This window comes from Alteromonas sp. ABM1_013 (genome assembly GCF_056160505.1).
Genome location: NZ_JBSWXH010000002.1, coordinates 634,386 through 865,071, shown reverse-complemented (window position 1 = coordinate 865,071; position 230,686 = coordinate 634,386). Strand labels below are relative to the sequence as shown.

Below are 230,686 nucleotides of genomic sequence, written 5' to 3'. Positions count from 1 at the left end.
ATGTCGTTAGAACCTGAAAACGCGATAACATGGCGTTTGAAAGGGCAACTGGCATATCGACAAGGAGATACTGATGCGGCAACTGCACATTTACAAAAAGCCCTGACGTTTAACCGCGATGACCCTATTGCACTGCGTAATCTAGTGGACTTGTATTTAGAAGCGAAAGACTACGATACAGCAAAGCTATTCGTAGATGAGATCATTGAAGATACGCCTAATGATCCTTTGGCCATTTTACTTAATAGTTGGTTGCAAAGCAGAGACAACCAACAAGCTATTGATAACGAGAAGCTAAAAGAGCTTAATGATTTTATGGCACAGCTTGATCCTGAGCTCATAACTTCTCAACCCATGTTGCTCTACATAAGCGGTTTAACAAACTTCTTTAATAACAACATGGAAACGGCCGCAAAAGACTTTAATGGCTATTTGCAACAGGAGCCTGATGACCTACAGGCAGTATTGATGCTAAGCCAGGTCTATATGGCGACACAGCAAGATAAGCAAGCGCTTGCCCTACTTGAACGCCATCAAGATGCGTTGATGGAAGACCCCGACTCGGCACTTCTTCTAGGAGACTTATTTATTCGCCAGAACAAAGCGTTTAAAGCTGAACGCTTATTGCAAAACCTCGAATATAAGTACCCGAATGAGAACAAACTCCAGCTGTTTAAAATCAAATTAATGGCTGCCAGAGGTAAACAGGACGAAGCGCTATCAATTCTTGAAAAGAATTTGCCGACCTACAAAGATAACGCGGGTTTTCTTTTCACTTATTCATTAATGAATTTACAAGCACAGCAATTCGATAACGCGCTGAAGGGTGCAAATTTACTAAGTAAGCTTTTTCCTGATGAAGCTGAAGTGTACAACCTAAAAGCCGGTATTTTGATTAGACAAGGTCAATTGGAGGAAGCTAAAGACAACATCGAGAAAGCGCTAGCGCAAAACCCTACCCTCTTTCCAGCAAAATTCAATTTAGCAGCTACAGAGAGTCGTTTAGGAAATGTAGAAAAATCTAACCAACTTGTAGAAGAGCTACTTGCTTTGTCCCCTCAGCATAACGAAACATTAATGCTAAAGGCGTTTAATTTAACCAAAGCGGGCGCCGTAGAAGACGCGAAGCAAATTTATCTTGATATATTAACGCTCAACCCTTCGAATGTCGGTGCTAGAGAGCGCATTTCATCTTTATACCAGCAGCAAGGCGACATTAAGAACGCACTGTATCATTTAGATTTGCTTATAAAAGATGATTTCGACAATGCTGACTACCTTCTTCGTAAAGCTGCGCTTCAGCTATCAAATAATCAGCGAGCTGATGCGGAAAAAACGCTAAGCATTGTAAGAAACTTTATTAACGACGATGCTGGAAAGCTTATCGCTTATGCTGACCAAGCTCGCAATTTAGGAAATAACGAAAGCGCTCTAGGTGCCATGGCGCGCGCTTACGAAATAGCCAACACGAGTACTTTTGTAACTTTGCGCTATACCAGCTTATTGTTAGATTTACAGAAAAACGATAAAGCACAGTCGCTATTAGCGACCATTCCAGCAAACCAGCGAGAGAATCCGGTCTATCACTTTCTGAAGGGAAGATTAGCTGCGAATAAGGGTAATGATGAAAGCGCAATTGACGCTTTTGAAAAAGCACTAGACGTGGATGCTTCTTTTGCACAGGCATTTATTGCGATCTACAACTACGCATTAAACGAACAGTTTGTTGATGTTTTTTTGAAAACCGCGCGAAAACTAGTGAGTGAAAATGAGAGCAACCTGCTAGCTAAAAATCTGCTGGCTCAGTACCTTTTCTTTATACAAGAGTTCGAGGAGTCAACAGCACTCTATAAAGAGCTTATTGAAGAGCCCAACCTACTTAACCCTGCTGAGGCCTTCAACCGCTTAGCTATCATGCATATTGAAAAATCGCTAATTACCGCGAAAAACTATGCGCGACAAGCTTACGAACTGCAGCCTAATTCTTCGAAAATACTAGATACCTTCGGGCACATTAAAGCGCTACAGGGAGATTATGAGGGTAGTCTTAAAATGCTTAGAGACGCTTTCGCAAGGGACGCTAATGACCCTAACATCCGCTATCACCTTGGCTACACGCTTGCAAAACTCAATAGAATTGAGGAAGCGAAAAAAGAGCTAGAGTATGCAGTAAATGTAGAGCGACCTTTCTTTAGACGTCCGCAGGCTAGAGCATTATTAGAGAGCCTGTAAGGCTCTCTACGAATAGATTCAAACACAGCACGAACAGTTGCGTTTGTGCTTTTCCATCTTACCAATGCCTGGGTTAAAGGTATTGGTAGGGTCTAGCTCTCTGTAAAACTGCTGTAGAGTACTCTCTGCTTTATACAAATGCCCAACATTATGCTCGGCAGGATATTTAGCACCGCGGCTATCTAATAGTGCCAACATTTCTGCTTTTACTTTTTTGGGGTCGCTGCCCTTTTTCAGTATGTAATCTTGATGAAAAACATGGCAAAAGAAATGTCCGTAATAAAGCGGCTTTTTAACGTGTTTGGCTATGTGCTCAGGCAACGCTTCTACCCAAAATTCGTCATTGCGGCGCAAGGCAATATCTAACGCTAAAATATCCCCTACTTGTTTATGATGCATCATTTGATAACGCACCGCAGCGCCTGCCGCTGCAAAGCGAAGTAAAAAGGCTTTAGACGCTTCCTCTTCATTACAGGTAATATAGTCACCATCTAGCTTCTCTTCAGTAAACAATTTGGCTAAAAGAGTCTTTGCCTCTTCAATACCTCCATCGCTCATTTTAAGGATAAGGTGGTGCTCGTATTTGTCGCGGTAGGCTCTTAAACTTGCGGGGAGCTGGTCAGAGAAAAACTTACTCCCAAACTGCATAACTCTGTCGCTTAAATAGCGAGGCATAAAAGGCAGTTTGTTAAGCACAGCATCCACCCGCCCTTTTAGTGCAAACATTTTAGGTAGTGAATCAGTTCCCAAACGCTCAATACTTAACATGGTATCTTTGCCGTACACATCCGCAATATCAAACATCTCTCTATGCAGGTATTCGCCAACTTCGGGAATGTGTTTAAACGTCGACAAAATATCTTTGCGGATACGGGTAAGCACATCAGCATCGTTTGTGCCGATATAAAACGTTTGTTCTTTTTTAGGCACTTCGAATGTATCTAATCGCACGGCAAAAACGGCAATTTTACCCGCGCAACCGCTGGCTTCATATAGTCTTGATGGGTCGGCATTGAAGCGACTAGGCGTACTAGCATTTACATCTCGAACGATTTCTTCATAGTCACTGGCTGACGCTTTTTTACTCGTTTCTGGGAGGGATTTTGAATAATTACCAGAAGAAAGGTTTCCGATAATTTCTTCTGGTGTTTCACCCAAGTCTATTCCTAAATGATTAACCAGCTTTAAATCACCGATAGCATCTATTTGTGCAAATAGCGACAACTCCGTATAAGCGGGGCCTCGTTTAACCAATGCGCCGCCAGAATTATTAGCTACACCACCAACGATAGACGCCCCCAAACAGGACGATCCAATCACCGAATGTGGCGCGCGGCCAAGGGGCTTTAACATTTTTTCAAGCTTAAATAAGGTTGCCCCAGGAAAACTCAACACTTGGTTACCGTCGTTTATTAAAACGATATCATCCATGGCTAAGGTGTTAATTACCACCACAGGTCTATCGTAATCATTTCCGCTCGGGGTAGAACCTTCAGTCAAACCCGTTATAGCGGCCTGCATAATGATGACGCAGTTATATTCAACGCAAACCTTAAGCACTTCCCAATATTGCATTAGCGTATGTGGAAAAAGTACAGCCAATGCTTCACCTTCGCCCGAGCGCCATCCTTTTCGGTAGTGCTCAGTTTGGCGTTTTCCAACGGCAAGGTTGCTTTCCCCGAGCACGCGTTTAAATGCGTTAACAATTGGGGCTGTTTCCATGTATGACTCCTAACACTCACGCTGAAATTACTTTAGCAGAGTAAACTAAAGGAAAAGACAGTGCCAAGGCAATAAAAAAGGCACTGTTTCTAGTGCCTTTGAATTAAAGATTTGGTTTGCTGATTAACTGCTTACTACAAATAGTCCGCTGTCATCTGCATCAATACGAATGGTTGATTCGGGTAATAACTCGCCCGCCAGCAATTGCTGTGCGAGTGGATTTTCCACCTGAACTTGTATTGCTCGCTTGAGCGGTCTTGCACCAAACACAGGGTCGAAACCTGCATCGGCTAACTTGTCCATGGCTGCGGCAGACAAGGTAAGTTTGTAACCTTTTTCCGCTAGTCGTGCTCTAAGGGAAGCAAGCTGAATTTTAGCAATAGACTTAATTTGCTCTTTGCCCAACGGATGGAATACCACAATATCATCCACACGGTTGATGAACTCGGGCCTGAAGTGCTGCCCTACTACGCTCATTACCGATGCTTTCATATCGTCATACTGACTTTCGTTGTGCTTATCTTGAATGATGTCCGAACCCAAATTAGATGTCATGATCACCACGGTATTTTTGAAATCTACGGTGCGCCCTTGTCCATCAGTCAGCCTGCCGTCATCCAGCACCTGAAGTAAAATGTTGAATACATCAGGATGTGCCTTTTCAACCTCGTCCAACAAAATGACCGAGTAAGGCTTGCGGCGCACTGCTTCGGTTAAGTAGCCACCCTCCTCATAGCCAACGTAGCCAGGAGGCGCACCGACTAAACGGGCGACCGAGTGTTTTTCCATAAACTCAGACATATCGATACGCACCATGGCGTCTTCAGTATCGAACATAAAGCCAGCCAAGGCTTTGCAGAGCTCAGTTTTACCTACGCCCGTTGGACCTAGAAACAAGAATGAGCCAATTGGACGGTTTGGATCGGCAAGCCCCGCACGTGAACGGCGAATAGCATTTGATACTGCTTCAACGGCTTCTTCTTGCCCTACTACACGTTTATGAAGGACATCTTCCATACGCAACAGCTTCTCGCGCTCGCCTTCAAGCATTCTCGCTACAGGAATACCTGTCCATCGCGAGAGCACATCTGCAATTTCAATATCCGTTACTTTATTTTTAAGAAGCGTGGTCTCACGGGTTTCATTTTCAGCCGCCTGTTCGAGCTTGGCTTCAAGCTCAGGAATACGGCCGTACTGAAGTTCCGACATACGATTCAAATCAGATGCTCGACGGGCAATTTCTAAATCTAGCTTTGCTTGTTCAAGTTCCCCTTTGATGGTTTGGGTACCCTGCATGGCATCTTTTTCATCTAGCCATACTTTTTCAAGCTCTGCATACTTGGTTTCTGCTTGCTCGCGCTCAAGTTCAATCATTTCGAGGCGCTTATGACTCGCATCATCTGTTTCTTTAGCAAGCGCTTGCTCTTCCAACTTAAGCTGGATAATCCTGCGCTCCAAACGGTCCATATCCTCTGGCTTAGAGTCTATTTGCAAACGAATGCTAGAGGCCGCTTCATCAATAAGGTCGATGGCTTTATCGGGCAATTGACGGTCACTAATATAACGATGCGACAAACTTGCCGCTGCGACAATAGCTGGGTCAGTAATATCTACGGAGTGATGGAGTTCATAACGCTCTTTTAAGCCTCGAAGAATAGCAATAGTGTCCTCTACGCTTGGCTCTTCAACCAATACTTTCTGAAAACGGCGCTCAAGCGCAGCGTCTTTTTCAATGTACTGACGATATTCGTCTAGCGTGGTTGCCCCCACACAATGAAGTTCACCGCGTGCCAGCGCCGGTTTAAGCATATTCCCCGCATCCATGGCGCCATCGCCCTTCCCTGCACCTACCATGGTGTGCAGTTCGTCAACGAATAGAATGACGCGGCCTTCTTCTTTAGCCAATTCGTTAAGAACGGCCTTTAAACGTTCTTCAAACTCACCGCGGTATTTAGCCCCAGCCACTAACGCGCCCATATCTAGGGCAAGAACGCGCTTGTTCTTCAATCCTTCAGGCACTTCACCGTTAATAATGCGCTGCGCTAACCCTTCTACAATCGCCGTTTTACCTACACCAGGCTCACCAATAAGCACGGGGTTGTTTTTTGTTCTGCGCTGCAGAACTTGAACGGTACGGCGAATTTCGTCATCACGTCCAATTACCGGGTCGAGCTTGCCTTGTTCCGCTCGCTCAGTTAAGTCTGTGGTGTACTTTTCAAGGGCCTGGCGCACATCTTCAGCGTTAGGGTCTGTCACCTTCTGTCCGCCACGCATATCATCTATCGCGCTTTCAATAGCGTCTTTGGTGATATTCAAACTTTTAAGGATCTCACCCAATCGCCCTTTATCTTCAAGGGCTGCTAACACGAAGATCTCCGACGTTATATATTCGTCTTTTCGTTGCTGAGCAATCTTGTCGCAAAGGTTAAGTAAAATGCCACTGTCTTTGCTTAATTGAACATCACCACCAATGCCTTCAATTCTAGGTAAACGTTCAATAGCCTGACTCAAAGCAGAACGAAGTGCGTTAACATTAATGTTAGCTTGATCAAGCAACGGGCGTACTGAACCACCTTGCTGATTCAGCATGGCGGTCATTAAGTGGACAGGTTCAATGTATTGATGATCTCGCCCCAATGCGAGTGATTGAGCATCGGATATCGCGAGCTGAAATTTACTGGTAAATCTATCTAGTCTCATAATCTCAACCTAATAAGTGAACAACTATACCTGCGGTAACACACCGCAATTACGAACATTTTAACTCTCGCTGAGTGGGCAATGCTCTATGAGGAATGGTATTGCTTATGTTCTAGTTATGTAGGCTGCGCAATTGTGATTCAAGTATGAGATTGAAAAGTTAGCCAAAAAGATAACAAATACTGTAGAAACTTTGATTTAGCGCAAATAAATGATGGGATTAAGAACTAATGCCCATAGGATTAGATATCTAAAGCATACCTATTACGCTGACCATGCGCCCAGTTGTGCGTTTGTTTTGATGAGTGGCTCTCCGATGCGAATAGAAGCGTCGCTCGTCAGTGTAAGTACACAGGTTACTTTGCGTGATATCTTCAACACCAGCTTGCTGCAATTGCATCTGTGCAACTAAAGGTAAATCTAAAAGGTATTTACCCTCATTACTACTATTGGCAACGGCGCCGGCTACATGGCGAAACTTACTCGCCAGTTGAGCATCCACTTCATAGCAAGAACCGCTGATTGCGGGGCCTATCCAAGCCATGATTTTATTTGCATCGCAGTTAAATTGCCCAACCGCATTTCTAATAATATTAGTCTCAAGCCCTTTCCACCCTGCATGCACTGCTGCCACCTCTTGCCCATTCTCATCACATAATAGGATGGGCACACAGTCAGCAGTCATTACGGCGCAAAAATGTGAATTGGAAGAAGAATACGCTGCATCAGCGGTAGTGTCCGCGCTTGGCAGTGACACTACGCGGTTGCTGTGTACTTGCTCTAGCCACGTTATCTTTTCGCTGTGTGGGAGAAAGCTTCTATTGGCTTTAACTAGTAAAAGATCATCTCCCACGTGCGCACCAACATTTAAGCCTGCAAAATCACCTAAGCTCGTGCCTCCTTTTCTTGTCGTTGTATAAGCGACAATATTAGAGGGGCATGACCACGCTGGCGTAATTAAATCCAGCGCGGATGAAATAGGTGAATTTGCAGCTGAAAATGTCATAGTGTCAATGTTCTGCTTAAAGCATATCTTGCGGGTTGTCTGTAGAGTCTTTCTTCACCGCTTTTAGCAAGTCTTGCATATCTTGAGGAAGCGGCGTTTTCCAGGTCATCCACTCTTCGGTCTCAGGATGGAAGAGCGATAGCTGAGCGGCATGTAACGCCTGACGCTGAAATCCGCGAAGCGTAGCAATAAACTCCTCAGACGCACCTTTGGGTAAACGCGGACGCCCGCCGTAAACCTGATCGCCTAACAGCGGATGCTTTATATGTGCCATGTGCACGCGGATTTGGTGCGTACGACCGGTTTCAAGCTTCAAACGCAAATGAGTATAAGCGCGGAACTTTTCAATAACGCGATAATGCGTTACTGCTGGTTTACCCATTTCGCGAACTGCCATATGCGTGCGCTTTGTGGCATGCCTACCGATAGGTTCATCTACAATACCACCCGCAACCATAGTACCTAGAGCAATAGCTTCATATTCACGGCTCATCTCGCGGCGCTGTAGCTGGTCAACAAGGTGCGTTTGCGCAGGTATTGTTTTTGCTACTACCATTAAGCCCGTAGTGTCTTTGTCAAGACGGTGGACAATGCCTGCACGTGGAACTTTGTCAATTTCGGGATAGTGATTTAGCAATGCATTAAGCACTGTACCGCTTGGATTTCCCGCGCCAGGATGCACGACCAAATCAGCAGGTTTATTTATTACCAAGATGTGCTCATCTTCATAAACAATATCTAGCGCAATGTCTTGCGCAACACTTGTTACCTGCACGTCCATTTCAGCTTGTACAGTAATGAGTTCATCCATTTGCATTTTGTGTCTTGGGACGGTGATCACTTCACCATTTACCGCAACATTTCCGTCCTGAATCCAAGTTTTTAACTTAGAACGAGAATATTCAGGGAACAAATCAGCCAAAACCTGATCTAAGCGTAAACCAAAATGCGCAGCTTCCGTTGAAGCTTCTAGTTGTATTGTGTTCGGCGACTGTGTCATAACACCATTGATTACGTCTAAAAAAGGGTATTATAACAAGTATTCACGCTGTACACTGCCTTGTTTACGTTTTTGTATGGTTTTTCTCGTCGTTAGTACGTTAGAATGCAATTAAAGTGTTGTTGTTTAACACATGAGCTTAGACAGCGAAGTATTAAACTGTTTAGCAGGAAAATAGAATTATTATGAAATCATTTCGTCTACTGGCTCCCGTTTTATTGGGAGCTATGGTATCTGTCGCAGGATGTAGTTCTTCAGATAAAGAAGAGAAAGCCGTTTTAGCTAACATGGGTGCACAGCAACTGTACGACAGAGCAAAGCAAAGCATGGAGGTCGGTAACTTTAGCGCTGCTGCTCAAACGTTAAGTGCGCTAGATTCCCGTTACCCGTTTGGTCCACTGTCTCACCAAGTACAGCTAGATCTTATTTACAGCTACTATAAGTCGGGTAAGAACGAAGAAACACTTGCCACTATCGACAGATTTATCCGTCTTAATCCTAATCACTCTGATGTTGACTACGCGTATTACATGCGTGGCTTAACTAACATGGAATCAGACAGCAACCTATTCCAAGAGTTAATGAACATCGATCGTACGGATAGAGACCCATCAAAATCGCGCGCAGCGTTTGAAGACTTTCGCAGGCTTATCCAGCAGTATCCAGACAGCAAGTATGCGGCCGATGCGAAGCAACGTATGGTTCATATTAAAGACCGCCTAGCGCGTTATGAAATTGCTATTGCACGCTTTTATATGAGACGGGAGGCGTATGTTGCTGCTGCCAACCGTGGTCGCTATGTTATTGAGCACTTCCCGAACACTACGCAGGTCCAACAGGCCTTGGAAATTATGGTTTCAAGCTACGAGCAGCTTGGTCTTACAGAGCTTCGTGATAACGCAATGAAGACACTTAGACTTAACTATCCGGACAGCGAGTTTATTAGCTAGTCGAAGAGAGTTTGAGACGCGAACGACTATAGAACATTAATAGTTAAAACGAAAAAACGCACTTAAGTGCGTTTTTTGTTATTTAGCGATTGTAAGCACAGTAGCTGATAAGCAATCGTTTTAAACTTTAGCGGAAGAAAAGATGGCTAAATGGATTTAATAGTCTCGCTAAACCTGAAGTAAAGTGTAGTGGCTGATCTACAATGCTAAATACTAAGCAACCGTCTTTTCCTTCAGCCTTGGGTGTATGGGTCTTTTCACCATCCATGAAAATGAAGTCGCCAGTATCGTAACGGCTGAGCCCGTCACTAAATTCGCCATCAATAACTAACGTGTATTCAGTTCCTCGATGAGTATGCTCTGGCACACTTCCGCCACCGCCCATAAAGATAAAATTAGCGACGCCCTGATTACCTAAATCAACCGGGGCCTGCCATAGCTTACCGACTAAACTTGACCAGTTTCCAGTCTTTTCAATATACCGGTGAAGGGTTCGAGGTAAAGTAAACGTTCTGCCATCCAATTCAATAGAACTTAAGTTTTCTGATTTAGATGGTGCCCGAGGCTTTTTAAAAGTTTCTCGATATTCAGAAACACCAGCGGCCTCAATGCTTTCGCCAGAGGATTGTGGGAGTTGTGTAATTTGTGAAAACATATCGCCAAACTGAAGCGAGGCATCAGAAGTCGCGAAAACATTCTCACTTACAGCTGACATCATTTGTGCAGCTAAGCTTTCTGTCTCAATCTCAACAAATCGTTGACACTTCGGACACATATCGCAATGTGCCGAAACCATCAAAGATGTAGCAGGTGACAGCGTGCCCTCAACGAAATCTTTCAGTTGTTGGGCACTGGGATGAAACCTAATCATTATCGTTTAACATGACCTTTAATCTTTGAAGCGCCAAACGCGTACGAGACTTTACTGTACCTAATGGAATGGAAAGTTCGTCGGCGACTTCCTGCTGAGACTTGCCATCAATATAGATAGCTTCTACCACCGCTTTTTGTTTTACCGGCAGTGATTCAAATAAGTGACCAATTTGCTCTAACGTGACCTGCTCGTCAAGTGGCGCTTCATTCGCGTCTGCCGTTTGCTCGCAAAGCACTGGCCACAAATCATCAGAACACACGTCTTCTTTTCGGTTCTGCAACTTACGCAGCATGTCAAAACGTATATTACGCGCAATTGTAAAAATCCATGTCGATGGCGACCCTTTCTCGGCATTAAAAAGATGTGCTTTTTGCCAAACGTTTGACATGGTGTCTTGAACAAGTTCCATCGCTAACGCCTCATTTCCCATTTGTTTCAAAGCATATGAGCGCAAGCGAGGTGCGAAATAGTTAAATACTCTAGCAAAGGATCGTTTGCATCTGGCGTCAGCAACCGCCACAAGGTAATCAGACATTTCAGTAGCACATTCTTTAGGTTTGATTGTGCTGTTACTTTGTTCCAAAGGAATTCCAACTAACATAAGATTCGTCCGCTTTTCCGTTTTGGTTGTATCATTCTACGACGTTCTGACTTAAAACGATTGCGAAAAACGCAAATGTTGGATTACGAATTTGTAATGTCAATTTCAACTCTCAATATTAAGCGATTAGTGCAGAGAGATAATTTAGCAAACTAGTACATTCTCTTTGCGCTAAAAAATGCTGCTTTTGCGAGCCATCGACTGGCAATAACTCTAACCATCGATTTAATACCCAGTTGGGACAATTAAATTTCGGTGATTCATACAACGACGCCAGTTCTTCGTAATTTCCAAATATTTCTTTAAGCCGCTCGTCCATAGGCGCTATTTGTTGAGGGGCCAAATCGCATTTCCAAGGTTCTAACACCTTACAACTTCCAGTGCGAAGGCCATCTTTTTCAACTTCAATGCTACTTACCTCAACTAAATGAGAACCAGCAACCTTTATGCCAAGCAAACCATCGTCGAGCATATCAAAGTCGACAACCTGTGCGTATGTCCCTATTTTATGGATGTGTTCGTTTGAGCCTTTGTCTCCGTTTGCGTTTAGCATACACATCACAAAGCCTTTATTTTCGGCGCATGCCTGCTTAACCATACGCACATATCTAGGTTCAAAAATACGCAATGCCATTCTGCCTTCAGGCAAAAGGTGCGCAGATAAAGGAAATAAGGGAAAACGTTCTACACTCATACTCAACACTTCCGAAAACACGAAAATACTTACGCGACTGAGTACAAATAGGATCGAATGGGAAAATTTTTCACGGATAAACGGAGAAACATGATCTTAAGTTCAGCAATTAATGTAATTTAGTTTTTGTATAAAATTACTAACAGATTTTAGATCAGAGACTTGCAGTCAATAATTAAAAAAATTTTTGTAAGGTTCAGAGAAAATCATAACTGAATGATTTATCAGTACTCAAGATTTTAATGTAAAGGAAGTTGTATGGATGTCATCGAGCGCTTTTGTAAAATTTACACAGATATATGTCAGATATCTCCAGATGACTTGGAAGACATCTATGCCAGCGATATTACATTTATCGACCCCATTACAGTACACAGGGGGATTGACGAAGTTAAGGACTACTTTTCTAACCTTCTTACCCAAGCCGAATCGTGCAAGTTCGATATAGCAGACATTTTCCAATGCTCTGGACAAAAATCTCAAAGTCAATTCGAGGTGACTCACGTTATAAACTGGACTATGACCCTCGTACTGAAAAACAATGCGAAAAAGATCACGCTAGACGGTACAACACAACTTGGCGTTGCCGATGACATCATCATTTACCACAAAGATTATTACGATTTGGGCGAAATGGTTTACGAGCACGTACCTATCTTAGGTTTTATAATCAAAAAGATAAAAGGGAAGCTGGCAAAATGAAGAGTATCTTAATCACTGGCGCAACATCTGGAATAGGTAAAGCATTAGCAATCAAGTGTGCCGATAATGGGTACAGTGTCATTGCTTGTGGAAGAAACAAAGAAGCCCTTGATGAACTTAGCAAAAATAGCAATATTAGCGGTTGTCAGTTTGATGTGTCAGATCTAGAAGATACAAAGCGAGCATTAGCAAATGTTAAGTTCGATATTGCTGTACTTAATGCTGGTACTTGTGAATATGTCGACCTTGAGGATTTCGAGCCCGACATGTTCCGCCGCGTTTTCGAGCCTAATTTCTTTGGCGTAGTTCACTGTGTTAATGCGCTTCTCCCGAGATTGAAAGATGGCGACAAGCTAGTCATAGTCGACAGTATGGCCCGTCTATTACCTTTCACACGCACACAAGCCTATGGCTCTAGTAAAGCTGCCCTTCATTATTTTACGAAGTCTTTAGAAGTCGATCTTCACCATAAAGGCGTGAAAGTACAGGCAGTATCGCCCGGTTTCGTTGAAACACCTTTGACCGACAAGAACGACTTTGAAATGCCGATGAAAATTAGCGCTGAAGAAGCCGCTGAGGCCATGCTTAAAGGAATAGAAAGTAATAAGCAAACCGTTTTCTTTCCTCGCTTCTTTGGGTTTATTCTGCGCTTTATGCACATATTGCCGACGCCACTTCAAAAGCGCTTATCTTTGGCTATGCGAAAAAAACAATAAGAGAAGTAAGAATGAATAATAAGATTGCCATAATAGGCACAGGTATTTCAGGGTTAACCTGCGCACACCTTTTAAATAGACAGCATGACATCACAGTTTACGAAGCGAATGACTACATTGGCGGTCACACAGCAACAAAGAAAATCGATGATAACGGCCAGACACATCATATCGATACGGGTTTTATCGTCTTCAATGACTGGACTTACCCGAACTTCATTAAGCTTATTACTCAGCTAAACGTTGACTACCAACCAACAGAGATGAGCTTCTCTGTTATGAGTAAAAAAGCAAATTTAGAATACAATGGTAATAACTTAAACAGCTTGTTTGCACAGCGACGTAACATTCTTCGACCTAAGTTTTGGCGCATTGTTAAAGACATACTGACGTTCAATAAAGCGTGTAAAGCCATGGTGGCTGAAGAGCGCGACACGTCTTCGTTAACGCTGGAAGATGTTATTAAAGAATTAGGGCTAAGCGACGATTTCGCGCGCTACTATATACTACCTATGTGTGCCGCTATTTGGTCTAGTAGCCTAGAACAAACGAGGAAGTTTCCATTAACCTTCTTCTTGCAGTTTTTTAATAATCACGGCCTGCTCAATATTACCGACCGACCACAGTGGTACACGATTAAAGGTGGCTCTAGCCAATATATACCGCCATTGGTTGCACCATTTGAGTCTAAAATTAAATTATCTACGGCTGTAGTTTCTGTGGCCAAACGCGATGATAAGTGGGAAGTTACTGATTCATCTGGTGCAGTTGCGACGTTCGATCATGTCGTGTTTGCGTGTCACAGCGACCAAGCGTTAAAAATGATTCATTCCCCTACTTCACTGCACAAAGATATTCTTGGCAATATTCCTTATGCGGAAAATGATGTGGTCATGCACAAAGACACAGGCCAATTACCAAAGAGAAAGTTAGCGTGGGCTAGTTGGAACTACAGCTTAAAAGAAGACGCGAGCGAGGAAGCCCGCCCCGCTTCTGTCACCTACAATATGAACATTCTCCAGCGATTAGAAGCGGAGAATACGTATTGCGTAACGCTCAATAATACGCCTGAAATTGACGAAAAGAGTATTTTGCGAAGCTATCAATACGCTCACCCTCAGTACAGTGCCAACATGGTTGAAGCGCAGTCACGTAGAAGTGAGATTTGCGGCGTAGATAATTTACATTTTTGTGGGGCCTACTGGTACAACGGTTTCCATGAAGACGGCGTTACCAGTGCACTAGACGTTTGTGCTCGTTTTGGTGAAACCCTGTGATAGAAAGCGCGATATATAAAGGTAAGGTATATCATCAACGTTTCAAGCCTACCCAACACAAGTTTGACTACGACATTTATCTGTTTTGGTTAAAACTCGAAAGTGAGGAACTGAACGTGCTATCGGATACGCTGAAGTATTTTAGCGCGCACACTAAAGCACGAGTTCGATTCAAGCGGGAAGACTATCTAGGTGACCCTTCTATTTCTTTGAAACAAGCCGTGTTGCAAAGAATGACCGAATTAAATGATGGTAAAGCGCTAAGCGGCGACGTTTTTATGCTAGGTCAGTTACGCATGTGGGGTCTGTATTTCAGCCCAGTTAACTTTTATTACCTTCGCAACGCTGAGGGTAAATATACTCATATGCTTGCTGAGGTTAGCAATACTCCTTGGAATGAGCGCCACCACTATCTGGTAAATCTTGACATCCAAGCCGATACAGCAAAGGCTTTTCACGTGTCGCCTTTTAATCCTATGGATATGACCTATAAATGGTCGATTTCTCAGCCTTCGTCTAGACTTTCTTTAGCGATGGATTGCGTAAGAGAAGACAAAGAATTTAGCGCAGGGATTAATTTGACTAAATTTACTTTAGATAATGCGAATCTATCTGCCGCACTTAAACGTATACCCAGTATGACGATAAAAACCGTGGCCGGAATTTATTGGCACGCGCTTAAGCTATTGCTGAAACGAACGCCACTATATACACACCCAGAAAAGAGTCAGGAACAATAACAATGTCTTTCGGTGAATCTGTACTACTGACCACCTCAGAGGTCTCTTTTGTAGATAAAACTTGTAGAACACTATTTTTGAAGTGTTTAAATCAGCTTCCATTTGGTCGCTTAACTATTCAAGAAAACGGCGATGTCGTGGCGCGTTTCGGCACAGACGAAAGTGACTTGCGCGCTACGGTAAATATCAAAAATGTGCAAGCCTATCGACAGTTGTTACTTGGCGGCAGTGTGGGCGCTGGCGAGGCGTACATGGACGGGTTGTGGGACAGTGACGATGTAACAGCCGTAGTAAGGATTTTCGCAAGGAACTTACCCACCCTTGATGAGTGGGAAAATAAGTTTAAGTGGCTAACCATGCCCATTAATAAAATTCAGCATTTTGCGCGTCGAAACACAAAAGACCAAGCTAAAAAGAACATTGAAGCGCATTATGATTTGGGTAATAAGCTTTATACACGCTTTCTTGACCCAACAATGATGTATTCATCAGCTATATACCCTGACCCGAATGCAACGCTAAACGACGCGCAGAACTACAAACTAAAAGCTATTTGTGACAAATTACAACTTTCTGAAGCAGATCACCTTTTAGAAATAGGCACTGGCTGGGGCGGCCTTGCAGTTTATGCTGCGAAACACTACGGCTGCAGTGTCACCACCACGACTATTTCAGAAGAGCAGCACGCATGGGCGAAAGATTGGATTGAACGGGAAGGATTGGAAAGTAAAATTACCTTACTTAAAAAAGATTATCGCTTGCTTGAAGGTAAATACGACAAACTAGTATCCATTGAAATGATTGAAGCGGTTGGCAAACAGTATTTAGGTAACTTCTTTGAAAAATGTGCTTCTCTTTTAAAAGACGACGGTCTTATGTTGCTTCAGTCGATAACCATTGACGATAGACGTTATGATAGCTATTCAAACAGCGTAGACTTCATACAGAAATACATTTTTCCGGGTGGTTTTTTACCATCGCAATACCAGCTAAATGCCCATCTTAAAAAGTACACGAACATGATGATCCGTGACTTACATGACATTGGTGTGGACTATGCAAAAACGCTAAACCATTGGTATGAAGCATTTATCTCGGCTAAAGATGAATTATTGAGTGATGGTTACGACGAGCGCTTTATACGTATGTGGACCTATTACCTCAAATATTGCGAAGGTGGCTTTCTAGAAAGAACCATTAGCACTGTACAACTTGTTATATCTAAACCTCAGTACAGAGAAGAACTAGCCAGAGTTTGATTGTCGTTGCTGGGTAGGTAATTATCTATGAGGATTGGTATGAGTACCCAGCAAGCAATTTTAAACCAAAAAGCGGTGCCATATGGCACCGCTTTTTAGTGGATATTGTAATTCAAAAGAGTACCGCTTAATCGTCTACCACTGATATGGGTTTGGATATCATTGGTTTACCTTGGTTAATATTAATTTCCACTCGGCGATTCTTAGCTCTATCACTCGCGGTCGTGGCATTTTCAACGATAGGATTAGTATCAGCTTTGCCAACCACAGACATACGGCTTTCATCAAACCCAGGCGCTGTCCGCATAGCTTCGGCCACCGCTACTGCCCGTTGTGATGATAAATCCCAGTTTGAGCGATATAATTCGTTTGCAATATGTTGACCATCGCTATGACCCGAAATCTCAATCTCTCCAGGTACATCCGCTAAAAGCACACCAATTTTTCTTAATACGGGCTGAAATTGTGGCTGCAAGAAAGCAGACCCTGCTGAGAACGAACCATTCTCGCGAATACGAATAGTAAGCTGCTGCCCCAGCGACTCCATCTCAACCGACCCATCTAAAATTTGCTTTTCTAATTGTTGGGCCACTTTTTTCATCAATTCAGCCATTTGAGATTGGTCAGTGCTTTGCTCAGCGGATGAAGATGACTCAGTAGCCGTCTGTTGAGACTGACCGCCCCGTTGTTCGCCACGCTGCTTTTGCCTGCCGCCGGCTGAATCCTCATTTCCCGCTTGAAATTCTAGCATTTGCTGAGTCATTTCGTTGGTTTGCTGCTGAATAGATTCAATTGGCGTGGGATCAGGCTTACCAGGTCGAAACTCCATAGCTATAACACTGGTCCCTTTAGGAATGTCTTTTACTTCAATTTTGTTTTGCACACCGAATGCAAACTTCATTGAGCCCGCTATTTGCTTAAATTTGAGTACGTCCATTTCGGAGAATGAAAGCAAAAGTACAAAGAAGCACATAAGCAGTGACATTAAGTCTGCGAAGGTTCCCATCCAAGCTGGAAGCCCCTCGGGGGGGCATTTTGGGCATTCTTCTTCGGCCATTACTCTTCCTCTGCGCTTCCACGCTTACTTGCAGCAAGGTAGTTTTTCAGTACGCCTTCAATAACTCGAGGGTTTTGACCGTCAGCGATACCGACAATACCGTCAAGAACAAGGCTTTGATTGAGCTTTTCTTCCCCTGCTCGCACAGAAAGTTTGAATGCTATTGGCAAACAGATAACGTTGGCGAAAAAAGCGCCATAAAGGGTGGTAAGTAGTGCTACCGCCATTGCAGGGCCAATAGCTTTTGGGTCATCCATGTTTGATAGCATGGCAACCAAACCAATCAAGGTACCGATCATACCCATGGCGGGCGCAATATCGCCCATGCCTTTAAAAAACGAGGCGCCAAAATCGTGTCGTTCAGACGTCATAGAAATATCTTTGGCAAGAGTTTCTCTGACCACTTCGATATCGTGGCCATCCACCAACATGTCGACACCTTTTTGCATAAACTCGTTAGAGATTTCCGCTTCCTCTAAAGCCAAGAAGCCACCTTTTCGCGCCGCATCCGCCATCTCTACGATTTTCTCAATAAGCTCCTCTGGTGATTCAATCTTGAACATGAATGCTTTACCAGCAATCTTACCTGCACCGAAGAACTGACCTAAAGTAAATTGTGACAAGACAACAAATAAAGTCCCACCAAACACGATCAATATTGATTGGACGTCGATGAACATGCCTAAGCTGCCGCCTAGAATCATAGCCATAACTATGAAACCAATGGCGCCCAACATACCTATGACGGTTGCTAAATCCACTCACTCTTCCCCATTTATGCGCAGTCAGTGCTGTTAATGTACAAATATTCTATCGGCAAAGGATAAAAATACTAAAACGACATTATTGAAAAATATCATATTTATTTGTTTTTTATTAAGTGTGACTTTAAAAAAACCTGTTCAAAGGTTTGCTATACATCGTCCTTGCTTACAGCGTTCGCCTACCTATCAGAACACGCATGCACCCTTCTATTTAAAGTAATGTAGCCACTTATTTCGAATATAGCACAATATCTTCCTATTCAACGTGGTCAGCTGCATGAAAAAAAAGCTATATTACTGTGATATAGGCGATATACGGACAAACCATTTGACCCTTGTGCGGCCCTCAGTTAATGTGCGCGGTACACGTATTTTGGCCAATGTATTGAGTGTTTTTATGACGACAGAAAAAGCATCAGCGTCTTTTGAAGAAACTTTATCAGAACTAGAAGCTATCGTTAACGAAATGGAAAACGGTGATCTGCCTCTTAATAAAGCACTGGAAAAATTTGAACGAGGCATAGCGTTATCTCGTCAAGGCCAGCAATCACTTGAAAACGCCGAGCAAAAAGTAAAAATATTGCTTAGTGAACAAGGCGAAGAAACGCTTCAGACTCTTCCTGAAAGTGAACAGCCGTAAAACGTTCATTTTTAACTTACAGGCGACCTATGAATTTTTCTGCTTTGCATCAGCAAGTGAAACAGCAAACTGATGCATCCCTTCTTACCTTAATTGATGATTTACCCGATTACGCACCGCGCCTTAAAGATGCAATGCGTCACGCATTGCTTGCAGGTGGCAAGCGCATGCGCCCACTACTAGTGCAGGTTGTAGGAAACACGTTAGACGTGCCCAAAAAAGATCAGATGGCTATAAGCATGGCTATTGAGTGCGTGCACGCCTACTCGTTAGTTCATGATGATTTACCAGCCATGGACGATGATGATTTACGTCGCGGAATGCCAACGTGTCATATTGCCTTTGATGAAGCTACGGCTATTTTAGCTGGCGACGCGCTGCAAGCCCTCGCATTCACGGTTTTAGCCGATGCGCCACTAAGTGCGTACGCCGAAACGAAGCGTGGTCAGTTATTGTCTGTACTCGCAAAAAGTGCTGGCTACGTAGGCATGTGTGGTGGCCAGGCTATTGACCTTGCCAGTACAGGTAAAGCCATCTCGATAGAAGAACTGAAACAGCTTCACAAACTAAAAACTGGGGCTTTGCTGAAGGCCTGTGTTGAAATGGTCGCTATTGTCAGTGAAGGCTTATTGCCACAAACTAAAACTGACTTAATGGCTTATGCCGCCGATATCGGGCTAGCTTTTCAAGTTCAAGACGACATTTTAGACGTTGAAGGCAGCAGCGAGAAATTAGGTAAACCGGCAGGGTCAGACGAAGCATTGGGTAAAAACACGTTTCCCGCCAAGCTCGGAATGGCTGGCGCTAAACAAGAATTAGAAATGCTTCACGATAATGCACTTCAAGCATTGACGCGTTTACCCTACAATATCGACAGTTTAATTGCGTTTAGCGAGCTTTTGGTGAAACGTGACCATTAGCCACGCGCCATGTTGAAAAAGATAATAAGTACATGAGTTTAGATCTCCAACATTACCCAACGCTTGCGCTTGCGCAAACACCTGAAAAATTGAGGCAGCTGCCCCAGGATAAATTACGCGAGCTCGCCGATGAGTTGCGTGAGTACTTACTTAATAGCGTAAGCCAAACCAGTGGTCACTTCGCTTCCGGTTTAGGCACGGTAGAGCTTACTGTCGCGTTACATTATGTATACAACACACCTTTTGACCGTTTGTTGTGGGACGTAGGGCACCAAGCCTACCCTCATAAAATCCTGACGGGCCGAGCAGAGCGCATGAGTACCATTCGTCAAAAGAATGGCCTACACCCATTTCCTTGGCCGCCTGAGAGCGACTATGACACCTTTGCTGTGGGTCATTCTTCCACATCGATTAGCGCTGCGCTGGGTATGGCCGTAGCGGCAGAAAAAGAAGGTGAAGACCGCAAAGTGGTGGCCGTTATTGGCGACGGCGCAATGACCGCAGGTATGGCGTTTGAAGCCCTTAACCATGCAGGTGATATCAAAAAAGACATGGTGGTTGTACTTAATGACAACGAAATGTCTATATCTGAAAACGTAGGGGCGTTAAACAGCCACCTAGCCCGTTTGCTAACGGGTAACTTTTTCAACTCAATACGGGATGGCGGCAAAAAGCTGTTAAGCAATGTACCACCTATTAAGGAATTCGCTAGCCGCGCAGAAGAGCACCTTAAAGGTATGGTTGTGCCCGGTACTATCTTTGAAGAGTTGGGCTTTAATTATATTGGTCCTATCGATGGTCACGATGTGAACGCTGTAGTCGATACCCTTCGCAATATGCGTAACTTTGAAGGTCCTCAGCTTTTACATGTTGTGACAAAGAAAGGTAAGGGCTACGCCGTTGCTGAAGAAGACCCTATTAAATTTCACGCGGTGCCAAAATTTAATCCGGCAGATAATGCTCTGCCAAAATCGAAGCCCTCTGCCCCAACCTACTCTGCTATTTTTGGAAAATGGCTATGTGATATGGCCGCCCAAGACCCAAAACTAATGGCTGTAACACCTGCAATGCGTGAAGGTTCTGGCATGGTTGAGTTTTCTCAGCGTTTTCCCGAACAATACTTCGATGTTGCCATTGCCGAGCAACATGCTGTGACCTTTGGCGCCGGTCTTGCCAAAGACGGTATGAACGCGGTTGTTGCGATTTATTCATCGTTCCTTCAGCGCGCTTACGATCAGCTTATCCACGATGTGGCAATTCAAGACTTGCCGGTATTATTTGCTATAGACAGAGCGGGCATTGTGGGCGCTGATGGCCCTACTCACCAAGGCGCGTTTGATATTGCTTTCCTTCGCTGCATTCCAAATATGGTCGTCATGGCACCTTCAGACGAAAATGAATGTCGTCAAATGCTCTATACTGGTCACAAGCTACAAAAGCCAGCAGCAGTCCGCTACCCTCGTGGCGCGGGCATGGGCGCCACGCCTGACGAAGCCATGACTGAACTTAAAATAGGTAAATCACGTACTTGTCGAGAAACCTCTAAAGATAAATCTGAAAGCGTTGCTATTTTGAATTTCGGCTGCTTACTGCCCTACGCGCTTGAAGCTGCAGAAGCTATTGATGCCACCGTCATCGACATGCGTTTCATTAAGCCGTTAGACGGCGAGGCAGTCTTAAAGGCAGCCAGTGAACACAGCGCCCTTATCACGTTAGAAGACGGCTGTATTATGGGTGGAGCTGGCAGTGCGGTGCTTGAACACTTGCAGCAAAATGGTGTTCTTAAGGCAGTCAAAATGTTAGGTCTGCCTGATAGCTTTATCCTGCAAGGTACACAACAGGAAATGTATAAAGAGCATGGCTTAGATGCTGAAGGAATTATTGCTGCAGCAAATAGTTTTATAGCCAATTAGCTATAAAGCTAGCTTTGTAAAAGCGACTACTATGTTTTTCGTTTGAGCGCAGAGATCAAAAAGCCCGCAAACTGCGGGCTTTTTCGTGATGCATTTCGCTATTGTTTGTCTTTTTATTGCCTAACTCTTTATTTCCTAATTTATCATTGCCTAACTTCTCTCAGTCGCCAATCTATGAGAGCGGCCTTGAATCTTCACTTTTAGCTAGAACAACGCCAGAGCTGCTGGCCAGAACACCATTAATAAATGTAAACAGCCGCATGCCATGGCACTAGCAAGAATATCATCCAGCATAATGCCTGTACCGCCGTGTAAGCGCTTGTCGATAATACCTATTGGCCAAGGCTTTAAGATATCGAAAAGTCTGAACAGAACAAAGCCCACGAGTAAAGATGACGCTGAGATAGGTACAAATAGAAAGGTGATAAACATGCCCGCTATTTCATCCCACACAATAGAGCCGTGATCGTGTACCTGCATATCGTCTGCGGTCTTGCCACATAGATAGATACCTACTACTGAAAATATCAGCGTAAGCGCGATGAAGGAAACCACTGAGATCTGGCTGCACGCTACAAGAAGCGGTAGTGCAGCAAGCGAGCCAAATGTACCTGGCATAAAAGGAACAAGCCCGCTACCAAAACCGAGTGCGAGAAAATGAACTGGATTTTTCATACTCACTCTAGCGCGATATTCCGCCTGCATGCTTCTTCCTTTATTTACTATTGTAAGATGTGGTTTGCCTAAAAGGCGTGCTCGTAGCCAGAAGCATTAGCTGGCGTATACTTTTCATTATCTTTCAGCAACGAAAGTGAACCGCTATGCCCGGTTAATTGGCCAATACACGTGGCTTTTACATTCGTACTTGCCAACGAAGTTTCAAGGCTACCGCGCTGCTCTTCACTTACAGTAAAAATAAGTTCGTAGTCATCACCAGCAGATAATGCATATTCAATAGCTTGTTCAGGTGTGACTGCACTTGTTAGTGCTCGTGATAGCGGTAAACGATCTACATGAACATTCGCACCGCAATTAGACGCTTTTAAAATGTGCCCTAAATCTGAAATCAAGCCATCGGAGATATCAATGCAAGACGTTGCAATACGACGAATCGCCGTACCCACAGCAACACGAGGTGTTGGGAAGTAATGGCGATTAACCAAAACATCTTTCGCTTCACCACTTACGCTGAGATTTTTTTGCAGAATATCTAAGCCCGCTCCTGCATCACCTAGTGTTCCGGTAACATAAAGCCAATCACCCGGCTTCGCGCCGCTGCGCGTTAGTTCCGAACCCGGCGGAATAAAACCTTGTGCAGTAATAGTAAACGCCATAGGGCCTTTTACTGTATCGCCACCGATAAGCTGAACAGAATAGTACTGAGTAAGCTCGTACAATCCAGATACAAAGTCATCTAACCATGCTTCATCTACTTCAGGCAGTGACAAAGACAAGCTGATCCATGCGGGCTCAGCCCCCATAGCGGCAAGGTCACTTAAATTAACAGCAACGGTTTTGTAGGCTACAGACTTAGCCGGTGCATCTTTTAAAAAGTGCACGCCTGCGACAAGGGTATCTGTAGTAACGGCAAGTTGTTGGTTTTCAGGAACCGTTGTTACAGCACAGTCATCACCAATACCAATAACAACGTCTTTGCGTTTGTGGCCACTGTTTGAAAAATAGCGGCCGATAAGATCAAATTCTTTCACGGTAATTTTTAAACCCTTTTAGCGGCAATCCATGCCGCCACGGTAAGGTTAGTCGCGCTCGTCTTTGCGCAACGTGCGCACTGCTTTATCCAGTGCACCATTAATGAACTTATGGCTTTCTTCAGCACCAAATGCCTTAGCTAGCTCAATCGCTTCATTAATAATTACGCGGTAAGGTACGTCGATACGCTCAGTGAGTTCCAGCGTCGCAATGCGCAAGATGGCTTTTTCGATAGCGTCTAACTCTTCTGGCAAACGGCCAAGATAAGGCTTGATGGTTGCATCAAGTTTACTTGCGTTGTGTGCAACACCGCGAAGCAACGCTTGGAAATACGCCATGTCTACCTTTTGCATGTCGTTACTGGTGGCTAGCGCCAGTTCAACCTGCTGAATATCGTTGTGACTCATTTGCCATGAATACACACCTTGAAGGGCGAGTTCACGGGCTTTACGACGAGCTGAAACTTTCACTTAATGTTTACCTTAAAGCTTTTCAACAGCATCGATAACGTTAACCATTTCTAGCGCGCCAAGTGCAGCTTCTGCACCCTTATTGCCCGCTTTGGTTCCCGAACGCTCGATAGCTTGTTCAATTGAATCTGTTGTGATTACGCCAAATGATACAGGTACGCCGTATTCAAGTGATACTTGCGCAAGACCTTTGTTGCTCTCGCCTGCTACGAAATCAAAGTGTGGCGTGCCGCCACGAATAACTGCACCAAGAGCGATGATGGCGTCAAATGACTTCTTCTCAGCTAATTTCTTAGCAATGACAGGTAACTCGTAAGCACCAGGTACACGTACTACCGTGATATCGTCATCGCTTACTTCACCGTGACGCTCTAGCGTGTCTAACGCACCTTCTAGTAAGCTTTCAACAACAAAGCTATTAAAGCGTGATACAACGATAGCAAACTTCTTACCGGTTGCTCTGATATTACCTTCAATTACCTGCATGGATTCATTCCTCGAGAAAAAACGGCGCGAAGTATACCACAACTACGCCCAAACTAAATCGATTGTTTCTTTAACTTACATTCGTATTTTTGACGCGAGTGGATTGGGCCAACAGGCTCGGTTGTGAACACGCGGTAAATACATCCCTGTACGCTCCGCCACCGCATCCATGCGGTGGAGGGTTCACAACCGAGCCTGCTGTCCCACTCTAGTTCATCAAACCCTCGCGTCAATAGCGCTATTTTTGTGCGCCAAGAGATTCAACAAAGAGCTTGTACCAAGTGCTAGTCGTGCACGTACTCTACAACTTCAAGGCCGTAGCCTGAAAGTGCATGATATTTAATTGGCTTACTAAGAAGTCGCATTTTGTGAACGCCCATTGACGCTAAAATTTGGCTGCCCACACCAATAGTGCGTGACGACCCCTGCCAGTCGGCGCCAGCTGGGCGTTCGCCTCTATCTTCTGCTGCAAAGCGGCGTACTTGGCTCTCAATATGCTCTTCCTTGCCTAATAGCACCAATACGCCACCATCTTCTGAAATTTTACGCATGCCATCTGCAAGTGTCATCGAGCGATGAATACCGCGGGTAGACCCAAGAAGATCACTAAACGTATTGTGTAGGTGAACACGAACAAGCGTCGGCTCATCTTCTTTAATTTCGCCTTTTTTAAGTGCGAAATGAAGTTGGTTGTCGATGCTGTCTTTAAACGTGTGAAGCTCAAAGTCACCATACTCGGTTGGCATATTGCACTGAGCAACCTTCTGTATGGTGGTTTCATTGAGATTGCGATATTCAATTAAATCAGCAATGGTGCCAATTTTAAGGTTGTGTTTTGCCGCAAACTTCTCTAGCTCAGGGCGGCGAGCCATAGTGCCGTCTTCATTAAGAATTTCTACAATAACCCCAGCTGGCTCTAATCCTGCTAAACGCGGCAAGTCTACACCTGCTTCGGTGTGACCTGCGCGATTCAGTACGCCGCCGTCTTTCGCAATTAATGGAAAAATATGACCAGGCTGCACAATATCTGTCGCTTTCGCGTCTTTCGCTACAGCAGCTTTGATTGTTGTCGCACGGTCGGCCGCTGAGATACCAGTGGTAACGCCAGTTGCAGCTTCAATAGACACAGTGAAGTTGGTAGAAAATTGCGCTTCGTTTTTATCAACCATCAAAGGAAGATTTAGCGTGCGGCATCGCTCTTGGGTCATCGGCAAACACACCAAGCCGCGGGCGTGGGTAACCATAAAGTTAATGGCTACTGGCGTGACATGCTCAGCCGCCATGATTAAATCACCTTCGTTTTCCCTATCTTCATCATCCATCAAGATAACCATTTTACCTTGGCGAATGTCTTCAATTATTTCTTGTGTAGTGTTAAATGCCATGTTGTGTGCTTCTTGTAGGGTTATTTTCTTAAAAATCCGTTCTCGGCAAGAAATGCCATGTCGATGCCTTTAGTTGTAGGCTCTGCGGCTTTATCGCCTAGCATTAATCGCTCTAAATAGCGCGCAATAACATCAACCTCTAGGTTTACCGCTGTGCCCACCTTATAGCTTCCCATAATTGTTTCTTGTAACGTATGAGGAATAATCCAAAGCATAAATTCTGCGCCGTTGACTTCGTTAACGGTTAAGCTGATGCCATCGACGGTGATACTGCCTTTGTGCGCAATGTATTTCGCTAGTGCTTCAGGTGCTTTTACCCAGAACTCGACATAGTCTGAGTGTTTGATAATTTGCGTAACCTCGCCCACGCCGTCCACGTGACCTGACACAATATGACCACCTAAACGGTCGCTAGGGCGCATCGCTTTTTCAAGATTAACGGTTGAGCCTGCACTGTAATGTGCAAAGCCAGTTAATTTAATGGTCTCTGCCGATACATCCGCGCAATAATAGTCAGGGCCCATATCAGTCACTGTTAAGCAAACACCATTGGTCGCGATACTGTCGCCAAGTGCGACATCAGACATATCAAGCGTAGGTGACGCAACGGTAAGGCGAATATCGTTGCCTCGGTTATCAAGCTTTTTAATTGTACCTAGCGCTTGAATAATTCCAGTAAACATAAAGTTCCTCTTTAATCGCGTTAACCACGAGTGTTGCTAACATCAGGGCGAAAGATAAGCTTAATATCGTTCCCCACCTGACGATTTTCAATAAGCGAAAGCGAAATACATTCATTTAATGACGTAAACGCTGGCAAATTAACCATACTTATTCCCTTTTCACCTAAAAGCTTAGGCGCTTGGTAACAAATTAGCTCATCCACCAGCCTCTCTTGCAGCAATGCACCGGCTAACCCTGGGCCCGCTTCCACCCATACTTCATTATACTGCTTATCGCCTAATGCCGACATTAGCGAATGTAAGTTGAGCTTACCGTCTTTTTCATCTACCGAAAGATAGTGTTTTGTTGCCGTATCTGGGTGGGGCTGCGAAGTAGCCGTTAAGGTAGTATTGCCGTCGTTAAATAACGTGTAGTCTCGACTAAGCTTGCTCATGCCATCGACAACAACCCGAGCTGGTTGACGGATGTGCTCTAGAGGATAGTCTTCAAACTGAGCCTCTTTTTCTCGCACCAACAGGCTAGGATTATCCGCTTTTACCGTCCCGGAGCCCGTTAACACTACACAGCTTTGCGCGCGATAGCGCTGCACATCTCGCCTTGCCTCGGGTCCAGTAATCCACTGACTTACACCATTTTGAAGGGCTATTTTCCCGTCCAGGCTAATGCCTAATTTCACGCGAACGAAAGGCTTGCCAGTAAGCATGCGTTTGATGAATCCGGGGTTTAATGCTGCAGCTTCTGCAGCCATCACATCGCTGACCACCTCAATACCCGCCTCTTGTAAGATGCTGATACCGTTACCGCATACGTTTGGGTTAGGGTCGGTCATGGCAATAACCACTCGCGCCACTTTTGCTTCAACCAAAGCCACCGCACAAGGCGGTGTGCGGCCAAAATGACTGCATGGCTCAAGGGTAACGTAAGCTGTCGCGCCTTTTGCGCCTTGCGCTCGTGCTTTAGATGCTTGTCTTAATGCGTGTACTTCGGCGTGAGGAGTGCCAGCTTGGATATGATATCCCTGACCTAATAGCTGATTGTTTTCATCAACAATCACACAACCAACGCGGGGGTTAGGAGAAGTGGTATAGCGCCCTTGTTGGGCAAGCTGAATGGCTTTCGCCATCCAAAAATAATCATTTTTAACCGTATCGTGGTTCACTTGGATTCCTGTTGTAGCCCTAAGTGCCTGAGGTTTTGGGTGTGCCCGACCTAGTCCCCTAATCGCGCTATTTCTTCTCCAAATTCACGAATGTCTTCGAAGGAACGATAAACAGAGGCGAACCTGACATAGGCAACTTTGTCGAGTTCTTTTAGGGCTTTCATTATGAGGTTGCCGAGCAATTCGCTACTCACCTCACGTTCCCCCGTTGCACGCAACTGTGACTTCAGTGAAAGGATGCACTGTTCAACTTTTTCAGTGCTAACAGGGCGCTTTTCAAGTGCGCGTTGCAAGCCTGCACGAAGTTTATCTTCATTAAATGGTTCACGTGAACCATCGCGCTTTATCACGCGGGGCATGACGAGCTCAGCACTTTCAAAGGTCGTAAAGCGCTCGTGACACACCATACATTCACGGCGTCTACGCACTTGCTGCCCTTCTGCAACCAAACGAGAATCAATAACTTTTGTTTCTTGTTCTGAACAAAACGGGCAAAACATGAATATTCCTTAAATATTGCGTACTTAGGTATTTAAATTGAACCTAGACTAGTTAGTCCAGCATTAGTACCAAAGTACGCAATAAAACACAAACCTATTTATTTATAAACAGGGAATTGTGCGCAAAGAGCAACCACTTCGTCTTGAACACGCTTAATAACTGACTCATCGCCCATGTTATCTAGAATGTCGCAAATCCATGTTGCTACTTGCTTAGCTTGATCTTCTTTGAAACCTCGGCGAGTAATTGCTGGGCTACCGATACGAAGGCCGCTGGTTACAAACGGTGAACGCGGATCATTTGGCACTGAGTTTTTGTTTACCGTGATGTTTGCTGCGCCTAGCGCCGCGTCTGCATCTTTACCCGTAATGTCCTTGTCGATTAGATCAAGTAGGAACAAGTGGTTGTCAGTACCGCCAGAAACGATGTTATAACCGCGCTCTTGCATTACAGCAACCATAGCTTTCGCGTTTGCAACAACCTGCTGCTGATACACTTTAAACTCTGGTTGTAGCGCTTCTTTAAAGGCAACCGCTTTAGCTGCAATTACGTGGCAAAGTGGGCCACCTTGGTTGCCCGGAAATACAGAGCTGTTTAGCTTTTTGTAAATCGCTTCATCGCCACATGACGATAGGATCAAACCACTACGCGGACCCGCTAGGGTTTTGTGAGTAGTCGTAGTTACCACATGAGCATGAGGAAGCGGGTTTGGATAAACGCCAGCTGCTACTAGACCTGCTACGTGCGCCATATCTACAAGCAAGTATGCGCCCACGCTATCTGCGATTTCGCGGAATTTAGCCCAATCAACAACACCTGAATACGCAGAGAAACCACCGATAATCATTTTCGGCTTGTGCTCTTTAGCTAGCGCTTCCACTTGAGCATAATCAATTTCGCCCGTTTCTTTGTTTAACCCGTACTGTACAGCGTTGTAGGTTTTACCAGAGAAGTTTACGTGCGAACCGTGAGTAAGGTGACCACCTTCAGAAAGGCTCATACCTAGTACCGTATCGCCCGCGTCAAGTAATGCCATGAAAACAGCTGAGTTTGCTTGTGAACCAGCGTGTGGCTGAACATTTGCGTAGTCTGCACCAAATAGCGCTTTTGCACGGTCGATAGCTAGTTGCTCAACAACGTCTACGTGCTCACAACCACCATAGTAACGCTTGCCTGGATAGCCTTCAGCGTATTTGTTAGTAAGCTGCGAACCCTGTGCTTCCATTACACGTGGACTACAGTAGTTCTCAGAGGCAATTAGCTCAATGTGATGTTCTTGACGCTCAACCTCTTTAGACATTGCATCGGCTAATTCAGGATCGAAGTCGGCTATATTCATTTCGCGAGAAAACATGGGGGCTCCTTAACTGCGGTTTTTATATGGCGTTACGCACTGATTGCTCAAATTCGAGCCATATTCTAGTCATTTTCGGTTACTTGTATACCGCTTTATGACCAAATTAATATAAATGGCAAAGGTTTAACGTAATACCTGCGCCAGCGCGAGATCAGACCTGTTTTTCAAGGGCTTTAACACGGTCAAATAAACTACCAATTTTGGCAAGGCGAACCGTATTTTTGCGCCAATCACGGTTGGTTTGTGCTGGCTGGCCTGAAGAATAAACGCCTGGTTCAGTGATATCTTGTACAATCATGGTATAACCAGTCACCTGAACGTTATCACAAATGCTAATGTGACCGTTGATGCCAACTCCACCGCCGATAATAACGTGTTTGCCAATATGACAACTGCCGGCGATACCTGTAGCGCCGCAAATACATGAATGATCACCGATAATACAGTTGTGGCCAATTTGTACTTGGTTATCAATAATAACGTTGGTGCCTAAAATCGTATCTTCCATAGCGCCGCGGTCAATACTGCTGCTCGCACCAATTTGACTGTCGTCACCAATACGAACTGAGCCAGTTTGCGGAATAGGGATCCATACACCTTTATCGTTTGCGTAACCAAAGCCTGCGGCTCCAATTACAGTTTGACTATGAATAGTCACGCGCTTGCCAATAACCACGTCGTGATAAATGGTCACATTTGGATGGATAGTACAGCCTTCTCCAATGTGCGTGCCTCTACGGATAACGGTATTAGCGCCAACCGTGACTCTATCGCCCAGCACCACATTATCTTCAATGATAACGTTGTGTCCTAGCGATACATCACTGCCGATACGTGCAGACGGCGCAATAACCGCTGACTCAGCAATGCCTGTAGCAACCGCTGGCGTGGTATCGAATAATTGAGCGATGAGCGCAAAGGCTGCATGAGGGTTTGCCACAACTAAAGCAGGCACTGGGCTGTCACCTTTAAGGCTCTCGTGCAGAATAACTGCACCTGCATTTGTACCTTTCAACTGTGGTTTATATTTAGGGTTGGTCAGAAACGAAATTTGATGCGATGCTGCACCAGAGAGTGTGCCAACCGCAGAAATAGTGATATTGCCATCACCCTGCACTTCCCCACCTACATGCTTGGCGAGCTCATCCAGACTATATATGCGTTTATTCATAGCGGTCATCTTAATTGCCTGTTCAGAAATATGAATAGTATTGAGTCTATCGCTTTGGGTTCTTTATTGCTTTTTACTAGATCAGTAGCTCACCCTAAAGCCCATGTTTACTCATGCTTATAAAACACAAGTTTACCTTAAATCAACTCACCAACCGATGCATAAATCGATCTTTTTGGAATGAGTGATTAAAATATCGCCAAGCGCAAATACCTAAGCGTAAGTAACTGGCACAAACTACCCTGTTACGAGTAGAATAGACCACAATCACTTTTTTATTTTTCACCGCTTATTCAGCGAGGATACAGCATGGCGCAATACGTTTACAGTATGCATCGCGTGGGCAAAATCGTCCCACCTAATAGACACATTCTAAAAAATATCTCACTTAGCTTTTTCCCAGGCGCCAAAATTGGTGTGCTAGGTCTAAACGGTGCAGGTAAATCTACCTTGCTTCGCATTATGGCCGGCGTAGATACCGACATCGAAGGTGAAGCACGTCCTCAACCAGGTTTAAAGGTGGGCTACCTTCCACAGGAACCTCAGCTTGACGAAACCAAAGATGTTCGTGGCAATATCGAAGAAGCTGTAGCGGATGTTAAGCACGCACTCACGCGCCTAGACGAAGTCTATGCCGCTTATGCAGAAGCAGACGCTGATTTCGACGCCCTAGCTAAAGAGCAAGGTGAGCTAGAAGCTATCATTCAAGCGAAAGATGGCCACAACTTAGAAAATGCCCTAGAGCGCGCTGCAGATGCCCTTCGCCTACCAGCTTGGGATGCGGACGTTAGCAAACTATCTGGTGGTGAGCGTCGCCGCGTTGCCCTTTGCCGCTTACTTTTAGAAAAACCTGAAATGTTGCTTCTTGACGAACCAACTAACCACTTGGACGCAGAATCAGTGGCGTGGCTAGAGCGCTTCCTTCACGATTATGAAGGTACTGTGGTAGCTATTACCCACGATAGATATTTCCTTGATAACGTTGCGGGTTGGATTTTAGAGCTTGACCGAGGTGAAGGTATTCCATGGGAAGGAAACTACTCTTCGTGGTTGGAGCAAAAAGAAAACCGACTAGAGCAAGAAGAACGTACCGAAACAGCGCGTATGAAGAGCATGAAACAGGAACTTGAGTGGGTGCGCTCAAACCCGAAAGGTCGTCATGCTAAAAGTAAAGCCCGTATGGCCCGTTTCGAAGAACTATCTACCAGCGATTACCAAAAGCGTAACGAAACTAACGAGCTTTTCATTCCACCAGGCGAACGCTTAGGCGACAAAGTTATTGAAGTAAGTAATCTGAAAAAGTCTTATGGCGATCGAGTATTAATTGATGATTTAACGTTTAAAGTACCGAAAGGTGCAATCGTGGGTATTGTTGGCCCTAACGGTGCGGGTAAATCAACCTTGTTCAGAATGCTTACTGGCGCTGAGCAATCTGATTCAGGCAACATAGATTTAGGTGATACCGTTCAGATTGCTGCGGTAGAACAGTTCCGCGACCACATGAACGAAGAAAACACTGTGTGGAAAGAAATTTCTGACGAACAAGACATTATCCGCATTGGTAACTTTGAAATTAACAGCCGCGCATACTGTAGCCGCTTTAACTTCAAAGGCACTGACCAGCAGAAATTCATCAAAGACTTGTCAGGTGGTGAGCGTAACCGTGTTCACCTTGCGAAACTGCTTAAAGCAGGCGGCAACGTGTTGCTACTGGATGAGCCAACCAACGACCTAGACGTTGAAACCCTTCGAGCCCTGGAAAACGCGTTGCTGGAATTCCCTGGCTGCGCCATGGTTATCTCGCACGACCGTTGGTTCCTAGACCGCGTGGCAACGCACATCATGGATTACCGCGACGAGGGTAATATCAACTTCTTCGAAGGTAACTACTCTGACTACGAAAGCTGGTTGAAGCAGGAGTTTGGGCAAGATGTGGTTGAACCCCATCGCCTCAAATATAAGCGCATGTCTAAATAACACAAAATCAGATATGTAGTGTGTTATAACTCTGAATTGACACTAAAAGCCGCTATCAACGATAGCGGCTTTTTTATTTGGCGGCTTTTCGTTGCGAACAAGTGCGAATTAGCCAATACTGAGGGCATAGACAAACATTAGGTATATGAGTAATGACAGACAAACGCCAATTCCAACGGGTATCACTTAATGTAAACGGCAAGCTGGCACATAATGACAACAGTATTGATGTGGTAGTTAGCGACGTGTCTCTGCAGGGCATAAAACTCCAAGCAACGGAAACCGCATTATCAAACCTACCTTTCGACAGCCATGAACCTTATGTTGCTACCTTCCAAGCAAATGAAGACAGCCCCGTTATCACCCTTTTAATCTCACAGTTATATCGTCACGCGGACAGCAGACAGGAGCTAGTTTCATTGGGGTGTAAAGTAGAGCGTATGGATGTGGAAAGCATAAGCGCCCTTCGCCGTTTAATCACCTTAAACAGCGATGATGCTAGTATTGAAGATAAAGATCTTAATGCGCTGGTTAATGCGGTTTATCAAGCGCCAAACTAAACTATAAAAATACTACAAGTCTTCGTAAGGCTTCAAAAAAGCCTGTTCCCTTTGACTGCGCAAAAAGCCGTATTCGTTGGTCTTCTTGCGCCTTTCCGACCGCTTTAACATTAATGCCTTTCGCTTTATTCCAAGGCATCTAATGCTTCAGAAAGTCGAGCCACGGGCACGACTTTCATGCCATTAATAGCTTGTTTCGGCGCGTTGGCTTTAGGCACAATAGCGCGTTTAAAGCCATGTTTTGCTGCTTCAATAATGCGCTCTGTTCCATTGGGAACCGGACGAATTTCACCGGCTAGCCCCACTTCACCAAACACGATCAAGTCTCGCGGTAATGAACGGTTTCTAAAGCTGGAAATCATCGCCAGTAATAACGCCAAGTCTGCACTGGTTTCAGAGACGCGTACACCGCCTACTACGTTCACAAATACGTCTTGGTCGTTCATTTGTACATTACCGTGACGGTGAAGTACTGCTAACAGCATGGACAAACGATTTTGATCTAGGCCTACAGCTATCCGTCTTGGGTTAGACATCTGCGAATAATCCACTAACGCTTGTATTTCAACAAGTAACGGTCGGGTGCCCTCCCAAATGACCATAACACTCGACCCTGGCGTTTCATTTTCACCACGACTTAAGAAAATAGCTGAAGGATTACTTACCTCTTTCAAACCTTTTTCCGTCATGGCAAATACACCCAACTCGTTTACTGCACCGAAGCGGTTTTTGTGGCTGCGCAAAGTACGGTAACGACCATCACTTTCCCCTTCCAGCATCATTGAGCTATCGATACAGTGCTCAAGTACTTTTGGGCCAGCTAAGTTACCGTCTTTCGTTACGTGGCCAACAATAAACATGGCAATGTGATTTTGTTTGGCAAAGCGCGTTAAATACGCCGCGCTTTCCCTTACTTGGGATACGCTGCCCGGCGCAGATTGAACATCTGACACATGCATGACCTGAATAGAGTCGATAACCATAATTTTAGGCTTTTTCGTAAGCGCTAAATCGCAGATGGTTTCCACGTTAGTTTCGGCTAACATCATCAATTTATCGTCAGGAAGGTTTAAACGCTTAGCTCGCATTGCAACCTGCTGAAGAGACTCTTCCCCTGTCACATAAAGTGCAGTTTCGCTTTTTGCCATCTGACACATCACTTGGAGTAAAAGTGTACTTTTACCTGCACCTGGCGACCCACCGATTAGCATAGCTGCACCAGGGACAATGCCACCACCTAGCACTCTATCCAGCTCTTTAAACGTTGAAGAAAAACGTGGAAGCGATTCCAAATCTATTGCGTTTAAGGTTTCGATTTTGGCGGCGGTTTGCCCTGCATACCCTGATGTAGTTTGGCGCGCGACACTTTTAGCACTTGCAACCACAAACTCACTTATCGTGTTCCACGCTTTACACTCCGAACACTGCCCTTGCCATCGAGGAAACTCGGCCCCGCAGTCAGAACACACATAAGCAGTTTTACGTTTTGCCATATTCCAGTTTTATCCATTGCTTAAAAAGAGTATTCTAACACTTAATAACAGCGAATTAAGCACAATCCCAAGGTCAGTTTTTGTTCAGAAAAACAACCAAAATATAAAACAAACTTACACGTTAATGAGTTTTGCTGATTTGCCGATAACAACTAAAATAATGATACTAAACAACAAAGTTGCGCATTCATGAGTCAAGATTTAAAGCAATATGCTGACATTATTGAACAGCTAAAGCCTATGGTTAATGAGCCTGAATTTAACCAGGTATTGCTTCAAACTGCTTCTGACGTTCCAAAAGAAAAACGCTTTCTAATTAAAATGGAAGTAAAGCGTTTAGCTAAACCTTGCATGCGTACCATAGATTTGCGCGGCCATGTCGACGGAAAGTGCAAAAAGTATGTGCACGAAGGTAGAAGCCACTACATGGATGACGTGGCTGTTGATAAGTTTGAAGAACAACTGCGCGTATTTGGTCGATACACTTACGGTGTGTACGAGGCCGTTCAAAATACTGAGAATAACTTCCGCCTAATGCGAGAAAAAGAGCTTGCTCAAGAGCGCGCAGATAAAGAAAACCCCGAAGTTAAAAAACGTTCTGCGGTTTTAGAACAATTTAAAGTTCCCACAGTAAACCTTCTCGACTATAGGCAGCGCAATACAGAGCGCATGAACTTCGCGGTTGCCGTAGAAATATTTAACAGTGAGAACCGCTCTATGCGAGGCTTAAGCGTAGATATTTCTCTTGAAGGCCTTCAGATAAAATTGTCTAAAGACGCCTTTTTCAAAAAAGGCGAAACGCTCTTCATTTACTTCAGAGGGCTAGAAAACGAGTTTGCCATGGATAAGAAAAATGGCATTGCTTACAAACTAGTAAAAATCATTACGAAAAATGATGTTAACTATTTAGCTTTACAGCGCGATAAGACTCATCCAAGCCCAGCATTCGATAAGTTCCTAGAAAGCTTCATACACGGCAATAAACGCCGCTATAAAGTAAATATGACAAACACCATCGAAGCGATAACCAGTAAGACCTGTGAACAGTATTTTTCACCTCGTAGCCCTACGCTTCCCGTTTTTATCGACGTCGTCAACGAAACTTTGGTGCCACGCTATGCGATGGTAAATGAAGTAAACCGAGAAACGGTACAGTATTGGCAAGACGAAGAGGAAAACTGTCGTCTTAATTTCTTGTTATCGCAAGAAAGACTGACTCGGTTACTAAACAAATCTGACGAAGTTCGTGAAATATTTGTCTTCAGCTTTACTCATTTGCACACAGATAAAGTTTATTTTTACTCAGCCTCTTATGAAGAGTTACTGCAAAAAGAGGTCTTATCCCGTGTATTTTTGGGTTTTGGCTCAAGAAAAGCGAGTTGGCGAGTTTTTAAAATAACCCTGACAGACATGGTCCCAGAACAAGCGCATATTCCGCTTTCTATCCCAGACTCCGTTGGCAATAAAGTTAAAAAGCTTAATACACCGCCTTCTGCTCGTTTAATGTCAAAACTTAAAAACCTGCGTTATCTCGCTCATGTTACAGACGTGACCTCAGTAACAGGGCAAGAGACGTACAACGAACTTAAGTTTAATCGCGACAACCTTGCGCATTTAAGGATCTTTGGCCACCCAAGGAATCGTGCAGCATCTAACATTCATATTGTCCGTTTTAAGTACGAAGAGCAGCGCATTGAAAGCCGTTACCAGCTAAGGACACAAATTGAAGCAAGGTTTAATGGCGAATCGACGGTCCATAGAGGCATCAGCGAAGACATCTCAGTTCACGGATTAGGTCTTCGTGTTGAGCTGGCAAAAGATTATAAAGGTAGTTTGGAAGGAAGAGTAGAAGTTGCCTTTCCTCGGCTTCAGGAAATAGCGAACAACTTCGACGTAATGCACCTTCAGTATGAAATTATTTATCATAATGTCGAAAAGAATATCCTCCACCTGAAGACAGCAACTGGCGACGAGGGCAAAAGTGCTCGCAACTTTTTTGAAGAATTAATCAAAAAGAACAAGGCCAACCTTAAAGTCGATAACGATGAAGAAGAAGTAGAGGGAATAGGGCAAGCTCTGCGTTGTATAAATGCAAGAAACGCGACCTCCTTATCTTTTCTCATGAGTAAAGAAGGTGTTCGCTATACTCCGCAGGCGTGTATTGTTGGAAAACAAGACGAACGCATCACTACCCTTACCACGCAATACGCAGAACGCGGTAAAGTAAATTTAGAGTTTTTGTTTAGAGATAGAAAGCAAGATTCTCCTTTCGTACAAAGTGGTATCAAAGCAGTTAAGCTTGAGAATATGCCCTTGCGACAAGAGCTATTCATATCTTTCGATGCGTCTCAAAAAGAGCCGCGAATGGCGATCATTCCTCGTTACTCACATAAGTTTGAAAGCAATGAACAACGCCGTGCATTTATCAGAGAAGCCATGGTGCGCGGTCAGTTTGTCGCTATACACGTTATGCTAACCACAACTGGCAAGCCTGACTTGACCATGCTGCAAACAGAAATTAACTACGTCACCATGTACGCCATGCACAGAGCTCGTGAGTTAGAAAAGAAAATGTGGAGTATTGCCGCCTGTTCCCATCTTGTCGATGTCACCGATGAGGTTCTCATAAGATATGGCTTTACTATGCAAGACATTACGGCGAATAAAACGCTAAAAAGTGCAGTACAACCTAGAGCCATGGTTACCAACGCTTAAGTAAGACGCAGTATTTTAACGTACATATTCAGGTCTGCGCTTAGAAAAACTAAGCACAAATCTCAAATGTGTTTAAGCGCCAATTATTTTAACAACTGGCGCTTATATATCAGTCCGCACAGATAATTGCCCACTCCAAAGGCGCTGGCAAGTTTCCTAGCAAAGCGTGGGAAAGCAGGAATAGCTGTTTCCTTTCAAATTCCTTTAGCGTCTATTTATCTAAGAAATAAAGAAGGCTGTGCAGACTACCAATGCGTACGGCTACGTCCGCTTTCTCATTTACTAGAGGTTTGCCGTGACATGCAACGCCTAAGGCTGATTCAGCCATCATCACCAAGTCGTTCGCCCCATCGCCCATGGCAACGGTTTGGCTCGATGGTATTTGCCACTTTTCAGACAGCGCTTTTACCGTGCGAGCTTTTACATCAGCATTAATAATTTCGCCTTCCACTTTTCCCGTTAAGTGCCCGTCTTTTACAGAAAGCGTGTTGGATATCGCATAGTCCAGTCCCAGCCTTGCTTTTAAGTGGTCAGCAAAGAAAGTAAAGCCACCCGATGCGATAGCGAGTTTCCAGTTATTCGCTTTTAAATGCTTAAGCAGAGTCTGAATACCAAGCATAATAGGGATGCTGTCACGGATTTGATTAAGGTGGTCAATGGGTACCCCTTCTAAACACGCCACTCTATGCGTTAAGCTATCGTTAAAGGCAATTTCTCCACGCATTGCTCTTGCGGTCACTTCGGCAACCTGTTCACCCACACCCGCCAGTTTTGCTATTTCATCAATACATTCTATGGCAATAACCGTGCTGTCCATATCCATAACCAGCAGTCCGGGTTCAGACAAAGACGGCCGCGAGGTTTGCAGTCCAACATCAAGGTTGTAAGCATCACTGACATCACCAAGTAAAGACTTTATTTGCTCAGGCTTTGCGTTAATTACCTGCCCTCTTATTTCGATAGCATCATCTCCCATTTGCTGATGCAAATGATGAAACGCAGCACTTACTGGCAAGAATACGTTTTTGAGTTTATCTAATACGCCTTTTAATAAATAAGGGGTTATAGCTTGTCCGATTACAGTTAGCGTATGGGAATACGCTTGCGTATTGTGCTCAGCGCTGACAATGTTTGCCAGGTATGAAGCTAGATGAATATCGTCATTATTGATTTCGATGGTGAATATGTCTTTCATAACGCACACAGAGACTGTGGTAATTGGCAAATGATGCGCTAATGCTAACCAATTAGGCTAACTAATAAAATATCCCCTTTAAAATTATTTAGATTTCCCCTACTGTTAGGCAAATCATAGCAATTATGGAATTACGCATTGTTAAACGTGCTGAGCAAAGCCCCTTCACAATCAAAAAGCAATTCGCACTCACTTTACACAGCGTTAAAAAGACTATTTCACACGCTGATTGTAAGTACGGTATTTGCGCTGGTGATTGTATTGATACTTTTGCTGCAGCAATACCAAAGTGATTGGCTAACGGTGCAAACTCGTTTTTCTGGGGAGAGTATCGCAAGGCAGTACGCTAAACTACTTCGCCCCGCATTTGAAGCTGAGCAAGAAGCCAATCAAGCAAGCGAAGAAGGTTCTGACTCTTCACTATCGAGTACCCTTGCCCAACGAAACTACATTGAAAGTGTTGCCACCGTTTTAGTGAACGAGCCACATATTCTTGCTCTATCAGTGTTTGATAAAGACGGAAGGTACATTGCGCCTTTACCTCAAATTGAAAGCGTTGTGTCGATGAGCCAGTCTCAAGGTGTGACGCCGCTCACCTATGTCGGGGTGATCACCGACAACAATGATAATGTATTAGGCTATGTAAACATTCATATGGATACGCAGACAATCTTAGAAAGTCCCCTTGCCCTGCGTTATCAATTGGCGTTAATTGCGTGTATTTTGGTGTTTTTGGCTTTAATGTTAGGCATTTACCTGACGCGGGCGTTTTATAAATCTCGCCCTTGGTTTATACAAGCCATCGAATCTATGAGAAAGAACAAAGATACGTAAGCAGGTATCCACGATACTTTTACACGAGATCGCAATTCTATTCTGCTTTAAACAAGCGAAAATAGTTTTGTGTTGTAATGGATATTGTTTGTTTAGGCGATATAGCGAAAAGCTTGTGTATTACATCAACCACATCAGATAGATACTGTGGTTTATTAGGGGTTCCCTGTCTGCCGTACATGGGCATATCTGGGGCATCAGTCTCTAGCAGTATTTTATCGAAGTGGTGCTCTAGCAGGTACTTAAGGGTATCTCGCGTTTTTTGTGCTCTTTCATAGGTTATCGTGCCACCTATTCCCAAGTAAAAGCCTCGCTCAATATAGGCTTTGGCCGCCTCCACACTACCCGAAAAAGCATGCACTACCCCAACACCTTGATACTTAGCATGCTTTAAGGCTTCAAGTAGCAAATGATGGCTTTTTCGGTGATGCAAAATTACAGGGAGCGCTTTTGTATCAGCGAGTTTCAAATGGGCGTTTAGCACTTTCTTTTGAAGCGTCAATGACACATCAATGTGCCCATCAATACCGGTTTCCCCCACTGCTTTTACCGAAGGATGCAGAGTGGCAGCAGCCGCTTCAAGCTGTTCGAGATTTTCATCAATTGCCTGCTCAGGTACGTCAGTGGTAGAACCTGTATTATCTTGATTGCTATCGGTCAAAAAATAAGGATGGAGACCTAGCGCGGTATCGATAGGCAAAAGGCTGCTGTGCTGCTCACTAAGCGCTTGAATTGCTCCCCAAGAACGTGGGTTAATACTTGGTGCCATTATGCGAGTGAGGCCTCCAGCTTTGGCACTTTCCAGCGCAGTATTAAGGTCTACTTTTGATGCAAGTAAATCGAGGTGGCAATGACTATCAATCATGGTGTTGCTCGCTTTACGCTTTACGCTCAATCAAATACTAAGTGCTTAAAATGTATAGCCATTGTATAAGACTAGTTACCCTATGCATTCAATATGAGCTTTTAAGGCATTAAGCGCTGTGTTGCCCATGCGCCATCTTCGGTTTTGTTATACTCAAAACGGTCGTGAAGCCTATCTTCTCCGCCCTGCCAAAATTCAATTTGATGAGGCACAATACGAAAGCCTCCCCAAAAGTCCGGCACAGGTAGTTCTTTGTTCGCAAACTTATCTTTTAACTGCTTAAATTGGGTAAGCAAAAGCTCTCTACTGCCAATTGGCTTGCTTTGTTTAGACGCATAGGCCGCCAATTGACTGTCTTTAGGGCGAGAGAAGAAATAAGCTGCATTTTCTGAAACAGAAAGCTTTTCAACGCTGCCACATACGCGAACTTGGCGCTCCATAAAGAACCATGGGAAGTGACAGGATACTTTTGGGTTAACCGAGAGTTCTTGCGCTTTTCGACTGCCAAGATTTGTAAAAAACACAAAGCCTTTTTCACTGACATCTTTTAACAAAACGATGCGTTGAGAAGGTTGGCCATTAGCGTCAACGGTGGCAACCGTCATCGCCGTAGGATCGGGTATACCCGCATCAATAGCGTCTTTCAGCCATTTATCGAACAAAATAAACGGACTTGAAGTAATATCTGCCTCACTCAAACTGCCTTTCGAGTACTGCCTGCGCATATCTGAAATTGCCATATACCGCTCCTGAGAAGAGATTACTATGATTAATAATGCTTATTGTAGATGTTTGTGCATACCTTTACGCGAATGCTTCTGGCTTCACGTTTACCAAGAGCACTTGAGAATGTAGCGCTAGTTAGCATTAGAACAAGGCTCAACGTACTAATGCTAACAAAGATTTAGGCTAAAAGTTGCTGTCGTCACCGTAGCCTAGTGAACGCAAAGCACGCTCATCGTCTGCCCAGCCTTGTTTCACTTTAACCCAAAGCTCCAAAAACACCTTATTGTCGAACAAGTTTTCCATATCTTTACGGGCTTGCTCGCCAATGGTTTTCAAATGCTTACCGCCTTTACCGATGATCATGCGTTTTTGCGTTTCGCGCTCAACCAAAATTAAGCCACTAATACGATAAACACCATTGTCTGCCATTTTGAACTGCTCAATTTCTACCGTAGTAGAGTAAGGCAACTCATCGCCAGTGAAGCGCATTAATTTTTCACGGATGATTTCAGCAGCCATAAAGCGACTTGAACGGTCAGTGATATAATCTTCTGGGAAGAAAAATTCACTCTTAGGTAACGACTTAGCCACTAAGTCTCTAATATCGTCTACCATTTTACCCTGTTTAGCGCTGATAGGGATCATGTGCTCAAATGGGTGTTTCTCACCAAGTTTTTGTAGGTGAACCATAAAGTTTTCTTTATCTTCAACCTTATCCATTTTGTTTACGATGAGGTAGCAAGGAAGGTTTGCCTGCTTAACTTTGCTTAATACCATTTCATCTTCAGCATTAAAGCGATCACCTTCCACGACAAACAGCACAAGGCCAACTTCAGCTAATGAGCTAGACGCGGCGCGGTTCATGTAGCGATTAATCGCGCGTTTTTCGTCTTGGTGAAGCCCTGGTGTATCAACGTAAATCGCCTGATAGTCGCCGTCAGTATCTATACCTAGAATACGGTGACGGGTGGTTTGAGGCTTACGTGAGGTAATACTTACTTTTTGACCCAGCAAACGGTTAAGTAGCGTTGACTTGCCCACGTTAGGGCGCCCGACTATGGCTACTAAGCCACAGCGAGTTTGTATATTTGGCATCTCTGGCATTTCAGGCAAATTTGACTCATCATGCGTTGTCATCAAGCTTCTCCAATGTTAAACGAGCAGCTTCTTGTTCTGCTTTACGACGGCTATTGCCAGACGCCACGACTGCCTTTGGTAGACTTTCTACTTTGCAGCTTACTTCGAAAGTTTGCGCATGGTCTTTACCGGAAATAGACAGCACCTCGTACGTTGGCAATGGCTGCTTGCGACCTTGCAGGAATTCCTGAAGACGTGTTTTACTGTCTTTAGGGTGGGCGTTAGGGTCGAGCATGTTTATGCGAGTCTCCCACAAACGGTCGATAACGCCACGCACTTCATCCATACCTGAATCGAGATAGATAGCACCTAAGATAGCTTCAACTGCGTCAGCTAAAATCGAGCTTCTGCGATGACCGCCACTTTTAAGCTCACCTGGCCCTAAGTTGAGTAATTCACCCACGCTGGCTTCTTTAGCGAGTTCAGCCAAGGTCTCGCCTTTAACTAATGTGGAGCGCATACGGGTAAGCTTGCCTTCAGGTACTGTTGGAAAACGCTTAAACAGTGTTTCCCCCACAATCATGCCTAAAATAGCGTCGCCCAGAAACTCTAAGCGCTCATTGTGCTGTTTGGCTGCACTGCGGTGAGTGAGCGCTTGTTCCAATAACGCCTCATTGGTAAATGTGTAGCCTATCGCCTTGTAAAGACGACGATATTTATCAATTCCCTGCATTAATGAATGCCACCTGCACGCTCAAATCGAATACCTGTTGGAACCCACGTAGGAAGAAAGTCTGAAGGGCTGCGCTCAAACTCAAAGGAAATCCAAATTGCAACGGCTTTTCCAACCAAGTTTGCATCTGGAACAAAACCCCAGAAACGGCTATCGCGGCTATTGTCACGGTTATCGCCCAGTACGAAATACTGACCTTCTGGCACTATCCACTCGTTACTTCGGGTTCCCGGTTGAGTGTAGAAATTAACCGGTGAAATTTCGCGAACGGGGTGGCGTAGAATATCATGCTCTACTGTGCCTAAATCTTCTGTGTAACGCATAAGTTGCGCCATGTCTTGTACAAACTCACCGCGCTCTTGGAACGTTAACGGCACTGCTTTTAACTTTGGACAATTGCTACCAGATTCACACTTAGGTTTGATGTAAACCTGCTTATTTTGATAAACCACGGTATCGCCCGGTAAACCGATTACGCGCTTGATGTAATCTATTGACGGTTCTTCAGGGTATTTAAAAACCACCACATCGCCGCGCTCTGGCACACCCGTTTCAATTAACTTGCTTCTGAAAACAGGGTCTTTTACGCCGTACGCAAACTTCTCAACTAAAATGAAGTCACCCACCAATAACGTAGGCATCATTGAACCTGATGGAATTTGGAAAGGCTCATATAAAAAGGAGCGCAATACCAAAACGAAAGCTATAACAGGGAATATCTGTTGTGAAGTGTCGACCAAGTACGGAAGCTGAGGGTCTTCTCCATAGCCCGCACCCTCTGCAGTCGCTGCAGCCTGTAAACGCGCTTTTCGCTTTGGCGCAAACACTAGGCTATCCACTAGCCAGACTAGTCCTGTTATTAAGGTGAGTGCCACCAAAATTAAGGAGAAATAATTTGCCATTATTTGCCCACCTTAAGTACTGCAAGGAACGCATCTTGTGGCAATTCAACATTACCCACTTGCTTCATTCGCTTTTTACCTTCTTTTTGCTTTTGAAGTAGCTTCTTCTTACGGCTTACGTCACCACCGTAACATTTCGCGATTACGTTTTTGCGCAGCTGCTTCACCGTACTTCTTGCAACAATATGGTTACCGATAGCCGCCTGGATAGCGATATCGAACATTTGGCGTGGGATAAGCTCGCGAAGCTTCTCTACCAATTCACGACCACGTCCCTGAGAGTTTTCTCTGTGAGTGATTACTGCAAGTGCATCCACACGCTCGCCATTAATCAGAATATCTACGCGTACCATATCTGAGCTTTGGAAACGCTTGAAGTTGTAATCAAGCGACGCAAAGCCACGGCTGGTAGATTTCAAACGGTCAAAGAAATCAAGTACCACTTCTGCCATTGGCAGTTCGTAGGTTACCGCCACTTGCTTGCCGTGGTATGTCATGTTGGTTTGCATGCCACGCTTTTCAACACAAAGTGTAATTACGTTGCCTAAGTACTCTTGAGGAACAAGAATGTTAGCTTCAACCATAGGCTCACGAATTTCAGCGATATCGTTCACTGGCGGCAGTTTAGCTGGGCTATCTACGGTAAGGGTTTCGCCCTTGGTTGTTTCAACTTCGTAAATTACTGTAGGTGCTGTAGTGATAAGACCAAGGTCATATTCACGTTCTAAACGCTCTTGAATGATTTCCATGTGCAGCATGCCAAGGAATCCAATACGAAAACCAAAACCAAGCGCTGCTGAGCTTTCTGGCTCATAGAATAGTGAAGCGTCGTTCAGACTTAGTTTAGCAAGGGCATCGCGGAAGTCTTCGTAGTCATCTGAGCTTATCGGGAAAATACCGGCATAAACCTGAGGTTTAACCTTTTTAAAGCCCGGCAGCATAGCTTCAGCTGGCTCGCGAGCCAAAGTAATGGTATCACCTACTGGTGCGCCTTGAATGTCTTTAATACCAGCTATGATAAAACCTACTTCACCAGCTCTTAACGTACCCGTATCTAGTGGTTTAGGTGTAAACACACCAATTTTATCCACCTGGTGAGTTTGTCCGTTAGACATTATCTGGATTTTGTCTTTCTTGCTAAGCTGACCTTCCACGATTCTTACCAATGAAACAACACCTTGGTAATTGTCAAACCACGAATCGATAATCAATGCTTTAAGTGGCGCTTCACGATCGCCTTCTGGTGGAGGGATCTTGTTTACGATAACTTCAAGCACATCCTCAATACCAATACCTGTTTTCGCTGAGCAGCGCACAGCGTCAAGTGCATCAATACCGACAATGTCTTCAATTTCTTCTGCAACACGGTCTGGTTCAGCCTGCGGCAAGTCGATCTTATTCAACACAGGTACCACTTCCATATCCATCTCGATAGCGGTATAGCAGTTTGCTAGCGTCTGTGCTTCAACGCCCTGACCGGCATCAACGACAAGTAGTGCACCTTCACACGCAGCCAATGAACGAGACACCTCGTAAGTGAAGTCAACGTGTCCTGGCGTATCAATGAAGTTTAGCTGATAGGTTTCACCGTCGCGCGCTTCATAGTTCAGTGTCACGCTTTGCGCTTTAATGGTAATACCGCGCTCTTTTTCCAAGTCCATTGAGTCGAGAACCTGCTCGGCCATTTCGCGATCGGTTAGCCCTCCACAGTGCTGAATTAGACGGTCTGACAGCGTAGACTTACCGTGGTCAATGTGGGCGATAATACTGAAGTTACGAATGTGCGATTGTTGCATAATGCTGGAAATTACCTGCAGAAAAATTCATTAAACAAAATATGCTGCTTGCCTTGGGTTCAGGCTTATACGCAGCGCGAGCGGATTTTACCCATTTCTGGCACGAAAAGCGAATTGGCATGGCGGAAATTTTAATACCCATGCACGCAAAGCGTATAAAAGTGGCAACTTGGCGTGGCTTTACCCGCCTGCCTTGAAATTTGAAGCATGTAAAGCACTGCTAATTTGGGGCTCTACAGCGTATATGAGCAAATAAAAAGAGCTAAACCTACTTATGAGCAGGTGCTTCGCTCAGTTTAGGCCTTACTGGCCTAATAAAACGGGTTGATATTTCGTGCGCTCAACTCGCTGTAACTTGTAAGCAATGAGCTTGTAAGTCAGGAAAGTCGCCAAAGCGCTTGGACCCAGTGCCCATAATTCATGGCTAAAACTTGTGGAGCTAAGCAGTGATATAAAAACTGAATACGCGCCAATAAAAACAATAAGCGGTAACAAATATAAGAAAGCCGAAGCACTTAAAATACCCGCTTCGGGTATGCCCACAGTCACCTGCTGACCGACCCGAACTGGCATAGGTGTACGTAGCGTTAATTGCTGAGTCTTAGGTGCAATAGCACGAGAAATGACACCGGTACCACAATCACTTTGTGCCTGGCATGCATTACAGGTGGACTTAATTGCCGCTTCAACTGTTACCGTATCTCCATCAACGGCAACCACAGTGGCGGTTTCTTTAATCATATTTGCTCTTTATTACCGTGTTTAAGTGCAGCTAAACCTTAGCTCTCTATTGCCCTGCATTGGCAACAGGTCGTAAAGACGTAGCAATAGCATTAGCAGTCTGTAGTGGAATTTCCCCTACTACCGTCACTTGGGCTTTCCCGTCGGTCAGCGTTAAAAAGGTGCTGACTTCGTTTCGTAACGCAAGGGTTTCGCCGAGCGCATCTTCGGCTGGCTGAACATAAACAGATACGTCCACTAGGCCATCCGAAAAGAGTTTATATTCTACGACCTGCCCTGTTAATGCTAAGCGTCTTGTATCTTGCTTTATTTCTCGCATGCCCGACGGCAAATATGTGACATCCCATTTGTGTGCTCGGCTTGGGGTATTACTCAAAGCCATAGGCGCTGGTAATGATGCTGAGTTTATTCGCGAGAAATATTCCGCAGGTTCAGGCGATATGGCAAAGGCGGTAACTTGAATTTGCTCTAATAACGCCCCTTGCAAATCAAGCATATTAAGCTTCAGCAACATACCAGAGGATTCATCGAGCCATAGTTGATAGCCAAACCGTGTGTTATCTCGGCTGACAATACGAATTTGCTGTGCTGAACGCCCTGCCACCCGCGCTCTTCCAACAGCGACAAACTCATAGGCTGAACTGAGTTGTTCTGGATGGTAGAGCAATGCACTAGGTATTGGACCATTTATATGCTTTGACCGTAGGCTGTAAGGTTGAACGTCGGGTTCAAATACGCTCACTACATCATTAACGCGAATAAGCTCGCGACCAGGCCCATTTTGAAGATTTAATTGCTCTAGTTCAGAACCATCCTCCATTATCCCATGACGCCACAGGTAAGGAACCGTTTCCTTTCCTGCGACAGTCTGCACAAAAGACACTTGGAAATTGGCGTTGGTAATAATGTTTTGTAGTTCGGCCAGCCACTGATTCGCTGACTGAAGCTGTGGCGTGGGAGAAGCATCCTCGTTGCGACTTTGTTCAGTTTGCCTTTGAAGTCCTTCTCCTTGCTTAACACCCTCCCCTTGGGAAACGTTTGTGCCGGTATCGGAACTGTCTTCTGATTTAGCATCGCTAACACTATGTGCTTGAACTCTTGCACCAGAAGAACTCGCCACTTCGCTGGGTGCCGTTGCATGAGAAAACGTGGGATTGATAGCCCCGCCCGAAATGAAAAAAAGTGCAAGGATAGAACTACAGCGCATTATTCCCGCCTTAAAACAAACATACCAGCAGTATATGCTGGTATGATTAAAATATGAAATGCATCTTCATCGCACTTAAGAGCGAAGGCACATTTCACCTCATTTTGACTAGCTCAACGAAAATCTATGGTCGCTCTGGTCCACTTGTTTCGTTTTCACTCTCTTCTTCCTGCGCTTGCTTGAGTTTTATTTGCTGCTCATGGTCAGCAATTAGCGCATTTATTTTGCGCTTTTTCTCAAGCATTTCGTTCATATCATTGCGCGGTAAGGTTCGGGTTTGCTCCAAACTCACTGGAGATAATCCGCCTTGGGGTGCAATCGTTGGCGCTGTCATAAATGGCTCGGTTGGCGCTTCCTGGTTGGTATATTGAACACCAAAAATAACTGCCACCGCCACAGACGCAGCCACTGCAAACTGACCTGACTGCTTCGCAAAAGGAACGACACTGCCAATTAGTGGAATTGACTGCCAACGCGAGCGTTTAGGTGCGACAATCGCCGGTTCATTTTCAAGCGCAGCTGCTACGCTGGCTGTGATGTCCAACTGAGGGGCTACGCTTGCCTCTTTTCGCATTGCACCGCGATACACGTGGTAACGTTGCCATTTGGCTTGAAGCGCTTCATCTTGCTTGATAGCGTCGATGATTTCATTGCCTTCTATCTCACCATCCATGAATGCGGACAATTTTTCTTGCTGTTGCGTCATATATTCATTTCCAGATCAAAGTGATCGTTAACTACCCTAACACAGCTGTTAGTCATCGTGGAAAAAAGAAAGTTCATCTTTTTTTGATTTTATTTCTTTTTAATTTTCTAACAACGGTTGAATAACTTTATCAATCGCCTCGCGAGCCCTAAAAATACGGGATCTTACCGTACCAACAGGACACGACATTACATTTGCGATTTCTTCGTAGCTCAACCCTTCAATTTCGCGCAACGTAATCGCCATGCGCAAATCGTCCGGCAGCTTCTCAACTACCTTAAACAGGGTTTCTTCAATTTCCTCAGATAACAGGCTTCGCTCGGGTGTAGATTGCTCTTTTAATGCATCACTACCTTCGTAAAAATCTGCTTCGTCAGCATCGACATCGCTTGCAGGCGGCTTGCGACCTTGAGATACAAGATAGTTCTTGGCACTATTAACCGCAATGCGATAAAGCCAAGTATAAAAGGCACTGTCGCCACGAAAATTAGGTAAGGCACGGTATGCTTTAATGAACGCCTCTTGCGTTACATCAGCAACGTCACCGGTATTTTTTACATAGCGAGAAACGAGATGCATCACTTTATGCTGGTAACGAGTTACCAATAAGTTAAATGCATTTTTATCGCCACGCTGTACTTTTTCGACCAGTTGTTGGTCGGTTATCTGCTCGCTCATTCGAGCCATTACTCCCTACTTCAACTACACAATAGCTCTAACAAGCATGTGTATAGACGCGCTCTTTTTACAAAAGTTCTGTAAAAGCATTAAATTTTTAAAAAAATGCTTAGGTCAGCAGGCAAGAATGATTGTGTTTTGCTACTCATCCTTTAGACTTGCCGAACCTTTGCTCGTTTGAATTGATATAAAAATACATGAAATCTGTATCGTCTTCACTAACTTCCACTTCAAATGCAATAGAACACCGTTGTGACGTATTGATTATTGGGAGTGGCGCGGCTGGATTAAGCTTGGCGCTAAAGCTTGCCGACCATTGTCAGGTTATTGTACTTAGTAAAAGTGATCGCAATGAAGGCTCCACCCGCTATGCACAAGGTGGTATTGCAGCCGTATTCGATGAACAAGACTCCATAGACGCTCACGTAACGGATACGTTAGCAGCAGGCGCTGGGCTTTGTGAAGAGCCCGCCGTTAGGTTTACTGCGGAGCGCGCAAAGGCATCTCTTGAATGGCTTATCGGCTATGGCGTACCCTTTGATACAGAAAAAAGCGAGTCCGGCGAGGAACGCTTTCACCTTACCCGAGAAGGTGGGCACAGTCATCGCCGAATTCTTCATGCCGCTGACGCAACAGGTGAAGCACTTCAAATTACATTGAATGACGCAGTGTCGACACATCCGAATATCCATGTATTCGAGCGCTACAATGCTATTGACCTTATTCCTTCAAAAGAGAAGAAAAACAGTGTTGTAGGTGCCTACGTTTGGAATAGGCAACAAGAACACGTGGAAGTGATACGCGCGCCTTTCGTAGCCTTGGCCACTGGTGGTGGCAGCAAAGTTTATCAATATACCTCTAACCCTGATGTATCAAGTGGTGACGGGATCGCCATGGCATGGCGCGCTGGCTGCCGTGTAGCTAACATGGAATTTAACCAATTCCACCCTACCTGCTTATTCCACCCGCAGGCTCGTAATTTCTTAATTACTGAAGCACTACGCGGGGAAGGCGCAAACCTCTGCCACGCCGATGGCACCCGCTTTATGCACAAATTTGATGAGCGAGGAGACTTGGCGCCCCGTGATGTAGTCGCCCGCGCTATTGACTATGAAATGAAGCGTTTAGGCGCTGACTGTATGTATCTGGATATCAGTCATAAGCCTGCTGACTTTATCGTTAAACACTTTCCTAATATTTATCGCAAGTGCCGCTCTCTTGGTATTGATATTACCCGTGAGCCTATTCCAGTAGTACCTGCTGCGCATTATAGCTGTGGCGGGGTAATGACCGACTTCAATGCTAAAACCGATTTAAATAATGTGTACGCAATTGGTGAAGTTGCCTATACAGGTCTACACGGCGCTAATCGTATGGCGTCTAACTCTTTGCTTGAATGTGTGGTGTTCGCAAGCGCCGCTGCAGACGATATAATTAAAAACCTTAACAAGGCAGACTGTGAAGAGGCAATTGCGCCGTGGGATGAAAGCCAGGTATCAAACTCAGATGAAGAAGTTATCATTCAGCATAACTGGCACGAACTTAGACTATTTATGTGGGACTACGTAGGGATTGTACGCACTGATAAGCGCCTTGAACGGGCCATGCGCCGAATCAAACTGTTAGAGCAAGAAATTACTGAGTATTACTCACATTTTAGAGTAAGCAATAACCTGCTAGAGCTTCGAAACCTTGTTACGGTTGCAGAACTCATTGTGCGATGCGCGATGGAACGCAAAGAAAGCAGAGGCCTACATTTCAATCTGGACCACCCTGAACAATTAGATAATCCAGTTCCCACGATTCTTACTCCAAGAAAGCAATTGTCGGGCTCTGACGTAGGTTTATTAATTACTCAAGACAGCTTTTCTGGCGCCGACTAACACATAGCGATACACGCTTGCTAATGTAATTTAGGGCTTATGTTTAAATTAAAAACGCCTGCCCAAGCGAACGGATGCTTTAAGAATACAGCACTTGCAAACAAACAGTGCTATTTAAAAACGGCCAAAAAAAAGAGAGCATATTTGTATGCTCTCTCATTCACTCTTTCAGATGTCTTTTCTTAACCCTGGATTTGATATTCAGTTCAGGGCTATCACCCTTTTAGAGTTTTTCTTGATTAAACGCCACGCTCGCTGATAAATGTACAAGGCTATCGTCACTATCGGTTACGTCTAACAGCGCACTAGTATCCGTTTTACAGTGTTGTTGAATATGAATGTCGTTAGGCAAGAAGACAGGCTTTTTAAAGCGACAATTTACTTCTTTCACGGTTATGGATTGACTGTCTTCTTGGTGACTTACAAACGCTGACACCGCACGAGATAAGGTCCACATTCCGTGTGCTATGGGCTGTTTGAACCCAAAGGCTTTGGCAGATATGGCAGACAAGTGAATAGGGTTATAGTCTCCCGAAAGCTTAGCGTAGCGTCGTCCGGTATTTGCCGATGCATTAATTTCAGCAATTAGCGCTCTATCTTCAAGGTTACATTCGTCACTTAGGTCGTTTTTTGGGCCAAGTGGCGCAACATGAACGGCTTTAACTTTCACCAAATAGCTACTTATGGCCCGATAGACCAGATTGCCCGACTGACGTGCTTCTAGCATAACGTCCACTTCCCACCCGCGGCTATGGGGTCTCACGTCGTGAAAGCGCACGCGACATTCAAATGGCTCGCTTAAATCACAATGCTCTAGCACAAACACTTTGTTCGCAGCGTGAATCAAACCAAGTAAAGGAAATGGGCTTTGTTTGTCTAGCAGGCATTGCATCTGTAGCGGTAACGAAAGCATCTGCAAATAAAGAGGATGAGCATGCTCATTCGCCGGCCAATCGACTTCTTGACAAAAAGAAGCATAGTGCACGTTATCGACATTGAGCGTTTTTGTGTATATGCGCTGCGGCAACGTAGGCGGCTTAAACTGCATAAGTTGCCTAGCGTCAACGCGTTTGAATAACGCTTTAGTATACTCACGAAACATCTGTTAAATTCCTTTAAGGCGTCGCTTTTCTTGCGAAAATAATGGCTCTTGCCAACCTGCGGTAGTCTGCCTCACAGCACTCACCTTTTAAGACCCACGTCAAATGGTTATGACCTTTTTCAAACCAATGCCGTTTATGACGCAATACGTTAATGCACATTCCCCAAGTAAATAACTGGGAAGACTGATGAATCTTCATCGATGTGCCATCGGATAAAGCATCGGCTAACACACTGGGCATGGTCGTGCTTCTTGGTTCCAAAGGGAGCGTACTATCGTCAATAGCGCGAATAATACCATCGCTGGTCAACAAGAGTGCATATTGAGTAGTAGAAACATTGTTACTAAACGCATCATAAAGACGCCAGACTATCATTAACGTAGCCACGGCAGCTATGCACACTAATTCTGCGGTGAAGCTCAGCCAAGACCATAGGTATTGAGGAAGGCTGCATAGTGCTGCCACAAGGCAAACGGCCACGCATAATTCCCCAAATACTTTTCTAAATCTATTGTGCTTTATGCTAACTCTATACTTTGACACGATTAACAATAGTCGCCACCATGGCGGCTAATTTAGGATCTTCGCACTTTTGATGTCCCATTATCCAAGCAAACAAATCCGGGTCATCACTGGTAAGTAAACGTTCAAATGTTTCTTGGTCTTCGTAACTTAGTGAGTCAAAGGCTTCTTCTACAAAAGGAAGCAATAGTACATCTAACTCTAGCATGCCTCTGCGGCAGGCCCACTTTAACCGGGCTAGTCTTTTTGGTTCAAACATATGTCTTTAATACCGTTTTTTATTCACTACCAATAATACCATGCACTGCGGCCGGGGATCACTGCTCTTTTGGTCTGATAGGCAAACTAAATAGAACTTAATCTGTACACATTAGTGCGTATTACCCTTGAATATTGCTACTTTTACCATACCTTGAGTACATACAGCGAACTTTACAGTGGTGAATATGACATCTATCGCAGCATTACAAAATCTTCCTCAAGAGTTTATGGTCGAGCTTTCAAACACCATGATAATTTCTTTGGAAGGAGAACAGGCCGACAGTTACCTTCAGGGGCAAATTACGGTCAACATTAATAAGCTAGACGAAAACACTGCCAGGCATTTTGCGCATTGTGACAACAAAGGCAAGACGTGGTCTACGGGGTACGTGACCCGACACTTAAGCAAGTTATTGATGCTGACAAATGATGATGCGGGCAGCCATTCGTTAGCCCAGCTAAATAAGTATGGCGTGTTTTCTAAGGTCGATATCGTTGACGACTCGCAGGCTTACAGCGCTTACTTCATTTCACTCGATGCTGCAAAGTCTGATGAGGTAAACGCCCTTTTAGGACAACTGTTTTCAAGCGATGAAGTCGCACAACTTGTTGAGGGCGATACCGCAGATAAAGTTATGCTGCCGAAAATAGAAAGCGAGCATGGCGTGGCATTTGTCGCCAACACTACTCGCAAAGGCATTGTTGTTCTTTTAGATGAAACCGGCACAAAGCAATTAAACACGTTAATTGAAACAAAAACTGTAGCTTGTTATTCCCACGTTGTGTTTGACGCCATTCAGATTGAAAGCGTACATGCCTTAGTACAGGGTGAAGCGGTGGCGGAATATGTACCACAAATGATTAATGTACAGGCGCTTAACGGTATCGACTTTGATAAAGGCTGTTACATGGGACAAGAAGTGGTTGCGCGAACACGATTTTTGGGCAAGAACAAACGTGCCGCCTACAGCTTCAAACTTGAAGAACGAGTAGATATCAAACCTGGCGATAGCCTTGAAAAGCAATTACGTGAAAATTGGCGTATAGCGGGTAAAGTATTGAATGTTGCGTCGCTCGATAACGAAACCTGGTTTATTGCCGTGTTAAATAACGACACTACCACCGAAGATTTACACAGACTGGCTGATAACAACGCCATTACCTGTTACCCTAATAGCTTGCCGTACAGTATTGAGCAACAAGCAAGCAATATTGTGAAAAAACGTCGATAAGCAGTTTACTGCTGCATTAAATTTATTGCCCTTTTTTTATCATAGGGCCAAGATAGGATTTGTTATGACAATTACTTCTGACAGCGTTGTAACGCTACACTACACCGTATCTACCGAAGACGGCACAACGCTAGACTCTTCAGAAGGTAAATCGCCGCTAGTTGTACTTTTAGGTCGTCGCTTCTTAATTGAAGGACTAGAAGATGCACTTATTGGTAAATCAAAAGATGACAGCTTCAACGTTTCTGTAAACCCTGAGAAGGCTTACGGTGAACGTTCTGATGAACTCGTTCAAACCGTACCTCGCTCAATGTTCGATGGTATGGACGTTGAAGTTGGTATGTCTTTCCGCGCCACTACCCCGCAGGGTGAGCAATCTGTGATCATTATCGAAACAACTGACGAAGAAGTTGTTGTTGACGGTAACCACCCGCTAGCAGGCATTCCGTTGACGTTCGATGTAACGGTTGTGGACGTGCGTGAAGCGACGAAAGAAGAGCTTGAGCACGGTCATGTGCATCAGGAAGAGAGCAGCTGTTGCGATCCGAAAACAGGCGAATGTTCAGAAGATAAGCACTAAATTGTGTTGAACGTATCAAAAAGGGAGCCGCTGGCTCCCTTTTTCATTTTCGAATAGTACGGTTAATTTATATAGCGTCTTCGTTTTGTTCGCCGGTACGAATACGCACAGCGCTTTCAACGCTGTAAACGAAAATTTTTCCGTCACCTATTTTGCCCGTTTTAGCAGATGACTGAATGGCTTCTACCGCTTGTTCAACGCGGTCATCATCTAGCACAAGCTCAATTTTGATTTTAGGTAGGAAGTCAACTTGGTATTCAGCACCACGATAAAGCTCAGTATGACCTTTTTGGCGGCCAAATCCCTTCACTTCAGATACTGTCATCCCTGCGATACCGACTTCAGCTAGCGCTTCCCTAACATCGTCCATTTTGAACGGTTTAATGATAGCTTCAATTTTTTTCATGACTACAACTCATCGTAAATTGTTGGAATTGGTACACGTTTGTGTTGCGTACGCTCATAAATATAGAGCAATTTCTCTTCCACTTCTGCAGAAACCGGCTTGCCTTCCAAAAAGTCATCGATTTGGTCGTAAGACATGCCTAGCGCTTGCTCGTCAGCTTTTTGTGGCGACAGGCTTTCTAAATCAGCGGTTGGGGCTTTGGTGATTACATTATGCGGTGCACCTAAATGGGCTGCTACTGCACGCACTTGGCGCTTGCTTAGACCAAATAAAGGCGCTAAATCGCACGCTCCGTCACCGTACTTAGTATAAAACCCTGTAATATTTTCAGCCGAATGGTCTGTACCTAGAACAAGTCCATCAACCATTCCCGCAATTTCATACTGAATAACCATACGGGTACGCGCTTTGACATTGCCTTTAACGAAGTCCTGCTTCGCTTCGCTTTCAGGAAGAAGGTTGGCATTAGCAAGCGCTTGTGAAGTAGAGGCGTGAATTGCGTCTGCGCCTGGTTTAACGTTCACCGCTAGCGAATGGGAGGGCTGAATAAAATCAATAGATTTTTGCGCATCTTCTTCGTCAGCTTGAGTCTCATAAGGTAAGCGAACCGCAATGAACTGATAGTTTTCATGATGTTCATCATTTAGCTCGTTCACTGCTAACTGTGCTAACCGACCCAAAGTACATGAATCAATTCCCCCACTAATACCTAATACCAGCGAATTCAAACCTGAGGTAAGCAACTGCTTTTTGATAAAAGATACTCGACGTGCAACTTCATATTCGACGTCAATTTCAGGCAGCACTTTCATTTCATCAATAACTGCTTGTTTTTGCATTGTAATATCCACGTATTTTTGAGGCGTCCTGGAGCTCGATTCTACGACAATATCACTTCAGATGTTAGTGGTATCCTCGCATCTATTTGATTTACCGTGCGCTTACTGTACAAAAGAAAGCGCATCGGATGTTTATTTTATTGTTTTTGAGCGTAGGCATCGGTTGTGCGAAATAGTTAACCGTAAGGCGTATGGTCAACTATGCGATATCACGGTAAAACATACCTTTGCCACTGTATTTTAGTTTACCCTAAAAAATAGGCGAGTAATGCATATTTATGGCGTAGTATCATTACATCGAAGATAGAATAAAAGAATAAATTGTAGGTGAATAAGGTTTTTGCTCAAGGCAAGCCCCAGAAGCTCAGACAACCTAAAAGCAATCGCTTTACCTGCGGTTTGTATGGCGTAACTCATTAATGAAGATTTAAAAAAGTTCGGGAAAATAGCAGTCTCAAAATGACAAGAACAAGATTGAAAAAATACCCAAAAGCCTTTGTTAATCAAAAAGGTCTTACACTGCTGGAAATGTTGGTCGCCGTTGCTGTGCTGGCGATTATTCTTACTACTGTCGCGCCCAGTATTCAAAGCGTTCTTATCAAAAATAGAATCACTTCAGATATAAATAATTTAAGTGCCGTAGTGCAGCGGGCTAGGTTCACCGCGGTAGATGAGCAAGCTAGTGTGGTTTTGTGTCCAACAGAAAATTACACTGCCTGCACCAGCAGCTGGAAAAAAGCAAAAATGGTATTTGTTGATGCCAACGGCAACGGTAGTCGCGACAATACCGAGGCGCTTATTGTCGCAAGCGATCCGCTGAACTCGGCAAATACTATCTACGGAGTAACAGGAAGCTTAACTTTTGATGAGCAAGGTGCAATCGATACGGCAGCAACAATTACCTTGTGCCCAAAGGATAACGATACCGACTATGCCTCTGCCTTGTTACTTTCGCTATACGGACGAATTTCAGTAGCTGTAGACAGTGACGGCGATGGTAAAAAAGAAGACTTAGATGGCGATGCGCTAACTTGTAGTTAATAGCCGCAGTTAATTCCTGCACTTACCAACCGAAGTTAGTATACGCAGCTGATAAACTGGGCTGATTACTCTATTACCAGCATTCTTTCGGGGCCAACGAGGTTTCACTAATTTTTAAAACCCTACAACTGTCATTTTGCTTTTTAAAAAATAGCGTAGCTGCCACTTCATATTCACCACTTTGACTCATCGTTTGTGTAATGTTGACTTTGTCGATATTGGCTTGAGGCAGTGAGGTTATCGGTAGGTAGACACCTGACTCTAACCAACTTCTCGACTGTATTGACTGTATTGATAACAAGTACGCTTTAACTTGATTTACTTGGCTTAATTGCCAGATTGAAATCATCGCTGTTGTAGTTGCTACACTTAATACACTAACTATAGCCAGCACAGCTAATACCTCAACCAGCGTAGTTCCTGCCTTAGTTATTCGATTGTTTAACCCAATGCCATTCCCTTCCATGGTACAGCTTTCTCTCGTTAAGTTTTTCAGTACATTAAGCCTATCAATTTAGCACTGTCACTATTACTGGACTTACGCATGGCTTTTTTTGAACAAAGAAATGAAAAAAGAGAAAACAATAGGTACAAGCGCGCTTCAGGCATGTCGCTTATTGAATTACTTATCGTGATAGGTATTACAAGTATATTGTCGGTTAGCGCAGTTCCGTCATTTCAAACGTGGCTAGAACGAAACGATTTTAAACATTTCGCGTCGCAATTAGCCAACTCAGCAAAGCAAGCACGTATTTATGCACTTACTCAAAAAAAGCCCTTTTACCTAATCACAAAATTTGAAAATGCGAATTGCGTAATAATCAGTGACGATGAAAACTGCACCTGTTCAACATACCAGAACTGTGCGCTAGATGACGCCGCGTTTTGGGAGCTTCCAGCAAAATGGAATTCAAAGCTAACCACGTTAAACGCAAAAGACAAAACTGTAGCTTTCAATCAACAGGGTACGCTTAATTTCGGCAGCGCCACCACATTTAAGTTGTCCAGCGATCATTTTTCCGCCAAAGTCACTGTTAGCCCGCTGGGACGCGTGAAGTTATGTAGCGAACAGCACATTACAGGCGTCACAGCATGCTAGCCCTCGCAAAGCCATTGAACGGCTTAGGTGTAGATAAGATTGGCGGCTATAGTATTACAGAGCTCATGGTGGCCTGCACGTTAACAGGCATACTGATAGCGGCTATAACGACCTACAGCGTGCAGTCTCACGTTAGTTTATCATCGATTCAACACGCAACCGCAATAGAAGAAGACGCCCGTGCACTGCAGGATACTATTTCACGGCATTTAAGCAGGGCTGGATTTATTGAAAATAGCAGCACGCTTGCGCCATTTTTAACTCTCGCCAATGCCCCTCATACAATGGCGAACGTTGCCCTTGGTCACCGAGCTGGTGAAACAGCAAATAGCTGCATCACGTTTTCTTATGACAGAAATCGTAACGGCATTATAGCTACAGCGCAGGACGAAATGTTTGGATATCGACTAAACGATAAGTCAATTGAGTACAGAGTTGGAGGAAAAACCTGTACGCAAGGGGGGTGGTTTGACTTAACCGACCCAAATACGGTCGAAGTGACACAATTTTCCGTAAGCGTATTACACAAAAGTAGCTGGGGCGCGGCTTATGAAATCAATTTAAGCATACAAAGTTTGGTAAACCCAAACGTAGTAACAAACAAAACATTCGTGGTGGAGGCGGTTAATGAAAGATAAAGAGATAGTGAAATGGAAGCCCGTCACCGCATGCACACAAAACGTTAAGTGTAACTCTTACTTTTTAAAAGCGAAGCAACAAGGTATGGCGGTCCTCGCGATTGTTGCCATTCTCCTAAGTGTAGTGACTTTTACTACCATAATTACCTCGCAAAACGTTCAGCAGTACTATGCCATACAGAAAATCAGACAAGAAACGGTGAGCTCTCACTCGCAATTGAAAAAACACTTCAAAAAAGTAGCGACAGCCCTTCGAACGGAAAGTGTTTTAACGGCATTAAACACAACAAATCAGCCTTTTCTATCAACCACAGTATACGAAGAAAGCCTTACGGGGGTTGGACATCAGCCGCTGACCAACTACGAAGTAAGCGTTTCTCACAATGCAGAAAACATTAAATATAAAGCGAATTTTCTTCGTTACCCTGCCCTTCTGAGGCTACCCACCGTAGCTCAGCTATTTTCATGGGATGGCCAGCTAACCAATTGGTTGTTTAATCGCAATTTAGCCGAACTAAGTGCCGCATTTTTTCCAAACAGTGTGACAGCTTCCCATTGTTACAACTTGGTGGAAGCCACCGTCTATTGGATAAATGGTGACTGCGTTTTATCCCATAGCGACCTAACGCATACATCGAGTTCGGCCCCTGTATTGTTAATTGTGATGGATGGCGATCTTACTATAAGTGCGAATACTCATTTCTTTGGGCTGATCATCGTTCTTTCCACAACCCCTTCTACTCATGAACTACACCTTGCACATTCGAGTTCAATTAAAGGCGCATTCGTATCTAATACTCAGTTGCAAACGCAGATTAATGGCGTGTTAATGCCTTCAGCGCAGGTGCTTAGTACTTTGCAGGCGGGCTCTGAAATGGCGAAAATAATCCCTGTTCCAGGAACTTGGTATGACAACAATTAAAAAGCCCCAACAAAAAGACTTCAGAAGCGTATTGTCAGTAAAGCCTCAAACCGCGCGTGATGATAATAGTGATAGCTCAAACGTTAGTGTTGTGAATAAAGGTGGAGTGCTAATAGAGGTGCTCATAGCGCTTTTGATTTTTATGACCTCTAGTGCTTTTCTACTTTCAAGCGAAATTAAAACACGAGTGCTTTGGCAGGCAACGTTAAAGTCACAAGACGAACAAACACAACAGTTAAATGCTGCTAGATTAACCTACACGCAGGATAACCTAGATCAACGCTGGGAGGATATAGCCGTTTTTGGTATTCCGACAATCACACCTTAGCGCGTTATAATTCGCCAAGGTGCAATAATAAGCTGCATCAGTTAAGCTTTAACAAGACCAGCAATATTCACCGGTTTCAAGAGAGCCATTATTGTTTTTGTCCCACCCTTTTCTACCATCACTGAAGTAGTAAAGGGTACCATCTGACCCTTGACCTGTTCCCGATACAGGGGTCGCTCTCAATTCGTAATCGGTTACGCCGGCAGATTGAATAGTTAGATTATAACGGCGATTAGCCGCGGGCTCTGATGAGGGGGAGTGTGTTGCAAAAATAGAAGGCGCTCCTGTATCGCCTCCGCTTGCGCCTGCACCTTTGTAGCTAAAAGAACCGCTATGATGACGCTCCATCGCGGACGCTAAGCCTAACAAATCAGCCTGACCTGTACCGCGGTATCCATCAGCAATAACCCCCTGATAGGACGGATAGGCAATGGCCGCGATTATACCGACGATAGCCACTACTATCATCAATTCGATAAGTGAAAATCCTTGTAACTGTTTTTTGAACTTCATGGTTACTCCCTTTCTGTTTCTGAGTGCCAGCTTCCTCGCTGAATACGTTCGAATCGCCCGTAAATGTTTTCAGCTAAGCACTCAAAAGCACTGTTGCAAGCTTCGTCATTACCATCCTCATCGACCTCAATCACCGCAGACACACACTCAGTACCTAAACATACAACCGGGCTAACGATATCTTCAATAAGTATTTTGGTTTCAGGTGCAATACCCGTTTGCTTTAACTCAGCAACACGATCATCACCATTCACATCACCATCATTATTCACATCTGTGACAGCATTGCCATTGAACATACTAACAAGGTACGCACGACTGTTTCCGGTAGGCGGTGCGCAAGCGCTGGTACTGCTTACGGCCGGAACATAGGTGGTAAAGAATACTTTGTAGTCAATGATAAGCGGAGAAGACAGCACTTTCTCTCCATTCGTCGTTAAGTTCAAATACCAGCCATCTTTATTGGCGAACTCTGCTGTCGCCAGCACACGTTCGTTTTCATCACTGCTATTTAGCGCGTGACTGGTAGCGTTGTACATTTTATTTTCGGTCACTGTAGTCATGTACGTGTATTTGCCGTTTTCATCACGTTTGAACACACCGCTATCTTTAAGCATGTAGAAGTTGTCTTCCACTACGGTATCAAGTGGAGATGCACGCCACCCGCTACCCAGCGCTACGGCATAGTATAATTCATCACCTAAAGCGATTTCTGTTACATCCGGCCCATAGTAAAAACGGCGATTGGTTTCTTCGGTATCGCCACCGAAATCTGCAATACGTGCACCTTTTATAAAATTAGAGCCAGTCTCTCCATTATAGATGTCCAGACGAAATAGTTGGCCTCCTGTATCAGCAACATACATGTGGTCGGCTTCACCATCATTATCCCTATCGATAACGGAAATGCGCCCCGGAATACTGTAAGTCATATTACTTAGATCAAGATCAGAATCTTCATTACTGGCGTGCCAAAGCAAGCTTCCAGTATCAGCATCAAACATGTAAACGGCATTACCAACTACATCGTTAGCTCTTATCGAACGATCATCTTGAGCGTCGTCATAACCGCCCCCAACAATCATCACGTTTTTAACTTCACCACCCATATTTACTTTCGTAATGGTTGGCCTTGACCACGTTTGGCCCAACTTAGTTAAATCACCTTCACCGCCAGTGAGTTGATACTTAAGCTTAGGCGAGTTTTTCGCTGTCACATCAAAAACATAATAGTTACGGCCACCTCTACGCATGCCAACATAAAGATACATTTTGTTATCCACGGTTCGCAGAACCATATCGCCATCTAGCCCATACTCGTGGTTCAACGAAGGGGTATCTTTGTAGAAGTGATGTAGATTTTGTAACAGCTCTTTCGGCATGATGGCAAAGTTTTCTTCGCCAGTTTCTGTATCAAATGAATGAAGCATCCCTTGGTTAGTCGCGACAAAAATGGCTGAATCATTAGTACCGTAATTCACAATAATAGGCTGTGAATGAATGGGGTCACCCATTTGGGTTCTGTAATCACTCGTACTGCCATTACCATTGCTGTCTTTTACATCAACACCTCGAGCCCATTTTAGAATAGCCTCTCTTAGGTCTTCAGCGTCGGTCTCATTTTGGATAGCGAGATCTTCAGTCGTAATAGAAGAGTTATCTTCATGAAGTGCATTGTCCTCATCCACAATAGAACCCGTTCCGTCAAACACATAAATGTTGCGGTTTGACCCCATACGACTTGCGGCGCCACCTTCGCTCACCTCACTGCCGTCAGCGAGTGTTGACCAATAGCTATGAGAATTCTCAGCGAAGAACCCGGTTTCGCTATCTACGGCACTATGGCTGTTCTTATCGAGAATTTCGTCGCCACTCAATCTGTAGCGCTTCAAGTTACCAGGCCAAATTGCGCCTTCACTAGGCTTAAACAGTGCGAAATAAAGCTCATCTCTATGCGTAAGACGGTTTAACTGGTTCACTGCAACACCGGGGGAAACAAACGTAGCATTCACATCTTTTACAGAGCGTAATATGGTATTGAATGCTTCGAGTAAATCAGTGCTGTTGTCCGCTTGATAGAAACCACCACCACTTTGCAGCGCAAGTTGGTTGAGGAAGTTATTAGCAGTATTGTTCGCTGCAAACCCAATGGTATGGGTAATGACTCTAGGCCCAATTACAGAGGTAGAGGCATCGCTGATGTTTTTAACCAAGTCAAGGCCACACTTTTCGCCGCCACTACCGGTGCAGCTTTGACCTAATAGGGTCTGAATTTTAGAAACACTATGGTTGTTATTCGCTTCACCGTCAGAAAGCAATACTATATGGTTGTTGGTTTGACACTGTAAGTCGGACACTGGCGAAATGTAGGTTGCAGGAGTAGGAATTTGCTCTGTAACACAATCGCTGTCAGATAGATTATCTTCTGTACACCCATAAGGTAGTATAGAGTCTTCACCAATATAAGAGCTACGATGGCTTACCCTAGTGCTTTTTCTAACGGAGTTGCTAACACCATTCTCACCACGTTTACGGCCATAATCTACACTTCGGCCGCCATAGTAGTTTGTCGCCTCTAAGAGCGTATCTACAATGGGTGTAAAACCATTGGCGCTCAATTCATCTATTTTACTGACTAAGTGCTCACGTACAGATGCTGTAGCGCCAGGCGTGGCTGCACCGTTAAATTTAACTATAAGCTTTGGCGCTTTAGACGGTGAGTTATAGGTGTGCGCTCCACGGTACGACACAAAATCGTCCATCACAAACGCCATATCATTGCCTGATTCCCACCCTGAACGGTCGACGATTTGCTTAACAATACTGCTTATGTCAGGTGTTCTGTAACTATAGTTATTATAGAAGTCAGGCATCGACCAAGTAATACCTGAGGTTTTTGGCAGATTTCGCAAGCGATAGCGTTGGTTTGGATGAAAGTCTGACGCATCATCGTCGGCGACACCGCGTATACGCATACTAGGGTTGCCATAAGTTACAGTACTGTAGGCGGTAAACTCAAGGTACGCCTCTGCTATTTCAGCGCCTTGTGGAATATTTACGTTTCTAAACCTTACCCCTATGTAGTCGTTATACGAAGGATGAAATGTGAGTTCGCTCCCTGTGTTCGGGTAGCCATTTGTCGCTTCTTCAGAGTTATCTTTCGAGTTGCCAACCTGATAAATACCCTCACCTTGCACACATCCCGTCGCCGTAGAGTCATCGTATGACACGACTAATTGCGGGGCTCCGCTTTGCCCTACATCACTTGCTCTTACTTCTCGACCGCTAGCGTTATCCGAACTTGAGCCTTCGATCAGGATATTTAGGTCTTTTCCGCCACACCAAGCAGACAAGTCCACAACTTCTTGTATTACTGCACTAATATCCGGTGTGGTAATAACCTCGCCTGAGGCGGGAAAGCTATTATTAGTCAACCATTCGACATTAGCGGCTGTCTTGGTTCGGTCGCTAAGATTGTTGCTGCTTGAAGAAAACTCGGTACTGGATGCAGATGCTTCTGCTGAAATGACAAGAGATGTGCCTGCAATATTAAACCTTTCAGAGGTAAGGCGAATGTTAGCACTAACAATGGTGGCCCCTTGCGGTATGTTTAAATCGGTAAAGCGCAGACCAGAAGTTACCGTTTGGGTGCCACTACTTAATATCAAGTCGTTGCTATCTGTCGTCACACTACCATTTATTTCATGGGCATCATGGTTATCGTCGTTAGTTGAAACAATAATTTCAGGGCGCACAGCATCGTCAATATTACGTATCGGATAAAGAATTGGCCCGCCATAATCAGAAAAGCGCATGAGTCCAGCATTAATATTTGTGGCAGAGCGTAGCGCGTCCTTAAGCGCGTTTTGTACACGGAGCATCCTGGTCTGACTGGTGTTATCGTAAGACCCCATACTCCCCGATGAGTCCATAATAAAGAGTACATTTGGATTATAGGTAACCGCGCTGCTCGCGTTCCCTAAATAAATATCAAGGTCATCGCCGAAGGCAGAAAATCCAATACAGCTAAACAGCGTAATCGAAGCAAGGTAATTTGTTATTTTTTTCATCATAATACCTATTGTGAAGCCGGGCCAAAAACGGATGCAGCTAAGCTGTTAGCTACCACTGTGGACTTACCCGCAACTTTTCCGCAGCCTCTGATAATAAATACGTGGCAGTTAACATTACTTCCACCAATTACATTGCTTGACCCTCTGCAAGCTTGTTCACGAATAAATGCTGTACGCGACCAGCTTTTTGAAGAAGCCTCGCTTTGATAAGTACCATCTGTAATATGCCTATCACCAGGGGCTAAACCGCCTTCAGTCATGTATCTATCAGTCCATTGGTTTTCATCAAAACAGCTCATTGTATCTGCATCAGGGTCAAAAATAGTGCCTTGCCTTGCTTCTGAAAGTGGATCCGTTTTTGCTGTGTCAGTAAGCAAAACCTCATCTTCGGATTCGAAAAAAACACCGGCAATTGCGGCTTCAGCCGCGTCGAACGCTAATCCACTTTGCTGCATAGACACGGCCATTTTTGATTGAGACAAGCTGCTCGTTACAGCGCTTACGCCTAAAACTGTAATAGACAGCAAAACAAGTAGCGCAAATACCATGACTAAGCCTTGCTGTTTCATTTAGAACTCCTGACAAAATTCTTCATATTTCTTAGAGCCAAGGTCTTCGAAAAGACTTGATAATAGTGATCGGTCGTCATTGTTTTTGACGCTTCATTCAAAAGCGCATATTTTTGTGCCTGGGTTTGCCGCACTTCATTTTGGTAGCTTTTAAGCATAATGGCCCATCGTAATGACACCACTTGTTGGTTCAGCGCCCTTAAATTATCGATCTCATCGGCAGTGACGTAAGTAACGGCCTGACCATTAGAACTTATGATCACGTCTGACACACCAAACTGCACTTGAAAACTTTCTACGTTATCTAGCAACGTGACCGTAATAGGGTCAACCGATTGCGATTTAATGCCAAGTAAAACGCGTCCATCGTAACCGGTACATTTTAGTGTGCTGCCACTTACAAAATAATGATTAACAACGTGAAATTCGCGTCCAGCATAGCCATGTGAGTTTCCGGTACAATCTTCGTGATTCAAAAGACTCACAACGAGTTTATCGCTGCCACCGCTGGTTGTCTGTACACTACCCAATGCGGTTTTAGTAGAAAAGTCACCGGGTAAGGCAACAGGATGATTTTCGACATAAGCAGCTTCAGCAACAATATCAACAGACGTATCGACATCGGCGACAATTTGGTCGTAACGACCTACTTCGTAAAACTCCGCCGACAAGCGGGACATAATAAAGCGCCCAGACTCTTGAACTTGGGCTACCGCTTGATTAACTTTATTGGTAACACTTGAACTGACCAAAACCTGAATAACCGCACCAGAAATAATCAGGCCCAGCGTCAAAGTAATCATTAACTCTACCAGTGAAAAGCCGTGTTGTGCTCGTTGACGATAGCTCTTCATAGCGTCACATCCTTAAACACACATCCATTGCTGTCACCTTCGGCTTCGTTGCAGCGCGAATTTAAATTATATTGCTGGTTGCCAGAGGATGAGACGGGCCACATGAGCAAAATTTCCACACGGGACCCAGGGCTACAACTGTAAGTGTCAGCGTTATTATTATCAGTACAAGATACCGATACTGTTGTTTGCGGATTGGTTTGCACCGCTGAGCAAGATAATGCCCAGCCGTCATATTTGGCCATTTGAGTTTCGGTGCAAGATTGCCCTTCACAATTGGGAATAGCTGCAGGTCTCGTTAAACAGCAGCTGTAGTAAGGCTGAGAACCATTAGCACAACTTAAACCTGAAAAATTATAGGTTGTATCTGCGAAATAGTCGTTATTTGCTACCATGCCGTCGCCCACGGTTGCAGGGCGGGCTGCGGCGCGTAATCGCTCTGCTACTTGTGCGGCTACCATTTCCGCTTGCGTCCTGCTTATGGCGTCTTTATTAGCAAAAGAGCCGGTAAACTGCAGCGCAGCAACACCTAGTAACCCTACCGCTAGAATAAATAGAGTAATCAAGATCTCTATAAGACCTACACCGCGTTGGGTGCAGATTGTGCTTCCTTTCACTGGGTTTCTCGCCACCTTTTTAACTCTCATCACTTTTGCCAAAATTGAAACGTAAGAATGGGTGTTATCACCAATTTAGTATAGTAAGACAAAAGCGCATTACACTGGGTATCATTGGTTATCAAAACGTATAATTTTTAGCTATCTAAAAGGTTACAAACTGGCGATTAGCGTTGCGCTAATTTCTTCGGAACCGGCGCACGAACACTTTCACAGTAGCGTATATAAAAATCCCGCCTTCACAAGCAGAGGGAACACTACAGTAGTTTTAAGGCTTCACTTCCGCCAAAACTACTGCTGACCTTTTACCATAAACAAGTAGCTAAATTCTTTTAGTCGCTTAACCTCGTTTTGATTTAAGGTATTATTATCTATCCGCAAGTCGTTGAATTTCCAGTAGACAAAAGCATAAAAAAACACCGCAACAAAGTGCGGTGTTTTTTTGTGCTTTGATAATGTAGCAAGTTTAAACGACTTGCTTGACTCGCAATTCTTTAGGAACAGCAAATTCCACATTCTCTTCGCGCCCAGCACGCTCAGAAGCTGAAACCGCGCCCCACGCTTTGAGCTTGTTTACCACACCCTGCACTAAGACTTCAGGGGCAGATGCGCCAGCGGTAACGCCAATGTGCTCTACGCCTTCTAGCCACTCTTCCTGGATGCAATTAGCGTCGGCAATCAAATAAGCTTTAGCACCAATTTTTTCAGCCAATTCACGAAGACGGTTCGAGTTTGAGCTATTCTGTGCCCCAACAACCAACAGAACCTGACAGTCTTGTGATAAGTCGCGCACAGCGTCTTGGCGATTCTGTGTTGCATAGCAAATATCGTCTTTTCTCGGACCGTTTATTTTGGGGTACTTAGCGCGAAGGGCGTCGATTACATCGGCGGTGTCATCAACAGATAACGTAGTTTGGCTGCAATAATAAAGGTTGGTCGGATCTTTAACTTCAAGCGTTGCCACATCAGCTTCAGATTCAACTAAATAAATACCGCCCTCTTCATTGCTGTACTGACCCATGGTACCCTCCACTTCAGGGTGACCAGCGTGACCAATCAAGATGCATTCAGTGCCCGTTTTGCTAGCACGAGTAACTTCCATATGCACCTTTGTAACCAGCGGGCAGGTTGCGTCGAAAACCTTAAGACCACGATTATCTGCTTCTTTTCTTACCGCTTGCGACACACCGTGCGCCGAAAAAATTACGATACTGTCGTCTGGCACTTCATGCAGCTCATCCACAAACAGTGCACCGCGCTCGCGCAGCCCGTCTACAACGAACTTGTTGTGTACCACTTCGTGGCGCACATAAATTGGCGGTTCGAACATTTCTAGCGCACGCTCAACTATGGTAATAGCTCTGTCTACGCCCGCACAGAAGCCGCGAGGGTTAGCTAAATGAATTTGCATAACTAATTTCCACCTTGTGCTGAAGCGCCAGGTTTAACATCGATGATTTCTACATCAAAAATAACCGTCTGACCCGCTAACGGATGATTGAAGTCTACCGTTACTGAATCGCCAGCAGCGCTTCGAATAATACCCGGAATTTCCGAACCATCTGGCTGCGAAAATGCTAGAATCATGCCTTCTTCTACTTGTAAGTCAGCACCAAAGCGACTTCTATCCATATAGTGAATATTGTTAGGATCTGACTGGCCAAACGCATCTTCGGGGCCTAATGTGAATGACTTTTTGTCGCCCTTTGCTAGCCCAAGTAAACACGCTTCAAAATTTGGTGTTAGGCTTCCGTCACCCATAACCATTTTTGCAGGTTTGTTGTTTACACGAGTGCTGTCTGCAGCAGAACCGTCTTCAAGTTTTAAATCGAAGTGAAGAATAACTTCGCTATCTGCGCCAATTACTAAAGAATCTGTCATAACCTTTCCGAATACTACTTAATGGTTTCGCTACTTTTCGTGCCGCTTGCTTGCACGTCAGCGCTTTTTTCTTCACTTCTTTTATCGCCATTTTTAAACATGTCGATGATGAGTAAAGCCGCGCCTATAAATATGGCGCTGTCGGCTATATTAAACGCAGGCCAGTGATAATTGTTTACGTAAAAGTCTAAAAAATCGATGACATAACCGTGAACTAAACGGTCGTAAACGTTTCCTAATGCACCACCTAAAATAAAGGCAAACGCAACGGGCAGCATTTTTTGCGAACGAGGTGACTGCTTCAGCCACCACAAAATCACTACACTTACTACGACAGCGATGGCAGTGAAGAACCAACGCTGCCAACCACCTGCATTTTCTAGAAAGCTAAATGCGGCGCCGTAATTATGTACGTAAGTAAAGTTAAAAAACGGCAGTACCTGTATAGACTGATACAGTGACATACTGTCGATAACCGTGTACTTACTCCATTGGTCGAGGATAAACGCAATCGCGCTTATCCATAAGAAACGCAACCCCGTTTCGCGAAAAAGCTTAGGCATAGTGGCGCTCTTCTCCATCACCGTCAATGTTTGTCACACAGCGACCACATAACTCTTCGTGACCTTCATGCGAGCCTACATCTTCACGGTGATGCCAGCAGCGCACGCACTTTTCACCGCTTGCTTTATTAACGCTTAGCCATAAACCTTCAACGTCTGTGGCTTTCGCGTCAGACGGAGCTTCATCGACTTTGGTTAGCGAAACGCCCGACGTAATAAGCACGAAGCGAAGCTCGTCTTCTAGTTTAGCGAGTACGTTGTAAAGAGACTCGGTAGCATAAAGCGAAATGCTCGCTTCCAGTGAGCCACCTAGTTCGCCATCTTTACGCGCTTGCTCCATCGCCTGGTTTGCCGCGTCTTTTACGCTTAGCACTTGATGCCATAGAGCATCGTTAAACGTATCGCTTTGCGTGAAGTTATTAAACCCTTCGTACCAGGTTTCAGTAAATACAAACTCACTACGCTCGCCAGGTAAGGTTTCCCAGATTTCTTGCGCAGTAAAGCTAGTAATAGGCGCCATCCAGCGAACCAAGGCTTCAATGATGTGATACATGGCCGTTTGGCATGAACGACGGGCTAGACCATCTGCTTTAGCTGTGTACTGGCGGTCTTTAATCACGTCTAAATAGAATGAGCCCAGTTCAATTGAACAGAAGTGCGTAAGCTTCTGTGACACTACTAGCAAGTCGTAGTTGTCATACGCTTCGATAAGCTCTTCTTGAAGTGCCTTAGCACGAGCAACAATCCAGCGGTCAAGGGCGACCATATCGTCTTCTGCAACCGCATCTTTAATCTCAAAACCATTAAGGTTAGCAAGCAAGAAACGTGCGGTGTTACGTACGCGGCGATAGCCATCGGCAGCACGCTTTAAAATCTCATCCGATACAGCAATTTCACCGCGATAATCAGTAGATGCTACCCATAGACGAAGGATGTCTGCGCCTAATTTGTTAGTCACTTCCTGAGGTGCCACAACATTACCTACCGACTTCGACATTTTTCTGCCGTGGGCATCTACCGTAAAGCCGTGGGTTAGCACTTCTTTATACGGTGCGTGACCGTGCATGGCTGTTGATGACATAAGCGAAGACATAAACCAACCACGATGCTGGTCGGAACCTTCAAGGTATAAATCGGCAGAGGCCGGAATATCGTCGCGACGGTCTACAACAAAGTAGTGCGTTACGCCTGAGTCAAACCAAACGTCTAGGGTATCAGTCACTTTTTCGTAGTTGTCTAATTCGCTTCCAAGCAGTGCTGCATCATCGAGGTCCCACCACGCTTGAATGCCTTTAGCTTCAACTTCTTGTGCCACCTTTTCCATCAATGCTGCAGACTCAGGATGAATTTCACCAGTAAGTTTGTGCACATACAATGGAATAGGCACGCCCCACGTACGTTGACGAGAGATACACCAGTCTGGACGACCTTCAACCATTTTCTCAATGCGGTTTTGACCCCAGTCTGGGATCCACTTGGTTTGCTTAATTTGTTCAAGTGATTCAGCGCGAAGGCCTTTTTTATCCATGCTTACAAACCACTGAGGCGTAGCGCGGAAAATAATTGGCGTCTTATGGCGCCAGCAGTGCGGGTAGCTGTGCTCGTATTTTACGTTTAAAACGAGGTTGCCCTTCTCCTTTACCGTTTCGATAATTTCATCGTTAGCTTTAAATACAAACTTGCCTGCAAATAACGGGGTGTTTTCAAGGTATACACCATTGTTACCTACCGGATTATAAACTTCGATATCGTATTGCTTGCCAACGTTGAAGTCGTCAACACCATGGGCAGGTGCGGTGTGTACACAGCCAGTACCAGATTCTGTAGTAACGTGGTCGCCTAGAATCAGTGGTACTTCAATGTCTAAGAACGGGTGATTAACTTTAAGCTTATCAAGTGCTTCACCGGTACAGGTTGCCACTTCACGGAAATCTTCTACGCCGTAACGGTTCATACAGCTTTCAAGCAGGTCCTGCGCTACTACCAACCATTCGTTTGATGGCTGAACTTCAACAATTGCATAAGTAAGTTCAGGATGTAAGCTAATTGCACGGTTGGCAGGTAACGTCCACGGCGTGGTAGTCCAAATAACAACACCCGCTTTGTGAGCGGTTAAATCAGCTTCAGACACGCCAAACGCTTCTGCAATAGCCGCCACATCAGCCACGGGGAACTTAACGTCGATTGCCGGTGATACTTTGTCTTTGTATTCAACTTCTGCCTCAGCAAGTGCAGAACCACAATCTGTACACCAGTGAACAGGCTTAAAGCCTTTTTCTAAATGGCCTGAGTCAACAATTTTGCTTAATGCACGAATGATGTCGGCTTCAGATTTGAAGTCCATGGTTTTGTATGGGTTATCCCATTCACCAAATACACCTAAACGTTTAAAGTCAGCCATTTGGCCGTCAATTTGCTTTTGTGCATATTCGCGACACTTTTGGCGAAATTCAGCCGCAGTAACTTTCTTACCTGGCTTACCTACTTTCTTTTCTACCATCAATTCAATCGGCAAACCGTGACAGTCCCACCCAGGAACGTACGGAGAATCGAAGTCAGAAAGGTTTTTCGACTTTACAATAATGTCTTTAAGAATTTTGTTAACCGCGTGACCAATGTGAATATCGCCATTCGCATAAGGAGGACCATCGTGAAGAATAAATGGCTTTTTGCCTTTTTTCGCTTCACGAATTTTGCTGTATACCCCTTTTTCCTGCCAGTCTTTAAGCATTTTCGGCTCGCGCTGAGCAAGGTTACCGCGCATTGGGAACGCAGTTTCTGGAAGGTTCAGTGTGGCTTTGTAATCACTCATAAAATTGTATTATCCGGTTACCTTAATTTTCACCCAATGCACTAACACATTGTGAAGGCGATATTCATTTTGCGATGTTCAAATTAAAACGCTGATTGTAAAAGGTTCAACGTAAAACTGTGTGTCGTTCTCACTAGCGCAAGACCGACGTTGTATGTTCTAGCAAAGCGACTTGCTTACGCGTTTCGCGAACAAGGATCCACGTTTAAAAAATCGAGCTCAATAAAACTAATACGCGCAGAAACTTTTCGTGACTTTATCACGTTTAACTATGCTAATAACAGACGCGCTTGTGCTGCATCTGCTTGGATTTGATCTTTCAACGCCTCAAAAGAATCAAATTTAATTTCATCTCTTATTTTTTCCATCGGAAACACCGTAATAGGCTTGCCGTATAGGTCAGATGACAAATCAAAAATATGGACTTCCAGCTGGTTTCTTACCCCGTTAACAGTAGGACGGGTGCCAATGTTGGCAACGCCGTTATAATGTTTTCCATCTACGTCAACACGCACTGCGAACACGCCGTGAATGGGCGTTTTTTGGCGTTTTAGCATGACATTCGCGGTGGGGAAACCAATGGTGCGACCTTTTTTCTCGCCGTGAACCACCCTGCCGTGAATAGCAAACGGGCGCCCTAGCATTTCGGTAGACAGACCAAAGTCGCTGTCAGCCAGCGCTTCTCGCACCGCGGTAGAGCTTATTCGATGGGCATGCATGGTAAAACTGTGGGTGCTTACTACTTCGAAACCGTATTGGCGACCTGCCGCCTCAAGCATTTCGAAATCCCCTTTACGACCATTGCCAAAACGGAAGTCGTCACCAACCACTAGAAATTTAACACCCAGTTTGTCCACCAATAAATCGTGGACAAACGTGTCGGCACTTTGTTTTGCAAACTCAGCGTTAAAGCGCACAGCAAGCAGTCTGTCGACACCTTGTTGACGCAGCAATTCGTACTTTTCACGAAGAGGACTAATACGCGCTGGCGCCTTTTCAGGCATAAAAACTTCTTCAGGCTGCGGTTCAAACACCATCACGGTGGCAGGAAGTGATAGCGATTTCGCTTTTTCAAGCACATTAGCTAGCACAGCTTGATGACCACGGTGTACACCATCGAACTTACCGATAGTGAGCACACACCCTTTGTGATGAGGTTTTACATTGTTTAGCCCGCGGATAAATTCCACTGTTAGCCACTACCTTTTAACTGCTAGAAATTCAAAGCTCGCGATTATAGCCGACCACGAGCACAATACCAAGCGCGTGCACATTCCCGCTCAGCGTCCTTTCACTACCTTTAAAATTTACTCGCCACCGCTTCTGAAATGCCTAGGGCGCATGCCCAATACAACCATGGTGGTAATGAACAGTATGACCGACAGCAAAATGGTTATTCCTACTTCTAACATTTGGGAGGAAAGCGATAAATCAAAGAAAGCTAAGCCTTGATCGCGATAATAAATAAGCCCGCCCATAGCTGCACTTGCAATTACCACCCGCGCTATAAACAGAACCGATGTACGGCTAAGGGCAAACACTCCTTGACGGTGCAGCGTTATGTAGAGCAAAGCGGCGTTGAGCGTCGCAGACATGCTAGTTGCAATAGCTAATCCTACATAACCAAAAGGTATAGCTAGGACCACGTTAAACACCATATTAGCGACCATACACCAGATGCCAAATTTCACCGGCGTTTTGGTGTCTTGGCGAGAGTAAAAACCTGGCGCAAGAATTTTAACCAGCATAAAGCTAAGCAAGCCAAACGAGTACGCAGTAAGCGAATAAGAGGCCATAATAGCCGTTTCAGCAGTAAAGGCTCCGCGTTGGAAGATAACAGTTAAAATAGGTCTTGCCATTACGCCGAGCCCCACAGCTGCGGGAATACCCAATAAACACACCATACGAAACGCCCAATCAATGTTGGCAGCAAACGCTTTGGGGTTGTTACTTACGTGATTTCTAGACAAGGTAGGTAGAATTACCGTTGCGATGGCGATACCAAACAACCCTAGGGGAAATTCAAGCAGCCTGTCAGAATAGTACAACCAGCTTATTGAACCGGTCACTAAAAAGCTGGCGATAAAGGTATCAAACAGCAAGTTAATCTGACCTACTGACACACCGAACAATGCGGGGATCATCAAGGTACGTACTTTAACCACATTTTCGTCGTGCCAGCCCCACTTTGGCTTTACCAAAAGCCCAGCCTTGAACAGAAACGGTAGCTGAAACAAGAACTGCACAATACCGCCGATAAACACGCCCCACGCGAGGGCGTAAGCGGGTTGCTCCAGCGTAGGTGCTAAGTATATTGCACATGCGATAATGCATACATTAAGCAAAACGGGGGTAAAAGCGGCAACCGCAAATTTATTGAGCGTATTGAGTATCGCCCCTGCCAAGCCAGTCAAAGAGATAAATGCTAAATAGGGAAAGGTAATTTTCAACATGGTCGAGGCAAGCACAAATTTGTCGCCGGCTTCATCGCCTTCCAGCCATGCCATAAACCAACCGGTACCAAACAGGGCTGCCAAAACAGGTGATGCAATAACACCAATAATTGAAACCACAAACACGATAGCGCCCAACGTACCGCTAATTTTTGCAACAAATTCTCGTAACTGCTTTTTATCGTCGTTTTCGTGAACCTCGGTTAACACCGGAATAAACGCTTGCGCAAAAGCGCCTTCAGCGAATAGACGACGTAAAAAATTGGGAATTTTGTTGGCAAAGAAAAATACGTCTGCGGCTGCCCCATCGCCCATAAGCTTGGCAACAACAACATCACGTACTAGGCCTAATACTCGCGAGACCAAGGTCATAATACTGACGATAAGACCAGATTTTATTAACTTCCGTGACACGTCACACTTCCAATAAGAGATAAAGAATAGGCTGAACAGCAAACGCTTTTTTAAGAGTGATTAAAGGCGTCCGCTCCAAGTAAAGAGGCAACAATAGGTTGCGAGCGAGCCATAATAGCGAAAGCCTATGGTCTACGAAACGATTTATTCAAAATAGTTGTGCACCTTTATGGACTTTCTTGCTATAATCCGCGCCCGATATGGGGTGCTGTTGTTTATGCATGTCTATCGCTTAAATGTCCTGAAAGAATTCCGTTACAGATATCTTTCAAAAAATTTCGCAGAGAATGTGCAACGTGTTGAGCATACTTTGTGTTCAATAGCTTGCGCGTTTTAACGCGGAACGATTTAAGTTTTAAATCGTTTGACATTTGGGCGTTTGGTAGGCACAATCCGCACCCTCGTTTTTGACATGAATTTATTTTGGGAGTTACACCTTGGCTAACATTAAGTCTGCTAAGAAGCGTGCAATCCAAGCCGAAAAGCGTCGTCAGCACAACGCTAGCCGTCGTTCAATGACTCGTACAAGCATCAAGAAAGTTATCGCTGCAATTGCAAGCGGTGACAAAGAAGCGGCACAAGCTGCACTTACTGCTGCTACTCCAGTACTTGACAGAATGGCTACTAAAGGCTTGATTCACAAGAACAAAGCTGCTCGTCATAAGAGCCGTCTAGCTGCACAAATTAAAGCACTAGGTTAATCTTTACGATTAGTAGTAAAAAAGCGCCCTTCGGCGCTTTTTTTGTATCTGTAATCAAATCGACGTTTATTTATCATTTCCGAATAAGCATTAAACTTACAAGCATAAAGCCCACCATTAGGCGAGCTCTCTCACTAGATAAAAAGTCTTTGCGCTGTGTTCACACTTTATACGCTATCAGCTCATCTTCCTTATTGAGCTAGCCGGCGCGATACGCATGATCCAGTGAAGAATTGCCCAAGGCCAGCTTGGCACAAAAGCGTTCGCCTTCTCTTTATTAATTGCATTGACCATAGCGCGACAGCCCACATCGGTATCAACAATAAATGGTACCTTCTCAACTTTTTCATTTATTTCACTTCGAATGAAACCAGGATGAATGCAGGTGACATTAATCGGCGTATTCATTACATCCATTCGAATGCCCTCAGTCATAGACGTTAGACCTGCCTTCGTAGCTGCGTAAACGGTCATAGCACGTCTAAACCCGCGCACAGCACTTATAGATGAAATCGTTACTAAATGACCACTATTTTGCGCCCTAAAGATAGCCATAGCCGCTTCACATTGTGCTAGCGCCGACACAAAGTTAGTCACCGCCGTTTGCTTGTTAGCGTGGAAATACCCTGTGCCAATTGACGCGCCCTTCCCCATCCCTGCATTCACGATGACTCTATCGAGTGTTCCCATGTCAGCTTTGAATGCGTCGAACACTTCAAAAACCGCATCGTGATCATTTACATCAAGCGAGCGAATGTACACGTCAATGTTTGGGTTAATTGAAAGTAATTCTTCTTTCAGTTTTTCTAAGTTCTCAAAGCGCCTTGCGCATAGCGCTAAGTTACATCCTTGTTTGGCAAACTCAATCGCCATTCCCTTGCCTAAGCCGGAACTCGCGCCCGTGATCAGAATATTGCGTCTTGTTGTCATTATCGTTTTCCTGATGCTTTAATGGCCTTATTACAGCGCCACATTAAGTAATGAATGAAGATCCAAAAGTTTTTAAAAGCTGGATTATTGGTTTGCTTGTGGTGATAGCGATAGTAGATTTGCTGGGCAATACCGGCTAAACGGAAAAGTCCGTAAACTTCATAAAAAGCAAAATCTTCTACATCTATCTCCATTTCTTTGCAGTAATACGCCACAACTTGTTTGCGAGTTAGCATTCCCCGTAAGTGAGTTGGCTGGCGGCGCGTTGATTGCGCTAAAAAGTCATCATCAGCTTGCACCCAATACGCCAAGGTATTACCCAAGTCCATAAGCGGGTCGCCCAAGGTCGCCAGTTCCCAGTCCAACACACCAATAATTTGCGTATAGTTATCTGGCTTTAACACCACGTTGTCGAATCGGAAGTCATTGTGGGTAATACAAATGCGTTCATTAGCAGGCATGTGGTTTTCTAGCCAGCGCATTATTTTTTTACCCGAGGGGACATTCCAGGTTTTTGCTTTACTATAGCGTTCGCTCCACCCGCTTATTTGGCGTTCTATATAGCCAGCACCTTTACCTAAGTGCTCAAGCCCCGCTTTTTTATAATCAACTTTATGAAGTTCAATTAAACTATCAAGTACATTAGTGCAAAGCTGCTTGGTTTGCTGCTCTGTTGTCTCTAAACCTCTGGGTAAGTTTTTTCGGGGGATTACACCAGTAAATTTTTCCATTACGTAGAACTCAGTGCCTAATACGCTTTCATCTTCACAAAGCCCAAGCATTTCTGGCACATACCGGTACACAGGCTTTAGCGCGTGCTGCAATCGATACTCCCGCCCCATATCGTGGGCCCCTTTGGCTTTTGTACCTGCTGGTGCCCTACGCAAAATTAATGACGTTTGCTCGCCCTGGTTTTGATCGCTGCTTTGATAGTCCAAGCAATACGTCCAATTAGACGCGCCACCGGAATACTGGGTTACCTTAGGTAAACTATCGCTACTTTGTATAGCGGCTGACAATGGATTCGAGGCACTAATATTTTCCTTAAGCCAATTGTGTACAGCGCCGACGTCTAGCTCTTCTCCTGCTCGCACGCTATCCGCTTTATCTACTACCTGTTGTTGCATATATTGTTCTTCTTTTACTCTTGTGCTAAACGCTTATTTAAAACTGGTCATTGGTAAGCATTTATTCGAAACAAATTTTGTCTTTCGCAGCTCATCACCTAACTCATACTAGCGAGTGGCAATAAGGTTTCTGGCAATAAGACGCTAACAAAAAGCCTGTTTTTATTCTTTAATTGCTCTTTTCCATCGCTCGTTTCATCGTTTTAGTTTGATTGAGCATATTGCTTATATAGCGCTGCGTGGGTAACAACTTTTTCAATAAGAACGCACGTTTGCCTAACTTGTGAGTGAGAATAAGAAACTTCCCTTGACTCACTTGTTGATATATTGACTCTGCCACCTCTTCTTTAGTCATATCTGCCTTAGCGAAAAACTTATTGATCATCTTATGCGAAGCTGGATTGCTACTTCGCATCGATTCATCTAAATTCGTTTTAAAGAAACTAGGGCATACCACACTAACGTTTATATTGTCTGGTGCTAGTTCCAACTTCATAGTTTCAGAAAACGACACGACTGCGGCTTTAACTGCGTTGTAGCTTCCCATATAAGGAATAGGTGTGAGCCCTGCTTGCGAGGCAACATTGATAAAGTAACCATTGCCTTGCTTTCGCATTAACGGTAATAGCGCACGACTTACTCTTACCATGCCTAACACGTTAATATCGAATACCCACTGCCACTGATCGATAGTTTCGTCTAAAAGACTCCCCCCCGTAGCGACCCCAGCGTTATTGAACACATAATCAACGCCTCCCCAGCGAGTTTCGATAGTTTGCGCTAGGGCTTCAACATCATTGTCAGAGGTTATATCGCAGTGAACATAAAACGCATTTGCACCTTGTGCACAAAGCATATCTACCGTTTCAACGCCCCTTTCTTGGTTAATATCGGCAACACAAATATTTATATCTTTATCTTTGTTCACCCATTTTTCCGCCCATTTTAGGGCAATGGCCTGGCCTAAGCCGGTAGCACCACCGGTAATCAATAAACGCATCATGTGTTTCCTATTTATTATTATTTCACGAGTATTTTTGGCGTTGTTTTTACAGCTATTTTTGCATTTCGTTTTGCCCACAGAGCTAATAATGCAGGACCGATGTACATGGCTATACCGTAAACGCCGGGAGCGATGGCATAGTCAGGCGCTTGTAAAAAAGTAATGCATATGAGCATGGCAAGAGCCGCGTTTTGTACGCCTATTTCAATAGCAAGCGTAAGCGAGTCTTTAAATGCTAGGTTTGAAAGCTTAGCAAGCCCGAGGCCTAACAATACCGATAATAAATTTAACGTTAAACATATCAAAAACGCGCTTTCAAAGGACGCGGCTAAATTATTTCTTTCAGAAACCAGAACGCCGACAATCATGAGCAACATGAAATACATCGAAAACTGCCGAAAAAAGTTCTCTGTTTTCTTGGCAAACACCAGATAAAATCGACGAATTGTCATGCCAATAACGACCGGTAGAATCGACACGCCGACGAGCCCTATAACGGTTTGGATAATAGAAAATTCTGGCGCGTTTTCTTTTACAAAGTAATCAATCGCAAATTGGATAATAAATGGCGTGGTGAACACGCAAGCAATGGTTGAAATTGCGGTTAGGCTAACTGAAAGGGCTAGGTTGGCTTTTGCGATATGGCTGATTAAATTACTGGTAGTACCGCCAGGGCATGCTGCCAAAACCATTACGCCAACAGCAATATAGTCAGGCACACTAAACGCAATACATAAACTTAAAGCTAGCAAAGGCAACAAGATAATTTGACCGATAAAGCCTGTTATGACCGCTTTAGGCGCTTTAATCAATCGGGCAAAGTCAGCAAGGGTCAGGGTTAGCCCCATGCCAAACATCACAAATGCCAACGCTAGAGGTAACAACACCTCGGTAAGTACAGATGCCTGCATGCACACGCCCCTTACAAAAGAAACCTTTTATTAACATTTGAGCCAGTGTACCCTGTTTAACAATAAATAAAAATGATGCCTTATTATGGAAACCCATAAATAATATGCATGGAAAAATAGATTTTAATTTGTTCGTAGTGCTACGTGCAGTCTATGAGCACGGCAGTATTACGAAAGCCGCCAATGCACTACATATTACTCAGCCTGCGGTAAGTCATGCGCTCAGTAGGCTACGAGAAAAATTTGATGACCCATTGTTTACGCGCCATGGGCGACAAGTTATTCCTACCCCATTCTGCCAAGGCATCATTACGTCGGTCGTGACATCAATTGAAACCCTTGAAAATACCTTAAAAGGCAAAGTGGACTTTGACATAGGTGATAAACCACGCACAGTTAACCTTGGAATGCGTGATATTTTAGAATCTATATTTTTTCCAACGTTAATTCCTGAACTTGTTCAAAACACGCCTAATATCACGGTAAATAGCAGGCAAGTAACCTGGCCCGAACTTGCCCCGGCACTTACTAACAAAGAGGTCGATATTGTCATTGATGCCCTCGTTCCTACCAGCAGTGAGATACGTTCTCAGTTTATCTGCGAGGAAACCTTCGTTGTGGTATGTGCACCAACAAATAGCTACCTAGACAACCCCAGTATTGAAAACTACTCAGTTGCACAGCATGCGCTCGTGTCTTTAAAAGATTCTAAACTAGACACCGTTGATCTCGCCCTTGCTCAACACAATTTGCATCGAAAAATATCCCTACAATGTGAGCACTACTTTGCCGCTCTTAATGTAGTGAGTCAGTGTGACCTTCTGCTTACTATGCCAGCACGCTTTGCACATCAGTTTAGCGACAAATGTTATATCGAGACTTTGCCACTTCCGTTTGAAGTACCTCCTCTTCCCGTGCACATGTACTGGCACAAAAATGCGGATGAAGATTTAGTAAATATTTGGATGCGGGAGAAGCTTTTAGAAGTGGCGAATAAGTTGGGGCTATAAAGAAGCGCTTGCGTTTCTGTAACACAATGGTCAAGCAAGCGTCACGGTAGTGTCAATTTGCAGACCTATAGTGACGGTCCAAGGCATCGCTTTGGGAAACCGCTATGAAAAAGACACATTATCGTACGCTTTGGCTTTCAGATATCCATTTGGGAAATCGCGACTGCAAAGCTGAATACTTACTTTCCTTTCTGGACAGCATCACGGTAGACACCTTGTATTTGGTAGGCGACATTGTTGATATGTGGCAAATGACCAAACAATTTCGCTGGCCAAAGGCGCACAATCAAGTCATGCACAAATTCATGCAAATGAGTCAGGAAGGTACACGTGTAGTGTACTTACCCGGCAACCATGATGAGCCTATTCAATCTTACTCTGGTATGGCCTTTGGCGATATTGAAATAGAGCGTGAGCTGGTGCACACCACGGCACAGGGAAAACGTTACCTGGTTTTACATGGCGATCAGTTCGATGGCGATGTGACCATGGGCAAATTCCATGCTTGGATTGGCGATAAAGGTTATGACCTCTTGCTTTTTCTAAATCGCGAATTCAACCGTTTGCGCGCGTGGCGCAAGCGGGAATACTGGTCACTAGCGGGCTACATTAAAAAGCATATTAAAGGAGCAAATGAAGCCATTGCTCGATATCGCGAAGCATGCTGCAAGCGTGCCGACGATATGGGGCTAGATGGTGTAGTGTGTGGTCATATTCATCACCCTGAAAGTAGTTTTGAAAACGGCATACACTACATTAATGATGGTGACTGGATAGAAAACTGTAGCGCTCTCGCTGAAGACATGAATGGTAATTTATCTCTTATTCATTATCTCGATTCACTAGAATCAGCTACGGTAACATCAATCGCAACCAAAACCTCTCGTTCAAAAGCTGCGTAGTTACCGCATCTTTTAAAGGGGGCCACTTATAGCCCCCTCTAATGCTTTTACTGCACGCATCTACGCGTAACTAACTTGTCGAGCCAGCACTCATAACATCTTTTTAACACTGTCAAATAACTGCCATCAAAGTGTGTAAAAAGCGTCATATTGTCCTGCTATTGTTCGCCAAAACCGAAAGAGAAACAGGTTCTATGTTTACTGTAAACGACGTACTGAACAAGCATTATCCTCAAGTAGCGAACAATCCTATTCTGTTTAAATCGCTGTCTTTCGTATTAAGACACCTTCTTCACGAACGCGAAATTACCGAATTTGGTGAAACCTATCCGCACTATGAAGACATTGATTTTGTCGAGCAAGTGTTGGAGTACTTCAATATCAGCTACTCCACCCGTGATGTCGAAAAAGAACGTATTCCAAGCGAAGGCAAAGTGGTAATTATCGCAAACCACCCTATTGGCTCTCTCGATGCCCTTGCGCTAATTAAACTAGTTAGTGAAGTGCGGCACGACTTAAAAGTAGTGGCCAATGAAATGCTCATGGCTATTGAACCTCTTCACGATATGTTGCTACCAGTAAATAATATGCAGGGTGGTACACCGAAGCAGCATTTATCGGCTATCCAAAAACACCTCAAAAGCGACGGTGCTATATTGATTTTTCCTGCCGGTGAAGTCTCTCGATTACGCCCGCAAGGTGTTCGCGACACGCGATGGCACACTGGCTTTTTGCGTATTGCAAAGCAAGCTAAAGCGCCGATATTGCCGGTTTACATTGACGCTAAAAATAGCCCCCTTTTTTACAGCGTGTCTATGGTATACAAACCACTCGCCACCGCACTGCTGGTTAAAGAAATGTTCAAACAGCGCAAAAAGCATTTACCTATGCGCATTGGCGAACTTATTCCTTTTGAAGCTTACCAGCAAACCAATATTCCGCTAAAAGAGCAGGTAAAGCTGTTTAAGCGCCACCTATATCGCATTGGCAGCAACAAGAAAGGCGTATTTGAAACGCAGGCGTCTATTGCTATGCCCGAAGACAGAAAAGAGCTCGCCCGCGCAATTCGAGAATGTGAGCATCTCGGAGAAACGGGTGATGGAAAGTCTATCTACCTGTATCAGCACAAAAGCTGCTCGCCAATTATGCGTGAGATAGGCCGCTTGCGAGAAGTCGCATTTCGCGCCGTGGGAGAAGGCACCAATAAACGTAGAGATATTGATCAATACGACTCTTACTATTATCACCTTGTGCTATGGGACGACAGCGACTTGGAAATTGTAGGCGCCTATCGCTTTGGCGATGCAGAACTTTTGACAGCGCCCAATCACCCTACGGGACTTTATTCTGCCACTTTATTTAATTATGGCAAAAACAACGACAAACTTTTTAAGGAAGGCCTAGAACTAGGGCGAAGCTTTGTTCAGCCTCGCTACTGGGGCAAACGCAGTTTAGATTACTTGTGGTTTGGTATTGGTGCATTTTTAAGTCGTTATCCCAAATATCGTTATCTATTTGGTGCAGTGTCACTTAGTAATGCCTATCCAGAACCAGCTAAAGACCTATTGGTACAATTTTACTCCACGTATTTTCCTGCAAAGTTTGGTGAAGCGACCTGTAAACGCCCTTATCAAATGGCTAACGATGCGCTACATCAATTCAAAGGTAACGATTACAAAGCCGAATTTACCGAGCTAAAGGATTTATTGGCTAATATGGGCGTTAACGTGCCTACGCTTTATAAGCAATACTCTGAACTGTCCAAAGACGGTGGTGTGGCGTTCCTTGGATTCAATGTCGACCCAGATTTTAACGACTGTATTGATGGCTTGGTAGTGGTTGATATGCAAAGCCTTACCGAGAAGAAACGCAAACGCTATTTAACTGACATTCAGCTTAAAGCCACTGCCTAATGTTTTAGGAAAGAACACGTCTTTTATAAAGCCTACGCAAAAGCTAAAAAGGGAGCGCCTAATTGACGCTCCCTTTTCATTTTTACTAGAAATATCAAATGTAATTATCGACCGCCAATATTTTTAAGGATATCCGTATAGATATCTTCAAGTGTAAGTAAATCCGATAAGTGAATGTGTTCGTTTACCTGATGGATAGTGGTGTTGGGCACACCGACTTCGACAACCTGTGTGTGCTCGCTTGAGAAGAAGCGCCCATCTGACGTGCCGCCGGACGTACTAACTACAGGATAACGACCTGTGGCGGCTTTAATGGCTTTCTCAACGCAAGCTATTAGGCAACACTCTGCATTACTATTAGGCTTGCTTAAGTATGCTTCACAGGGCCTTGAAAAGCTGACTTCGGCTTCTACATCAACGGTATTGATGATATTGCGTAGCAAAGCAGATAAGCGCTCTTGATCAAACTGCCACGAGTATCTTACGTTAAACTCTATACGAACAGCACTAGGCACTATGTTATCGGTGAAGCTTCCTGTATCCATATGTGTTACTTGAAGCGTGGTGCCAGGAAAGTCATCGCTTCCTGTATCAAAAGGATATTGAGTTAGTGCATTAACCACTCTACTCGCTTTGTGAATAGCATTCACTGCTGTCTTTGGGTATGCCACATGGCCTTGCTTTCCTGCAATATGGATAGTGCCTGAAAGTGAGCCTCTGCGACCAATCTTTATCGTATCGCCAGTTTTAGAAGATGCCGAAGGTTCGCCCACTAGGCACATATCGAGCTGTACATTTTTAGATGCTAAATATTCAGCTATCCATTTAGAGCCCCACTCCGCCTCCCCCTCTTCATCACTGGTGATTAGCCACCAATAAGATATTTTATCAGGATCTAAAGAGGCAATAGTTCGCTCAGTCGCTGCTAGCATAGCTGCAATGCCCGTTTTCATGTCGGCAGCACCGCGTCCGTATAGTTTATTTTTACTTATAACCGGGCTGAAAGGGGGAGATTTCCACTTATCGAGAGGGCCAGGAGGCACGACATCTGTATGGCCGCTAAATGCTAAGTGAACAGGCCCTTGCCCCCATCTGGCGATGAGGTTCTTGACCCCATTAATCTTATGCTTTTCACATGAAAAACCAAGCTTTTCAAGCTTATAGATTAGGTAGCTTTGACAACCCGCATCTATTGGAGTGATAGACTCTCTAGCCATTAAAACTTCGGCAAAGTGAATACTGCGCGCCGGCGCTAAAGAAGGTAAAGGCTGAATTGACATTCATGTACCCCAATTTAGAAACATGGGTCTATTACACAAATTTAAAGTGACACGCTAATAACAGATTTGCGACAAAGTCATGACAACAAAGCCAAGGCTTTTTTGGCGTGAATGGCCGCAAATAAGAATACTGCAGGCGTATGGAAGTTTCGACCGGCCTCCCTAATATTTGTCTATAGCTCCACACATTGTTATAAATAGGCCACAACTTATAAGAAGGCAGTACTGTGTTAAAAATAATTGTTTTAATACCCCTTATCTTGTCATTACTTTGGTTTGGTTATTTGCAAGCCAATAAATATACTCTTGAACAAGGCAAGCAGGGGTTTCTTTACATATTCGTGCTATCCGGAGTTATTGCCGCGTTTTATACACTCATGCTGTTTTTAACGAATTAGCTCTTTTTTGCCATAAAGTCTATCTCTTCGCACTAACCCTATACAGCCTAAGAGATTAGCAAGTAAATTTACCGCAGCATTGATTATGCTGTGCAGCACCAATTAAATAACCACTTAGCAAAGTAAGTTAAGCGATCAAAAAAGCCAGCTTTGATTAAGAAGCTGGCTTTTCACTATTTCTAATTGTTACCACCCTACCATCGAGTGGCTGAAGTTGCTTACAATGACTCTGAAATAGTCACGTCAGCATTTGCGCGAAGCGCATCGATGTACTGCTGATAAACACGTTGACCTTGTACTTGAGCAAGACGCTGTTTCAGGCTTTCACCTAGCTCGTTTTCAAGTTCAGGAGCAGCATTTACGCCTTCTAGCATTACAACTGCAACATCGCCGTTAACTGTTGTTGCTACGTCAACTTTATCTTCACCTTCAAGACCCAGTGAGAAAAGCGTGTCAACCAATGCACGAGCCAGTGTACCACCTGATCTTGGCACCGCTGAAGCCGTTTCCCAAGCTACAGATTTTTCTGCTAGTTCGCTTTCAACATTTTCTTCTGCGCGTACTTTTTGTGCGATGTCAAAGGCCCAAGCTTCTGCTGCTTCTTTCGCTTTTTCCGCTTTTACTGATGCTTCAATTCCCTCGCGAACTTCATCTAGCGACTGAGTGCGTTGTGGTTGATGTTCGATAACACGTGCAACAATTACCGTCTCGTCATCAAGTTCAACGATGTCGCTGTTAAGGCCTTCTTCAACTAACTCTGATGAGAAAGCAACATCCAGCAAGCCGGGGAAGCTTAGCTCCGCAGGCGCCGTATTTCGGCTGAAAAGCACAGACTCTTGTATAGGTAGATCTACAGCATTAGCTGCATCTTCAAGCGTATCTGGCACCTCAAACGCAATTTCAGCTAAGGTATTTTGAAGCTCAAAATACTTCTCCATTGCCGCATCGTAAAGAAGGGTATCGCGAATCTCGCTAGCCACTTCATCGAATGATTTTACTTGCGCTTCTTTTAAATCTGTTAGCTTAATAATGTGAAAGCCAAACTCGGTCTCAACAACGTCAGATACATCACCGACGTTTTCTAAAGCAAACGCAGCTTCATCGAACGCTGGGTCCATCATTTCAGGTGTAATGAAATCTAGGTCACCGCCGTTCTCAGCTGAGAATGTGTCGTCAGAGTTTTCTTCAGCAAGCACTGCAAAGTCGGCACCGTTATCAAGCTCAGTTTTCAATGACTCTGCTTTTGCTTTCGCAGCGTCTTGGTCGTCACCTGCTTCGATAAGGATGTGTGAAACTCGGCGTTCCTCTTCAGTACCATAGCTTCCTAGGTTATTGTCATAATAGGTGCGTACTGCTTCTTCATCTACAGAAACGCGACCTTTTAGATCTTCAACACTTAGTTTTACATAAGCCAGTTTCACCTGCTCTTCAGTATCGAAAGATGCAATATTGTTATTGTAGAACGCTTCTACATCAGCATCTGTTACTTCGATAGAACTGGCAAATTCGTCAGAGCTCACTAATACGTATTTCGCATCACGAGTTTGACGTTGAAGGGCATTAGCCTGCTGCACTTCACCGTCTAGAGAAAATGAAGAATTCGTTAACGCTGCAGCCAATTGATTCTGAGTCATCTGCGTTCTTAGGTAGTCGCGAAAGTCTGCAACTTGAAAACCATTTTGACGGAGAATAGCTTGGAAACGCTCGTTATCAAACTGACCACCAAACTGAAATTCAGGCATTTGCACTATCGTTTCACGAATTTGTTCATCGCTTACGCGCAAGCCCATATCGGTAGCTTGTTGCTGAATCAGTTTTTCAGCAATAAGTCTGTCCAGTACATTTTTTCTAAAATCTGCGAGATATTCTTCGCTAGAGAAAAGCTGCGCGATGCTTTCGCCGTACTGTGACTCCATTTGTGCACGCTGGTTTTGGTATGCACGTTCTAGTTCTTGTGCCGAAATTTCTTCGCCGTTTACAGTTGCTACTGCTGTAGTGCCTGATGATGTTAGGTAGCTACCTACACCTGCGAATACGAAACTTAAAACGATAAGCGCAATAATCGCCATCGCCCAAGGGCCTTGAGAACCTTCTCTGATTCTTTCTAGCATGATTGTTCTTCAACTCCGTTGCTTACTACAATTACCCTAACCCATCACTTGCGGGCGAGCTCAAGGTAAAATAAGCGATGATTATAACCCAATGCCGCCGAATATAAACGCCAAAACAAACTATTTGTAATGTCTTTCGTCAAGTTAAGGCGTTTCTCTGACATGTATGAAAATCGGCATGCCTGCAGGAGGTATTCTCACTCTTGAAATAATGGGGTCAGAGTCGTTACTCTGACCCCAATATTGAATTCTTTGCTTTAGAAATAAAAAAGGCGATGGACTAGCCATCGCCTTTTTCTATAATTTTTTTGCTTAGTTACAAGCGTCTTTCAGTGCTTTACCAGCTTTGAAAGATGGAACTTTCGCTGCTGAAATCTGAATAGTCTCACCAGTTTGTGGGTTACGACCACTGCGAGCTGAACGTTCGCGAACTGAGAAAGTACCAAAGCCTACTAGTGCAACTTGGTCGCCGTCTTTTAGCGCCGCAGTTACTGAGTCAGTGAATGCGTCAAGAGCGCGGCCAGCAGCTGCTTTAGAAATGTCTGCACCAGCAGCGATTTGGTCGATAAGTTGAGACTTGTTCACAATTAGATCCCCTTCGATTGTTATTATACTGTTTGTCCAAAACGATTTTGCTTGAACGTTATAGCAAGCTTGATCGTTAACATCAAGCTTCAGTCACAAATAATTAACTTTTTAAATGAATCGCTGCAATCCCTTTTGTGGCAAGGCTTCAAGCGAATACCACTTAAAGGTAACACAACTTTTGCGACATGAAAGCCCTATTTTCAAAAAAATAAGCTTTTCTTTCATCTAATGCGCATAATTTAGTCAATTATTGCATTTTTATAGCAAAAACAAGGCTGCACGCCTTTAAAATTAAAGGTATGCAGCTACACGCGTAAGTTACTTTTTAACCACTTCGAAACTTTCAACAGGCTCCTGAAGCGCAATATCAAGAACGTCATCAATCCATTTAACCGGGTGAATTGATAAATCTTTCTTCACATTGTCTGGAATTTCTTCCAGATCACGCTCGTTGTCCTTTGGAATAACCACGGTTTTGATGCCACCACGGTGTGCTGCAAGTAACTTTTCTTTTAGACCACCAATAGCAAGTACTTCACCGCGAAGCGTAATTTCACCCGTCATGGCAACATCACACTTCACAGGGTTACCTGTTAGTGAAGATACTAAAGCGGTACACATTGCAATACCTGCGCTTGGGCCATCTTTTGGTGTTGCACCTTCAGGAACGTGCACATGAATATCACGCTTCTCATAAAAGTCATCATTAATGCGAAGCTTTTCAGCGCGACTTCTTACCACTGTCATCGCCGCCTTAATTGACTCCTGCATGACATCGCCCAAAGAGCCTGTAGAAGTCATTTTTCCTTTACCTGGAACCGATGTGGTTTCAATGGTCAGTAGGTCGCCACCAACTTGAGTCCAAGCTAAACCGGTAACTTGACCGATTTGGTTGTCTTTGTCGGCTTTGCCGTAGTCAAAGCGCTGAACACCAAGATAGTCTTTAAGATTATCTTGAGTAACAACCACCTTATCTTTGCTTTTCGTAAGTAAGATATCTTTAACCGCTTTACGGCATACCTTAGATACTTCGCGCTCTAAGCTTCTAACACCCGCTTCACGCGTGTAATAACGAATCATGCCTATAACAGCAGAATCTGTAATCTCAAGCTCTTTCGCTTTAAGGCCGTTGCGCTCCATTTGCTTACCAATTAAATGGTTCTTCGCAATGTTAAGCTTTTCGTCTTCGGTATAACCAGATAGTCGAATTACTTCCATACGGTCAAGCAACGGACCAGGGATATTCATGCTGTTAGAGGTTGCGACGAACATAACGTCAGATAGATCGTAATCCACTTCTAAATAATGGTCGCTAAAGCTGTTGTTCTGCTCTGGGTCAAGTACCTCTAGCAAGGCTGACGCTGGGTCTCCTCGCATGTCTGATGACATCTTATCGATTTCATCAAGCAAGAATAGTGGGTTTTTAACCCCGACTTTCGCCATTTTTTGAACGAGTTTACCTGGCAATGAACCAATGTACGTACGACGGTGACCACGTATCTCGGCCTCGTCTCGCACGCCGCCCAAGGCCATACGGACATATTTACGTCCAGTCGCTTTAGCGACAGACTGGCCTAGCGAGGTTTTACCTACACCTGGAGGCCCCACAAGACATAGAATTGGGCCTTTAAGCTTTTTAACACGCTGCTGAACCGCTAGGTATTCAAGAATACGTTCTTTTACCTTTTCTAGGCCGTAATGGTCTTCGTTAAGCACATCTTCAGCCCGTGAAAGATCTTTCTTCACCGGCGAGCGCTTATTCCAAGGAACACTAGTAAGCCAATCAATGTAGCTTCGAAGAACAGTAGCTTCTGCTGACATCGGTGACATCATTTTTAACTTTTGAAGTTCAGCTTTCGCCTTGTCTTCTGCCTCTTTCGGCATTTTCGCGTCGGCAATCTTTTTAGATAGTGCCTCGAACTCATCGGGCGCATCGTCTAACTCACCCAATTCTTTTTGAATGGCTTTCATTTGCTCATTCAAATAATATTCGCGCTGGCTTTTTTCCATTTGCTTTTTAACGCGGGTGCGAATTTTCTTTTCCACCTGCAGCAAATCAATTTCGCCTTCCATCAGTGCCATCAAATACTCAAGGCGCTCATTAACACCCTGCATTTCTAGCACTTTTTGCTTTTCAGTAAGCTTTAGAGGCATGTGCGCAGCCATGGTGTCGGCTAGACGCGCCGCATCTTCAATCCCATTAAGTGAAGTCAGTACTTCTGGCGGGATTTTCTTATTCAGTTTCACATAGCCTTCAAACTGTGAGACTGCAGAGCGAATCAAGACTTCTTGCTCACTCTCATCAATGCCTTCATCTTCTAACTTATCAACGTTAGCAACAAAGAAAGGCTCTGATTGTTTATAGCTTTCGATTTCACCACGTACGCTACCCTCTACAAGTACCTTTACAGTACCGTCAGGAAGCTTTAAAAGCTGTAGGATAGTAGCAATGGTACCTACAGTGTAAATGTCATCTGCTTCAGGCTCATCAACGCCCGCGTCTTTTTGTGCTACTAGAAAAATTTGTTTGTCATTATCCATTGCCGCTTCAAGGCAACGGATTGATTTCTCACGCCCAACAAATAGGGGTATGACCATATGCGGGTAAACAACCACGTCCCGCAAGGCAAGCACAGGAATTTCAATGCGATTTTCACGCTCAACTGTCATACTTGTTCTCAATTAGTTTGAAATGTCATTTTTATATGGGGATGCAAGAGCAAAGTTCAATCGAAACTTATTAAAGTGTGTTAATTCCTTAACCTTACCTTCCCTGCTCTAGGGCCAGTCGACCTTAATATAACCATTATCGATTTTGCACCGAATGGCAACACAAAACTAAAAATTCTAGTAGAAAGGATAGCTTTACCACCCTTGCTCGCTTAATAATTAGCCAAATTGGCGCATTAGTTTTTGTCAGTTACCACAGATTACTTACGACCAATTATCAACCTTTAGAAACAAAAAAAGGTCCCGCAGGACCTTTTTTGAATCAAGCTAACATCTATTCAGATGCGGCCTTTTTCTCATTGCTGTCGTAAATCAAGATAGGTTTTGATTCACCGCGAATTACCGTTTCATCAATAACCACTTTGCTTACGTCTTCCATAGAAGGAAGATCGTACATGGTATCAAGCAAAACCGCTTCAACAATTGAGCGAAGGCCTCGAGCACCGGTCTTGCGATCCATTGCCTTTTTAGCAATGGCGTTAAGTGCATCGTCACGGAATTCAAGTTCAACGTCTTCCATAGAGAACAATGCACCATACTGTTTGGTGATTGCATTCTTAGGTTCACGTAAAATTTGAATTAGCGCCTCTTCGTTCAACTCTTCAAGGCTGGTAACCACAGGAAGACGACCGATGAATTCTGGAATTAACCCGTATTTCACCAAGTCTTCAGGTTCAACCTGCTTAAACAGCTCGCTAATTTGCTTACTGTTGTCTTTCGACTTAACCGTAGCACCAAATCCAATACCTGTGTCTTTCTGTGCGCGCTGCTCGATAACCTTATCAAGGCCAGCAAATGCTCCACCACAGATAAACAGTATTTTAGAAGTATCAACTTGCAAAAACTCTTGCTGAGGATGCTTACGTCCACCTTGCGGAGGAACCGACGCAACCGTACCTTCAATCAGCTTAAGAAGCGCTTGCTGAACACCTTCACCCGATACGTCACGGGTAATTGATGGATTGTCAGACTTACGAGAGATCTTGTCGATTTCGTCAATGTAAACAATACCGCGCTGTGCTTTCTCTACGTCGTAATCACACTTCTGAAGTAGTTTTTGAATAATATTCTCAACATCTTCACCCACATAGCCCGCTTCCGTCAGCGTGGTTGCGTCAGCCATTGTGAACGGCACGTCAAGTAAACGTGCAAGCGTTTCTGCTAATAGGGTTTTACCACTACCGGTAGGGCCAATTAACAGAATGTTACTTTTCCCTAGTTCAACGCCTTCGTGAACATCGCCATTGCGCAAACGCTTGTAGTGGTTATAAACCGCTACTGACAACACCTTCTTTGCATGTTCTTGGCCGATAACGTAATCGTCAAGATGCGCATGAATTTCAGTTGGTTTAGGTAAAGCGTCCTGCTTTTGCTTAGGCGCGATTTCCTTAATTTCTTCGCGAATGATATCGTTACATAACTCAACACACTCGTCGCAAATAAATACCGACGGGCCTGCTATTAACTTTCTTACTTCGTGTTGGCTTTTGCCACAAAACGAACAGTACAGTAGCTTGTTATCACCGTCACCGCTTTGCTTATCACTCATTACTTTTGCCTCTGCCTTACCCGAGCCGAAAACCAAATTCGTGCTATGCACTGGCCCGGGTCATCTATAACTATACTACTTAGTTCCGGCTACGTCAGATCGATTTGCTAAAACTTGGTCAACCAGGCCGTAATCTTTTGCCTCGGTTGCGCTTAAAAAGTTATCACGGTCTGTGTCGCGCGCGACTTTTTCATAGTCTTGACCAGTATGGTCTGCCATTAGGCGATTCAACTTCTCTTTAATAGACAGAATTTCTTTCGCATGTATTTCAAAATCAGATGCCTGACCTTGGAAACCACCAAGAGGTTGGTGAATCATAACGCGAGAGTTAGGTAGACAATAACGCTTACCTTTTGCTCCTGCAGAGAGTAGAAATGCGCCCATGCTCGCAGCTTGGCCCATACACACTGTGCTCACGTCTGGCTTGATAAATCTCATTGTGTCATAGATTGCCATACCAGCAGTTACAGAGCCGCCCGGCGAGTTGATGTATAGGAAAATATCTTTCTCTGGGTTTTCAGCTTCTAAGAACAACATTTGTGCAACGATGAGGTTGGCCATGTGATCTTCAACTTGTCCTACTAAGAAAATTACGTTTTCTTTTAGAAGACGAGAGTAAATGTCGTATGAGCGCTCACCTTTTGAGGTTTGCTCAACAACCATAGGAACAAGTGCATTCATTGGGTCAAACGGGGTATTAGTCATAGCTACCTTGATTATCTAGCGTTAAAAACAAAAATGCTCGGAAGGCTCCGAGCATTTAAGCAGTTGCTGACAAGTATTGTCAATCAGACAGTAAAAAATTACGCCTGTTTGTTCATAACCTCGTCAAAAGCTTTAGTTACTTCAGTAACTTTTGCTTGCTCAAGAACCCACTCAATCGCTTGTTCTTCTAGCGCAACGTTTTGCATTTGCTGCATAAGCTCTTGATTGTTGTTGTAGTAGTCAACAACTTCTTGTGGATCTTCATACGCAGAAGCTGCAGTTTCGATCATCTCGTTAACTTTAGCTTCGTCTGCTTTTAGTTCGTTTTCTTTGATTACTTCACCTAGAAGTAGACCAATAGATACGCGACGCTTAGCGTTGTCAGTAAACAGTTCCGCAGGAAGGTCTGGAAGGTTCTGACCACCGCCTTGTTGGCTGAAACGTTGCTTCGCTTGCTCGCGTAGTGCGTTTACTTCTTGATCGATAAGCGCTTGAGGAATATCAATCTCGTTAGCTTCAACAAGTTTAGAGATTACGTCTTCTTTAACTTGTGCTTTAAGCGTTTGGTCTAGCTCACGCTGCATGTTCTTACGAACTTCAGCTTTAAGTGCGTCAACGCCGCCTTCTTCAACACCGAATAGCTTAGCAAACTCTTCGTCAACTTTTGGAAGGTCTAGACCTTCTACTTTCTTAACTGTCGCTTGGAAAACTGCGTCTTTACCTTTTAGGTTTTCAGCGTGGTAATCTTCTGGGAACGTAACTTCGATGGTTACTTCTTCACCCGCTTTCGCACCAACTAGTGGCTTCTCGAAACCTGGGATCATGCGGTCTTTGCCAAGCTCTAGCGCGAAATCTTCTGCTTTTCCGCCTTCGAACTCTTCACCGTCGATAGAGCCAACGAAATCGATGATAACTTTGTCGTCTTTCTTCGCTTTACGCTTAACTTCTTTCCAAGATGCGTGCTGCTTTTGAAGCGTTTCCATCATGTTATCAAGATCTTTGTCAGTAATTTCTACTACTGGCTTTTCGATTTCGATATCGCTAACACCTTTCACTTCTACTTCTGGGTAAACTTCGAAAGATGCTACAAATTCTAGGTCCTGACCGTCTTCGTCTTTAGTCAGTTCAAACTTTGGCATACCAGCAGGCTGAATCTTTTCTTGAATGACTGCTTGGTAGAAGTTTTGCTGCATAACATCGCCAGCAACTTCTTGGCGAACTGCCTGGCCGAAACGCTTTTTGATTACGCTTACAGGAACTTTACCTGGACGGAAGCCGTTGATGCGTTGTGTTTTTGCCAACTGCTGTAGGCGTGACTTAACTGCTGAATCAACCGTGTCAGATGGAACGGTGATAGTAAGACGGCGTTCTAAACCCTGGGTCGTCTCGACTGAAACTTGCATTATGTTACCTCAACTATACGCCTCTATAGGCGTTTTGTTCTCAATCCCCTCTCCCGTCATGCATTAATTGCATATCACTCCGGGGTAGAAGGTCGTTATTCGACGTTTATAAAATCAAAGTTAGGACACAAAATCGTGCCACAAAGCCAACCTGAAACAAACGTACTGGTTAAAAAAAGACGCGGTAGTATACAGCCGCACACCACAAGAGTCGAGAGGGAAACACAAGTTTGTAACAACCAATCGAACGCATTTTAAACAAATTGCGAAACTAGTAAGAAAAATAGATTGAAAAACGACTTTGACTAGCGGTTTGGGACGCTATTTGAAGAGGACAAAAGAAAAAGTAAGAAATAATGGTCGGTGAGACAGGATTTGAACCTGCGACCCCTTGTACCCAAAACAAGTGCGCTACCAAGCTGCGCCACTCACCGATATAGATATCTCTTTAAAGACTCTTGAAAAGACTCAAGAATATGGTGCGGAAGGAGAGACTTGAACTCTCACGCCGTGAAGCACTGGAACCTAAATCCAGCGTGTCTACCAATTCCACCACTTCCGCGAAAAAGTGGGGTGGACGATGGGACTTGAACCCACGACAACCGGAATCACAATCCGGGGCTCTACCAACTGAGCTACGCCCACCACAGTAATCCTGTGTTTGTCTACGTGTGAATCGATAAACACATAAACAACTATCGAACTGTCAGGATCTCACTTTACTGCTCGATAGTCTGGTTTGACTTTAATTCAACACCCTTTGCTTTACTCGCTGAGCTATGAATTATTGCTAAGTCAAATAAGCATAAATGGTCGGTGAGACAGGATTTGAACCTGCGACCCCTTGTACCCAAAACAAGTGCGCTACCAAGCTGCGCCACTCACCGACAGGAATGCTTAAGGTAAGCTTTTAAAAAAGCTTGAAAATATGGTGCGGAAGGAGAGACTTGAACTCTCACGCCGTGAAGCACTGGAACCTAAATCCAGCGTGTCTACCAATTCCACCACTTCCGCTAAAAGTGGGGTGGACGATGGGACTTGAACCCACGACAACCGGAATCACAATCCGGGGCTCTACCAACTGAGCTACGCCCACCATAGGGTGTGTTGCAATCTACAAGCTTTATATTAGCAATATAGATACAAAAATTCTGCCTTGCTATCAGGACCTACCTGACTCGCATGGCGCGCCCGGCAGGATTCGAACCTGCGACCCACGGCTTAGAAGGCCGTTGCTCTATCCAGCTGAGCTACGGGCGCTTGGCGAATCTTCGCTGCAAAAAGTGGTCGGTGAGACAGGATTTGAACCTGCGACCCCTTGTACCCAAAACAAGTGCGCTACCAAGCTGCGCCACTCACCGACTGTCGTATCGACCAAGATGCATAAGCCTCTGTGCCGTTACGGGGTGCGAATATTACTGACATCCCCCCACCTCGTCAAACACTTTTTTAAATAAAATCGCCAACCGCTCACAAAGCACTCATTATCATGTTTTTTTGTACAATCCCGCTTCTATTTCGCTACTTTTAACCACGCTGAGCAACCCGTAAACGAGTTTGTCGTATTGATATTACGAGAAAAGTTATTTGTTCAACTTATTGATGTTCGATGGCAACCAATAACTACTATCTAATAATTGCTAGAGTATACCCCCTGTTTTATGGAACAATATAGGGCACTTGTTGACCACCCAACCATATAAGAATCGTACAAGACTATGACCGCTCATCTTATTGACGGCAAATTAATTGCCAAGCAAGTTCGCCAACACGTAACCTCCTATGTTGAGTCACTCACCCAAGCAGGCAAAAGACAGCCAGGTCTCGCCGTTGTCCTCGTAGGCAGTGATGCCGCTTCTCAAGTTTATGTTTCAAATAAGCGTAAAGCCTGTGAAGAAGTAGGATTTGTTTCTCGCTCTTTCGACCTTCCTTCAGACACTACGGAAGAAACCTTGCTTAACTTAGTGGATGAGCTCAACGAAGATAAAGAGATAGACGGTATTCTTGTGCAACTTCCACTACCTGCAGGTCTCAACGCAGAGAAAGTATTAGAGCGTATTCACCCTCATAAAGATGTTGATGGCTTCCATCCCTATAACATTGGTCGTCTTGCTCAACGTATTCCCGCTTTGCGTCCTTGTACACCTAAGGGCATCATGACCATGATTGAGTCTACCAAACGCCCTGTTAAGGGTTTAGACGCGGTTATAGTAGGCGCATCTAATATTGTAGGTCGCCCTATGAGTCTTGAATTATTGTTAGCAGGCTGCACCGTCACTACCTGCCACAAGTTTACCCAAGACCTAAAAAGTCATGTTCAGCGTGCAGACTTACTTGTCGTAGCAGTAGGTAAACCTAATTTTATACCTGGCGACTGGGTTAAACCCGGCGCGATTGTAATTGATGTAGGCATTAATCGTCTTAATGATGGCTCGTTAATTGGCGACGTCGATTTTAAAAAAGCCAAAGAGCGTGCAGGCTGGATAACCCCTGTACCTGGCGGTGTCGGCCCTATGACAGTGGCAAGTTTGATAGAAAACACGCTTGAGGCATACGTTAAGTTTCATTCCTAAAGCACTAAGATTCACTCAAATTTTAAAGGCAGAAATTAAATTTCTGCCTTTTTGCTTTATACTCCCCTCTCTTTGAATACAGACCTAAATTGAATGACTTCTTTATGGCAAAACCAACATCTCCGTTGAGCGAACAACACGTAATTGATGCAACGCTTAAGTGGGTTGATGATATTGTGATAAAACACAATTTTTGCCCCTTTGCGCGCTATGTAAGAACGCCAAATCAAATTCGTTGTATAGTAATAGCGGGGGATGCAGGGGACGTTATCCAATCTTTGTACGATGAACTTCGCCATTTGGAAGAGAATGAGAGCACCGCTACCACGTTAATTGCACTGACACATCCAACCCTTGATGATTTTGATGAGTATCTTGATGTGCTAGCTATTGGCGATAATATGCTGCATGACTGGGGGTACAGCGGTACCTATCAACTCGCGAGCTTTCACCCTGACTATGTGTTTGACGGTAGCGATTCTAACGATGCTGAAAACTACACGAACCGTTCCCCCTACCCGCTTTTACATTTAATTCGCGAAGCAGACATTACTCGCTATATGAAAAAAGAAGAGGATGCGGAAAAGATATTCAGTCATAACATTGATAAGGCGCGAGCACTAGGCTGCCCTTATTTTAAGAACGCATTGGAAGCAATGAAAAAAGATAAGCCTGCGCAGTAAAACACAAGTGTTTTTATTTGATCTGCTATGCACACAAGTTTTGTAAACTGGTGTTAGAAAAAGTCCTAGTGCAATAACTGTTCAGGCCCAAAATGTTGGATTAATCCAGGGAACCCAAATAAACATCCCATTCGTGAACCGAAAAAATGCTGTATTTGGTTCAAGTTTTCACTTGCACTGTTACATTACCTGTTAAGTATGAGAGTAATATGACAGCAAAAATTATTTTCAATTAGGTTAAAGCAGACCCGTGACTCCCCCAACTTCATTTACCGTATCGACAATCGCAACTATCGCTACGCCTTTTAAACAAAAGTTTGCCATCCCAAGGCAACCTAATTTAGCAAAAGCTCATGGAGTAATTGCGTTTGAAGAAGGGTTTAACGATATTCACATGCTAAAGGGGATAGAAAGTTATAGTCATCTGTGGCTGCTTTTTATCTTTCATCAAAATATTGAGCGCGGTTGGAAAAATACAGTAAAGGCGCCTCGGCTAGGCGGCAATGCCACTATGGGTGTATTAGCGACTCGCAGCACACATCGACCGAACAGCATTGGCATGTCTGTTGTTAAAAATAAAGGGCTAGTGCACGATAACGGCAAAACGCATTTACTTGTAGAAGGCGTGGATTTAGTAGACGGTACGCCACTTGTCGATATTAAACCTTACATCGGTTACGCAGATAGTGTTCCAAACGCGAGCGATAAGCTTGACGAAATCAGCCCCATTCCCCAACGCCACGTAGCGTTCTTAGATACGCTAAAGCCAACGCTTTCTGAAATAGACAAAAAGCACAGCGACTTTACCGCTTTAGTTACAGCAGTACTGGCGCAAGACCCACGCCCAGCGTATAAACAAAAACTGGATAACGACGAGAAAACCTATCGCGTTACCCTGTACAATATTGATGTAGGTTTTAAAGTGAAAAATAATGTCGTTTGGGTTACTGAGCTCGTTCATTTAGGATAATTGCACTTTTAGTGTCAACAGTCTGTGGCGAAATGGCTCACAGTTAATTAGAATACCGCCAAACGTGTGATGGTCACTCTTTAGTTAACGCATTTAGCAATAATTTCGTAAATTACATAATGTGTACAACTTATTGCAGAAGGCCAGCACACAAACAGTCTTAATACATTGAAAACAGGATACCTGCTTTACATGCGCACTAGTCAATATTTGCTTGCCACGCAGAAAGAAACACCTGCTGATGCAGAGGTTATCAGCCACCAGCTAATGCTGAGAGCTGGTATGATCAGAAAGCTTGCCTCAGGTCTTTACACGTGGCTGCCGTCAGGTCTTCGTGTACTTAATAAAGTAGCCAATATTGTTCGTGAAGAAATGAACAAAGCAGGCGCAATTGAAGTGCTTATGCCCGTTGTTCAGCCTGCTGACCTGTGGGAAGAGTCAGGGCGCTGGGAAGAATACGGCCCGGAACTGCTTCGCGTTAAAGACCGCCATCAGCGCGACTTTGTATTAGGCCCTACTCACGAAGAAGTGGTTACAGCCCTTGTGCGCAATGAAATAAGCAGCTACAAGCAGCTTCCACTGAACCTGTATCAAATCCAGACTAAATTCCGCGACGAAGTTCGTCCTCGTTTTGGCATTATGCGCGGTCGTGAATTTACCATGAAGGATGCATACAGCTTTCACTTAGAAGATAGCTGTTTAGAAGAAACGTATCAAAAGATGTACGATGCTTACTGCAACATCTTCTCGCGCATGGGTCTTGATTTCAGAGCAGTAATTGCTGATTCAGGCTCAATCGGTGGGAATCATTCTCATGAGTTTCATGTGCTAGCTGACTCTGGTGAAGACGCCATTGCATTCTCATCAGGCAGCGACTACGCGGCTAACGTTGAAATGGCCGCCGCTGTGGCGCCAGAAAAAGCACAAGCAACCGGTGCAGCGGTAGAAACTAAAGATGCCAAAGGCAAAGACTTCGAAAAAATACTAAAAAGTATCGATGCCGATTTAACCAATGCCGTGAAAGTTGTTGTGGTAAAAGCGGCGAACGCTGCGGATGACAAAGGCGAAGAAGTACACGCAGACAACTGGGTTGCATTAGTACTACGCGCTGACCACGAACTAAATGATGTTAAAGCAGAGAAAATTGAAGGTGTTGCTACCCCGCTGGTTGAAGCGTCATTCGACAAAGCGAAAGAAGTGCTTGGTGTAGTACCCTATTTTGCAGACGCAACTAACCTTCCAATCCCAGCTTACGTGGATGCGAGTGCTGCAGCGCTAGCAGATTTTACAACAGGCGCTGGCGCTGGCGGCAAAATGAACATCAACGTAAATTGGTCTGATGATATTTCTGGGGTAGATATTCGCAATGTCGTCGCTGGCGATGCGGCTCCTGACGGTAAAGGCACACTTGATATTAAGCGCGGTATCGAAGTGGGTCATATCTTCCAACTTGGCAGCAAATATTCAGAAGCTATGAATTGCGGTGTGCTTAGTGAATCAGGTAAGCACCAGACGCTTACTATGGGCTGTTACGGTATTGGTGTATCACGTATTGTTGCTGCAGCTATCGAGCAAAATCACGATAAATTTGGCATAAAGTGGCCAGATCCTATTGCACCGTTTAAAATTGCATTAATACCAATGAATATGCACAAGTCTCACCGCATTAAAGAAGCTGCAGAAGCGCTTTACGAAGAGCTTGTTGCCCTTGGCGTAGAAGTGCTGTTTGACGACAGGAAAGAGCGCCCGGGTGTAATGTTCAATGACATGGAATTAATTGGCATACCTCACAGCATTGTCATTGGTGAAAGAAATCTGGATAATCAACAGGTTGAATATAAAAATAGACGTACTGGCGAGAAACAGTTATTAGATCTCAGCGCAGCAAAAGATTTTGTAGCCGCTCTCTAAAACCTGAACTTGCCCATTAGATAAGTAGATGAGGGCGTATGCGGTTAACTTTTTATGGCGTAAGAGGGTCAATACCCACTCCGGGGGCAGCTTACGTTCGTTATGGTGGCAACACCGCATGCGTTCACATTGAGCTCGAGGATGGTACTGATATCATCTTCGACTCAGGCACAGGTATCCGTTTGCTTGGCGATCGGTTAATTAAGAAAACAACGCCAATTCACCTTTTGTTAAGTCACAACCATTGGGACCATATTCAAGGATTTCCTTTTTTTGCGCCCATTTACCAAGAATCGCGTGAAATAAACATTTATCCAGGCCTTACCCAGCTCAACGAGCCAGATCAAATTTTAAGGCAAATGGAAGGGTCATTATTCCCCGTCCCAAAAAGCGCGTTAAAGTCCTCCATAAGCCTTATTGAGTATCCTGTAACAGAGAATACCTTTACCATTGGAAGTGCGACTATTACTCGCTTGGCCATGAATCACCCTGGCAGTGGAAGCGCCTACTGCATTGAAGCTGACGGTGCTAAGGTCGTTTACATTACTGATAACGAGCTCTACCCTCCTTACAAAAAAGAAACAGATTTTATCGACTTTGCTAAATTTGCACAGGGTGCAGACCTTCTTATTCATGATGCACAGTACATGCTATCTGACATGCCGGCAAAAAATGGCTGGGGTCATTCGGTTGCAGAGGAAGCGGTAAAACTGGCTATGGCCAGCCATGTAAAACAATTAGCGTTATATAGTCATGATCCAGAACGCACTGATGACGATATAGATGATGTCGTAACCCACTGTAATGACTATGTCACAGTGGCAGAGTCTACTTTACACGTATTTGCATCTTCAGAAGGCCAAACGCTGGACTTCAGTTAAGCATAATAACAACCCCTTGCAACGGAGAATTAAAGGTGTCTGTGTTTAAGCCTTTTGTATTTATGGCAGCGTTTGCTGCTTGTACACCTGTGTACGCACAACAATCACAAGAAGTGATGAGCGAACAAACTTCAGAACTCGACAATAGTGAACAGCTAGACACTGTTAAAGACGAGAACGGTCAAACTTCGCAAGATGAAAGCGGAATTGAAGTGATTGATATCATTAAACGTGATACCACCACAGAGAGTGCGCTAGACAATCGCTTAGAAGGTGATAAAGAAGCGCTAGACAATGTTTTTGCTATTACCCAGCACAGACAAAACTATATACTTCCTATCACTTATGTTTCTAACCCTAATACATTCGGTGATGAAGAATTAACGGAAGAAAACATAGACAATAAAGAGGCTAAGTTTCAGGTAAGTGCCAAGCTACCACTGTACTTAGAAGATACTGGCTTCGACGGACTGTATTTTGGATTTACGTTAACCTCTTTCTGGCAGCTTTATAACAATGAAGCATCGAAGCCCTTCCGCGAAACCAATTACGAACCGGAAGTCTTTTGGCAAGAAACGGCTGATTATTCGGTACTTGGCTACAAATTCAATACCTTCCAAGTCGGTTTTAATCATATGTCGAATGGACAAAGCGGCCTTCGCTCTCGAAGCTGGAATCGTCTTTTCGCATCAATAGTATTCAGTGACAACGACGATATTTACTACTTTAAGACTTGGTATCGTATTCCTGAAGATGAAAAAGCAGACCCGCTTGACCCGACAGGGGACGATAACCCGGATATTCAAGACTACTACGGCAGAATGGAATTTGGTTACGGCAGAAAAATTGGGGCTTTCAAAGTGCTTGCGCTGCTGAGAAACAACCTGGATTTTGACGAAAACAGAGGCAGCATTCAGCTAGACTTCACCTACCCTATTTCGGATCGCTATGAATTACTGCTGCAGTACTTCAACGGCTATGGTGACTCTCTCATCGACTATAACCGTTCACAGGAACGCATTGGCCTCGGTTTTCAGCTGCACTTTTTGTAAATCAGATACTCATGCTTAATAAAAAAGCGCGCACTGCGAACATCCCGTTTGAGCGCGCTTTTTAAAATTGCCACTCGCCGCAGCTAATCAATTACACCTGCAGCACGATAAAGCTGGATATGCACATCCACCAGCGCAGCAATATCCCTCTGATACCCTCCACCAATGACCGCAGCGATCGGAATGCCTAAACGATCAGCTAACGCAAAGACTTTCTTATCCCTTTCATAAACACCTTGAGTAGATATATGTAAGTGTCCTAGATCGTCGTTTACGTGCACATCAACGCCGGCGTCATAGATGATGGCGTCGGGTTGAAACTGTCTCAACACCATGATTAGCGCTTGTTCAAGCGTAGTAAGATACTCATCGTCTTCGGCGCCCTTTTCAAGCCCTATATCAATGTCGGAACGCTGCTTTCTGTGCGGGAAGTTTTTTTCACCGTGAATTGATAAGGTGAAGATATCTCGGTCATTCTCAGCAAGTTTGGCTGTACCATCGCCTTGATGCACGTCTAGGTCGACAATGAGTACATTTTCAATAGAAGGGGTTTGCTGCATAGTTTTTGCCGCTAAATACAAATCGTTGAACAAACAAAAACCAGAACCAAAGTCCGAAAATGCATGATGATACCCACCTGTTAAATTCAAGGCTTTGCCATGCTCTAACGCAAGGCTTGCTGTTAAACAAGTGCCAGCAACGGCTGTTCGGGTACGTTCAATTAACTGCTGTGACCAAGGAAAGCCTATACGGCGCATGGCTTTTTTATCTAGTGCGCCGGAAGTGAGCGCATCGACATAGTCCGAGTTGTAATAGGTCGTAAGAAAGGATAAATCGACAGGTGACGGAGTAATAAAGCGCGCTTTATCGACACCGCGTTTTACAAGTTCATCTCGAATACCCACATATTTTTCGATAGGAAAGCGGTGTCGCTCGGGAAGATCTAATTGGCTATAAATAGGGTGAAATACGAGTGGTGGTGTCATTATTATCTGTACTAGTTTATGGGAGCATGAAATCGGTATCAGCAAAAAGAAAAGGAGCGCGACTTGTTTATGCACTCCTTTATTCATGTTTCACGTTATACCAATCCGAATAGATAATTGCTCGCTGAGTAGGTTATTATCTTTGTGGACTAGTACTAATACTGACAAAGCCCAGTTACCGGGTCAAACTGTTAACCACCTTTTCAACGTTTTCTGACATACTTTTCATTGAACGAGACATGTCATCACGCTGCGCAAGCTGGTGATATTTTTCTGATGACGTCACTACATTGCTTATAATCAGTTCAACCTGCTGAAGCACCGCTTCTTGCTCGTCTGCTGCTTCGTTAAGCGCTACCACTACGCTGGCGGTTTCTTGAATATCTCTCACCACATTATTGAGGGTTTCAAGAGCCGTAGCTGCCTCTGCTGCGTTGGTATCAGATAGCTGCTTGCCAGAGGACATAGCAGCAACTGCACCTTTTGCTTCCGCTTCAAAACTGCTCAAGATATCGTTAATTTCTTTTGTAGACTGTTGTGTTTTAGCCGCAAGAGCCCGAACTTCATCGGCCACTACCGCAAAACCACGGCCATGTTCGCCTGCCCTAGCGGCCTCAATTGCTGCATTTAAAGCTAACAGGTTTGTCTGGTCAGCTATTTCATTAATGACATTGACCACTTTTAGAATATTGGTACTGCGGCTTTGCAGTTCTGACACAATATTACTAGATTCCGTTACCGTTTTAGCTAGCTGCTTAAAGCCAGCATTAGCGCTTTCAAACGTGGCATAGCAACTCGCCACGTTCTTTTCAGAATTATTTGTAGCTACAGCAACTTGGTCAGTAATAGCCACTAAATTTTGCACAATCTCTTTGAGTTTATCTGTGCTGCTATCAAGCGAACGCGACGCATCGCGCTGTCCATTGGCGCCCTCCATGATAGATTGGCCAACATTACCAAGGGTGCCAAACGCCTTTTCCATTTCTCGCTCTGCCTGTTGAAGCTGTGCAACAGAATCTTTCAGCTTGTATTGCAACGCGCGAGCGGAATCAGCCAACATACCTAGTTCGTGGTCACTTGAATATGTTAAGTCATAGTCATAACGGCTATTGGCCAAGTTCGATATGCACGCAGCAACCTGTTTTGTTGGTTTGATCACTTGAGAGCGTAAGCGAGCAACAACATATACAACGGAAAGCACAGACAATGCGATAGCCGCCAACAGAATAACCCAAAGCATAGTTCGCGTATTCGCTTTAAGCTCTGCTATTGCATTGGCAGAATCTGCAGCAATTTCTGATGCAATGCTTGATAAAAGTTTAGCGGGCTCCCTATCAATACCGCGCACAAAGCTATCGCCAACTTTAGGGTCAAAGCCTGAGTTAACAAATGCGTTGTAGCCTTCTCGATATTTTTCGGCCATCACGGCATGCGCTTTTTTAAATTGTCTGATATCAGACTTCACGCTATCACTTACCACATCACTTGATAGCATTAGGTCGAACTGCCGAGTAATATCAGCTTCACGCTGCTTGAATCGTTTCCAGTATTTTTCTCTATCTTCTTTTTTGTGTCCGCGCAGCAAGACGTTCTTCCATTCTTGAACTTGTGTTTTGAACGTACTAAGCGTTGTATTGACGTCTCGCTCAGCTTGAACCAGCGTATTCTCTAGCTCATCAAATGCGCTAAGCAAAGAAAATGACTTTAAAATTGAAGCACCATTGAGTAATACAAGAATGAAAAGACTGGCGAGAACGGGCGTCATCACCAAACGACTGATGCTTGTGTAATTGAACACGGCTTAACCTTTAGTATAATGTTGAAGGAGGACGCCGCCATTAGATGATATTTTTATTACGATAAAGTTACGTTTTAAGTATGATAATACATACGGTAGTGATAACATTAATACCACAACTAATAACTAATTTCTTTTTCGTTTAGCCCTAGGTGAGCCTTCGCTTTACTGATGCCTTTGAAATGCTTTCCTTCATTCAACGCCAACTCAAAAAGAGTCTCGGCTCCCGTCGCCCCAGCGTCTCTATAAACGAGACCCATTCTATAAAATGTAGGGGCAGTATGCTTATTTCCCGTTTTCTTCAAAAGAAGGCTATAATATTTTAAAGCACTTTCTATCTCGCCTTTTTTGTAATGTGCCCACCCAAGGGTATCTAACAATATAGGGTATTTATCAAAATTATCCTTCTCTTCCATTGCTAAATCGATAGCTTTGTCGTGCTTGTTCAAAAACTCCGAATGAATCGCTGAGAGCTGATTTAAAATCAAAACATCTGAACTCAGGCTATAAGCCTCATTTAACACATCCAATGCTTGTTCAATTTTATCCAGCTTCAAATATATATTTGATAGTTGAAGTTTCCAGTCCACTCGCACGTTATCGTGTGCAACTAAGCGCTCATATTGGCTTTTCGCACTTTGAAAATCATTTTCTCGATAAGCTATCTCAGCAAGCTCTATTTTTGCTGATATTGCTATATCATCACCTGCATTAATAATGTTTTCATAAATCAATTTGGCAGAATCATCTCGACCTTTTTTTATAAAGCTTCTTGCATAAACCAATTGCTGTAAGCTCGAAAGTTTGCCTGGAGAGCTTTCTACTTGCTTTATAACTTGATCGTAGTAACCAAGCCTATAAAGCATGCTTATTTCGACTAAATCTAAAGACAAAAGACTAGATAAATTTTCTTTTACATAGGGCAAGTCGGGAAAGTAGGTCGCAGCCGATGAAATAAAAGGAGCCTCGGAATTGTGTGAAAGTGCCAGCCTCAACAGGTTAAAAATAGGGTCTTGCTTTACGTTTTCACTTTTTATCAACGAAAGCTGTGTTTTTCTGTTTTTATCAGGACTATTCAATATTAGTCCAACATATGCATCTGCGGAGGATGAATCAATTGCTATAGCTTTCGTGAAGTAACTAATGGACGCTTGCTTATCTTGCTCAATTTGTCCTATTACACCTAAGTTTAAATTGGCTAAAAAGTCGTTTTCATTTACTTCAAGTAATGAAGCATACATTCTTTTAGCATGGTCAATTTTATTAAGAGCAATATAAACAGATGATAATAACTGTAAAACTTTTGAATCATGAGAAAAATTCTTTTTCAGGGCTTCAAGTACGCTTCTAGCTTTTTCGTACTCACCTAAAATAACTAAAGCCCTCGAAAGCGATACAGCTATATCCCTGTTGGAGGCTTCATTAAGTAATGCTTTTGATAGAACACGCTCTGCTTGTAGCATGTGTCCTTGCCCCATGTATATTAAACCTAGGTTGTGCAAGGTGTTCGGCGTTAACTTACTTTCATCGATAAGCTGAATAGTTTGAAGCGCATAAAAATATCGCCGTTGGCTGAAATATACATTAAACACCGTTTCGGTTAGCCAATATTTGATATTTTCTTCGTCTTTTGGTAAATCTTTTAAATATTCTTGTACCTTTAAATAATCATTGGTCCCAATATAAGCTAACGCAATTAAGAGATTTGACAAGTAATCGTGAGGCGTTGTGTATGTCAGGCGCTTTGCTGCTGTTAAAGCCTCTTCAAACCTCTCTTTTTCCAACAGGGCAAGCGTCATACGATAGCGAGGCAGCTTACTTAAACGCTCAAACTCTTTTCTCTGTTCATCATAAACAAGATCCGACACCTGAATTGGTGCTGCGATTGCCCCTTTTGAAAATAAAAAGAATACTAAACAAAAAACAAAACTTAGTTTCATAATCCCTCCCTAGAATGAACTGACTTAAGATGACAAAAGCCAGTTCAACCAATATTTAACCCAAAAATTTTTACGCTATTTTTCTTTGCGTCCTCTTCTTAAAAACATGCACATAGATACGCCGAAAAGAGCAATTACCGGAGGAGCTGTAACTGGTGTACTGTCTGGAGGAGGAGCATTGAAGCCTGCTTCACCACTGACATAAAATCCAGCAAAAAAGATATTGTCATCCTGAGAAGCGTTTACAGTATCAACAACAATACTTGTATCCCCATCATCAATAAAAGTAGTAAGGTCGTAGTATTCTGAGTCATCTGAATAGCTAGGATTACCACTAAAAATCGAGTCCTCGAACCCTCCCACGGTTATAAGGTTCCCATTTGACAATGATGCGTCCGCCGAGTCGTCGTTGTTTCCAGCATTTGCTGTTAATAGCTGTCCATTGACGTTTACCGTTGAGCGCTGACTGCAACAGCTAAATGATATACCAAGAGACATTTCTGCAAAAAAACCTGCACTGGTTGGTGCTAACGGACTAGCGAAATTTATAGATGTACTATCACCAGTTACACTTGCAAACCCATCTAACAATCCAACCGAAGCATTTGGGAGCGCAGCGTTTTCATAAACGATAACTAGTGCTTCGCCGTCTATCTGATTTGTAAGTAAACCACTCTCAGAGACTGAAAAATCATATATTCCGCCAGGCCCTGATTCTATTGTGCTTTTTACTATGCTTGTTACATCTGAGCGATAAGACCTTAAATTACAGCACGCTGTCGCATTTGGTACTGCAGGTCCGAACGTTACTGAAGTCCCATCTAATTGAACTGTAGGTATTGCTGAGGAGGTGTTGGTCGCTGAGTATAAATAAGCTGCGAGAACTGTTGAACCAGATGGTACAGATGCTGAGATTATTCCAGACTCAGTGGTAGACCCAAATCCGTCAGTAGACAAGCCTACATTTCCCACAAAACTTTGAAAAGGCGATAATGCAGCCTGAGCGTAGTTTGCAAAAAAAATGATAAAAAAGGCGATAATTGCGCTACTGCTTCGATAAATACTTCCTGAATTATTTTTCATATATTTTCTCCATGAAATAGTAGATTACGAGCAGTGGGTTGATACTGTTTTGCCACAAAGTGAAAACGAACCAACTGTCAATCAAGCGATAGCATAATACATACCTAATCTTTTTTTATACGATAAAACATATACTTACCCAGCTTTAGATTAAATTTTGATCAGCCGTGTAAATTTCTTTGACACTAATACAAAAATGCCAGTCAACGACGCTGACTGGCATAGTATTAGATTTTGAAAAGTATACGATTTAGATACTACTCCCACTCAATCGTAGCAGGCGGTTTACCTGAAATATCGTAAACCACGCGGCTAATACCGTCGATTTCATTGATAATGCGGTTCGACACTTTGCCTAAGAAGTCGTATGGCAAGTGTGCCCAGTGAGCTGTCATAAAGTCGATGGTCTCTACTGCACGAAGGCTTACTACCCAATCATATTTACGCGCATCACCCATTACGCCAACCGAGCGCACCGGAAGAAATACGGTAAACGCTTGGCTTACTTTTTGGTACAAATCAGCTGCATATAGCTCTTCAATAAAGATAGCGTCAGCACGACGTAGTAAGTCGCAATATTCTTTCTTAATTTCACCAAGTACACGAACACCTAGACCCGGTCCAGGGAACGGGTGACGATAAAGCATGTCGTACGGTAAACCTAGTTCTAGGCCGATTTTGCGGACTTCATCTTTAAATAGTTCACGCAGTGGCTCAACAAGACCCAGTTCCATATCTTCAGGAAGACCGCCCACGTTGTGGTGCGACTTAATTACGTGCGCCTTACCGGTTGCAGAGCCTGCTGACTCAATTACGTCAGGGTAGATAGTACCCTGTGCTAGCCATTTAGCGTTCTCGAGCTTGCTCGCCTCTTCATCAAATACGCGAACAAATTCATTACCGATAGCTTTACGCTTAAGCTCAGGGTCTTCAATGCCTTTTAGGCGATCAAGGAAGCGCTCTTCAGCGTCTACACGGATGATGTTTAGGCCAAAATGGTCGCCAAACATTTCCATAACCTGATCAGCTTCATTTAAACGAAGCAGGCCATTGTCCACAAACACACAAGTAAGTTTGTCACCTATCGCGCGGTGAAGCAGCATTGCTGTTACTGAAGAATCTACGCCGCCTGAAAGGCCAAGGATGACTTCTTCATCACCCACTTTCTCTTTTATACGCTCAATGGCATCGTCAATAATGGCGCCAGCTGTCCACAGTTTTTCACACTTGCAGATGTCCATCACAAAGTGAGTTAATAAACGCATGCCTTGGCGTGTGTGAGTCACTTCTGGGTGGAATTGTACGCCGTAGAATTGCTTTTCTTCGTTATACATTGCCGCATGCGGGCAAGAAGCCGTTTGCGCAATGGTTTCAAAACCGTCAGGAATAGCAGCTACTTTATCGCCGTGGCTCATCCATACGTCAAGCAGCGCAGCACCGTTGTCACCTATGGCATCTTCAATTTTATCTAGCAGCGGGCTTGGCTTAATCACTTCTACTTGTGCATAACCAAATTCACGCTTGTCAGAACCCAGTACGCCACCACCTAGCTGTTGTGCCATGGTTTGCATGCCATAGCACACTCCTAGCACTGGCACGCCGGCTTCAAATACGTACTCTGGCGCACGTGGTGAGCCTTCTTCGGTTACTGACTCTGGGCCACCTGACAGAATAATCCCTTGTGGATTAAACTCGCGGATTTGCTCTTCAGTTACATCCCAAGCCCAAAGCTCACAGTAAACGCCAATTTCGCGAACACGACGTGCTATCAACTGCGTGTATTGCGAGCCAAAATCCAAAATAAGTATGCGTTGGTCGTGGATATTTGTGGTCATGTTTTATTTTTACCCGTTAAATAAAAGAACAAAGGCTGGTGTAGTACCAGCCTCGCAGTCGTCGGTCGCCTTAACCTAAACGGTAGTTTGGCGCTTCTTTGGTAATGCTTACATCATGCACGTGACTCTCGCCCATTCCGGCTGAAGTTACGCGCACAAATTGTGCTTTGGTATTCATCTCTTCGATGGTAGCACAGCCTGTTAAGCCCATTGCCGAGCGAAGACCGCCCATTTGCTGGTGTATAATATTCGCAATAGGACCTTTATACGCTACGCGACCTTCAATACCTTCTGGTACTAGTTTTTCCGCGTTGTCAGAGTCTTGGAAGTAACGGTCTGATGAACCGTGGCTTTGATCCATAGCGCCTAGCGAGCCCATGCCGCGATAAGACTTGTAGTAACGACCTTGGAAAAGTTCAACTTCCCCTGGCGCTTCTTCGGTACCCGCTAGCATGCTGCCAACCATTACGCAGCTTGCGCCAGCGGCCAACGCCTTAGCAATGTCACCAGAAAAACGAATACCGCCGTCAGCAATAACAGGGATATCTGTATCTTTTAATGCTTCTACTGCATCTGATACCGCAGTAATTTGAGGCACACCGCATCCGGTTACGATACGGGTAGTACAAATTGAACCAGGGCCAATACCCACTTTAACAGCATCTACGCCGGCATCGGCAAGTGCTTTCGCGCCATCGCCCGTGGCTACGTTACCCGCAATAATTTGTACATCAGGATAGTCCGCACGTACCTTTTTCACGCGATCAATAACGCCTTGTGAGTGACCGTGAGAGGTATCGATAAGTAGAACGTCAACGCCTGCATCTACAAGTAGTGCAATACGTTCGTCAGTGCCAGGGCCAACGCTTACCGCAGCACCAACACGAAGGCGACCAAGCGAGTCTTTACATGCGTTAGGCTTGTTTTCTGCTTTCTGGAAGTCTTTAACGGTGATAAGGCCTGTAAGCTTAAACGCGTCGTCCACTACGAGAATTTTTTCAATGCGGTGTTCGTGCATAAGGTCTAGCACTAGGTCAGAACTTGCGCCTTCTTTAACGGTAACCAGATCATCCTTACCGGTCATCACGTTGCTAATAGGTAGTTCTAGGCGCTTTTCGAAGCGAAGATCACGACCTGTCACAATACCAATAAGATTATTGTCTTTATCTGTTACAGGGAAACCAGAGTAGCCAAGGCGTTTAGAAAGTGAAATAACGTCACCAATAGTTGCGTCTTTGTCTACCGTTACAGGGTCAGATACTACGCCACTTTCGTATTTCTTAACTTCACGTACGTGTTTAGCTTGCTCTTCAGGCTTCATATTTTTGTGAATGAAACCAATACCACCTTCTTGGGCTAGCGCAATAGCTAGACGGGCTTCAGAAACCGTGTCCATGGCAGCTGACACCATTGGAATATTTAACGTTACACCACGGGTTAGACGGGTTTGTAAGTTTGCAGTGTGAGGGAGGACGGTCGAGTGGCCGGGAACCAGCAACACATCGTCGAACGTCAGGGCTTCTTGGATGATACGTAGCATGCAACAACACCTATTCAGTTGAGGGTTAATTGCGGCGCAATTGTAGTGTTTTTTAGTTTTCAGGTAAACTCTAAATGTATTAAACCTAGTGATTTTTTTTATGTTTACAAATTCGCCATCTACGTCTCGACAAATTTTAACAGTTACCAAGCTAAATCGCTTAGCCAGAACCGTATTGGAAGGTGAAATTGGCCTTATCTGGTTGTCTGCTGAAATATCTAATTTCGTTGCGGCAGCATCAGGACATTGGTATTTCACGCTGAAAGACAACAAAGCCCAAGTGCGCGCGGCTATGTTTAAAGGCTCAAATCGCAACGTTCGTATTCGTCCTAAAGAAGGCGATAAAATATTAGTGCGCGCGTCAGTAGGTCTCTACGAAGCACGCGGCGACTATCAACTTGTTGTTGAGCACATGGAAAGCGACGGTGAAGGTGCGCTTAAGCAAGCGTTTGAAGCTTTAAAGTTCAAACTCAATAATGAAGGCTTGTTCGATACGGCTAATAAGCGCCCGTTACCTGAGCGTATTAACCGCATCGGTGTAATAACTTCATCAAGTGGCGCTGCGCTTCACGATGTATTGAGTGTATTAAAACGAAGAAGCCCACAAACCGAAGTCATTGTTTACCCTTCAATGGTACAGGGTGAGACCGCTCCTCAGCAATTAATTAATGCCTTGAGAACGGCTAACAGACGCGCCGAAGTTGATGTACTTTTACTTACACGAGGCGGTGGTTCATTAGAAGACTTATGGTGTTTTAATGATGAGAGCCTAGCAAGAGAAGTTGCCGCCAGTTCCCTACCCATTGTTAGCGCCGTAGGGCACGAAGTAGATTTTACCATTAGTGACTTTGTAGCGGATGTGCGTGCCCCCACCCCTTCTGCTGCAGCCGAGATCTTAAGCCAAGACTCGACAGCTCTTAATCAAACCTTGCGTCAGCAAAAACAACGCTTAGCACGCGCAATACATCAATATCTTCAAGCTAGCAAACAGCAACTCGTTTTAAAGAAACAGCGGTTAAACGCTTTGCACCCGCAGAGCCGTATACAGTCGCAGTGGCAAACGTTAGACCGGCTTCAGCTTCGGTTGACACATAAAATGCAAAGTGATTTGGCAAAAGCAGAAAAGCAACTGCATACGCTAGCGTCTAGATTAAGCCATCAATCACCATCGGCAAGTGTAGCGCGTGCAAAAGATAAACTTAACTACGCGAATACCAAGCTCATCTCAGGAATGAATGCACTTATAAAAAGCAAGAAAAGTGAACTTGGCAGTAAAGTGGGCCTCTTACAATCCGTAAGTCCTCTTTCAACACTAGCCCGTGGTTATAGCATTACGCTTACCGAAAAAGCAGCGATAAATAGCGTGGAAAAAGTTGAAATAGGTGATGAGATAAAAACACGAGTGACTGACGGTGAAATAACCAGTACAGTGACGAACATTCAGCGGCAATAGGCGGCTTTTAATATTATGCCCGTTAGTGCAAAAATCTTTTCATTTTACGCTTTTCAGCTGCGGGCTCGTGTGTTGTTTTGCAAACTATTTCAGGGCGTTGCTAAGCCAGTATCTACGCTGCCTCTTTGCTTATTTATAGCAGTTTATTTTTCTAATCACGCTTGGGCAGCTTCAGTAAACCAAGGCGTTGCTGTTTTCTCTACCTACCCAAGCGAAGATTTACTTGAAACCTGCAATGAACAGCGAGAAACAAATAGCCTCAGACCTAATTTCGTAAGCGACAGCACTTTATGCCAAGAAGATGCTATTTCTCCAGAGAATTTTATCAAAGAGCTCAGCGAAACCAGAAAATTTGACAACCTCTTACCCTACGCTGAGGGGAATGACTACGAACTGCTTATCGCTAACGTCGGTGCTGCGCTGGGTTTGCACAAACAAAATGCGAAACAATTCGCGGAATTTACTCTACAGTGGCGGGGCATTGAAATTGATTCTTCAGCGTTTGATAGCGGTATAGAAACCAGTGATAGCAATGTTATTGAAAAGCAAAGCACCGAAAATGTTGCACGTTTACTGGTATCTCGCTGGCTTGAACACGTAAAGCATAAACAAATATTTACCAGCGAGTTCTTGTTTGATGCCCTTGAAGCAAGTAATTATAGCTCGGCGATGCAAGTTCCGGAAACCGTCGGTGACTTTACTAAACTAGACACACAGCTTTTTTCAGACCCATTTAGCGGTGCAACTACTCGTTATATACACCCAAACTTCGAAGACGCTTTGGTAGACGTGACGGTCTACCCATTTTTGGCGCAGCTTTCTTCAGAGGAAAGCGAGCTATTGCCACAGGAATTAGAAAGCGACTTAAAGAAAGCGTCGGCTACAGCAGAATTACAGCACTTAATTCTATCTGAAGTCAGTCCAGCTTCTCCTTATGCAGTAAACGATAAGCTTTCTGGCTGGAGACTGGGTTTAAGTGCAAATTCAGAAACATCACCAACAATCTTCGCAACTACCTATGTATTCAGACAACAAGACAAGATAGTTAAAGTGTCTACCACCTTCCCTCCTGATTTCTCAGACACTATCGTCAATCAGCTCATCGTTAAGGTTGAAGTACCGCGAGAGTCTGAAATGATGAAAAAGGTTCGCACCCTGCTTTTGGAAGGTCAGCGCTAGGCTTTTTTCACTCTGTTACGTTTAGTAAACGATAAATTCCGTTTTGGTCTTTTTTCCATTTCACTATTAAGGATATAGACTTTTTGCTGTTCCTGAGGTTTGTATCTGTCAAACCAGTTGTATATTTGATTTTTTTGAAGTGGTGCGGTGCTTTTAAATAACTTTTCTACTGACAAAATGACGTCCAAATACAATTAATTACAGTGCGTTTTCCCTAAATCGAATTGCAAATGATTGCAAAAATGACTCCAACACCTACCAACGAAAGAAAACTTCGTTTTTAAAGGGGCGAAGCGTTGTTATGAGAGAAGAAGTGGGACGTTGAATAGTAAAGGACAGCGTAAAGTCTACAACTAAATTGTAATTATGACTTAGCTGAAGGGAGAGGAAGAGAGAATTAAGACGCTATTTCAATTGAACGAGAAATAGCGCCTAAATTTTTAGAGGTGCTTGTGAGGTTTACTTTTTGTCTTTGTAGTAAGACATCATACGGCGACGTTTGCGCTGCTGCGCCAAGGTCAGATTAGCTTTTTTACCCTCAAACGGGTTACTACCCTCTCTGAATTCAATCTTGATAGGCGTGCCCATAATCTCTAGCGCTCTTCTGAAATAGTTCATCAAGAAGCGTTTGTACGAACTCGGAAGATCGTCAACCTGATTGCCGTGAATGACAATAACGGGCGGGTTATAGCCACCTGCGTGAGCATACTTCATTTTCACCCGACGACCGCGAACAAGTGGTGGCTGATGGTCGTCCTGTGCCATTTCCATGATTTGAGTAAGCAACGCTGTGTTAATACGTTTGGTCGCACTCATATAAGCTTCTTGCACTGATTCGAACAGGTTCCCCACACCGGAGCCGTGAAGCGCCGAAATAAAATGAATACGGGCAAAGTCGACAAAGCCCAAGCGACGATCCATTTCACGCTTTATGTCGTCTTTCACATCAGTGCTCAGCCCATCCCACTTATTTACAGCCACAACTAGCGAGCGCCCTGAATTCAGAACAAACCCCAGCAAGCTTAAATCTTGATCAGTAATACCTTCTCTGGCATCGATAACTAATAACACCACGTTTGCTTCTTCAATCGCTTGAAGGGTTTTTACAATAGAGAACTTCTCTACGGCTTCACTGATCTTTCTGCGCTTTCTTACACCTGCAGTGTCTATAAGAATGTATTCACGCTCGTCCCTTTCCATAGGGATATAAACGCTATCACGGGTTGTACCCGGCATATCATAAACAACAACCCGTTCTTCACCTAAGATGCGGTTTGTTAGCGTTGATTTACCTACGTTTGGCTTTCCTACAATAGCTAGCTTAATAGGCAACTCTTGTAAACGCTGACGCTGAGCTTCGGCATCTTCTTCTTCCTCTGGCTCTTCGTCGACGATTTCCATGTCTGGGAAGTCGGCTTCTAGTGGTTTCAGAGCATCCTGCAGTAACTGGCTTACGCCACGGCCATGTGCCGCTGCAATTTGCTTTATCTCGCCTAAACCTAAAGAGTAAAATTCTGCGCTTTCACTATCGCCGTCAATACCGTCAACTTTGTTGGCTACAACAAATACTTTCTTGTTTATGCGCCTGAGGTGATCAGCAATACCTTGGTCGGCGGGCAGCATTCCTGCTCTTGCATCAACCAAAAATAAAACCACATCGGCTTCTTCGATCGCCAATAAAGACTGCTGTGCCATTTCAGCATCAATACCTTCTTCATCACCTGTAATACCGCCGGTATCAACAACAATGAACTGGCGCTTTTCAAACTTCGCTTGGCCGTATTTACGGTCGCGAGTTAACCCAGGGTAGTCTGCAACAAGTGCATCACGGGTATTAGTAAGGCGATTAAACAAGGTTGATTTGCCAACATTAGGGCGGCCAACCAAAGCAACAACGGGTAACATTTATCAGATCCTAAGGGTCATGAAAGCTAAAAAAGCACAAGCCACATCCACCATGTAATCAAGCAACGTTTGGGAAGTTTATGCTCTAACGACTAAGAATTTGTGATGAGGCTTTTAAGAATGGGCGCATTATACCTTGTTCACTACCTAATACCAATCCGCATAGATAATTGCCCACTCAGCGAGAATTAAAATGTTCGTAATCGCGGCGTGTTACCGCAGGTATAGTGGTTCAACATCACAGTAAAGATATTCATGCCAAACTACGGCAAACTACGAATAAAATAATAAATAAAAAGGGCGTTTTAGGTCACACCTAAAACGCCCTTAAAAGGATGTATCAAATTATGAGGTACTAGTTTGGCGCGCGTACCGAGACTACTTCACCATTTCTGGTTACAGCAATAATATTACCGTCAACATTCAGCGGCGCTGCGAAAATAGCGTCGTCTTCATCGTCACCGCCCACATCAAGTCGAGCCACTACTTCACCAGATTCTTGTTCTATCCAGTGTAAGAAGCCCCAATTATCACCTACTACAATATGCTCGCCCACTGGGGTCGCTGCAGTTAGCGAACGCTGTTTAAGCAAGCCTTGAGACCATAGCTCTACGCCATTTCGTCTATCAAGGGCATAAACATTAGAGTTGTTGTCTACAACAAAAATACGGTTGCCATCGATATTCAGATTGCGGAATGATGCGTATTCACGCTTCCAAATAATGCGACCTGAACGAAGCTCTACAGCGGCCAATGTGCCGTTATAAGAAACGGTGTAAATAGTCCCGCCGTAAAGCACTGGGGTAGTATCAATATCGACAATACGTTCAAGTTCTGTCGCGCCAGAAGGCGTTCCAATGACTGTTTCCCAAGCAAGCACACCGGTTTCGATAAGATTTACTTGAATTTTACCGGTCGGGGTACCCACGATAGCGCCGCCGTTTGAAGCAATGGGGCCTGAGATACCTCGAAGCGTTAATGGGGGCGTATCGCCTTCGTGTCTCCACATTTGCTCGCCGGTTCGGGTATTAAAGCCAAACAAACTTCCAGCGCCTGTGTTGACCACAAGGATCCCTTCATCAGCAGCTGGGGCTGCAAGAATTTCTCCAGGTACCGTCGCTTCCCAAACAAGCTCACCTGTTTCTGCGTCCATTGCCGCTACATAGCCATTTTCAGTACCGATGAATACATGTCTATCTGCAACAGAAATACCGCCAATACGGGCTGTTTCACCACTTTGCCATAGCTTAGTGATTGAACTCATCATGCCTTCAGAACGAAACTGTGCGAAGTCTTTTTCCCACAACACCTTTCCTGTATCAGGCTCCATCGCGACAACAATGCCATGACGATCAGCAGCAAAAAGCTTGTCATAAGCATATACAGGGCGCAGACGTGAGAAGTAATGGTCTACACCATCACCAATATCACGGTCCCACACTAATTCAGGAGTAAACTTAGCTTCAATCGGCTTTAAACGACGAATTTCCAGTTCTTCTTCATCTGCAAACCAGTCTGAAATCGTAGAGCAGCCAGACATTGTGATAGACACTGCCAGTGCCATACCTATCGTGCGAGCAAATCGACCTTTACGGCCACACGTGTTGTGAAACAAATTGCGTACCTCTTTATTATTTACACCAGCCCAATGGGCATCGCTTACTGTGCAGCAGAAACCGACAGGTTATCTAACTTCATTTGTAAAAGCGGATTGTTGGCATTTTTTTCTAACGCATTTGAATAAGCTAAACGAGCATCGTCAAACTTGCCTTGTTTTTGATACACATCGCCTTTTAGTTCAGAAACCTCTGCTGCAAATGCGTCGTTAGTAACATTGCTAAGCGTAGACAACGCCGCATCAAGCTGGTTCATTTCAATTTGCACCCGAGACAAACGAAGCGACGCTAGTACCTTCATTTCATCGTTTTCAGCAAAGGTAACAACGCTATTTAGGTGCGAAGCAGCAGCATCTAAATCGCCTGCATCTACCGCTTGCTTAGCCGCAAGAAGGCTGGCAATACTCGCATACCCGCTATCTTTATTTTCTTCGATGAAGGCCTTAACTTTCGCATCACTTCCTTCGGTGCCAAATGTTTCTACCGCATTTTGATATTCAACCGATGCAGCTTCTTTATTTTCAATTTGCGCTTCAGAATACGCTCTCCAGCCCCATAGGCCGCCTAAACCTAGCGCAGCGCCAACGATAATAGCTGTACCGTGCTCTTTCCAAAAACGCTTAATCGCTTCTACTTGTTGTTCTTCTGTTGCGAACTGTTCCATGATGTCCTCTATTTATTTTGCGCTCAGCATCTCTGCAACCTTATCAGATAAGGCATCAAAGCTGACCGTAACTTGTTCTTGACCGTCGCGCATTGGTTTAACACCCACTTCGCGAGACTGCATTTCATCATTACCTAAAAGCAGCGCCAAACGTGCGCCCGTTTTATCTGCACGTTTCAATTGTTTCTTAAAGTTTCCGCCGCCACAATGCATCATAATGCGAGTATTGGGAAGCGTATTTCGAAGATGTTCCGACACTTCAATAGCATACGACTGCGCTTCATCACCCATTGCGGTTACATATACGTCGGCAAAGCTCGTATCCTGACCTTCTTCGGTTAGTGTTGTCAGCAACAGTACCAAACGTTCGATACCCATAGCAAAGCCTACCGCAGGTGTCGCTTTACCGCCTAACTGCTCTACTAAACCATCGTAACGACCGCCAGCACATACTGTACCTTGTGCACCTAGGCTATCGGTAACCCATTCAAACACAGTACGGTTGTAATAATCTAACCCGCGTACTAAACGAGGATTTATTTCGAACGCGATGCCTGCTTGGGTTAAGCGCGAACACAGCGTATCAAAGTGTGCTTTAGATTCTTCATCGAGGTGATCGATTAGCGCTGGCGCATCGGCAATAGCAGCTTGAACATCAGGGTTCTTAGAATCGAGTACGCGAAGTGGATTTGTTTCAAGTCGACGCAATGAATCTTCGTCTAGTTGGTCTGCACGCTCTTTTAAAAATTCAACCAGCGTATCGCGATAAGCCGCACGCGCTTCGTTTGAACCTAAGGTATTTATTTGCAGCTTTACATGCTGTTCGATACCAAACGCTTTCCAAAAACGTGCGCTAAGAAGAATAACTTCTAAATCGATGTCAGGGCCGTCCATGCCATAAGTTTCTACACCGAACTGATGGAACTGGCGATAGCGTCCTTTTTGTGGACGTTCGTGTCTGAACATGGGCCCCATGTACCACAAGCGCTGCTGCTGGTTGTACAATAAACCATGTTCGTTACCTGCACGCACACAACTTGCCGTACCTTCTGGACGCAGTGTTAAGCTGTCGCCGTTTCTATCTTCGAAGGTATACATTTCTTTCTCAACGATATCGGTCACTTCTCCGATAGAACGTTTGAATAAGTCGGTGCTTTCAACGATGGGTGTGCGTATTTCTTGGTAACCGTAACTCGCCACCGTTTGACGAAGTACAGATTCTACCTTCTGCCATGTACCGGAAATCTCCGGTAGGCAGTCATTCATGCCTCGAATTGCCTGAATAGTCTTAGCCACGTGAAATTCTCATACTGCTAAATAGTGAAAAGCCCCGCATTATAGGGGCTTTGGGAGTAAACAACAATGAACAAAAAATGCCTTAGTCTTTGACTGATACCTGAATTTTATTTTGTTCACTCATACGCGATGCCTTGGCGCGAATTTTAGCTTCTAGCTTATCGACCAAATCATCGTTTGGAAGGCGCTCTTTTACGCGCTTTCCGTCTTCGTAAAGACCGCTCATATTGCGCGCACCTGTAAGTCCCAGATCAGACACTTCTGCTTCGCCTGGGCCGTTAACCACGCAACCGATGATAGACACGTCCATTGGTGTAAGAATATCTTCTAATCGTTGCTCTAGCGCGTTTACGGTGCCGATTACATCAAACTCTTGTCTAGAACAACTGGGGCAAGCAATAAAGTTGATACCACGGGAACGAATACGAAGTGACTTTAGAATATCAAAGCCAACTTTAATCTCTTCTACTGGGTCGGCCGCCAGTGAAACACGAAGGGTATCGCCAATACCTTCGGCAAGAAGCATACCTAGCCCAACCGCACTCTTCACGGCACCTGCGCGCTGACCGCCAGCTTCAGTAATACCTAAGTGCAAAGGTTGATCAATTTTTTGCGCCAGCAAGCGATATGCGCCGACGGCAAGAAAAACATCCGATGCTTTAACACTGACCTTGAACTGGTCAAAATTGAGTTTATCTAAAATGTCTACGTGGCGCATAGCCGACTCGACAAGGGCTTCTGGCGTGGGTTCACCGTACTTTTCTTGTAAATCTTTTTCTAACGAGCCACCGTTTACACCAATTCGGATAGGGATGTTTTTGTCTTTTGCACAATCAACAACCGAACGCACTCGCTCCATGTTACCGATATTTCCCGGATTGATGCGCAGGCAGTCCACACCGTATTCCGCTACTTTAAGCGCAATGCGGTAGTCAAAATGAATGTCTGCAACAAGTGGTACACTTACCTGCTGCTTAATTTCTTTAAAGGCTTCAGCGGCTTCCATAGTGGGTACCGATACGCGAACGATTTCGCCGCCCACAGCAACAATACGGTTTATTTGATCGACAGTCGCAGCCACATCTGTGGTGCGGGTATTTGTCATAGATTGAACAGCAATGGGAGCACCATCACCAATGGGAACGTTACCTACATTAATACGCGTAGACTTTCGGCGCTTAATAGGGCTTTCTGCAAACATCTAATTACCTATAAAGGAAGTACAAAACGAGCTGTTCTACCATTTTGATATGGAGAAATATCAACAGCGTCGCCGTTAACTGATATGCGCACATTATCCGGTGCGCCGAGCGTAACTTCAACAGGAGGAACGCCTTGAATTTCCATTACACGCCCTTTTTGCTTTACACCGTAGGCGATAGCCTCGCCAGAGGCGTCTTTAATATTAACCCAACAGTCATCATCAAAGGTAAAAACCATTGTGATAGGCGCAGCATCAGTTTGAGTGTTAAGAGCGTTATCAGCTAACGTTTCATTATCGCTAGCTGCCGCGTTTACCAGTGCAGTAATATTGTTACTGCTGTCAACTGCAGTGTCAGGAGCCGAAATGGCGCCATCGTCAAGGTCGCCGCTTTGAGTAAAACCATTATCCTGCCCATTTACATCGCTGTTTGCACCTGCTAATTCAGCGTCATCAGAGCCTGTATTTGAGACATCATTGATTTGAGATGAGCCTTGCTCTGAGCTTCCCGTTGATGGTGTGTTAGCCGACTCACCTTGTAAAGTTTCAGCACCGCCTAAATTTCCATTTTCTGTTCTGGCATTTGAAGAAATTGGCGTGTTTGCCGCCTCTCTCTTTACGGCCTCATTTAAGGGCAGTTCAGCAACGGTGTCGTCACTTGGCTGTTGATACCACCACACGACAACGCCAGCAATGATGAGAAGTAAAATCGCATAGGTAACCATCATCCAACGGTCATCGTGTGTCTGTTTTGCGACACGTTTTGAAAAACTCTGTAGTTTTTCCGATGAAGGTACTGATGTTTGATTGTGGAAGCGTTCAAATGCCTCAATAACCGCATGGGAGTTCATTCCCAATTGTTTGGCATAGTTTCTTACATAGCCTTTAGTAAAGGTAACTGACGAATTCTCGTCAATTACATCACTTTCTAAATCATTGATTTGTTTAGCCTTTAAAAACAACTTATCGGCAATATCTTGCTGAGACAAACCTAGCTTTTCGCGACGTGCTTTAAGCATTGCCCCTGGGCTTGGCGTATTTTCTTGTTGTTGCGAAGTAACTTCTTCTTTCGCGCTTTCTTCTGACACCATTAAATCTTATCCCTCCTGCATACTTGGTGGTACTAACCAAATCGTCTGACCAGCAATAATAGCGCCAGTATTTTCAAGGTTATTCCACTTTTGCAGTGTTGCCATTTTGATATTGTGCAATAAAGAAATACGATATAAGTTTTCACCCTCTTTTACTACATGGAATTTGTTGTCAGGCGCAGATAATTCAGTATTTTGCTCTCTATCTTCGGCTTCTACCGTGGCAACCTGCTTTTGCTTACCATTTAGGGTGTCGATTGACTTATCAATCCCGGTTGTATTAGAAGCCGCCGGCTCACTTGCACTTTCGCCAGTTTGGTTTTGAACGGCTTTTTCAGATTCTTGCTCAACAGCGGGTTGTGCTGCCTTTTTATCAGGAGAAGAAGCCTTGGATTTTATTACGACTTTCTTTTGTAGCGCGTCGCGATGAACCAAATATCGCTTCGTAAGTTCACTTTCAGGGAACAGAGAAAGCAACATATCGCCATACCCCTTCGCTTTTTCTAAATCTTTCTGGCCTTTGGCGATTTCATAAGCCAGCCACAATGAATCTGGGGTAACCTTGGCAACACGTTGGTATTTTTGAAGTGTTATTTCAGCTAAGTCCCACTGCTCAGACACTGTATACAGTTCACTTAACAAGAATAGACTCTTACCGCGGGCCGGTTGGTGCTGTAAAGCATCTTTAAAGTAACCGATTGCTTCATCAAGTTTACCTTGGCTTTGCGCGCACAAGGCCAAGTTTTCGTAGGTTTGCGCCGCGTTTGCGTAGAGACGGTTATTAATCGCGTCGAAGAAATACGCTTTGGCTTTATCGTAATCGCCATTTTGGCATTTAAACGCACCATAGCTATTGGCAATATCCCCATCGTCAGGCGCTATATCAATGGCAGTTTTGTAATATTCTTCTGCTCGCAAGTTATCGCCTACTAACTGATAGTAATACGCCATAGCGTACTGAACATCTGCAGAGCGAGGGTTAAACGCAAGCGCCTTGTCGAGGTTCTTTTTTGCCTGCGTGTAGTTATTATTTTGGAGGTAGGTAAGGCCAAGAGACATGCGCGTCTTGGCGGCTTCTTCGTGATCAAAGTCACCGCCATACATGCCTGACTGGCTGTTACTAACACAACCAGCAGTGAGCATTACCGCGCTTAATAATCCAATTCTAAGTGAAGTTCGCAATCCTGCAACCATAGTATTACCCTATTATCTTAATGATTATTGGGCCATTTTTACTGAAATTGCTTCGCCCTTCACCTGTTTTTTTAACAATCTTTTCGTTCTGTCTACAACATCGCCCACTAATTGACCGCATGCCGCGTCAATGTCATCGCCTCGGGTTTTACGCACAACAGTGGTAAACCCATATTCCATAAGCACTTTTGAGAATCTGTCGATGCGCGAGTTACTAGAGCAAGTGTAAGGCGAACCTGGGTATGGGTTAAAAGGTATTAAATTTATCTTACTAGGAGTATCTTTTAATACCTTAGCCAGCTGGTGCGCCTGCTCAGTGCTGTCATTAATATTCGAAAGCATTACATATTCAACGGTTACGCGTCCTTGGTTAGCTTTAGATTTAGCTAGGTAGCGGCGTACCCCTGCTAAGAATGCTTCGATATTGTATTTCTTATTAACCGGTACAATTTCATTACGCAGTTCGTCGGTGGGCGCGTGTAGCGAAATAGCAAGTGCGACATCAATCTGATCGCCCAGCATATCAAGTGCAGGTACAACACCAGATGTACTTAGCGTAACGCGGCGCTTAGATAGACCGAAACCAAAATCATCTAGCATGATGTCCATGGCCGGCACTACGTTTTTAAGATTAAGCAGCGGCTCACCCATGCCCATCATTACTACATTGGTGATTGGGCGTTTGCTTGAGTCTTTAGAAAGGCCAAGGAAAGTAGCTACGCGCCATACCTGACCAATAATTTCACTCACGCTTAAGTTACGGTTGAAGCCCTGTTGCGCGGTTGAACAGAAGGTACACTCTAGTGCACAACCTACTTGTGACGATACGCATAACGTCGCACGATCAGTTTCAGGGATCCAGACAGATTCAACTTCCTGACCGCCTTCAAGGGTAAGTGCGAACTTGATAGTACCGTCGCTCGCTTCTTGGAAGTAAGCGATTTCAGGGGCTTTAATCTCGCAATTTTCAATGAGCATCGCGCGAAGGTTTTTGTTGAGGTTACTCATTTCCTCAAAATCGCTGACACCGTGCTGGTAAATCCATTTCATTACCTGGTCGGCACGAAATGGTTTCTCGCCCATTTCTTTAAAGAAATTGCGCAAGCCTTCGCGATTTAAGTTTAATAAGTTAGTTTTTGCCATGAATAAGATGACCCTTTTACCTTCGAGGGATGCCCCTCTAACTGCTGAATATGGTGTATAAACCAGCGATTCGATTATGTCTTGAGCGACATTTAAGAAAAAGAAAAACGCTGATTAAAATTTGCGCGGATTTTACCACAGATGAGATACGAGAAAAAGTCGATTTAACGCAGAGAAAGGTTAAGTTTGGTAATGCGCGAGAAGCGTGGTTTAGCTTGCCTAAATGAGCGCCGAGCAAAGCAGCATATCGCGTGTTCAAATCGTTCTTAGCGTCTGAGCGCGTTTTAGGCAATGCGCGAGAAGCGTGGTTTAGCTTGCCTAAATGAGCGCCGAGCAAAGCAGCATAAAACGTGCTCAGGAACAAAAACGGGGCCATAAGGGCCCCGTTCTTTCTACCAGTGTAATCTTAGCGAGTACGTGGGCAGATTTCTTCTTCAGAGAAAAAGTAAGCGATTTCACGTGCTGCTGACTCAGGCGCGTCAGAACCGTGAACTGCGTTCTCGTCGATTGACGCAGCGTAGTCTGAACGTAGTGTACCTGCAGCTGCATCAGCTGGGTTAGTTGCGCCCATGATTTCACGGTTAGCTAGAACAGCGTTTTCGCCTTCTAGTACTTGAACCATAACTGGACCAGACGTCATGAAGTCTACAAGTGCGCCGAAGAAAGGACGCTCTTTGTGTTCTGCATAGAAGCCTTCTGCTTGCTCTTTGCTCATGTGGATCATCTTAGATGCCACAATGCGAAGACCTGCAGATTCGAAACGGTTGTAAATTGCACCGATTACGTTTTTAGCTACCGCATCAGGCTTGATAATCGAAAAAGTACGCTCAAGAGCCATGTTCTCTCTCCAAACAAATTGTGTATGTATCTTTAAATTTTGGCCGCGAATTATAGGCAATTAATAACGGCTTGACCAGCGCCTTTTTAAATCAGGCGTAACGTATTGTTTTTACTTGTAATGTAGTGTCAGATTAACTTAACAGCTATGACAATATGATGACAGTGTATACATTATTGTGCGAAGGCAGATATTTTAAAGCAATAATATCTGCACTGGTGATAGCTGCTACCGGTGGTTAACGTGAAGTTGGATAACTGACCCAGCAATAAGGTTTTAGGCGTTAGCTTTTGCAAGCTCTTGAATTTTACCCACGATAGCGCGTAAGCCATTGCCTCGGGTCGGAGTGATATGACGCTCAAGATCTAACGCTTCAAAATAGCCGTCGATATCAAACGCCAAAATATCCTTTGGCGTTTTGTCGTTGTAGGCGGCGAGTACTAACGCTAGTAACCCTTGAACAATAACGGCGTCACTGTCCACATCAAAGTTGATTTTATTACCGTCGTAAGACTCTACCAACCACACGCTGCTCTGACACCCCTTTACTAGACGTTCAGGCGTCTTAGCATCTTCTGGTAAACCCGGAATAGATTTTCCTAAGTCAATGATGTACTGATAACGCTGTTCCCAATCGTCGAAGAACGCTAAATCATCAATAATTTCGTCACTGCTAGGTAGTTGCATTGCTATTTCCGTAATTGTGTAAAAAGAATTATAGGTAGGCGGTACATTAACCGCTTAAAAGAACAAACCCGCTTCAAGCTGTGCTTCTTCACTCATCATGTCTCGTGACCAAGCTGGATCAAAAACCAATTCAACGTTCACGTTTTTAACATGAGGCACCATAGCTACGCGATATTCCACATCACCTACTAAAACTGGCCCCATACCACAGCCCGGTGCTGTAAGCGTCATATCGATATTTACGGCACCAGATGCTTGGTCAATATCCACCTTATAGATAAGGCCGAGCGATACAAGATTAATTGGAATTTCTGGGTCATAGATAGTTTCTAAAGCATCCCACACTTGCTGCTCACTGATGCTCCCATCCTCGGGAGCGTCAAAGCTTAGCGTCATGGCTTTACGGCCAATAGCTCCAGCATCGGTACCGTCAATACGGTACATATTACCACGCCAGGTTACGGTGTAGTTACCACCTAGCTCTTGCGTGATATTAACAAACTCACCTTCGGGTATAACGGTGGGATTGCCTGCAGGAACCAAACGTGCCTTACATTCACGCTCGGTGGTCACCATTTTTTGCTTCATAAACGACTTTGTACTCTTGGTAATACTCGTTGTGGGCTATGAACGCAGGCGTTAACCTACGTTGAAGCTTTCGCCACACCCACATTCATCAACCACGTTAGGGTTGTTGTACTTGATGATGCCATTCACACCTTCAGTCACGTAATCGATTTCTGTATTACGCAAAAGGTCTGTTGCATCGGCTGCGACAGCCACATTTACAATAGGAGAAATCTCTACAATTTCATCCCCTGCTTGTGCGCCATCAGCGAAATCAAGCACGTATGCATAACCGGTGCAGCCGCTTACTTTTGTTGATAAACGAATTAACTGACCAGGCTTGTCTTTAAGCTTACTTTCGAAATGCTTAACGGCACTGTCAGTTAGCGTAATGAGCTTTGTACTAGGTACGAAAGTTTCAACACTCATAATGCCTCCTTAGGCCAACATCATTTTTGCTTTCTTAAGCGCAGCGAACAAGCTGTCTACTTCTTCAAGCGTATTATAAATTGAGAACGACGCACGGGCAGTACCCGGAATACCAAAGCGTTTCATTAGCGGTTGTGCACAGTTATCACCGGTACGAATTGCCACGCCTTGTCTATCCAGAATAAAGCCTACGTCCGCAGGGTGAGCACCATCAAGTAAGAAGCTCAGCACCCCTACCTTATTAGGTGCAGTACCGATGATACGCATGCCGTCAAGCGCTTCTGCTTGCTCGGTAGCATAGGCAAGCAGCTTCTGCTCGTGCGCGTGCAGCGCTTTAATATCAAGGGCGCTAAACCAATCTACTGCTGCACCCATACCTATAGCGCCAGCAATGTTTGGCGTGCCTGCTTCTAAGCGGTTTGGTAATGCACCCCATGTGGCTTCATGGTAAGTCACATCTTTGATCATCTCGCCGCCTACCTGCCATACTGGCCAGGTTTCAAGCACTTCCTTTTTGCCCCACAAGCAGCCTATACCCGTTGGACCGAAAAGTTTGTGCCCTGAAAACGCGTAAAAATCACAACCAATATCTTGTACGTCAACGCCGCCGTGAGCAATGCCCTGAGCGCCATCAACTAATACCCATGCGCCAACTGCTTTCGCTTTTTGGGTAAGTGTCTTAATTGGATTAACCGTTCCTAACGCATTCGATACATGAGGAAAAGCCACCAGCTTAGTGTTTTCAGACAGCAATCTGTCGAACGCTTCAACATCAAGCTCACCACTATCGAAAATAGGCACAACGTTTAACGTTGCCCCCGAGCGGCGGCAAGCTTGCTGCCAAGTCACTAAGTTAGCGTGGTGCTCCAGCTCGGTCACCATCACTTCATCGCCTTCAGTAAGTAGCTGACTTAAACCATTAGCGACAATATTAATAGCTTCGGTGGTACCGGCAGTCCAAATGACTTCTTCGCGAACGTTAGCATTAATAAACGTAGCAACGCTGGTACGTGCATTTTCGTAGCGGCGCGTGGCTTCATCGGATAAATGATGCGCTCCGCGGTGCACGTTTGCGTTCGTACCCGTGTAAAAATCTACCAAGGCGTCAATCACGGCCTGTGGTTTTTGCGTTGTTGCCGCGTTATCGAGGTATACCAGCGGTTTGCCGTCTACCGTTTTCGATAAAATAGGAAACTGGGCACGAAGTGCTGCAACGTCTAAACTCATTTCACCTCCATCTGGGCGAAACGCTCGCTTAAGATAGGCGCAAGCCACTCACGTACTGCTACGTTTGGCACATCGTTGATAAGCTCTTGGATAAAACCGAAGTTCAGCATAACTAGTGCTTTACTACGCGAAATACCACGAGTAAGCATGTAATACAGCGCTTCTTCTTCAATCTCTGCCACAGTCGCACCATGGGCACATTTCACGTCGTCAGCATAAATCTCTAGTTCAGGCTTGGTATTAATGACGCCTCGGCGAGATAGCAATAGATTGCGGTTGTTAAGCTCAGCAAGTGTTTTTTGCGCGTCACGATGAATATGAATGCGACCATTGAACACGGCACGTGCTTTATCGCCTACTATCCCGCGCGCGTTTTCTTCTGTTGTACCATTAGGCATTGCGTGCTCAATGGTTGAGTGAAGGTCGAAAAGCTCGCCTTCTGCTAGAAGATAAATAGCGTTCATTTTCGCGTCAGCGAACTCACCAGCGTGATGAATATCTACGTCTAAACGAGATAGCTCACTGCCATAGCCCACCATAGTGCTGTTAAGCGTAGTGCGGTTATGAAGCTTAAAGTGGCTGCCGCCTAATTGCTTAGCTTTGCCAGTAAACATAGCAAAACGATAGTGCTCTAGGTGAGCATCATCCGCCAAATCATATTCAGCAAACGCTGTGGTTAAACTTTCCGTATCGCCAAAACCTTGCTCGATAACAGTAGCACTTGCGCCTTCTGCTACTTTCACTACCACGCGCGTATGAGCGTCTACATTTTGTGAAGCCATGTTCACGATGCGTACCGGCGTGTCGATTTTTACGCCTGCTTCAACACTAATAAATATACCGTGCTGGCAAAGCGCGTCGTTAACCAAACCAAACATATGACGGGTTGGCTTAACTTGACCGTAAACACTGCTAATAGCTTGCTGCGTAGCTGCATCGTCGGTATTGAGCGACGTAATTGTCATGCCAGCAGGCACGTTCAAGGTGTTTACTTGCGTTACCAATACACCATCAACGAAAATTAAGTCGATAGCATTCAGGTTTTCTATTGCTGGAACTGGCAGGCTGTCTGCTTGAACAGCTTGTTTCGCTTCACGCTTTTCTACAGGCGTGAGCGGCGTAAAACGCCAGCTCTCGCTTCTACGCGCTGGCCAGCCGTCAGCTTTTAACTGTTTTAAGGCCTGTTGACGCACGGGCGATAAATAATCTTCCCGCTGTGCGCTATCAATGACCTGTTCTAGCCATTGACTCATGCCTCAGCCTCCTCGTACGCCTTACCTAAAAATGCATAACCGCTCTTCTCTACTTCTAGTGCAAGTGAAGCGTCGCCGCTTTTCACGATTTTGCCGTCAGCAAGAATGTGCACAAAGTCAGGCTTAATGTAGTCAAGAAGACGCTGATAGTGAGTAACAACGATGAAACTACGCTCGCCGTCGCGCTGGCTGTTAACGCCATCTGCAACAACCTGTAACGCATCAACGTCAAGGCCTGAATCAGATTCATCTAGAATGCAAAGCTTTGGCTCTAACAAAATCATTTGCATGATTTCGTTACGCTTCTTCTCACCACCAGAGAAACCTTCGTTCACACCACGCTTTAGGAAGTCTAGTGGAAGCTGAACTTGCTTACAGGCTTCTTTAGCTTTTTTAAGGAACTCAGCAGCCGATAGAGGCTCTTCGCCACGCTCTTCGCGCATAGCGTTTACCGACTCTTTCATAAACTCCATGTTGCTAACGCCAGGAATTTCTACTGGATATTGGAACGCAAGGAAAAGGCCTTCGCGGGCACGCTCTTCTACTTCAAGCTCAAGTAGGTCTTTGCCATTAAGCATGGCTTCGCCTTCGCTAACTTCATAACCGTCACGGCCAGATAGCACGTAGCCTAGTGTACTTTTACCGGCTCCGTTGGGACCCATGATAGCGTGTACTTCACCAGGTTTAACTTCAAGGTTAAGACCCTTAATGATGTTTTTCTCTTCCACGCTGGCATGTAAATTCTTGATACTAAGCATTGATTACCCCACTGAACCTTCAAGACTAATTTCGAGCAGCTTGCCGGCTTCTACGGCAAATTCCATTGGCAGCTCTTTGAATACTTCTTTACAGAAACCGTTAACGATCATAGAAACGGCTTTCTCTGTGTCTAAGCCACGTTGCTGACACAAAAATAATTGTTCGTCGCTCACCTTCGATGTTGTTGCTTCGTGCTCAACAATAGCGGAAGGATTACGGCTTTCGATATACGGGAATGTGTGAGCACCACATTTATCACCGATAAGTAACGAGTCACACTCGGTGAAGTTACGTGCACCGTCTGCACGCGGGCCCATTTGGACTAAACCACGATAAGCATTGTTACTGTTCCCTGCTGAGATACCTTTAGAGATGATGGTCGACTTGGTATTTTTACCCACGTGGATCATCTTAGTACCGGTATCAGCCTGCTGACGACCGCGTGTTAGCGCTACTGAATAGAATTCACCTACACTGTTGTCGCCTTTAAGTACACAGCTTGGGTACTTCCACGTAACCGCAGAGCCCGTTTCTACCTGTGTCCAAGATATTTTAGCATTGGTATGCGCTACACCACGTTTAGTCACGAAGTTGTAGATACCGCCTTTACCGTTCTCGTCGCCTGGATACCAGTTTTGTACCGTTGAGTATTTGATTTGCGCGTCATCCATTGCCACTAGCTCAACGACTGCCGCGTGCAGCTGGTTCTCATCGCGTTGCGGAGCAGTACAACCTTCAAGGTAGCTTACGTAGCTGCCTTCATCGGCGACGATTAAGGTACGCTCGAACTGACCAGTATTCATTTCGTTTATTCGGAAATAAGTAGAAAGCTCCATTGGGCAACGTGTGCCTTTTGGAATATAAACAAATGAACCATCAGTAAATACGGCGCTGTTTAGCGCGGCGAAATAGTTGTCAGTACGCGGAACCACTGAGCCAATGTATTTTTTAACAAGGTCTGGATATTTCTGAACTGCTTCAGAAATTGGGCAGAAAATAACGCCTGCTTCTTCAAGCTTCTCACGGAATGTTGTAACTACCGATACCGAATCGAATACCGCATCTACAGCAACGCCCGCTAGCATTTCTTGTTCGTGCAGCGGAATACCCAGTTTTTCGTAGGTGCGCAGTAACTCTGGGTCCACCTCGTCTAACGACTGAGGTTTATCTTTCATGCTCTTTGGTGCCGAGTAGTAAGAGATGGCTTGATAGTCAATTTTTGGATAGTCGACGTGCGCCCAGTCTGGCTCTTCCATCTCTAGCCATGCATGGTAAGACTTCAAGCGCCATTCAAGCATCCATTCAGGCTCGTTTTTCATTGCTGATATGCGGCGGATAACCGACTCGTCCAGGCCGCTCTCAAACGTTTCAGATTCGATTTCTGAATAGAAACCTGCATCGTATTTTCTTTCTAACGCCTGTTCGATCTGTTCACTCATGTTGGGATCTCACTTGTTTGCCTGCATTTGCTGCCACTATTCTTTCTACTCAACTGGAGAATAAATTACCCCACGGTCTTGGTAATTTATGTAAATCATCAACTTCAACAACCTTATTTAGTTGGGCTTATCCCCCACAAAATTGTTGAAACTGCCAGTTACATGCGGACAGCCTAAAATTTTTGGTGCCGTAGTATATAATACCCGACTATTTCACTCAAATATTCAGCCACTAATTTATGGCTACTAGGGGGTTTTAAACGTTACTTAACGCTTATTTCGCGTTAACTATTCATTAATTTTCGTCCACACTCACTACACTCACGGGAAGCTTTTACGAAAAGCGTATTCAGCTTCCTAGAAAAATTAATACTTACGCTTAAACTAGACCCCATTTCCAAACGCTAAATACAGCGTTTAAGCCACAACCGCTTTTCGCAGTCGCGTGGTTACATCAACCACTTTGTTTACTACGTAATCAATGTCTTCTTGGGTCGTAAAACGCCCTAAGCTGAATCTGATCCCTGCATGCGCCAATTCGTTGCTGCGGCCAATGGCTTTTAGCACATATGAGGGTTCTAAACTTGCTGAAGTACACGCCGACCCTGACGATACGGCAATATCATTTAAGCCCATCATCAAGCTTTCGCCATCTACACCCGCGAAACTTACATTTAATATGCCAGGTATGCGCTGCGTGGCATGTCCGTTTAAATAAATATCGTCAAGTTGTTGCAGGCCCTGCCACAGTGATTCACGCAGCTTTAATATGCGCGCACTGTCCTCTTCCATTTTTGACGACGCCAGTGCGATGGCTTCACCCATCCCAACAATTTGGTGAGTGGCTAGTGTACCCGACCGCATACCGCGCTCGTGGCCACCGCCATGAATTTGTGCCACCAGATTGATTTTAGGGCGGCGACGCACATATAACGCCCCCATTCCTTTCGGGCCATATACCTTGTGCGCTGATATAGACAGCAAATCAACCGGAAGCTCAGCTAAATCTATGGCAATTTTGCCAACACTTTGCGCACCATCTACGTGAAAAAACACGCCCTTGTCGCGACAAAGTTGTCCAATGGCTTCGATGTCTTGGATAACGCCTAGCTCGTTGTTCACGTGCATGACCGATACTAAGATAGTGTCGTCGCGTAGCGCGTTTTCGAGTTCGTTTAAATCAATTACCCCGTCTGACTGTACTTCAAGATAGGTAACATCAAAGCCCTGCTTTTCTAGGTACTCACAAGTATCCAATACCGCTTTGTGCTCGGTATTTACAGTAATAATATGCTTGCCTTTTTCAGCATAGCCTTGCGCAATACCTTTAATAGCGAGGTTATTTGACTCAGTTGCGCCCGAGGTAAAAACAATCTCTCTGGGGTCGCAATTCAGCGCGTCGCTAATTTGATTTCTAGCAACATCTACCGCTTCTTCAGCCATCCAGCCGAAGCGGTAGCTACGAGAAGCCGGATTACCAAAGTTACCTTCAAGCGTTAAGCATTTTGCCATCGCCTCGGCCACACTTGGGTCTACCGGGGTCGTTGCTGCGTAATCTAAGTAAATGGGTGTTGATAAAGCCATATGTCACTCAATACCAATTTAAAGTTGAATACTGACTTCTATATCTTTAGTGATATGACGAAGTGATGCATTACCGTCCTGACGACCGGCCACTTCCTGTACATCGCGCTTAGCCATTAATTCACCAAGCGTGATCGAATTCAAAAATGCGGCAATACGGTCGCTTAGGTCTTGCCACAAGCTATGGGTTAAACAACGATCGCCGCCTTGGCAATCGGCTTGACCTTGACAGCGTGTCGCATCAATGGACTCGTCGACGGCGCGAATAACTTCGCCTATCGCAATATCACTTGCTTCCCGGCCCAGCAAATAACCGCCACCGGGCCCGCGAACACTGTCTACCAGTTGTTCTTTACGCAGCCGAGAAAAAAGCTGCTCTAAGTAAGATAAAGAAATTTCTTGTCGTTCTGAAATGTCGGCAAGAGGCACTGGACCACGCTTTGAATGCAAAGCGACATCAAGCATTGCGGTAACCGCATAGCGCCCTTTAGAAGTGAGTTTCATTGGATTCTCCCGCCGTTTGTAGTGCGGGAATTTTCACATACCCGACTAAAATGGTCAAGTATAAGACCCAGTAAATTAGTCAGGTATTATTGATTAATACAAACGTTTTTTATGAATAATAAATATTCTAGTTTAACGAAAAAGGTTTACTCGTTATCGTTTCATCAGTTTTCCAATCACGCTCCAATAAGATACTGGTATTAATCGTTCGATAAACGACAAAATTTTTGCATCGAGCCCTATGAGCAAACGGGACTTATCATTTTCAATAGCATTAATAATCACACTCGCCGCTTTTTGAGGTGGGAACTTAAGAAATGCGTTCATCAATCTGCGCTGGCGAAATATTTCAGCGTCACTGGCACTTGCTGGCGCTTTAGCATTATCAGCAATCGACGTGGCAATGCCCCCTGGATGCACGACTAAGACGGTTACATTTGTATCTCTCAATTCATATCTAAGGGCATTACTAAAACCGCGAATGGCGAACTTACTAGCACTATATGCAGCCTGCCCAGGTGGCGAAATTAGCCCGAAAAGACTTGAAATATTGACTATTTTTGTGGGACTACCGACTTTGCGCATAGTAGGTAATATAGCGCGAATAAGCGAAACTGGAGCGTCAAAGTTAATTTTCATTAGCCAGTTAAAATCTGTTTCGCTAACTTGTTCAAAACTACCTCCAAGTGCTACTCCTGCATTATTTATCAGCACATCGATAGAATTGTGTTTTGTGAGAATATCATTTGGCAGCGATTTCACATCTTCGGCTATAGACAGATCACAAATGTGCAAGGTTACTCTCTGACTGTGAGAAGGTAAGCACGAAACTGTTTCTTTCAATCCACCTTCATCGCGATCGACGAGCGCTAAGTTACACCCCGATGCACATAGCTGAATAGCTAATGCTCTACCAATTCCACTTGCGGCACCCGTTAATACTACGACACTTCCTTTAAGCTCCATGTTTATGGACCGTGTGCAATTTTATATGGCCTAATATACTGTCGGCTATTCGATGAGACTGTATCGTATCTATTTGGTGACGTAGGCCACGTAACACTTGGTGCTTTGCTCCAGAAATAGCATTTGCTGTTGCAACACCGCCACTTGGGTGCACCATGCGATCAACATCACCATGAATGACCAATGTGGGGGCTGACACTTTGTTGAGTAATCGAGTGCGATCACCTGATTTCATAATGGCGCCAATTTGACGAAATACAGCTTTTGAGTCACTTTTAGAACCGTTTCGATGCCAGGCAAGCTTCGCATACTGCTGCCATTGACTTATCGCCCCTTCTGCATTGATATCGCCTATATGAGTCATCATGGCGCGATAATTTATAATCGCGTCATTTTCACTATTCGGGGCCTTCGCTCTGGCAATTCGCCATAACGTAGAGTAAGAGGGTTGGCCAACCTTTCTACTTCCAGTAGTTGAAAATATAGAGGTCATTGAATCAACAACATCAGGGTAAGTACTTGCCAGTGTTTGCGCTATCATTCCCCCCATCGACATACCAACTACGTGTGCACTGTTGATGTTTAGTCCTGCCAAAAGCTGCGCAGTGTCTTCTGCCATACGCTCTAGCCCGTATGCTCCATTTGGCGCTTTTCCTCTTAACTGTTGAAGCAAACTGGGGTGAGGAGTGGTGCTTCGAACTGAACGTCCTGCATCACGGTTATCAAAGCAAATCACTCGGTAACCGCTAGTCACCAACCGCTCTATTAAGGCGCTTGGCCAGTACACTAATTGCAGCCCAAGGCCCGCAATAAGTAAAATTGTACCTTGTGTGTCGTTACCATGCTCCGCATAGCAAAACGTATCCCCACTCTTCAGCGTAATAAATTGTTCCTGGTGTAAGGCTAGGCTCATAGTGCCACCTCGGCTGTATTTTGTGTCTCAAGACTCTTCTCAAACAACAAGGCAGGATCGTCCACCTTACCTTTACGAAATATCTTTACGTCCTCTTCATAATTCCAAGACATCGACCAAGGGAAATGGGTCCCCTGACGCGGTAACTGCTCGATTGAGCGTTGAATATATCCTGCACCGAAATTTAGCAACGGCTGTGTTTCCATGTTTGGGTCTGCAATAGGCGTACATTGTAAATAATCGTGCTGCTTCATATGATTCAATAACCGCGTAAAATGCTCACACAGAAGACCGATTTTCAAAGTCCACGAAGAGGATGTGTACCCTACTGCAATAGATAAGTTTGGCACGCCACTTAGTAACATCCCTTTGTATGTAACACACTGAGGAAGCGATACTGCCTTTCCATCTATTTTCGGAACTAGCCCTCCTAGTGGCAGCAGATTAAGTCCCGTAGCGGTAACTATTATATCTGTATCAATATGCTCCCCAGATTCAAGTTGAATGCCTGTTTCTGTGAAGTTTTTAATATTGTCTGTTACTACCGATGCACTACCATTTGATAACGCTTTGAACAGGTCTCCTCCTGGTACTGCGCAGAGTCTCTGCTCCCATGGGTTATAAGGGGGGTTGAAGTGCGTATCAACCGGAAATCCTTCAGGCAGCATTTTAGCATTCAAATCACGTATAATTTTTCGAGCGCGATTGGGAAAGCGTTGGCAAAAAGCATATACCCAACGCTGCTTCGCAATATTAAATTGCCGAGCAGCTTTGAAAGCTAAATTATCGCCGACTAGAGGTCTTAAATGCTTCGCTATAGGGTCTTGTGTTGGAACGGGCAATACGTACGAGGGCGTTCGTTGCAGCATGGTTACGTGAGAAGCCGCTTTTGCCATTGAAGGTACTAATGTGACAGCAGTAGCGCCACTTCCTATTACAACTACGCGCTTACCTTCATATTCTAAGTTTTCGGGCCATTGCTGGGGATGTATGATGTCACCTGAAAAATTCGACTGTCCGTTAAACTCAGGTGTATACCCTTTGTCATAACGATAATAACCCGATGCATTAAAAACCCATCTGGCTGCGACTTTTTCAGTATGCCCTGTTTCTTCTGAGCGTAAGGTCACTAACCAATACTGCTTATCACTTTGCCAATTTAGCTCAACAACTCGTGTTAAAAAGCGTATTTTTTCTCTGATGCCATTCTCATTTGCTGTTTGCTCGATGTATGCCTTAATGGAGCTACCGTCAGCAATAGCTTTTTTTTCTTTCCAAGGCTTGAAGTCGTATCCAAACGTGAACAAGTCTGAATCTGAACGAATACCAGGGTATTTGAATAGATCCCAGGTACCTCCCAGATCTGCACGAGCTTCGATTATGGAGTAGGTCAAGTCCGAACACTTACTTTGCAAGTGGTAAGCGCAGCCGATACCTGAAATACCTGCTCCGACAATCAATACATCTAAAAATGGCACTGTGTTTTGCATGCAAACCCCAAAGTGATAACAAGCGTTGTCACTTTAATATATGTTGTTGCAACCGAGCCGTCAATGCATAATATGCTGACTATGAAAAATAATTCTTTAACATCCGAAGCATCAACAGAGCGCACGTATTCAGGCATCTCAATGTCCGAGAGAATTGTGCTGCGCCGCCAGCGATTTATTGAAGCAGGTATTTTACTGTTTGGCACTGTTGGATTTCAGTCTACAACTATGCGTATGCTGACGGCACAAACAGAGTTAACAAACCGTTATTTCTATGAGTCGTTCTCGAACTTAGAAGATTTGCTCGTAGCCTGTTACGAGAAACTGATGGATGATTTTCGCCTTCGATTAAAAGAGGTGCTTGAAAAAGCAAGAGAAAATAGCGAGCCGTCGCAGCGCATTCGCCCGGGGTTAGAATGCTTTTATCGATCCATGTCTGACCCAAAGTTTGCTCGAATCACGCACGCCGAAGTATTAGGCGTAAGTGAACGCGTTGACCGGCTTTATAGCCGTTGCTCAGCAGATTTTGCCGCGTTGATGATGTCTTATTTAACTTCGTCTTTGCCTGACACAAAACAACTATCTGATACGCAAATGCAGTTTATTGGTGCAGCGCTAACAGGCAGCTTAATTAATAGTGCAATGGTATGGGTAAACAGCCAATATCATGCCGATATCGACGATGTCATTGATACGTCGCTTGCTATTTTTATAGGCACAGTTAACCAGTTGCAGTTAAATTAGAGCGCTCCGCTGCCTACAGCCATTTCTTAAATCGCAGGATCGAAAGAAGAATGCGCCTTCTCTCGCTCTTGGGTTTCCGTTAGGTCGAAACCCGTTTCTGCGAAATCTTCAGCGCTAATATTGTGTAAATTATCGGTACATACATCGCCACCTAGCGACTGAATGACCTTGCACATCTCTTCCACTTTGGTGTCCATTTGATGCATGTGCTCTAGCATAACTCCCATAGCATTGGCCACCGGATCAGGGTTATCTGGGGCGACTGCATAGGCATCAAAACCATATTTCTGAGCAATTTTATCGCGCTGGGGATTTACCGTGGCATTCGACTCTTTTTGCTTAGAAATAATAATACGACCGGGAATGCCAACTGCTGTAGCGCCGTCTGGAATATCTTTAACTACTACCGAATTAGACCCTACTTTAGCGTTTTCACCAATGGTAATCGGCCCTAAAACTTTAGCCCCTGCCCCGACCACTGCGCCGTTCTTAAGGGTTGGGTGGCGCTTACCGGCTTTCCAGCTAGTACCGCCAAGAGTCACCCCATGGTATAGAGTAACATCATTGCCAATTTCTGCGGTTTCACCGATAACTACGCCCATACCGTGGTCGATAAATACCCGGCGTCCCAACGTTGCCCCTGGATGAATTTCAATGCCCGTAAGCCAACGACTAAACGTTGATAAAGTACGTGCCAACCATTTCCATTCTGCCTTCCACAATTTGTGACTAATTCGATGCAGCCACACTGCATGAAGGCCTGGATAGTTGGTTAGCACTTCAAAGGTGTTTCTGGCCGCTGGGTCGCGATGAAAGACACCTTGAATATCATCTTTTATACGGGCGAACATAGTGTTTACTCTTTTTCTTCTATCGCTGGTGCAGGGTCTGCGTCGCCTGAGTTTGCATTCTTCACCGATTTATCGATAGACGCCAATATACCGCGTAATATATTAAGCTCTTGAGACTCAGGGCGTGCTCGGTTAAACAAGCGGCGTAGCTTAGTCATTACCACACCTGGGTGGCTTTTACGTATAAAAGACGTGCCTTCCAGCGTGGTTTCCAAATGCGTATAAAAACGCTCTAAATCATCATTTAGTGGATATTCTTCTTCAACGCTTGGGTATGTTTCGCGATTAAGATAGGCCATGCGAATCTCATAACAAAGGGTTTGCACTGCTGCTGCTAAATTAAGTGAGCTGTATTCAGGGTTGGCTGGAATACACATATGGAAGTGACACTGCTGCAGCTCTTCGTTAGTTAAACCACTGTTCTCACGCCCAAACACCAAGGCTACCGGGTACTTTTCTACTTCTTGGACCAGCTTCTCGCCACAGTCGCGCGGGCCAAGCATAGGCCACGAGTGAGTGCGAGAGCGTGCAGACGTCCCTACTACCAAGCCACAGTCTTTAACTGCCTCTTCCAGCGTGCTTACAATTTTCGCGTTAGCGAGCACATCGCCAGCCCCTGCCGCCAATGCACTGGCTTGGCCGTCTGGCTCATTTACTGGGTCGACAAGATATAAGCTGCTCAGCCCCATGGTCTTCATAGCTCTTGCTGTCGAGCCGATGTTTCCCGTGTGAGACGTGTTAACTAAAATAATGCGAATATTCTCGAGCATGCGTGTAATACCTACGTACTTATTTGGATAGCGTCTTTAATTCGATAATATGCGGTTTTGTCGCACTATCTTTTAGACCTTAATGGCGTGAAGTTTAACACAGCGGCAGTATAGATGGCTATTCACGCTATTGTGCTGGGATTTCATTTGCATCGTGCATAGATTCTGGTAGACTCCGCCCGTTTTCGAAAGCAACTAGCTATTTTTTATACAGCTAGTTTGTTTCATTGGTCTTTTACAATTGGTGGTTTATCTATGCATCCTATGCTGAATATTGCGGTGCGCGCTGCGCGTGCGGCTGGAACAGTTATTGTTCGTGGTTTTGAAAAACATAATGAAGTAGCGACAGAGTCAAAAGGCTTAAACGACTTCGTTACTCAAGTTGATAAAGAAGCAGAACAAGCAATTATTGCCAAAATTCAGCAGTCTTACCCGAACCATTGCTTCCTAGGTGAAGAAGCGGGTGAAGTTCTAGGTACAGAAACTGACTATCAGTGGATTATCGATCCGCTAGATGGCACCACTAATTTTGTAAAAGGCATTCCTCACTTTGCCGTTTCAATTGCACTTCTTCACAAAGGTCGTCTAGACCAAGCGGTTGTTTTCGACCCAATTCGCAGCGAATTATTTACCGCAAGCCGTGGTCAGGGTGCACAGCTTAACGGCTATCGTATTCGTGCTTCTAAGCCACGTGATCTTACTGAGACAATTATTGCCACTGGCCTACCTTTCAAAAACAAAGCTCAGTTTGGCGAATACGCTTTAAGCCTAAACAAGATTTTCCACGAAGTGGGTGATATTCGCCGTGCAGGTAGCGCAGCACTAGACCTTGCTTACGTTGCAGCTGGCCGCCACGACGGTTACTGGGAGCGCGGCATTAAATCTTGGGATATCGCAGCAGGTGAGCTTATTGTTCGTGAAGCTGGCGGTTTGGTAACAGACTTTAAAGGCGGAAACGACCCACTTCACAAAGGCGAAATTGTTGCGGGTAGCGTGAAGGTTGTTCAAGGCTTAGTGAAGCATCTTAAGTAAGAAGCACCTTAAGTAAAAGCAGCTTAAATAAATCGCTCGTAAGCACATAAACTGAGCCGATAAACCAAGCACAGTTAAACAGTAAAGGCGCTATGACACGAATGACGTGACATAGCGCCTTTTTCTTTTTCTCACTTATTGGTTTCGTTATACCTGCGGTAACACACCGCGATTACGAACACTTTACCTCTCGCTGAGTGGCTAATGAGCTATGCGGACTGGTGTTTAACTTTAGGCCAAATAAAAATCTAAGAATTAAAAAGCGCTTGGCGACTTCGTATGTTAGTGCGCACCCCACAACGGTTATTAGCGTTATTAAAATAAATTCTCCGAGTGTCGACGATACACGGGAGCTCAAAAAGAACGCCGCCACCACAATTATCGTTTGATGCACCATATAGTAAGGCAACACGCCTTTATTCAAATAGCTCACCACCTTACTCGGGTTAGACAAATATTTTCGACCGAACCCCAATATTGCTGCCAACCATGCCCAGTGATTAAGTACAACGATTACACCAACCAAAACACGAAACCCAGGCGACGACTCCATTAACTGCCCTGTAGGGCCTAGCAAGTCGTGACGGTCTAAAATTATGACGCTGTAAAGTACTATCGCAATGGTTAAGCTTACGTAACGGGACTTCATAATTGCAGCATACAATGCGGGTCTAAGCACAACCACAATACCAACCAGCATCACAAAAAAGTACTTTGCATGACTATACCAATCATTAAGCAAGTCGTGAGACGTGGGATATGCTACTCGTAGCTCCAGCCATATGGCAGTCATGATCGTAACCACTAACACGCTAAACAGCGCCAAACTATCGAGTATTCTCAACGCCCTTACTTCAACAAATCTGATAAGCGGGAAAAACAGCAATATGAAAACGCTATACACAAAAAGGTAAGGTAAAAACCAAAGGTGATTCCACGTCAGTAAGCCAATTACCGATTGTTTGTCGATAAACAAGTCAGTATTTGGATTGATGTAAGCAACGTAGAACTCGCTAAACGGCATGGCTAGCGCTCCGCTTACTGTCCACTCTATGTAAACTTGTGGCGCGACGATAACGAACATTCCGAAAACAAGTGGAACTAATATCCTCAACGCCCTCTTCCCCAGTAGTAAAAGTGATACACGCCAGCGAGAGGTCGTTTGGTCATAAGCGCGGCGCAGCACGACAGTAAATACCATGGCAGAGATCAAAAATAATAAAGACATACGCCAATGGTTGGTCAATATCATCACATCTTGTAATAGTGGAAATTGCACGTCGCTTTTTATATGCCAGCCCCACTCTAAAACGTAATACATTCCAATGTGATAAAAAATGAGTACGCCAAACGCGATGACACGCAGTGCATCCAACTCGAAATAACGTTGAGTGACAGGACTCTCGACCACGGCCGTCTCTCTCACCTCCCCCTTTGAAGTTCTGTTAACAAACGTTGCTTCCTGACCAACATATGCTTGCGTCAATGTCCTCACTCCTATTCAATAGTGCTTAACTAACGTGTTGCATCTAATGTGATAGACGTCTAACAGCAAACGCCTAAGTGACGAAAAGTAAGAGAAAAAGGGTTGAGCGGTGAATAACTGGGATGAAAAATGGAGTCAGTTTCTTAGGGATTCTGAATCAAAACATAAATACGCTGCATTTGTTTTGCTTGCAGCCTATTTGTTTATAAATAACTCAATCAATGCTGCGTCTGATTGGACTGAATTTTCTCGAAGCGACAATAACAGCGTAGCAATTTGGGAGCCGTACGTTTGGGAATACTCGAGTGCTTTGAGCACCGCTTTGCTCGTCATCCCATTAATTACCGCTATACGTACACTCGATCAGAAAGTAAAAGTGGGAGCGACATGGCTTGCATGGCATTTTGCTTTCGCCAGTTTATTTTCAGTAGCCCATGTATCATTAATGGTAGCGTTTCGAAAGCTTGTCTACTTGTTCTCTGAACGCAATTATGACTTTGGGATATGGCTCAATGAGTTCATCTACGAATATCGAAAGGATGTATGGGGCTATATTACCCTGATCACTTTTTACTATATTGCACGGTTTGGCTATCAACGCTTAATTGGTGAAGCATCACCTATTACACGCGACACATCACAGATAACGAATGACAACGTGGCCAGCACCTTACCTGACTATTTATTGGTGAAAAAGCTCAATAAGGAGTTTTTAGTTCAAGTCACTGACATACAGCGAGTAGAAGCCTCAGGAAACTACATTAACCTTCATACTCACGTGGGCGTTTACCCCTTGCGTTATACCCTTGGCCGGTTTTGTGAAGAAGGAGCACATCAAGGCTTTATGCGAGTGCACCGGTCGCACGCAGTGCGAATACCTGCCATTGAGTCTATAAGTTATGAAGAAACGGGAGATGGCTCAATAATGCTTAATAACGGTCAATCAGTAGCGCTTTCTAGGCGATATAAAGATGATCTGAAACAAGCATTAGCCCCTAATCCACAGTAAATTGCAATTTTAATAAAGCAATAAAAAAACCGCATCATAGATGCGGCTTTTGTACGTCTCAAGCGTGTAAAACTAAGGCATAGGATCTAAATCTGCGCCTTCCTTTTCCACTTGTGGTGGCATTAGGTCTTCTTTGCTGATGCCCAACGCAAGCGCTACTGAACTCGCAATATAGACAGACGAGTAAGTACCTACTACTACACCGAACAACAAAGCAGTGGCAAATCCGTGAATAAGCGCACCACCTTTGTAGAATAACGCGACCAATACCAACACCGTGGTTAATGAGGTGATGATAGTTCGGTTTAGGGTTTGCGTTAGTGAGATATTGATAATCTCAACTGGCTCACCTTTACGAATTTTGCGAAAGTTCTCACGAATACGGTCAGATACAACAATGGTATCATTAAGTGAATAACCAATTACCGCAAGCACCGCTGCTAGTACCGTTAGGTCGAACTCAATTTGAAGTACCGAGAATAGACCCAGCGTGAGAATTACATCGTGCATTAGCGCCGATACTGACCCCAAAGCGAATCGCCATTCAAATCGCATCGCGACATAAACTAGAATACACAAAAGTGCGACTAGCATCGCTAGGCCGCCCTGCTCTGTTAACTCTTCACCTACGTTAGGACCTACGAACTCGATACGACGCATATCAACCGCAGTACCGTCAGCACGCAGGGCAGCCAGCACCTGCTCGCCAATAGTCACGGCTTTAACGCCATCACGAGGAGCAATACGGATAAGTACGTCTTGGCTACTTCCAAAGTTTTGCACGATAGCATCTTCGAAATTCGATTCATTAAGCTGAACGCGAATGGCTTCTAAATTGGCCGCATCTTCGTAGCCAACTTCAATAAGCGTTCCGCCCGTAAAGTCTAAACCCCAATTAAGGCTATTTACACCCAAAGAAACGAACGAGCCGATAATAAGAATTGTCGACAGCACCATCGCAGGAATGCGAAGGCGCATGAAATTAACGGTTTCGGATAATTTTAATAACTGCATTTTACGCTCCTTAAATCGCTAATTTCTCAAGACGTTTACCACCCCATACTGCGTTAACAATAACGCGAGTAACCAAAATAGCGGTAAACATAGAGGTTGCGATACCAATCATTAGCGTAATAGAGAAGCCTTTAATTGGGCCGGTACCTACTGCAAACAGAATAAGACCAGCAATGAAAGTAGTGATGTTTGCATCCAAGATGGTGGAGAACGCGCTGTCGTAACCTTGGTGGATAGCCTGCTGAGGGCTTCGGCCGTCGCGCATTTCTTCTCGAATACGCTCGAAAATTAGCACGTTTGCATCCACTGCCATACCAACGGTCAGTACAATACCCGCCATACCTGGTAACGTTAACGTTGCGCCTGGGATCATCGACATAATGCCTACAATCATGACTAGGTTAGTAATAAGTGCGATGTTCGCTACAACACCAAAAGCTTTGTAGTAAATCAACATGAAAACAAGCACCGCTGCCAGACCATACATAATAGCCTGCATACCCAGCTCAATGTTTTCTTTACCTAAGCTTGGCCCTACCGTACGCTCTTCAACAATCTGAATTGGCGCAATCAGTGCACCCGCACGAAGTAGCAATGCTAAATCACGCGCTTCTTTCGGTGAATCAAGACCTGTGATTTGGAACTTACTGCCAAGTTGCGCACGAATAGTGGCAACTGAGATGACTTGCTCATGCTTTTCAAATACAAGCTTACCGTCGTCATTTCTCTCACCGGTAGATTTGTACTCGATAAAGACCGTAGCCATTGGCTTACCAATGTTGCCGCGGGTTGAGCGAGACATTTTGTTACCGCCTTCAGAATCTAGCGAGATGTTTACATTTGGAAGACCATATTCATCAACACCGCTATTCGCATCAATAATGTGGCTACCAGTAAGCATAATGCGCTTTTCAAGCAGCTGTGGAATGCCCTGCTGATCTTCTATCACCTGAGAGCCAGGAGGAACACGACCATTTAATGCATCACGGATATCGTTCTTCTGGTCCACCATGCGAAATTCTAGTGTTGCTGTGGCATTAAGAATCTCTTTCGCACGGGCGGTGTCTTGAATACCTGGAAGCTGCACAACGATGCGATCAGCACCTTGCTTTTGTACAAGCGGCTCAGCCACACCAAGTTGGTTTACACGATTACGAATAATCGTAATGTTTTGCTTAACCGCGTTGTCGCGAATTTCCTGAAGCTTGCTTTCAGCAAAAATAGCGCGAAGTGTTAAGTCGTCCACCTGGTTAAAGGTAAGGTCGCGACTTTGGTTACGCAAAAAGAACTCTGCCTTGTCTAGCGCATCTTCATCACGGAACGTAATGTCGATATGATCGTCTACCTGTTTTACACCACGATAGCGAATGCCTTCTTCGCGTAATGAAGTACGGAAACCACTTTCTGCATCTTCAAGAGACTTGGTAATCACTTCTGTCATGTCCACTTCCATTAAGAAGTGAACACCACCGCGAAGGTCAAGACCTAGCTTCATCGGCGCGCCACCTAAACCTTCAAGCCACTCTGGCGTGTCCGGAGCAAGGTTCATAGCAACGTAATAATCATCGCCAAGGGCTTTTTCTAATGTTTCGCGAGTAACTAGCTGGGTGTCTGAGTCAGAAACGCGAACTAAAATTTGCTCACCTTCAAATTCAACACGCTTTGGAGAGATGTTTTTTTCACTTAGCGCGGCTTTCACTCGTTCAACAGTGGCATCTGTCACCACGGCATCACGGCCTGCTGAGATTTGTACGGCGTGGTCTTCACCGTAAATGTTAGGAAGCGCATAAAGTGCACACACTGCAACAACAATGAGTGCACTCAGTACTTTCCAAATAGAGTTTTTGTTTAGCACTGGATAATCCTTTCGTGCCAGTACCGGGAAGCGTCCCGGCCCCGGCTATTGTTACTTACAGTGACTTCATGGTGCCTTTAGGCAGCACAGCAGTTACTGAAGACTTCTGAACAACGATGTTGTTTGATTCGTTAAGTGCAACTTCAATGAAGTCTTTTTCTTCTGACACTTTAGTGATTTTTCCTACCAAACCACCTTGTGTTAATACTTCATCGCCCTTGCCTAGCGAAGAAACTAGGTTTTTATGCTCTTTCACGCGCTTAGCCTGTGGGCGGTAAAGCAAGAAGTAAAAGATTAAACCGAATACAGCTAGCATGATGATCATTTCCATGCCGCCACCTTGCGGTGCACCAGCAGACTGTGCATAAGCGTTCGAGATAAATAGGCTCATAAAATTCCCCAAATATTATCGTTGTTATAGTGCCGGAACCGGCAACCCTTTTTGTTCATAAAATTCTTGTACAAACTCATCAAGCGTACCCGTGTCGATCGCATCGCGAAGACCCTGCATAACACGCTGATAGTAACGAAGGTTATGGATGGTGTTTAAGCGCGCACCCAGTATTTCGTTACACTTGTCCAAATGATGTAGATAAGAGCGAGAATAGTTTTTACAAGTGTAGCAATCGCAATTCTCATCTAATGGTGAGGTGTCATTTCTGTGCTTCGCGTTGCGAATTTTGATAACGCCTTCTGTCACAAAAAGGTGACCGTTTCGCGCATTACGCGTAGGCATAACACAGTCAAACATATCGATACCGCGACGCACAGACTCAACCAAATCTTCTGGTTTGCCCACGCCCATAAGATAGCGAGGCTTATCTTCTGGAATTTTTGGCGCTGTGTGGTCGATAATGCGGATCATGTCTTCTTTTGGCTCGCCTACTGAAAGGCCGCCAATGGCATAGCCGTCAAATCCAATAGCGTCAAGACCAGCAAGTGAGACATCACGCAGACCTTCGTACATACCGCCTTGAATGATACCAAAAAGTGCCGCCGGGTTATCGCCGTGGGCTTCTTTACTACGTTTGGCCCAACGTAGCGACATTTCCATTGAAACGCGCGCTTCTTGCTCAGTGGCGGGATACGGCGTGCACTCGTCAAAAATCATTACGATGTCAGAACCCAAATCGCGCTGAACTTCCATCGACTTTTCAGGCGTAAGCAAAATCTTTTCGCCATTAATTGGAGAGCGGAACGTTACGCCTTCTTCGGTAATTTTACGCAAGTCACCCAAACTAAATACCTGGAAGCCGCCCGAGTCAGTGAGGATCGGCTTGTCCCAATTCATAAAGTCGTGCAGATCGCCGTGCTGGCGAATAATGCCAGTACCAGGGCGTAGCATTAGGTGAAAGGTATTCCCAAGACAGATGTGTGCACCGCTGTCTTTTAATTCTTCAGGGGTCATTCCCTTAACAGTACCGTAAGTACCTACTGGCATGAACGCTGGCGTTTCAACAACACCGCGTTCAAACACCAAACGACCGCGTCGTGCTCGGCCTTCGGTTTTTAACAACTCAAATTGCATGTGAAAGCATTCCCACTTTTGTGCGCTTCTGCGCTGGGTATAAAAATAAATTGGCGGCGATTATACCAGTAATTTGGCTGAGATCATGCCCCGTATCTATGTTTATCTGTAACTAAGCTGGAAAGGCCTGCAAAACACCGATTTACACGCCTTGTATCGTAGCCGAATGTGCTTAGGCGCGCTCAATAAACATAGAGTCACCATAGCTAAAGAATCGATATTCTTTTTCTATCGCTTCTTGGTAGGCATTCATCACGTTGTCTTTGCCGGCAAATGCACTAATTAACATCATTAATGTGGATTCTGGAAGGTGAAAGTTAGTAAACATTGCGTCTACCACTTTGAATTCAAAGCCCGGGTAGATAAAGATTTCTGTGTCTTCATTGAAGGCCGCGATAATTTCTTTATCACCGCGTTCTGCACTTGCTTTTGCCGCTGACTCCAAAGAGCGTACAGAAGTTGTTCCCACTGCGATAACACGCTTTCCATTAGCTTTTGTAGCTAACACAGCGTCAACAACTTCTTGGGGGACTTCTGCAAACTCTGCGTGCATTTTGTGCTCAAGAATATTGTCAACGCGCACGGGTTGGAAGGTACCCGCTCCCACGTGCAAGGTTACAAAAGCTAAATTCACGCCCTTCTCTTTAAGCGCTTCTAAGATAGCGTCGTCAAAGTGAAGCCCTGCTGTAGGTGCTGCAACAGCGCCTGGCTTTTGATTATAAATAGTTTGATAGCGCTCTTTGTCCGAGTTTTCGTCTGGGCGGTCAATATAAGGAGGTAGCGGCATGTGGCCATGCGCTTCCAGCAGCGTTAGTACGGTTTCATCGTGGTCAAACTGTAAAATAAATAGCGCATCGTCTCGCCCTGTCACCGTCACATTTACTTTCTCTTCAAGAATAAGCTTAGTTCCTGGCTTGGGTGCCTTGCTCGCGCGAACATGCGCCAAGGCAGTATTGTCTGAGGTAATGCGTTCAATCAGCACTTCAACTTGACCGCCCGTTTCTTTTTTACCTAAAAGTCGTGCGGGAATAACTCGGGTATTATTAAAAACCAGCAAGTCACCTTCATCTAAAAGTTCAACCATATCAGCAAACATACTGTGGCGAACGTCACCCGATTTGCCGTCCAGCTGCAAGAGGCGACTGGCTGAACGGTTTTCGGTGGGATATTTTGCAATTAGGCTTTCCGGAAGCGAAAAGCTGAATTCAGATAATTTCATAGATAATAGATTCTTAATTTAAACGCAATTTATGTTGCTTACTTTATGGTTTAACACACTCTCAAGAGGAGGCATTCATACTAAAGTTGCGAAATTTCACAGAAATCAATGTCGACCAAAGTCTTAGAAATCCTACCTCTCAAGCCATAAGTATAGATATCCATACCCACTTATAGCTCAAAATACACACAAGTTGACTTTAGTGCTAGCGAGCAAATACTTAAACGATTAATATCTACTCCAGATAGTGATGATGTTCTCCCATAACATTCCTTATCGTTCGTACCCGGCATGTGCCGGGTACTTTTTTATCTGCCCTATTCTACTCTTTCGAAACACTAAGATCAGTTAAGATTTCTTCTAAAAGCGCAGCATCTAAAGGTCGAGCTTTAAGCACGTATAAAATCTGAAGCAATAAATCGGCCCCCATAATACCTTTATTCACTTTATTCCTCAGGTTGTCAGCGCTTTGATCCACACCTATTTCTTCAAGTCTTTGGCTTAGCGCTTGATATTTTACGCCGCGCACAGACATTTCAGATTTCACGACTCTTGCAACCGTTTGTCGCCATGCACTCTTTGCACTCTGCGTATTTCCTGTGTTCACACAGCCTCCCAAAACCATACAAATGTGACATATAATTTACAAAAACACACTTTTTTACACTTATAGCATGCATTTATTGTTGACGATTATGGCACAATAGGTCTACACTGCAAGTCAAGATATTGGCGAAGACGTAAATAGTCGTTACAGTAACTGCGGTTGTTCTTTCGGTAATGCTAGGTTTTAGGTTTTGTGTTTCAACACGGTTTTAAGCTAAGCAATGCGTTACAAAGCACCACGCATACGACATTCGTTTTCAACATTATCGCTTTAATAACTAAAGGAGAAAGGTATGAGCTGGGAACTGGAAAGCATCGAAGCCTTATTTAAAGAGCACGATGACTTTGTGGTAACACATGAGGAAAACTGCTTACTTATTGCTAATCAAGACGGCATTGATGCATGGCTTGCAATTAGCGGTGAGCAAATTTTGGTAGAAAGTCTCTTGTTCGCCGCGTCGGAAGTAAAAGATAAGCCTGCGCTTGACCATGAAATACTGTCTACTCACATGGTGTTTCCTCTTACCACCGTAGGTATTTCAAATATTGGTGGCGAAGAATATTACACCGCCTTTGGTGCACTAAGTGCCCAGTCGAAAGCCGAAAGTATTGTTATTGAAGTGGAAACCTTGTTTCAAAATGTTGCATCTTTCTTAGATGCCTACGAAACACACCTTAACTAAAATTTACTTCTTAAGGAGAAGCGAATGTCAGTGTGGAAAAAACTAATTACTGCAGTAAAAGGTGGTGCTACCGAAGCTGCGCAGTCTGTTGCAGACAGTCAGGCGATTCGAATTTTGGAACAAGAAATCAGAGAAGCCAAAGAAGAACTACGTAAGTCTGATCATGCGCGCACGCAGATTTTGGCGAAATGTAAACTTTCTCAACAAAAAGTCGATAGCTTCAACTCGTCAATAGCCGAGTATGAAGAGCATGCGCGTAAAGCGATAGATAATGATCGTCAGCTTGCTCTTGACTGTGCACAGAAAGTGTCAGAGTTGAAAGAAGAACGTGAGCAAGAACAAACCTACCTTGATCAGTTCAAACAGTCTGAAAAGCAGTTGGCTAATAATATTCAGCAAGCTAAAGCGAACTTGCGCCGCTTAGAGCAGCAAGTGGATATGGTCAAAGCTACTGAAAGTGTTCAAAAAGCGCAGGTTGCAGTATCTTCACGCCACATGGGCGCGAACAGCAAAATGAAGACAGCGACTGAGTCTTTGTCTCGCATTCAGGATAAGCAAAAGATGCGCAATGCGGAACTTCAAGCAGCCGAGGAACTAGCTAGTGAGGAGTCGAGCAGCGACCTAGAAAAACGCCTAGCAGAAGCGGGCATCAAAGGGGGTAAAACCTCAGCCGATGACGAGCTAGCTCGAATTCTAGGCAAGTAAGTTAAAGGATGGGAGCCAAGCGCTCCCATTTTTAATTATTGTAACAAGAATTCCTTGCATTAATCGCCAGATAACAACGACCTAATCTAGACAAATCAAGTACTTCAAGGCAGAGTAAGGGCACGCATAACAAGGGCTGTTTGTTTTATGTCTCCATGGATTAAACTGCGAAAAATCATGCTGCAATACTTTGCAGAGTCTCGCTGGTACACGATTGTCGGTGCGACCGCGTTTTACGCAGTAACAAGCTATTGGCTTCTTTTTGCTGCAGGCGAACACGACTTAATTGCTAAAACCGATTTTGTCTACTGGTTAGCGGTTACTGCTTCAACGGTAGGTTATGGCGATCTGTCACCCGTCACACCAGCGGGAAAATTAGTTGTTGCGCTTTATGTTATCCCCCTTGGTTTAAGTATTTTCGCCATGGTGATTGGCCGAATTGCAGCTTGGGTTTCTTTAACGTGGAAGAAAGGATTATTGGGTATGAATAGCTTGATGCTTAATGAACATATCTTGGTGATTGGGTGGAATGAGCAGCGCACCATGATGCTGCTTGACTTGATTCTTCAAGAACGAGATGCAATGTCTGAACGTCCTGACATTGTACTTTGCGTAAAAGCTGATATTTCCAACCCCATGCCTGGCGTCATTGAATTTATAAAAGTCGATTCGTTCAACAAAGACGAAGATATGGACCGCGCTTGTGTATCCACTGCGAAAACCATTCTTATTGATAACCCGCAGGATGATGTCACCATGACTACTGCGCTTTATTGTACCAAGCGCAACCCCGATGCACATCAAGTGGCTTATTTCGACGATGACAGCTTAGTTAATTTGCTTCAGGACCACTGCCCTAAAGTGGAATGCACACCCAGTGTTGCAATAGAAATGCTGGTTAAAGCTGCATTCGATCCTGGTTCAAGTATGCTTCATCACGATTTGCTAAGTATTGATGAAGGGCAAGCCCAATTTTCAGTAAAAATACCGCAAAGTTGCCAAGCGATTTCCGTTGCCAAGTTATTTATCAATTTAAAGCGTAAACACGACGCTATCTTTATTGGTTATGCACCCAATGGCCTTGTGAAAGAAATGGTGGTAAACCCGCCGTTAGACGCTACGTTAAACCCAGGTGACACCTTGTTTTACATCGCTGAGCGACGCATTAATGCAATAAACTGGTCGTCACTGGACGCTGATTAAGAGGCGTAAACATGTTTAGTAAACTATTTAAAAAATCAGAGCCTAAAAAACCTAAGTCGCCAGAAATAATGGGGCTTTATTTAGGTGGTTCTTTCGAATTAGATAACTTAAAACTTTCCCTACTAGAGCCCGAGTTAACCATTGAAGGCGCAGCACGTTCGCAGTTAATTCAAGCGGTAGGTGAAGCCCCTTTGGATACTGGCGGCACCCTGCTTCGTTTTTACACTGACGATGATGGCTTTCTACAGGTGGTAACCGACGGTGGTCTATCAGAAAACCACATTACTGACGTGAAACTTTGGCACTTTTATGAAACTAAAACCATTGGCAATACAGCTCAGTGGAACGAATGTTTAAAGAGCGTAATCAGTCAGCCTACCTACGAGCTTGAGGGTAAGGTCTATACCCGCGTGTGGGGTGCGGTGGGCGACGAATCGCCACCTGTTGCGGTTACCGAAACAACCTATGAAGAAGACGGTGATGTCAGTAAAACAGATCAGTTTATGATGTTATACGAACGCCCTATCAGTAACGATAGAGTTGAGACCTTGCTTGTTGTTGGTGAAGAAAAGCAAGTAGGTAATAATTTAGATAGATGCTTAGTGATTTCTACAGGCTTCGATGTTGAGCCTGCGGACATCACGATAAACGGTTAAAAAAAAGGAATAACTATGGACACCATTATGCACTCTTTGGCCGGCCTGGATAACTTTGCGATGTACTTCGGCCTATCGATTGTTTTCTTGTTTATCTTCAAATTGGTGTACGCCTTGGTTACACCTCACGATGAATGGAAGTTGGTAAAAGAAGAAAAGAATGTTGCAGCAGCCATCGGCTTTGGTGGCGCTATTATTGGATTTGCTATAGCACTTGGTAGCGCGGCTTCAAACTCTGTTGCTGTGGTGGATTTTGCTATTTGGGCGCTTGTTGCTGTGATTGCCCAATCCCTAGCGTTTGCCATTTTGCGTTTCAGCTTTATGCCGAAAATCGCTGAGCGCATAAACAATAACGAAGTTTCTGCGGGTGTAATGCTTGCCAGCATGTCTATTGCCGTAGGCCTACTCAATGCCGCTTGCATGACCTATTAAGGGGGCAGCGATGACAGATAAAAGTAACCTAGAACGTCAAATTGTTGATAACCAGCAAAGTGAGCGACCTGTTATGAAGCGCACCAAGCACATCAACCTTGACAGTATGCGCAAAGGTTTTAACCTTAAGCCTCTAGCGTTAGGCGTGGCTAGCGTCATCCTTAGTGGTTGTGGCGGTGAAAAAGAGGACGCCACCATTTACACCTCGCTAGAAGACTGTAAACAGGATTTTCCTGATGCAGTAGAGCGTTGTGAAGCTGCCTACCAGACAGCGGTCGACGAGGCTATGCGCACCAGTCCGCGCTTTAGCTCTGAGTACGACTGCGAACATGAATTTGGCCCTAATCAGTGCCAATATGTGAACAATAGTAGCGGCAGCTTTTTTATGCCATTCATGGCTGGCTACATGGTGAGTTCTCTGCTATCGCCAAATCGCTACTACTCGCAACCCTTATATACTTCCTATTCATACAATTCACCATTTCGTTCACGCTGGATAACTGCAGACGGCTATGTGTTCGACGGCGATATTCGAAAAAGAAATTACCGTGTAAATAAAAGTGTATACAAACCTAAGCCTACCGTGAACCGCACCATGAAACGAGGCGGGTTTGGCAGCAGTGTTCGAGCAAAATCGTCTTGGGGTAGCAGCAGCCGTAAAGGCGGCTGGGGCGGATAACTATGTTTAGAATGCCTTGCCAGCCTCGCAAGGGCTGGCAGCAGTTGGCCAATGAGTTTGGTTTCCATTTTCACACCATGTACGGCGAACCGTACTGGGATGAAAGTGCCTACTACCAATTCACACTCGCACAAATTGAAAACGACATTGAAGACCCCACTGCCGAGTTACATCAAATGTGTTTGGCGGTTACCGAAGATGTGGTTAATAGTGAGGAATTACTTACTCGCTTTTGCATCCCCGAGCAGCATTGGGATTTAGTTCGTAATAGCTGGAACGAAAGAGACCCAAGTTTGTACTCTCGCCTTGACCTTGTTTACAGCGGTAAAGGGCCGGCAAAACTTCTTGAGAATAATGCAGATACGCCCACCAGCCTGTATGAATCCGGCTTTTGGCAGTGGCTGTGGCTTTCGCAAAGTGTCGATGCAGGCAAACTTGCTCTGCATGCCGATCAGTTTAACAGCTTGCAAGAGAAGTTAGTCCATCGCTTTCGTGAAATAGCATTGCACTACAACATAAATCAACTGCATATGGCGTGCTGTAAAGATACAGTAGAAGACCGCGGAACCGTGCAATACCTTCAAGACTGCGCTAAAGAAGCTGGGCTTATGGCTGACTTTGTGTTCATCGAAGATATTGGATTAGCAGACACTGGCGTTTTTACTGACCTTCAAGATGCCCCTATAACTGATTGTTTTAAGCTTTACCCTTGGGAATTTATGCTGCGCGAAGAGTTTGGCGACGTGTTAGAAGATGCCCAGGTTAACTGGATAGAGCCCCCATGGAAATCGGTAATTTCCAATAAAGCCTTGCTTCCTCAGCTATGGAAGAAATTTGAAGGCCACCCTAACCTTCTTCCCGCTTATTTTTCAGACGAAAAAAATGCAAATAGTTTGTCCGGCAAGTGGATTAAAAAGCCCCTCTTTTCTAGAGAGGGAGCCAACGTATCAATTATCGAAGGTGGTGTTGAGAACGTTTTAAGTGATGGACCTTATGGTGAAGAAGGTTTTATTGTTCAAGCTTTTGAACCATTGCCCGTTTTTGAAGGTAATCATACGCTTATAGGTAGTTGGTTGGTAGATGACATGCCAGCGGGTATTTCGGTAAGAGAAGATACCTCAGCGATCACACAGGACCTTTCTCGCTACCTTCCCCATATTATTTTGTAATCTATTTAAGGGGCCTGGATATGAAGCCGCTTTCATTTCAAATTCGCGTTCTGCTGACGTTAGGTGCACTATTAATCGTAATAGAAGTAGCTAACTTACTCACTGGTAATGCACTTAATCAGTTTGGTGTGGTGCCCCGCACGCTATCAAGTTTGCCTTATATATTTACTGCACCTTTTCTTCACGGAACGCCGACGCACTTAATGGCAAACCTAGTCCCCCTTTTGCTATTTATGTGGCTTACTATGCAATGGGGAAAGCGCACATTTCTTATTGCTACTTTAAGCGCATTGCTGATAGGTGGCTTAGGTGTATGGCTGTTCGGCAGAACCGCTACGCATATAGGCGCAAGCGGCATGGTATATGGCTATTTTGGCTTTCTCGTGTTAGCAGGTTTTAGAAGTAATAAAGTACGATATTTGCTAATTTCACTTGTAGTTGCGGCGCTGTACGGAGGAATGCTGGTTGGTGTACTTCCTACATCAAAATTTATTTCCTTTGAATATCATCTGTTTGGCTTTATTGGCGGCTTATTTGCCGCATGGCACTGGGCACGCTAATTACTTTCCGTATAATTAGTCTTAAGATAAGACGTTAATAAAAGATATGTCAGCAGTACAAGAACCTACTCAAAAGAATCAAGGCTTTTTCGGTAACCTTGCGTTTAACATTGTTATTCCTGTGGTATTGATGAGCTATGCAAGTTCAGAAGATTACCTAGGGCCAGCATGGAGTATTGTAGCCGCACTTAGCTTCCCTATTGGTTACGGCCTATGGGACCTAAAAGAATCAGGAAAGGTAAATGGCTTTTCTATTCTTGGGATTATCAGCGTGTTACTGACCGGTGGGTTTAGCTTGCTTAAACTGCCAGCAGAGTACATTGCAATTAAAGAAGCGGCCATTCCGGGCATTATCGGTATAGCGGTGTTAGTGACCCAGTACACGAACAAACCCTTGGTCAAAATGCTTATTCTTAACGACCAGATCATAAACTGGCCTCATCTCAATCAGGTATTAGATGCCAAGGGAAAGCAGCCAGAGTTTAAGAAGAAGGTGGCGGTAAGCTCTTATATTGTCGCGAGCTCGTTTTTCCTCTCCTCGGCGCTTAATTATATTTTGGCAAAAATGATATTGGTTAGTGAGCCGGGCACAACGGCATACACTGAAGAGCTTGGCCGAATGACTGCACTTAGCTATCCAGTCATTGTGATCCCAAGTATGATTTTGCTAATTGCCGCGCTTTGGTATTTATTTGCACAAATCAAGAAAATCACTGGCGAAGAACTCGATAACTTCATCAACCAGTAAAGAACTCGCGAAGGGGCTTAACGCCCCTTTTTAAATCCGAAATACTTCTGCCCTGTAGCATATTCAAGCATCACTGACTTTAGATATCCCACACTCAGGAAACACGCAAGACACCCTAAATTTCTATAGCGCATTCGCACTTGGAATTTCCTCATCGCTTTTTAACCAAAATGCGCAGGTCTTACGTATACTTTCAATAATAAAAATACCCCGTTCCATCAGGGCATGTTGGATTTTATACCAGTCCCCATAGCTTTTGTTTTAAGCCATGCTTAAAACAACATCTTTAGACCAAAACGCCGACCTATGCTGACAATAAAAGAGTTAAAAAAATCGTTCTCAAAGGCGGGAGCCCCGCTTATAAACAACCTTAATCTGTCGGTGAACTCGGGCGAATCGGTGAGCATACAGGGTGCCTCTGGGTGTGGCAAATCGACTTTGCTATCGCTCATTGCTGGGTTTGAGACCCCAGATAGCGGAGACATTGCGGTAAATGGGTTAGCAATTGCTAGTGCTAGCAACCAAGGCAATAACACTCAGACTAGAGACGTTGATAATTTCCGTAAACAGCATTTGGGCATTGTATTTCAAAGCTTTAACCTGTTCGACTGCTTTAATGTATGGGATAACATCGCGTTTACCGCAAGGCTAAAAGGTAATTTTGATAAAAACTATCAATTAGCATTAATGGAACAGCTTGGAATATTACCCTTAGCGCAAAAGCTGCTAAGCCAATTGTCAGGAGGTGAACAGCAGCGCTGTGCCATAGCCCGAGCATTAGTACATCGCCCCTCGCTTGTTTTAGCCGACGAGCCCACCGGCAATTTAGACGAGACCACCAGCGAAACCGTATCTGACTTACTCTTTGATACCTGTAAACAAGCCAATACCTCCCTTGTTGTCGTTACCCACAGTCAAGACGTTGCGATAAAAGCGGATTCTGTTTTGCGACTGCATAAAGGCGTATTAGAAGATGTCAGGCTTGGAAGCATAGAGTCTGCAAATGTAATAAATGGCACAGTTTCACCACCAATTTACGCAAAGGACCGTAATGGTGAAGATATTTAGCAATATGAATCTTTTTACAAACACGTCGTTAAAGAGTGAGAAGCTGCTTTGCTACGCACATTACTGCTGAGTATCTCTAGTCTTCTTGCTATGGCAAGGCATAGACCGTGGGAACCCTTGCTCATTATGGTTGCTATAGTTTTGGCCAATGCCGGGCTGGTTACCGTTTTACTGATAAACGAGGGCGCAACACAGGGTGAACTATTGCAGTCAAAGCGAGGCCTTTTTACCGGCAGTATCATTACTCCTGTAGGCAGCAGAACACAGCTTGAACAAGGTAAATACTCGCAAGGCAGCGTTACACAAGAGTACTCACACGAGCGATCTGATCATGAGCGCTCTGTACAAGAACAGACCACACATGAGCACTTTACTCGTGAAGGCTTCACGAAGGAAGATTATGCCAACCTTCGCAGGCACGGCTTTACCCAGCTTATTGCTATATCTGAACGCAGCATTACCCTTTCATGTAGTGATAAGGAAGCAACACCAATTACCCTCACGTTGCTTGGCGTTGATACCCAGCCTCTTCTAGGAAGTACCTTTCGAGCTACTGACAAAAGCACTTCGCTGTCGTCTCTTTCTTTGAGAGCTGGAGAAAGTAAGCAAGCTTCTGCTGCTCGAATATTACGTGCTAATTCTACGGACACATTTTCAGTAAACGGGCTGCTTCACCCTGTTACAAATGCCAAACTAAGCTGTCACAATACGCTAAATAAGAACCATAAAGCTTCGATGCATCCCCCGCAATGGCCTGCAACGGTTAACGCTTATGTAAGTAGTCTTGTGCCGCAAGATACGATTTTGGTCTCTATTGATGACTTTTACAAAGGAGGAATAAGCCCTTCTTACAGTAAAGATAGTAAAGACAATCCCCTCAGCAAAGATAATACCGAGCCTGGCGCTAATGATATTTCAGCGCAGCAAAAAAGTTTTGTACCGCTCGCTGGCCTAGTAGCTCTCTCGCCGCTTTCCGAACAAGACCTTGAGACAATAGAAGCATTACTTGGGGTAGCGGTTAAACAATCAAGTAACGACAGCGGCAATGATACTGGCTCGTTGCCAGATAGCTTTAGATTGAATCTATGGGCAATGAGCGCGCTTATGGGCGTGGTTTCACTTTTCATAGTGCTGAACGCGCTAAACTTAATGTACCGTACACGGCTACCCAACGTTATACGGCTTCGCCAACTTGGCATATCTAAGCGTGTATTAAGTGGCGCGCTCTTTACTGAACTGCTGGTTTACTGCCTAATAAGTATACCAATTGGCATCTTCATAGGTTTTCAAGCCGCATCTTGGCTATCACCGGTAATAAGCGGTACCTTTACATCTTTGTTTAACGCCGTATTTATTACCCCTGACGTCAACCTGCTTTTTATTTTCGGATTCACGTTAATAACGACTTTTACGTCATTAGTCGTATTCGCCTTAGCTTCTATAGTTAAGCTTTCAAATGCATTAACGGTGCGCCCTGCCAAAGAGAAAATCATGCGGCAATGGGCTATAGGGTTTGTATCATCAGCTGCCTTGGTTTTTCTATTTATTGCTGAAGCCTTTGTTACCTCTACGGCATCTGCACTTTTCTTTGTAGCGTTGTTATTACTCACCAGCTGTGGACTTGTGCTTTTGTGGCTACCTATAGTAGCAAAGCTACTCACTTCGTTTGTGCCAAGACAATGGCCAGTATTTCATTACGTGATTGCTAATATGCATTTACTGTCGAGTAAAACACGCCTTGCTGTTTGTGCGTTTTTCATCGCGTTAACGGCTAATATCGGTATGAATACCATGACCGACAGCTTCAGAAGCGCGACCGAGCAATGGTTAGAACAAAGACTTTACGCGCCTTTCTACCTTTATACCGACGCGCCACTCAGTAACGTAGAATCACTGTCAGCCAATTCACTACCACCGCTGGCCGTGACGCCTTTGCTAAAAGCTGACGGTGACGTATTAAGTTCAAATGGCACAGAAAAAATAAGTGAAGTAACAGCCCCCACGCCAACTTACGTTTCTATTAGCAGTTACCCTGTTCATAAAAATGGTAAAGAGGGTCTGGTCCTCGATAGCGTAATAAACAACGACCATAATGCAGCTTGGCGTGGGTTCAAAGAAGGGAAAGGGGTATTTATTAATCAGCAATTAGCCTTCGCGCTTAATGCTGAATTAGGCGACACGCTAAATATAGCTAATATAAGATTTCGCAAAGGGATAAGTGGAAGTAGTTCGAACGTTACCCTATCCACAAACCCAACAACCGTTCAAGCTGAGGGGGCGAAAGCCAGTTCTGCCAACAACTTGCCAAGCAGGCCTTCAAATACAAGTATTTTCTCAACGCGACCTGAATGGAAAGTGCTTGGAATATACCCTGATTATGGCAATCTTAATGGGCAGATATTAGCGTCCCTCCCTCTATTCAACCAAAACAACATTACAGTGAGAAACAACTTATTTTCCGGCGTACTGGCTATATACCCCAAGCCAAACGACAGCCAGGGTACAACAGCGGGTCGCGATGTTACCTTCACAAAAGATCGACTTGAGCAACAGCTAAAAGCTCGCCTTGGAGGTGAAGCCAATATAACCCTGTATAGTAGGCAATCGCTTCTAAATACCTCCTTGGATACGTTTGACCGCACCTTTGTGTTGACCGACGGCCTGAATATTACGACCTTGCTCGTTGCAGGCATTGCCTTCGCGGTGTCTCTTACCGTGTTGACAATAGGCAGTTCACCACAACTGTCTGTGCTAAGGGCACTTGGGGTTAGCCAGCTTAAAGTTAAAGCATCGTTATTTATGCAGTACCTGCTACTTTGCTTTGTTTCAGCATTGCTCGCCATTCCCTTTGGCATTTACTTAGCCTACGTCTTTATAAATTTAGTCAACCGATACGCCTTTAACTGGGTTTACCCTCTTTCAATTGAAGTAAACGTCATTCTTTCTAGTGTGGGCCTTTCTCTGCTTATCGTTTCACTGGTGCTTTTATTACCTTTAGGAAAACTCAAACCCAAAATTGATTTAAGACAGGAAGTGCAGTTATGACGTATAAATTAAATCGCAATAGCTGCTATAACCCTTGGCCTTTAAGCAAAATAAGCTGTTTACTGCTTATATTCATTTGCACATTATTGTCTGCTTGTAATCACAGTTCGAATACAGATGAGCAAAATGAAAGCAGCGCGTCGACAAGAGCCTCGACACCTCGTGGTTTCTTTGGCGAGATGCAATCGAGCGATGCCTTTACTTCAGTAGAACGAAACACGTATGTTGAGCTTCCTGAAGATCATAAAAGCCATCCCGACTTCCAATTAGAATGGTGGTACTTAACCTTCGTATTAAGTGGCGAGAACGGTCAGGAATTCGGCTTGCAATATACGCTTTTTCGATTCAATACCGATACGGCCGCCAATATGAGTACTGATAAACCAGTCGTGCGAAGTTGGGCTAACGGACAGCAATGGATGGGGCACGCCTCACTACACACCCTAAATCATCATTATTTTGAAGAGCGATTTGCGAGTGGCGGCGTAGGTAACGCATACGTAAAACAAAGCCCCTTCACTACGGTCATAGATGATTGGGTTTGGAAGGCAGCACAACCAATGTCGGAAGCCGCAGCCAAAGTAGAAAGCAAAGCTATGTTTCCCTCCACGTTAACCTTTGCTTTTGGTAAACAACATACGCGCGATTCAAATCAGCCGTCTAATGCAAGCTCCAAACCTCCTGAAAGTGCGCTACCTAGAAACGATGAAGCTCAAAATGGTGCTGTTGATAGAGCTTCACCTGCAGATACACAGTTAAATAATGACGTAGTTTTAATGAATAAAGCCATTAAGGTTGCGCTTAACTTAGACTCGTCGGGCCCTTTTATAAAGCAAGGCGATAATGGCTATAGCATAAAGACGCAAGACGAACGGCTTCGCTCTTACTATTACAGCCAGCCATTTATTGATGCAAAGGGCACTTTAAACATAGAGGGCAATAATATAAAAGTTGAAGGTAAAGGTTGGTTTGATCACGAATGGACGAGCCACTTGGCCAACAGCGAAGCGCTGGGGTGGGACTGGTTCTCGCTGCATTTAAACGACGGAAGCAAACTTATGGCGTTTCGAATGCATACGAATACTGAGAGCGAAGAAAAAAGTAAAACTCAAAACGGGGAAGTATTCACAACGGCCAGCTTCATAAGTAAAGATGGAATGAAAGAGACCATCATGCAAGACAGCCTATCTATTGCGCCAACAGGCTATGAGCCAATTCAAGTAGAAAGCAAAGTAGAAGGTGAACAAGGCAGCTCAGTCCGTTCCGTTCCCACAGCTTGGCGCATACAGTTACCGACAAAAAACATCGATGTCTCCGTTAGCGCGTTTAAAGAAAATCAGTGGAATAACAGTTTATTTCCCTACTATGAGGGACGAGTTGAAGTAGAAGGCTCCCACTCAGGGAGCGGCTTCATGGAATTGACGGGATATTAATAAATAGACCAGTTTATCCGTTCACTTAGCGAAGTTAGCGCCGCCACGCCTAGCTGCGAGTTGCCCACACTGTTAAGTGCTGGCGAAAATACGCAAATAGTGAATCGACCAGGTACCACAGCAACAATACCGCCGCCTACCCCACTTTTACCCGGCAATCCGACTTTAAAAGCAAAGCTGCCCGCTTCGTCATACATGCCGCTGGTTGCAAGCAATGCGTTCACTTGCTTTGTTTGGTAAGGCGTTAATACCTGCTCATTTGCGCAGGTTGAGAAGCCCGCGTTAGCAAGGAAGCTTGTCGAACGCGCTAAATCTTCACAGCTCATTTCTAATGCGCAGTTATGAAAGTAATTGCGAAGCACATCTTCCACGTCGTTTTCAAAATTGCCGTAGGCTTTCATTAAATACGCCATTGCTGCGTTACGAGAACGGTGTTCAAATTCCGAATCGGCAACTTCTTTATTAACGACGATCTCCCCATTGCAGCTTAAGCGTCTTACAAAATCTCTCATGGCAATAAAAGGTGATGCAAATCGCGATTGCACCATGTCACTTACTACCAGTGCACCGGCATTAATAAAAGGGTTGCGCGGAATACCATGTTCGTATTCTAACTGCACCAAAGAGTTGAACGGCAGCCCAGATGGCTCACACCCCACCCGCTCCCACATGGTTTCACCGTAGTGATTGATGGACAAAACCAGGTTGAAAACTTTTGAGATGCTTTGTATTGAAAAGGGTACGCTAGCGTCACCAATAGACGTAATGTTCCCATTGATATCACAAATAGAAATACCAAACTGACGAGGATTAACAGTGGCTAACGCCGGGATATAGTCCGCGACTTTACCCATGCCAAGCATAGGCTCGACTTCGTCATAAATATCCTGCAGTAACGATAGCATTTCGCTTTCCATTGTCTCGTTTGACCTCTTTTTTGCAAATATCTTTTTTCATTAATAAAAGAAAAGCGCCTGTTAAAAAACGCCGGCGCTTTTATTTTAAGCTCTATTGTCTATGTGTTGCCCTAATAATAGGCTTTGATAGAAAAGCCTTATTACGTCCACCTATCCCGACGTTTAGTTGCAGCGCCAGTCTTCTTTAAAGTCGCATAAGCCGTCATCATCTTCGTCTGACGTAAGCTCAATATTGGTAGATACCTTTTTTGATACTTCATTTGCGTCATTATCGATTTTTATTGGCTGTTTTTTATCAATAAAGTTGAAAATGGTTTTAGCAATATCGGTATTGTCAATTTGACCCATAAACGACTGATAGCCAGCGCCAAAAGCAAACACTTCAACATCTACACCGGTATGGCCGCCTGTAGTCCATCCTGTATTCGTTTTCGTATCTAGGAAGGTTTTCACCGCCATAAAGCGCGTTTTATCATCTTGATTCGATACACTATTTAACGTAGCTAGTTCTTCTTCGCTTAACGATAGCCCAAGCTTTTGCGCCACATACTCGCCAGGGTTTTCTTCATTAGCCATATTAAGCGCTATCGTCATTACCGACGCTGACATTGACTTAAGATGTTCAGGGCTCCAGCGGTAGTCGCCATTTGCACCAATAGTTAAACCGCCGGTACTATGGTCAGCAGTTAGTACGACCAGTGTGTCCGGGTTAGCTTTAACATAATCGCGCAGATATTCCATGGTTAGCGCCAAGTCATGCATTTCAGCCATAGCAGAAGCTATATCATTTGCGTGACCCGCCCAATCTACTTGGCTTGCTTCAACTAAAAGGAAAAAGCCGTTATCGTTTTCTAAGTGCTTGATAGCATGTTGAGTTAAGTACTCAAGACGGTTTTTACGCTTATCATCCAGCACTGCAGGCAGCGCCACAGGAGCAAACAAACCAAGTACATTACTTCCTGCTGGTACTGACGCCAAGCGGTTATATGAATCGGCATATTCGTAGCCCTCATCAATGAACTGCGCCAAAATATCTCTGTCTTCACGTTCAAAGTAAGAGGTGCCACCACCTAGCATTACGTCTGCCACAAACTCGCCGTTTGCACGCACATCAAAGAAGTCTTCAGCAATTTCGTTGTAGTTCTTACGGCTTTCGTTATGCGCTATGTATGACGCTGGTGTTGCGTGAACAATTTGAGATGTAACCGCCAAACCAGTACGCATGCCTTTACTCTTAGCATGGTACATAACAGAGTTTACTGGCTGCTTATTAACATCTACACCTATTGCACCGTTGTATGACTTCACGCCGGTAGCAAGTGCTGTTGCGGCAGCGGCTGAATCGGTAACATAACCCGATACACGAGCGGGGTAAGTCGACGCATTGCCTACTAAAATGTCATCAAATACAACCGTCTCTACTTCCGGTGTTGACGGATCGTCTACATAATTGCGATAAGCGGTAGTGTAGGCAGGCCCCATACCGTCGGCAACAACCATAATGATATTTTTCGGCACACCTTTAATTTGGCTACTGTTTACGTTTGCTGACTCTGTCTTTGATTCAGTGATACCACAGCTCGCAAGAACAGCAATAGACGCACAACTTAGCAATGATGTGCGAACAAATTGTTTAATCATTTAAACTTCCCTGAGTAAGTAAAGATACCTGCTGACGTTATTAGCCGCAGTTACTGCAAAATCGATATTATCGCGAATGATTCTTTGGTGATCATAAAGGTATTAGCAAAGCGATAAGAGGTAATAGTGTAAATCAGGCAGGCAATATGCTCAAAGCTTTTGGATAAAATAAGCTTGTGGTGAGATGACCGTTTTAGCCACCTCGTCTGTTTGAAGAATATTTAAGAAAGGAAAGACTATTTGCTTTGAGCAGCAAGGTATTCACGCATGCGCTGCTGCGCCACGTCTACAAGCATATCGGGCTGAAATTTAGAGATAAATCTATTACAACCTACTTTTTCAACCATGGCATCGTTAAAGCTACCGCTTAATGAGGTGTTAAGGGCTATGAACAGATCACTCATACGTGGGTCGTTACGCACTTCTGAGGTGAGCCGATAACCGTCCATTTCTGGCATTTCTGCGTCAGTGAACATAAGCAATATTTCATCGGTCGGGTTCTTACCTTCATCAGCCCACTGTTTTAGTAGCGCCAACGCCTCTGCGCCGTTCTTTCGTTCAATAATGCTGATGCCTAGCTGTTCTAAGGTATCTTTTATTTGTTTTCTTGCCGTGCTGGAATCATCAACAATTAACACTTTCTTACCTAGAAAGTGATTGACGATATCTTGATCTAACACTTCTTCAGAAATTGACGTATCGTAATCGATGATTTCCGCGAGTACTTTTTCAACATCTATTATCTCAACCAGCTCTTGTTTACCCTCAACATTCACCTGAGTTATGGCGGTTAAATAGTTAGATTTACCAATGCCACTTGGCGGCGGTTGTATCGTCCCCCAAGAGGTATTCACAATATTTTTAACTTCGCCAATAATAAAGCCCTGCACGCTTCTATTGTATTCGGTGATAATTACGTTTTTAGCTGTGGCTTCTGTGGCTGCTCCGCGCATTTTTATCGCCTGACGTAAGTCTATAATTGGAATAGAGCTACCGCGGTAATTCATTACGCCTTTTAGATTATTATGGGAACCAGGCATAACGTTAAGCTTGGGTACATTGATAACTTCTTTAATTTTAAAGACATTCATGGCAAAAATGTGACGAGTTCCAAGCTGAAACATCAAAAGCTCAAGCCTGTTTTCCCCTACAAGCTTGGTTCTCTGATCAACCGACGACAATACACTGTTACTCATAACGCCCACTTATTCATTTTACAATCAAAGACCTATAGCTAACTTAATACCGTCATATGAATTTAGCCTAGCTACAATAACTTACCGCTAAAGTTACCCCGACCATCATTACAAAGCTATTCCCCTTTTAGCTAATAGACAGCTGAAAAAAACTGCATAATTAATACCTTATAGGTAAGGCACTCTTTTCAGCGACCACACCTCTAGTGAGCTTTTATTTACATGCATTAGCGTCTTCTCCTGACAACTTTATCCAATACGTTAAAGCGCGATGGGCGTCCAGGAATACGATGGCGAGGTATCGCTATTAACAATAAGGTAGCTTAAATATAGGCCAACAACCTTAAATATGCCTCTTCTAATTACTTTCGCGCACGTTTTTTGTAAGGCCCCTCTATGCCTTTTTAGAGATGAACGACTAAGTTCGCTATCTCCGTAATATTTAAGTGTTAGATAATCGTTTTCCAATTTGATGGAAAGTTTGGTGGCATAGCGGCACCAGAACAACATTCACAAAATCAATGACCGCAATGCAAAATATATATTTCTCTTATTCGAATTCCGGCACTAGGATGAAATGGAATCAACGGGAACGCCCTACAGCGTGAACACAAACAACGTTAAGAATTTTAATTACAGTCGGGAGAGACGCTCATGTCGCAATATCAACAAGACATTGATAACTTCGCCACATTAAAGGCAGCACAAAAAGGAACTTGGGAAGGTATCAACCCAGAATTCGCTGCACGCATGAAGGTTCAAAACCGTTTTAAAACAGGTTTAGATATTGCTCGCTATACTGCAAGCATCATGCGCAAAGACATGGCTGAATACGACGCAGATTCGTCTCAGTACACACAGTCTCTAGGCTGCTGGCACGGTTTTGTAGGCCAACAGAAAATGCTTTCAGTTAAAAAGCATCAAGGCACAACTAATAAAAGCTACCTGTACCTTTCAGGTTGGATGGTAGCAGCACTTCGCTCTGAGTTTGGTCCTCTACCTGACCAGTCAATGCACGAAAAAACGTCAGTGTCTGCACTTATCGAAGAGCTATACACTTTCCTTCGTCAAGCTGACGCACGTGAACTGGGTGACCTTTTCCATAAACTAGACGACGCAAAGAAAAACGGTGGCGATGTTGCTGCAATTCAAGCTGAAATCGATAACTACGAAACTCACGTAGTTCCAATTATCGCTGATATCGACGCGGGCTTCGGTAACGAAGAAGCAACTTACCTACTTGCAAAGCAAATGATTGAAGCGGGTGCATGCTGTATCCAAATCGAAAACCAAGTATCAGACGCAAAACAATGTGGTCACCAAGATGGTAAAGTAACCGTGCCACACGAAGACTTCCTAGCGAAAATCAACGCGGTACGCTATGCATTTCTTGAGCTAGGTGTAGATGAAGGTGTTATCGTTGCGCGTACTGACTCACTAGGCGCTGGTCTTACTCAAAAGATCCCAGTATCTACATCAGAAGGCGACTTGGCTGCACAGTACAATGCATTCCTTAAAACGACTGAAGTTGCAGGCGCAGACGACCTAACTGAAGGTGACCTAGTTCTTAAACAAGGTGGCAAACTTGTTAAGCCTGAGCGCTTACCAAACGGCTTGTTCCGCTTTAAAGACAACACTGGTTTTGACCGTGTAGTACTTGACTGTGTAACGTCACTTAAACACGGCGCTGATCTACTTTGGATTGAGACTGAAAAGCCGCACGTTGGTCAAATTGCTGAAATGGTTAACGCTATTCGCGAGCAAGTTCCAAACGCAAAGCTAGTTTACAACAACTCTCCATCATTCAACTGGACGCTTAACTTCCGTCAGCAAGTATTCGATGCTTGGACAGAAGAAGGTAAAGACGTTTCTGGTTATGACCGCGCGAAACTTATGTCTGCTGACTATGACGACAGCGAACTTGCAGCAGCGGCGGACGAGAAGATCAAGAGCTTCCAAGCTGATGCAGCACGAGAAGCGGGTATCTTCCACCACCTTATCACGCTACCGACTTACCACACTGCGGCGCTGTCTACGGACAACCTTGCAAAAGGTTACTTCGGTGAAGAAGGCATGCTTGCTTATGTACGCGGTGTTCAGCGTCAAGAAATTCGTCAAGGCCTGGCGTGCGTTAAGCACCAAGCAATGGCTGGTTCTGACCTAGGTGATACGCACAAAGAGTATTTCTCAGGTGAAGGTGCACTTAAAGCGTCTGGTGAAGATAACACCATGAATCAGTTCGACGTATAACGCGAACAGGCAATGAGTTAAACGGAAAGCATCCCAACCTTTCCTACAGGGCACCTTCGGGTGCCCTTTTTTATGCACCCCATTCATTTAATTTATACTTTCTAGAAAAAATAAAAGAAGCCATATTTCCTCCCTCCCCATAGCCAATCCATATACTCAATAACTTTCAATAAGTTACGAATGAAGATATGAAAAATTTAAGACCAAACGCTTATCTGACAATCGAATAAAAAAGCTTTATAATAGGCATGTTTAATTAGGTTTAATAAGAGCATTAGAATAATGAATATAGCGAAGGTCGACCTGAATTTATTGGTTTATTTAGATGTGCTGTTGCGCGAAGGCAGTGTTACAAAAGCTGCAAACCAGCTAAGTATTACTCAGCCAGCAATGAGCAACGGCTTAAAACGCCTTCGCGATCTGTTTAAAGATCCGCTTTTAGTGCGAACCAGCGATGGAATGACTCCTACTAAGCGTGCCCTCGAGCTGCAACCTATTATTCGCGATGTACTTAGCCGATTAGAAAGCTCTATTCAACCCGAAACTGATTTCGATCCGTTAACCAGTGACAGAACTTTTCGCATTATGACCAGTGACTATGCAGAAAGTACTCTGTTGCTCGAATTAGTTGGAAGACTGGCCGATTTAGCGCCCAATATTACCCTTGACCTTATTACGCCGAGTGATGTGACTTTCCACGATGTAGAGCAAGGTAAAGTGGATATGGCGATCAACCGGTTCGATGAACTACCTTTGTCGTTTCACCAAAAAGTTATTTGGTATGACACCTTCAGCTGCGTAATGAGTGCGGACCATCCGCTTAAAGAAAAATGCAACCTTGAAGGCTACTTGAGTGCCCAGCATATATGGGTGAGTAAAACGGGTTTTGGTGTGGGCGTAGGTATTGACCCGAATGAAGTTCAAAAGTTGGGGTGGGTAGACGCAGAGCTCACGAAAATTGGCAAACAGCGGGCTATACGCGTATTTACTCGTCATTATCATGCGGCACTTCAGATTGCCAAAAAGCAAAAGCTTATTGCTACCTTGCCAAGTAAAGCTGCGCGTTTGTTTAAACACGACCCAGATGTAGTGATTAAAGAACCGCCTTTTGACATACCACCTATTGCGCTAAAAATGGCGTGGAGTGCTCTACTTCACCACGACGCAGGCCATATTTGGTTGCGTCGATTAATCAGCGACGTTGCCAGCGAAATGAACGCGGGCTAAACATTCACAAAGTATATGGCAAAAATACAAACCATAAATTAAAAAACTATCTCTATACACACTACACTGGGTTAACAGACAAATGTATAGAGGTAGTTATGCAAGGATATATCACCAGAGGCCGACTACAGGTTGCCGAACAGCTAGATAATTTTATAAATGAACAGGCACTTCCTGGTACAGGCGTAGATAAAGACACCTTTTGGCAAGGTGCAGAAACCCTCTTCGAAAAATTCATTCCTCAAAATCGCGCACTATTAGAAAAGCGAGAACAGCTTCAGCGTGCTATCGACGATTATCATAAAGCCGGCAACCCGGTAAACGGAAACGAATATACCGACTTCCTAAAAAGCATTGGGTACCTTGTTGAACAACCATCACAAGTAAGCGCACAAACACAAAATGTAGACGCTGAAATCGCGACAATGGCAGGCCCGCAGTTAGTAGTGCCAATCAATAACGCGCGCTACGCACTTAATGCGGTAAACGCACGTTGGGGAAGCCTGTACGACGCACTTTACGGCACTGACGTTATAAGCAATGACGGTGGCGCCGAGCCTGGCAAGAGCTACAACCCCGTACGCGGTGCTAAAGTAGTTGCTAAAGCGAAAGACTATTTAGATAGCATGATACCGCTAGCGAAAGGCAGCCACGCTGACGTTACTAAATACAAAATCGAATCAGGCAAGCTGGCTATTACGCTTGTCGACGGCGACGAGACAACCCTAGCGAATACCGAACAGTGGCAGGGTTACCAGGGTGACATTAACGCACCTTCAAGCTTGCTTTTTGCCCACAATGGTCTGCATTTTGAAATTCAACTAGACCCGACCCACCCTATTGGTGAGAGCGATGCTGCGAACGTAAAAGACGTGCTGGTTGAAGCCGCACTAACTACCATTATGGACTGCGAAGATTCTGTAGCTGCTGTTGACGCTGAAGACAAAACTTTGGTGTACAGCAACTGGTTGGGTTTGATGAAAGGCTCGCTAAGCATTGAAATGACAAAGGGCGGCAAACAGCTTGTTCGCGCTATGCATGATGATAGAAGCTATCAACCGTCTAAACATGCTTCACAAGACGAGCTAAAAGACGGCGAGCTAGTGCTTTCTGGTCGAAGCCTGATGTTTGTTAGAAACGTGGGCCACCTTATGACCAACAATGCGATGCTCTTTGACGGAGAAGAAGTACCAGAAGGGATCATGGACGGTTTAGTGACGTCTCTTATTGCTAAGCATGATCTTTTAGGAAACAGCAAATTTAAAAACAGCCGTGAAGGCAGTATTTATATTGTTAAACCTAAAATGCATGGACCTGAAGAAGTGGCATTCTCTAACGCATTGTTTGGTGCGATTGAAGCAATAATCGATGTTCCAGCCAACACCCTTAAGATGGGTATAATGGATGAAGAACGCCGCACAAGTATCAACCTTCAGGCTTGTATTGCTGAAGCTACCTCCCGGGTTGTATTCATTAATACCGGCTTCTTAGACAGAACCGGTGATGAAATTCATACCTCGATGCTAGCCGGGCCTTTTGCAGAAAAAGCCGCGCTTAAGTCTATGGCTTGGATTAAAGCCTATGAAACCGCAAATGTGGCTGTAGGCCTTCGCTGCGGCCTTTCTGGCAAAGCGCAAATTGGTAAAGGCATGTGGCCAATTCCTGATGAAATGCAAAATATGATGACCGCCAAAATAGGTCACCCTAAGGCGGGGGCTAATACGGCATGGGTGCCCTCACCTACCGCAGCGACACTGCACGCGCTTCATTATCACGATGTAAATGTGTTTGACGTTCAGAAGTCACTAGATAAAAACTTTGATGGCCTTGCTGACATACTTACCATTCCATTGTTAGAAGATGCCTCTACTTTGACGCGTGAGAGTATTAAGCGCGAAATCGACAATAACGTTCAGGGCATTTTAGGCTACGTTGTACGCTGGGTTCACCAAGGCGTAGGCTGCTCGAAGGTGCCAGATATCAACGACGTAGGACTGATGGAAGACCGCGCAACCTTGCGTATTTCATCGCAGCACATCGCTAACTGGCTAGAGCACGGCATTGTAAGTGTAGATCAGGTAAAAGAGTCTTTGGCGCGTATGGCTGTCTTAGTAGATGAGCAAAATGCGGGGGACCCTAAATATATCCCAATGTCACCTGATTTAGACAGCTCAATCGGTTTCTTAGCCGCAAGCGATCTAATCTTCAAAGGTAAAGAGCAGCCTAGCGGTTACACTGAACCTTTACTGCACGCCCGTCGCCGCGAAATGAAGGCAAAACTTGCGGCGAGCTAGTACAAAATATGAGGGCTAAGGATTGGAAACGAAAAGCTATATTCCATACGGTAAAATACCAAAGAATTAGCTAGCTAGTTTCAAGCCTCATCAGACGCATTTGAATAAGGCTCACTCTGTTAGTAAACAGCAGTGAGCCTTTTTATTTATTGCTGGTGTATTACTAATGCGTTTGCATTTATTGTCGCGACGCGTGAAATCACTTCGCAAACACACTCAAAAGCGAACTGTGTAGTGATATGGCAACACTTTAGACTAAAGATATCGCTTATCTCCCCCTTGATACTTTGCTGATAATGTATGAGTAAACTACGCTTTTATAGTGTGGGGCGTAGCGTTTGTTATTCCGTTGGAACTAAACACTTAGCGCAAAGCCTCCTTAGTTTGGAGTATGCACATGCAGATAGCCTCGGCGGCGATACCGAATAAACTTTTACATGCGAACGTCACACAAATAGTTCCTATCTTTTCAGGTGGGGGTACGCGTTTAAGTGCCCATATCGGTATCATAAAAGCGCTGCACGATATGAACATTGGTTTCGATACTTTGGTTGGCGTATCTGGCGGCTCAATTATCGCATCCCTTTATGCCAAAGGGTACACTGTCGAGCAAATGCGAGAGCTAGCACTCGTTACCGATTTCAAGCAATTCACAGAGTTTTCTATCGTGAGATTGCTTCGAGAAGGAGGGCTGTCATCTGGCGATGTGTTTCAGCGATGGATTGACGAACAGTTAGAGGGTGCAGTCTTTGCCGACCTCCCCCTGGACCTGCATATACTCGCTACCGACGTAAATGGCGGCGGGCCAGTTTTATTTAATAAGCAGACCTCTCCTGATATGAAAGTATCAGAGGCAGTACGGTACTCTATGTCGATACCGCTAATCTTTTCATTTAAGCCCTTTAAAGAGCACTTGCTAGTAGACGGGGCGATATTGTCTGAAGATGCACTGTTTGAAGACTGGCGAGGTGATGGCACGCCTTCCGTGTGTTTTAGGCTACAAAGCACTAATCAAAAACGTAAAGCCATTAAAAAGAACCTTCTTCAATTACCCCAATACGTCAGCATGCTTATTCGTACGTTTATGACGGCGATATCCAGAGAGTACGTTAATGCCAAGTACTGGCACAATACAGTGGTAGTGAATACCGGGGAGATTTCTGCGGTAGATTTTTCGCTCACACCAGAGATTAAAAACACACTTTTTGAGTTGGGTTATTCAACCACAAAAGAGTTTTTGCCCAAAAAGTGTGCGGGATTTATGAAAAGCGGTGCAATTTAACTGACTTTCAAAGCACGTTTAACGTGCTAGGTCTCACACCTTGTAAAAATCACGATACCAATCCACAAACGCTTTAACGCCCGTTTCAACATCGGTAGACGGTTGGTACCCAGTATCTTCAACAAGCGACGACACATCAGCATAGGTATCTGGCACATCGCCTGGCTGAATAGGAAGCAGTTCTTTTTTAGCCTCAACACCCAGCGCACTTTCCAACGTTTCAATGAACTTCAAAAGGTGAACAGGCGTTTGCGCACCTATGTTGTATACCTTATAAGGCGCTTTACTGGTGCTTGGGTCTGGGTTACTGCCATCCCAACTCTCATTAGGTTTCGCCACATTATCCAGTGAACGAATTACGCCTTCCACAATATCATCAATGTAGGTGAAATCACGACGGTGGTTACCGTAGTTATAAACCTGTATTGTTTTACCTTCTAGAATCGCTTTAGTGAACTTGAACAGCGCCATATCTGGACGGCCCCAAGGCCCGTAAACAGTGAAAAAGCGCAGCCCTGTTGTAGGCAAGTTATACAGATGGCTATAAGTGTGAGCCATTAGCTCGTTCGCTTTTTTAGAAGCGGCATACAAGCTAACTTGGTGATCTACGTTATGCTGCTCCGAAAACGGCATAGTTTCATTAGCGCCGTAAACTGAGCTAGATGACGCATACACCAAATGCTCAACGTTATTGTGACGACAGCCTTCCAAAATATTCACAAAACCGACAATATTTGAGTCGACATAAGCGTTAGGGTTTTCAAGAGAATAACGTACGCCTGCCTGGGCTGCTAAGTGCACTACCCTGTCGAACTTATGCGTTTCAAAAAGCGCAGCGATTTTATCGCGCTCTTCAACGCCCATTTCTGTGAATGAGAACAGGTCAGCAGCAGATGATGATTTGATTTCATCTAATCGAGCGTGCTTTAAATTTACATCGTAATAATCGTTTATGTTGTCAATCCCGACAACTTGGTCACCACGATTGATAAGGTATTGCGATACAGCTGCACCAATGAAACCAGCTGCTCCGGTGACTAAGATTTTCATTTATTGTTCCTTAACATCTTTTTGTTGGACATGATGATTATTTTCAACATCTCCTGTAACTGATTTGACAACGCTTCGCCAAAGTTTAGAGGCAGTATGTTTCACTAATATATTAAATGGCATTTTTAATAAATGTCCGCGAACGAATGCCAACCACTGTGCTAGACCCCGAAACTTTACATCAACTAAGCGATGATTGGCAGCAAGAACCTTACCAAATATAAAGTCGTTTAGTACTAATCTCATGCCCTTTGGTAATGGCTGCTTAAAATTTTTCGTAATGTGAGCTGGAACTTTCTTATTTAAAACTTTTTCTAGATATCTAAATGCTAAAAACAGTTCGTTTTCAAAACCAGTGTTTTGCGCAAGTTCAAACAAGTAATTAACTTCATCAAAGTCGCCAACGATTTCATCTAGCAATAGTGACAAATCCGATAAATCTCTAAATCCGTTGGTAAATTCTTCAGAGAAAAACAAATGTATTGCGGAGTGGAGGAACATTGCCGCAGGCCGAAGCACTTCTACTCCATATTCGGTCTCAACGGTGGATTCAAAAAAGAACTCAATATTTGGGGCTCGGCCACTTACAACGGGAATAATATTATGGTGAACATCTAAAACCGTTCCCCTCTGAAAATGACGCAGAGGAGGGATTTCATGAGCCCACTCTCGGTAGTACTTTTGGTCATATTCAGAGTCCGTGTCTGAGACAAAACCAAACAAATGAAGTGCTCTTTCAACTTTCGGAATATCATCTTTGAGTACCAAAAGATCGATATCTGAAAATATTCTCCCCTTTGCAGCTTTGCTGTCTGCGATAACGTAACCTGCTCCCTTTAAAGCAATCAACTTATTATTTAGTGCTCTAGAAATTTTTGCATTAACGAGTTTCACTTCATTTATAACTTGATTGTGAAAAAGAGTTTCATGACGAATACTTGCAACCAAGTGGGCATGTGCTGTAGGAGGTATATGAAAATCGTTATCTGCATCACTTAAAAGTATACAGGCGACTCTTGGTAGCAAAGAGTTAGCACGGGCAACAAGTATCAAATCACGCCATTCTGACGTCGAAAGCGAATTAAAGTGACTACCGGTTAAGATACCCGTTAAGATTGTTTGTACACAGCGGGACACTAATTATTCACCTCGCTTTCCAAGATATTCCTCAACTCATCCACGTTACTGTATGTCGCTTCTAATAAAAGCAGATTAGGTAGTTTACTAGAGATAAAATCAAAGCCTTCGTGACCGAATAGATCAAAATTAAACGCATTTTCAATCAACATATTTAATGTTGAAATTTGTGTCATTGAAAAGACATCTGTCGTGCTACCAGCAACATACTTTGGAAAAACCACAGCAAATAAGTCGGCACTCTCTGCACACCGCCTTACAGAATCAGTGGGCGGCCTTACATGTGCTACATCACCTTTCTGAGTATCTGTCGCGATATCTGAGATATAAGCTTCGGGAAACCAATCTTTAACAAGTGAAATAGAATTATTCTTTAGGCATATCGGGCGAACGAAAGGTAAAACTCTTCCTGTTTCTATGTCTAGTACAGCCATTTCATCAGACAGCAACCGCCAGCCAGATAGCACTAAACTAGCACATAAGGTGCTTTTACCTGAGCCTGGGGGCGCTGGAAAAATTACAGCTTTACCATTTTTTTCAAGTACAGCAGCGTGAAAAATTAAGTATTTATGATAAAAGTTTGCAACACACCAATTCATTCCCCACTCGAAAAGTGGATAGGCATGCGCAGAGGGCAACGGCTTGAATGGGATATGTCCGTCCAATTTGAACACGGCCTGAGTTTTGAAGAATCGGCGGAAATTTGAAGGTCTTTCAACTGAAATATTGAAATCGAACCAATCTGAATTTAGTGAAACTTTATAATCCTGATAAAGCTCTAATATTGTTTTTGTAACTTGTGAGAAGGAAGAGCTTACATTTACTGAAACTAGACCAAACTCTATGTTCACCCCTGACTTTTTTACCGCATTTTCATACTGAGCATTAGATAACTCTGACAATAACAAATCACGCCCCAGAAAGTTTTCAGTCTATCAAGTTAACTTGGGTGAGCAAGTCAACGAACACAGAAATATCATCATCGGAAAGCCCAAATTTTCGCTCGTCTAATTTAGGCAACTCAGGGAAGTTAACTGACGTTCGCCATGCTGTTACCAGACTTTCATATTTCAAAGGAAGGAACAACACTCGATAAGATGGTATATGTTGAATCGCAACTCCTGAATTATCAGGAGCTACAAAAATACTTATAGATGGGTTTTTATTCAATTTTAATACGTGGCTTCGACTGCTGCGATCAAACGCTGTTCGCTATTTGCACCATACGCACCATAACTGACATCATCATAAAGCCCTTGAACATAACTCTCGGCTTCTTGACCAACAGGTAACGGGTATTTCCCGCTTTTAGCATTTAAATATGCGACGATCAATGCTTCGTTTAGAGTGAGCATTGAATCTCGATTTAAGAAATGCTTTAACCTATCATCACCTGTTAGGCTTCCCTCAATGGGTGAGCGCCCCTCAAAAACTTCTTTCCATTTGTAGTTTTTAACGCCGTATGAATTACGAGCATTGCGACTTCTCAAAATGTCTTTCCATTCAGATGGTCCGAGTCCCTTTATATTGGTAACGTTACATTCATGGTTGTTTGAAAGATTTCCTGACAAGTTACCAGAAACAGAACACCCGGTCGCAGAGTGTCCTCCTGCCCAAGCTGTTTTAGAAGCAATAGCAGCTACAACGCCACCGGCAGCAGCCTTGGTGATAAACTGACGACGTGAATTCATACCTTTATTAATGTCCTTGTTAACATTCGAGTGCTTCATAAATTTCTCAGATTCTATTTATTGTAGCGTTAGAAGCATACAAAGCAAAAATAAAGCCAACTATAAAGCAACCGTAAATCAAAAACTTAAATATAACAAATATGTAAATCGTTAAAAATACTGACAGGGCGGACACTTCATTTTGCGACGTTTGAATGAATTATAGCTCAAACAAAAAACGAATTACTACCTATAAGATAACAACTTATAATCTTCGAAACCGGCGTATAACAGAAACTATATCAGTTTGTAACGTCACTGATGAGTTTATGGACATATTTAACAGGAATAGCATACGAGATGCCTGTTGGTGATGATAAAGCACTTTCCTTTGTGTCTTTTACTAATACTTTATTGATAACCCCCACTACTTCTCCTGATTTAGGGTCGTACATGGGGCTTCCACTATTTCCGGGATAAGCAGTTGCGTCCAATTGATAAATGAGACTTACGCTTTTCAGTCGGTTCATCATAGTCAATGTTAACTGATTGCTATTCATAGCTGGGATCGCATCGGGCGTAATGGCTGAAATGTAACCTCTATGTGTAGCGGGATACAGGCCTAAAATAGCACCTATCGGAAATCCCGTTAGTGCAATTTCAGAACCTGGTAATATTAACTCTTCATTCCCCAATTCAAGGGGCTTTAATTGAGAATCTAGCTTCAGCAAAGCTAAGTCATGCTTTGGATCTATCTTCAGAACCTCCGCCTTTATTTTTTTTACTACGCTCCCCTCCCCACTAAGAACCACATAATTTTCAACGATAGTTGGGTCCAAATCTTCTGATACAACGTGATAATTTGTAACCGCAAACAGACCGTCAGCGACAACAAAACCAGTCCCCAATACACGGGGGGATGAATGTTTTATCGGAGCGTCAATCGCGATGGCCACCGTCCCTTCAGAAACAATCTTGACTATCGTGGTAAAATCAGTAGTTTTAGTTTGCTCTGCTGTAAGACCTGAACTACAAAAAGTTAGCAATAAAAAAGCTTTGAAGAATAAAGTTTTCATATAATTTTTACCTATTGCACGTTACCTTAGAGTTTAAATCAAAAACAGCGAAATAAAAGCAATGTTCTACCTTAAGCAAATCACTCTTCTTTTGATATCACCGCTAGTGGTGAGTTTAACGCTGATAGCAGCGTCTTTGATCCTGCTAAAGGTAAACAAGCAAAAGATTGCAAAACGTTTATTTGTCTTAGGCTCTCTAGTACTACTTATTTTTTCACAACCCTGGGTAGCTAATGTTTTACTTTATCCGTTGGAGCACAATGAAAAACTTTATGATTCATCAAAAGTTTCACAAGGCGAAGTTATATTTGTACCCGCTTGCTATTATTATACTCGCTACAATATACCTGAAATATCTCGATGGCATGAGTGCTCTCTTCAACGACTAGTTCAAGCTAAGATTCTTTCCGAAAAATTGAATATTCCGATAGTGCTAACTGGTGGAAATTTTTTAGATGATAAAAGTGTAAATTACTCAGAAAAGGCAAAAAGCTTTCTTGAGACCTTAGGAGTTAATCAGAACAATATCATATCAATACCCACGGGCACTGATACATTCTCTGAAATAACAGCATTAAGCAACTTGTACAATAAGAAAAAAACTATCACCGTAACGAGTGCAACGCATCGTATTAGAATTGAAATGATGTTAAAACAGTTAGAGATGGAAACTACAGTAGTGAGCGTAGATTTTCAAAGCTCAGGAGATTTAAAACTATTCATAGCGCCCCCATCAATCTCTTCACTTGAACAGGTAAGAAAAGCATTGTACGAATACTTGGCAATCGCTAAATATCAAATAACTAAAAATAGTATAAAAGGTTAAGGTAAATTATGTAAAAGATTTGCTAAACTATTTTGAAGGATGTTTTTATGTGGACCAAATTTTAGTGGCTAATAAAACAATAATAGGACGCGTGAAGTCAATCGTAGGTCGTGATAGTAAGCTGGGCAAAGCTCTTGGGGGCTTAGAAAAACTCCAAGAAGCTAAATTTATCTCAAAACACTTTTCAGACTTCCTGGAGCCCGTAGTTGCACAATCTGGAAACACCCGAACCGAAAGTTATAATATAAGGCATAAAGTCTACTGCGAAGAACTTAAGTTTGAACCTCTGAATGAGGACCGTATTGAAAAAGATGAGTTCGATGCTTTCTCTAGTCCTTGCTTGATAAGACACAAAGGTTCTGGACACTACGCTGGTACAGTTCGTTTAGTGCGACCTCAACTTGACGACCAACTTTTACCGATAGAAAAGTTTTGTCTTAATTCAATCACACACGAAACACTCAACCCTCGAAACTTTGCTAGAAAGGACGTCTGTGAAATTTCTCGACTGGCTGTTCCTGCCGAATTTCGAAAACGTCAGATGGACAGGTTCTCTGGAGCAGCTCTAGGTGTTATTAACGAGCACACTTACTCCGAAAATGAGCTAAGATGCTTTCCTTTCATAGCAATCGGACTTTATTTCTCTGCTGCAGCTCTCGTCATACATAACGACATAAAGCATACGTACGTGATGATGGAACCACGATTGGCTAGAAGCATGCGATTTGTGGGTATACAATTCGAACAAGTTGGCCCTATTATTAACTATCATGGAAAGCGCGCACCGTATTATATCAATCCATCACTGCTCTATGCTAATTTAAGACCTAGCTTTAAATTAATGTTAAAGAACATACAAGAACAAGTAAATAAATACCCTAGATATTGAATTTTGGTGGTGTATTTTTCACCGTTTATGACTTAATTTTTGAATCGTTTTGTTTAAAGCGTGATACGCTAAGTCACGTTGGCTTTGCCAGCCTACTGCACAATACTTTAAATATCATTAACGTAAATACTGTGCGGGCTTTCGAAATTTCAATTGTTAACATTACAAAAGGCAAAGAGAAATTAGCTTCACTCCATCACTTTTAAAAAGTATGCATGTGATTAAGACTTTATACTTACTGAAGGGCTAGCTTGTGCTTATTGAAACGCTGCAGAACAAATTAGGCGAGACAGCCAAAGTTATACCTGCTACACGTGAAAATATCTTTAACACCGAGGGTTTTGATAGAGAAATAGCTTGTATCGTTAAACCTTTAAGTATCGAATCAATAGAAAAACTTTTAAAGTTTGCAAATGACCAAGCAAAGACAGACGATAAGTTTTCTCTACATCCAATAAGTTCCGGAAAAAATTGGGGCTATGGATCTTCTCTTCCTAGCACGCTTGAACACGTAGTACTTTTGGATTTAAGTGCTCTTAGTGAAATCACTTATTTCGATGAAGAGAACGGCATAATTTCGGTACAACCAGGAGTTACTCAAGGCATGTTGTTTGAGTTTCTCTCTGAAAAAAAAACTCAATTCATGGTGCCGGTCACTGGTGCAGGTCCGACAACCAGTATATTAGCTAATGCCCTAGAGCGCGGATACGGAATTACACCTGTTGCTGACCACTTTTCGTCTCTAACATCAATAAAGGGTTTTTTAGCAGACGGGAGTTTTTACGAGTCTTCTTTACAAGCTATGGTCAACTCAAACAATAACGAAAACGTCGAATGTTATGTCGATAAAACGTTTAAATGGAAACATGGTCCTTACCTAGATGGCATCTTCACTCAATCGGGAAATATGATTGTCACAGAAATAACCCTTTCTTTGGCTCGGCTAAAGCCAGCATTTGATTCTTTTTACATGCGTTTTTTCAATGAAAATAGTTTGGAAAGTGCTTATAGCGTAGTTAAGGACATATTTAACAACCTGGAAGGCGTTGTAGGCTCTATAAACTTAATGGATAAACGCCGCGTTGCTGCCATGGTCGCTGATAACCCGCAAGGGGCTGACAGTCACAAAATTATGACGCCTGAGCAAGTTAAGAGTATATCAAAAAAATATGATGTCCCAGAGTGGACATTGGTGGGAACTATATATGGAACAAAGTCAGTGGCTGCGGCCGCTAAACAAGATATTCGTAGGATTGCTAAAGGAAAAGCAGACCAAGTACTATTTTCAAGTGATCGGCTCGTCAAATTTGGGCAATATTTAACGAAAAATTTTAATTCTCCGTTATTGAGCAGCGCAAGGGAACAACTTGAGAAACTCTCAGCAGGAATGGAGGTTATGCAAGGAAAACCCAGTCAAGTGGCATTGCCACTTGCCTATTGGAGAAATCCGAGGATTAGGCCAGATAAAACGCGTATTATGGACCCAGCTAAGGATGGTTGCGGTCTTCTCTGGTACGCCCCATTAGTTCCAGCCAAAGCAAAGTCACTAAAAATTTTTGTCGGCATGGTGAGAAAAATTACTCCGCTCTACAATATCGAACCAATGATTACTTTTACAAATCTCAGTGCCATTTCAACAGACAGTACAATTCCGATTGTTTTTGATCTTAGAAATCCTAGCGCGGTTGAGGATGCTCACAATTGTTTGCAAGCTCTATACGAAGAAGGATTGAAGTTAGGGTTCGTGCCATATCGATTGAATATAAATCAGCAACGGGGATTGGATGCGAATAGTGCATTTTGGAAAATTGCAGGGAAAATTGCACAATCTTTGGATCCTCATGAGCTTATAAGTCCAGATCGTTACAACCCGTACAAACCATAGTGAGGAAAAACTCAAAAAACAGATTACGATTGTTCTAGGATTTAAAGTTGAAAAGCGTATAAAAAAGTCTGCTCTAATTAACAGAACAGACCTTTATAATACTAGGTTACAACATTATTTGCGCCGTGCACGAGCACCCAATACAAGAAGGCTCAAACCGAATAAGGCAAATACTGATGGTTCCGAAACTGCCACTGTATCACCACTCACCGCAAGACCAGCGGCTTGTGCAAACAGCTCGCCATCAAAGTTGGCAGTCCCTGAAATTTGAAGGTCTGCTAGACCACCGCTTATGAGGTTATTCACATTGTGAGTGTCAAAATTAGCGAATGCATCACCGCCAGTCACCGAAAGGAAGCCTAACGATGTACCATTTTGAACATTACCAGATGTAAGTGCGAAATCATCAAAAACTCCCGACAGCCAAACAGAACCAGTTTGTGCAACAGCATACTGACCAGCATTGAACGGGTCAGTAGTCGCAGGAGTTACAAATACATTGAACCAACTATTACTAGTATTAAATACCAAGTCGCCTGGATTATCCAAAACGAGACCGCCGAATGCCAAATTCAGTGAACATGTAGCACATACAAATGAAGAACTATCGCCGTTTAGATTACGAAATGTTGCTATACCCATTAATTCGCCGTTACCGGGAACAACAACGTTGCCGTCAGCTATATTATCGGCTTCAATAGTTTGGTTGTCTGTGGTACCAACCGAAGACCACCACTGTGCAAAACTCAACTCAGAAGAAAAATCATGGACACCGAATCCAGCGTCGAAATCTGGATCCCATGTAACTCCGCCCACCGTAATTGTTGCCGCTTGCGCATTCAAGCCGAAGCCTAAAGCGCATACGGATAAAATCTTCATCAATTTTTTCATAACTTTATAATCCTTCATTAATCATTAATATCAAAACCACAAAGTAATAAAAGCATTTTGCATGCCACATGCAGGGACAATATAACCCATTGTATAATAAGAATAAAAAATTGCGGAAAAAACTACGCATTTCAAAGTGATAAAAAAGTTGACACCATACATTCATTATAACGAATTCTCAGTCGAACTTTACAATTTCTTGGCAACCGTCTTATCCAATTCATTCCAGTGTTTTACTATTTCAGGATTATTCGGTGACCTTCTGTAAGCCTCTCTCAAAAGTGGCGCCGCTTGTTCTACATTTCCTACTTTCAGTAACGCATACCCATAAGTATCCACAATTGCAATATTTTGAGGAGCAATATCATAAGCACGTTCTGCAAACTTTAATGCTTTATCATACTTCTTATCTTGTAGATTTAATGATGCTAGATTGTTTAAAGCAACAAAGTCTTTAGCATTTTCCCTAGTTGCGTCTAAATAAAACTTTTTAGCGCAATTGTAATCTTGGTTTGCAACGCAAAATTCAGCTAATGTATGACGTGCTAGAGATTTATTGGCTAGGTTATCGAACTCGTTTATTAAAAGCGTTTTCGCTTTTTCATATTGTCCTTTTAAGGGAAGTACCTTGGCTAGTAATGTCGCGATCTCGAATGATGGGTGTTCTGCATATATAGCCTCTAATGTTTCAAGAGCTCCATCATACTTACCTTCTAAAACCAACACTTCCGCTTCTAATTTTAACTTGAGTGGACTGCTTGATGTTTTGAGTGCATTTTTGTTCAAAACACTCCTGGCCTCAATGTAGGAATTCGTTTTGACGAGATACTCTAGATACAAGATTGTGACTTCAAAATTATTCGGGAATATTGAATAGGCTTTTTTTGCTAAAAAAGAAGCATACTTTTCGTTACCGACTAACTTATTAATGCCAATGAGCCTCAACCAAGACAACACATTCTCAGGGTAAAGTTGCTGTAGTTTTTTAAAAGCATCCAGTGCTTCAACTTTTCTATTTAAAGATAAAAGTAAATCTCCCTCTAGTAATAACCCGTACAAGCTCTCATTTTTCACAATGCCATGTATCGTTTTTATTGCTGCGTCATATTCCTTTTGGGACTGATATACCGAGGCTAAAGCCACTCTAGTATTATCAGTAGAGTGACCGCTTGCAATTTGCTCTTGTAAATATTCACTTATTTTAAATGATTCAGGAGCCACTTCATTTAGCCGCACCAATGAAAATAAAACTGTGAGGTCACTGGGGCCAGAGTCCAGCATAAGCTTAGCGAGTGAATACGCTTCATCGTATTGCTTATTGGAGATAAGCAACTCCAGCATTAGATGTTTAGCATATAGATTTTTAGAATCCAGAGTCTGGGCTTTTTTATTAAGCTCAATTGCTTTGTCGTAATTACCTTTATCCTTTTCAACTAGACTTTCAAGTAAGAGCCCGCTCACAGGCTCTTCTAACTGCCATTTTTTAGCTACGCTTATCGCTTCAGCGAAGTTTCCCTGAGTCATATAAGTATGAGATAACAAAAGCCACGCTGCGGGAATATCTTTATCTTCAGTTATTGCTTGTTTGATGTTTTCCACACCACTTTCGTCATCAAGTTGTAGTTTAAGTATCCCTTCTCGAAGCTGATTGAATGGTCCGGAATCATATTTCTCGTTCATTAGCGCCAACAATTTTAGGGAACTTTCTATATTACCATTTTGTGCAAACATCACTCCAACAGACTCATAAACCTTCTCTTCTGCCAATTTTGAGCTTAGGTTTAAAGTTTGAAACGCTTCGTCGACTTTACCGAGGAGCAGCTGCACTTCCAGAAAAATAGCCTGTACAGAGCTTTCCGACGGAAGGACTGAGATAACTCGCTTGAGATTTTCATAGGCCATTTCATAGTTTTTCAGTTCGTAAGCTGCCACCCCACTAACTATCTGTAGGGACGTTGAGTTTAGTCCGGCTGCTCTCGCTTTATCAGCATACCTGAGCGCCTTTTCATATTCATATTTTTTAAAATTTAACGTAGCTTGCTGGCGAGCTATTTGCGGATTCTTGGGGTCTGCTGTTTCCATCTTAGAAAGTAAATATTCAGCATCCTGTAGCTTATTAGCCAGAAAGTAAGCTTCCACTAAAAGGAAATATGCATGATTATATGTAGGCATCGTGTTGACGACACTTTCTAGTGGCTCAATAGCGCCATATCCATCGCCCAAGCCAAGACTTATCAAACCTTGGTAAAACTTTACTAAAACAGTTGCCACTTGGTCATTTTCGAGATTCATCAACTTTTCTTTAGCGTCGTCGAATTTCTCTGCTTTTAAAGAGACAGATATTTGAGCAAGTTTAAGAAAGTCTCCTTTAAATTCCGAAATATGTATGGGAGATCTTTGGTTAGAGCGAATAGCAGAAATAAAAACATGGAGCTTTGGTCCTTGTTCAAAATTCACTTTCCTCGACAGACTTGAATATAAGTCTAAGACTTCATCATAATTAGAAGAAAAGAAGTATGCACGAGTAAGTTCGATATAGGCAGCTAACTCTCCCAATTCTATTGCCCTGTTTAAGTTTTTGATTGATGCATCAGGGCTTCCGTGGGATAGTTGAACTCTACCTAATAGATGCCTCAGCTCACCATTATCCGGCTCTTTAGCAACCGCATTTTTTAAATTGATTATTGCAGACTGGTAATCCTTCAGCTCTAAATAACCTTTTGCTTCACCAACAAGATCTTCAACACTTTGTTCTTTACAGCCGTACAAATTAGCAAGTAAGGCTAGACAAAAAAAATGACTCAATAGTACTCTGAGTATTCGTGACATAAATTCTAATCCTTTATTATTAATCGCCAATTCAACAAGTTATCTTTTTTAGTCCGTAACCATTTACGTTTAATTATTCTATTTTTTAATTGTTCTGTTTTCTCTACAAAAGCAAAAAACTGTAATTTTTAACTTTACTAGTAAACAAAAAGGCCGCTTACTATAACGGTTAAAACGCCAGTGTTGAGAATCGAGTGCGCCTTCCAGTTAAAACCATATAATGCTAACCTCTCCAATAACAGTGCTTTTACAAGGAATGAGTATTACAACGTGAGGTCAAATACGGAAATCTGCATAGAAGAATTAGTCTACGATAAATCGTATAATGCACGGTTACAAACTCTTTTTTCAAACATTACTTCTAACAGCTTTTTCTTAACTTACGCTTGGTTTGATGCTTGGCTCTCATCCCTGACTACTTCACCCCGAATGCTTTTCCTAAAAACGAAAGAGCAAGATATTGGGCTTGTTTTTTTTGATGAGTTCTCCCTCAATAAAGTATGGCCGACATTGACCTTATTTGATGTAAATAAGTCTTCCTGTCCTAAAGAAAATCAGGTGTGGATAGAATATAATTGCGTCATTTGCGACAAAGCGGATAGAAAACAATGTATTGATACATTACTCGCTTATGTATATCGCGATCGAAGATTTATAGGCCTTCAAATACAGATGGCAGAAAGCCGATATAATTGGCTTGGAAATAGCCATGCAAAAATGAATTTTTTATCTGAGGTTGAATGCGTGAAAGCGTACTCAATGCGACTCCAACCTCAAAACGATATAAAGGCTTTTTTACAAGCTTTTTCCTCAGGCGTGCGCAACGAATTTAACAGGTCGACTAAAAAAGCAACTCAATTCTACGGGCCACTGAACTTTGAATTTGCGGATAAGGAAAATTTAAAGCCCTTTTTTACACATCTTTCAGAATTGCATAAGAGAAAATGGCAAGCTACTCCTTTCGGAAGTGGCTTTGACAATGATAAATTTGTCAACCACCATCAAACTTTGATTCGTAAATATTCAAGTTCAATACGAATTGCCAAGCTATCTGCTGGAGAGACAGTTCTCGGCTTTCAGTACTACTTAATTGATACGAACAAGGTTTATTTTTACTGTGCAGGCTTAGAAATGGAAAACATACATAAACACGTTAAACCAGGTTTGATGTTACACATTATTGCAATGTTCGAATTTTCTAAACTTGGAGTACGTGAATACGATTTTATGGGTGGAGAAGCAACTTACAAAAAACGCCTTTCGAATAAGGAATACAGTTTTTACAACCTCCGCTTGATAAAAAGGACGCCAGTTGGTATTGCCATCCGCATAGCTACGTTGTTAAAGCAAAAACTTAGTGTCGCTTTTTTAAAACCCTAGCTGGATTCCCTCCAACAATAACCCCGTCAGGTACATCGTCAACTACTACGGAACCTGCCGCTACAACACTCCCCTTGCCTACGTTCGCCATAATTAAAGCGCCATTACCTAACCAGCAATTTTCTCCTACAGTGACTTTGGTAAATACTCCGCCTTGATCCTTAATCGGCTTCTCAGGGTCAGAGAAGTTATGCTGGCCTTTACCGCTCATGATATGTACACCACTGCCCAATAATGTATTTTTGCCAATAGCGCATTTACCAATGTTGCACTGCGGCCCTATGTACACACCCTCACCAATCTCAGTGTCTTGTTGCGAAAACAAGGTTGCAAAACCAATAAGCACATTTGGCGCACACGAAGTCATTACAAAGCGATAAAAGCCCGAACGTAAATAACACCCTAGTTGACCGGGTATAAGTGATAGAAGCTGGCTAAAAGAGGAAAGCAACGAGTCTTTGTTTGCTACAAGAGACATAATTAAATACAAAAACGTAAAAGGGAGCATTACAAGTGCACAAAGGGCAAAGAAACTCTTTTTAATTATTGATTTCATGTTTTAGCCATAGCCTCTTTCAAAGGACTAAGTTGCTGTTCCCAACTATATTCGCTAACTATTGCTTGGTAGCTACCTTGTGCTTTACGTTGTGATAGCTCAAAGTTCTCAATACTTTCAACGCATGCAGCTACAAAGCTGTCTACGTCATTTACTATCCACATGCTGTCGGCATTGGCAAACGAGACCCCTTCTGCTCCCATAGACGTGGTTATTATTGGTAGTTTACATGCTGCAGCTTGAAGCACTTTGTTCTGTACGCCCCTTGCCAACCTAAATGGCGCAACAAACGCATGAGCTTGGTGAAAATAAGGCAATATATCATCGACAAACCCCGTGACATCTATGCCATCGCGGTCTGACAACGCCTTTATTTCTTCAACAGGGTTCATACCACCCACGGTAAATTTTGCATTCGGCGCCTTTTCACGAATGAGTGGCCAGCAATTTTTAACAAACCAAAGTACCGCGTCTACATTAGGTTTGTAGTCCATCACGCCCGTGAACAAGAAATGCGGTGCAGTGCTTATTGTTGCCGCGCAAGGCTGCGCTTTCGCAGGATAAAACGCATCGAAGTCTAACCCGTTTCCAAGCACTGTTATCGCTTTCGATGAGTCTACTGAAGAATTAAATAGCTGCGCCTCTTCCCTTGCAATCAAAAAGCACTCATCAAACCGTTGGTTTGTTTTAGCCTCAAGCTTTTTTATACCCTTGCTTTCACGCTGGTATACACAGCGCATTAGGAAAGAAGAAGAATCTGCATATTGTGCCCACTTGTCTGAATCAACGTCCATAAAGTCCATGAACAAGCGACAATGGGTATTGTTGTAATAAGGCGAGTTGAAGATGTAATAGCTTAAACTCGACGCGGTTAGAAGCAGCGCATCGTTACCCTCTTTCAGTTTTTCATCAATAACACGTTGAAGTGTTTTTGAGTAAAACGCCCCAACACTTATCGGCAAACCTTGCAGTAAGGCCGAGGCATAACGCGTGAGTTTACTACCTAACTGGTAAGAGTTAACCGAAATTCCAAGATGCTTGGCTAACGCTTCGGCATTTTTCTTATCTTCTGCAGTTTCTATGAGAGAAAAAACTTCGACTTCATACCCTAAGCGATCTAAAAATTCGATTTGATGATAGGTTCTAAGTTTCTCCCCCTTATTCGGGGGATAGGGTACTCGTTGCGACAACACGCAAACTTTCGACATCAGTGCCTTCCAAGCTATCTTTAGTGTTTTCATTTATCCTGTTGCCATACTACTTCGAAGCAAATATAAGGTCAAAGCAACAAATTAGCGATGAAGGCTACACAAGAGGCACTTCCATTGGCATACTAGTGCCATTATGCATATGTTCATCGAGAACATTGCTCACGGAAGAATCAAAGAAAGCAGTAATGACACAAACGGTTGGAACTATCCCGATAGCCTCTTTGGCCAAAGAGAAGCGCGGACATTTTAAAATAGGAATACCTTGCCCTAAGGGAATGTGGCCCGCCGTCATTCAATTACGGCTTTCCGCAAACGGAGTTTCTCTGTCTGACGCATCTTTTATCAAAACCTCTCAGCTGTGGCCAGATGGTTCGATAAAGTGGTTGCTATGTGAAGGTTTAATTGACCTTCAACACCATTCAGCAAGCGATGAAATAGTTCTGACGTTAGACGCGGTTGAGAACGACTCACCGTCAAAAACGCTTTCACCTCCTGTGATTAATAACGATGAGGCGCTTTCACTATCACTGCGCAATGGCAAAGCATTTACGATTAAGAAGGCTAAACCTTTTGAGTTTGCAACGAACAAGCACTTCTCCAGTTCGTTCGACATCGTTGATGTTACTCCTCAATCAATAACACCCATCGCGTTCTCGTATGCTCTTCATTGCAATAACAACGAATACAGCGCATTAACCGTTGAACAAAAATACGAAATTAGGCTTGGCAGCGATAAAAAGCTGATTGTTGAAACAGAAGCGTCAATCTTCCTTAGTACTGGAACGGTTTGTGCTCATTTAACCATGCGAAACCCAAGCGCTGCGTCACACCCAAATGGGAAGTGGGATTTGGGCGACCCAAACAGTGTTTATTTAAAAGAATGTTGTATCTCGTTCAAAGGTAAATCGCTAGAGTCGACGCTTACGCTAAATTCTGATGCCTTCAGTTCATCTGAACTTGAAGAGCTGACACTTCATCAGGCTTCCAGTGGTTTTGAAAACTGGCAAAGTCCTGTTCATGTAAATCAAGACAACGTCAACTCGCTTCCGTTTCGCGGTTTTAAGCTATACCAACCAAACCAATTATTGCTTTCAGGTGACCAAGCGCAGCCGCATATCACCATCTCAGACAGCGGTAGCACTTTTAGTATTCATGTTGATAAGTTTTGGCAAAATTTTCCTTCTTCAGCACATTTATCAGCAAACACGCTAAGCGTTAGCTTATTAGGTTCAAGGCATAGTGAATGTACTGAACTTCAACCAGGTGAGCAAAAAACACGATGTATCTCAATCGCACCTTTTGAAATGCAATCGCTACAGGTAGTCATTGATAGCGCTTGGTTAAGAAAGGCATCTGTACTGCCTTTTCTCCCTTCTAAACCATGCGAGTTTGACTCTCTTATAAAAAGTGGCATTGAAGGTCCGTCTTCTTTTTATCAAAAGCGGCTTGATATCGACGAGTTTGGATGGCGACATTTTGGTGAGCTGTATGCTGATCACGAAAAGGCCCTCGCACCTGACGAGCACTTTTTCGTGTCACATTACAACAATCAATACGACCCCATATTTGGAATGCTGATGCAGTGGTTGTTAAGCGGCGACTCCCGTTGGTTTGAACTCGCCGATGACCTCGCCAAGCATGTTGCAGATATTGATGTTTATCACACCAATGACGATAAGCCCGAGTATAGCGGCGGATTGTTTTGGCATACCGACCATTATGTTCAGGCATATACCGCTTCTCATAGAACGTACTCTAAACATCAGCCGTCTGGTGTTTACGATGATCATGCTGGAGGCGGCGGTCCGGGTGGGCAACATTGTTATACCAATGGTCTCACTTTGCATTATTTGCTTACTGGCTACACACCGTCTCGAGACGCAGCACTATCTATTACACAATGGGTAACCAATTATTATGAAGGCGACGGTACGTTTGTAGGTGCCCTACTAGCTTTTAAAAATAGCGATATTCCTGGTGTTAAAAATGTAAAAACAGGGAAGTACCCTTTAGACAGAGGCACGGGTAACTACCTGCAAGCAAGGTTAGATAGATACGAACTACAAGGTTGTGATAGCGATATTGACGCCGCGGCCTTTATTATTGCGCACACGGTCTCCCCCACCGATGACTTCGACCAATTACAATTGGATAATGTCGAAGCGACTTGGTTTTATACTGTCTTCCTACAAGCCGTTTGCCGATTTATATCACTTAAAGAACAGCGCTGTGAATGTGACTCGAGCTATCAATATGCAGTAGACTCACTTACTCACTATGCCAATTGGATGGCAGTGAACGAATACGCTTATTTGGATAAGCCTGACATTCTTGAGTTTCCGAACCAAACATGGAGTGGGCAAGACCTAAGAAAACTATGCGTACTGCACTTTGCGTCTAACTATTTAACTGAAGCCCAACGTGCGCTTGCTGAACAAAAAGCCGAACAACTAGCAGATACAATTTATCAGCGCCTTAGTACGAGTACAGAAACGGGTACCACGCGCGTACTTTGTTTAATGATGCAAAACGGTCATTACTCCGGTTTTAAGCAAGCTGCCCGCCCTCTTTCATCGACTTCTACACAAAAAGGTCAGGCCTTAACAGAGAAATCCAATTCATTGAGTTTTCTTTTGTCTAACCTTATCGATTTATCTCCGTCAAGAGAGAGAAAACAGCTAGTGAAACGTTTTCCACAACTTCAAAAATGGTTAGGTAAACCATGAGTATTAATACGTCTTTTGTCATTCCGCATAAGGGTCGTGAGGACATGCTCATTGAAACACTGACAAGTATTGCGGGCTTAACAACGCCTAAAGAACAATACGAAGTTATTTTGGTAAGCCAGAATAAAGAAATTTCTAATACGCTTAGCGCATTTATCGAAACAGTAAATTTGCGTGTTGTATATAACGACGAAAACAATACGATTTCACATTCTAGAAATCTGGGTGCCGGCTTGGCGGCAGGTAAATACTTGGCATTTTTAGACGCAGATGTTGCACTTGCATCGAATTGGCTAGACGTAATGATTGATACTCTCAATACGCGAGACAATACGGTTTTAGCCAGCGCTATGCAGGTTAACAGCCCTAACGCGCCGCCTTTAGAGAGAATAAGAACGGCATTAAGCAATGCTGAACTTGATGTGCCTGTGAGTTTTCTACCTGGCCGCAATCTATTTCTTCTGAAAAAAACGTTTGAGGCAGCAGGTAAGTTCCCTGAACATCTTCTTACTTGTGAAGATTATTTCTTTACTGATAAGGTGAATGAATTAGGTGAGTTGTTTTACACATCGCAAACCCAGTATATTCACATTGGCGAAGACAAAGCTTACGCGCCGATGTATAAAAAAGAGATATGGCGCGGCCAGTCCAATATTGCATCTTTGAAAGGAAGGCGCATTCCGCTGAGAGAGTGGCCAAGTTTTGTTGTTCCTTTTGCATTTACAGGTGGTCTTTTACTGGCTTTTCTCGCGATAATATTCTCGCAACCTATTGTCGCTATAGTTATGTTAGTAGGCGCTTTGCTGCCTTTTACCGCGTACACGTGGCGACTAAAAAGGCTTGTTAAGCAGCGAGTAACTTGGTGGCATTGTTCACTTTTTTATCTGCTTTATTTTCCGGCTAGAGCACTTGGAACATTAATAGGAGTACGCGGCGCTGTTAGTACCAGCTCGCATAAATAACAATGAAAGTTTTACAGTTTATTTGTTCAACCGGTTTTTACGGTGCAGAAAGATGGGTGTTAGCGTTATCAAAGCATTTGCCAGGAAGTGTTTCAAGTGAGCTTGTTGTTACCTTAGAACCTGGTACAGAAGAGTTAGAACTTGTAAAACAGTTCAAAGCAATAGGAAAAACGCACCACATTCCTATGCATGGCCGTTTTGACCTGCGTGCGGTTTCGAAATTAGCAGATTTAATTCAAGAACAAGATATCGATATTATCCATACTCACGGCTATAAGTCAGATATCCTTGGCGTAATGGCGGCTAAAAAAGCAGGCATTCCGTGTGTTGTAACCCCCCACGGCTTTGAAAATGCTGCCGACTTGAAGCTTCGTCTCTTTATTTGGTTAGGGTGTCAGTCGATGCGCTTTGCCGACAAAGTTGTTCCACTTTCTAAACAGCTAATGAGTGATGTAGAGAAATTTGATATCGCACCGGAAAAGCTTAAGTATATCCAAAATGGCGTGGACTTGTCTGAAGTAGAAGCCGTTAGACAAACAAAAACAGACAAGCCAAAAGAAAAGAAGACCATTGGCTTTGTGGGCCAAATGATTAGCCGGAAAAATATAAAAGCAATTTTAGACTGCTTCGAGTCTTTATATAAAAAGCGGCAAGATATTGAATTAGTACTGCTGGGTGACGGCGAAGACCGCCCCAGTTTAGAGGCATATTCAAAAACACTGGCTAGTGCCAGCGACATTCATTTTTTAGGCTTTAGAAACGACAGGTTGCAGCTCCTGCGCGACTTCGATTTATTTGTAATGACATCGACGCTTGAAGGCATCCCTCGCTGCTTAATGGAAGCATGTGCTATGGAAATCCCAGTATCTGCTTATGACATTGCGGGTATCGACCAGCTAATAACACACAACGAGTCTGGTTTATTGGCGCCGCTTCACGACATTAATCAGCTTGAGAATGATTGGGAGAAGCTGCTAGATGACAAAGCGCTCGCTACCTCACTAGCTCAAAACTCAAAGTCGTTTGTAGAAGCCAACTTCTCTGCCAAGCGAATGGCAGATGAATACCTTGAATTATTCAGAGGCATGCTGAAAGAGAAAGTAAATGCATAAACAGGACGTGCTATTTGTTTTAACGATTGATACTGAAGAAGAGTGGCAGTGGGACGAAGAGTTCCCGCAGCATAACTGTTCAGTTAAAAACGTTGAAAAACTTCCTGAATTTCAAACTTTCTGTGAAAGCCTCGGTATCCGTCCTACGTATTTTGTTGATTACGCCGTTGCAAGCAACAAAACTGGAAGCGAAACGCTACGCGCTTTCGCCCATTCCAATAGCGCCGAAATTGGCGCACATTTACACCCTTGGTGTAACCCACCCTATTTCGGGAAGACAACAGAAGCTGAATCTCACGTCATAAACCTTCCTTTAGAGCAAGTTGAGCAAAAACTCGATGCACTAAACGCCCTTTTACACGACGAAGTAGGCATTCGCCCACAGTCCTTTAGAAGCGGGCGATGGGGCGTAAGTGCCAAAATGCTTAGATTACTCGCATCAAAAGGCTATGTCGTAGATTCAAGCGTTTATCCCTTTTACAGGAACGACTATTTTAGCTGCCTCGGCGCGCCAGAATCACCTTATTGGCCTTCGTTTGACAATGCGTTAGCGCCTGGAGAACAGCGACAATTGCTAGAAATTCCGGTAACTGCTGGGTTTAATATTCAAAACTTCTCTCTTGGTGAACGCATTCATAATCGACTATCTAAACCACCTTTTAATTGGTTTAAATCTGTCGGTCTGCTTTGGCACAGTAAACTTTTAAGAAAGATTTATTTGAGTCCAGAGCTTACCGAAATAGAAGACATGCTTGCATTAGTCGACAAAAGTATTCTGAAAAAACAACCCGTTATTCATATGTACTTACACAGCTCTAGCTTAATCGACGGAGCAACGGGCCTTTTAGATGGGCCAAATGCATTTGAAACAATATGCCAGCGCATTGAGGTTGTTACTCAACACTTAGCGAAAAATGCCAATGTTAAATTTTGCACTATCTCAGAAGCCAAGGTGCATTTAAGTAACCGCAGCGCTTCAAGCGGTGTTATTAAAGGTGAGCAAAATTAATGACGGCACAACAAAATACAAAGTTACGAATAGCGTCAGCCAGCGACAAACCTTTGTGGGATGCCTATGTATCACAACACAAAAATGCTTCCGCTTATCACAAGTTTGCGTGGCTTGAAGCGGTAAAGGCCGCTTACGGTCATTCAATGCTTGGCGTTATTGCCACATGTGCTAATACGGAGCAAGTTGTTGGTGTCTTCCCTGCTGTTTTAATGAATATACCTTTGCTGGGCAAGCAAATATGTTCTTTACCTTATTGCGATGTAGGCTATGGCTTAGCCGACAACGACAAGGTGTTAAATGACATGCATGCGCTTCTTGCTGCAAAGATGCAAAACGTAACAGCCAAAAAATTGGAAATTAGAGGTATAGAACAATCACCTTTAGACAAAACCCAGTTTGAGAGCAAAAAAGTACGTATGCTTTTGCCTCTGCCTGAGTCAAGTGAAATACTGTTATCAAGTTTCAAGTCTAAATTACGCAGCCAAATAAGAAAGGCGGAAAAGAATGGGCTTACCTTTGAGTTAGGCACATCGAACGTCCTAGTAAGTGATTTCTACAACGTATATGCTCAAAACATGAGAGATCTCGGCTCTCCTGTTCATGCCAAAAAATGGTTTAAGGCAATTATAAAAAGTTACGGACAAAGTAGTTTAATTAGCGTGGTTTATCACGATGGCCAACCTATTGGTGGTGGCGTTATCATAAAATCGGGTGACAACGCTTCTATTCCATGGGCCTCAACACTTCGTGACTTCAATCGCCTTGCTCCTAATATGCTGTTGTATTGGTCTTTGCTTTCCCATTGCGCCGACAATGGCGTGAAAGTTTTTGACTTTGGCCGCTCAACCTTTGAAGAAGGTACATATAAATTTAAAAAACAATGGGGCGCAGAGCCTCAACTGCTCAACTGGCAGAGTTTTGATAAAAATAATGAGTTGATAAACGCTAAAAGCGACGCTGAGTCAGGCTCAAGCAGGGTAAGAGAAATAGCCGAAAACATTTGGCGTGAACTTCCCTTAAAATTTACCATTGTAACTGGGTCTATTCTTCGACCTTATATCAGTTTGTAGGGATAACCATTCATGTGTGGTATTGCAGGATTTAGCCTTTTTAATTTCAACGAAGGCGGTGAAACTTCATTAGAGGCTATGCACAAGGCTATTCATCACAGAGGCCCAGATGCCAGCGGCATGTATATTGATGAACATATCGGCCTTTGTCATAGGCGGCTGAGTATTCTTGATCTTTCAGAAGCAGGCAATCAGCCCATGTACTCGAAAGAGGGTGACTTAGTTATTGTTTTTAATGGCGAGATCTACAACTTCCTTGAATTGCGAGCCGAGCTTGAAAACGCTGGTGTTGTATTTAAAAGCCATACAGATACCGAAGTTATTTTAGAACTGTATGCGCGCGAAGGAACCAAGTGTTTAGATAAACTAAACGGAATGTTTGCCTTTGCTCTGTGGGACAAAAAAAAGCAAGAACTGTTTATTGCACGGGATCGACTGGGTAAAAAACCCCTTTACTATTTTAATGATAATGGACGATTTGCGTTTGGCTCTGAAATTAAAGCTATATTGGCATTGGAAAACATTCCGAGGGAAATTCGCTTAGACGCCGTTTATGACTTCTTTGCATATCAATACGTTCCCGACCCAAAGAGTATTTTTAAGCACATTCACAAGTTACCACCTGCTCATTATTTAATTCTTAATAAAGACGGGTTCAGCATTCATGAATATTGGGATTTGAGCTTTAAAAACACTACAAGTGCCAGTGAGGATGCCAATAAAGCGCAGTTAAAAACCTTACTTGAAAAAGTCACTAAGCAAAGAATGATCAGTGATGTTCCGCTTGGCGCTTTCTTAAGCGGTGGTGTGGATAGCTCGGGTGTTGTCGCTATGATGGCACAAGCCAGCGAAACTCCCGTAAAAACCTGTACCATAGGATTTGATGATAAAGCATTTAACGAAGCTGATTTCGCTCGTGAAATAGCTGAAAAATACGAAACAGAGCACCATGAATTTACCGTTCACCAAAACGTTAGCGACAGACTAGAACATATCGTCAGCTTTTTTGATGAGCCTTTTGCTGACCCTTCGTTAGTGCCGACCTTCTTCGTTTCGGAACTGGCAAGAAAGGCTGTAACCGTTGCTCTCGCAGGGGACGGGGGCGATGAGATGTTCGCTGGCTACGAAAAGTACTCGATAGACGATGTTGAAAACAAGCTAAGAAGCAAATTCCCCGAAGCGGTCCGAAAGTCGGTTTTTCCGCATTTGGCTAAAATGGCTGGAAAAGTACCAGGCACGGTCGGAAAAAAAGCCAAATCATTGCTTACAAGCTTGTCTCACGAGCCGGCGATGGGCTTTTATATCACAAACAGTATGATGACTGACGAAATGTGGCAAAGCTTAGTTAAGCCTGAAGTTGCACAGCAGCTCGCCGATTACCACCCTAGTCAATATACCTTAGACATGTATAACAAAGCCGACGGTCCAGACCATTTAAGCAAAATTCTTTACACCGACATCAAGACCTACATGACAGGCGACATCTTAGTAAAGGTTGACCGCATGAGTATGGCAAATTCGTTAGAGGTACGAGCGCCTATTCTGGATTACCAAGTTGCAGAGTTCGCTGCTACACTGCCCTCTTCACAGAAATACTGGGACGGTGAGAAAAAATACTTACTTAAAGAGGTCTTTAAGCCCTTTATTCCCGACTCACTGTTGTATAGAAAGAAAATGGGCTTCAGCACGCCGCTGGATGAGTGGTTTAGAGGGGAGCTGAAAGCACTGTCGGAATCCATTCTATCTAATGCTAGCTATGGCGTTTACGACATATTTGACCGAGATAGTGTCAATCAAGTCTGGCAACAGCATCAAAACGGGACTCACCAACACGGGACAGTGCTTTGGAGCATGCTCATGTACCAAATGTGGTACAACCGCTATGTAAACGTTGATAAAGAAAGAGGTTTGCAATGAAAGTGCTTCATATCACCTATGACATGAGGATAGGCGGCACCGAGATGGTGATAAAGAACCTCATTGAGAGTAATACTGATGAAAGCATTGATATGTCGATATTTTGTATTGAGTCTCCCCTTGGACCTTGGGGGGAAGAGCTTAAAAAAGCAGGGATCTCCATCAGTGTGAAAGCACGCCAACCGGGTTTTGATCTTTTACTTATCAAAGCGATACGCAAGCATATAAGAGACAATCACATCGACATCGTTCATTGTCACCAATACACGCCCTGGGTGTACGGCGCAATTGCAACAGCCTTTACCAGTACAAAGGTTATTTTCACTGAACACGGGCGTTTTTATCCAGATTCGAGCAGTTGGAAGCGAAAATTCGTCAACCCTGTTTTATGTAAGTTAACTTCTGTCATTACTGCCATATCGAAGGCAACTAAAGACGCCCTAGTTACTTACGAATATATTCCCTTCGATAGTGTAAATGTTGTGTACAATGGCATTGAACCTTTGCGCCCAAACCAAGAAGAACTGCCACAGCTAAAGAGTCAACTTGAACTACCTCAAGATGCATTAGTTTTTGGCACCGTTGCCAGACTAGATCCTATAAAAAACCAGAAAATGCTAATTACCGCATTTGCCGAAGTTAGCGCGATACTACCAAACGCCTATTTGTTAATAGTCGGAGATGGTGAGCTAATGGGCGATCTAAATTCATTAGTGGCACAATTAGTTATTACTGAAAAAGTCCTCTTCGCAGGATACAAGTTAGATCCTTCCAACTATCTGGCAATTATGGACATATTTTTACTCCCATCGCTAAGTGAAGGTACATCGATTACATTGCTAGAGGCCATGTCTATCGGAAAGCCATGTATTGTTACCAATGCAGGAGGAAACCCAGAAATTGTAGCTCATTTAGAGACGGGATTGGTGGTGACTAATGATAATGAACAAGAATTAAAAGATGCGATGATTTCCATTAGTCAATCAAACGACTTGTACGTCAAACTCTCAAATAACGCAAAACCCAGATTTGACGAACATTTCCATGCAACAAAAATGTTCGACAGTTATTCTAAAATTTATCGTAGAACTTTGGAGTCCTAGTGAAATTAGCGAGCACTTGCATCAAAATTTGTGAGATGAAAAATGGGCAATAATAAAAATATACCTATTTTCTTATTAATGGGATTCCCAAGGTCTGGCACTACATGGTTTTCAAATTTAATAAATTCTAGTGAAAGCGTAATATACAGACATGAACTTATAGGAAGAAACCATGGCATGATGGGAGACAGAGTTTTCTCCAAACTAAAATATGCAAATGGTTTGAGTTCCTCTGATTATGACGTCGTAGAGAAAGTGATTAAAAAAGCGCATGTAGAAACGGACAAACCCCCATTTTTTAAAAAGAAATACGGGTTGAGAAAGTTTCCAAAAATTCAGTATTTTTTCTGGTCACTCGCTAAAGTCTTTCCCCGCGCTTCTGGCCTCTACAATCGCCTTTATCGGCTAGGCAACAATCCCGATTGGAAAGTTTTAATTAAAGAAACACGATCACTTACGGATATGCGGTCTATGATCCTCGGCTTAGAGCCGAACGCACTGTTGTTTCTAGTGAGAAAGCCTCAAGCTACCATTCTTTCTCATATTAAGGGAGTGCAAAAGAAAAAAATGAGTCCCATGCCTGATAAGGTCAAGAATAGGCTACGGATAGAAGCTTCAAAAAGCGAGTACTTTAAAACACACTTAAGTCATAAGAAACTTGATACCGAGTTAAAAGATATAGAGTATTACGCGATTAACTGGGCGCTGTATCACGAAAAAGCATTAGCATTAAAATCAGAGTTTTCTTCTGCTTCAATTTATTTCTACGACGAAATCATGGAAAATCCTCGAAAAGAAATAGAGCGCATTTTTTCAAATCTACATCTTGAGATATGTGATGAAGTAGAAATTTACATCGCACAGAGTTCCGGGCAAAAGCCTAACTATTTAAAAGATGCAGGCGACCAATACTATAGTGTTTATAGAGATAGCACTTTTAATAAGGATTCGTGGAAGGACGAGCTTACACAGAAAGAAATAAACCTTATTGATTCTTACTGTAGCACGTTGTATGAAAAACTGAGTGAGCTAAAAGCATAAAGCTTATAACGATGTCAGTTAACTTCACTTGTGTTTCAAGAAATTTACTTCTGGTAGCCACGTTAAACGCTGTAGCTCAGGCGATATCTAAACGCTTTTTAGTATGTAAATTGAATATTGTGTTTCACGCTAAACTCATGAATTTCTAATAAAAAGTCAGTCTTGGACAGCTCTTCTGAGTTGTCAACCAAGTCAGCTCTGCCCCCATTTCTTGATGATATTAGCCTATTAACATGGTTATTCTTGATTACCACATCTTGTGTTGGTGTAAATCGGTATTCAATAGCTCTTCTATATGAATGTTCCATAAAGATATAGTTGTTTTCTACCAAGGTATTAGGGCTATCTTCTAAGACTATTCCGGTATCTCCAAAAGGGTCTTGATTGTCTGAATGATAAATGAAGTTATTCCTGATAGTACCACCAAAATTTGAGAATTTGATGTATTTATTTTCATCCCCTTTGACGCGTTTTCTCATTCCAAAACCAATCGCTCTATCTGAATCAATGATGATATTGTTTTCAACAACATTATTCTCGGTATTGTTCCATAAATGTATAGCATGCTCGGAAATTCGATTTCTTGGGCTCGCAATATGCTTAAATACGTTCCCTCGGATCACCCAGTTTCTGATTCCGTGCGCATCTATACCACCAATATAATAGTTGGGGCCAATTCCCGCACTGTATTCAAAAAGGCAATTCTCAACGATTCCCGAATCAGACTGAATGTTGGGTTTGTTTCGTTTGTCATAGCTGACTTTTACTAATTGTTCATAGCTATCCCTTATGGTGCAATTACGAATAATTGGAAAGTCTGCATTGCGCTCAGAACGAATTTGAATAATATGATTACCCGCATTTTGCATCGTGATTCCATCAATGACCACGCCTGAACTTTTTATGTCTATCAAGTTCTCAACATTCTTAGATCTTCTCATTCCCTTACCATTAAAAATCACTGAATTCTTATCAGCGACTTCAGACAGCAACATGATATTTGGCTTATTAAAAACTAATGTTTTGGTTAAATCATACGTCCCAGGAGCAACAAATATCGCCACATTACCATTGGTGCGCTCCAGTACGTTAAGCAGCTGCTCAGATGAATTGACATATTTTTTGTCGTAATTTTCGGGAACCGTAATCTGTAGTTGATTAACTATGAGCTCTTCATGAGGGTTACCAAGCTTTTCAGCAGGTTGATATGTGGATATATCAACATTGGACACAATACTAGAATTTGGACTAGTTAAACCAGAAATAATGGCTTTAATATCCGATCTAAAAAAAAAGCCAATAATAGCTACCGCACCCAATCCAGCAGCAATACCTAGTCCTTGAGCAATTCCGATCAAAAACTTTTTAATGAATAATTTAAAGAAAGCCATAGATATTCGCTCTTCCTTGGACAAAAACGTTACATGTGAACACAATCGACTAGTTCTAAGACAGATAATTCAGCTTAACAGAAAGAGGCCTCACTCTTTCTTGCTGATAAATGAAATAAATAACCAGACAGCAATATAATCGCTATGGGAAATGGCCATTTAAGCCAATAGGCGACAATCTCAAAATAGTATTTTTTAGTAATAAAGTGCGACACCCCATCCCAACGTTTAAATGAATTGTCATATATTTTGCTCATTGTTATGACATCACTATGTGGATAACCCGCATTTGCGTACGCCTCGCCAGCGATATCCGGTTTAGATTGTAGCTCTACAGGACTGAAGTTGAGCGGAACGCCAAAATCGGGATCAAATGTTAACTCTTCACCGTTTTCAAACGTCGCGGTTAAAATTACATGACCTGGAAATGTCAGTAGTTGATTGGGGATTCCTTGCCTGTCTAATAGCTGGGACATTATCATAGAAGCATCGCCACAAATCCCAATACCTCTATTAAGGCTTTTTTCATAATTTGCGAAATGGTACCTTTCGTATTCGGGAATCCCCGAGAATCTCCCCATAAAATTTAGAAAGTAATTCTCCCATATTGGGACAAGTTGGTTGAACTTCTTAGTATCATATCTGCGCCAATGAATATGCGCTAAGCCACTACCGATAACTTTTGTAATTCGCTCAGCATATTCTTTGTCTGTTTCCCCTTCGGCTCGTTCAATAGCAGTAAACGTTTCCTCTCGCGTTAGTGTAATATCATTTTTAAACCGCAATTCATCATCAAAAAATACGGAAGGTCTCACATCCTTGAAAAGACCGTAAATATTCACGCTGAATAACCCTAAACCTAAGGTCATCAATACCACAGCGATATATGTGTAGAGGTTAATTCTCATTTTTTACTAACGATGCCTTTTCTTGGTTAGCGGTGTATCTCACGACGTAGATATTATAAGCACAGGCGATAAACAATACACACCAATACAATATTTCAGCTCTCATCCGATTCATAAACGTCATCGCGACGACAAAGGCCAGAAGCGCACATTGAAGCGCTATCACCTTAAAGTAGTTGTCTACGTCAACGCGTTCTTTTAATGCTCTCTTGGTAATATTAGAGGTTCGGTAACAGGCATATAACATCATGATAAATGCGAACAGACCTAAATAGCCAACTTCAGTTAACGTTTCAAACCACGTGGAATGAACCGATCTTTTCCGGCTTTCTCCAGTATCTACACCTTCTGGTATATAGATAGGGGCAAACACGTTAAACCCTTGAAAGCCGTTACCAAAAGGATAGTCTTTAGTCATTTCCCACGCGGACTGCCAAAAAATGAATCGTGTCGCACCCGATTCTTGAGCAACATTCTTGGTTGATTGGGTGGTCATAGTGTATACACGTTCGATAAAAGTTTTGTCAACAATTACAGCAGCACCTGTTAGACCCGCCAACGTAATGACTACGGCTGCCGCTTTCTGATACTTTCTTTGAAAACTAGAGAAGTACATGTGCCACATAAAGAGGCCGCAGCTCAAAGCAACTGCCAAGAAAGCTCCCCGACTGTTAATCAAGACGATCCCATTAGCAATAAACGCGCCCGCTATGGCTATTAGTAGGCGAATTTTGTTATTGCTAGCTGTCCAAAAATAATATAAACACAGTACCACACTAGGCGCAATCGCAGCAGCTAAGCCATTAGCATCTGGTGAATCAACCGTGCCAATACCTTCAACTCGGCCGGCGCCGTTTCTTCCTTTTTGCATCGCCATAAAACTTATGTACCAAGCTCCATATATATAGCCGTACATCATAATATTAAGGTCTTTATCAGACTCGCACATCTTGAATGCGATGCTAATAATTAGCATTAGCTTAAAGTAAAAGACAAGTGCTTGATTATGCCCAATGGGGAGCACCGCGTAAAAAGACGCTATGCCATAGAGTAGCAGTAGCACGTACATCCATCTAAACTGTGGTATTTGAACTAGACGGTTTTGGTTAAATTTACCAAAAGACTTGGCAAATAGTAGTCCCATGACCACAACCACGATAAATGAATAAGGCAAGTTTGGTACAGATGAGCCCCACCATCTATTTTGAGGATTATAAAAATAGACTGCCTGATAAACCGCAAATATGAACATTGGAGAAGCTAAAATTGCGTACAATATTCCGCCGGCATAGCTTCCTAAAAACAGTAAGATATTAATCATTTAAGGTCTTATTTATTCAATCTATCCAAAGTACTCAATCTACTACCCATTCTCATAAAAGGTAACTCAATATATTTGTACGAAAGGTGAGCAACATACAAGCTTACGAAGCCACCAAATGTAATGACCACGAAATAGCGCTGTACAGAATCAGTCACACTAAAGTAGATAAGTAACAAAACGGCACAACCGATAAGTAAGTTGTGGTAAAGGTAGAGGCTGTAAGAATATTCACCCATTTTATATAGCTGACTGGTTAATATTCTCGGTAGTTTTACCTCTGCGAAAAGAATAGATGCCACAACTGATAGCGCTATGAGTCCTAACATTACCCAAATGTTTGAGATAACGGGCAGGTCTGGAATCTCAATAAACCCATTACTCACTATTGAAGCTGACACAAACAAAAAAACAAATGTGATTGTTCCGATATAATGGTTTAAACGCAATTCATAATTTCTATAAAGATACCCGAGTAAAACACCACCACAAAAGGTGAAGCCCAGCATAAAGACTCTTTGGTCTTTAAATATACCTAAATCCAGCTTGAAAACCATGTATAAGGCTACGCCCATTAAAACTGGTGAAAGTGATTTCAGCTTAGGGATTAAGAAGAGCATAATGGGAAACAACAGGTAGTATTGGAACTCAACAGGTAGACTCCAATAGGCATTGTTGAACAAACCCGGCTGACCAGAAATATTGAAACTCAGTGTTAAATAATTAAGAAAATCAGTTGGGGTTGGTACCTGTAAGAATTGCCGCTCTATCCAATTGCCAGTAGCTACTCCATAGAATTCTCTAAATGCAAATGAAAATACAAAATAAACCAACAATGACAAAGCAAATGCTGGCCAAATTCTGAAGAAGCGTTTGATGTAAAAAGGAAAAACATTTAACTTGGTCGCCCTACTTGTATGGCTTAGATAAAGTGTCGTACCGCTAAGAGTAAAGAACAAAAGCACGCCAAACGTGCCTAAATCGAAGACCTTTAGCCATAACCAATTTACGGGTTCATCTTTTGATAAATAGGTATCTTGAGTCGCCCTCAGACTATGCGAAATCACAACGAGTAACGCAGCTATTCCTCTCAACCAAGTCAAAGGTTTAAAATGATGTTTTTCACTGCTCATCACATTACGTCTCTACTTCGCAATGATGCTGGGGTAGCTGTCGCTTCAAATGTTCAATCCATAATTTATTACCAGAGGTATTTAAGTGCAAACCATCACCAACATGATAAATGGTAGACAACTCATTCCCATCATCAAGGAAAATATCATATTGCTTCACTAGTGAAACGTTGTCATATTTGTCAATTTCTTCTGCGAGCATTAAATTAAACGCCGAAATATCTCCAGCTATACGTTTCAATTTGGCGGACAGGCTGTTCACAGGCAACAACTCACCTACGATAACGCGAGGGTGATCCGAAAGTGAGGCGAGTAATAGAGAAAACTCACTTAACGTAGAGGCTAAGGATTGACCTCTTATAAGATCATTTATGCCCACACCTATAAAGATACAATCAGTGTTACTTGTGCTTTTATAATCACTCAATCGCGCTCGGACGTTACTCACAGTGTCGGTGCCGATTCCAAAATTAATGGCATCTTTTGAGATTTCTGATACTGCTAAGCCTTGAATCAAGCTGTCACCGATAAATAGCACTGTCCTGTGAGAGTATTGACGATCTAAACGTTTATAAAAAACATGCGTAGACTGCACGAAATAGCTTTGTGGAGACGGCATTTTTTTGGCATCTAAATACAGGAAACTGACGAAGAGAATGCCAGCGATCAATATTCCAATAAGGATATTTTTCATTGTCTATCCCATCTTTCCTTGCGTTCTTTTTGCTGCTTCCTAGCTCGCCACATCGCTTGTCTCCAGCGGTACTGGATTTGAATCTCTCCAATAATTTTCTGATGCCATTTAAAATAAAACAACTGAAGTTTAGATAATTTTACAGGCTGGCCAATTTTTTTATAACCCAGTTTTTCTAGCAAGTCGCCCGCAACATTTTCAACGACATCAATCTCAAATTGAGACAATTTAAACTTCCACTTCTCGGACAGTGTTTTATCCGGTTTTTTAAATGTATGAACATTTTCTCGCTGAACGTTGTAATAGCTGGCTTGCTTGTCGTATTCAAGCATTTCCGGGGCAAGTGAACATTCCAAAAACTGACAAACTTGTTCAAGTGTAGGTTTAAAGTTTGTAACGATATCTTCATAGCGTATAAACAAAAAGTTTTCAGGCATTTCAGACATAAATTCAAGCTGTTGCTCGACTTCGCGCTTCCATCGCTGTGCGCCATAATAGGCGTTTGTACCTAGCCCCCATTTGTTCTCCATATAGGAGTTTGTTACACCGCGCCCATCGCGAACAATAATAATGAACTTAGACGCTGGTAGAAAATTGCGCAATACATCAATATATTCAGTTAATTGAGGATCTTTTAGCCCCCAAATTGGGGCGGCTTTCACCAAATTCGCTAACTCAGAACCATTCTCAATGTAAATTTGTTTTTCTATCCCCTTGATAACCGCTTCAGTTGACGACGAGTCCTCAAAAACCTTGGGCAAATCAAGTTCGTTTTGAATAAATACTTCAGGGTGTGCTGATAGAATTCTGGTTAACAATGTTGTCCCAGAACGCTGCGTTCCCATGATAAATAAAGGCGATAACATCTTAAAAACTCTCTAGTTACTTTAGATTATTCATTGAGAAAGATTGCAACAAGGATGGAGAATACTTCTTACCTTTGATGAATGGTTTAATCTTTGCTTTCGCGACTTTCCACCAATTATCTCGCCATCTATCACTTATGTTATCACCAGAGGCCAATACATAGCCTAAGATTGGAGCTCCAATCACAATATAAGGTGCTGTTGCCTCTTGTTCAAAAAAATTGCGGATTTGCATATGCGGATATCTCGCCCATGGAATAAAGCCAATAGACTCCAGCGTAGGCTTTGTAGGGATATCCAATAGCTCATCACACAATACAGAAGTTGATCCACAAAGTTGACTCATTTCTTGGCATGGTATTGCTCTGCGTACGTCGTGGTATAAAAGGTAGCCCCCGTCGATTACAGCGCCAGACTTATCATCAACTAAATTAAGTACCGTTGAAACAAAATTTCTCGATAACAAATCGTCAGAATCTAAAGCATACCAGTGGGTAACTCCACTGTTTACCAATGCACTCATAGCAAAAGCAATTTTTAAATTCTTATCTTGAATCAACTTATTGTGATTGAAGTCAGGTGCGTTTCGGTCCGGTGGCAAAAAATCAACTTTAACGACCTTCAACTTAGGAAATAAATCCTCAATTTCTTGGGGAATTTCGTGACCGGCAACGGCTACCACGAAACTATCGTTGTCTTGAGCATAAACAGATCTAAGCGTTGAAATAAGGGATCTAACGGTTACTTTCCAACACTTAGAGATAGCTTTTGATTTTAGAGGTATAATAATGCCGAGCTTCAGTTTTTCCATGCTAAATAGTAAACCTCTAAACGTTTGTATATTTTATTAAAAAAATGAAATCTGTTGAAAAATGAAAGATACATCACAACCAAATACATACAATAACACGCCATGAATATGGCTACACTAACTATGACATGCAACGAAAAATAACTTTCAATAAAAAAAATAGTTAATGTAGCAAATGACACTGAAGCCAAAACAGGGCTAACCGAAAGGAAAATAGATTTAAAATCTATATTTGAAACGCGACAAGAAAACCCAATCGCTAAACATAGCGTGAAGAGACTAATTATGCTTCGAGCTAGCACAAAATCACTGAGCTCTGGTTCTAAAGACAAAATAAGAAAAGTGATGAGGGTAAGAAAAAAGCTCACTGAATCAATAATAAATATCGGTTTAGAAACACCTTTAGAAATAATAATGTTGCTGAAAAAGATCATCATCGAAAAAGAAAAAACGAAGAGTGACATCACTTGCATAAGCTCACCAGTGACCTCCCATCCATTACCTAACACTAACTGAACGAGAGGAACTGAAAAAAGAGCTATACCAAAAGAAAGAGGAACGATTATAAACGACAGTACGAAAAGCGTGACACAAAATTTATCTGTAAACTCATCATTTTTTTTATCACCAACTTTTGAAAAAGCACTGATTAACGGCTCCATAGCTGGATTGATGACCTCTTGACTAGCCATCATTGACAAGTTTCTTGCGACATGAAAAAAGCCCATTGACTCGACAGGAAAAAGTTTTGAGATCCAAATTGCGTCAATCTGCCCTTTTACCGCAGAGACCATACTCTTGAGCATGATCCATTTTGAAAACGTCCACTGCTTTGCGACATTAGTAAAATCGAATTTTGGTCTATAGCTACAGAAATAATATGTGCCTAGCATCATTATCACGTTTGATAGCAAGTCTGCAATTATGAGTGCCCAATAGCTTTGATAAAAATACGCAATGGAGATACAAACAACTGTAGACGAAAACTTTTGAATAATTCCAATATAAAATATTGATTTATAATTAAAGCTTTTCTTCTGCAAATGGATCCCTGGGTTATTTAGGGATTTAATAACGAGGTTAAATGAAACGACAATAAAGGCAAGGCGAATGCTTGGGTCACCGTAAAAGTGGGCTAAAAATTCTGAACATGCCACCAGTACAATAAAAAGGCTCCCCTTTATTAGAAAATCCAAACTCCAACTTGAATTCAAGTCAAGGTCACCTACGTTGTCTAGTTGTAGTATGTATTGGAGAGCACCTGTTGACGCTATTTTCTCAAATATGAAAAGAACAATTGCCAAGATAGCAGCCACACCAAAGTCATAAGGGTCTAGCAGTCTAGCGAGAACAATCAAACTGAACACAGAGAGAAATCGTTTGATTAAATTGAGTGCCGTAATAATCCCTGAGCTTTTTGCTATATCAAAGAAAATCATTGCGACTTGTTCCAACTCGACTGTATTAATTTCACTAACTTTTTTACCATCAAAATAAATACGATAGAACCGTAGCCGAAATAGCTTTTTCTCGTTTGAGACAGTGTTTGGTTTGCGAGATTTACGTATTGATGTGCGATAGATTCTAGACTCCACATCTGCCTAGCCTTTGTGGATTGACATGTTAGCATTTCACTTGTGAGAGGGAATACAAAATCGGACATGGTGTAACAATCAAAGCCAAACTGGCGTAGGTATTCAACCGCATAATGCTCATCATTAACAAATACAGGAACGTTATTAGCGAGGTAAACTTGCACTTTGGTCGGGGGTTTTGTTGAGTGATAAAAACGATCAGATTTAAAGTCTACTGCGAATGCCGAACGCTCAAAGGCTGCTCTCTGACGAGACTCACTCCACTGCTCAAAGCAATAGTTACCGATGAAGACCTTATCTTCCGTCACGTCAACGTCGTATACGCTATGACCTACTTCCCCCTCTGCAACAACGGAGTGCAATGACTTTTTCAAATGGTCTAGATCAGTTAAAAACACATGCGGAATTTGTGACAGGACTGGATATTTACTCAAATTGCGCAAAAGGTCAGGAATATAATCTACAACGCCAAGCCACATGTATGTGTTTTGTGGCTCTTTACGTTTTACGAGATATTTAACATAGTGATCTATATTTGAAACGTTCTCTGAGTCTATGAAGCGCTTTAGCAAGTCATTATGGACCGCAATCCTGTCAAAGAGTTTCAGTAACAAGGATGTGTCGTTAATGTGTTTCTCTGACTTAAAAAAATCAACAGGTATGTAGATTTTTCTGCTCTTCCAATTATTTACAAAAAAAGACAGTGGTGGCATCTCTTTGATTATAAAAACAAGACCATCAAAACTTTTTGGAATTTCTTTAAAAGCTCTGAAATAAATAACATTATATTCATCCTTAAGCGTATCGAAGATATCTTTGGAAACCCAAGAAAAGCTTGGCTTATCTGACTCTGGACCCACATATATGCTTTTCAAAACTTTACTCGTTATAAGGAAATAAGGTATGTGTCGTTGATTTTTTCTTTGTATTAGGGTGTCCCATATAAAATAAGGCCTTTACAAATACCTCAAATACAAAAGAGATAGTCAACCTAGATTTATACGTTTTTAAAAACTGGATTAATCCCAACAAAGCGCCCAACTTTCGGTAAAAAATTGTCTGTAATATGAAATCCCATAATCGCTCTCGTACCCTAAACATAGAAATATATTGTGCACCACCGGCAGATACACCTGAAAGATCATGCTCTAATATACCTCCCACGTAATAACGATCAAAATTTATCGATTTAAGCCTGTAAAAAAGTGTCGTATCAACACCATATATATTAAATCTATGGTCAAAAACATCCCCAAACTTGCACTTTAATCGCCTTATCGTGTCCTCTTTAATCAATAAACCACTTAATATAGAAACGACTGAAAGTTCATTCAACTCACCGTTAAAGTCGCCAGCAACCTTATTGACTTTGGGATATCTACGCTGGTTCAATGAAACAATGCTTGGCAGAAAAACTTCTCTATCGCCTTTCATAAAATCGTTAACAGATAAGACATATTCTTGAGTGACAAAGGTATCATCATCGAAATATATATTCGCGCATTCTTCATTTAGCATTGAGTTGTATACAAAGCTTAGAGGACTATTTGAAAGATTTTCACAAACAACAAAATTTTTGAATGTCTGCGAATCGATGAAAGCAGCGACTTCATCTCTAATTGATGAAGGACCATTGTTCCAAATACATACAGTTATTTCAGTATCAAAAAACGAATCTATATTGTCTAATAAACTATTTACTGTCTTTGACTGGCATATTGCCTTGTTGTACAAAACAATGACTATGTTCAGCTTCATTTAACTAGTTTTTTCTGTGGTAGAACAGCTAAAAGTAGCTTATTCAACTTTGCAATTAATCGAACGCTTAATTTATCAGGCCGATAAACTGCATGGGTTTTCTTAACGAAGTACTTCTGCTCTATTCTAGGATCACTGATACCCAAATTATTCACTATTACGTTTGCAGTACTGAGGCAAAATGTTAAAGAAAGTTGATCTCTCCTCGCATTGCCTAAATATTCTTTCCACCAAAGCTCCATTGCTCTCTTGAGGTCGCAAGAATGATGTCTGCGAAAAATAACACTTGCTTCATACAACGCATTGCCTTTGAATCCATTCGCTTTGTATCTCGCCATTTGGGGAATAACCCGCCAAAAGTAGTCTAATCCGAGTTCGAGACACTCGGAAGCCTCAGAATAAACATCATCACGTTTATAATGTTTATAAAGTGCAATATCTTTTGATGCTAAAGCGTTGTCTATTACGTCTTTAAGGGCTGAAACTACCTGGATATTTCCATCTACGTATACGCTGCACTCGTACTGCGGAAACAAAAGATGAGGATGCATTTTTATGTATCGGTTTAAATCCTTATGACTTAGGCTGGATTCAGGCAGCTTCATCAAATTCCAACCTGGTGGTACTTCGCCACTAAAAGCATTGTCGACGATTAATATATAGTCGACATCCCTTTCAGTTATATCAAGAGGAAGTAACTTGTCATAAGCACCAGTTATAACTGAGTACACTACATACGGCTTCATTTTACCCTCGTTACATGTGACGACTTAGAACATATGTCCGAATCAACATTTATTGGTTCACTATTAATATTATATTGTTTACGTGTAATTCGCTGGTTCATACAGGCGGCTAATCAAACTGTTACTTATGTAAGTTCACTGGTTTTCAAGTTTACCAATTATTCAATTAAATACGTTTTTTTCAGGCTGTTATTTGTTGCGTCCATTTCCAACGTGTGCAAGGCATCAGCAAAGTTTGATTTGCTATCAACCCCAAGTATCATTAGCTTTCCAGACGATGGTACACCTAATAGGACTAGCCATGTTTGATATAACTTAGCTTCTAATTTACTGGTGAAAAGTCTGTCATTGATCTCGTACCAACTAGCGTAATTGACGTTATTTCCTGTAGGAGAAGTAATAGTGCGTACCTGCAACTGTTTTCCTAGTAGAGATAAAGAACTGATTTCACTATTCAATAATGACCATCTTTGTTGCGTATATGGTTTATGTAAATCGGTAACAAGCTCGTTATCAATGCCACTAAACCAGGCTTCGTAGAGCACTGCGGTGCACGTGCCCTCCACTTCGAACATAGCCTTAGTGGTTTTATCAGGATTACTGAAGCTCGGAGTCAAGTTTATATCGTGTTGAGTACACTGCTCGAAGCCACTCGTTTCTTGATCAAAATCATTAAGATTTAGGTTGCTAGAAGCAGATTGGATAAAAGTGGACCACAACGAAAAACTCAAAAGTAATAGGCTAATCGACAAAACTTTTAATTGATGAATAGACCAATGACCTGTACTAGTCGTCATTTTAGCATTCTCATCAGCCCCTACCTTGTCTCGAATAAGCTCTCCAATACCAAGAAGGCAAACAATTACAAAAGCAAAGAAAAACCATCCATAGATCAAATGGTCAGCGCCTGCCGCATGCTCCATATTGGTGTAATAAGCAATAAGGATAATTCCATAAATGCGCACAATATTAGCGGCAACAGGGAACAAAAACGACAACAAAACAAAAAATATCTGTTTCTTGCGAGATTGTAAATTCAAGTATGCGTACAAGAACCCGATCACAATACTAGCGATAAAAAAGCTTACACCTGAACACGCTTCAGCGACCAAAAAACGACCTTGTGGAATTTCTAAATACAGCCCGTTACGATAAAGCGGTATACCAGTTACTCGTAATAATGCGACAGCGCCATCTGCTGCAATTTCTTGCAAATAAGGGATAAGCTGTTCCCCCACCGGTATGCTAAACAACATAAATAACAATGGAAACACGATAACCCTGGCAGCCTTATGCCCGATGGCTAACCATATTAATGCAGGAAGAAGTACAAACGTCGCTGTGTGCATAAATAGTTGGATATCACCCGCCACGCCCACAATGTACAAAAAGCAGCTTGGGAAAATCACGATTAGAGGAAGTAATGAAATGTTTTTCTCAACAGCGATTAAGCGTGCGCGTCGAAGGTATATTAAGTAAAGAGAGGCTGGAATTATGAAGAAACCGTGATTAAAAATGTCATTCACCCACCAGACCTGAGCAGCAGAAAATAATCCTTGATGGCAAAACAACAGCCAAAGTAACAATATGATTGCGACAGAAACGTATTGCTTTTTGTACTGATTAATCACGAATTCCCTCACTTTTGTTCTTTAACAATGTCGTATGTTCGACTAATTGTCTGCCACTTATAATCATTAAGCAGCTTCACCACCTTCCCTTCCATACGAGAAAGGTTAATGTAATGGCGAAACTTAGACAGAAGCGAAGCGCCTTCAATACGAGGCTGATCAGGATCTATCTCCCAAGGATGGAAATAAAAATTATAAGGATGGGGCTCTTCATTCATAAAACGCTGAATACGTTTTTTTGATAGGCGATATGGGTAAAGCCTAAAATACCCCCCACCACCTATACCGGTATTGGCGTTATTTTTACGTAGCGTTGGAATTGGGATTTCAATTATTCCCTCTGGCCTGTCATACTTAAACCTAGGCCATTCAGGCACACCGTATAAATCATGCTCTATGGGGTACGTACTTGACGAGTAGATAAAGCCCAGTTCTTTAAGTACTTCGTAAACCCATGTATTTGTGTCGTTAACAGAAAAACTGGGGGCGCGATAACCAATTACGCTCACGCCTGAAATATCTTCTAAGATGGCTTTACTTTGTGCAATATCACTGAACAATTGTTCGCGAGTCATAGTAGTCGCGCGCTGATGCGCCAAGCCATGACTGGCTAATTCATGGCCTTCATTAACCAATCGTTTTATGACGCCAGGGCAGCGCTGTGCCACCCAACCTAAGGTAAAAAAGGTTGCTTTTACATTATTTTCAGCAAACAAATCGAGCAATCTATGGGTATTATCTCCCACCCGCAAGCTAATGTTGTCCCAATCCTTTTTATCAATAACCCCTTCGAACGCTGAAACCTGAAAATAATCTTCAACATCCACTGTCATCGCATTTAGGCGATTGTCTAATTTCATAGCTTTTATCGCCCTTTTCCAAAAAGCACAATTTCAACAGTACGAATTAAAATTAAAATATCTAACAGTAAACTTTGATGCTTTACGTAATATAAGTCGAACTTCAATTTTTCCATAGAGTCCTCTACGCTAGCGCCGTAGGGATAATTGAGCTGCGCCCACCCTGCTAAACCCGGTTTAACATTATGTCTTTGGTTGTAATACGGTACTTCGCGCACAAGTTGTTCAACAAACTGCGGGCGCTCTGGGCGAGGTCCGATAAATGCCATTTCGCCTTTAAATACATTTAAAAGCTGTGGTAATTCGTCTACGCGGTACTTTCTAATGAAGTGGCCAATGCGGGTAACGCGGTCATCATTCTTGCTAGCCCATTTAGCTCCATCTTTTTCGGCGTCAGGTCGCATACTTCGGAATTTGATTATTTTAAAAAGCTTTCCATTTAAACCTACTCTCTCTTGCTTATAAAAAACGGACACACCTGTGCGCCTTCCATCATCGCAATAAATAATGAGCGCTGTAACAAGCATAATTGGCCAGACGAAGAGAAAGATAAAAAAGGCTAATATCGCATTAAGCGTATAATCCAGCGCATCTCGCAAGTAGTTCTGGCTTTGAAAACCGTTGGAATAGATGACCCAACTCGGGTACATCAAATTTACTACAATTTGCCCTGTTTCCCTTTCCATGAAATCCAAAAGTTCAGTAACTTCAATACCTCTAAGTCTACAGTCGAAAAGCACCTCTACCGGAAGTGTTCCTCGACGTTGGTCACAAGCAATAACTATTTCTTCAATTTCATTGTCGGCAATAAACTGCTGAAAGCTCTCATCCACTTTTAGGTGGATTATTTTTTCTTTCTTTATACCATCTTCGCGGTTGTCACCCGGAATAGGAATAAAACCAACTAATTCAAACCCTATTCGATCAACATCTCTACGCATACGCTTTTCAATAATTGAAGCTCTCTCTCCGGCTCCTAAAACCAATATACGCACTTTCCCTAAACCTAATAATCCCAGGCGGTTTGTAAAATACCTGAAAACAACTAAGGTAATTATTATTGAGCTAACAGATGCTGGCAGAAAGTAGGAATCCATGACCAAGTCGTCAAAAAATGCACGACTTAGCACTTCGACTAAAAAATAGCTCAGGCCAACACTTACAAATATACGACGAATTATACCCCGAAAGGTTTCTCGTAATTTCGCTTCATATAAGCCAACTGATAGCGAGCATAGTAAAATTGAAACGGTAAGCATCCCCACATTTATAATCAGCTTTTCCACCGCTACATTTGGTGACATGCCAATCTGTGTAAGGATAAAATGAGAAATATAGCCCATGTAAGCAATGAGCAACGCTTCTGTTATTACTAGTATATTTGAGCGTTTATTTTGATTGCGCTTGTTTATTGCCACCCCTGGCCCCCTAAAACTGCGGCGTTTTTCCCATCATAAAGGGATTTATTCCAATAGACTAGAATTGATATTGGCATTATAGTGACATTTCCCGTAGGGTAAACGACAAAAGCCAACTATTAACCATAATGAGTGTAGGATGATCTCTTATGTACCGCTTTAGAACGCTACTAACATGCTGTGCACCACTTTTATTTATAGGTATCAACGGTTGTAGTAACACTGGGGTTTTACCTGAAGCAACTACTCGACCTTCTCTAACTACCGATGTGAACGATTACCAATACCTTATTGGTCCTGGCGATTCGTTGACAATCTTTGTTTGGCGTAACCCTGAAGTCTCAGGTAACTTTATCGTTCGTCCCGATGGTAAAGTTACTACGTCACTAGTTGAAGATATCGACGTTGCAGGCAGAACACCAACAATGCTTGCTAGAGAGATTGAAGAGCAACTTTCCACATATATAAATAACCCTAGAGTAACGGTAAGTGTAAACAACTTTAGTGGTCCTCTTAGCGAACAAGTTCGCGTGATCGGTGAAGCCACAAATCCCAGCGCAGTGAGTTATTCGGAGCACATGACACTCCTTGACTTGATGATAGCAGTAGGCGGGCTTACTGAATTCGCAGATGGAAATAATGCGAAATTAGTCAGAGTTGTTAATGGGAAACAAAAAACCTTCGAAATAAATATTGACGATTTGATTAGAGATGGCGATATCTCAAAAAATGTCGATATGTTGCCTGGTGATATTGTAATCATCCCAGAAGCTTGGTTCTAGTTGTAAAGCAGTAAACGGAACAAATAATAAAATGCAGGACTTACAACAAACGTTAATCCAAATCCTTGATTATGTTAAAGGGGTATGGATAAAAAAACGTTACGTGATTATTTTTTCATGGCTCATTTGCCCTGTTGGCTTTTTGTATGTTGCCAGCCTCCCCGATGTCTATTCATCTAGAGCGCAAGTATTTGTCGATACTCGCTCGGTCTTACAGCCGCTGCTTCGGGGGCTTGCAATACAAACAAACCCTGATCAAGAGATTCAGATGATGGCTAAAACGTTACTAAGTAGAAGTAATGTAGAAAAAATAGCCAGAGAAAGTGACCTTGATATTACTACGACAACAGAAAATGAATTTGAATCTCTCGTAACATCGCTTACAAAAGAAATAAAATTGTCTTCAACTGGTAGGGATAACATTTACAATATCTCTTTTTCTAATGAAAAGCCTACTGTTGCTCAACGAGTCGTGCAAGAAACGCTAGATTTATTCGTAGAAGGCGCGCTTGGAAATAACAGAAAAGATACAGATACAGCGGGCCGCTTTTTAGACGAGCAAATTGCAGAGTACGAATCTCGCCTTACTGAAGCAGAACAGCGTTTGGCTAATTTTAAGCGTCAATACAACGATATATTGCCACTAGCGGGTTCATATTATTCAAGCCTACAAAACTTAAATGATGAGCTGGAAGCTACACGCCTTCAAATAAAGCAAACGCAACAGCAGGCAGAAACGCTTAATAAACAAATTAGCGGTGTAAAACGCAACGACAGCTTCGGCGTAACCAACCAAGACGAACCGGTGCTCCGTACTCGCTACGATGACCGGATTCGTGCTTTAGAGGAAGAACTCGACAGACTTACCCTTCGATTTACTGATTTGCACCCAGACGTTGTTGAGACGAAAGCATTGTTAAAAAGCTTGGAAGAATCTAGAGATAAAGAAATTGCAGCCTTTCTTAATGCTGATGATGGGGATCAAAATCAACCTCTTTCAGAGTTAAATCGTGAAATAAAACTTGAAGCTAATAGATTAGAAAGCCAGATCGCTTCACTGCGTGTAAAAGAAACTGACCTACAGAGAAAAATAAGCGAACTTGAAAGTAAAGTAGATCTCATACCGCAAATCGAAGCCGAATCTTCTGCTCTAAATAGAGACTATGATGTTACCAAACGCAAATATGAAGAATTGCTTGCAAGAAAAGAATCAGCTGACCTTTCTAGAAGAGCTGATGTATCAGCAGAAGACCTTCAATTTAGAATAATAGAACCTCCTTTGTTACCTAAACGCCCTTCGGGTCCCAACCGACTTATTTTTTACACCGGGGTGTTAATTTTAGGTTTCGGCTCTGGAATTGGTATCGCATTTCTTATAAGCCAACTTAATCCAATTTTGATAAGACCTAAGCAGTTACTAAATGTGTCGGATTATCCAATCTGGGGCACGGTTACACACTTGAACATTGAGCAAATTAACAAAACTAACAGAACTCGACTCATCGTATTCTTACTCTCGAGTGGTACTATTTTGGCAATGTATGGCGCATTGGTTGCAGCTGAAATTATGAATATAGATTTATTTGGAGGGCTTCTTTAATGAAAAATACTATTGAGAAGGCACTTCAAAAACAACAAGAAGCGAAAGCAGCAAAGCAAACCGAAACAGTCGACGAAAAACAGGAAGACGCGGTAAAGTCGAACATATCTGAAGATTCTAAGGTCACAATTGATAAACCTGCACCGGCCGAACTAGAGCCGCCTCCAGAAGCAGTTGTTGCCGAAGAAAAGGAATTTTCCAATAAAAAATCTCCTCTCAACGAATTTTTAATTGATTTTGCTCGCCTTGATAAGAATGGGCATATTTCACTTAACGGTGAAAGGAAGCAAATTAACGAAGAGTACCGTGAAATAAAGCGTAAACTTTTAGCAAACGCTTTTGGCTCTTTAGCAAAGACGCTTCACAACCCAAATATTATTATGGTTACCAGTAGTCGCCCTTCTGAAGGGAAGACATTTACTGCAACCAACTTAGCAATGAGTATTGCATCGGAGCAGGATAAAACCGTACTTCTTGTGGATGCCGATGTACTTAAGCCTAATGTATTAAACACTTTGGGGTTAGAGCGTCGTAAAGGGCTGATGGAATACTTAACGGGAGATGTTGACGACATTTCAGATGTTTTATACCCCACCAATATCGATAAGCTGAAAATAATTCCTGCAGGAAAATCGCACCATTTGTCTACCGAACTGCTAGCGAGCCAAAAAATGCATGACACTGTTAATGAATTTGCTAACAGATACCCAGATCGAATTGTTATTTTCGACACTCCCCCACTTATCGGGATAAACGAGAGTGCCATCCTAGCTAATTTTGCAGGTCAGGCGGTAGTTGTAGTAGAGGAAGGTAAAGCGAAGATAGGCGATATTAAAATGTCTGTGGAGCGACTGAACCCTGACATGGCAATAGGTTTTGTAGTGAACAAATCTGTACATAATGACACCGATGGAAGCGGATATTATGGGTACTATTACTCAGAGCGCAGTGAATAGGCGTTACACTATGCCTAAAAGTAGAATTATAAAACCGACACTTGTTGCTGCAGCTGTTGCAACAAGTCTGCCTGCTTTCGCAAAACTCGACGTCAACGCGGTAGCCACTGCCGATACCATTTATCAAAATGTAGGTTCTGAGGAAAATGGTAATCGTTCTCTTACGACGGTAACTATCGCGCCAAAAGTAAACGCGACTTATCAAACAAGAACCTTTCAAGGGCTATGGTCTGGGACTTACACCCATCTAGAACGAGATAACAACGATGCTATCCAGCGCCAAAATTATGCAGAATACAGCTATTCAGCACAGTGGATACCTTTTGAAAACCTATTATCGTTTCAAGCGGCAGGGGCTTTGAGTTACCAAAATACAAATGCTTCAAATTTTTTAGTAACAGACTTTATTGCAAACTCTGAAAGTTTGGCAAAAACGCGGTCTAATATACTTTCATCTACGCTGACTCTTGAGCAAGGTGACTGGGTGAGAGGCCAAGGCACGGTATCATACTCTGACACCGCATCTGAACGCTCTCTAACTAACACCAACGCTTTAGACAATGATAGTTATCAACTTAATGGCAACTTAATTAATGGTGATGCAGCTAAATACTTCATCTGGTCAGTGTCCGGTACTTATCAAAATACCGAACAAGGGCAAGCGAACAGTGGTGATTTTGAGTCTAGAACCGGTGATGGTTATATAGACACTCGAATTTATGGCGACTGGGCAATTCGTTTGACCGCGAGGCACGAAGCAAACCAAATATCAGACAGAGACGACACTACTAGCTTAGTCAGAGAGTTCAATTCTTATGGTGCTGGTTTAACTTATCGCCAAGCAGAAAATCGATATATATCCGTAACGGCAAATAAAAGTGACTCAGATTTAGAAGAAGATGACGACGAAACCTTCATAGGTATAGATTTGCAGTGGGCTTTAAGTACCCGTACTCGCATCGCTGCCACATACGGACGTCGTTTTTACGGTGAATCGGCTTCAGCAACAATCGGCTATAATTCTAAGTACTTACGAACATCATTTAGTTATTCAGAAGATGTAACTAACACCTCGAGAATTCTTGCCGCCCCAGAAAACTTAGGCGTATTTGTTTGCCCTACGGCAACCACATCCATTGCGGACTGCTTTCAGCCCAATAGTCTAAGCTATACCCCCAATGCGGGTGAGCAATTAGTTCAATTTACGTCTCAAAACATAGAGTTCGACGACAATATCATCTTGCGAAAAAGTGCCAACCTTCAAACAGGGTACGACTTTTCTCGCGTTACTCTCGCTTTTTCTTGGCGCTACTCTGAAGATGATTATTTAGATGAAGATAGACTAAGACGCACTTACTCTTTCGGTACTAACCTAGCCTATAGAATTGGTAGCTATACCAATATTACTAGCAGCATCAGCTATGCGAATATCACAGGTCAAGGCGCGGAAGAAACCTTTAGAGGTGAGAGTGACAACTGGAACGCTTCTATTGGTTTAGAGAGAGAGTTCGGTCGTCGATTAAAGGCAAGTATTGATGCTAGGTATCTTGAGCAAGAAGGTGATTTGAACACGGGGGTGACTCAGTTCGGTAACAACTACACTGACCGTCGTATAAGTGTTTCTATCACTTATACGTACGACTAACCATTTGACATCTATTGACCAGTAGGTTATCCACTTAGTATATAAGTAGCTTAGCCCTATCCCAAAAACGCCTCAAAGAGGCGTTTTTGAATTATACTCAAATTTCAGTGACCAACTTAAACATCACTCTTTCTTGTCATCACTCTTAAGCCGCACGTAAGTCTTAAACTTCTTCTTCATAAGCTTATCTACGTACTGGGTCATTTTCACTTTCTGTGAAATAGCGTCATCCAAAGCATCAACCAACTCAGCAAGCATATCTAAGTAGTACTTAGTATCTCGAATAACATTGCCTTTCGGCGTCATAATAGTCTGGCTTTCGGGGTGGTCAGCAAACCCCATATGTTCGGTGACTTCTGCGCCTGTTTTATCTGGCTCGAACATCTCGGCTTTTACTTCTTCAATAACCTCGTTTACCGCATCAGCGTCAAAGCTCTCTAGCTCTTCTAAAAAGCCATAAAGCATAACCCTGTCCATAAGGGTATTAATTTTACGAGGAATACCACGAGAGAACATATGAATGCGCTCTAGCGCTTCGTCACTAAATAGTGCAGAGCCGTTCCATCCGGCATGGTGCAAACGGTATTCGATATATTCTTTGCACTCTTCTAAAGAAAGTGGTGCTAGATGGCACGACGCAACAATACGCTGCCTAAACTGCTCCATATTCGGCGCACGCAATATAGGCTGCAGCTCTTCCTGGCCAAGCAAGAAGCTTTGAATAAGCGGCTTTCCATTAAGCTGAAAGTTACTCAGCATTCTTAGCTCTTCAATAGTCTCTAACGGCAAATTTTGCGCTTCATCTACAAGTAATAAAGCGCGGCGGCCAGCTTTGTTTAAGTCGTACAAGAAAATTTCTAACGCTTTTAAAATATCCGCTTTTGAACGCCCTTCCGTAGGAATATCAAATTTTGACGCGACCATTTTCACCAGTTCGTCTGGCGAAAGTTTAGGCGTAACGATTTGCGCAGCCGCGATATCATCTTCAATTTCTTCAAGCAGGCTATTTGCTACGGTAGTTTTTCCTGTACCAATTCCGCCTGTAATAACTATAAATCCCTCGGCTTGGGACAGGCCATACTGCAGGTAAGACATGGCGCGCTTGTGCCATTTACTTGCGAAGAAAAATTCAGGATCTGGGGTTAACTGAAACGGTTTCGAGTTAAGTCCATAGTAACTTTCGTACATGCTATTTACCGTTATTCCATTAGAAATGTGTATTTACAACCAGCGCTTAGAGTTGGTTAAGAACAGCGCGTTGCCTTTTACCTATGCTTTTAACCTACATGGTAACCAACAACGCGGCCTTAACGAAGTATTATTGTGTCAGTAAACAGGTTATCGCAGCTTATTTTCAGTAATGCGCTCGATGATACCAGTAGTCGATACACCATCTTCAAACGTTAACACTTTAACCTCACCGCCATTTTCTAAAACTTCAGTGCCACCTGCAATCTCTTCAATTTTGTAGTCGCCGCCTTTTACCAGCACATCAGGCAGTAATCGGGCGATAACTCGCTGAGGCGTATCTTCTTCGAAGGGTACAACCCAATCGACTGCGCTTAAGCCTGCCAGTACAGCCATACGTCTGCTAACGTTATTCACAGGGCGACCTGGACGTTTCAATTTAGTCACTGACGCATCGGTATTCACCGCAACTATTAGTCGATCGCCTAACTGTGCAGCCTCTTCAAGATAAGCAACATGACCAGAGTGCAATATATCAAAACAGCCGTTGGTCATGACAATACGCTCACCGCGGGCTTTAGCTGCTTGAAGCGCAATTTCCAGCTGGTCTTCACTCATCACGCCGCCATCTAAATGCACTGACTGCTCACCTAACGCCAATGCTAGCTCTGTGTTAGTTACAGTTGAGGTACCCAGTTTTCCAACCACAACGCTTGCGGCTAAATTAGCTAGTACACAGGCTGCTTGCAGCGGCAGATTACAGGCCATGGCAACAGCGAGTGTTGAGACAACCGTATCCCCTGCCCCAGTTACGTCGTAAACCTCTTTAGCTTTTGCTGGCAAATGAAATTCAGTGTTGTCGCCGTCAAACAATGTCATACCGTCTTCTGAACGCGTTACAAGAAGTGCGCTTAAATTCAACGACTCTTTTAAGGACTGCGCTTTTTCTACCAACACTTGCTCACTAACTATCTCGCCGACAATACTGCGAAGCTCGTCCATATTCGGTGTAACTAACGTAGCTCCAGCGTATTTACCAAAATCACTTCCTTTGGGGTCGACAATCACACGCTTATTCTTACTGCGCGCTTTTTCTATAAGTGCTTGTGGGTTGCTTAAACAGCCTTTTGCGTAGTCGCTTAGAATAACAACGTCAGCATTGTCTAGCGCCTTATCGAAAGCTAATTCCAGTGCTGATTTGTCAGTCTCCTGAAAACTCTTCTCAAAATCTAAACGCAAAAGCTGCTGATTTCTGCTCATTACACGTAGCTTGGTAATGGTATCGAAACCGTCAACGTGAAAGAACTCACAGCTAATGGCATGACTTTCAAGGCGCTCTTGTAATATCTTGGCGTTTTCATCTTTACCACACATGCCAAGCAAAGTTACCTCTGCACCTAAAGTGGCAACATTCACTGCCACATTGGCCGCGCCGCCAGCTCGGTCTTCAGAACTATTAACATTCACTACTGGCACGGGTGCCTCGGGTGATATACGCCCTGTACCACCGCTCCAATAACGATCTAACATAAGGTCGCCAACAATAAGCACTTTTGCTTTACTAAAATCTGGTAATATCATGCTGAGAGTAACTTTTTAGACATTGAGTACATTGGCACAGAGTATAACAGCCAAGACAGGCAATACCCACCAACCAAACGCAAATACACTTTGGTATCTTTATATGGTCGAGAACAAGCTCGGGCAAATTTATACGGGTGTTACTACCGATCCTAAACGTCGTATTGCCCAGCATAGGGGAATACTAAAAGGAGGTGCAAAGGCGCTTAAAGGCAAGTCTCCTTTAATTTTTAGAGCTGTATTTGAAGTTGCCGACAAAGCCCAAGCGGCAAAGCTTGAATATGCGGTTAAGCAAATGAGCCGCACTCAGAAGAACAGCATTATTCAGATGAAGCGGCTCAACGATTTGCCATGTGTAAAGTCAGTGTTTGAGGACTAAGTGATTGGCGACAGATTTGTCGCCAGATATCATTTAATGAGAGCGCCAAAGGCGAAATACCTTGAAAACTAGGTAGTGAAAAGCTCTCAAGTTGCTAATCTAACCACCTAAAACACCATTGATGATCATAGCGTTACCAATGCTTAGCGTGAAACCTAACGCCGCTACACCTACATTATGTTGATGGTCTACTTCTCGGCGGAAGTTCATACCAAAAAGAATGATTTTTTTATTCACTAGGACCAACAAGTGAAGTGCGATAGCCAAACCCACACTCACAATCAACCATCCCGTTACATTACTCACATACCCTGATGGATTGTAGATAAGTAAGTTTTTCGCTGCTGAAACTATCATAGCCGTGCCGAGCAGGTTACCACTATGCTCGATAGCGAGCGCTAACTGCCCTTTTTCTAATGCCCCTTGAAACGAGTCATTTTGATTGTCCCGTGCGTATCTGAACTCTAAAATTCGTGTCATCACTAGCAGCATGGTCAGAACTACGGTAAAGCCTGTTACTATGGCAATCAGCGCGTTCACGTCGCTACCGTCTACCCAAATCATAATATTGCGAAGTACTATCGCACTGGCTACTAAGCTCGCAGCATCAACAAGTGCAACGCTAACGCTTCTTTCAGCAATCATTGTGTGAGTGTCTAATTTGTTAAGTACGAGCTTATCGTGAGCAAAGCGACCAAACTTCACTAGCATGATCCCCACAAAACCAAAAGTAACCATGCCAATGGCCGCTTCTTGATACCCTACCCCTATATGCCGTCCTACTACTGAACTCAGTACAATACATAAAGACAACATGCCACCGGCAATGCTTATGCCAAACGCAAAGTTATCTTTAACACCAAGTTCTTCAGTTACTGAGTACTTTCTAAATGCGCCAGTCAGCCATTTCATAATCATCAGTAGCACTAACGCTATTGCCACATCCATGGCAAGGTAAATTAAAAGTTCCTGCGTTAGAGGTACTAGTTTTAGTAAGGCTTCCACGTTATCTTTGCTCCTTGAACATACGAAGTTCTTTGCTGATCGCTCTTTTGCAATCGGTATCGTTGTAATGATACCGATAAGGGCAACAGTATCTATCCTTGATAGATTGGTACAAGGATGACAGCGAACTTGTTCAGATTTATTTTAATAAGGGCCTGAAAAAGTCACCGTCATTAACTAAGGCGGTAAAACTCAGCAGGCTATGAATACTTTCAATAAAAATGTGAGTATTCATTATTTTACACAAATGTTATCTCTTAAGACGCGAGCATTATGCCAATAGACAACGAAAATAGCATGACAAACGTAGAGCAAGCCGGAAAATTATGGCTGCAGTTGCTAGATTCACCCGCCTTAACCGAAACCGACCAAGTCATTGCAGAAAACCATCGCGAAGCCCTTTTAAGCGCTTTTGCTCGCTCCGCTTTCCTAGCTGAAACACTGGTTCAAAAACCTGCGTTTATCCCCAGAGTCGTAGAGACTGTGTCTGATTTAACAGTGTCTGAATCAACCATTACTCACTTCAGCACTGAATTAAAAACAAAGCTTGAAACACTCAAAAGCGAAGACGAATTACTGAAGGTGCTTCGTGAATACCGCAATCAAGAAATGGCGCGTATCACTTTCTTAGATGTGCTCAATAAACAGAGTATTGAAGATTCACTCGCTCAAGTTTCGGCTTTGGCGGATGCGCTGATAACTAGCGCCTACCATTGGATTTACCAGCACTTGAGTCACCGCTATGGTACTCCGAAGAGCAACTACCAAGATATGCACATGTATATTCTTGGTATGGGCAAGCTTGGTGGGCGAGAACTTAACTTTTCGTCCGACATTGACTTGATATTCGCTTACCCGGAAAAAGGAGAAACGAGCGGAGGCAAGAAAGCCTTAGAGCATCAACAGTTTTTTACCAAGCTAGCCCAAAAGCTTATTCAAGCGCTGAACAAAGTAACCAACGACGGGCAGGTCTACCGCGTTGATATGCGCTTACGCCCGTTCGGGGATTCCGGTCCCTTGGTCATGCATTTCGCTGCGCTTGAAGACTACTATCAGGATCAGGGCAGGCACTGGGAACGCTTTGCCATGGTCAAAGCACGGGTCATTAATGATGATCATTCAGATAACTCTGAGTGGTTAAAAGGCATTCTTCACCCCTTTACGTTTAGGCGTTATTTAGACTTCACCACACTGGATGCGCTGCGCAATATGAAAAAGCTTATTGCTACCGAAATTCGCAGGCGAAGTTTAAGCAACAATATTAAATTGGGTGCTGGCGGTATTCGAGAAGTCGAGTTTTTTGCCCAAAGTTTTCAGCTTATCCATGGCGGTCGTGAACCAGCGCTACAAAGTAAGTCTTTACTTCGCACGTTAGACGTTTTGAGCGAATTAGACATTGTAGAAAGCGAAGTAACAAAGCAGCTTAAACAAGACTATTTGTTCTTAAGAAAAGTAGAACATACTTTACAGCAAAGCCAAGACCGTCAAACTCAAACATTGCCCGACGAACAGTGGCAACAAAATGCGCTGATTGATGTTATGGGCTTTGCTGATTATGGCGACTTTTTAACTCATTTAGACGAAGTCATGGTTCGCATACACGGTCATTTCAACGAATTAGTTGAAGAATGCCATGACACACATTCAGATGAAGACCAGCTTTTCATTGCCTGCCAAGACGCATGGCGCCTTTCACTGCAAGAAGATGAGTTTACTGAAACGTTTAGTGACAATCTTTCCGGTAAAGAAAGTAGTCAAATCTACACCATTCTCGTCGCCTTTAAAGACAAGCAACGAAACTACCGCATAGGTCAAAGAGGAGAAGATACCCTTAACAAACTTCTTCCAGAAATTTTATACGTATTAATTAAGCAGCACCCTAATTACACAGCACAAGTTTTGAGCCGATTACTCGGCGTCATTGAAGCCATTACCGGCCGCACAACGTATCTCGATTTGTTGTTAGAAAACCCCGATGTGCTTAAACAGTTAGTAAAACTGTGCGAAAGAAGTGACTGGATAGCTCAAGAAATTAAGCGGTTCCCGCTGCTTCTGGATGAACTCCTTACCCCGTTATATTTAGGGCAGCAAAATACCGATATTCATACCAGCAAGCTGGAATACCAGACCGAACTGCGCGAGACCATGCTACGTATAGAACAAGATGACGTAGAAATGTTGATGGATGGGCTTAGGCAGTTCAAGCTCTGTCAACAACTTCGCATCGCTGCCAGCGACATCAGTGAGTCTCTTCCTATCAACAACGTAAGCGATAAACTTACCGTATTAGCAGAAGTTATTTTAGAACACGCCTTACATGCTGCATGGATGCAAATGCGGGAACGTTTCGGTGTCCCTTCGCATCTTGAAGGTGATGACAAGGGTTTTGCCATAATAGGCTACGGCAAACTAGGTGGTTATGAGCTAGGGTATGGTTCGGACTTAGACTTAGTGTTTTTACACAATGCGCCCCGTTCAAGCAGTACCGATGGCAAAAAATCTATTGAGGCACAACAATTTTATATCAAGCTCGCTCAGCGAATTATGCACCTGCTGAATACGAAAACGTTGTTTGGTCAACTTTATGAAACAGACCTGCGTCTGCGCCCTTCAGGGAATGCTGGCTTATTGTGCTGTCACATTAACGGCTTTGAGAAATATCAACTAGAAGAAGCTTGGACTTGGGAACACCAGGCGTTGGTGAGAGCAAGAGCTATCTGCGGCGACGCTTCGCTTTTGGATGACTTTTCGCAGGTAAGGCACTCAATTCTCAGTCAATCGAGAGATTTAGATACACTGTCACAAGACGTTTGCAAAATGCGTATTAAAATGCGTGAGCATCTGCTAACTAAAAATAATGAAAAAGTGGATTTAAAACAATGTGAAGGTGGAATTACTGACATTGAATTTATTGCGCAATATCTTGTATTAGCACACGCTTGTACTGTGAAAGCAATGACTGAGTACCCAGATAATCTTAGAATTTTCGATGTTGCAGCCAGCGCGAACATCATTGATACGCCAACAGCACAAAAACTTCAAAAGGCCTACTTGCGGCTTCGTGAGCAATATCACCACCTTACTCTGGCAGATACCAAGTACGCTGACCAAAGTGAAGAGTTAGATATTATACGCGAGCAAGTTAGGCAGCACTGGGATACATTATTTGACAGGCTCAGTGACTGAGCCTGCAAACGAGCTACCCGCGAACCCGGCGACATTGATTTTTTAAGAAATCGGTTTCTTGAGCAGTAACAACTAAAGAGCGCTGCTCTGCACATAGATAAGCTTGAACTTCGCCTTCGAAACTACTGTCGATGGCGCTTGCGATCTTAGCTAAAGAACCGGCAACTGTGTTGTCTAATTGAAATTGATGCTTGATTACGAAGTCTTGTTCCAGGTTCCAAATTAACTGCATACCTTCCGCTTGAGCATATTGTGAAATAGCCTCGCGAAGCGTGTTGCCTTCTTTAAAAGTGCGATATTTGTGTTCGCCAGTCCAGTTCTTCTCAACTGGACGGGTTTGACTGGACATCTTTGCTAACTTGCTGTCTAGATTAGGATCTACTCCGGCAATATCGAGCACGAAATCACCCTGTTCATCCTCTAATGGGTCGGTTGAAGACATACGAAAATCACGGTAAAACTCGCTAAGGCCTTTCGATACAGACTTCTCTTCTTTCTGTGACGCGGGTGTGGGTGACTGCTCGTGTGTCTGTAACATATAAATCAAAACGCCCGCAGCGATAACAAGTACCACAGCGATAGCAATTTGCTTTGCCCAAAATGAAGAACTTGAATAACTCGTCTGTCCCATAACCTACCAATCTGTGAATACACTAAAAGAAACTCGACGCTTTTTGTGGTTGCTCGAACCAACACCCGATTTATTTATATTAGACGAATCGCCTTTAATACGCCTTTATCCTATTTATCTATTTTTGTAGAAGCAAACAGGTTGTGACCAATCAAATTATAAACAATGGTTATGCTCTTTAGTCACCTACTGCCGTGTTTTAACACTCAACACTCTGCCGATTAGTGGCAAATCTTCCGTGCTAATACGATTAACCACTATACGCACTTTTTTCGTTAAATTGGCTTTCAGTTCAGCGCTTACAATGACTTATAGAGAGACTCTGGATTACTCTCAGGGCGAGTCTTGAAACGCTTGTGCATCCATAAGTAGCTCTCTGGTTGCTCTTTCACGGCGCTATCAACGTGCTGATTTAAAAGAGTTAAAGCCTCTGCATCTTCCATTGCGCCAAGTTCAGAAAGTGGTGGGAATATTTTTATCTTATAGCCGCGTTTGGTGTATTGAGACGTTATGATCATAGGCTCAGAGTTTGTGCGCCTTATAAACATAAGCGTCGCCGTTGTTGTAGCGGTCTCTTTTACGCCACCAAATGGTACAAAAATGCTCTGTCTGGGGCCGTAGTCTTGGTCAGGCAAATACAGGCATAGCTCTTTATCATCAAGTGCTGCGATAAGCGCCTTGGCATTGCGCTTATCAATCATGTATTTATTAGAGCGGTTGCGCCCGTGATACTGAAGGTAATCCACTAACGGGTTGTTGTGCTTCCTATAAAAGGCAATGCTCGGGTGGTAAAAACCTATGCCACGACACGCAAACTCTAAGTTCATATTATGTAGCGCCATACCAAAAACGCCTTTACCTTCAGCAAGGGCTGCTTCCACGTGCTCGGTGCCCTCTATTTCAATAGCGCGTTTGACCCGCCAGTCAGGCCACCACCACCCCATGGCGGTTTCGAACAGTGCCATACCCGTTCTGCGTATGTTTTCTTTATAAAGTGCTTCAATTTCACTTTCAGACAACGACGGGTTCCAAAGCTGTAAATTTCGTTTTGCAACTTTCGCTCGTTTAGGCACTACAAGAGCAATTAGCTTTCCTGCACCGCCCCCTATAGTGCGGATAACAGGTAAAGGTAGCCAAGTAATAGCGTATAGAATAAAAACACCCAGCCAAACGGGCCAGAACTTAGGGCCAAGGAATGCCAATTTAAACTTAGGAGCTTTAATTGCCGCCGCCAATGTATCTTTCCTATTAAGTGAAGTGGGCGGCATTGTAGCAGAAGGTTTTTAGCTGGGCTAATTGGGCCAGTTGACCAATAGAATGTTTAGGATAAAAGGGATGAAAACAGACATGAAGCAGGCAGTGACAGGATTATACAATTCGCTAAATATCACCACCTTGCCTATGCGTTTACATAACCGCCTGTTTTTAGCTTGCTGTAGCAAGAATAAAAGGGGCCTTGATCAGTACTCTTTATCAATTTCCTTTAGTTTTTTTTCAAAAGATTCGTACTGATCTTTTGAATCATAATCAAAGTGATACTGATTATGAAAACCAAACTGGAGCTTCACGTTAACGTCTTCAATGTACAGCGTATACCCGTCATGGTCAGTAAAAGCAGTTATCCCGTTAAGCTTGTACTGCTCGTTTTCTTTGGCACCATGTTGGCGAATCTTATCGAAAACCTGAAGTAAGAACTTGCTGTCTAATTCGTTTTTCATTGTAAATCCATAGTTGTGAATTTACTTACTTTTACATCAACAAGCGGGTTTTGGATTTAAATGAAGCACGAGTTCTTTTCTGTCCATTCACAACATATTTTAGTAATCACGTTATGAAGGTGGGCTTTTACGTATCGCAAGGCGGTAAACCACAGCCTAACCGCAATTCATCTATCTTACGCTTGCTACCCTATTAAAAGTTGTAACGAAACCCGAGGTTAACGATATGGGCAGAAAAATCGTCTTTGCCACCAATATAGGTGTATTCCACACGAACCATCGACTGCAAGCCAAGATAATAGTCAAAGCCTAAGCCTGCTAAGCCAGCAATGATGGTATCATCATAACCGCAAATGACTGAATCGCTACCACAAGCAGAACTATCTAAAGACGCATGTTCAATATCAACACTTGCCACACCTAGTTTATAATATAGCTCTCCCTTTTGGCTGCTTGCTTTACCAAGTAGCGCCAAATATGGGCCTTTCGATGAAATTGATTGTTCATCATTGTCCGTATCAATTAGAGAGATGTATCCCCCTTCCACATACCACTGACGGTGAAACTGGTAGCCTAGCGCAGCGGAGTAGCTGACGTCTGCTTCACTATCTACTTCAGTATCGACATTTCCATATCCAATATTCGCCACCGCGTACCCATTAGCTGTGGCTAGTCCAGAGAAAGCTAAGCTCGCTATGGTCGCACCACCAATAACAATTTTGGCGAAAGATTGTGAAAGACTACGCATTTTTTACTTCTCCTTGTTAAAGAGCGCTAACTATAAAAGACAATGAAAGTAATTAAAACGCGCTTCGCGAAAATTAGGCTTTGATAACGGTAATTTAAGCGGAATACCGGTCACAAACATCTACCTCTGTACCTTTTTCGACCATTAAATTTGAGCAATGTTAAACATTTGTTTAAAACTTTCGTACTAATTTAGGGTGGTTATGGTAACTAACCGTATATAAAACAAAGAGTTTTCACAAAATTTGATCTTTTCTAAATAAGGTGTAGTATTAACTAAAACAACTGGTCAGATGAGCGGATGAGTTAATTATGAGTATCAGAACTAGCTTAAAAAAAGTATTACCCCCAATTTCAGTCACAGAACAAGAAGCCCTAGACGCGGGTGACGTTTGGATTGAATCTTCTATTTATCAGGGTAAGCCTGACATGCAGGCATTGCGTGATATCCCTCAGGCAAAACTGAGTGCGGATGAACAAGCATTCATGGACGGTCCAGTAGCTGAATTATTGAATATGATCGATGATTTCGAGCTTGGTAACGGTAAGCACATTCCTCAAGAAGTTTTAGACTTCCTTGGTAAGAACCGTTTCTTCTCTATGATCATCCCAAAGAAATTTGGTGGTCTTGAATTCAGTCCTTATGCAAACTCGACTATCGTTGCAACAATCGCTGCGAAAAGCGGTGCAATTGCGGTAACTGTGATGGTACCTAACTCGTTAGGCCCGGGTGAGCTTCTAATGCACTACGGCACAAACGAGCAGCAAGACTATTGGCTACCTCGCCTTGCGGATGGTCGCGACATTCCTTGTTTCGCGCTAACAAGCCCAGAAGCAGGTTCAGATGCAGGTGCTATTCCTGATGCGGCTATCGTTACTAAAGGCGAATACAACGGTGAAGAAGTTCTTGGTCTTCGTGTAAGCTGGGACAAGCGCTATATTACGCTTGCTCCAATTGCGACTGTACTTGGTCTTGCATTTAAAGTATTTGACCCAGACCAACTGCTTGGCGACAAATTAGAGCTAGGCATTACTTGTGCCCTTCTTCCTAAGTCGCACCCAGGTGTTGAGCTAGGTAACCGTCATGACCCTATGGGCGTACGTTTCTATAACGGTACTACTCGTGGTCAAGACGTGTTCATTCCTATGGACTTTATCATTGGTGGTCAGAAGAACATCGGTCGTGGCTGGCAGATGCTAGTTAGCTGTCTAGGTGCAGGTCGTGGTATTTCACTTCCGGCAATGGGTGTGGCTACAGCACAATCTGCATTCAAAGGCACAGTAGAGTATTCATTCGTACGTGAGCAGTTTGGTCTTCCAATCGGTCGCTTCGAAGGTATTCAAGAAAAAATGGCTGACATCGCGGGTAAGACATTCTTACTTGAAGCTATGCGTGTTCTAACAACTGAAGGTCTTGGTCTAGGCGTTAAGCCATCGGTAGTAACAGCAATTGCTAAGTACCACATGACTGAGCTAGGCCGTGACGTCATGAACTCTGCGATGGATATCCAAGCGGGTAAAGCGATTCAACGTGGCCCTCAAAATACATTAGCGGGTGGTTATGCTGCACTTCCTATCGCAATTACGGTAGAAGGCGCGAACATTCTTACTCGTAACCTGATGATCTTTGGTCAAGGTGCAATGCGTTGTCACCCTTACCTTAAAGATATGGTTGACCTTATTCACAGTAACGAAAGTTCAGCGGATGCAGAGTTCAACAAAGTACTTCGCAAAACCGTTGGCTTCAGCGTTAAAAATGCGTTCCGCAGCTTAGGTAAAGGCTACCTTCCTTTCCTACGTGAGAGCGAGTCGGCATTACCAGAAGTTCGTAAGTACGAGAAGCGTGTAAACAGCATCTCTGCAAAACTAGCGCCACTTGCTGACCTATCGCTTGCGGTACTAGGCGGTGACCTTAAGAAAGCTGAGCTTCTATCAGCCCGTCTAGGTGACGTAATGAGCTACCTATACGGTGCAATGGCAGCAATTCGTTTTTACGAGCAGCGCATTGAAGACAGAAAGCTAGCTCTTCCGTATTTCGAATACGCTATGCAGTGGTCTTTACAACAAGCTGATCAGGCAATT

201 protein-coding genes and 8 tRNA genes (2 of these 209 only partly in view) are annotated in these 230,686 nt (G+C 43.5%); 72 read left to right on the top strand and 137 right to left on the bottom strand.

Going from position 1 to position 230,686, the window contains the following annotated elements; all coding sequences use genetic code 11:
- A protein-coding gene (gene prsT, locus ACXAGK_RS08380) for an XrtA/PEP-CTERM system TPR-repeat protein PrsT (RefSeq protein WP_474855573.1) crosses the window boundary here: on the top strand, nt 1-2,232 show its 3' portion. It extends 582 nt beyond the left edge of the window; the window shows 2,232 of its 2,814 coding nt (coding positions 583-2,814); its start codon lies off the left edge, out of view; the stop codon is at nt 2,230-2,232.
- Between the two features lie 18 nt (nt 2,233-2,250).
- On the opposite strand, the gene dld is transcribed toward prsT, so the two are convergent.
- From dld to rluD, 4 genes are all read right to left on the bottom strand, one after another.
- Nucleotides 2,251-3,954 (bottom strand): D-lactate dehydrogenase, encoded by a 1,704-nt coding sequence (gene dld / locus ACXAGK_RS08375; RefSeq protein WP_474855571.1) that lies wholly within the window; start codon nt 3,952-3,954, stop codon nt 2,251-2,253.
- Between the two features lie 123 nt (nt 3,955-4,077).
- Nucleotides 4,078-6,654: an ATP-dependent chaperone ClpB gene (gene clpB, locus ACXAGK_RS08370; protein ID WP_474855569.1), complete on the bottom strand. Its 2,577-nt coding sequence runs from the start codon at nt 6,652-6,654 to the stop codon at nt 4,078-4,080.
- A gap of 250 nt (nt 6,655-6,904) precedes the next feature.
- Complete coding sequence (gene pgeF / locus ACXAGK_RS08365; RefSeq protein WP_474855567.1) at nt 6,905-7,660, bottom strand: peptidoglycan editing factor PgeF; 756 nt, start codon at nt 7,658-7,660, stop codon at nt 6,905-6,907.
- Between the two features lie 16 nt (nt 7,661-7,676).
- Nucleotides 7,677-8,660, bottom strand: coding sequence for a 23S rRNA pseudouridine(1911/1915/1917) synthase RluD (rluD, locus tag ACXAGK_RS08360; protein ID WP_474855565.1), 984 nt, complete (start codon nt 8,658-8,660; stop codon nt 7,677-7,679).
- 185 nt (nt 8,661-8,845) lie between these two features.
- Between rluD and ACXAGK_RS08355 the strand changes: the two genes are divergently transcribed.
- Nucleotides 8,846-9,610: an outer membrane protein assembly factor BamD gene (locus tag ACXAGK_RS08355; protein WP_461851800.1), complete on the top strand. Its 765-nt coding sequence runs from the start codon at nt 8,846-8,848 to the stop codon at nt 9,608-9,610.
- 127 nt (nt 9,611-9,737) lie between these two features.
- Here ACXAGK_RS08355 and ACXAGK_RS08350 read toward each other — a convergent pair whose 3' ends face one another.
- The 3 genes from ACXAGK_RS08350 to ACXAGK_RS08340 all read right to left on the bottom strand — a co-directional run bounded on the left by ACXAGK_RS08350 (nt 9,738) and on the right by ACXAGK_RS08340 (nt 11,779).
- Nucleotides 9,738-10,481: a ChrR family anti-sigma-E factor gene (locus ACXAGK_RS08350; RefSeq protein ID WP_474855563.1), complete on the bottom strand. Its 744-nt coding sequence runs from the start codon at nt 10,479-10,481 to the stop codon at nt 9,738-9,740.
- Nucleotides 10,474-11,085, bottom strand: a complete 612-nt coding sequence (locus ACXAGK_RS08345; protein WP_179983974.1) for a sigma-70 family RNA polymerase sigma factor — start codon at nt 11,083-11,085, stop codon at nt 10,474-10,476. The genes ACXAGK_RS08350 and ACXAGK_RS08345 overlap by 8 nt, the downstream gene beginning before the upstream one ends.
- Before the next feature lie 118 nt (nt 11,086-11,203).
- Entirely contained in the window at nt 11,204-11,779 is a 576-nt protein-coding gene (locus tag ACXAGK_RS08340) for an LON peptidase substrate-binding domain-containing protein (protein WP_474805845.1), read from the bottom strand.
- Nucleotides 11,780-12,037: 258 nt separating this feature from the next.
- Here ACXAGK_RS08340 and ACXAGK_RS08335 point away from each other — a divergent pair, with 258 nt between their 5' ends.
- The 5 genes from ACXAGK_RS08335 to ACXAGK_RS08315 are packed head-to-tail and all read left to right on the top strand — an operon-like array spanning nt 12,038 to nt 16,473.
- Entirely contained in the window at nt 12,038-12,481 is a 444-nt protein-coding gene (locus ACXAGK_RS08335; protein ID WP_474855561.1) for a nuclear transport factor 2 family protein, read from the top strand.
- Complete coding sequence (locus ACXAGK_RS08330) at nt 12,478-13,197, top strand: SDR family NAD(P)-dependent oxidoreductase (RefSeq protein WP_474855559.1); 720 nt, start codon at nt 12,478-12,480, stop codon at nt 13,195-13,197. The genes ACXAGK_RS08335 and ACXAGK_RS08330 overlap by 4 nt, the downstream gene beginning before the upstream one ends.
- 11 nt (nt 13,198-13,208) lie before the next feature.
- Nucleotides 13,209-14,474: an NAD(P)/FAD-dependent oxidoreductase gene (locus tag ACXAGK_RS08325; RefSeq protein ID WP_474855557.1), complete on the top strand. Its 1,266-nt coding sequence runs from the start codon at nt 13,209-13,211 to the stop codon at nt 14,472-14,474.
- On the top strand, nt 14,471-15,214 hold the full coding sequence (locus tag ACXAGK_RS08320) for a DUF1365 domain-containing protein (protein ID WP_474855555.1): 744 nt from the start codon (nt 14,471-14,473) through the stop codon (nt 15,212-15,214). Before ACXAGK_RS08325 ends, ACXAGK_RS08320 begins: the two co-directional genes overlap by 4 nt.
- 2 nt (nt 15,215-15,216) lie before the next feature.
- The gene (locus ACXAGK_RS08315; RefSeq protein ID WP_474855553.1) at nt 15,217-16,473 is read left to right on the top strand and encodes a class I SAM-dependent methyltransferase; all 1,257 of its coding nucleotides are present in this window, start codon (nt 15,217-15,219) and stop codon (nt 16,471-16,473) included.
- 127 nt (nt 16,474-16,600) lie between these two features.
- Here ACXAGK_RS08315 and ACXAGK_RS08310 read toward each other — a convergent pair whose 3' ends face one another.
- Together ACXAGK_RS08310 and pomA are read right to left on the bottom strand one after the other, a co-directional pair.
- Complete coding sequence (locus ACXAGK_RS08310; RefSeq protein WP_118493432.1) at nt 16,601-17,530, bottom strand: flagellar motor protein MotB; 930 nt, start codon at nt 17,528-17,530, stop codon at nt 16,601-16,603.
- Nucleotides 17,530-18,291 (bottom strand): flagellar motor protein PomA, encoded by a 762-nt coding sequence (pomA, locus tag ACXAGK_RS08305; RefSeq protein WP_012518934.1) that lies wholly within the window; start codon nt 18,289-18,291, stop codon nt 17,530-17,532. The genes ACXAGK_RS08310 and pomA overlap by 1 nt, the downstream gene beginning before the upstream one ends.
- A gap of 400 nt (nt 18,292-18,691) precedes the next feature.
- Between pomA and xseB the strand changes: the two genes are divergently transcribed.
- From xseB to dxs, 3 genes are read left to right on the top strand one after another with little or no spacing between them, the layout of a single operon-like run.
- A complete protein-coding gene (gene xseB / locus ACXAGK_RS08300; RefSeq protein ID WP_136782332.1) occupies nt 18,692-18,934 on the top strand; it encodes an exodeoxyribonuclease VII small subunit in 243 nt (80 codons plus the stop codon).
- A gap of 29 nt (nt 18,935-18,963) precedes the next feature.
- On the top strand, nt 18,964-19,854 hold the full coding sequence (locus ACXAGK_RS08295; protein ID WP_474855551.1) for a farnesyl diphosphate synthase: 891 nt from the start codon (nt 18,964-18,966) through the stop codon (nt 19,852-19,854).
- A 32-nt stretch (nt 19,855-19,886) separates the two neighbouring features.
- A complete protein-coding gene (gene dxs / locus ACXAGK_RS08290; protein ID WP_474855549.1) occupies nt 19,887-21,767 on the top strand; it encodes a 1-deoxy-D-xylulose-5-phosphate synthase in 1,881 nt (626 codons plus the stop codon).
- 204 nt (nt 21,768-21,971) lie between these two features.
- Here dxs and ACXAGK_RS08285 read toward each other — a convergent pair whose 3' ends face one another.
- The 10 genes from ACXAGK_RS08285 to lpxD all read right to left on the bottom strand — a co-directional run bounded on the left by ACXAGK_RS08285 (nt 21,972) and on the right by lpxD (nt 30,699).
- On the bottom strand, nt 21,972-22,472 hold the full coding sequence (locus ACXAGK_RS08285) for a phosphatidylglycerophosphatase A family protein (RefSeq protein ID WP_474855547.1): 501 nt from the start codon (nt 22,470-22,472) through the stop codon (nt 21,972-21,974).
- A 38-nt stretch (nt 22,473-22,510) separates the two neighbouring features.
- On the bottom strand, nt 22,511-23,476 hold the full coding sequence (gene thiL, locus ACXAGK_RS08280) for a thiamine-phosphate kinase (RefSeq protein ID WP_474805829.1): 966 nt from the start codon (nt 23,474-23,476) through the stop codon (nt 22,511-22,513).
- 48 nt (nt 23,477-23,524) lie between these two features.
- On the bottom strand, nt 23,525-23,947 hold the full coding sequence (gene nusB / locus ACXAGK_RS08275) for a transcription antitermination factor NusB (RefSeq protein WP_012518940.1): 423 nt from the start codon (nt 23,945-23,947) through the stop codon (nt 23,525-23,527).
- A gap of 12 nt (nt 23,948-23,959) precedes the next feature.
- Nucleotides 23,960-24,433 carry a 6,7-dimethyl-8-ribityllumazine synthase gene (gene ribH, locus ACXAGK_RS08270; protein WP_025255832.1) on the bottom strand — a complete coding sequence of 158 codons (474 nt, stop codon included), beginning with the start codon at nt 24,431-24,433 and terminating at the stop codon, nt 23,960-23,962.
- A 284-nt stretch (nt 24,434-24,717) separates the two neighbouring features.
- A complete protein-coding gene (gene ribBA / locus ACXAGK_RS08265) occupies nt 24,718-25,818 on the bottom strand; it encodes a bifunctional 3,4-dihydroxy-2-butanone-4-phosphate synthase/GTP cyclohydrolase II (RefSeq protein ID WP_474855545.1) in 1,101 nt (366 codons plus the stop codon).
- Between the two features lie 20 nt (nt 25,819-25,838).
- Nucleotides 25,839-26,501 carry a riboflavin synthase gene (locus ACXAGK_RS08260; protein ID WP_474805827.1) on the bottom strand — a complete coding sequence of 221 codons (663 nt, stop codon included), beginning with the start codon at nt 26,499-26,501 and terminating at the stop codon, nt 25,839-25,841.
- Nucleotides 26,502-26,521: 20 nt separating this feature from the next.
- Nucleotides 26,522-27,661: a bifunctional diaminohydroxyphosphoribosylaminopyrimidine deaminase/5-amino-6-(5-phosphoribosylamino)uracil reductase RibD gene (ribD, locus tag ACXAGK_RS08255; RefSeq protein WP_474855543.1), complete on the bottom strand. Its 1,140-nt coding sequence runs from the start codon at nt 27,659-27,661 to the stop codon at nt 26,522-26,524.
- A gap of 50 nt (nt 27,662-27,711) precedes the next feature.
- Entirely contained in the window at nt 27,712-28,161 is a 450-nt protein-coding gene (nrdR, locus tag ACXAGK_RS08250; RefSeq protein WP_012517538.1) for a transcriptional regulator NrdR, read from the bottom strand.
- A 98-nt stretch (nt 28,162-28,259) separates the two neighbouring features.
- Entirely contained in the window at nt 28,260-29,516 is a 1,257-nt protein-coding gene (gene glyA, locus ACXAGK_RS08245; protein ID WP_474805825.1) for a serine hydroxymethyltransferase, read from the bottom strand.
- A 154-nt stretch (nt 29,517-29,670) separates the two neighbouring features.
- A complete protein-coding gene (gene lpxD / locus ACXAGK_RS08240; protein WP_474855541.1) occupies nt 29,671-30,699 on the bottom strand; it encodes a UDP-3-O-(3-hydroxymyristoyl)glucosamine N-acyltransferase in 1,029 nt (342 codons plus the stop codon).
- A 300-nt stretch (nt 30,700-30,999) separates the two neighbouring features.
- Here lpxD and ettA point away from each other — a divergent pair, with 300 nt between their 5' ends.
- Together ettA and ACXAGK_RS08230 are read left to right on the top strand one after the other, a co-directional pair.
- Entirely contained in the window at nt 31,000-32,667 is a 1,668-nt protein-coding gene (gene ettA / locus ACXAGK_RS08235; protein WP_474855539.1) for an energy-dependent translational throttle protein EttA, read from the top strand.
- Nucleotides 32,668-32,819: 152 nt separating this feature from the next.
- Nucleotides 32,820-33,227 carry a PilZ domain-containing protein gene (locus ACXAGK_RS08230; RefSeq protein WP_474855537.1) on the top strand — a complete coding sequence of 136 codons (408 nt, stop codon included), beginning with the start codon at nt 32,820-32,822 and terminating at the stop codon, nt 33,225-33,227.
- Nucleotides 33,228-33,352: 125 nt separating this feature from the next.
- Here ACXAGK_RS08230 and radA read toward each other — a convergent pair whose 3' ends face one another.
- Nucleotides 33,353-34,720, bottom strand: a complete 1,368-nt coding sequence (gene radA / locus ACXAGK_RS08225; protein ID WP_461851788.1) for a DNA repair protein RadA — start codon at nt 34,718-34,720, stop codon at nt 33,353-33,355.
- Between the two features lie 189 nt (nt 34,721-34,909).
- On the opposite strand from radA, the gene ACXAGK_RS08220 reads away from it, so the two are divergent.
- Entirely contained in the window at nt 34,910-37,435 is a 2,526-nt protein-coding gene (locus tag ACXAGK_RS08220; protein WP_474855534.1) for a PilZ domain-containing protein, read from the top strand.
- A gap of 211 nt (nt 37,436-37,646) precedes the next feature.
- On the opposite strand, the gene serB is transcribed toward ACXAGK_RS08220, so the two are convergent.
- Nucleotides 37,647-38,630: a phosphoserine phosphatase SerB gene (serB, locus tag ACXAGK_RS08215; RefSeq protein WP_474855533.1), complete on the bottom strand. Its 984-nt coding sequence runs from the start codon at nt 38,628-38,630 to the stop codon at nt 37,647-37,649.
- Nucleotides 38,631-38,882: 252 nt separating this feature from the next.
- Here serB and ACXAGK_RS08210 point away from each other — a divergent pair, with 252 nt between their 5' ends.
- Nucleotides 38,883-39,464: a hypothetical protein gene (locus ACXAGK_RS08210; RefSeq protein ID WP_474855531.1), complete on the top strand. Its 582-nt coding sequence runs from the start codon at nt 38,883-38,885 to the stop codon at nt 39,462-39,464.
- Nucleotides 39,465-39,501: 37 nt separating this feature from the next.
- On the opposite strand, the gene ACXAGK_RS08205 is transcribed toward ACXAGK_RS08210, so the two are convergent.
- The 10 genes from ACXAGK_RS08205 to rpoE form a co-directional block, all read right to left on the bottom strand.
- Nucleotides 39,502-40,329 (bottom strand): TatD family hydrolase, encoded by an 828-nt coding sequence (locus ACXAGK_RS08205; RefSeq protein WP_474855529.1) that lies wholly within the window; start codon nt 40,327-40,329, stop codon nt 39,502-39,504.
- 101 nt (nt 40,330-40,430) lie between these two features.
- The gene (gene pdxH, locus ACXAGK_RS08200; protein ID WP_474855527.1) at nt 40,431-41,069 is read right to left on the bottom strand and encodes a pyridoxamine 5'-phosphate oxidase; all 639 of its coding nucleotides are present in this window, start codon (nt 41,067-41,069) and stop codon (nt 40,431-40,433) included.
- A gap of 169 nt (nt 41,070-41,238) precedes the next feature.
- A complete protein-coding gene (era, locus tag ACXAGK_RS08195) occupies nt 41,239-42,150 on the bottom strand; it encodes a GTPase Era (RefSeq protein WP_474855610.1) in 912 nt (303 codons plus the stop codon).
- 28 nt (nt 42,151-42,178) lie between these two features.
- Nucleotides 42,179-42,865: a ribonuclease III gene (rnc, locus tag ACXAGK_RS08190; protein WP_474855525.1), complete on the bottom strand. Its 687-nt coding sequence runs from the start codon at nt 42,863-42,865 to the stop codon at nt 42,179-42,181.
- Nucleotides 42,865-43,767 carry a signal peptidase I gene (gene lepB, locus ACXAGK_RS08185; protein WP_179984000.1) on the bottom strand — a complete coding sequence of 301 codons (903 nt, stop codon included), beginning with the start codon at nt 43,765-43,767 and terminating at the stop codon, nt 42,865-42,867. Before lepB ends, rnc begins: the two co-directional genes overlap by 1 nt.
- The gene (gene lepA, locus ACXAGK_RS08180) at nt 43,767-45,563 is read right to left on the bottom strand and encodes a translation elongation factor 4 (protein WP_179984001.1); all 1,797 of its coding nucleotides are present in this window, start codon (nt 45,561-45,563) and stop codon (nt 43,767-43,769) included. The genes lepB and lepA overlap by 1 nt, the downstream gene beginning before the upstream one ends.
- Before the next feature lie 303 nt (nt 45,564-45,866).
- Complete coding sequence (locus tag ACXAGK_RS08175) at nt 45,867-46,304, bottom strand: SoxR reducing system RseC family protein (RefSeq protein ID WP_474805809.1); 438 nt, start codon at nt 46,302-46,304, stop codon at nt 45,867-45,869.
- Between the two features lie 46 nt (nt 46,305-46,350).
- Nucleotides 46,351-47,511: a MucB/RseB C-terminal domain-containing protein gene (locus ACXAGK_RS08170; RefSeq protein WP_474855522.1), complete on the bottom strand. Its 1,161-nt coding sequence runs from the start codon at nt 47,509-47,511 to the stop codon at nt 46,351-46,353.
- A gap of 124 nt (nt 47,512-47,635) precedes the next feature.
- Nucleotides 47,636-48,217 (bottom strand): sigma-E factor negative regulatory protein, encoded by a 582-nt coding sequence (locus ACXAGK_RS08165; protein ID WP_474855521.1) that lies wholly within the window; start codon nt 48,215-48,217, stop codon nt 47,636-47,638.
- Between the two features lie 99 nt (nt 48,218-48,316).
- Nucleotides 48,317-48,895 carry an RNA polymerase sigma factor RpoE gene (rpoE, locus tag ACXAGK_RS08160; protein ID WP_012518957.1) on the bottom strand — a complete coding sequence of 193 codons (579 nt, stop codon included), beginning with the start codon at nt 48,893-48,895 and terminating at the stop codon, nt 48,317-48,319.
- A gap of 197 nt (nt 48,896-49,092) precedes the next feature.
- Here rpoE and nadB point away from each other — a divergent pair, with 197 nt between their 5' ends.
- Entirely contained in the window at nt 49,093-50,778 is a 1,686-nt protein-coding gene (gene nadB / locus ACXAGK_RS08155) for an L-aspartate oxidase (RefSeq protein ID WP_474855519.1), read from the top strand.
- A gap of 223 nt (nt 50,779-51,001) precedes the next feature.
- Here nadB and ACXAGK_RS08150 read toward each other — a convergent pair whose 3' ends face one another.
- Genes ACXAGK_RS08150 through ACXAGK_RS08140 form a run of 3 tightly spaced genes read right to left on the bottom strand, consistent with a single transcriptional unit; the run spans nt 51,002 to nt 52,662 of the window.
- Nucleotides 51,002-51,880, bottom strand: coding sequence for a MaoC family dehydratase (locus tag ACXAGK_RS08150; protein WP_474855517.1), 879 nt, complete (start codon nt 51,878-51,880; stop codon nt 51,002-51,004).
- Nucleotides 51,881-51,893: 13 nt separating this feature from the next.
- Nucleotides 51,894-52,361: a hypothetical protein gene (locus tag ACXAGK_RS08145; protein ID WP_474855515.1), complete on the bottom strand. Its 468-nt coding sequence runs from the start codon at nt 52,359-52,361 to the stop codon at nt 51,894-51,896.
- A 49-nt stretch (nt 52,362-52,410) separates the two neighbouring features.
- Nucleotides 52,411-52,662 (bottom strand): FAD assembly factor SdhE, encoded by a 252-nt coding sequence (locus ACXAGK_RS08140; RefSeq protein WP_474855513.1) that lies wholly within the window; start codon nt 52,660-52,662, stop codon nt 52,411-52,413.
- 187 nt (nt 52,663-52,849) lie between these two features.
- Between ACXAGK_RS08140 and ygfZ the strand changes: the two genes are divergently transcribed.
- Together ygfZ and ACXAGK_RS08130 are read left to right on the top strand one after the other, a co-directional pair.
- The gene (gene ygfZ, locus ACXAGK_RS08135; RefSeq protein ID WP_474855511.1) at nt 52,850-53,896 is read left to right on the top strand and encodes a CAF17-like 4Fe-4S cluster assembly/insertion protein YgfZ; all 1,047 of its coding nucleotides are present in this window, start codon (nt 52,850-52,852) and stop codon (nt 53,894-53,896) included.
- A 64-nt stretch (nt 53,897-53,960) separates the two neighbouring features.
- Nucleotides 53,961-54,476, top strand: coding sequence for an FKBP-type peptidyl-prolyl cis-trans isomerase (locus tag ACXAGK_RS08130; protein WP_118493376.1), 516 nt, complete (start codon nt 53,961-53,963; stop codon nt 54,474-54,476).
- A 67-nt stretch (nt 54,477-54,543) separates the two neighbouring features.
- Here ACXAGK_RS08130 and ACXAGK_RS08125 read toward each other — a convergent pair whose 3' ends face one another.
- Nucleotides 54,544-54,882: a P-II family nitrogen regulator gene (locus ACXAGK_RS08125; RefSeq protein WP_012517511.1), complete on the bottom strand. Its 339-nt coding sequence runs from the start codon at nt 54,880-54,882 to the stop codon at nt 54,544-54,546.
- A 2-nt stretch (nt 54,883-54,884) separates the two neighbouring features.
- A complete protein-coding gene (gene nadE, locus ACXAGK_RS08120; protein WP_474855509.1) occupies nt 54,885-55,721 on the bottom strand; it encodes an ammonia-dependent NAD(+) synthetase in 837 nt (278 codons plus the stop codon).
- A gap of 459 nt (nt 55,722-56,180) precedes the next feature.
- Here nadE and ACXAGK_RS08115 point away from each other — a divergent pair, with 459 nt between their 5' ends.
- Nucleotides 56,181-56,762 (top strand): GspH/FimT family pseudopilin, encoded by a 582-nt coding sequence (locus ACXAGK_RS08115; RefSeq protein ID WP_474855507.1) that lies wholly within the window; start codon nt 56,181-56,183, stop codon nt 56,760-56,762.
- A gap of 73 nt (nt 56,763-56,835) precedes the next feature.
- Here the strand turns inward: ACXAGK_RS08115 and ACXAGK_RS08110 are convergent, their stop codons facing one another.
- The gene (locus ACXAGK_RS08110) at nt 56,836-57,228 is read right to left on the bottom strand and encodes a prepilin-type N-terminal cleavage/methylation domain-containing protein (protein ID WP_474855505.1); all 393 of its coding nucleotides are present in this window, start codon (nt 57,226-57,228) and stop codon (nt 56,836-56,838) included.
- A gap of 78 nt (nt 57,229-57,306) precedes the next feature.
- Here ACXAGK_RS08110 and ACXAGK_RS08105 point away from each other — a divergent pair, with 78 nt between their 5' ends.
- The 4 genes from ACXAGK_RS08105 to ACXAGK_RS08090 are packed head-to-tail and all read left to right on the top strand — an operon-like array spanning nt 57,307 to nt 59,749.
- Complete coding sequence (locus tag ACXAGK_RS08105) at nt 57,307-57,861, top strand: GspH/FimT family pseudopilin (RefSeq protein WP_474855503.1); 555 nt, start codon at nt 57,307-57,309, stop codon at nt 57,859-57,861.
- Complete coding sequence (locus tag ACXAGK_RS08100) at nt 57,855-58,499, top strand: potassium:proton antiporter (RefSeq protein ID WP_474855501.1); 645 nt, start codon at nt 57,855-57,857, stop codon at nt 58,497-58,499. Before ACXAGK_RS08105 ends, ACXAGK_RS08100 begins: the two co-directional genes overlap by 7 nt.
- Complete coding sequence (locus ACXAGK_RS08095; RefSeq protein ID WP_474855500.1) at nt 58,489-59,421, top strand: hypothetical protein; 933 nt, start codon at nt 58,489-58,491, stop codon at nt 59,419-59,421. The genes ACXAGK_RS08100 and ACXAGK_RS08095 overlap by 11 nt, the downstream gene beginning before the upstream one ends.
- Nucleotides 59,408-59,749, top strand: a complete 342-nt coding sequence (locus ACXAGK_RS08090) for a hypothetical protein (protein ID WP_474855498.1) — start codon at nt 59,408-59,410, stop codon at nt 59,747-59,749. Before ACXAGK_RS08095 ends, ACXAGK_RS08090 begins: the two co-directional genes overlap by 14 nt.
- Before the next feature lie 48 nt (nt 59,750-59,797).
- On the opposite strand, the gene ACXAGK_RS08085 is transcribed toward ACXAGK_RS08090, so the two are convergent.
- The 11 genes from ACXAGK_RS08085 to murJ form a co-directional block, all read right to left on the bottom strand.
- Nucleotides 59,798-60,262: a type IV pilin protein gene (locus tag ACXAGK_RS08085; RefSeq protein WP_474855496.1), complete on the bottom strand. Its 465-nt coding sequence runs from the start codon at nt 60,260-60,262 to the stop codon at nt 59,798-59,800.
- Nucleotides 60,263-60,264: 2 nt separating this feature from the next.
- Entirely contained in the window at nt 60,265-64,332 is a 4,068-nt protein-coding gene (locus ACXAGK_RS08080; protein WP_474855494.1) for a PilC/PilY family type IV pilus protein, read from the bottom strand.
- An 8-nt stretch (nt 64,333-64,340) separates the two neighbouring features.
- Complete coding sequence (locus ACXAGK_RS08075) at nt 64,341-64,904, bottom strand: PilX N-terminal domain-containing pilus assembly protein (RefSeq protein WP_474855492.1); 564 nt, start codon at nt 64,902-64,904, stop codon at nt 64,341-64,343.
- Nucleotides 64,901-65,758, bottom strand: coding sequence for a PilW family protein (locus ACXAGK_RS08070; protein WP_474855490.1), 858 nt, complete (start codon nt 65,756-65,758; stop codon nt 64,901-64,903). Before ACXAGK_RS08070 ends, ACXAGK_RS08075 begins: the two co-directional genes overlap by 4 nt.
- Complete coding sequence (gene pilV, locus ACXAGK_RS08065) at nt 65,755-66,405, bottom strand: type IV pilus modification protein PilV (protein ID WP_474805774.1); 651 nt, start codon at nt 66,403-66,405, stop codon at nt 65,755-65,757. Before pilV ends, ACXAGK_RS08070 begins: the two co-directional genes overlap by 4 nt.
- Nucleotides 66,406-66,841: 436 nt before the next feature.
- Entirely contained in the window at nt 66,842-67,786 is a 945-nt protein-coding gene (ispH, locus tag ACXAGK_RS08060) for a 4-hydroxy-3-methylbut-2-enyl diphosphate reductase (protein ID WP_474855488.1), read from the bottom strand.
- A 2-nt stretch (nt 67,787-67,788) separates the two neighbouring features.
- Nucleotides 67,789-68,256 carry an FKBP-type peptidyl-prolyl cis-trans isomerase gene (fkpB, locus tag ACXAGK_RS08055; RefSeq protein ID WP_474805770.1) on the bottom strand — a complete coding sequence of 156 codons (468 nt, stop codon included), beginning with the start codon at nt 68,254-68,256 and terminating at the stop codon, nt 67,789-67,791.
- 14 nt (nt 68,257-68,270) lie between these two features.
- A complete protein-coding gene (gene lspA / locus ACXAGK_RS08050; protein WP_474805768.1) occupies nt 68,271-68,819 on the bottom strand; it encodes a signal peptidase II in 549 nt (182 codons plus the stop codon).
- Nucleotides 68,812-71,631, bottom strand: coding sequence for an isoleucine--tRNA ligase (gene ileS / locus ACXAGK_RS08045; RefSeq protein WP_474855486.1), 2,820 nt, complete (start codon nt 71,629-71,631; stop codon nt 68,812-68,814). The genes lspA and ileS overlap by 8 nt, the downstream gene beginning before the upstream one ends.
- Before the next feature lie 269 nt (nt 71,632-71,900).
- Nucleotides 71,901-72,821, bottom strand: coding sequence for a bifunctional riboflavin kinase/FAD synthetase (gene ribF / locus ACXAGK_RS08040; protein WP_474855484.1), 921 nt, complete (start codon nt 72,819-72,821; stop codon nt 71,901-71,903).
- Between the two features lie 117 nt (nt 72,822-72,938).
- Nucleotides 72,939-74,498 carry a murein biosynthesis integral membrane protein MurJ gene (gene murJ, locus ACXAGK_RS08035; protein ID WP_474855482.1) on the bottom strand — a complete coding sequence of 520 codons (1,560 nt, stop codon included), beginning with the start codon at nt 74,496-74,498 and terminating at the stop codon, nt 72,939-72,941.
- Between the two features lie 437 nt (nt 74,499-74,935).
- On the opposite strand from murJ, the gene rpsT reads away from it, so the two are divergent.
- Nucleotides 74,936-75,199, top strand: a complete 264-nt coding sequence (rpsT, locus tag ACXAGK_RS08030; RefSeq protein ID WP_014950134.1) for a 30S ribosomal protein S20 — start codon at nt 74,936-74,938, stop codon at nt 75,197-75,199.
- Between the two features lie 177 nt (nt 75,200-75,376).
- On the opposite strand, the gene ACXAGK_RS08025 is transcribed toward rpsT, so the two are convergent.
- The 4 genes from ACXAGK_RS08025 to ACXAGK_RS08010 form a co-directional block, all read right to left on the bottom strand.
- Complete coding sequence (locus ACXAGK_RS08025; RefSeq protein WP_239257843.1) at nt 75,377-76,129, bottom strand: SDR family oxidoreductase; 753 nt, start codon at nt 76,127-76,129, stop codon at nt 75,377-75,379.
- Entirely contained in the window at nt 76,129-77,256 is a 1,128-nt protein-coding gene (locus ACXAGK_RS08020; protein WP_474855480.1) for a phosphotransferase family protein, read from the bottom strand. The genes ACXAGK_RS08025 and ACXAGK_RS08020 overlap by 1 nt, the downstream gene beginning before the upstream one ends.
- Nucleotides 77,257-77,425: 169 nt before the next feature.
- The gene (locus tag ACXAGK_RS08015) at nt 77,426-78,256 is read right to left on the bottom strand and encodes an SDR family oxidoreductase (protein WP_474855608.1); all 831 of its coding nucleotides are present in this window, start codon (nt 78,254-78,256) and stop codon (nt 77,426-77,428) included.
- 20 nt (nt 78,257-78,276) lie between these two features.
- Nucleotides 78,277-79,170 carry a bile acid:sodium symporter family protein gene (locus tag ACXAGK_RS08010; RefSeq protein WP_474855478.1) on the bottom strand — a complete coding sequence of 298 codons (894 nt, stop codon included), beginning with the start codon at nt 79,168-79,170 and terminating at the stop codon, nt 78,277-78,279.
- A 104-nt stretch (nt 79,171-79,274) separates the two neighbouring features.
- Between ACXAGK_RS08010 and ACXAGK_RS08005 the strand changes: the two genes are divergently transcribed.
- The 3 genes from ACXAGK_RS08005 to olsF all read left to right on the top strand — a co-directional run bounded on the left by ACXAGK_RS08005 (nt 79,275) and on the right by olsF (nt 82,995).
- The gene (locus ACXAGK_RS08005; RefSeq protein ID WP_474855476.1) at nt 79,275-80,180 is read left to right on the top strand and encodes a LysR family transcriptional regulator; all 906 of its coding nucleotides are present in this window, start codon (nt 79,275-79,277) and stop codon (nt 80,178-80,180) included.
- A gap of 104 nt (nt 80,181-80,284) precedes the next feature.
- A complete protein-coding gene (locus tag ACXAGK_RS08000; RefSeq protein WP_474855474.1) occupies nt 80,285-81,082 on the top strand; it encodes a UDP-2,3-diacylglucosamine diphosphatase in 798 nt (265 codons plus the stop codon).
- Between the two features lie 194 nt (nt 81,083-81,276).
- Nucleotides 81,277-82,995: a bifunctional ornithine lipid synthase OlsF gene (gene olsF, locus ACXAGK_RS07995; protein WP_474855472.1), complete on the top strand. Its 1,719-nt coding sequence runs from the start codon at nt 81,277-81,279 to the stop codon at nt 82,993-82,995.
- A gap of 104 nt (nt 82,996-83,099) precedes the next feature.
- On the opposite strand, the gene dapE is transcribed toward olsF, so the two are convergent.
- From dapE to ACXAGK_RS07920, 15 genes are all read right to left on the bottom strand, one after another.
- The gene (gene dapE, locus ACXAGK_RS07990) at nt 83,100-84,275 is read right to left on the bottom strand and encodes a succinyl-diaminopimelate desuccinylase (RefSeq protein WP_474855470.1); all 1,176 of its coding nucleotides are present in this window, start codon (nt 84,273-84,275) and stop codon (nt 83,100-83,102) included.
- A 616-nt stretch (nt 84,276-84,891) separates the two neighbouring features.
- Entirely contained in the window at nt 84,892-86,784 is a 1,893-nt protein-coding gene (locus tag ACXAGK_RS07985; protein WP_474855468.1) for a SurA N-terminal domain-containing protein, read from the bottom strand.
- A gap of 312 nt (nt 86,785-87,096) precedes the next feature.
- Nucleotides 87,097-87,369 carry a nucleoid-associated protein HU-beta gene (hupB, locus tag ACXAGK_RS07980; RefSeq protein WP_012518978.1) on the bottom strand — a complete coding sequence of 91 codons (273 nt, stop codon included), beginning with the start codon at nt 87,367-87,369 and terminating at the stop codon, nt 87,097-87,099.
- A 321-nt stretch (nt 87,370-87,690) separates the two neighbouring features.
- Nucleotides 87,691-90,042, bottom strand: coding sequence for an endopeptidase La (lon, locus tag ACXAGK_RS07975; RefSeq protein ID WP_474826725.1), 2,352 nt, complete (start codon nt 90,040-90,042; stop codon nt 87,691-87,693).
- 334 nt (nt 90,043-90,376) lie between these two features.
- Entirely contained in the window at nt 90,377-91,651 is a 1,275-nt protein-coding gene (clpX, locus tag ACXAGK_RS07970; RefSeq protein ID WP_118493314.1) for an ATP-dependent protease ATP-binding subunit ClpX, read from the bottom strand.
- A 75-nt stretch (nt 91,652-91,726) separates the two neighbouring features.
- Nucleotides 91,727-92,356 (bottom strand): ATP-dependent Clp endopeptidase proteolytic subunit ClpP, encoded by a 630-nt coding sequence (gene clpP / locus ACXAGK_RS07965; protein WP_118493312.1) that lies wholly within the window; start codon nt 92,354-92,356, stop codon nt 91,727-91,729.
- Nucleotides 92,357-92,454: 98 nt separating this feature from the next.
- Nucleotides 92,455-93,759: a trigger factor gene (gene tig / locus ACXAGK_RS07960; RefSeq protein ID WP_118493310.1), complete on the bottom strand. Its 1,305-nt coding sequence runs from the start codon at nt 93,757-93,759 to the stop codon at nt 92,455-92,457.
- Nucleotides 93,760-94,116: 357 nt separating this feature from the next.
- Nucleotides 94,117-94,193 (bottom strand) — tRNA-Pro (locus ACXAGK_RS07955).
- Between the two features lie 43 nt (nt 94,194-94,236).
- Nucleotides 94,237-94,321: transfer RNA gene (locus ACXAGK_RS07950), tRNA-Leu, on the bottom strand.
- Between the two features lie 7 nt (nt 94,322-94,328).
- Nucleotides 94,329-94,404 (bottom strand) — tRNA-His (locus ACXAGK_RS07945).
- 165 nt (nt 94,405-94,569) lie between these two features.
- Nucleotides 94,570-94,646 (bottom strand) — tRNA-Pro (locus tag ACXAGK_RS07940).
- Nucleotides 94,647-94,688: 42 nt separating this feature from the next.
- A tRNA-Leu gene (locus tag ACXAGK_RS07935) sits at nt 94,689-94,773 on the bottom strand.
- Between the two features lie 6 nt (nt 94,774-94,779).
- Nucleotides 94,780-94,855, bottom strand: a tRNA-His gene (locus tag ACXAGK_RS07930).
- An 87-nt stretch (nt 94,856-94,942) separates the two neighbouring features.
- Nucleotides 94,943-95,019, bottom strand: a tRNA-Arg gene (locus ACXAGK_RS07925).
- A gap of 24 nt (nt 95,020-95,043) precedes the next feature.
- Nucleotides 95,044-95,120 (bottom strand) — tRNA-Pro (locus ACXAGK_RS07920).
- Between the two features lie 357 nt (nt 95,121-95,477).
- Here ACXAGK_RS07920 and folD point away from each other — a divergent pair.
- From folD to ACXAGK_RS07890, 6 genes are all read left to right on the top strand, one after another.
- Nucleotides 95,478-96,332 carry a bifunctional methylenetetrahydrofolate dehydrogenase/methenyltetrahydrofolate cyclohydrolase FolD gene (gene folD / locus ACXAGK_RS07915; protein ID WP_474855466.1) on the top strand — a complete coding sequence of 285 codons (855 nt, stop codon included), beginning with the start codon at nt 95,478-95,480 and terminating at the stop codon, nt 96,330-96,332.
- 104 nt (nt 96,333-96,436) lie between these two features.
- Nucleotides 96,437-97,015, top strand: a complete 579-nt coding sequence (locus ACXAGK_RS07910) for a DUF1415 domain-containing protein (protein WP_474855464.1) — start codon at nt 96,437-96,439, stop codon at nt 97,013-97,015.
- Between the two features lie 250 nt (nt 97,016-97,265).
- Nucleotides 97,266-97,985 (top strand): tRNA (N6-threonylcarbamoyladenosine(37)-N6)-methyltransferase TrmO, encoded by a 720-nt coding sequence (gene tsaA, locus ACXAGK_RS07905; RefSeq protein WP_474855462.1) that lies wholly within the window; start codon nt 97,266-97,268, stop codon nt 97,983-97,985.
- A gap of 192 nt (nt 97,986-98,177) precedes the next feature.
- The gene (locus tag ACXAGK_RS07900; protein ID WP_474855460.1) at nt 98,178-99,896 is read left to right on the top strand and encodes a proline--tRNA ligase; all 1,719 of its coding nucleotides are present in this window, start codon (nt 98,178-98,180) and stop codon (nt 99,894-99,896) included.
- A 38-nt stretch (nt 99,897-99,934) separates the two neighbouring features.
- Nucleotides 99,935-100,777: an MBL fold metallo-hydrolase gene (locus ACXAGK_RS07895; RefSeq protein WP_474855458.1), complete on the top strand. Its 843-nt coding sequence runs from the start codon at nt 99,935-99,937 to the stop codon at nt 100,775-100,777.
- Between the two features lie 35 nt (nt 100,778-100,812).
- Nucleotides 100,813-101,829, top strand: a complete 1,017-nt coding sequence (locus tag ACXAGK_RS07890; RefSeq protein ID WP_474855456.1) for a phospholipase A — start codon at nt 100,813-100,815, stop codon at nt 101,827-101,829.
- 83 nt (nt 101,830-101,912) lie between these two features.
- On the opposite strand, the gene ACXAGK_RS07885 is transcribed toward ACXAGK_RS07890, so the two are convergent.
- The 6 genes from ACXAGK_RS07885 to guaB all read right to left on the bottom strand — a co-directional run bounded on the left by ACXAGK_RS07885 (nt 101,913) and on the right by guaB (nt 111,011).
- Nucleotides 101,913-102,815, bottom strand: a complete 903-nt coding sequence (locus ACXAGK_RS07885) for a histone deacetylase family protein (protein ID WP_474855454.1) — start codon at nt 102,813-102,815, stop codon at nt 101,913-101,915.
- A gap of 175 nt (nt 102,816-102,990) precedes the next feature.
- A complete protein-coding gene (locus ACXAGK_RS07880) occupies nt 102,991-104,613 on the bottom strand; it encodes a methyl-accepting chemotaxis protein (protein WP_474855452.1) in 1,623 nt (540 codons plus the stop codon).
- A gap of 119 nt (nt 104,614-104,732) precedes the next feature.
- On the bottom strand, nt 104,733-106,553 hold the full coding sequence (locus ACXAGK_RS07875) for a tetratricopeptide repeat protein (RefSeq protein ID WP_474855450.1): 1,821 nt from the start codon (nt 106,551-106,553) through the stop codon (nt 104,733-104,735).
- A gap of 75 nt (nt 106,554-106,628) precedes the next feature.
- Nucleotides 106,629-107,636, bottom strand: a complete 1,008-nt coding sequence (locus tag ACXAGK_RS07870) for a hypothetical protein (RefSeq protein ID WP_474855448.1) — start codon at nt 107,634-107,636, stop codon at nt 106,629-106,631.
- A gap of 257 nt (nt 107,637-107,893) precedes the next feature.
- Nucleotides 107,894-109,471 (bottom strand): glutamine-hydrolyzing GMP synthase, encoded by a 1,578-nt coding sequence (gene guaA / locus ACXAGK_RS07865; protein ID WP_474855446.1) that lies wholly within the window; start codon nt 109,469-109,471, stop codon nt 107,894-107,896.
- 70 nt (nt 109,472-109,541) lie between these two features.
- Nucleotides 109,542-111,011: an IMP dehydrogenase gene (guaB, locus tag ACXAGK_RS07860; RefSeq protein ID WP_474855444.1), complete on the bottom strand. Its 1,470-nt coding sequence runs from the start codon at nt 111,009-111,011 to the stop codon at nt 109,542-109,544.
- Between the two features lie 100 nt (nt 111,012-111,111).
- Here guaB and xseA point away from each other — a divergent pair, with 100 nt between their 5' ends.
- Complete coding sequence (xseA, locus tag ACXAGK_RS07855; RefSeq protein ID WP_474855442.1) at nt 111,112-112,464, top strand: exodeoxyribonuclease VII large subunit; 1,353 nt, start codon at nt 111,112-111,114, stop codon at nt 112,462-112,464.
- Nucleotides 112,465-112,479: 15 nt separating this feature from the next.
- Nucleotides 112,480-113,643, top strand: coding sequence for a hypothetical protein (locus ACXAGK_RS07850; protein ID WP_474855440.1), 1,164 nt, complete (start codon nt 112,480-112,482; stop codon nt 113,641-113,643).
- Between the two features lie 459 nt (nt 113,644-114,102).
- Here ACXAGK_RS07850 and der read toward each other — a convergent pair whose 3' ends face one another.
- From der to ACXAGK_RS07745, 21 genes are all read right to left on the bottom strand, one after another.
- Nucleotides 114,103-115,548, bottom strand: coding sequence for a ribosome biogenesis GTPase Der (gene der, locus ACXAGK_RS07845; protein WP_474855438.1), 1,446 nt, complete (start codon nt 115,546-115,548; stop codon nt 114,103-114,105).
- 355 nt (nt 115,549-115,903) lie between these two features.
- On the bottom strand, nt 115,904-117,163 hold the full coding sequence (gene bamB, locus ACXAGK_RS07840; protein WP_474855436.1) for an outer membrane protein assembly factor BamB: 1,260 nt from the start codon (nt 117,161-117,163) through the stop codon (nt 115,904-115,906).
- Between the two features lie 44 nt (nt 117,164-117,207).
- On the bottom strand, nt 117,208-117,828 hold the full coding sequence (locus tag ACXAGK_RS07835; RefSeq protein ID WP_474855434.1) for a YfgM family protein: 621 nt from the start codon (nt 117,826-117,828) through the stop codon (nt 117,208-117,210).
- Nucleotides 117,829-117,840: 12 nt separating this feature from the next.
- The gene (gene hisS, locus ACXAGK_RS07830) at nt 117,841-119,124 is read right to left on the bottom strand and encodes a histidine--tRNA ligase (protein ID WP_474855432.1); all 1,284 of its coding nucleotides are present in this window, start codon (nt 119,122-119,124) and stop codon (nt 117,841-117,843) included.
- Between the two features lie 82 nt (nt 119,125-119,206).
- Nucleotides 119,207-120,325: a flavodoxin-dependent (E)-4-hydroxy-3-methylbut-2-enyl-diphosphate synthase gene (ispG, locus tag ACXAGK_RS07825; RefSeq protein ID WP_461851742.1), complete on the bottom strand. Its 1,119-nt coding sequence runs from the start codon at nt 120,323-120,325 to the stop codon at nt 119,207-119,209.
- 8 nt (nt 120,326-120,333) lie between these two features.
- A complete protein-coding gene (locus tag ACXAGK_RS07820; protein ID WP_474855430.1) occupies nt 120,334-121,416 on the bottom strand; it encodes a RodZ domain-containing protein in 1,083 nt (360 codons plus the stop codon).
- A gap of 6 nt (nt 121,417-121,422) precedes the next feature.
- Nucleotides 121,423-122,610 carry a type IV pilus biogenesis/stability protein PilW gene (pilW, locus tag ACXAGK_RS07815; protein WP_474855428.1) on the bottom strand — a complete coding sequence of 396 codons (1,188 nt, stop codon included), beginning with the start codon at nt 122,608-122,610 and terminating at the stop codon, nt 121,423-121,425.
- Between the two features lie 24 nt (nt 122,611-122,634).
- A complete protein-coding gene (gene rlmN, locus ACXAGK_RS07810) occupies nt 122,635-123,753 on the bottom strand; it encodes a dual-specificity RNA methyltransferase RlmN (protein ID WP_012518999.1) in 1,119 nt (372 codons plus the stop codon).
- A 406-nt stretch (nt 123,754-124,159) separates the two neighbouring features.
- Nucleotides 124,160-124,591 (bottom strand): nucleoside-diphosphate kinase, encoded by a 432-nt coding sequence (ndk, locus tag ACXAGK_RS07805; RefSeq protein ID WP_012519000.1) that lies wholly within the window; start codon nt 124,589-124,591, stop codon nt 124,160-124,162.
- A gap of 276 nt (nt 124,592-124,867) precedes the next feature.
- Nucleotides 124,868-125,278 (bottom strand): SufE family protein, encoded by a 411-nt coding sequence (locus ACXAGK_RS07800; protein ID WP_014999055.1) that lies wholly within the window; start codon nt 125,276-125,278, stop codon nt 124,868-124,870.
- A 54-nt stretch (nt 125,279-125,332) separates the two neighbouring features.
- Entirely contained in the window at nt 125,333-125,866 is a 534-nt protein-coding gene (gene sufT, locus ACXAGK_RS07795; RefSeq protein ID WP_474855425.1) for a putative Fe-S cluster assembly protein SufT, read from the bottom strand.
- Between the two features lie 51 nt (nt 125,867-125,917).
- The gene (locus tag ACXAGK_RS07790; protein ID WP_025255915.1) at nt 125,918-126,274 is read right to left on the bottom strand and encodes a HesB/IscA family protein; all 357 of its coding nucleotides are present in this window, start codon (nt 126,272-126,274) and stop codon (nt 125,918-125,920) included.
- A gap of 9 nt (nt 126,275-126,283) precedes the next feature.
- Complete coding sequence (locus tag ACXAGK_RS07785) at nt 126,284-127,501, bottom strand: aminotransferase class V-fold PLP-dependent enzyme (protein ID WP_474855423.1); 1,218 nt, start codon at nt 127,499-127,501, stop codon at nt 126,284-126,286.
- Nucleotides 127,498-128,754 carry a Fe-S cluster assembly protein SufD gene (gene sufD / locus ACXAGK_RS07780; protein WP_474855422.1) on the bottom strand — a complete coding sequence of 419 codons (1,257 nt, stop codon included), beginning with the start codon at nt 128,752-128,754 and terminating at the stop codon, nt 127,498-127,500. Before sufD ends, ACXAGK_RS07785 begins: the two co-directional genes overlap by 4 nt.
- Nucleotides 128,751-129,512: a Fe-S cluster assembly ATPase SufC gene (gene sufC / locus ACXAGK_RS07775; RefSeq protein ID WP_474805697.1), complete on the bottom strand. Its 762-nt coding sequence runs from the start codon at nt 129,510-129,512 to the stop codon at nt 128,751-128,753. Before sufC ends, sufD begins: the two co-directional genes overlap by 4 nt.
- A gap of 3 nt (nt 129,513-129,515) precedes the next feature.
- Entirely contained in the window at nt 129,516-130,952 is a 1,437-nt protein-coding gene (gene sufB / locus ACXAGK_RS07770; protein ID WP_269917414.1) for a Fe-S cluster assembly protein SufB, read from the bottom strand.
- A gap of 417 nt (nt 130,953-131,369) precedes the next feature.
- The gene (locus ACXAGK_RS07765; RefSeq protein ID WP_474855419.1) at nt 131,370-132,536 is read right to left on the bottom strand and encodes an IscS subfamily cysteine desulfurase; all 1,167 of its coding nucleotides are present in this window, start codon (nt 132,534-132,536) and stop codon (nt 131,370-131,372) included.
- Between the two features lie 18 nt (nt 132,537-132,554).
- On the bottom strand, nt 132,555-133,040 hold the full coding sequence (iscR, locus tag ACXAGK_RS07760) for a Fe-S cluster assembly transcriptional regulator IscR (protein WP_179984062.1): 486 nt from the start codon (nt 133,038-133,040) through the stop codon (nt 132,555-132,557).
- Nucleotides 133,041-133,193: 153 nt separating this feature from the next.
- Nucleotides 133,194-134,006 (bottom strand): SDR family NAD(P)-dependent oxidoreductase, encoded by an 813-nt coding sequence (locus ACXAGK_RS07755; protein WP_474855417.1) that lies wholly within the window; start codon nt 134,004-134,006, stop codon nt 133,194-133,196.
- Nucleotides 133,996-134,919 (bottom strand): alpha/beta fold hydrolase, encoded by a 924-nt coding sequence (locus ACXAGK_RS07750; RefSeq protein ID WP_474855415.1) that lies wholly within the window; start codon nt 134,917-134,919, stop codon nt 133,996-133,998. Before ACXAGK_RS07750 ends, ACXAGK_RS07755 begins: the two co-directional genes overlap by 11 nt.
- Complete coding sequence (locus ACXAGK_RS07745; protein WP_474855413.1) at nt 134,916-136,409, bottom strand: flavin-containing monooxygenase; 1,494 nt, start codon at nt 136,407-136,409, stop codon at nt 134,916-134,918. The genes ACXAGK_RS07750 and ACXAGK_RS07745 overlap by 4 nt, the downstream gene beginning before the upstream one ends.
- A 141-nt stretch (nt 136,410-136,550) precedes the next feature.
- Between ACXAGK_RS07745 and ACXAGK_RS07740 the strand changes: the two genes are divergently transcribed.
- Complete coding sequence (locus ACXAGK_RS07740; protein WP_474855411.1) at nt 136,551-137,153, top strand: TetR/AcrR family transcriptional regulator; 603 nt, start codon at nt 136,551-136,553, stop codon at nt 137,151-137,153.
- Between the two features lie 26 nt (nt 137,154-137,179).
- Here the strand turns inward: ACXAGK_RS07740 and cysE are convergent, their stop codons facing one another.
- On the bottom strand, nt 137,180-138,004 hold the full coding sequence (gene cysE / locus ACXAGK_RS07735) for a serine O-acetyltransferase (RefSeq protein ID WP_474855409.1): 825 nt from the start codon (nt 138,002-138,004) through the stop codon (nt 137,180-137,182).
- Between the two features lie 5 nt (nt 138,005-138,009).
- Entirely contained in the window at nt 138,010-138,774 is a 765-nt protein-coding gene (trmJ, locus tag ACXAGK_RS07730; protein ID WP_014950182.1) for a tRNA (cytosine(32)/uridine(32)-2'-O)-methyltransferase TrmJ, read from the bottom strand.
- 255 nt (nt 138,775-139,029) lie between these two features.
- Here trmJ and suhB point away from each other — a divergent pair, with 255 nt between their 5' ends.
- A complete protein-coding gene (gene suhB, locus ACXAGK_RS07725; protein WP_474855407.1) occupies nt 139,030-139,806 on the top strand; it encodes an inositol-1-monophosphatase in 777 nt (258 codons plus the stop codon).
- Nucleotides 139,807-139,978: 172 nt separating this feature from the next.
- Here suhB and ACXAGK_RS07720 read toward each other — a convergent pair whose 3' ends face one another.
- Nucleotides 139,979-141,301, bottom strand: a complete 1,323-nt coding sequence (locus tag ACXAGK_RS07720) for an acyltransferase family protein (RefSeq protein WP_474855405.1) — start codon at nt 141,299-141,301, stop codon at nt 139,979-139,981.
- Nucleotides 141,302-141,401: 100 nt separating this feature from the next.
- Here ACXAGK_RS07720 and ACXAGK_RS07715 point away from each other — a divergent pair, with 100 nt between their 5' ends.
- A complete protein-coding gene (locus tag ACXAGK_RS07715; RefSeq protein WP_474855403.1) occupies nt 141,402-142,301 on the top strand; it encodes a LytR/AlgR family response regulator transcription factor in 900 nt (299 codons plus the stop codon).
- A 72-nt stretch (nt 142,302-142,373) separates the two neighbouring features.
- On the opposite strand, the gene secF is transcribed toward ACXAGK_RS07715, so the two are convergent.
- From secF to ACXAGK_RS07685, 6 genes are all read right to left on the bottom strand, one after another.
- Nucleotides 142,374-143,315 (bottom strand): protein translocase subunit SecF, encoded by a 942-nt coding sequence (gene secF / locus ACXAGK_RS07710; RefSeq protein ID WP_474855401.1) that lies wholly within the window; start codon nt 143,313-143,315, stop codon nt 142,374-142,376.
- Between the two features lie 10 nt (nt 143,316-143,325).
- Nucleotides 143,326-145,170, bottom strand: coding sequence for a protein translocase subunit SecD (gene secD, locus ACXAGK_RS07705; protein ID WP_474855399.1), 1,845 nt, complete (start codon nt 145,168-145,170; stop codon nt 143,326-143,328).
- A gap of 55 nt (nt 145,171-145,225) precedes the next feature.
- Nucleotides 145,226-145,561, bottom strand: coding sequence for a preprotein translocase subunit YajC (gene yajC / locus ACXAGK_RS07700; RefSeq protein WP_390607436.1), 336 nt, complete (start codon nt 145,559-145,561; stop codon nt 145,226-145,228).
- A 24-nt stretch (nt 145,562-145,585) separates the two neighbouring features.
- Nucleotides 145,586-146,698 carry a tRNA guanosine(34) transglycosylase Tgt gene (gene tgt / locus ACXAGK_RS07695; protein WP_474855397.1) on the bottom strand — a complete coding sequence of 371 codons (1,113 nt, stop codon included), beginning with the start codon at nt 146,696-146,698 and terminating at the stop codon, nt 145,586-145,588.
- Nucleotides 146,699-146,870: 172 nt separating this feature from the next.
- Nucleotides 146,871-147,917, bottom strand: coding sequence for a tRNA preQ1(34) S-adenosylmethionine ribosyltransferase-isomerase QueA (queA, locus tag ACXAGK_RS07690; protein WP_474855396.1), 1,047 nt, complete (start codon nt 147,915-147,917; stop codon nt 146,871-146,873).
- A gap of 322 nt (nt 147,918-148,239) precedes the next feature.
- Nucleotides 148,240-148,524 (bottom strand): DUF6471 domain-containing protein, encoded by a 285-nt coding sequence (locus tag ACXAGK_RS07685; protein ID WP_474805674.1) that lies wholly within the window; start codon nt 148,522-148,524, stop codon nt 148,240-148,242.
- 292 nt (nt 148,525-148,816) lie between these two features.
- Here ACXAGK_RS07685 and ACXAGK_RS07680 point away from each other — a divergent pair, with 292 nt between their 5' ends.
- The 12 genes from ACXAGK_RS07680 to ACXAGK_RS07625 all read left to right on the top strand — a co-directional run bounded on the left by ACXAGK_RS07680 (nt 148,817) and on the right by ACXAGK_RS07625 (nt 160,904).
- Nucleotides 148,817-149,206: a DUF2170 family protein gene (locus tag ACXAGK_RS07680; RefSeq protein ID WP_118493217.1), complete on the top strand. Its 390-nt coding sequence runs from the start codon at nt 148,817-148,819 to the stop codon at nt 149,204-149,206.
- A 24-nt stretch (nt 149,207-149,230) separates the two neighbouring features.
- A complete protein-coding gene (locus ACXAGK_RS07675; protein ID WP_118493215.1) occupies nt 149,231-149,911 on the top strand; it encodes a PspA/IM30 family protein in 681 nt (226 codons plus the stop codon).
- Between the two features lie 147 nt (nt 149,912-150,058).
- Nucleotides 150,059-151,114 carry a potassium channel family protein gene (locus ACXAGK_RS07670; RefSeq protein WP_474855394.1) on the top strand — a complete coding sequence of 352 codons (1,056 nt, stop codon included), beginning with the start codon at nt 150,059-150,061 and terminating at the stop codon, nt 151,112-151,114.
- An 11-nt stretch (nt 151,115-151,125) separates the two neighbouring features.
- Complete coding sequence (locus ACXAGK_RS07665) at nt 151,126-151,770, top strand: YjfK family protein (RefSeq protein ID WP_214996261.1); 645 nt, start codon at nt 151,126-151,128, stop codon at nt 151,768-151,770.
- Between the two features lie 15 nt (nt 151,771-151,785).
- Nucleotides 151,786-152,202: a DUF350 domain-containing protein gene (locus tag ACXAGK_RS07660; protein WP_474855392.1), complete on the top strand. Its 417-nt coding sequence runs from the start codon at nt 151,786-151,788 to the stop codon at nt 152,200-152,202.
- A gap of 10 nt (nt 152,203-152,212) precedes the next feature.
- Nucleotides 152,213-152,881, top strand: coding sequence for a DUF1190 family protein (locus tag ACXAGK_RS07655; protein WP_474855390.1), 669 nt, complete (start codon nt 152,213-152,215; stop codon nt 152,879-152,881).
- A gap of 2 nt (nt 152,882-152,883) precedes the next feature.
- A complete protein-coding gene (locus ACXAGK_RS07650) occupies nt 152,884-154,050 on the top strand; it encodes a glutathionylspermidine synthase family protein (protein ID WP_474855388.1) in 1,167 nt (388 codons plus the stop codon).
- Between the two features lie 20 nt (nt 154,051-154,070).
- Nucleotides 154,071-154,610 (top strand): rhomboid family intramembrane serine protease, encoded by a 540-nt coding sequence (locus ACXAGK_RS07645; protein WP_269917431.1) that lies wholly within the window; start codon nt 154,071-154,073, stop codon nt 154,608-154,610.
- A gap of 46 nt (nt 154,611-154,656) precedes the next feature.
- Nucleotides 154,657-155,358: a VC0807 family protein gene (locus ACXAGK_RS07640; protein ID WP_025255943.1), complete on the top strand. Its 702-nt coding sequence runs from the start codon at nt 154,657-154,659 to the stop codon at nt 155,356-155,358.
- Between the two features lie 306 nt (nt 155,359-155,664).
- Nucleotides 155,665-156,426 (top strand): ABC transporter ATP-binding protein, encoded by a 762-nt coding sequence (locus tag ACXAGK_RS07635; protein ID WP_474855385.1) that lies wholly within the window; start codon nt 155,665-155,667, stop codon nt 156,424-156,426.
- A 48-nt stretch (nt 156,427-156,474) separates the two neighbouring features.
- Entirely contained in the window at nt 156,475-159,471 is a 2,997-nt protein-coding gene (locus ACXAGK_RS07630) for an ABC transporter permease (RefSeq protein WP_474855383.1), read from the top strand.
- Complete coding sequence (locus ACXAGK_RS07625) at nt 159,468-160,904, top strand: lipocalin-like domain-containing protein (protein WP_474855381.1); 1,437 nt, start codon at nt 159,468-159,470, stop codon at nt 160,902-160,904. Before ACXAGK_RS07630 ends, ACXAGK_RS07625 begins: the two co-directional genes overlap by 4 nt.
- Here ACXAGK_RS07625 and glsB read toward each other — a convergent pair.
- From glsB to ACXAGK_RS07610, 3 genes are all read right to left on the bottom strand, one after another.
- Complete coding sequence (glsB, locus tag ACXAGK_RS07620; protein WP_474855379.1) at nt 160,901-161,809, bottom strand: glutaminase B; 909 nt, start codon at nt 161,807-161,809, stop codon at nt 160,901-160,903. The genes ACXAGK_RS07625 and glsB overlap by 4 nt on opposite strands.
- A 174-nt stretch (nt 161,810-161,983) precedes the next feature.
- The gene (locus ACXAGK_RS07615; protein WP_474855377.1) at nt 161,984-163,462 is read right to left on the bottom strand and encodes an alkaline phosphatase; all 1,479 of its coding nucleotides are present in this window, start codon (nt 163,460-163,462) and stop codon (nt 161,984-161,986) included.
- 236 nt (nt 163,463-163,698) lie between these two features.
- Entirely contained in the window at nt 163,699-164,658 is a 960-nt protein-coding gene (locus ACXAGK_RS07610) for a chemotaxis protein CheV (RefSeq protein ID WP_474855375.1), read from the bottom strand.
- A 654-nt stretch (nt 164,659-165,312) separates the two neighbouring features.
- Here ACXAGK_RS07610 and ACXAGK_RS07605 point away from each other — a divergent pair.
- The 4 genes from ACXAGK_RS07605 (at nt 165,313) to ACXAGK_RS07590 (ending at nt 171,711) form a co-directional block, all read left to right on the top strand.
- Complete coding sequence (locus ACXAGK_RS07605; protein WP_474805656.1) at nt 165,313-166,908, top strand: isocitrate lyase; 1,596 nt, start codon at nt 165,313-165,315, stop codon at nt 166,906-166,908.
- 282 nt (nt 166,909-167,190) lie between these two features.
- Nucleotides 167,191-168,135 carry a LysR family transcriptional regulator gene (locus ACXAGK_RS07600; protein WP_474855372.1) on the top strand — a complete coding sequence of 315 codons (945 nt, stop codon included), beginning with the start codon at nt 167,191-167,193 and terminating at the stop codon, nt 168,133-168,135.
- A gap of 98 nt (nt 168,136-168,233) precedes the next feature.
- Nucleotides 168,234-170,429, top strand: a complete 2,196-nt coding sequence (locus ACXAGK_RS07595) for a malate synthase G (RefSeq protein WP_474855371.1) — start codon at nt 168,234-168,236, stop codon at nt 170,427-170,429.
- Nucleotides 170,430-170,826: 397 nt separating this feature from the next.
- Nucleotides 170,827-171,711 (top strand): patatin-like phospholipase family protein, encoded by an 885-nt coding sequence (locus tag ACXAGK_RS07590; protein WP_474855369.1) that lies wholly within the window; start codon nt 170,827-170,829, stop codon nt 171,709-171,711.
- 33 nt (nt 171,712-171,744) lie between these two features.
- Here the strand turns inward: ACXAGK_RS07590 and ACXAGK_RS07585 are convergent, their stop codons facing one another.
- From ACXAGK_RS07585 to ACXAGK_RS07560, 6 genes are all read right to left on the bottom strand, one after another.
- Nucleotides 171,745-172,761, bottom strand: coding sequence for an NAD-dependent epimerase (locus ACXAGK_RS07585; RefSeq protein WP_474855367.1), 1,017 nt, complete (start codon nt 172,759-172,761; stop codon nt 171,745-171,747).
- The gene (locus tag ACXAGK_RS07580) at nt 172,762-173,898 is read right to left on the bottom strand and encodes a nucleotidyltransferase family protein (RefSeq protein ID WP_474855366.1); all 1,137 of its coding nucleotides are present in this window, start codon (nt 173,896-173,898) and stop codon (nt 172,762-172,764) included.
- On the bottom strand, nt 173,898-174,800 hold the full coding sequence (locus ACXAGK_RS07575) for an HprK-related kinase A (protein ID WP_474855364.1): 903 nt from the start codon (nt 174,798-174,800) through the stop codon (nt 173,898-173,900). Before ACXAGK_RS07575 ends, ACXAGK_RS07580 begins: the two co-directional genes overlap by 1 nt.
- A 25-nt stretch (nt 174,801-174,825) precedes the next feature.
- Complete coding sequence (locus tag ACXAGK_RS07570; RefSeq protein WP_474855362.1) at nt 174,826-174,972, bottom strand: hypothetical protein; 147 nt, start codon at nt 174,970-174,972, stop codon at nt 174,826-174,828.
- Nucleotides 174,973-175,070: 98 nt separating this feature from the next.
- The gene (locus tag ACXAGK_RS07565; protein ID WP_474855360.1) at nt 175,071-175,589 is read right to left on the bottom strand and encodes a twin-arginine translocation signal domain-containing protein; all 519 of its coding nucleotides are present in this window, start codon (nt 175,587-175,589) and stop codon (nt 175,071-175,073) included.
- A 281-nt stretch (nt 175,590-175,870) separates the two neighbouring features.
- Nucleotides 175,871-176,644, bottom strand: a complete 774-nt coding sequence (locus ACXAGK_RS07560) for a S1 family peptidase (RefSeq protein ID WP_474855358.1) — start codon at nt 176,642-176,644, stop codon at nt 175,871-175,873.
- Between the two features lie 61 nt (nt 176,645-176,705).
- Here ACXAGK_RS07560 and ACXAGK_RS07555 point away from each other — a divergent pair, with 61 nt between their 5' ends.
- The 3 genes from ACXAGK_RS07555 (at nt 176,706) to ACXAGK_RS07545 (ending at nt 180,244) form a co-directional block, all read left to right on the top strand.
- Nucleotides 176,706-177,470 carry a YdcF family protein gene (locus ACXAGK_RS07555; protein WP_474855356.1) on the top strand — a complete coding sequence of 255 codons (765 nt, stop codon included), beginning with the start codon at nt 176,706-176,708 and terminating at the stop codon, nt 177,468-177,470.
- 49 nt (nt 177,471-177,519) lie between these two features.
- A complete protein-coding gene (locus ACXAGK_RS07550) occupies nt 177,520-178,359 on the top strand; it encodes a PEP-CTERM/exosortase system-associated acyltransferase (RefSeq protein WP_474855354.1) in 840 nt (279 codons plus the stop codon).
- 253 nt (nt 178,360-178,612) lie between these two features.
- Nucleotides 178,613-180,244, top strand: a complete 1,632-nt coding sequence (locus ACXAGK_RS07545; protein WP_474855352.1) for an FAD-binding protein — start codon at nt 178,613-178,615, stop codon at nt 180,242-180,244.
- 114 nt (nt 180,245-180,358) lie between these two features.
- Here the strand turns inward: ACXAGK_RS07545 and ACXAGK_RS07540 are convergent, their stop codons facing one another.
- On the bottom strand, nt 180,359-181,135 hold the full coding sequence (locus tag ACXAGK_RS07540; protein WP_474855350.1) for a hypothetical protein: 777 nt from the start codon (nt 181,133-181,135) through the stop codon (nt 180,359-180,361).
- 189 nt (nt 181,136-181,324) lie between these two features.
- Nucleotides 181,325-183,964 carry a tetratricopeptide repeat protein gene (locus tag ACXAGK_RS07535; RefSeq protein WP_474855349.1) on the bottom strand — a complete coding sequence of 880 codons (2,640 nt, stop codon included), beginning with the start codon at nt 183,962-183,964 and terminating at the stop codon, nt 181,325-181,327.
- Between the two features lie 270 nt (nt 183,965-184,234).
- On the opposite strand from ACXAGK_RS07535, the gene ACXAGK_RS07530 reads away from it, so the two are divergent.
- Complete coding sequence (locus ACXAGK_RS07530; protein ID WP_474855347.1) at nt 184,235-185,344, top strand: GNAT family N-acetyltransferase; 1,110 nt, start codon at nt 184,235-184,237, stop codon at nt 185,342-185,344.
- On the opposite strand, the gene ACXAGK_RS07525 is transcribed toward ACXAGK_RS07530, so the two are convergent.
- On the bottom strand, nt 185,319-185,900 hold the full coding sequence (locus ACXAGK_RS07525; protein WP_474855345.1) for an acyltransferase: 582 nt from the start codon (nt 185,898-185,900) through the stop codon (nt 185,319-185,321). The genes ACXAGK_RS07530 and ACXAGK_RS07525 overlap by 26 nt on opposite strands.
- Nucleotides 185,897-187,141, bottom strand: coding sequence for a TIGR03087 family PEP-CTERM/XrtA system glycosyltransferase (locus ACXAGK_RS07520; protein ID WP_474855343.1), 1,245 nt, complete (start codon nt 187,139-187,141; stop codon nt 185,897-185,899). The genes ACXAGK_RS07525 and ACXAGK_RS07520 overlap by 4 nt, the downstream gene beginning before the upstream one ends.
- A gap of 155 nt (nt 187,142-187,296) precedes the next feature.
- Here ACXAGK_RS07520 and ACXAGK_RS07515 point away from each other — a divergent pair, with 155 nt between their 5' ends.
- The 8 genes from ACXAGK_RS07515 to ACXAGK_RS07480 are packed head-to-tail and all read left to right on the top strand — an operon-like array spanning nt 187,297 to nt 198,054.
- Nucleotides 187,297-189,837, top strand: coding sequence for a hypothetical protein (locus ACXAGK_RS07515; RefSeq protein ID WP_474855341.1), 2,541 nt, complete (start codon nt 187,297-187,299; stop codon nt 189,835-189,837).
- Entirely contained in the window at nt 189,834-190,799 is a 966-nt protein-coding gene (locus ACXAGK_RS07510; protein WP_474855339.1) for a glycosyltransferase family 2 protein, read from the top strand. The genes ACXAGK_RS07515 and ACXAGK_RS07510 overlap by 4 nt, the downstream gene beginning before the upstream one ends.
- Before the next feature lie 2 nt (nt 190,800-190,801).
- Nucleotides 190,802-191,911 carry a glycosyltransferase gene (locus ACXAGK_RS07505; protein ID WP_474855337.1) on the top strand — a complete coding sequence of 370 codons (1,110 nt, stop codon included), beginning with the start codon at nt 190,802-190,804 and terminating at the stop codon, nt 191,909-191,911.
- Complete coding sequence (locus ACXAGK_RS07500; protein ID WP_474855335.1) at nt 191,904-192,920, top strand: polysaccharide deacetylase family protein; 1,017 nt, start codon at nt 191,904-191,906, stop codon at nt 192,918-192,920. Before ACXAGK_RS07505 ends, ACXAGK_RS07500 begins: the two co-directional genes overlap by 8 nt.
- A complete protein-coding gene (locus tag ACXAGK_RS07495) occupies nt 192,920-193,993 on the top strand; it encodes a GNAT family N-acetyltransferase (protein ID WP_474855333.1) in 1,074 nt (357 codons plus the stop codon). The genes ACXAGK_RS07500 and ACXAGK_RS07495 overlap by 1 nt, the downstream gene beginning before the upstream one ends.
- Nucleotides 193,994-194,005: 12 nt before the next feature.
- Nucleotides 194,006-195,910: an asparagine synthase (glutamine-hydrolyzing) gene (asnB, locus tag ACXAGK_RS07490; protein ID WP_474855331.1), complete on the top strand. Its 1,905-nt coding sequence runs from the start codon at nt 194,006-194,008 to the stop codon at nt 195,908-195,910.
- Nucleotides 195,907-197,013, top strand: coding sequence for a glycosyltransferase (locus tag ACXAGK_RS07485; RefSeq protein WP_474855329.1), 1,107 nt, complete (start codon nt 195,907-195,909; stop codon nt 197,011-197,013). Before asnB ends, ACXAGK_RS07485 begins: the two co-directional genes overlap by 4 nt.
- A gap of 42 nt (nt 197,014-197,055) precedes the next feature.
- Entirely contained in the window at nt 197,056-198,054 is a 999-nt protein-coding gene (locus ACXAGK_RS07480; protein ID WP_474855327.1) for a sulfotransferase domain-containing protein, read from the top strand.
- A gap of 98 nt (nt 198,055-198,152) precedes the next feature.
- Here the strand turns inward: ACXAGK_RS07480 and ACXAGK_RS07475 are convergent, their stop codons facing one another.
- The 14 genes from ACXAGK_RS07475 to ACXAGK_RS07410 form a co-directional block, all read right to left on the bottom strand.
- Nucleotides 198,153-199,445 carry a right-handed parallel beta-helix repeat-containing protein gene (locus ACXAGK_RS07475; RefSeq protein ID WP_474855326.1) on the bottom strand — a complete coding sequence of 431 codons (1,293 nt, stop codon included), beginning with the start codon at nt 199,443-199,445 and terminating at the stop codon, nt 198,153-198,155.
- Nucleotides 199,446-199,519: 74 nt separating this feature from the next.
- Complete coding sequence (locus ACXAGK_RS07470; protein WP_474855324.1) at nt 199,520-200,353, bottom strand: hypothetical protein; 834 nt, start codon at nt 200,351-200,353, stop codon at nt 199,520-199,522.
- Complete coding sequence (locus tag ACXAGK_RS07465) at nt 200,343-201,674, bottom strand: O-antigen ligase family protein (RefSeq protein WP_474855322.1); 1,332 nt, start codon at nt 201,672-201,674, stop codon at nt 200,343-200,345. Before ACXAGK_RS07465 ends, ACXAGK_RS07470 begins: the two co-directional genes overlap by 11 nt.
- Before the next feature lie 8 nt (nt 201,675-201,682).
- Nucleotides 201,683-202,807, bottom strand: a complete 1,125-nt coding sequence (locus tag ACXAGK_RS07460) for an acyltransferase family protein (protein WP_474855607.1) — start codon at nt 202,805-202,807, stop codon at nt 201,683-201,685.
- Between the two features lie 4 nt (nt 202,808-202,811).
- Complete coding sequence (locus ACXAGK_RS07455; protein WP_474855321.1) at nt 202,812-203,501, bottom strand: GDSL-type esterase/lipase family protein; 690 nt, start codon at nt 203,499-203,501, stop codon at nt 202,812-202,814.
- A complete protein-coding gene (locus ACXAGK_RS07450; protein WP_474855320.1) occupies nt 203,498-204,367 on the bottom strand; it encodes a sulfotransferase family protein in 870 nt (289 codons plus the stop codon). The genes ACXAGK_RS07455 and ACXAGK_RS07450 overlap by 4 nt, the downstream gene beginning before the upstream one ends.
- 16 nt (nt 204,368-204,383) lie before the next feature.
- Nucleotides 204,384-205,178 carry a hypothetical protein gene (locus ACXAGK_RS07445; protein ID WP_474855318.1) on the bottom strand — a complete coding sequence of 265 codons (795 nt, stop codon included), beginning with the start codon at nt 205,176-205,178 and terminating at the stop codon, nt 204,384-204,386.
- Nucleotides 205,166-206,617, bottom strand: coding sequence for an oligosaccharide flippase family protein (locus tag ACXAGK_RS07440; RefSeq protein ID WP_474855316.1), 1,452 nt, complete (start codon nt 206,615-206,617; stop codon nt 205,166-205,168). Before ACXAGK_RS07440 ends, ACXAGK_RS07445 begins: the two co-directional genes overlap by 13 nt.
- A complete protein-coding gene (locus tag ACXAGK_RS07435; RefSeq protein ID WP_474855314.1) occupies nt 206,614-207,633 on the bottom strand; it encodes a hypothetical protein in 1,020 nt (339 codons plus the stop codon). The genes ACXAGK_RS07440 and ACXAGK_RS07435 overlap by 4 nt, the downstream gene beginning before the upstream one ends.
- Nucleotides 207,634-207,652: 19 nt before the next feature.
- A complete protein-coding gene (locus ACXAGK_RS07430; RefSeq protein WP_474855312.1) occupies nt 207,653-208,531 on the bottom strand; it encodes a glycosyltransferase family 2 protein in 879 nt (292 codons plus the stop codon).
- Nucleotides 208,528-209,277: a glycosyltransferase domain-containing protein gene (locus ACXAGK_RS07425; RefSeq protein WP_474855310.1), complete on the bottom strand. Its 750-nt coding sequence runs from the start codon at nt 209,275-209,277 to the stop codon at nt 208,528-208,530. The genes ACXAGK_RS07430 and ACXAGK_RS07425 overlap by 4 nt, the downstream gene beginning before the upstream one ends.
- Nucleotides 209,278-209,435: 158 nt before the next feature.
- The gene (gene xrtA / locus ACXAGK_RS07420) at nt 209,436-210,908 is read right to left on the bottom strand and encodes an exosortase A (protein WP_474855308.1); all 1,473 of its coding nucleotides are present in this window, start codon (nt 210,906-210,908) and stop codon (nt 209,436-209,438) included.
- 8 nt (nt 210,909-210,916) lie between these two features.
- Nucleotides 210,917-211,768 carry an XrtA system polysaccharide deacetylase gene (locus ACXAGK_RS07415; protein WP_474855306.1) on the bottom strand — a complete coding sequence of 284 codons (852 nt, stop codon included), beginning with the start codon at nt 211,766-211,768 and terminating at the stop codon, nt 210,917-210,919.
- Between the two features lie 5 nt (nt 211,769-211,773).
- Nucleotides 211,774-213,186: a TIGR03013 family XrtA/PEP-CTERM system glycosyltransferase gene (locus ACXAGK_RS07410; protein ID WP_474855304.1), complete on the bottom strand. Its 1,413-nt coding sequence runs from the start codon at nt 213,184-213,186 to the stop codon at nt 211,774-211,776.
- Nucleotides 213,187-213,335: 149 nt separating this feature from the next.
- On the opposite strand from ACXAGK_RS07410, the gene ACXAGK_RS07405 reads away from it, so the two are divergent.
- The 4 genes from ACXAGK_RS07405 to ACXAGK_RS07390 are packed head-to-tail and all read left to right on the top strand — an operon-like array spanning nt 213,336 to nt 218,169.
- Nucleotides 213,336-213,968 (top strand): XrtA/PEP-CTERM system exopolysaccharide export protein, encoded by a 633-nt coding sequence (locus ACXAGK_RS07405; protein ID WP_039218290.1) that lies wholly within the window; start codon nt 213,336-213,338, stop codon nt 213,966-213,968.
- Between the two features lie 31 nt (nt 213,969-213,999).
- A complete protein-coding gene (locus tag ACXAGK_RS07400; RefSeq protein WP_474855302.1) occupies nt 214,000-215,568 on the top strand; it encodes an XrtA system polysaccharide chain length determinant in 1,569 nt (522 codons plus the stop codon).
- Entirely contained in the window at nt 215,568-216,524 is a 957-nt protein-coding gene (locus tag ACXAGK_RS07395) for an XrtA-associated tyrosine autokinase (protein WP_474855300.1), read from the top strand. Before ACXAGK_RS07400 ends, ACXAGK_RS07395 begins: the two co-directional genes overlap by 1 nt.
- A 10-nt stretch (nt 216,525-216,534) precedes the next feature.
- On the top strand, nt 216,535-218,169 hold the full coding sequence (locus ACXAGK_RS07390) for a porin family protein (protein ID WP_474855298.1): 1,635 nt from the start codon (nt 216,535-216,537) through the stop codon (nt 218,167-218,169).
- A 123-nt stretch (nt 218,170-218,292) separates the two neighbouring features.
- Here ACXAGK_RS07390 and ACXAGK_RS07385 read toward each other — a convergent pair whose 3' ends face one another.
- Nucleotides 218,293-219,357: an XrtA/PEP-CTERM system-associated ATPase gene (locus ACXAGK_RS07385; RefSeq protein WP_458730350.1), complete on the bottom strand. Its 1,065-nt coding sequence runs from the start codon at nt 219,355-219,357 to the stop codon at nt 218,293-218,295.
- Between the two features lie 150 nt (nt 219,358-219,507).
- Nucleotides 219,508-220,938 (bottom strand): bifunctional D-glycero-beta-D-manno-heptose-7-phosphate kinase/D-glycero-beta-D-manno-heptose 1-phosphate adenylyltransferase HldE, encoded by a 1,431-nt coding sequence (gene hldE / locus ACXAGK_RS07380; RefSeq protein ID WP_474855296.1) that lies wholly within the window; start codon nt 220,936-220,938, stop codon nt 219,508-219,510.
- 103 nt (nt 220,939-221,041) lie between these two features.
- On the opposite strand from hldE, the gene ACXAGK_RS07375 reads away from it, so the two are divergent.
- Nucleotides 221,042-221,317: a GIY-YIG nuclease family protein gene (locus ACXAGK_RS07375; protein ID WP_474855294.1), complete on the top strand. Its 276-nt coding sequence runs from the start codon at nt 221,042-221,044 to the stop codon at nt 221,315-221,317.
- Between the two features lie 99 nt (nt 221,318-221,416).
- Here the strand turns inward: ACXAGK_RS07375 and ACXAGK_RS07370 are convergent, their stop codons facing one another.
- Nucleotides 221,417-222,322: a DUF350 domain-containing protein gene (locus tag ACXAGK_RS07370; protein ID WP_474855292.1), complete on the bottom strand. Its 906-nt coding sequence runs from the start codon at nt 222,320-222,322 to the stop codon at nt 221,417-221,419.
- Nucleotides 222,323-222,595: 273 nt separating this feature from the next.
- Between ACXAGK_RS07370 and glnE the strand changes: the two genes are divergently transcribed.
- Nucleotides 222,596-225,508 (top strand): bifunctional [glutamate--ammonia ligase]-adenylyl-L-tyrosine phosphorylase/[glutamate--ammonia-ligase] adenylyltransferase, encoded by a 2,913-nt coding sequence (glnE, locus tag ACXAGK_RS07365; RefSeq protein ID WP_474855290.1) that lies wholly within the window; start codon nt 222,596-222,598, stop codon nt 225,506-225,508.
- A 13-nt stretch (nt 225,509-225,521) separates the two neighbouring features.
- Here the strand turns inward: glnE and ACXAGK_RS07360 are convergent, their stop codons facing one another.
- The 4 genes from ACXAGK_RS07360 to ACXAGK_RS07345 all read right to left on the bottom strand — a co-directional run bounded on the left by ACXAGK_RS07360 (nt 225,522) and on the right by ACXAGK_RS07345 (nt 228,605).
- On the bottom strand, nt 225,522-226,139 hold the full coding sequence (locus tag ACXAGK_RS07360; RefSeq protein ID WP_474855288.1) for a TcpQ domain-containing protein: 618 nt from the start codon (nt 226,137-226,139) through the stop codon (nt 225,522-225,524).
- A 299-nt stretch (nt 226,140-226,438) separates the two neighbouring features.
- Nucleotides 226,439-227,374 (bottom strand): LpxL/LpxP family Kdo(2)-lipid IV(A) lauroyl/palmitoleoyl acyltransferase, encoded by a 936-nt coding sequence (gene lpxL, locus ACXAGK_RS07355; protein ID WP_474855286.1) that lies wholly within the window; start codon nt 227,372-227,374, stop codon nt 226,439-226,441.
- Between the two features lie 225 nt (nt 227,375-227,599).
- On the bottom strand, nt 227,600-227,857 hold the full coding sequence (locus ACXAGK_RS07350; protein ID WP_474805594.1) for a DUF3081 family protein: 258 nt from the start codon (nt 227,855-227,857) through the stop codon (nt 227,600-227,602).
- A 193-nt stretch (nt 227,858-228,050) separates the two neighbouring features.
- Nucleotides 228,051-228,605, bottom strand: coding sequence for an outer membrane protein (locus ACXAGK_RS07345; RefSeq protein ID WP_474855284.1), 555 nt, complete (start codon nt 228,603-228,605; stop codon nt 228,051-228,053).
- A 311-nt stretch (nt 228,606-228,916) separates the two neighbouring features.
- Here ACXAGK_RS07345 and ACXAGK_RS07340 point away from each other — a divergent pair, with 311 nt between their 5' ends.
- A protein-coding gene (locus ACXAGK_RS07340) for an acyl-CoA dehydrogenase (protein WP_474855282.1) crosses the window boundary here: on the top strand, nt 228,917-230,686 show its 5' portion. 480 nt of this gene lie beyond the right edge of the window; 1,770 of the gene's 2,250 nt are visible here — the first part of the coding sequence; its start codon is at nt 228,917-228,919; its stop codon lies off the right edge, out of view.

Excerpts from the sequence above, each read along its gene's own strand:
- dld (WP_474855571.1), bottom strand. The coding sequence starts at position 3,954 with ATGGAAACAGCCCCAATTGTTAACGCATTTAAACGCGTGCTCGGGGAA.
- clpB (WP_474855569.1), bottom strand. The coding sequence starts at position 6,654 with ATGAGACTAGATAGATTTACCAGTAAATTTCAGCTCGCGATATCCGAT.
- pgeF (WP_474855567.1), bottom strand. The coding sequence starts at position 7,660 with ATGACATTTTCAGCTGCAAATTCACCTATTTCATCCGCGCTGGATTTA.
- rluD (WP_474855565.1), bottom strand. The coding sequence starts at position 8,660 with ATGACACAGTCGCCGAACACAATACAACTAGAAGCTTCAACGGAAGCT.
- ACXAGK_RS08355 (WP_461851800.1), top strand. The coding sequence starts at position 8,846 with ATGAAATCATTTCGTCTACTGGCTCCCGTTTTATTGGGAGCTATGGTA.
- ACXAGK_RS08350 (WP_474855563.1), bottom strand. The coding sequence starts at position 10,481 with ATGATTAGGTTTCATCCCAGTGCCCAACAACTGAAAGATTTCGTTGAG.
- ACXAGK_RS08345 (WP_179983974.1), bottom strand. The coding sequence starts at position 11,085 with ATGTTAGTTGGAATTCCTTTGGAACAAAGTAACAGCACAATCAAACCT.
- ACXAGK_RS08340 (WP_474805845.1), bottom strand. The coding sequence starts at position 11,779 with ATGAGTGTAGAACGTTTTCCCTTATTTCCTTTATCTGCGCACCTTTTG.
- ACXAGK_RS08335 (WP_474855561.1), top strand. The coding sequence starts at position 12,038 with ATGGATGTCATCGAGCGCTTTTGTAAAATTTACACAGATATATGTCAG.
- ACXAGK_RS08330 (WP_474855559.1), top strand. The coding sequence starts at position 12,478 with ATGAAGAGTATCTTAATCACTGGCGCAACATCTGGAATAGGTAAAGCA.
- ACXAGK_RS08325 (WP_474855557.1), top strand. The coding sequence starts at position 13,209 with ATGAATAATAAGATTGCCATAATAGGCACAGGTATTTCAGGGTTAACC.
- ACXAGK_RS08315 (WP_474855553.1), top strand. The coding sequence starts at position 15,217 with ATGTCTTTCGGTGAATCTGTACTACTGACCACCTCAGAGGTCTCTTTT.
- ACXAGK_RS08310 (WP_118493432.1), bottom strand. The coding sequence starts at position 17,530 with ATGGCCGAAGAAGAATGCCCAAAATGCCCCCCCGAGGGGCTTCCAGCT.
- xseB (WP_136782332.1), top strand. The coding sequence starts at position 18,692 with ATGACGACAGAAAAAGCATCAGCGTCTTTTGAAGAAACTTTATCAGAA.
- ACXAGK_RS08295 (WP_474855551.1), top strand. The coding sequence starts at position 18,964 with ATGAATTTTTCTGCTTTGCATCAGCAAGTGAAACAGCAAACTGATGCA.
- dxs (WP_474855549.1), top strand. The coding sequence starts at position 19,887 with ATGAGTTTAGATCTCCAACATTACCCAACGCTTGCGCTTGCGCAAACA.
- ACXAGK_RS08285 (WP_474855547.1), bottom strand. The coding sequence starts at position 22,472 with ATGCAGGCGGAATATCGCGCTAGAGTGAGTATGAAAAATCCAGTTCAT.
- ribH (WP_025255832.1), bottom strand. The coding sequence starts at position 24,433 with ATGCAGGTAATTGAAGGTAATATCAGAGCAACCGGTAAGAAGTTTGCT.
- ribBA (WP_474855545.1), bottom strand. The coding sequence starts at position 25,818 with ATGGCATTTAACACTACACAAGAAATAATTGAAGACATTCGCCAAGGT.
- ACXAGK_RS08260 (WP_474805827.1), bottom strand. The coding sequence starts at position 26,501 with ATGTTTACTGGAATTATTCAAGCGCTAGGTACAATTAAAAAGCTTGAT.
- nrdR (WP_012517538.1), bottom strand. The coding sequence starts at position 28,161 with ATGTTTTGCCCGTTTTGTTCAGAACAAGAAACAAAAGTTATTGATTCT.
- glyA (WP_474805825.1), bottom strand. The coding sequence starts at position 29,516 with ATGTTTTCTCGCGAAATGAATATAGCCGACTTCGATCCTGAATTAGCC.
- lpxD (WP_474855541.1), bottom strand. The coding sequence starts at position 30,699 with ATGACCGCTATGAATAAACGCATATATAGTCTGGATGAGCTCGCCAAG.
- ettA (WP_474855539.1), top strand. The coding sequence starts at position 31,000 with ATGGCGCAATACGTTTACAGTATGCATCGCGTGGGCAAAATCGTCCCA.
- ACXAGK_RS08230 (WP_474855537.1), top strand. The coding sequence starts at position 32,820 with ATGACAGACAAACGCCAATTCCAACGGGTATCACTTAATGTAAACGGC.
- radA (WP_461851788.1), bottom strand. The coding sequence starts at position 34,720 with ATGGCAAAACGTAAAACTGCTTATGTGTGTTCTGACTGCGGGGCCGAG.
- ACXAGK_RS08220 (WP_474855534.1), top strand. The coding sequence starts at position 34,910 with ATGAGTCAAGATTTAAAGCAATATGCTGACATTATTGAACAGCTAAAG.
- serB (WP_474855533.1), bottom strand. The coding sequence starts at position 38,630 with ATGAAAGACATATTCACCATCGAAATCAATAATGACGATATTCATCTA.
- ACXAGK_RS08205 (WP_474855529.1), bottom strand. The coding sequence starts at position 40,329 with ATGATTGATAGTCATTGCCACCTCGATTTACTTGCATCAAAAGTAGAC.
- pdxH (WP_474855527.1), bottom strand. The coding sequence starts at position 41,069 with ATGGCAATTTCAGATATGCGCAGGCAGTACTCGAAAGGCAGTTTGAGT.
- era (WP_474855610.1), bottom strand. The coding sequence starts at position 42,150 with ATGCCAAATATACAAACTCGCTGTGGCTTAGTAGCCATAGTCGGGCGC.
- rnc (WP_474855525.1), bottom strand. The coding sequence starts at position 42,865 with ATGCAGGGAATTGATAAATATCGTCGTCTTTACAAGGCGATAGGCTAC.
- lepB (WP_179984000.1), bottom strand. The coding sequence starts at position 43,767 with ATGGCAAATTATTTCTCCTTAATTTTGGTGGCACTCACCTTAATAACA.
- lepA (WP_179984001.1), bottom strand. The coding sequence starts at position 45,563 with ATGCAACAATCGCACATTCGTAACTTCAGTATTATCGCCCACATTGAC.
- ACXAGK_RS08175 (WP_474805809.1), bottom strand. The coding sequence starts at position 46,304 with ATGATTAAAGAAACCGCCACTGTGGTTGCCGTTGATGGAGATACGGTA.
- ACXAGK_RS08170 (WP_474855522.1), bottom strand. The coding sequence starts at position 47,511 with ATGCGCTGTAGTTCTATCCTTGCACTTTTTTTCATTTCGGGCGGGGCT.
- ACXAGK_RS08165 (WP_474855521.1), bottom strand. The coding sequence starts at position 48,217 with ATGACGCAACAGCAAGAAAAATTGTCCGCATTCATGGATGGTGAGATA.
- rpoE (WP_012518957.1), bottom strand. The coding sequence starts at position 48,895 with ATGAGCGAGCAGATAACCGACCAACAACTGGTCGAAAAAGTACAGCGT.
- nadB (WP_474855519.1), top strand. The coding sequence starts at position 49,093 with ATGAAATCTGTATCGTCTTCACTAACTTCCACTTCAAATGCAATAGAA.
- ACXAGK_RS08150 (WP_474855517.1), bottom strand. The coding sequence starts at position 51,880 with ATGTTTCGTGAGTATACTAAAGCGTTATTCAAACGCGTTGACGCTAGG.
- ACXAGK_RS08140 (WP_474855513.1), bottom strand. The coding sequence starts at position 52,662 with ATGTTTGAACCAAAAAGACTAGCCCGGTTAAAGTGGGCCTGCCGCAGA.
- ygfZ (WP_474855511.1), top strand. The coding sequence starts at position 52,850 with ATGACATCTATCGCAGCATTACAAAATCTTCCTCAAGAGTTTATGGTC.
- ACXAGK_RS08130 (WP_118493376.1), top strand. The coding sequence starts at position 53,961 with ATGACAATTACTTCTGACAGCGTTGTAACGCTACACTACACCGTATCT.
- ACXAGK_RS08125 (WP_012517511.1), bottom strand. The coding sequence starts at position 54,882 with ATGAAAAAAATTGAAGCTATCATTAAACCGTTCAAAATGGACGATGTT.
- nadE (WP_474855509.1), bottom strand. The coding sequence starts at position 55,721 with ATGCAAAAACAAGCAGTTATTGATGAAATGAAAGTGCTGCCTGAAATT.
- ACXAGK_RS08115 (WP_474855507.1), top strand. The coding sequence starts at position 56,181 with ATGACAAGAACAAGATTGAAAAAATACCCAAAAGCCTTTGTTAATCAA.
- ACXAGK_RS08110 (WP_474855505.1), bottom strand. The coding sequence starts at position 57,228 with ATGGAAGGGAATGGCATTGGGTTAAACAATCGAATAACTAAGGCAGGA.
- ACXAGK_RS08105 (WP_474855503.1), top strand. The coding sequence starts at position 57,307 with ATGGCTTTTTTTGAACAAAGAAATGAAAAAAGAGAAAACAATAGGTAC.
- ACXAGK_RS08100 (WP_474855501.1), top strand. The coding sequence starts at position 57,855 with ATGCTAGCCCTCGCAAAGCCATTGAACGGCTTAGGTGTAGATAAGATT.
- ACXAGK_RS08095 (WP_474855500.1), top strand. The coding sequence starts at position 58,489 with ATGAAAGATAAAGAGATAGTGAAATGGAAGCCCGTCACCGCATGCACA.
- ACXAGK_RS08090 (WP_474855498.1), top strand. The coding sequence starts at position 59,408 with ATGACAACAATTAAAAAGCCCCAACAAAAAGACTTCAGAAGCGTATTG.
- ACXAGK_RS08085 (WP_474855496.1), bottom strand. The coding sequence starts at position 60,262 with ATGAAGTTCAAAAAACAGTTACAAGGATTTTCACTTATCGAATTGATG.
- ACXAGK_RS08080 (WP_474855494.1), bottom strand. The coding sequence starts at position 64,332 with ATGAAAAAAATAACAAATTACCTTGCTTCGATTACGCTGTTTAGCTGT.
- ACXAGK_RS08075 (WP_474855492.1), bottom strand. The coding sequence starts at position 64,904 with ATGAAACAGCAAGGCTTAGTCATGGTATTTGCGCTACTTGTTTTGCTG.
- ACXAGK_RS08070 (WP_474855490.1), bottom strand. The coding sequence starts at position 65,758 with ATGAAGAGCTATCGTCAACGAGCACAACACGGCTTTTCACTGGTAGAG.
- pilV (WP_474805774.1), bottom strand. The coding sequence starts at position 66,405 with ATGAGAGTTAAAAAGGTGGCGAGAAACCCAGTGAAAGGAAGCACAATC.
- ispH (WP_474855488.1), bottom strand. The coding sequence starts at position 67,786 with ATGCAAATTCATTTAGCTAACCCTCGCGGCTTCTGTGCGGGCGTAGAC.
- fkpB (WP_474805770.1), bottom strand. The coding sequence starts at position 68,256 with ATGACAGATTCTTTAGTAATTGGCGCAGATAGCGAAGTTATTCTTCAC.
- lspA (WP_474805768.1), bottom strand. The coding sequence starts at position 68,819 with ATGCCTAAGCTTTTTCGCGAAACGGGGTTGCGTTTCTTATGGATAAGC.
- ileS (WP_474855486.1), bottom strand. The coding sequence starts at position 71,631 with ATGAGTGATTACAAAGCCACACTGAACCTTCCAGAAACTGCGTTCCCA.
- ACXAGK_RS08025 (WP_239257843.1), bottom strand. The coding sequence starts at position 76,129 with ATGACAACAAGACGCAATATTCTGATCACGGGCGCGAGTTCCGGCTTA.
- ACXAGK_RS08020 (WP_474855480.1), bottom strand. The coding sequence starts at position 77,256 with ATGCAACAACAGGTAGTAGATAAAGCGGATAGCGTGCGAGCAGGAGAA.
- ACXAGK_RS08015 (WP_474855608.1), bottom strand. The coding sequence starts at position 78,256 with ATGCGTTTATTGATTACCGGTGGTGCTACCGGCTTAGGCCAGGCCATT.
- ACXAGK_RS08010 (WP_474855478.1), bottom strand. The coding sequence starts at position 79,170 with ATGCAGGCATCTGTACTTACCGAGGTGTTGTTACCTCTAGCGTTGGCA.
- ACXAGK_RS08005 (WP_474855476.1), top strand. The coding sequence starts at position 79,275 with ATGCATGGAAAAATAGATTTTAATTTGTTCGTAGTGCTACGTGCAGTC.
- ACXAGK_RS08000 (WP_474855474.1), top strand. The coding sequence starts at position 80,285 with ATGAAAAAGACACATTATCGTACGCTTTGGCTTTCAGATATCCATTTG.
- olsF (WP_474855472.1), top strand. The coding sequence starts at position 81,277 with ATGTTTACTGTAAACGACGTACTGAACAAGCATTATCCTCAAGTAGCG.
- dapE (WP_474855470.1), bottom strand. The coding sequence starts at position 84,275 with ATGTCAATTCAGCCTTTACCTTCTTTAGCGCCGGCGCGCAGTATTCAC.
- ACXAGK_RS07985 (WP_474855468.1), bottom strand. The coding sequence starts at position 86,784 with ATGCTAGAAAGAATCAGAGAAGGTTCTCAAGGCCCTTGGGCGATGGCG.
- lon (WP_474826725.1), bottom strand. The coding sequence starts at position 90,042 with ATGACAGTTGAGCGTGAAAATCGCATTGAAATTCCTGTGCTTGCCTTG.
- clpX (WP_118493314.1), bottom strand. The coding sequence starts at position 91,651 with ATGAGTGATAAGCAAAGCGGTGACGGTGATAACAAGCTACTGTACTGT.
- clpP (WP_118493312.1), bottom strand. The coding sequence starts at position 92,356 with ATGACTAATACCCCGTTTGACCCAATGAATGCACTTGTTCCTATGGTT.
- tig (WP_118493310.1), bottom strand. The coding sequence starts at position 93,759 with ATGCAAGTTTCAGTCGAGACGACCCAGGGTTTAGAACGCCGTCTTACT.
- folD (WP_474855466.1), top strand. The coding sequence starts at position 95,478 with ATGACCGCTCATCTTATTGACGGCAAATTAATTGCCAAGCAAGTTCGC.
- ACXAGK_RS07910 (WP_474855464.1), top strand. The coding sequence starts at position 96,437 with ATGGCAAAACCAACATCTCCGTTGAGCGAACAACACGTAATTGATGCA.
- ACXAGK_RS07900 (WP_474855460.1), top strand. The coding sequence starts at position 98,178 with ATGCGCACTAGTCAATATTTGCTTGCCACGCAGAAAGAAACACCTGCT.
- ACXAGK_RS07895 (WP_474855458.1), top strand. The coding sequence starts at position 99,935 with ATGCGGTTAACTTTTTATGGCGTAAGAGGGTCAATACCCACTCCGGGG.
- ACXAGK_RS07885 (WP_474855454.1), bottom strand. The coding sequence starts at position 102,815 with ATGACACCACCACTCGTATTTCACCCTATTTATAGCCAATTAGATCTT.
- ACXAGK_RS07875 (WP_474855450.1), bottom strand. The coding sequence starts at position 106,553 with ATGAAACTAAGTTTTGTTTTTTGTTTAGTATTCTTTTTATTTTCAAAA.
- ACXAGK_RS07870 (WP_474855448.1), bottom strand. The coding sequence starts at position 107,636 with ATGAAAAATAATTCAGGAAGTATTTATCGAAGCAGTAGCGCAATTATC.
- guaA (WP_474855446.1), bottom strand. The coding sequence starts at position 109,471 with ATGACCACAAATATCCACGACCAACGCATACTTATTTTGGATTTTGGC.
- guaB (WP_474855444.1), bottom strand. The coding sequence starts at position 111,011 with ATGCTACGTATCATCCAAGAAGCCCTGACGTTCGACGATGTGTTGCTG.
- xseA (WP_474855442.1), top strand. The coding sequence starts at position 111,112 with ATGTTTACAAATTCGCCATCTACGTCTCGACAAATTTTAACAGTTACC.
- ACXAGK_RS07850 (WP_474855440.1), top strand. The coding sequence starts at position 112,480 with ATGCCCGTTAGTGCAAAAATCTTTTCATTTTACGCTTTTCAGCTGCGG.
- der (WP_474855438.1), bottom strand. The coding sequence starts at position 115,548 with ATGTTACCCGTTGTTGCTTTGGTTGGCCGCCCTAATGTTGGCAAATCA.
- ACXAGK_RS07835 (WP_474855434.1), bottom strand. The coding sequence starts at position 117,828 with ATGGAACAGTTCGCAACAGAAGAACAACAAGTAGAAGCGATTAAGCGT.
- ispG (WP_461851742.1), bottom strand. The coding sequence starts at position 120,325 with ATGTTTGCAGAAAGCCCTATTAAGCGCCGAAAGTCTACGCGTATTAAT.
- ACXAGK_RS07820 (WP_474855430.1), bottom strand. The coding sequence starts at position 121,416 with ATGGTGTCAGAAGAAAGCGCGAAAGAAGAAGTTACTTCGCAACAACAA.
- pilW (WP_474855428.1), bottom strand. The coding sequence starts at position 122,610 with ATGGTTGCAGGATTGCGAACTTCACTTAGAATTGGATTATTAAGCGCG.
- rlmN (WP_012518999.1), bottom strand. The coding sequence starts at position 123,753 with ATGGCAAAAACTAACTTATTAAACTTAAATCGCGAAGGCTTGCGCAAT.
- ndk (WP_012519000.1), bottom strand. The coding sequence starts at position 124,591 with ATGGCTCTTGAGCGTACTTTTTCGATTATCAAGCCTGATGCGGTAGCT.
- ACXAGK_RS07800 (WP_014999055.1), bottom strand. The coding sequence starts at position 125,278 with ATGCAACTACCTAGCAGTGACGAAATTATTGATGATTTAGCGTTCTTC.
- sufT (WP_474855425.1), bottom strand. The coding sequence starts at position 125,866 with ATGAAGCAAAAAATGGTGACCACCGAGCGTGAATGTAAGGCACGTTTG.
- ACXAGK_RS07790 (WP_025255915.1), bottom strand. The coding sequence starts at position 126,274 with ATGAGTGTTGAAACTTTCGTACCTAGTACAAAGCTCATTACGCTAACT.
- ACXAGK_RS07785 (WP_474855423.1), bottom strand. The coding sequence starts at position 127,501 with ATGAGTTTAGACGTTGCAGCACTTCGTGCCCAGTTTCCTATTTTATCG.
- sufD (WP_474855422.1), bottom strand. The coding sequence starts at position 128,754 with ATGAGTCAATGGCTAGAACAGGTCATTGATAGCGCACAGCGGGAAGAT.
- sufC (WP_474805697.1), bottom strand. The coding sequence starts at position 129,512 with ATGCTTAGTATCAAGAATTTACATGCCAGCGTGGAAGAGAAAAACATC.
- sufB (WP_269917414.1), bottom strand. The coding sequence starts at position 130,952 with ATGAGTGAACAGATCGAACAGGCGTTAGAAAGAAAATACGATGCAGGT.
- ACXAGK_RS07765 (WP_474855419.1), bottom strand. The coding sequence starts at position 132,536 with ATGGCTTTATCAACACCCATTTACTTAGATTACGCAGCAACGACCCCG.
- iscR (WP_179984062.1), bottom strand. The coding sequence starts at position 133,040 with ATGAAACTCACTTCTAAAGGGCGCTATGCGGTTACCGCAATGCTTGAT.
- ACXAGK_RS07755 (WP_474855417.1), bottom strand. The coding sequence starts at position 134,006 with ATGGAGCTTAAAGGAAGTGTCGTAGTATTAACGGGTGCCGCAAGTGGA.
- ACXAGK_RS07750 (WP_474855415.1), bottom strand. The coding sequence starts at position 134,919 with ATGAGCCTAGCCTTACACCAGGAACAATTTATTACGCTGAAGAGTGGG.
- ACXAGK_RS07745 (WP_474855413.1), bottom strand. The coding sequence starts at position 136,409 with ATGCAAAACACAGTGCCATTTTTAGATGTATTGATTGTCGGAGCAGGT.
- ACXAGK_RS07740 (WP_474855411.1), top strand. The coding sequence starts at position 136,551 with ATGTCCGAGAGAATTGTGCTGCGCCGCCAGCGATTTATTGAAGCAGGT.
- cysE (WP_474855409.1), bottom strand. The coding sequence starts at position 138,004 with ATGTTCGCCCGTATAAAAGATGATATTCAAGGTGTCTTTCATCGCGAC.
- trmJ (WP_014950182.1), bottom strand. The coding sequence starts at position 138,774 with ATGCTCGAGAATATTCGCATTATTTTAGTTAACACGTCTCACACGGGA.
- suhB (WP_474855407.1), top strand. The coding sequence starts at position 139,030 with ATGCATCCTATGCTGAATATTGCGGTGCGCGCTGCGCGTGCGGCTGGA.
- secF (WP_474855401.1), bottom strand. The coding sequence starts at position 143,315 with ATGCAGTTATTAAAATTATCCGAAACCGTTAATTTCATGCGCCTTCGC.
- yajC (WP_390607436.1), bottom strand. The coding sequence starts at position 145,561 with ATGAGCCTATTTATCTCGAACGCTTATGCACAGTCTGCTGGTGCACCG.
- tgt (WP_474855397.1), bottom strand. The coding sequence starts at position 146,698 with ATGCAATTTGAGTTGTTAAAAACCGAAGGCCGAGCACGACGCGGTCGT.
- queA (WP_474855396.1), bottom strand. The coding sequence starts at position 147,917 with ATGAAATTATCTGAATTCAGCTTTTCGCTTCCGGAAAGCCTAATTGCA.
- ACXAGK_RS07680 (WP_118493217.1), top strand. The coding sequence starts at position 148,817 with ATGAGCTGGGAACTGGAAAGCATCGAAGCCTTATTTAAAGAGCACGAT.
- ACXAGK_RS07675 (WP_118493215.1), top strand. The coding sequence starts at position 149,231 with ATGTCAGTGTGGAAAAAACTAATTACTGCAGTAAAAGGTGGTGCTACC.
- ACXAGK_RS07670 (WP_474855394.1), top strand. The coding sequence starts at position 150,059 with ATGTCTCCATGGATTAAACTGCGAAAAATCATGCTGCAATACTTTGCA.
- ACXAGK_RS07665 (WP_214996261.1), top strand. The coding sequence starts at position 151,126 with ATGTTTAGTAAACTATTTAAAAAATCAGAGCCTAAAAAACCTAAGTCG.
- ACXAGK_RS07660 (WP_474855392.1), top strand. The coding sequence starts at position 151,786 with ATGGACACCATTATGCACTCTTTGGCCGGCCTGGATAACTTTGCGATG.
- ACXAGK_RS07655 (WP_474855390.1), top strand. The coding sequence starts at position 152,213 with ATGACAGATAAAAGTAACCTAGAACGTCAAATTGTTGATAACCAGCAA.
- ACXAGK_RS07650 (WP_474855388.1), top strand. The coding sequence starts at position 152,884 with ATGTTTAGAATGCCTTGCCAGCCTCGCAAGGGCTGGCAGCAGTTGGCC.
- ACXAGK_RS07645 (WP_269917431.1), top strand. The coding sequence starts at position 154,071 with ATGAAGCCGCTTTCATTTCAAATTCGCGTTCTGCTGACGTTAGGTGCA.
- ACXAGK_RS07640 (WP_025255943.1), top strand. The coding sequence starts at position 154,657 with ATGTCAGCAGTACAAGAACCTACTCAAAAGAATCAAGGCTTTTTCGGT.
- ACXAGK_RS07635 (WP_474855385.1), top strand. The coding sequence starts at position 155,665 with ATGCTGACAATAAAAGAGTTAAAAAAATCGTTCTCAAAGGCGGGAGCC.
- ACXAGK_RS07625 (WP_474855381.1), top strand. The coding sequence starts at position 159,468 with ATGACGTATAAATTAAATCGCAATAGCTGCTATAACCCTTGGCCTTTA.
- glsB (WP_474855379.1), bottom strand. The coding sequence starts at position 161,809 with ATGCTATCGTTACTGCAGGATATTTATGACGAAGTCGAGCCTATGCTT.
- ACXAGK_RS07615 (WP_474855377.1), bottom strand. The coding sequence starts at position 163,462 with ATGATTAAACAATTTGTTCGCACATCATTGCTAAGTTGTGCGTCTATT.
- ACXAGK_RS07610 (WP_474855375.1), bottom strand. The coding sequence starts at position 164,658 with ATGAGTAACAGTGTATTGTCGTCGGTTGATCAGAGAACCAAGCTTGTA.
- ACXAGK_RS07605 (WP_474805656.1), top strand. The coding sequence starts at position 165,313 with ATGTCGCAATATCAACAAGACATTGATAACTTCGCCACATTAAAGGCA.
- ACXAGK_RS07600 (WP_474855372.1), top strand. The coding sequence starts at position 167,191 with ATGAATATAGCGAAGGTCGACCTGAATTTATTGGTTTATTTAGATGTG.
- ACXAGK_RS07595 (WP_474855371.1), top strand. The coding sequence starts at position 168,234 with ATGCAAGGATATATCACCAGAGGCCGACTACAGGTTGCCGAACAGCTA.
- ACXAGK_RS07590 (WP_474855369.1), top strand. The coding sequence starts at position 170,827 with ATGCAGATAGCCTCGGCGGCGATACCGAATAAACTTTTACATGCGAAC.
- ACXAGK_RS07585 (WP_474855367.1), bottom strand. The coding sequence starts at position 172,761 with ATGAAAATCTTAGTCACCGGAGCAGCTGGTTTCATTGGTGCAGCTGTA.
- ACXAGK_RS07565 (WP_474855360.1), bottom strand. The coding sequence starts at position 175,589 with ATGAATTCACGTCGTCAGTTTATCACCAAGGCTGCTGCCGGTGGCGTT.
- ACXAGK_RS07560 (WP_474855358.1), bottom strand. The coding sequence starts at position 176,644 with ATGAAAACTTTATTCTTCAAAGCTTTTTTATTGCTAACTTTTTGTAGT.
- ACXAGK_RS07555 (WP_474855356.1), top strand. The coding sequence starts at position 176,706 with ATGTTCTACCTTAAGCAAATCACTCTTCTTTTGATATCACCGCTAGTG.
- ACXAGK_RS07540 (WP_474855350.1), bottom strand. The coding sequence starts at position 181,135 with ATGAAAAAATTGATGAAGATTTTATCCGTATGCGCTTTAGGCTTCGGC.
- ACXAGK_RS07535 (WP_474855349.1), bottom strand. The coding sequence starts at position 183,964 with ATGTCACGAATACTCAGAGTACTATTGAGTCATTTTTTTTGTCTAGCC.
- ACXAGK_RS07525 (WP_474855345.1), bottom strand. The coding sequence starts at position 185,900 with ATGAAATCAATAATTAAAAAGAGTTTCTTTGCCCTTTGTGCACTTGTA.
- ACXAGK_RS07520 (WP_474855343.1), bottom strand. The coding sequence starts at position 187,141 with ATGAAAACACTAAAGATAGCTTGGAAGGCACTGATGTCGAAAGTTTGC.
- ACXAGK_RS07515 (WP_474855341.1), top strand. The coding sequence starts at position 187,297 with ATGACACAAACGGTTGGAACTATCCCGATAGCCTCTTTGGCCAAAGAG.
- ACXAGK_RS07510 (WP_474855339.1), top strand. The coding sequence starts at position 189,834 with ATGAGTATTAATACGTCTTTTGTCATTCCGCATAAGGGTCGTGAGGAC.
- ACXAGK_RS07505 (WP_474855337.1), top strand. The coding sequence starts at position 190,802 with ATGAAAGTTTTACAGTTTATTTGTTCAACCGGTTTTTACGGTGCAGAA.
- ACXAGK_RS07500 (WP_474855335.1), top strand. The coding sequence starts at position 191,904 with ATGCATAAACAGGACGTGCTATTTGTTTTAACGATTGATACTGAAGAA.
- ACXAGK_RS07495 (WP_474855333.1), top strand. The coding sequence starts at position 192,920 with ATGACGGCACAACAAAATACAAAGTTACGAATAGCGTCAGCCAGCGAC.
- asnB (WP_474855331.1), top strand. The coding sequence starts at position 194,006 with ATGTGTGGTATTGCAGGATTTAGCCTTTTTAATTTCAACGAAGGCGGT.
- ACXAGK_RS07485 (WP_474855329.1), top strand. The coding sequence starts at position 195,907 with ATGAAAGTGCTTCATATCACCTATGACATGAGGATAGGCGGCACCGAG.
- ACXAGK_RS07480 (WP_474855327.1), top strand. The coding sequence starts at position 197,056 with ATGGGCAATAATAAAAATATACCTATTTTCTTATTAATGGGATTCCCA.
- ACXAGK_RS07475 (WP_474855326.1), bottom strand. The coding sequence starts at position 199,445 with ATGGCTTTCTTTAAATTATTCATTAAAAAGTTTTTGATCGGAATTGCT.
- ACXAGK_RS07470 (WP_474855324.1), bottom strand. The coding sequence starts at position 200,353 with ATGAGAATTAACCTCTACACATATATCGCTGTGGTATTGATGACCTTA.
- ACXAGK_RS07465 (WP_474855322.1), bottom strand. The coding sequence starts at position 201,674 with ATGATTAATATCTTACTGTTTTTAGGAAGCTATGCCGGCGGAATATTG.
- ACXAGK_RS07460 (WP_474855607.1), bottom strand. The coding sequence starts at position 202,807 with ATGAGCAGTGAAAAACATCATTTTAAACCTTTGACTTGGTTGAGAGGA.
- ACXAGK_RS07455 (WP_474855321.1), bottom strand. The coding sequence starts at position 203,501 with ATGAAAAATATCCTTATTGGAATATTGATCGCTGGCATTCTCTTCGTC.
- ACXAGK_RS07450 (WP_474855320.1), bottom strand. The coding sequence starts at position 204,367 with ATGTTATCGCCTTTATTTATCATGGGAACGCAGCGTTCTGGGACAACA.
- ACXAGK_RS07445 (WP_474855318.1), bottom strand. The coding sequence starts at position 205,178 with ATGGAAAAACTGAAGCTCGGCATTATTATACCTCTAAAATCAAAAGCT.
- ACXAGK_RS07440 (WP_474855316.1), bottom strand. The coding sequence starts at position 206,617 with ATGATTTTCTTTGATATAGCAAAAAGCTCAGGGATTATTACGGCACTC.
- ACXAGK_RS07430 (WP_474855312.1), bottom strand. The coding sequence starts at position 208,531 with ATGAAGCTGAACATAGTCATTGTTTTGTACAACAAGGCAATATGCCAG.
- ACXAGK_RS07425 (WP_474855310.1), bottom strand. The coding sequence starts at position 209,277 with ATGAAGCCGTATGTAGTGTACTCAGTTATAACTGGTGCTTATGACAAG.
- ACXAGK_RS07415 (WP_474855306.1), bottom strand. The coding sequence starts at position 211,768 with ATGAAATTAGACAATCGCCTAAATGCGATGACAGTGGATGTTGAAGAT.
- ACXAGK_RS07405 (WP_039218290.1), top strand. The coding sequence starts at position 213,336 with ATGTACCGCTTTAGAACGCTACTAACATGCTGTGCACCACTTTTATTT.
- ACXAGK_RS07400 (WP_474855302.1), top strand. The coding sequence starts at position 214,000 with ATGCAGGACTTACAACAAACGTTAATCCAAATCCTTGATTATGTTAAA.
- ACXAGK_RS07395 (WP_474855300.1), top strand. The coding sequence starts at position 215,568 with ATGAAAAATACTATTGAGAAGGCACTTCAAAAACAACAAGAAGCGAAA.
- ACXAGK_RS07390 (WP_474855298.1), top strand. The coding sequence starts at position 216,535 with ATGCCTAAAAGTAGAATTATAAAACCGACACTTGTTGCTGCAGCTGTT.
- ACXAGK_RS07385 (WP_458730350.1), bottom strand. The coding sequence starts at position 219,357 with ATGTACGAAAGTTACTATGGACTTAACTCGAAACCGTTTCAGTTAACC.
- hldE (WP_474855296.1), bottom strand. The coding sequence starts at position 220,938 with ATGATATTACCAGATTTTAGTAAAGCAAAAGTGCTTATTGTTGGCGAC.
- ACXAGK_RS07375 (WP_474855294.1), top strand. The coding sequence starts at position 221,042 with ATGGTCGAGAACAAGCTCGGGCAAATTTATACGGGTGTTACTACCGAT.
- glnE (WP_474855290.1), top strand. The coding sequence starts at position 222,596 with ATGCCAATAGACAACGAAAATAGCATGACAAACGTAGAGCAAGCCGGA.
- ACXAGK_RS07360 (WP_474855288.1), bottom strand. The coding sequence starts at position 226,139 with ATGGGACAGACGAGTTATTCAAGTTCTTCATTTTGGGCAAAGCAAATT.
- ACXAGK_RS07350 (WP_474805594.1), bottom strand. The coding sequence starts at position 227,857 with ATGAAAAACGAATTAGACAGCAAGTTCTTACTTCAGGTTTTCGATAAG.
- ACXAGK_RS07345 (WP_474855284.1), bottom strand. The coding sequence starts at position 228,605 with ATGCGTAGTCTTTCACAATCTTTCGCCAAAATTGTTATTGGTGGTGCG.